The following is a 227,409-nucleotide window of genomic DNA, read 5'->3' as shown; positions in this document are numbered from 1 at the left end:
GGTAATCTTCGCCCAGAAGATGATCATCGCCAAGTGCAACAAGGCCCGCAAAGTGGTTATCACTGCCACCCAGATGCTGGACTCCATGATCAAGAACCCGCGTCCGACCCGTGCCGAAGCCGGCGACGTGGCCAACGCCATCCTGGACGGTACCGACGCAGTGATGCTGTCCGGTGAGTCCGCCAAGGGTAAGTACCCGCTGGAAGCCGTGACCATCATGGCCACCATCTGCGAGCGTACCGATGCCGTGATGCCGTCCAACCTGTCTGCTTCTAACGACAGCAACAAGCTGCGCATCACCGAAGCCGTATGTAAAGGTGCGGTAGAGACCTCCGAGAAGCTGGACGCCCCGCTGATCGTGGTTGCCACCGAAGGCGGCAAGTCTGCCAAGGCTATCCGCAAGTACTTCCCGAAAGCCTGGATCCTGGCGATCACCACCAACAAGAAGACCGCTGCCCAGCTGGTTCTGACCAAGGGTGTGGTTGCTCACGTGGTTGACAGCATCGCCTCTACCGACGATTTCTATCGCATCGGTAAAGAAGCCGCGCTGGAAATCGGCATGGGCCAGAAAGGTGACGTTGTTGTGATGGTCTCCGGTGCTCTGGTACCGAGCGGCACCACCAACACCGCTTCTGTTCACGTTCTGTAACGACTGGCTGTTATAATCCAAACCATTTCTGTAGATATTGGTTGAAGAGACCCCGTTCCATTATCTCCTGAAGCTACTGCTGCACTAGATAAGGTTCGGGATCTGTTGGTGAATACTTTGCCATTTGGTATGTACAATTCTAGTTATCACCCGACACTGGTTTGAGACCAGTGTCTCTTTTAGACTGCTTTCTCCTTCAGCATCAATTTTCATCTCTTGTTGAACATGCAGTGGGGACTCTTTCTTCCCATCATCCTGATCTTGATACAATTTGTTCATCCAATAAGGTTCTACTCTGCAACTTGATAGAACAATTATTCTGTTGTCTATGCCACCTACTTTATCCGAGATAAAATCCATTCCAGCAGCATTTGCTGCTGTCATCTAGCGAGTAACGTCATCTGGAGTGCATTTTCTGTATCCGAGATGCAATCGCCCTCCCTATTTTCTCTAGCGAAAAGACCTTGGTGGGTTCTCAAGATAGCAAGGCCCTTTACATTAATTCTTGACTCCCAGATGAAGCTACATTGCTAGGGTGTAAAGATGCTCGACCTGTTTGGCATCTGCAGTTCTGGGATTACCTGGCGCACAGGGGTCCGCCAATGCTTTGTTGATCCAGCCATCGATATCACTTTTCTTGACTCCCAGTAGACCGAACCCAGCAGGGATCCCAACCTTGGTAGAGAGTGTTTTGATGGCATCAATGGCAGCGATACTCGCGGCCTCTTCACTCATCTGCCGGGTATCAACCCCCATGGCCTGAGCGATACGGGCAAAGCGAGCAACACAAACAGGCCGGTTGAACTCGCAAATCACAGGTAGCAATATCGCATTGCACACACCATGGGGCAGATCGTGGGTTGCTCCAGGCTGATGGGCTAGCGCATGTACCAATCCCAGTCCCGCACTGTTGAACGCCATGCCAGCCAGATATTGCCCAAACGCCATCATTTCACGCCCCTCGATATCATCGCCATGCATGACCGCCTGAGGCAGGTAGCGACTGATCAGGCTGATCGCTTCCAGCGCTGAGTGGTCGGTCAAGGGATGAGCCCCTTTTGCCACATAAGCCTCTATCGCATGCGTAAGCGCATCCATGCCGGTTGCCGCCGTCACAGACTGCGGAATGTTGAGCATGATGGCCGGATCATCCACTGCGACATCAGCAATGATCCGGGTATCGATAATCACCTCTTTGACCTGCTTCATCGGATCGGTAATGACGGCATTGCTGGTCACCTCGGCGGCCGTTCCTGCCGTAGTATTGATCGCTACCAGAAACGCCCCTTCACGCTCAACCTTACCCACTCCGCTATAGCGGGTAATGGGACCCGGATTGGCGGTCAGGATCTTGATCCCCTTGGCCGCATCAATGGCGCTACCACCACCGATAGCGATCAGGTAATCGCACCCATTCTCACAAAAAGCCTGATAACCAGCATCGACCACGGTCACTGTTGGATTGGGCATCACCTCATGGTAAAGGGCATAATCCATCTCCTTCGCTGCCAGCACCTCGAGCAAGGGGTCTAGCAGACCGAGACGATATAGATCGCGGTCTGTCACGACCAACGCCTTGCTCAAGTTGTGTTGCTGCAGATAGGTCATGGCATCTGCAATCGCACCTTGACCATGAAAACTGATTTTTGGCATTGCCAGCATAAAGCTCATCTTGATTCCCTCAATGTTGTATCGATAGCTAAGAGCAGGCGTCTCTTAGCTATCCACACATCTGTGTGAAAAATGGGGCGGCGCAGTCAACTGCGCCACCTCACGAGGTTAACTTTCAGGGGTTACCCCTTTTTTAAGCAGGATGTTGCCGTACTTGGCGCACTCGCCAGTGACGACGATGGCAAATGCCTTGCTGGCTCGTTCATAAAAGGCAAACCGATCGATCCGCTCGACCTGCAGACCGACACGAGCATCGGCCAAGGCTGCGAGATAGCGTCGCTCTACATTTGGGTCTAACTCATCCCCCGTGACAGCTGCCATCATCACCAGCGGCGGCGCATAACTGTCGAGCTCAAAGAGTGGCGCCATGGCCTTGAGCAAATGATCGACACCCAAGCCATCCATCCGGATAACCTGTGGTCCCATGCTGTGGGCCGGAAAGTGGGCATCCGCCAGAATAATTTCATCGCCATGTCCCATCTGGGCCAACACCTTCAGCAGCTCAGGGCTGATGAGAGGAGAAATACCTTTCAGCATCATGGCTCCTTAGCGGGTCTGTAACGGGCGACCGGCAAACTCGTTGGCATTGAACAGCTTATTGTCAGTGCGTTTGGCTCGCGCATCAGGCATGCCAAGGGCGAGCCGGATATTGATGAAGTCTCGCATTGAGGCGGCATCCACTCGGGTAATAGGCTTTTGCAGTTCGGTAGCCAGCAGCAGAATGCGGCAATAGGCATCGACGTTTTCCAGCTTCCAATAAGCATCTTCCACATGGTCACCCCAGACGATGACACCATGGTTCTCCATGAAAATGCATTGATGGTCGAGGGACGTCTCACCCACGTTATGGGCATTCTGCTCGCTACCTGGCGTGGCATAGGCTGCCAGCCCTACTTCCCCAAAGAAGATGTCAGGTTCAGGCATGATGCCGGTGGGAGGCACAGACCCGGTGATCAAAAAGGCATTGGCATTGGCCGGATGGGCATGAACACAAGAGCGGGCTCCGCTGGTTTTCATGATGGCAAGATGGGTCTTGATCTCGCTGGTTGATGGACGAATTCCTGCTTTTTGGCGACCGTCCATATCAACCAGACAGATATCTTCCGGTGTCATAAACCCTTTGCTGATAAGGGTTGGGGTACAGAGCACCAAATTGTCACCGACCCTGACCGAGATATTGCCGCCATTGCCATCGACATACTCTTTTTGCCACAAGCGGCGGCCGATATCGCAAATACGCTGCTTGATGAGCTCGATAGTGTCGCTGTAGAAAAAGGCATGTACCTCCTCTTGCGTGACGGGATCCGCCCCCTCCTCCCAGTGGTAGATGAAATTGGGTAAGGGAGGGTTAATGCTCCACTCCTGACGAGTATCGTTATGTGCGTTCATAATGTGGATTCCTTATAGATGGCTTGATAGCGCGCACTGTCTGCTGCGGGCTCAAAAGTAATGAAATTGGTAATGATGGCTTGGCGGGCAGCATCAACATGGGGGTGTACGCCAGAGCCAGCCATCGCATAAATGGCAGCCCCCAGGACGGTGGTTTCTGGCTCATCAATGGCAAGGACTGGGAGTCCGAGCACATCAGCCTTGATTTGGTTCCAAAGCGGGTTGCGTGAACCGCCCCCTACCAGCAGCAGGCGATCGGTATTGAACTGGCCTATTTGTTCGAGTTGGCCCAACTGTTTTTTCAGCACCATAGCCAACGCTTCCAGGGCTGCGCGATAAAAGTGACCACGAGTGGTATCCAGCGACAAACCCGAAAAGGTTCCCTGACCAATCCCCTCGGCATTGGCCAGCAGATTGGGGTTCATTCGCACGCCGTCACAACCTGCAGGAATTGCCGTGGCTTCGTCGATCATCTGTTGATAATCGCTGCCCCCCGGCCAATAGAGCTGACGAACCCACTCCAACACGCCGGATGCCAGCCATTGCAAACCTGGATTGAACAGACCGGTCTGGGCATCCAGTTCACAGGTTGAACCCGTAATGGCAGGTAGAGTGGCTGTATCGACGGCTTGGCTACGAACCATCAGGATCTCCCAGGTCCCGGATGAGAGAACTGGTTGACTGACGGCGGCCCCTGAACCCACCAGCGCAAACTGGGTGTCATGGCCTGCAGCAATGACCGGGATACCCTCAGGCAGCCCCAAGAAGGCCGCCAACGTACCTTGCAAGGGACCAATTACCTCCCCCGCTTCAACCATGGCCGGAAACAGACTGGCAGGCACATCGATGGCATCCAGAATGGTGGTGCTAAAGCACTCCTGCTTGAGATCCAGCAGTTGGCTTGTACCCGCCATGGTGCGATCCGTTGTAAATCGACCGGTTAATCTGTGGTTGATCAGTGAGGAGATAAACAGCCATGCATGGGCCTGCGCGAAGAGCTCGGGTTTGTTCTCCTTCAGCCAGATCAGCTTGTAGAGGGTATTGAAACTGAAATGACCGATACCGGATTCCCGCTGCAAGAGTTCGGGGTCAATATAGCGATGGACCTGTTCCATCACTGCGACAGTGCGTGGGCATTTCCAGCTGATAATGGGATACAGCAACTGTCCCTGACGATCTACCAGTGCTCCATCGACGCCAAACGTGGTGACCGTGATAGCGCGGACAGTTAAACCCGTCAGTTGGGGGGCAAGCTGCTCACAACAAACTTTAAAGCGTTGCAGAATTTCATCGAGTGACCACTGATGCCAATGGCTATCTTCAGCAGCCGCCTGGGTGGCATTGGCAACCGCAGCCTTGGCAATAATCTGGCCCTGCTTTCCTACTGCGATAGCCCTGACATTGGTCGCACCGCAGTCGAGAACAATAACAACATCTTGTGACATAACAGATCCTTACAACGAATCACCAAAGGATGGGGGTGGTGACAAGCCACCCCCTGTCACGGGACATTAGCGATAGAGCGGGCCGTAATTCTGGCAAGCGCGGTAGTCCTGACCTTCGACGTCCATACCATGCGCACCCCAGGCGGATGGGCGCAGCAAGGCCGCCTCATCCAGGTTGTGCATACAGACAGGGATGCGCAGCATGGATGCCAGGGTGATCAACTCATGACCCACATGACCAATGGTCAGTACACCATGGTTAGCCCCCCAGTTGGCCATGACCGAATAGACATCACGGAAGGGACCCTTACCGGTCAAGCGAGGAGCAAACCAGGTGGTGGGCCAGGTTGAGTTGGTACGCGCATCCAAGGTGTTATGCACATCGGTGGGCAGTTCGACACTCCACCCCTCAGCGATCTGCAAGACCGGACCTATCCCCTTGATCAGATTGATGCGGCTCATGGTGAATGGCATGCCGCCCTTTGTCAGATAGCGGGTTGAGAAACCACTCCCCCGGAAGTATTCGTCAATAGCCGGACACCACTGGGTGGCCCCCAGACATGCCTTGATATCTTCAGGGGTGACCTCCCAATGAGGCTTGATGGTAGGCATGCCTTTGGCATCTTTTTGTTGTCCAGTACCATCGAGCGCGGCAGAGCCAGAGTTAATCATGTGAATGATGCCGTGTTCGGCAGCGCCCGTAAGCTGATGGCCAGTAACACGCGTCACGGCGTCAGGTGACCAATAGGTGCGCACATCGCAGAAGATCTGGGCTGTGCCAGTCAGACCATAACCCAGCAGCATAGTCATGGCGTTTAGGCTGTCGTTTTCGGTGCCCATGATGAGTGGTGCGCGGGCACCATTCCAATCGAAAGAGCTGTTGAGCAAGGTCTCCGCGGTATCACCGTTGGGATATTGATCCGTCCAATGACGTTGGCCCTGAAAGCCGCCCACAATAGCGTTATAACCCAACGCCTCTTCACCAAAGCCGAGTTCAGCCAGTTTGGTGTTGCCCTGCATCATGTCTCGCATGCAGATCGCCATCAGCAAACTTTCGCGCAACACCCCCTTCTTCTGCTGCGGTGAGCACTGCCGCTCCTGTGGGTTGAGATCCTGCCCTTCATTGAAGTGTTGACCAGCCCATTCCATGGCGAGATCCAGCTCCTGCGGATCATATATTCCCTTGTCCATCCGGCGTCGCAGCTCAGTCATATCGACGGCCTGTACCTTCATGCCGAAATACTCTTCAAAGAAGGTGTGATCCAAGATAGAGCCAGCAATCCCCATGGAGACGCCACCGAGGGAGAGGTAACTTTTACCACGTAGGGTTGCAACTACCAGACCGGCACGGGCAAAACGCAGCAATTTATCCTGCACATCTCGCGGGATGGTTTTGCAATCCGCGTCCTGTACATCCTGACCATAGATGGAGAAAGCGGGGAGCCCTTTCTGGTTGTGACCGGCCAAAGCGGCCGCCAGATAAACCGCCCCCGGCCGCTCAGTGCCGTTGAAACCCCAGATGGCTTTCGGGCGAAATGGATCCATATCGATGGTCTCACTGCCATAACACCAGCAGGGGGTGACCGTGATAGTGAGCCCAACATTGTGCGCCTTGAACTTCTCTTCACACACGGCTGACTCTGCCATGCCGCCAATGGTGCTATCGGCAATGACGCAAGTTACACGTTCACCACTAGGGTGGCGTAGATGCTCGCTCAGGAAATCTGCGGTCATACGAGCCATGGTCATGGTTTGCTCTTCAAGGGATTCACGAACCCCCATGCGACGACCATCAATGGTAGGTCGAATGCCGATAGTGGGTAATGCGCCAATTAATTTGTTCATGTCTGATCCTTATGCCTTGTGACCTTTGAAACCGAAGTGGATGAGGTAGATAAAACCGATAAGTGGAATAATGAATGCCATGCGTATGCCAGCCATGTCTGATATTTGACCCATGATGGCAGTCAAAACTGCGCCCCCCAGGATGGCCATGATGAGACAGCTGCCACCAAACTGGGTGTCCTTGCCAAGACCATGTACCGAGAGACCAAAAATGGTGGGGAACATCAGCGACATACAAGCCGATACGCCAATCAGGCCATAGACTCCGGCCATACCGCCGATCATCATCACCACCAGCAGACAAATCACAGCGCCAGCGGCAAGCAGACCCAGCAACCGAGCGGGAGAAATGAATTTCATCAGTGCGGTACAGACGAATCGGCATGCAGAGAAGATCACAATGGAGGCCAGTAGATAGGTAGATGCGTCGGCTTCATTGCCGCCGACTTCTGTCATGACATAGCGGATGGTGTAAGACCAGCAACCGATTTGGGCGCCAACATAGAAGAATTGACCAAGTACCCCGCGCACAAAGTGCCGCTTGGCTAACAGGCGGGCAAAACTCCCCTTGAGATCAAGACCGTTGTTGTTGGCATCATGGGCCACAGGCATTCGAGTGAAGGCGATCGCCAGCCAGACTGCAACGATGACCAAAGCAACGACAACATATGGCCCCATCACTGCCGCCAGCTCACCGGTTTGAATTTGGCCAAGCTCATCGGCTGACATCAGTGCTCGTTCGGCATCGGTGGCCGGATTGAGTTGCGAGAGAATGTAGAACTTGCCGATCAGGACGCCGGTAATAGAACCGATTGGGTTAAACGATTGCGCGAGGTTCAGACGACGAGTGGCTGTATCCTGTGGGCCCATTGCGATGATATAAGGGTTGGCGCTGGTTTCTAGAATGGAGAGTCCGCCAGCCAGCACAAACAAGGATGCAAGGAAGGGACCATATGTCATTATCTGACTGGCTGGGTAGAACATCAGAGCACCAGTGCAAAACAACCCTAATCCTAATAATACTCCAGCCTTGTAACTGAACCGTTTAATAAATAGCGCGGCAGGCAATGCGAGACAAAAATAAGCACCATAAAAAGCAGTTTGCACCAATCCAGATTGCATATCAGTCAAGGTAAATACCTTTTTGAATTGTGCAATCAAAACATCCGTCATGTTATTTGCCAATCCCCATAGCGCAAAACAACTGGTCAGCAGTATGAACGGTATCAATATGCTCCTGGGTACCACCTGATGAGATATACCCATGCTTTCGGGCACAATATCATCGCGACTGTTTTCACAAACAGCGGTTTGGGATGTATTAGCCATAATGTAAACTCCATGTGTTTTTATTGCGTAGGATATGAGGTTCTATTTTTTGTTGTATCTGTTTAACTGCCTTACATTACTTTCGATTTTTTCTGTCAGGACTACATCTAGGTCACTAAATTGACAGATCCTGACAATTCCGGAACGATTTTCTTTATGAGAATCGGCTAGCAATACCTTCTGCTTCGCGGAAGCTAGCATCACTTTCTTGGTCGAGGCATTAATCTCATTGTTTTCCCAAATACCGCTGGTAGCGCTGTATGCTGAGCAGGAGAGAAACAGTGTATCCACCCGGTACTGGCTGATATTGCCACTAGCAATGGTGCCGACAAAGGCAGCATATTTTTCTGAGTACTCACCACCGATGGCGATGGTTTTGATGTTTCTCTTTACTGCCAGGCTCAACACATTTCTAAATGAATTCGTGATCACCGTTAGTGATATATCTGGTAGCGCCTCTGCCAAATACCAACAAGTAGAGCTGGCATCAAGCATGATCATGTCACCTGGTTTAATCAGTGCCAATGCTTTATAGGCAATCAACTTTTTTTCTATAGAACGTTCATGTTTACGTTTATTAAATGCCAAGCCAGCATCTGCATTATCAAGAGATATTGCTCCACCATGCACTCTTTTTACGGAGCCATTAGATTCCAATTCTTGCAAGTCACGTCTAATTGTTTCCGGTGATACAGAAAAACGTTCTGAAAGTTCCTTAACTGTGACTGAACCAGCCTGAACAACATATTTTTCTATATCAACAACGCGAGGTGACAACATAATTAGCCTTGGTTTGTTATGGTGCACTAATTATAAGGGCATGACTCTTGGCATATATGTGATCTGGCGCAGACTTTCCCGGTTGTGAAACGGGCAAGATCCAGACAAAACGGGCACAAAGCCACAAACAAGATGACCATATCTTATTGAAAAATATATATTTGAATGAAAATAGAGCACGCCCAATCATCGTCAATCAACCCACAAACAGGCAGTTTTCAAACGCAGAATATTGAAATAGCTCACAACGAAAAAAGTATGAGAATCCACAGATAACTAAAGAGGCAAGGCTCGTCCTATTGACTTATTGGCTAATCTTCTATCTGAAAGATACGCACCTGCCCCCCAAAGACTCGAGGACACTCCATCCAGATCTGTTTATGCTATGACTGTGCAGCCCGTCATTCTTAAAGCCTGCATCGCCTAGCAACAGTGATACGAAGTGCTGTCTTAATTGTTTCCGTGAGTCAGATAGGGTCACTCATCTATGGCTTCATACCTGCCAGAATTGATAACTGCCAATGCCAGCCGTAGGTATCCCAGTCCGTACGAACATGGGTATTTGACTTTTACATAACAGAAGTGGTGAACCCCTATCATCTGTATTATTGGGTATAAACATTGGTGTTGTGATGGGATTGATTATCGGTAGTACGGGAGCGAGCTTGGCAAAGGTGAGCCTGCTCAAGTTAATCTTCATAACACCGATGATAAAGGCATACCTCACCGTGAGGTGAGGGGATAGCACTGATTACCTCACCCGACTACTGCTTTTATTAATATCAAAAGGGCTTCTGGAAAGAAGCCCCTTAATACGGTAGAAATGAATAGGCTCAAGCTCCTTGAGCTGCTGCATGCAAATCCCCAACAATCTACATCAGTTAGATAAGAAACTCATCCAGCTGACGACCTTGTTCCAATTGTTGTACCAAGAACTTGGGGGTACGACCCTGACCGGTCCAGGTTTTCTCTACACCATTTTCGACATAACAGTATTTCGGGGGCCGAGGTGCTCGCTTGGTTTTAGTCGCAACCGCTGCTGCCGGGGTACTCCCCACCAACTCAGTCGGGTCGATACCAGCTTGAGCCAGCATTGCTTGGAACTCAGCCAGTTTTTGCTGGTGCTCAGCTTGGGCTGCTTGCTCTTTCTCTGCCTGCTCCAACCGTTCCAGATAAATCGCTTCAATCTTCTCGTGGGCTTCTTTGACTTGTTCCAGAGACAGCTCACGCAGTGCGGCTCGCAAGCTACGGATGTTCAATAAGACTTTCAAAAATTCACTCATCAATAGCCTCTCGTTCAATAGTTCGAATAATCGTGAAAACACTATTAGTTTCCATAATACAGTATATCAAGCTTACAGATATAAGAACCAGCAATACTGCAGATAACATTTTAATCACACGAATGAATTTTTATCCGCTGTGTAAACAGTATACCTGTTAGATAAATAGTACAGTCGCGATGCCATCACGCTGTACCAAGGTCCCTACCGATACAGGCCTTGTATACACTCAAGCGCGAACAAACAATCCCCCTCGTTCTTCCCTATGATGTCGATGTCATCAATGCTCCTGCACACATTACAGCACGATTGGCAAAGATGACTTGATGTCACTCTTTGTGTGTTGCAATGCAGGCTGCAGCCTGGCAATAAATTACGCCATTTCAATGAAATCAAGCGAGATACCCAAAACATACTATTGACTATCAAACACTTTCCTACACTAATGCTGCGCTCGCAGTGATATCGTAGTATGACCACTACTGATCATGCCTCCTGCATGAATAACCGCAACAACCTTGTGTGCAAAATTCTTGCCCGTTGCCCAAGAGGCTGAAGGTCTACTTTCTTGACATTACCTATCGCTTGACTACAACTGAAACTACGTGTACTCAGCAATTTAGAATGCAGCTTAAAAAAATATGCAATTCTGAGCAAAAAAGCATAATAATTTTCATTGTCCAGCGTAGCATCAACACGAGTAAGCCAATACTGGTTAGCAGGGAAATGCACCAAGGCCTGGTATGCAGAAGGTGAAAGCTGTAAGGCGCTGCACCAGGCTTTACGAATACGTCCTACCATGTTATTTGCATCCGAGGTATCAAAACTACCAAGAAAGGCATAGTCATCTTTATTAAAAAGTAGAATCAAGTGGTAATGAGGAAAGCCACTTGCATCCTGCTCTTTTACCCAGATATATCCAAAGGGCGCTGGAGTACCCTGCTTACCTTTACGGCGATGTTCTGCTAGCAACTGACTCTCAAGAGACGCAAAGAAGCGCGTAATCGCTTTGGCGTCAGCTCTGGGAAAGCAAGTTGGCATGTCTGGCGCATCCACTGAAACCATCTGAGGGAAATGCAAATCAACACGAATAGCAAAAACGCGTGGAAATACTCTCAAGAAGTCATCAATAACCTCTATTGCCCTTTTCAGCTGTACCGATGAAATCTCACCATACTTGGCATTAGCCTCGGCGAGCAACTGCTCAAACTTATCAGACATAATAATACTCATATTGTAAACGCATAGTCATTCTTGGGAAGGTATGGTTATCCCATGCCAATTAAATGAAAGTGAGTGGCATTTAGCTCTCATGAATGAGATGGACATGTAAAATTTTACCGTAGATTATTACTCCCTGTTGTGTATATAGCTAATCGTTTGTACGTCAGATACAAGCCTGATGCATATCTGATTGGTATACACTTCGTGTGTATATCACATGCTCTCGTTGGTATACTCTGTGATACACTCTGGTGGTGTATCATTCTCTCCCTCGATATATCTCCTACATCCTCTACCTTAGTGTATATATTACTATTACCAAACTTATCGACCTCCTAAATCATCGGGGAATACGTGACTGTTTTAAATAAATCTCCACTAATACTGGTTGTTAAGGCAAGAAAGTTACTCTGAACTTAGCTTGCACTCTGTTCTCTGGTTGGAGCCATAAAATCACTCGAATTATTGTAAAGATATAGCTAGAGCTAGCGCCTTATTTCCAGCTTAAATTCCGGGCACAATGCCGTTATTATGGCTGATGTGGACGTGCCATGTTTTCCCTGTTTTATAAACTTGGACCTTCCCCTTCATCTGCAAGCGCTCCAGCGCTCGGTTCAGGCGCTGACTATCCCGGAGTCGATTCGGGCCATGCTGGCGAATATAGTTTTTAGGGATAGCTTGACAATTAAATTTACAATGGTTTTTTTGCAACCAATTTTCTAATTTCAGTTCGTCCTCCATCTCTTCGGGCAACGTATCATCAGCCATCAGGTGAATAAATGAATCCAGATAGTAACTAGCCAACTGAATAGCGGCGTACATGGTATGGTCCGACACAATATCATTACCGGTGACAAATGCCTCCAGTACTCCCGCGATCCTCGCCACGTGCTCAAGTTGCTTGGATGCGTAATCACGATATTCATACAAAGCGCCGGATGGACCACTCATCGATTCAATGCGGTTGTATTCAAGTGCCCATCTGTGGGCAGCCTCTGGAGAAAGCGTCAGGCAAACTCGTTCAGCATTTTTATCACGACGTTGAATGCTTTCGTTCAAACGCGTCATTACCCGTGTATGGAACCAGACTAAAGGATCGCTGGTCGCCGTTTTCGTTATCGCCCCACGTTCAAACCGCGAACCGATAGTGGAACTCGGCTGACACAACAGTGTTCTGGCAAAAAAACCGGAGGCCCGTGCTCGCAGCCCCTGACGGGCGACATACTCTTTGAACAGCGCAGGTTGTACCATTAGCATCGTGCCAAAACGTGCATCGGTGATGCGGAACATCTCCCCGTTCGCACGATCTACCTCGATTGGTTGAGCGCTCCATAGAGAGTTCAACAAAGGCGTATCATGAAGTAGCTCACCATTAAGGATGCTGCCAGCCTCGTCCGAGAGCAAAACAAGAGACGGATTGCTCTTCCCCAAAGCCTGCTTGACTGCTGCTCTGGTGACATCACTCACTAACAGACGCTTACGCTGCGGTGGGAGCGGTTGCTGAAGCAGGCAATTTTCCAATTGCTGTTTAGCCAACTTCGAAGACTCTCCTTTGGTCACGGCCTGTTGGAAGGCTTTCTCCAATGCCTTCTGTTCACTTTGCCAGAGACGCTGCGCCACATCGTACTGCTTTTTTTCCTCTTGGTACTGCAACTCCAACTCAGCTTCGAGGTCACGAATAGGCTTCATGAGCAGCTTATCGACCGTGGACTTACGCTCCCCGGATTCCGCCAGCACAACCTGATACAGGGATATGGGAAAGCGCAGGGGGGCCTTAGGTGAGATATCAAACAAGTCCTGACAGCACAGTGCCATCCCACCGAGCAACGAGGAGGCAAGCAAATCCAGCGATGCTTGTGTCTCCTGTTGCAGATAAGCAATGACCTCGCGTAACTCGTTCGGCAGTACGTAGACAGGGAAAGTGAGTAAAGGCAAGCGCAGTGGCTTTGCCTCAACTATCAGCTGAGGTATCTGCAGAGGGGCAATTTGCGGCGTAATGGGCCCTAGCGCTATGGGTTTAAAAGACAGCTGATGACTCATCATGCTTGGTCCTCCTGTGCCGACATCGGATTAGCTTGGGGGCGAGAATCAATCCAGGCCTGAACCGCGCGCGAGCTCCAGCCAACCGAGCCTGCGCCCAATCGGATTGCTCGAGGGAAGCTGGGGTCATAACGAGGCGACTTCTCGTTCATCCAGTCGTAGAGGGTAGATGGACTCACACCGGTGGTCTTGCTCAGTTCCTTCATTCGCAAAATCCGGTCAATAAGCTCGGCATGGGAAATTACTTCTGATTTGTTCATTACATTGCGCATCTGTGACTCCAGTCGCTGGGGGTTGAGCGGCACAATGTATAAAATCATTATCAAATTAATGACGGCAGTTTTGCAGAGGCAAGGGATGTATGTCTTTAAAGGAAGTAAAAACAATAGGTTATGATTTTTTTGTGGATCATTTGCTATGGGCGTTAGATCTGTACGATGGCGATAGAAATGCTCGGTTGAAGGAGAAGCGAAGCTACACCAGCAAACAAGACATCTACATTGATGAACTTCACGAGAAGCTCATGCAGGCCCTTTGCACCCAAGGCGAAAGCACCACCATACTCGTTAATGGTTTGTTGGATTTTAGTGAGGTGGCCGCCTCCTATATACTCTCGAAGCCCATCATTGCGCCCTTAAGTAAAGAACAGATAAACCAGCGCTATGCCAAGCACATCTTGTGCCCACTACTGGTCGCCTATATGGAAATCTTCAGTGAGTTTCATGATGAGTCTCCGTTCATGCGGCATCTAGATGCTCTGCTGTCATCAACAAATGAGAAGGGAGTTGCCTTCGCTGCTCGCAAGATGTTGCTGTCTATCCTCGCGGCTCCGGAATGCGAACATTATCGTGAAGAGTTGACGGAGTTTATCCGGGATATCCGGCCAGATAGGACACAACGACGTGCGACCATCGACCAAAAAATTCGCTTAGCCAAAACCACTTGCAATGGCATCGACAAGCCAGAAGAAAAGCAAAAAAGCGTGATACGACTTACAACGCTTCAGGAAGCGTATACAGCATGCATGGCAGCAATTTATTTTGACATTAAGACTGGATTGGGTTGCCATCTCGCCAATCTGCATAAAATTTCATTAACTGAAAAAATGGCGATTTCTGACATCCGTGTTAGTTCATTAAGCAGTAGTATAATAAAATTCATTGCGACCAAAAAACATCTTGAAAGCGCACTACCAAAAGAAACCAAAGTACATCTCGATAGATTATGGGAAACTGCTGTAAAAGGCGTTCCACTGATAACGAACCTGTACACAATACAAAACATCAACACAATATTTTACTTACTAGGAAAACCAAGATCTTCAATAGGCATAATAACAGACCACAAAAAATCAGAAAAATTCTTTGACCGTGTCGTGACACAAGAAAAAATGTGCTATCTCAAGCCGTACGCGTTGATGCTACAGGTGCTATACCACATAAAAAATGAGCGAGTGCAAGAAGCACTGGATTTATTAGAAAGTGAAGGCACATCTTTACTTGATGGTTTGATAGGCTTCCCAGCTTATTATACCGCTGTTTTATATCTTGGTTTAAAAATAAAAACAAATCCTCTTAAACTGAAAAATGGAAACCTTAATGAATTAATAAAAATAATTCTCGACACACAGGCACTATATTCTGACATTCGGATCGATTCAGCATACCTGCTTGAAATGGAGTTTGAATCATTTTTTTCTGATAGTTACACTCACACAATCCTTCGCAGCATAAAAGCATACAACTCAATTATATCAACTAACTTGGGGTCGCACCAAAACCGCTCTCGTTTATCGATTGTTGACACATGGGATGGCGTGGAAGCTTGGTTAGAAAAAACACACATCAATTTAATTGATGTGCCCACTGAGGAGAGAGCAGATGTTATGAAGTCACTTTTTACAAAAGCGGACAAAGAAAAGTCATTCATCACCTACCTTTCCAACTCTACTTTGTATCACTGTGTGAGAGAATTGGATGGTTTTCTCTTCTACCTACCAATTTCGGCTGAAAATCACCCTTACACTCATCGAGTTCGTCAGGATATAGAGTACAGAAAAGATTTACTGCAGGCACTCAACCCTGAGCAATATGCAAAAGAATCAATACACGAACTGGCATGATTTTCTGCTATCCCGCTACTAGTAGCAACTGTAGCGGGAAATATCGCATATCAAATGTATTGACTTTTTGCCATTCATGCGTCCCTCCTGTGTTATCAATTCCAAAATTTCTCACACCTATATTCCATTATTGAATCGATACAATAGAGGATGAAAATATGGCTCACTTAATTGACACCATGGCCTACACAGGCCAAACCCCGTGGCATGGCCTTGGCAATATATTGCCACCGCGGCAATCTTTGGATATCTGGCTACAGGCAGCCGGGATGAATTGGACTATCGAGCAGAGTGACGTAATGTTTAACGTCGCCTCAGATGCACTCCATATTCGCCCTTATTCAGACAGCAAAGTTTTGTACCGTTCTGATAACCTAGAGCCTCTATCCGTCGTTTCTCGCCGATATAATGTGGTACAGCCTCATGAGGTGCTGCACTTTTATCAAGATCTGGTAGAAGTGGGCGGCTTTGAGTTGGAAACTGCAGGCTCGCTCAAGGGCGGCCGTAAATTATGGGCGCTGGCTAAAACGGGTCAAGATGTGAAGCTGAATGGTGGAGATAGGGTGAAATCCTACCTGCTGCTCGCCACCAGTTGTGATGGTACGCTGTGCACCACAGCACAATTTACCTCGTTACGAGTTGTCTGTAATAACACCTTGCAAATAGCATTACGGGATAATAATGGTGCGATCAAGGTTCCCCACTCAACTCAATTTAATGCAACTGCCGTCAAAGAGGCATTGGGCCTTGGTATGGCAAATTGGGATCGTTTCCAACAAGAGATGACATCGTTGAGCAATCGTCCGGTATCACCCGTGGAAGCCCTTAATTTCTTCGGTGAACTACTCAATGATCCGGCTGGCGATGATGAGAATATTATTCTCAGCCGTCCCGCCCAAAAACTGCACGAGCTGTATATGGGCGCAGGCATGGGCTCAGAACTTGCGAGCTCCCGTAATACCGCCTGGGGGCTGGTCAATGCGGTCACCGAATACGTGGATCACCACCGCCGTGCCCGCAGCCAGGATCACCGGCTCGACTCCGCCTGGTTCGGTCAGGGCGCCCAACTCAAATCCCAAGCCCTGAATCAGGCACTCACTCTGCTGCAGTAATTCCTCTTCCCCATTCAAACCGCATAACGACCTCACCCGGACTGGCACAAGCCAATCCGGGCGTCGCCATTTATGCCGTCAACAAGGAATAGTCATGAAAGCAAAAGCCAAATATGGCCAGGCCCTGCGGCTGGCCTCCACGACCCAGTTAACCCGCGAGCAGTGGCTCGCTATCCGCAAACTCGGCATTGGCTCCTCCGATGCCGCCGTGGCAGTGGGGCTCTCCCCCTACAAATGTCCGCTCAGCCTTTGGTTGGAGAAGACTGGCCGCAAGGAGCCGGAGGATATCTCCCATAAGGAAGCGGTGCTGTGGGGCATCGAGCTCGAACCTGTGCTGGCACAGGTCTATGCCAAGCGCACAGGCTACAAGGTGCGCCGGGTCAATGCTGTGTTGCAACACCCCGAGCAACCCTTCATGCTCGCCAACCTCGACCGAGAGGTGGTCGGCCATCCCGATGGGCCGGGCATTCTGGAGATCAAAACAGCCAGCTATCACAGCGCCCCACAGTGGGAGGAAGGAGTGCCGGTGGCTTACCAGTGTCAGGTACTCCATCAGCTGGCCGTCACCGGCCATGCCTGGGCTGAGGTGGCAGTGCTGATCGGCGGTCAGGATTTTCGGATTTACCGCATCGAGCGCGATGAGGAGAAGATCCAGGATCTCACCGAGCGGGAAGTGCAGTTCTGGCAGATGGTGCAACAAGACCACCAGCCAGAGCCTGACGGCTCCAGTGATGCAGCCAATGCCCTGAGCTGGCTGTTCCCGCGTGACGATGGTCAGACGCTGGATCTCTCCGATTCCCCCGAGTTCAACCTGCTGTTTGGCGAACTACTGCGCTTGCGTCAGCAAAAGGAGGCTGTCGAGCAGCAGGAGTCACAACTCAAGCAGCGGCTGCAAGCCACCTTGGGTGAAGCTACAGCCGGGTTGTTTGCCGATGGCAAGATCACCTGGAAGCGCAGTAAAGACCGGCTAGCGCCGGACCTGGATAAGCTCGGTCAGGATCATCCCGACCTGCTCACCCGTTACGTCAAACCGGTACCCGGCGTGCGCCGTTTCACCATTCAACCCTTGAGGCAAACACCATGATCAAAGGACTGGCGATCACCCCGCCCGTGATCGGGCGGATCTGCATCGGCAAGCTGGTGCAAAAACAGGATAAGTGGGTGCCGGAGAAGGACGACAGCTTCACCCTCACCACCCAGATACAGCAAAAGGGGGGATGGTTGCTCCATCCCCTGCATCAACACTACTCATCGCAGAAAAGTGGCCAAGGGCAGGTGCAGACCAAGATCCGCGCCATTCCAGTGCGGGTGCTGTTCAACGACAGCGACTTGAATCTGCGGGCGGAATACAGTGCCTTTGACCGGCAAACCGGCAGGCCGCTGTGTGTCGGGAATGGGGAGGTGGCAAGACGCGTGGGGGCACAAGGCATGGAGGAGGTCAGCTGCCCTGGACCCGAGCGCTGCGCCTTTGCCGGGCAACAGGGCTGCAAGCTGTACGGGCGACTGAACCTGTTTGTGGAGGGGCAAGGGGATGAGCTGGGTAGCTTTATCTTCCGCACCACCGGCTACAACTCGGTGCGCACTCTGGCGGCTCGACTGAAGTACCTGGAGGCTGTGAGCGGGGGCCATACCCGCTATCTGCCGCTCACCCTGCGGTTGCGGGCCAAGAGCACCACCCAGTCCTACCGCACACCGGTCTACTACGTGGATTTGACGCTACGGGAAGAGACCAACCTGACTGAGGCAGTCAGGCTGGCACAGGAGGCGGCCCAGCGTGACCAAGAAGCAGGCTTGGCAATCGAGCAGATGGAGCAGGCTGCTCGCGAGTTGCTGCGTAACGGTCAGTTTGAAGATATCGATGAGGAGGTGCCGATGCTGTTGGAGGAGTTCTATCCCGAAACCAACAGCGACGATACGGCGAATGGAAACGTAGGGGCAGTGGAGGTTGCCTTGCATAACGCACCGCAAAGCCAAGCAACCAGAACACCGCAGAGGCCACAACCAAGAAGGAGTCCGCTCACCAACAAATTGGGGAAAGGGGACCCATCTCCTCCCCAGTGAATGGTGGATGATCAGCGGGGACGCGCCAACCGCTCCACCAACCGCTCTACCGTTTCCAGCAACAGAGTTCGGTCAGCATCATCGAGCCGGGCCAGTTGCTGGCTCAGCACAATGCCCTGCTCGGTCGGGCGGTTACTGGTCTCGCGCAGAAAGTCCGCCAGCTCACAGCCGAACAGTTGAGCGAGCTCCGCCAGCCGCACCACGGTCGGCACCACAATTCCTCGCTCCATTCGAGATACGGCTTCCATCCCGATACTGAGGTGTTCAGCCACCTGCTCTTGCGTGAATCCGGCTTGAGTTCGCTTGTGGCTAATCGCCTTGCCGACGCTCTTGGCTAACAGCTCAAGGTTGATATCTGTCATGGGTCCTCCAGTCAACCTCTATGGTTGACCATGGACCCATTGAGGATAAGGACTCAAAAGGTAGACTAAAGACTTAATGAGTCCACAAACGGCAATTGATGCTGATTTGACACAGATGCGAGGCCCTCAACCAATAAACCATCGTGACCAACTCGCAACAGGTGGGCTCCATAAGACGCTTTTACTACACGACCAAGGGAACAAAACATGGAAAGACTGACTTATGAAGATCTAGGTACTGACAAGCTGGCCTCACTGATCCGTGCACGAAAATCTTTCGAAGTCGTGGGGCTATCGGGGCGAATGAGCGCCGCTGTTACAAAACTTGAAAACAGCATCGAACCTGCCGGGCTGAAATGCCGGGTGTATAGCAAAGGCCGGATCGCCGCAGCAGGGGCCAGCGTCTTTGGCGGTATTACCGGTCTAGCCGGGATCGCATCTGCCGTCACCATCGCGGCACATAATCTCGCCACTTACAATCCAGACTATGAAATCGTTAAGCACTTGGTGGATAACTCACTCAACGTGCTTTACAAAAAATAACCACGTTAATGGCTCATCTAAATCCTTGAGCCTTTAGGAGTCACAGGGATGAAAAAACTCTTCATTACCTCAACAGCACTGCTGCTGTGCGGCAACGCCTTTGCGTATGGCGAGGCCGGACGCTGGAGCAGTGGCTGGGGTCAGGGCACCAGCGAATACACGGCGGTGGTCAACGAGCAAAACAACCTCTATATCGCCTGTAATGACACCCGCAAGGTCAGCATGACAGCCACCGTGCAGGGCAAGGAGTACGGCTCTTATGCTGGGCAGGCTTTCTCCATCGTCGTCGATGGCAGCCAATACGATGCGCCCTATGAGACCGAGTCCCGTGTCGGTGAGAACAATTTCTTCGACATGTGGGGCAAGCTACGCAAGGCCAAGTCGATCAGAATTTTGACGGCTGACGGCAAGCAGCTCGCACTGCCGACCCAAGAGGTGGCATCAGTTCTGCCCGCCACCAATACCCCCGAGTTTGACTGCTTGATGTGGGACCAATAGGTCACACCCATTCCCATCCAAAGAGGAGGCAAATGACTCCTCTTTTTGTTTCTGCCATTCACCCCCCCGTGAAGGAGACGCACTATGCCCCCCTGTATTCCCCCTGAATGCGAGCCGTTCGATCACCAAGGCTTTTGGCACAAACTCTGGGCCTTTGCCAAACGAGCCGGTCGGCCCTTTATCGAGACCTGCCTGTTGCTCTACTACACCAGCCAGAAGGGTGACCTGCCACTTTGGGCCAAGCTGCTGATCTACAGTGCGCTGGCCTACTTTATATCGCCAATTGATGCGATCCCGGATGTGTTGCCGATGGGACTCACCGATGACATCGCAGTACTGAGTGCAGCTCTCGCCAGCATTGCCGCCTTTATTGATGAACAGATCCGTGCCCGTGTGGCCAAAAAAATGCGCGAGCTGTTCGGCCAAGATTAACCCCCACAAGGAGTACACCATGACCATTCCCTTTTTCCGGGACGGCTTTGCCATGCCCGTTGCACAAGCATTGCTGGTTCAGCTTAACCAAGAAGTCGCTAAAACCGAGCTCAATATTGAGCGCTTAACCCAACTGACCTTCAACTTTCGCAACCCCGGCTACAGTGCCGAGCAAGGCGGCGTGCACCCAGTCGAGATCCGGCTGATCCGTGGGCTCGATGGCTGGCAGTTCGATTACGTCACCGACTTCAGTTATCAAGGACTGGGGCAGGATACCGAGCTCTGCAAAGAGCTCGATTTCAACTTCCTCGATGGGGAACACACCATGTTGGGCTGGGGACCATTGCGACTGGCCGAAGCGCGGGAGCTGTTCGATATCTGGCAGAGCAACTTCATTGCCTACTGCCGGTTGGAGTGTTTCAGCGTCACGGTCGCAGGAGATTAGGAGGACACGATGAGCCAAGAATTAGCGCTCTCTCACTACTCACGTCAGTGGCTGGGACCAGTCGCCGCCAACGCCAAGCTAACCCCCACCTGCAGTAGTCAGCGCTGGTTGCTACATCTGACCCCAGGAAGTCAACAAGCCAGCACCGTCACCTTGCAAGTGCGCTGGTCTGGTGTGCAGTGGCAACTGCTCTCCATCACCAATGCCGATGACTGGCGCACCATGAGCCAAACGGTGGATGAGATCTGCATTGACCCCAAACATCGCTGTTTCTGGCGCAGTCAAGCAGGCCCCGTGCCACTCACCGAGCAACCTCGCGTGCTGGCAAGCTTTCTGGCTGACCTGCAGCGCATCTGCATCCATCGCGGCTATGCCGTGGAGAGTGACCACATCCCCGACAAGGAGATTGAAGATGATTAATGCTGTGCTCGCCATCGAACTGGAGGCTTATCTTGAGCACGATGGTCAGATTGAAGTGGTGCATGACCAAGGCCAGCCAGTAGACGGTTATGCCCTCTACCTGCGCTATGAAAACGAACAGGGCAAAGCACTGGCTCAATGGCTGTGCGACCACTCGGATCACCGCTGGCTAACCCAGCTAGGCACCCTGCTTGCGACCAGTTACGACGTCCCGTTGCACCACTACACCACTCACACCCTTGCGGCCTGAACACCACCAGCCAATCCTGCAACCACCACATTTACCAACCTATTAACCAACCCCCCCCGACCCTGCCGCATCCCACTCGGTGGGGCGATGGCGTATGGAGCACAATCATGTTGCATCACAAATTGATCGCTTGGGAGATCCCCGGCACATACCTCGTCACTGAGCTGATTAACGAAGAGGACCTGTTGACTATCGCCAACCAGATTGCCCGTCAGAAACTGGCCAAGGGCGTCGCGATTACAGACAAACACTTGGCCCAGCAGGCACTACAAACCCTGTTGCAGAGCAGAGAGCATGAAGTATTTGCCATACTGTTCTTGGATAACCTGCATCGGATCCTGGCATATGAGGAGCTATTTCGCGGCACGCTCAGCAGTGCCTCCGTCTACCCACGGGAAGTTGTTAAACGTGCGTTGGCGCTCAATGCTGCAGCTCTGATGCTGGTGCATAACCACCCGTCAGGTCACCCTGAACCCAGCCGAGCAGACATAGAAATAACCCAGCGACTGCAGAGTGCTTTGTCTCTGGTTGATATCCGAACCCTAGATCATTTGGTGGTTGCTAGTAATGGCGTTGTATCACTCAAAGAACGAGGCTACATGAACTCTTGAAACAGAATTGGTTATTGATAGCGGCCGAGGCAACGGCCAAGTTTCGGACGGCCTGTGTGGCCGTTTTTTCTTTACCTTCTTGGGCTGCAGAGAGCAACCGTAATTCACCAGTCACCATGGAGTGTAACTTTCTTCTAGGCAGCCTGTACGGCTGCGAAGGCCCAGTACCAGAGCCGGTCAAGCCCTGCCTTTTTCTGAACAGCCTGTGCGGCTGTGAAGGCTGCAGGGTTACACCAACTGCGCTACCACCTTTTCTTAGCAGCCTGTCCGGCTACGAAGACTGCTTGCAGATACAGCTGCTCGCGGTTGATTTTCTTAGCAGCCTGTGCGGCTGCGAGGACCAGGAGATCGCCCGCGAAGGTCTCGTAGCGTTTCTAAGCAGCCGTTTGAAAGTGCTGGCTGAGCACGCAAGTAGCTCGAGTATGACGGAGCGTGGAACAGGGTAACGAAAGTCCAAGAGTAACTGGTGTAAGGCAAGGGCTCGGTTAAGTTGTTCCATTCTTCTGTTAAGTTATTGGTTAATAACGACTAGGCTACCACTTAAGGAATGGAAAAACCCTATCGAGTCTCACATATACGCGACCTTTAAGGACCGAGCCCTATCTTAGTTTCTTGTATTTCGCTACTTGTTCGAGGAAGTAGCGACCCAGTTCACCTTGATGTTGGTTCACTTCGCTTTCTGCACTGGCCAAGTGACCGTTGCGCTCCTTCCATACCGCATATGCGGCGGCCTTCTCGACCTCGACACATTAATAACGACATCGGCGGGCAGGCCGTGCCCTTGGCATCATTGGAGTCACCGAACATGACCCGTCTTATCACCGGACTCCAGGTGCATCGCTATGCCCCCGAGCTCAACAAACTGCATCTGCGCAACCGGCAAATGCTACCAGCTCCTGGTATCACCACCATCAAAGAAGCCAAAGCCACCCTATTTGGCCGCAGCCAGGGCATAAAGTGACCATCATCGTGAGCCATCCCGACTACGTCAATCTATCCCGGCTTACCGGAGGCAACTGGTAAACCTGATCGAACTCCCTCAGTACCTGAACAGACTACGCCAGCGATACAACATACCCGGCACTATCGTTCATACCCAATTGAGGTATCGCTAATCATGACCACGACAACCATCCACACCCAGGACCAAAACCCGCAGCACCGGATCAGCTCACCCGGATTTTTGCGCAGTGAGGTTTACCCCATACCGCCACACCGCGCTTTGAGGATCGTCTCATTCAAGAACATCACCGCCTGCACTTTTTGTCAGATCGGGCCTCACTGGTAGGCAAATGGGAGGAGGAGGCTATCAACCGGCTAGAGGTAACCTTCCCAGCCATCATAAAAGAATTAGAAAGCAAACTGCTGATCGGCGAACTGGATGCCCGATTCCAGCATCGTATCACCGTCCAGCATGATGGTTTCACCTGTGAAGCTGACACCTTGGGCAGCCATGGGTATCTCTATATCGCTCTCTATGTCTCGTAAAAACGGGATGATAAATTCTACGAACGCTGCACGATACAAATAAACGATATCGGTATCTCTTGGAAGACAGGGAATATGGTTCTCCCTACGGCGATCGCAGTACGTTCTGCGGTCCGTTATAGATCGCCATTCGGCTAATTGGACTGGGACATGAACACTTTGGGCTAAGCACATTTGAGAGATTGTATTGACAGCAACCATTAAGGTTAATCAACGTATAATTTCATTTCACACCTTCAAAACGGAGTCATTTGATGCGCAACACCACACTTCTTGGCTTGGGTCTACTAATAACAAGTAATGCATATGCTAACTTGGGAGACATTCCAAAAGAGTCTGGCTGGTCTGGCTTTTTGCTGGGGGGCGTTAACACGCTCAATTATAAGTCCAACTTTTATAGTGGCGACGACAGTAAAGAACACATTGATAGCTTAGGTAACGCTGACAGCACCTCTACCGTCACCCCTCAGCTCAATGCCGACATTCGCTACACCTTCGCCGACACCCGGACCCAGGTATTTTTGGGGAACCTGATCCAGGATGCCATTCGCTTCGACTTTACTCAGCAACTGGGTATTCGTCAGGAGATGAGTGATAAAGGGATAGTGGCAGGCTCTGTGGTGTTCAATGCAATGCCTATTGAACAGTGGAGCGATCCTTTTGCAATCGGAGTAACGCGCCAATCCACCGATATCAAATCCAAAGGTGTTCGGTTTGCTTGGGACAAGATTTGGGGTAGTAACTTCTACGGTAGCCTCACCACACGTAACATCGAGGTTGATGAGGAACGTAGTGGTAGTCAATTCGACGCAGCAACAGCAGCCAAGCTGGATCGTAACGGGAAAATGCATGCCATGGAGTTTTCTTACCAGTGGCATTTCGCCCCTGGTTACCTTCTGGAACCTGCGTTTATCTACCGCCAAGCAGACCTCGATGGCAGCGCACAGAGTTACGAGAGCAATGGCATGCAATTGACCTTTGCCAAGCGTGCTTCTCAGTGGTCGTTTGTCAGCAACGTCTATATGGGCCAAACCAAATATGATGAGGCAAATCCGATCTTCAATCAGCAGGCCGACTCGGACGAATTTGCTATCAATGGCACCTTCTTCTGGCATCGACTCTTTGGGATTGCCCCCCTTTCCGCAACGTTGACCGCAGGCTATGCCAAGTCTGATTCTGAGGTAGGTTTCTATGACACCGAATCGACAGTCCTCAGCACTGGTTTGCTCTATAATTTTTAATCCATCATATCGATAACGATATGTGCCACAGCGCTGAAGAAACGAGAGAATAAAAACCTCTCGTTTCTTACTTACGAAAACACTACACCTGAGGTATTACAGAATAATTACTAAAGAAATAATTACAATTAGATTTAAATACAATGAAGGTGGGTGCTGTAATGGACAAAAAATATGATAAAAAACTAAACTATTTTTTGGTTAAATTCTCCATGTTAATAGGTGCGTTAACCATATTTTTGTCAGCATATATGGCATTTTCAAGCTATCAAGGCACCGTTAAAGTGCGCCTTGATGGCTACGATAGAATGCTAAAAACACTAGATGCTTCATATTTATTGAAGTTAGTGAGTGAAAACGAGCGTGAACTGGATATTCTGGTAAATAGTCTAGATGAAAACGCGATCAAGCAAGGTGCCTCAGCCATTAATTCACTATGGCCAATCGCGCATCGCATAAAAATGGAAGAGAATCACTTTATCTACTTCTATGGGATTGCTGAAAATAGAATAGATAGCTATCCGGCTTGGACACCTGGTTACGGTTTTGATGCCACTGAACGTCCATGGCATAAAATATTAGATGGTAGTACTGATGACTCTCAATGGATTGGGCCCTATCCTGAATTTGGTAGTGGTGAGTTAGTTTTAACTTTGGGGAAGAAAATAGTTGATTCAAGTGGAGGGGTACTAGGTCTGCTACTTGTTGATATGCCACTAGACAAGATTAATCAGACTTTAAAACATGCTCTAGGTGATCTCGATACCTCTTTGTTTTTGCAAAATATAAAGACAGGGGGAATGTTGTCGATAGCAAACCCTGAATTATATAAACAAGAAGACATTGGCGGTTACAATAAAGACATATCTTTCAGTGGCTTAATAAATGGCGCAACTATAACTCACCCACTAGAATATGTCGAGTGGCAACTAGGCATGTATATTCCGCAGAAACGCTTTGTGGCGGCACTTCAAACAGAATTGAGCAAAGTGCTACTCCCTATTTGCATAGTGGCTCTAATTGTTTGGCTAGGTGTTTTTTCTTTAATTCGTGTTGTTCGTCAAGAACAAACAGTTCTTCTTGAGCGACTCAGGCGGATTGATGAGGACTCTTGTGTATTGCAGCCTCATGATGTTATAAATATATCATGGTTCATCGGTAAAAGTTTATCCGAAATAGATAAAATTAAAAACAGATATAATCAAAACAGGCAAGAATTAAGGTTAGATCCACTCACGGGAATTTTAAACCGCAGAGCATTTGAGCAGGATGTCGAGTCCCTGAGAAACGAATCACTACCACATTCGCTACTCTTAATTGATCTCGATAAATTCAAATCAATAAATGATAATTTGGGACATCAGGTTGGAGACTTAGTTTTATGCCGAGTAGCCGATAGCTTAGTTTCAACTCTTGGCTTGGAGAGAGTATATCGTATTGGTGGTGATGAGTTTGCAGCTTTACTTCCCATGGGAAAAGATAATGTTACGACGCAAGTAGAATTGTTAATGCATCATGTTAGACATCTTAAATGGCGTGAGCATGATTGCTCTGTAACACTTAGTATCGGTATAGCAAGTGGCCCTGGGGATCCTGCAAAGATATTTTCAGATGCGGACTCCGCTCTTTATCGTAGTAAGAAGGATGGGCGTGATTGCTGGAGCTTTGCCTGATATACGGCGTTGTTAATGGAATGGTCGCCCCTACCCAAAACGGCATCTGAAGTGCCACAGTGGCGAGTGTACGTTCCCACTGATGAGAGAGGCGACCACCATGATGGCGACGACAATCGGCATAGATTTGGCAAAAGAGGTGTTCCAGGTGGACGGGCACGGTAAGCGGTTGTTCAACAAGCAACTCAAGCGTTCACAAATAGCCTCTTTTTTGCCAATATCCCACCCTGCTTGATCGGCATGGAGGCGTGTGCCTCCTCTCACTACTGGGCCAGCACCCTGATGTTGTTAGGGCATACTGTCAAACTGATGGCACCCCAGTTCGTCAAACCCTATGTCAAAACCAACAAGCACGATGCTGCGGACGCAGAAGCTATCTGCGAAGCCGTGACTCGACCTAACATGCGGTTCGTCCCTGTCAAATCCCCGGAGCAACAAGCCGTGCTGGCACTGCATCGTCAGCAAGCGATCACGCACAGTGACGGTCGCTTATCGACAACCCCCAAAGGGACGCATTACCGACTGGGTTATCGACTCAACTGAGCTGAAGGTATTTAGTGAAGGCGAATGGAAGGTCAGAAAACACGGCGCTGAAACCGTAATAGGCGGAGTGGCTGGCGCAAGTTACATCTGGCGGTAGACCCAGTGACCTACGATATCGTGGCGACGATTCAGATAGTTGAACCGCTGGAGACCATGCCTACCTCGCTGAAGCGCTTAGCAATGAGTATCTGCAATAGCATGCCACCAAAAACCTATCTTTGCTTGCATGCCCACTTTCTGGCGTAACATAGCGAGCAACCGGCACGTGCTCAACTCGTGGTAGCGCCAATCAAGATTGGCAGCAACGGGCCGTGTCCTTCGGCAGCGGCAAGAAGTACAAACAGTGTGGTTTGCACGGAGCAACAACATAGATAACAAGAGAGGGCCAATGGCCCTCTCTTGTTTTGGGTAACTTGAAGGGAATAGTGGTTATGACCTGTCTAAAGGAGTGCTATCGAGGAGTAAGACAACCAGCACCTAATGGCATACTGAATGGCATACCAAAAAAAACAATCAAACAAAAAAACCAACTAAATCAATAGTTTTCACTTGATGTATGGCGGAGAGACAGGGATTCGAACCCTGGGTGGCATTGCTGCCACAATTGATTTCGAGTCAATCCCGTTCGGCCACTCCGGCATCTCTCCGTGGGGAGAGATTTTTACCCAAGCTGGGCCGAGGATGCAATAAAAATTTCTTAGATATCAAATGGCTGAATCAGATATCTGGGAGCAGGCTCACAATGCGGCGCGTGCTGTTCGCGTTGCCAGGCCACCCTGCATCCACCCGACATTAACCCGCTCGCACACCCGGCCATTATCCATATCGTGACATTCCCCCATTGCCATGAGGCGTCTCTTTTTCCTGCTTGGCGCTCAAATTTATGGGTGATGCCGCTTTTGGCCGGTTTCCTATGTATCCCCACATCATTGTGGGTGCGCAGCAAGCTGGTAATCATGGGCTGATTGAGGAACAATCGCGCCATTCTGGCGGCTGTGTTGATGATGTTCCGCCCCGATTGAACTGATGGATCTTCTTATGCGATTGCCGAAACTCAAGCCCCTACCCTTAACGCCCGCCCTTTCCATGCTGCTGGCAGCGATCCTGCTCTGCGCGGCGCCGGCAGAGGCCAAACGCTACCCGCTGCCACCTGCCGGGAGTCGCCTCATCGGTGAGCTGGAGGATTACATCATCCAGCAGAATGAACATCTGGAACTGGTTGGCAAAAATACGCAAATTGGATTTTTGGCGCTGCTTGAGGCAAATCCGGGTGTAGATCCCTATTTACCCAAGCCGGGTACCCGCTTGACACTGCCCACCCAGATGCTGCTGCCTGATGTGCCTCGCGAGGGGATCGTCATCAATCTGCCCGAACTGCGCCTCTACTACTTCCCCAAAGGGAAGAATGAGGTCATCGTGCTGCCCATCGGGATTGGTGATATCGGCCGCGAGACTCCGGAGATGACCACCACCGTAATCGAGAAGAATCCCAACCCGACCTGGGTACCCGGCCCCATGGTGCGCAAATCCTGGCTGGAGCAAAAAGGGATCACCCTGCCCGCCGTGGTGCCCCCCGGCCCAGAGAATCCCCTTGGCAAGTTCGCCATGCGCCTTGGTTATGGCAAACGCGACTACCTGATCCACGGCACCAACAAGGATTTTGGCGTTGGCCTGCGGGTAAGTGCAGGCTGTATCCGGCTGCGACCTGACGATATTGAGGCCCTGTTCAAGATTGTGCCGATTGGCACGCCGGTACGGGTCATCAATCAACCGGTCAAGGTCGCCATCGAACCGGATGGTCGCCGCTGGCTGGAGGTACACTCCCCGCTCTCCCGCACCGAAGAGGAGCTTGAAAATGGCGCCCCGCTGGTGCTATCTCCGGCCATAGAGAGCTTTATCAGCGCACCTGACGTGATGCAGGATGAGGTGACGGCGGCGCTGGAGAGCAAAAACGGCCTGCCCCGCCCCATCAGCAGCCAACTTGTCAGTGGCTAAGTCACCAGCGCCCGAGTCGCACCGGAGTCACCTTACCTCATGAAATTCCTGCCCCTCCTACTCCTGTTGGCCTGTCACTCCTTGTGGGCCAAGGACATTCTCTGGATGAACAATGGCGATCGTCTGACCGGCAACATCGAGGAGGTGACCGAACAGTCGGTGCGCATCGCCCTGCCCTACAGCGGCGCAGTCACCGTCCAGCGGGAGGCCATCAAACGCTGGCGCATCGATAAAGAGGACAACCCCAAGGCAACGGCAAAGGGTGGGCTCAAGCTGTTCGAGGACGACCAGGATGAACGCAACGCCTGGCTCTGGACCGGCAGCGGCGATCTCAATGTCAAACTCAAACAGAATGACAAGCAGACCAACAACGTCAACCTCAAGTGGAAAAGCGAGCTGGCCAATCTGGACTGGCGTTACAGCTTCTCCGGTGAATATACCTATGAGACCGCTGACAACGTCACCGACAGCCATGATTATCAGCTCAACCCTACGCTGGACTACTTCTTCAACCAACAGTGGTTCTTGCGCACCTCACTCGATGCCGAATATGACATGCTGGATAAAGATCGCTATCTCTACATGGACTATGGCTCGGGGCCTGGCTACCGCTTCTGGAACGACAAACGCCGCCGACTGGAGCTGATGGCCCAAGGGGGATTAAGCCGACTCTACTTCCGTGAAGATAGCGAGGTTCCCAAGATTTTTCTGGGTGAACGGGTCATTGACTACCCCTTCGCCGGTTTTAACTGGGATTATCGCCAACCTTTCTCCCTCTGGCAGGAGAAAATGGAGCTGTTCAGCCAGGGGCGCTATCTGAAATATCTGGCACAAGCCTCCCCCTATTTCACTCGTAATCAGGATCTGAAAGGCAGCATAGGATTGCGCTACTACTTCAACGACCATCTGCGCCTCTCCTGGTCGAGTGAGCTGGATTGGGAAGATGCTGACATCCTTGTCGACACAGGCAGCCCGGAACCCCGGGAGAGCGAATTCAGACACCTGCTCAGCCTTGGCGCCAGTTTCTAGTCCCCCCCACCCCAACACGCAAAGAGGAGCCAAATCGGCTCCTCTTTGCTTCAGGCAGAAAGGCTCGCTAGATCAGCCCCCAAGCGGCAATCTGGTAGATCCATACCATCGCCAGCAGGGTGCCGACCAGCCCCATGATGACGCCGATGCGCACCATCTGGTGACTCTCCACCAGACCGGTGGCGTGGGCCAGCGCATTGGGCGGGGTACTGATAGGCAGCGACATCCCAAGCGAAACCGAAATGGTAACCGCCAGGATCAAGGTGTGGCTGCCGCCCCACTCTGCCAGCTCCGGCATGCTGACCGCCAGTGCCGCCACCAGTGGCAGCAACAGGTTGGCGGTTGCGGTATTGGACATAAAGTTGGCCATCACCACTGCCAGCAGACAGGCGCCGATCAGCACCGCCAGCGTGGAGTATTCGTGGAACGGAATATGGGTGATGAGCCGCTCGGCCAACCCGGAGTCCTCCAGCGCCAGCCCCAGCGCGATACCGCCCGAGACCAGCCAGAGCACGTCGAGGGAGATCTTGTGCAGATCGTCCTTGGTGATGATGCCGGTGGTCAGGAACACCGCCACCGGGATCATGGCGACCACGTAGGAGCTCATGCCATGCAGATCCCCCAGTAGCCAGAGCACTATGGTGGTGATAAAGGTGAGGTAGACCACCCAGGCGCGAGGGGTCTGCATAAAGCGCCCCTCAATCTTGAGATCCATCCGCTTGAGGGTGCTCGGGAAGAAGCGCCCCAGCAGAAACCAGCCAAGCAGCAACAGCAATACCACAAAGGGCACCGCAAATCCCATCCACTGGCCGAACGAGATGGCATGCTCGCCGGTCAGGTATTTGAGGGCCACCGCGTTGGGCGGAGTGCCGATGGGAGTGCCGATCCCCCCGAGGTTGGCCGCCAGCGGAATGGCCAGCACAAAGCCGATTTTGGCCGGGTCCTTGTCGGGAAACGCCGCCAGCACCGGGGTAAGGATGGCCAGCATCATGGCGGTGGTGGCGGTATTGCTCATAAACATGGAGAAGGTGGCGGTGATCAACATCAGCCCCAGCATGACGATCCGGGGATCCTGACCGAACGGGCGCAGCAGCACCCGCGCCAGATTGACGTCCAGATGGTACTTGGTCGCCGCAATGGCGAGGAAAAAACCACCGAGAAACAGCATGATGACCGGCGAGGCAAAGGTCGCCATCACCTCGGTGGACTTGAGCAGCTCACCAAACCCCGGTTCAGCCTTGTCGGCAGTCATGAACCAGAGCCCCTTGTCAGAGAGCAGCAGCAGCTCCAGCACGATGATCAGCACCGAGGTAGCAAAGATAGGGATGGGCTCCAGGATCCAGCAGAGAGCGGCCAGCACGAAAATGGCCACGACCCGCTGCTCGATGACGGTGATCCCCTCCAGCGGGATCCAGTGGGTCGGGATCAGCAGGATAGTGAAGCTCAGCAGCAGTGGCAGAATAATCTTGTTATTGATGGGCACTATTGTCTCCAGGATCGGGAGTAAGAAGCCAATAGTGGCATAACATGCTATCGCCTCACGCGGCCAACTCGCCAAAATGAGAGCTGGCTAACTGCACGGCGCACCGTTTTGTGAGTCATATCAAGCTGGGGTCGGCGCGCTATGGCTGACGCCTCAGCCCTTGCAACAAACAGGCAAAAAAACGGGCCCGCTGTTCGTTGCACACGACAGCGGGCCCGTTTCACCATTCATGCCGATGAGAGAGCTCAGAAGTAGATGCGGGTCACCGACTCGATGACGCAACCCGGGCGGCGGATCCCTTCGATCTCAACCTTGATCTCTTTGAGCAGCTCCAGCCCACCCTTGATGGGGGTGACCCGGGCCAGCTTGGTGCGGGCACGGATGTTGCTGTCCACCTTGATGGGGTACGGGAAACGTACCTGATCCAGCCCGAAGTTCACCACCATGCGGGCGGTCGGGAACTCGGGGGTGGCCTCATCGACCGAGCCGGTCAACTGCGGCAGCAGCGCCAGGGTCAGGAAGCCGTGGGCGATGGTGGTCTTGAAAGGCGACTCGGCGGCCGCACGCTCAGGATCGGTGTGGATCCACTGGTGATCCCCGGTCACTGCAGCAAACTGATCGATCATCTGCTGGCTGACGTGCAGCCACTCGCCGACATGGGTCTCTTCACCAATGCGAGCCTGCAGGGCGGCATAGAGCTCGGCAGCCTCGGCTCCCAGCTCCACAGCGGGTTCCTGAGCCACGGCAGGCTGACCGTTGGCCACCCGTGCCACGGTTGCTGCATCCTGTTGCTGCTCGCTCTGGGTCTCGGTTTGCAAGTCCAGTACACGACCCAGCAAAGGGTGAAGATGTGCCTTTTGCTGAAACTCACGCCAGTAGTCGCGGATCGCCGGTGAGAGCCAATCCTTGAGCTCAAAGGGGTGCTGCGCCAAAATTTCGCGCTTGCGCTTCAGAAAATCGACAACTTTCATGTTCCGATCCCTATGTGATTCATTGCCTGTAAAGAGGTCTAACCAGTCCTATTTTATTAAAGTTTCAGCTGTAAGTGCAAAAAAATCTCGGCGTACACCTGTACCAAGGCGGAAGTAACTACTTACACCATGTAAACCAGCACGATCTGCCAATGAGGAAATCGATTGCCAAAGATGCCGCCAGCAGGGGAAACTCGCGGGACTCATCATGAAAAAAGGCCCTCATCGGGCCTTGTGGTGGGGAGTCAGCGCGCGCTCGACCAGCCGCTACGCAATCCCTCTTCATCCAGAAAGGACCAGGCAAGGATCCGGCTCACCTTGTTGCCCTGCGCCATGTCGATCACCCGTACCTGACGCGCACCCACTCGGCTCAACGCCTTTTTCGCCCCCGGCAGGTTCTCTTTTTTCGACACCAGCGAGCTGAACCAGAGGCACTGAGTGGCAAACTCCTTGCTCTGGGCAATCATGTTGGCCAGAAACGCCGCCTCGCCCCCTTCGCACCAGAGCTCGGCCTTCTGGCCGCCAAAATTAAGCACAGGAGTGCCTGTCACCTCCTTGCCCAGATTGCGCAGCTTGCGCTCCGTCCCCTTGCTCGCCTCTTCCAGCGACGCATGGAACGGCGGATTGCACAGCGTCAGAGCGAAGCGCTCCTTTGGCCCTATGATGCCGCGAAACACATGGTTGGGGTTACCCTGCAAACGACACTCAATCTGGTTGCCGAGTCCGTTGCTCTTGGCCAGCAAGGTGGCCGCCTTGACCGAGACCGGATCGATATCCGATCCCACAAAACGCCAGCCATATTCGCGGGCACCCAGCAGCGGATAGATGCAGTTTGCCCCCACCCCGATATCCAGCACCCTCACCCCCTTGCCGGTAGGGAGCTGGCCTGCGCTCTCGGCCAGCAGGTCGGCCGCCCAGTGCAGGTAGTCCACCCGTCCCGGGATAGGCGGGCAGAGGTAACCGGCAGGCAAGTCCCAGTGGGCAATCCCGTAGTGATGGGCCAGCAGGGCGCGATTGAGGGTCTTCACTGCATCGGGATCGGCAAAATCGATGGTGCGGGTGCCGTAGTCATTGATAAAGACATGAGCGGCCAATTCGGGAGTTCGCAGGCAGAGCGCCTCAAAGTCGTAACCCGCCTGATGGCGATTACGGGAGTGAAGTCCGGATTTGCGGTCGCCCGACTTGGGGCCACCGGCTGATGGTATGCGGGGTTTCATGCTGAGCCTGCCGAAGAAAACGGGCCCACACTATAGTGATTTGACTCGGGAAAGTCTAAACGAGGGCAATAAAAAACCGGGCTATCGAGCCCGGTTCAAGTGAGGTTGGAAAAACAGTCCGTACTGCGAGCCGTTTGTCCAGCCTGACTCAGATATCGATCCGGCGAGCTTGCCAGAACTTGTTGCGCCAATATTGGCTATCCAGCTTGGAGCGCGTCACACCGGCTCGGGTCGAGGCGTGGATGAATTCGCCATTGCCGACATAGATACCAACGTGGTTGAGACGACGATTGATTTTGAAGAAGACCAGATCACCCTCGACCAGATCCTGCTTGGAAACGCGCGTCCCTTCGTGGACTTGGGAGCGGGTATCGCGGGGTAATTCGATACCGACGGCATTGCGGAACACTTCACGGGCAAAGGCGGAACAGTCGATACCGCGCTGGCTGCTGCCACCCATCCGGTACGGAACACCACGCCACTCTTTGTATACAGTCAGGATTTCATTCACATCAGGTGTCTGGGAAGCTTCCGGTTCGATGACAGGTTCAACCATGGAAACTTCGATCTTGCTCGCGACCTCGGGTTGGGGTGCCGAGGCACAACCCACCATTCCGAGCGCGACCAGCAGTAGCATCAGGTGGCGCAATCCTTTATCCCCGCTAAATAGTAAATCTTGTTAAAATACGGCCCCAAAGGGCAATTTATAAGGCAACAGCACCCGACTATATCCAAGAATTCTATCGAGGCAAGTGAAAATCCCTATCAAGCTCACATTTTTGCAAGGAAATGCACGATTTTTCATAATTAATGTGATCATGCCCAAACAATATACAATCGCAAAAAGAGCCTTGGGCCTCCTAGATAACTGGCTTTTATCCCTGCTTCAGCACCTTTTTAAAGTGAAAAATCATGATCGAAACCGATCTTTTTTTGTTAAAACCGGCCAGGGTATGCCAGGAACTGCTTGCTCAATTGCCTGAATGGCTGTCAACCGATGAGCAGCATATCTGGCAAGCCATGACCCATCCTGAACGGCGTCAGGAATATCTGGTGAGCCGCGCCCTGCTGCGCCAGCTATTGGCTGAGCGGCTGCAACAGCCTGCCGCCAGTCTGCAATTTTGCAACGGCCCCCACGGCAAGCCCCGACTGCATGATGATGCTTGGCAGTTCAATCTGAGCCACAGTGGCAGCTGGCTGGTGTTGGCGCTCTGCCCGCAGGGGCCGCTTGGGGTGGATATCGAACTGGGCAAACGGCGGCATCATCCCCTCCCCCTGGCCCGCCGGTTTTATGCACAGAGTGAATATGAGTGGCTCTGCGCACAGCCTGCTCAAGAGCAGGAGAGCGCCTTCTACAGGCTCTGGTCGCGCAAGGAGGCGGTACTGAAAGCCCACGGTGGCGGCATAGCGGCGGGACTGGAGAAGGTACGGTTTCTCCCGGAGGAAGGATGGCGACTCGACAACCAGCTCGATGACACCCCTTATCAGGTACAGGATTGGCCCTTTGCCAGCGGCTGGCTCAGCCTCGCAGCGGCGGCAGCCCCTGTGACCTTTTACCGGCTGGATGAGCGCTTGAATTGCCACTCGCTTAACCCCATGTTACTCAACACCCTTTCTGAAGAGTCCAACTCATGATCGTCGACATTACTCCCCAGAATTTTCACGCTGAACTTATCGATGCGTCCATGAAGAAGCCGGTCGTCATCTATTTCCATGCTCCGCAGATGCCGGAGTGTCAGGGGATGACACCGCTGATCGAATCACTGGTTGGGCCCGCCAATGAGCAGGTCACCCTGGCCAAGGTGGATATGAACGATCCCCAGTTGCAGCCGCTGGCCAGTCAGCTCGGCCTGCGCGCCCTGCCGGCGCTGGTGCTGTTTCATCAGGGTCGCCCTGACGAACAGGGGATCATCGAAGGACCGCAGGATGAAGCCACCCTGCGCCAGTATTTCGCCGCCTTCGCCCCCAAAGAAGAGGAAGAGTTGCTGGCCAAGGGGCAACAAGCACTGGCTGACGAGCAGCCCAGCATCGCCTATGCCCATCTGACCAAGGCACACCAGCTGGCTCCTGAACGTCACGACATCAGCCTGTGGCTCATTCAAGCTGCGCTCGACCTCAACCTGCTGGATGAAGCGCAGGAGCGCCTCGGCACCATCCCGATGGCGGCGCAGGATAGCCACTTCCATACTCTGAGCTCACGGCTGGCGCTGGCCCTGCAAGCGGCAGACAGCCCGGAGCTGCGCGCGCTGGAAGCCCGTCATGCAGAACAGCCCGATGATTTTGCCCTGGCTCAGGAGCTGGCAGTGCAATACAACCAGGCAGGCCGTCAGGAAGAGGCGTTGGGACTGCTGCTGGAGATCCTCAAGCGGGATTTGGCATTCGGCGATGCCAGAAAGACCTATCTCGATATTCTGGCGACCATGGGCAGCACACCGGCGGCGCAGAGCTACCGTCGCAAACTCTATAGTCTGCTCTACTGATCGGAATCGAACTGGCTGGTAATGATGGGGGAGTGCCGGGAGACCGGCATGACCTCATGGGTCAAGTACGAAGAAGGTATTGTGGGAATAGTGGAGATACGGTGAATTTCAGGCAAAAAAAAATGGCGCAAAACTGCGCCATTTTTTTCGCATGGATTACTTCTTGTAGGAAGTAGCCATGTTGTCGATGCGCTGGTTAGCACGCATAGCTTCTTGCTTGGCTTCGGCAACATCAGCAGCGATTTTGGACTGATCAGCACGAACTGCGCTAACATCTTGAGCCAGTTGGTCAACTTTGTTAGACAGATTCTGAACGGAAGTTTCCAGTTCGCTGGTGTTTGCACAACCGCCCAGCAGAGCGGACAGACCAACAACACCTACCAACAACAATTTTTTCATTTTTAAAGCTCCCTTGAACTCGCCAGACGTTTAGCAAGCGGCGTGATTATGGCACAAAAAAATCCTACTTTGCATAGTCCCCACCACAGATAAATGCATTAAAACCCTCATTTTTTTTTGAATGAACAGTTTTTGTCCAGATTCGTCTAAAAAATGAGTGCCGTGTGGTGGGGGCACGGACAAAGGTTAACCAAATTTTTGCCTTATTACAATTTCGTATGAGGCTCAGGCTGTACGTTCTGACAACAATTGACGATATTGCACCAGATCCTCGATGGTCAGCACCGGCATCTGGTGCTTGCGACCGAACGCAACCAGGTCTGGCAGACGCGCCATCGAGCCATCTTCTTTGGTCAATTCACACAACACACCAAACGGTTTGAGGCCAGCCAGCTGCATCAGATCGACCGTCGCTTCGGTATGACCACGGCGGGTAAGCACCCCACCGGTTCGCGCCCGCAGCGGGAAAACATGACCCGGGCGGTGCAGATCACCCGGTTTGGCGCCGTCTGCGATGGCTGCACGGATGGTGGTGATGCGATCAGCCGCCGAGACACCGGTCGTGACCCCCTGCGCCGCTTCGATGGTCACAGTAAAGGCGGTCTGGTAGTGGCTGGAGTTGGCCTCCACCATCATCGGCAGTTCGAGCTGGCGAACCCGCTCATCGGGCAGGCAGAGGCAGACGATGCCGGAGCACTCGCGGATCATCAGCGCCATCTGTTCATTGGTCATGGATTCAGCGGCGAAAATGAGGTCGCCCTCGTTCTCCCGATCTTCATCGTCGGCCACCAGCACACCGCCTCCGGCACGCAAGGCAGACAGCGCCGCTTCGACACGGGCAACGGGATCACCGAATTCACTGAGTAGAGACTGATTCATGGTAAAACTCCTAAACAAGACAAGGACCAGAATCAGGGCATGGAAAGGCAGACAGAGACGGGCATGCAGCGGCCAGCCCACAAGGGCCAACGCGGCAAGGTCTGTCTTATCCTCTTTCATCCGGACTATGACCGTCGGCTCCGGCATCTCACCGGATCTGCTGACCCCGACCCAGCAATCAGCCAAGTCGGGCGCTCGCGGGCTCCCCGAGTCAATCGGGATACCGCCGGTGGGGAATTGCACCCCGCCCTGAGAATAAGCGCAGACAGCCTAAAGAAAAACGGTTGCAGATACCAGCCAAAATCCCCCGCAGGCTGAAAAGCGTTTCAACATTGCGCCCGGGATCGCGCTCTGCAGCCCGATCGCCAGCACGAGAGGCCATGACTGGCGAATTTCTTTATGGCGCGGATCGGTTTATGGCATAGTTCCCGAAACAAAAAACAGGGCCCGAAAAGAGAGCCTGAACAACGCTGCCGGCGCAGACAGCAGCGCCAACACCACAAACGGAAAATGACAGAGATGGAAAAGAAAATACTGCTCACGGATTGCCCGGATGCCAAAGGGCTCATCGCCAAGATCACCAACATCTGCTACAAGCACCAGCTCAACATCATCAAGAACGATGAGTTTGTGGATCACGAGAATGGCCGCTTCTTTATGCGTACCGAGCTGGAGGGGCGCTTCAACGACGAGACCCTGCTTGCCGACCTCGATGATGCCCTGCCCACCGGGGCACAACGCCGTCTGGTCAAGGCGGGCAAGAAGCGCATCGTCATCCTGGTGACCAAAGAAACCCACTGCCTCGGCGATATTCTGATGAAGAACTACGCGGGCGCGCTGGATATGGATATCGTCGCGGTGATCGGCAACTACGACACCCTAGCCGAGCTCACCGGCAAGTTCGATATCCCGTTCCACACCGTCAGTCACGAGGGTCTGAGCCGTACCGAGCATGAAGAGCAGGTGCGCGCCATCATCGACAGCTATGAGCCTGACTATGTGATCCTGGCCAAGTACATGCGGGTGCTGACCCCGAGCTTCGTCGAGGCCTATCCGCGCAAGATCCTCAACATCCACCACTCCTTCCTGCCCGCCTTTATCGGTGCCCGCCCCTACCGGCAGGCGTTTGATCGCGGCGTCAAGCTGATCGGTGCCACCGCCCACTTCGTGACCGACGATCTGGATGAAGGCCCCATTGTCGAACAGGACGTGATCCACGTCGGTCACGCCTTCAGTGCGGACGACATGGCCAAGGCGGGTCGGGATGTGGAGAAATCGGTGCTGAGCCGCGCGCTGGAGCTGGTACTGAACGAGCGGGTGTTCGTCTACGGCAACAAGACGGTGGTCTTCAAGTAATCCGCCCACACGGCACGTATGCAAACGCCAGAAACAACAACGGCTCCCGCGGGAGCCGTTGTTGTTTTTTACGCCGAGTGTCAGAGCGGCAGATCGTTTACCGTCACCGCGCCCTTCTCCAGCTTCAGCTCGGAGGTCAGCGCTTGCTTGTCGGCCTTCAGATAACCCATCAGGGTCAGCTGATCGAGCATGGGGGCCAGTTGCGGCACCGCCTTGCCCAGCTTGTCGCTGAGGCTGGCATGCAGCACGCCGGAGAGGGCCTGCATTCCCGCGTCGCTGTTAAACAGCTGCTCCAGCGAGGTGGAGGCCAGCTTCACGTCCCCCTTCATGGTCACCGCCTCACCGTTGAGCTTGGCGCTGAGATCGGCCAGTTCAAGGGTCGCGCCACGTTTGAGCATCTTGTCCAGCGCCTGCTGGATGACGGCATCTTCAACTCCCTTGCCACCGGCGGCCTGCAGCCCCTGATACCCTTCCAGATCCAGACCGTTGAGGTTGAGCGCCAACTTGCTGTCGGTCACCGCCAGGGTGTCGGTCTCGTTCTCCAGATCCAGCTTGGCAATTTTCATCTGATAGCTGCTGGAGAGGGTCTGGGCATCATCACCGGTCAGCTGAGTCTCGGTAGTCATCCCCTGCAGGGCAACCTTGACGCTGTCAGGCAGTTGTACCGTGAGGGCCGAGAGGGTCATCTCGCTCTGGGGCGAGAGGAGCACACCGCTGATCTCGGCAATGTCGGCACTCCCTTTCAGATCGGCAAGCACCAAGTCCATCTTGCTCTGCTCTTCGTGAACTGTCATCCCCTGCCAGGTCATGGTGAGGTGACCATTCCCCTCCAGATTGCCGTGGAACTCACCGCTCAGGGGCAGGAAGCTGAACTCGTCCAGCCCCTGTTTGATCTTGAATTCATTGGCCCAGAAACGGCTGCTGTTACCCTGGGTCCAGAGACTGGTGACCGACTCCAGACCGAGTTCCCACTGCTCCATGCCCAGTGCGGTGAAAACCGGCGCTAGCGTGCCATTATGGGTATCGAGCAGGAAGTGGCTCTTGATGTAGAGCGGCAGGATCTGGCTCTTGACCACCAGTTGCAACTCGATGGGCTGACTGCCCTCCAGCTCGCTGTCGATGGCAGCCAGCTCCTCCGGCGTCACCACGACCTTCAGGATCCCGTCACGGGTGAAGAGGTTGCTGCTACCCGGCAGCCACTGCATGTCGAGCCCGCTCTCTTTCTCCACCTTGGCGATCTGCTCCGCCATGATGTTGTCGAAGCTGTTGCCCGTGTACCAGCACGCAGCCAGACCACCACCTACCAGTGCCGCACCCACGGCGAGGGCCACTATCTTTTTCATATATCCATGTGTCTCCAGGGAGTTGTCACTGCACTCTACGGGGCGGACTCGGGGCTAGGCAAGTCCAATCAGATGGCGAGTCCACTTTCTTGCGGCTCGCCACAACATCACAACAAGGGGCTGAAGAGATAGAAGATGTTCTCCATCGCCTTCTTGTACCAGGGGCGGGCCTGCCATTGGGCCAGGGTCATCGGGGTGGCTTCCGCCATATAGCCCTGCACCAGCCTGGTCATCTGGGCAACGAACGAGGGGTTATCCACCAGCAGGGTCACCTCGAAGTTGAGCCAGAGGCTGCGCCGATCCAGATTGACCGTCCCCACCAGAGCGAAGTCATCATCCACCAGCACGCTCTTGGTATGGAGCAGACCGGCATCGTAGCGGTAGATCTCCACCCCGGCCGCCAGCAGCTCCTCCATAAAGGCGTTGCAGGCGTAATTGGCCATGATGGAGTCGTTGCGTGCCGGCAACACCAGCTGCACCTGCACCCCGCGCGCCGCTGCCGAACTGAGTGCGGCCGCCAGCGGATCGTCGGGTACAAAGTAGGGGGTTGTCAGCACCAGATGGCTGCGTGCCTGATAGATGGCCAGCAGCAGGCTCTGCTGGATGCAGTCGCCGCCGACGAAGGGACCGGACGGGATCAGCTGGGCGCGGTAGTTGGTCTGGGGCCAGGCCTCCGGCTCATGTTGCAGACTGTCGAGCAGCCGCTCGCCGGTCTCCATCTCCCAGTCCCAGACAAAGATCGACCACATCAGCGGCACCATGGGCCCCTGCACCCGGATCATGATGTCGACCCACTGGCCGACCCCGGCATCCTGCTTGAAGAAACGGGGATCCACCATGTTCATGGAGCCGGTGTAACCCACCCTGTCATCAATCACCACCAGCTTGCGGTGCATCCGCAGATCCTGACGCTGGAACAGAATGCGCCAGGCGCCGACCGGCAGCACCTCCACCAGCTTGACCCCCGCCTTGCGCAGCTTTTTGGGCCAGTGGGAGCGGAAGAACTGTTTACTGCCCACCGAATCGAGCAGCAAGCGACAATCCACGCCGCGTTGCGCCACTTCAATGAGCGCCTCGCACACCTCGTCGGCATCGCCGCCCGGATGCCAGATATAGAACTCCAGATAGCAAGAGAGCGTCGAGCGACGGATATCCTGGGCTATCTCGCGCAAGATCCAGTCCGGCTTGTTGAGCAAGGTCATGCGGTTGCCTGAGAGCATCGGCATGGCGAGCCGTCCCTGGATCAGATCGTGCAGCGGCTGTGCCTTGGCGCCCACTTCACAGCAGTGCTGCGGGAACAGACGGGCCAGTTGGCGGATCCAGATGGCATAAGGGCGATACATGGCCTGGGCGCGCTCGGCACGGCGGCGCCCCAGCTTTATTTCACCAAACAGCACATAGAAGCCCACCCCGGCAAACGGAATGGCATAGATCAGCGCCAGCCAAGCCAGCGACACCCCGATGGGACGGCGTTTCATCACCACCCGAAACGACACACCGGTAACAATCACGGTATGAAAAAGCAGTAGCAGCCAACCCAGAAAACGGGAAAACAGCAGTTGAAGATCGTGTTCCAGACCGTTAAACAACGGGGACTCCTTCTAATCGACAAACAGCGCGGTGGGCAGACCCCAACCGGCCGGGATGGTATGCTGTAAGGCAAATCCATTCTATCAGGTCGCACGCATGATCCTGCAATCTATGCTGCTCAGCCTGGCCATGCTAGGCCAAGGCTCATATGACATCAATGAGCAACAGATAAACCAGTACCTGCAATCTCAGGTGCAAGTCGACAAACAGCTGGAGCTGCCGGGCATCATCAAGGCCCATGTGACGCTTGAGCAGAGCGACGTCCAAATCGGTCGCCAACGCCCCGATACCGCCCGGGTCTATGGCAAGGGCAAGCTCAAAATCGCCCTGCCAGACAATACCGAATATGACGCCCGCCTGCAGATGACCTATGAGGCGAGACCCCGCTATGACAAGAGCCAGAGTGCCCTGTTTCTCGATAACATGAAGCTGGTGGAGTACAAGCTGGAGCCGGAGGCGGCCGAGAAGAAGTTCGGGCTGATGCTCAACATGCTACTGCAAAGCATGGAGAAGCGGCTCGAGACCAAACCGGTCTACAAACTCAATGACAAGGATCCGGATCAGGCTTGGCTGAAGGAGAATCTGCTGGGGCTGGAGCTGTCACCGGGCAAGATCCACCTGCTGACCAAACCGCGCTAAACCGCTCAATTCAGGAGGGGCTGGGTGGTATCCCGTACCAACAGCTCCACCTGATACCCCTGCTGCTGCTGCCGCTCGTAGAGGGAGAAAAGCGACCCGCTCAATTGATTGAGGGGCATATCGGCAAACCCGGCCTTGAGATAGAAAGGCTTCTCGAAGGGCAGCGCCTGACAGACCACAGGTTTGTCCAACAGACCGTGACAGGCGTGCTGCAACAGCCGAGATCCCAATCCCAGCGACTGGTAATGGGGCAACAGGCGAAAGCCGCACAGATGGTAAAACTCCTCCTCGTCCCGCAACCGAACCGCCCCCACCAGCCAGTGAGCATCACGTACGACAAAGATCCGCTCGGCCAGATCCGGCACATAGTGGGAAAAAGTCGTCTCGTAATAGTCCCTGATAAGGGAGAGGTCGGCGTCGCAGTACTCTTCGAAAGTGAGTTCCATCGCCAGCTTGCTTGTCACAGACAAATCCTTTGATAATCAGTTATTAGTGCCAGATACGGTGCGCTAATCCGACCACATGACGCCAGCACGATAGCATGCCTTTCGTCAACAAAAAAGCGGACGTCGCGGGCAGCTTGCTTACCCGGTGGAAGAGGCCATGACCCACCGCCCGACTGTCAAAACCGTGCTTTATGATGACAATCCTTTATTGCGGCGGATACTTTGATCCCGGTCACCGAATCGGATCATTTGCCCCCTGTTGGCCGCTTGTTCTGCCCTCGTCATGATGCTTTACTCAACATGGTCATCACAAGAAGGAGTATTAGGGTTGAAAGCATGGATGCTGGCAGGCCATATGTTGTTGATCCCCCTGAGCGGATGGAGCCAGACTCCCCCTCCCGCGGAGGTGATCTTCCTGACCGCCGCTCCCTCCCCCTTGCGTCCGAGCAAAGATGCCACTCCCGCCTCACAACCCGACACCGCTCAAACGACGGCAGTCGCCACCAACGGCAAGAAGCAGATCCAGGTCTATAAATCGGTGCAACAAAACGGGGTGGTTCGCTACTCCGACATGGCGCCCGAACAGGGCCATTACGAGCTGCTGCTGTTCAACGACTGCTTCGCCTGCGACCCCAAATCCAGCGTCAACTGGCAGACCACAGGGCTGTTTCTCTATGACTATGCCAGCACCATCAAGGCGGCCGCCAAAACCTATCAGGTTGAGCCGGCGCTGATCCGGGCGCTGATCCATGCGGAATCCGCTTTCAATCCGCTGGCGGTCTCCCGCAAGGGGGCGATGGGGCTGACCCAGCTGATGCCCGCCACAGCGCGGGAGTTGGGGGTCGGCAATGCCTTGCTGGCGGAGCAGAATATCTTCGGCGGGGTGAAATACCTGGCGGGACTGCTCAAGCAGTATGATGGCAACGTGGCGCTGGCGACTGCGGCCTACAACGCCGGCGCGGGCGCCGTACAAAAACATGGCGGCATCCCGCCCTATGCGGAAACCCGTGCATATGTGGAGCGCGTCCAGCTCCTCCACCTGCGCTACAAAGAGATGCTGCAGGCCAAAGGGCTCTGAGGTTAGCCTCGGTTAATGCTCTTTTCTCGCCCCTCCAAAAACAAAAAACACGCCCGCAGGCGTGTCGATACCACACTTTGTTTCGCAAATGATTACTTCTGCTCAGTCGCCACCAGGCGATAAGCCAGCGCACCCAGAATGGCACCGACAATCGGGGCAACCCAGAACAGCCACAGCTGGCTGATAGCCCAGTCACCGACAAACAGCGCAACACCGGTACTGCGGGCCGGGTTGACCGAGGTATTAGTCACCGGAATGCTGACGAGGTGGATCAGGGTCAGGCACAGACCGATGGCGATCGGCGCGAAACCGGCAGGCGCACGGCTATCAGTAGCCCCCATGATGACGAACAGGAAGAAACCGGTCATCACCATTTCGCACACCAGTGCGGCAGTCAGACTGTAACCACCCGGAGAGTGCTCACCGTAGCCGTTGGAAGCAAAACCGGCAGAGAGATCAAACCCGGCCTGACCGCTGGCAATCACGTAAAGCACGGCAGCAGCGGCAATGCCACCCAGCACTTGCGCCACGATATAAGGCAGTACACCGGATGCCGGAAAACGACCACCCGCCCACAGACCAACGGTCACGGCCGGATTGAGGTGGCAACCGGAGATATGGCCTATGGCAAACGCCATGGTCAGCACGGTCAGACCGAAAGCCAGCGAGACCCCCAGCAGACCAATCCCGACGTGAGGGAAGGCTGCAGCCAGCACGGCACTGCCGCACCCGCCCAATACCAGCCAGAAAGTGCCCATAAACTCAGCAGCAACAGGTTTCACATTATTTCTCCCATTTGAGATAACACCGAACAAGACCCGAGAAGGGCCCATGCTTGAACAAGCGCAGCATTATGGGAGTGTGAGTCCAGATTGCGAACCCGGCAGGCAGGGCTCACTGAATGTGATATTCGTCACAATTTGTTGATTAGATAAGAGATTTATCATTAAGACAGCTGGCTGCACGTCTCATGCCCAAGGGCGTCATGCGACAACTTGTGACACCATTTAGCTCGAGTGCTCATCCCTTGAGCGATAAAAACGGAGGCATGGTCAGTCTCCTGCCGGGGCAAAACGGCTGACAACCTGCCCCTGATACTCAATCCACTCCATAAACATGGCGACGGGGCGGGCATAGACCTGACCATCCTGCTCGGATTGATAAATTACCAGCTGCTCCTGGGTTTCGGTATGCAGAGCCAAGGCAAGCACTTGATAGTAACCCCCCTTGAAGTGACGATAGCGGCCTGGAACGGGTGCTTGCATGGGAAAACCTCGCAGAAGTGAACACCGATGAGGAACCACATAAAGATGACACCATGAGTGCCATTCAACTCATCGAAAAGGGGGACGAAGACGATTTTTTACACAAGCCAATCGTGCCACAGGATCCGGATATTGCAACACAGTCAGGCAGCTTTGTTAATTCGTTCCCCATGTTTCACTAGTTAACCTTGGTTAGCACCAAAGATCGTGCTGAATTTAACGTTCTAGCAACCCTGTTTTAGGGCTAAAAATCAGGGAATTCTTCTAAAAAGAGGATTGTTCTAGCATTCAATTCTGTGAAGAATAGGGGAAAAGAAATTTGATACTAAAAATCGCCTTTTTCGCCAACGCGTCCCTGTGGGGAAGGAATCACTGTCACCATGTTCACAATCGACAAGTCGCACAAGCTCGACGATGTCTGCTATGACATCCGCGGCCCGGTGCATAAAGAGGCTCGCCGTCTCGAAGACGAAGGCCACCGCATTCTCAAGCTCAACATCGGCAACCCGGCCCCGTTCGGCTTTGATGCGCCGGAAGAGATCATCAAGGATGTCATCCTCAACATGCCGCTGAGCCAGGGCTACTGCGACTCCAAGGGGCTCTTCTCTGCCCGCAAGGCAGTGATGCAGTACTACCAGCAAAAAGGGATGCGCAAGGTCGATATCGATGACATCTATATCGGCAATGGCGCCAGCGAGCTGATCGTGATGGCGATGCAGGCGCTGCTCAACAATGGCGACGAGATGCTGGTCCCCTCCCCCGACTACCCGCTCTGGACCGCCGCCGTCACTCTCTCCGGTGGCCATGCGGTGCACTATCGCTGCGACGAAGGGGCTGACTGGTATCCGGACCTCGACGACATCCGCGCCCGCATTACCCCGCGCACCCGCGGCCTGGTACTGATCAACCCCAACAATCCGACCGGTGCCGTCTACGGCAGCGAGTTCCTGCTGGAGGTGATCGAGATCGCCCGCCAGCACAACCTCATCATCTTCGCCGACGAGATCTACGACAAGATCCTCTACGACGATATCTCCCACACCAGCGTCTGCACCCTGTGTGACGATGTGATGGTGGTGACTTTCAACGGCCTCTCCAAGGCCTACCGCGCCTGCGGCTTCCGTCAGGGCTGGATGGTCATCACCGGCCCCAAAGGCCGTGCCCGCGGTTACATTGAAGGGCTGGAGATGCTGGCCTCCATGCGACTGTGCGCCAACGTGCCGATGCAGCACGCCATCCAGACTGCGCTTGGCGGCTACCAGAGCATCAACGAGCTAATCCTGCCGGGCGGCCGCCTGCGCAAGCAGCGGGACAAGGCGTGGGAGCTCTTGAACGAGATCCCTGGGGTCTCCTGCGTCAAACCCAAGGGAGCGCTCTACATGTTCCCGCGCCTCGACCCCAAGGTATATGACATCCGCGACGATCAGAAGATGGTGTTCGACCTGCTGCAGCAGGAGAAGCTGCTGCTGGTGCAAGGCACCGGCTTCAACTGGCCGGCACCGGATCACTTCCGGCTGGTGTTCCTGCCCCGCGAAGAGGAGCTGGAGGATGCCATCGGCCGCCTCGCTCGCTTCCTCAAGGGCTACAAGCAGTAAGCAAAGCTCATGAAAAAGGCTCCCGCGGGAGCCTTTTTGTTATCTGTCGTTTTCAATCCGCACCATCAGCCGTGCAGCAGGGCTCCGGCCACCAGTACCGCCATGGTGATGAGAGCCACACCGATGATAAAGGGCAGCACCCAACGCACGAAGCGATCGTAGGGGATCTTGGCGAGCGCCAGACCGGCCACCAGATGGGCAGCAGTGGGGGCAAACAGGTTGATCCAGCCGGAGGCGGACTGATAGGCGGTGATCACCAGATCCCGGGAGATGCCGGAGAAGTCAGCCAGCGGCCCCATCAGCGGCATGGAGACGGTCGCCAGCCCCGAGGTGGAGGGGATGAAGAAGCTCAGGATGATGTGCACCAGATAGGCCATCAGGATGAAGACCGACGAGGAGAGTCCGGTCACCAGCCCTTCGGCCCAGTGTAAAATGGTGTCGATGATGACGCCCTGCTCCATCACCACATAGATGCCGCGCGCCACCGCCACCACCAGTGCCACCCCGATCAGATCCCGAGCGCCGCTCAGGAAGGTCGCCACATAGTTGGACTCGGGCATCCGGTTGATCAGCGCAATCAGGATGGAGGAGCTGAAGAACAGGGTGGAGAGCTCGTCAAACCACCAGCCAAAGGTGGGCAGCACATCGATCCCCAAGTCCGACCAGGGCACCACCGCATAGATCATCAGCAGGAAGGTGCCGAAGAAGACCAGCATGGTGAGCTTCTGTTTGCCGGTGAAGGCGAGGTTGCCGCTCTTCATCTGGGAGAACTCGTCGTCATAGACGATATCGGCCAGCACGGAGCGGGACTTGTCCTGCTGCACCTGCTTGGCGTAGCGCATCACGAACCAGGAGGCAAAGATCACCAGCAGCAGCCACTGGATGACCCGCAAACCGATCCCCTCACCGATGGGAATGCCGGCAAAACCGGAGGCGATGCCGGTGGCAAACGGGTTGACGGTTGAGGCGAGCACCCCGACCCCGGAGCCGAGCAGGATAATCCCCGCCGCCACCATGCGATCGAAGCCCGCCGCCATCATCACCGGCACGATCAGCGCCCAAAAGGCCACCGTCTCCTCTGCCATGCCGAAGGTGGAGCCGCCGAGAGCAAACAGGGCGATCAGCACGGGAATAAGCAGCCGCTCGCGCCCGGCAAAGCCGCGCACTATGGCCCCCACCCCGGCATCCAGTGCCCCGCTCTGCATGGTCACCGCGAGAAAACCACCGATGATGAGCACGAACAACGCCACGTCGGCCGCCTTGTGAAAGCCCTGAATGGGGGCCTTGAGCACTTCGAATACCCCTTGCGGGTGGGCGGGGAGTTCGGTGTAACTGCCGGGCACCGGCAACAGCCGCTCGTCGCCGCTGTAATCGGCCACGGCCGCTGCCGCCACCGGCTGCTGGGTCTTGGCGGTGACATAGTCATATTTGCCCGCTGGCAGCACCCAGGTGAGGGCGGCCATCAGGGCGATGATAATAAAAAGCAGGGTATAGACAGTGGGAAGTTGGCGCTTCTTGGGCGCCTCGTTTGGAGTGGTCATAGCTTCCGTACCTCGGCAATGCCGTCATGTGATCCGATCAGCGCAAGACTAGCGGGTTTGATATGGGAAAAAGGTGATCGCTGATAATAAAATTCCGTAACTTAGCGGTATTTTTGCCAAAAAAACAGGGCCCCGCAGGGCCCCGTTTTCACTTGAGTCAGACTCAGAGCTCGACCACGTCGAATTTCACGTCCGGATTCACATCCGCATCGTAATCGACCTCGTCCAGACCGAAACCGAACAGACGCAGGAACTCCTGCTTATAGCCGGTGTAATCGGTCAGGTCGGAGAGGTTCTCGCTGGTGATGGATGGCCACAGGTCGCGGCAGGTCTGCTGCACGTCTTCGCGCAGTTCCCAGTCATCCATGCGGATGCGGGCCTGATCGTCCAGCGCCATGTCGGAAGCGTAGAGACGGGTGCGCATCATGCGATCCACCTGCTCCATGCACCCTTCGTGAATGCCCTTCTCTTTCATGATCTTGAAGGCCATGGAGATGTAGAGCGGCATCACCGGAATGGCGGAAGAGGCCTGGGTCACCACGGATTTGAGCACAGCCACGTGAGCGGTGCCGCCCTTGGCAGCCAGATCGCCACGGATGGCTGCAGCGGCGCGATCCAGATCTTCCTTGGCGCGGCCCAGAGTGCCATGCCAGTAGATTGGCCAGGTCAGATCGGTACCGATGTAGGAGTAGGCCACGGACTTGGCGCCGTCAGCCAGCACGCCGGCATCACGCAGGGCAGCCATCCACAGCTCCCAATCCTGACCGCCCATCACTGTGATGGTGTTCTGGATCTCTTCCTCGTTCGCCGGCTCGACGGTGGCGGTGATGATCTGGTCCTTGTTGGTATCGATGGCGGTGGTGGTGTAGACCTCACCGATCGGTTTGAGGGCAGAGCGCACCACTTCGCCGGTTTCCGGCATCTTGCGCACCGGAGAGGCCAGGGAGTAGACAACCAGATCAATCTGACCCAGATCCTGCTTGATAAGCTCGATCACCTTGGCGCGGCACTCGTTGGAGAAGGCATCGCCGTTGACGCTCTTGGCGTAGAGGCCTGCCTCTTTGGCGGCCTTGTCGAAGGCGGCAGAGTTGTACCAGCCAGCGGTACCGGTCTTGGACTCGGAGCCCGCTTTTTCAAAGAAGACGCCGAGGGTGGCGGCGCCGCTACCGAAGGCAGCCGCAATCCGGGAGGCCAGGCCATAACCGGTGGAAGCGCCGATCACCAGCACCTTCTTGGGACCATTCTCGATGGTGCCCTTGGCCTTGGTATAAGCGATCTGGCGACGAACATTGGCTTCACAACCGACCGGATGAGTGGTGGTGCAGATAAAGCCGCGAACCTTGGGTTTGATGATCATATGGGGTCTCGGATCCGTTTAATGGATGAAATCGGGGCATAAGATACCTCATCTTGCCGCGATAAGGTGCTCTGATGTGTTGAACTGCGGCAAAAATGGGCATCCGAAGGTGGCAATCATGGTCCATGCCATGGTGCCACCTCACGGCAACTAGCAGGCAATGCGGGTGATGTGGCCATCCTGCAGCTTATAGAAGGCATCTTGCGGCAACTCCTGTGACCAGGTCGCCTCATAGTCGAGATCGGCATAGACGCCACGCAGCATGGCACCGAGCAGACCGTGGGAGATGACGATGGCCCGCTCGGCGAGCGCGGGATCCTGCAACCATTGGTGTGCCCGGCGCTGAATGCTCTCGAAGCTCTCGGCCCCCGGTGCCTGCAGATACCAGTCCCCTTTGCCGGTATCGAGCTCGGGATGAGCGAGCCGCAGCACCGGGATCTGGCAGCTCTCCCACTCCCCCATCCCCAGCTCCATCAACCGATCGTCCCAGATGATGCGATCAACTGACAGTCCCAACTGCTCGCACACCAGCAGCGCAGTCTGACGGGCGCGACCGAGCGGGCTGGCATAAACGGTCCAGCGGGCAGGATCCGCCAGTTCGGCGGCAAGGCGCCGCCCCATGGCGATGGCTTGCGCCTCCCCCTTGTCGGTCAGATCGGAGTTGCAACGCCCCTGCAGACGCTGCTCGGCATTGAAGCGGGTCTGGCCATGGCGCAGCAGATAGATGAGTCGAGACATGATTTCTCCAGCACGTTCAGAGAGATAGAAAAATAAAGGGGGAAGATGATAACAGATGAGCCCGAAGGATGGCCCAAACAGAGAGGCTAAAACGGGCGTAAAAAACGGGTCAAGGCTGACCCGTTTGCTGCCAATTTGGCCAGAGTGTATCGGCTCAGCCCTTCTTGATCTCCCGCAGATAGCGGTAGATGGAGTGGACCGAGATCCCGAGCTGGCGCGCGGCAATCTGGGCGCTGTCTTTCAGTTCGAAGATCCCCATGTCGTGCAACTGGTTGACGATGACTCGGGTCTTCTGGGACGGAGGCACCGCCTCGTTGCCGCGCACCTCGGCACTGACGGTATCTATGGTGCTGTTGAGCGCTTCGTCGATGTTGCGGGCGAACACCTCCGGGGTGGCATGGCTCTCGTGGGGATGCATACACTCCGGCATCATGGTGCGCAGCACGGATTGCAACGGGGCATCCATGTCGCTGTTGATGCAGAGCAACCCGATGGCCCTGTGCTCCCCGTTGCGGATCACGGTGGTGATGGAGCGCAGGGTCTTGCCGGTGGCGCACTTGGTCATGTAGGGGCTGGAGATATCCTGCCCGCTCTTGAGCTTCATCATCGCCAGGTTGGTGATGGGAGCGCCGACACTGCGGCCGGTGATATGGCCGTTGGCAATCTTGACGATCGAGGGATTGCGCGCATCCAGACTGTGGAGCAGCACTTCGGTGTGCTGGCCATACATGGCGGCGATGCCGTCCACAATGTTCTCCATCGACTTGAGGATCTCAAAATCGCTCGGACTCAACTCTTGCAGCTTCACAATGGGACCTTCTTGCAAGGGTTGCTGCCGGACAATGGGCGCCGGGCAGCAACCGACAGGGACATCAGGCGGACATGATATCAATAATGGTGCTGTCTGTGGCAGACATGCCCTCCTTCACCATCTGGCCGACGTTGCGGATGGTCTGATCCACGTCACCGGCGACGATCCCCTGCCCCGACACCGAGTGGCTGTTGAGGGCCATCAGGAAGCCGCGCACCGCCGCGCCGGAGGAGGTACTCACCTTCATGGCGCAGGAGGCCTTCGCCCCGTCGCACACCATGCCGGCACTGTCGCTCAGCACGTTCTGGATGGCGAAGCAGGATTGCTCGAAGCTGCCGCCCGCCAGATAGACCATGGCCATGGAGGCGGCCGCGCTGGTCACGGTATTGCCACAGAAGGCCGACAGCGGCGGATAGTGGGACTTGATATAGATGGCGCCCAGATGGCTCATGATGAGGGCGCGAGCCAGCTGCTCTTCGCTGGCCGCAAAGCGCTCGGCAATTACCATCACCGGAATGGTGGCGGCAATGCCCTGGTTGCCGCTGCCGAAGTTGCTCATGGCTGGCAGGGTCGCGCCCCCCATGCGGGCATCGGAGGCAGCCGCCGTCATCATCACGATGCGGTTCATCACATCCTCGCCGATAAGACCGGCATTGATGTTCTGCTGCATGGTGCGGCCGATCTCGAGACCATAGGGGTTGTTCATCCCCTCGGCGGAGAGCTTGCCGTTAAGCTCGGAGGCTTTGAGGATGAACCTGATCTGCTCGAACTCCACCTTGGTGGCGAACTCGTAGATGGCGGCGATGCTGATATCGACGCCATCGCAGATGGAACCGGTGGCGCCGCCCTGGCTCTGATCGGCGGTGAAGGTCACCTCGCCATCGCGGCGCTGCTCGACGATGCGGGTATGACCGCCGCAGAGGGTCACTTCGGCGCTGTGCTCTTCACCCTTGTCATCAGAGCCATAAACGGTCACGCGGCAGAAGATAAACTCGGGGGCGGCGGTGCGGCTCACCTGCACCTTGCCGGCATCGATCAGCTGCTGGGCACGCTCCACCTGTGCTGGCTGGATCGCGGCCAGCACCTCCAGCCCGGCATCGGCGTTGCCGCCGATGGCACCGGCCGCGGCCGCAATGGCCAGACCGATCTTGCCGGTGCCCGGCACATAAACACCCATCGAGTTTTTATAGAGATTGTCCGACACCGCAACCTCGAGGCGACCGGGCTCACAGCCCAGTTGCCGGGTGGCGACAGCCGCGGCATAGGCGGCGGCGATTGGCTCGGTACAACCCAGCGCTGGTTTGACAACCTGTTGAATAATCTGCAGATACTGCTGCCACGCTTGTTTCATCACTTGAACCTTTTTATCAGCATTAACGAGCGATATGGGCGATCGCTTCCACTTCAACCTTGACGCCCATCGGCAGATCCTTCACTGCGAAGCAGCTGCGCGCCGGACAATCTTTCTGGAAATAGGCTTTATAGACCTCGTTGAACGCGGCAAAATCGCTGATCTCGGCGAGGTAGCAGGTGGTTTTGAGCACGGTATCCAGCGAGCCGCCAGCGGCTTCCAGCACGGATTTCAGGTTTTCCAGTGACTGGCGGGTCTGGGCGGCAATGCCCCCTTCCACCACACCACCCTGCTGCTTGCAGACCGGCAACTGACCGGAGGTAAAGATAAGGTCGCCATAGGCAGTGCCGTGGCTGTAGGGACCGATAGCGTCAGGTGCCGCTGCTGCTGTGATGATGCGTTTCATATAGCCACTCCTGTTTGTGCAATTTTTTTTGCAATCATGAATCTCATTCCGCTCAACATTATTTGCTTTTTATTTTATCCATTCAACAAAAAGATACAAAAATGGCGTTTGAAGGCACCTTTCGGCCTCAATATAAACCGTGATCACCATCCTGATTTGAACAAAAGTACTCTTATGGGCATTGTTTATGACAGTTTTATTCAACTATATTTGCGCCGCTTTCTCCCACCCCTACAAAAAAGAAGGTTTTAATGGACGCGCATAGCACTACACTCGCCAGCCCCGTGATGGGCACGCTGGAATGGAAAGAAGCGGTTCGCTTCGACAGCACCGACTGGGGCTGGATCATCATGAGCATCGGCATGGCCATCGGCGCGGGGATCGTCTTCCTGCCGGTACAGGTGGGTCTGATGGGCTTGTGGGTCTTTCTGCTCTCGGCGGTGATCGGCTACCCCGCCATGTACATGTTCCAGCGCCTCTTTATCAACACCCTGGCCACTTCGCCGGAGTGCAAGGATTACCCCAGCGTCATCACCGGCTACCTTGGCAAGAACTGGGGTGTGCTGCTCGGCGCGCTCTACTTCGTGATGCTGGTGATCTGGGTCTTCGTCTACTCCACTGCCATCACCAATGACAGCGCCTCCTTCCTGCAGAGCTTCGGCGTCACCGACGGCCTGCTCTCCGAAAACCCGCTCTACGGTCTGGTGCTGATCTGCGGTCTGGTAGCACTGGCCTCGCGCGGCGAGAACCTGCTGTTCAAGATCTCCACCTTTATGGTGCTGACCAAGATCAGCGTGGTGGCCGTGCTCGGCCTGATGATGGTGGACAAGTGGGATGCGGCCAACATCACCGCCATGCCCGCTGCCGGTGACTGGATGAAGGATGCCATCATCATGCTCCCCTTTACCCTCACCTCTATCCTATTTATCCAGAGCCTGAGCCCCATGGTGATCTCCTACCGCTCACGGGAAAAGTCGCTGGAAGTGGCCCGCTTCAAGGCGATGCGCGCCATGAATATCGCCTTCGGCATCCTGTTCGTGGTGGTGTTCTTCTACGCGGTCTCCTTCACCCTGGCCATGGGCCACGATCAGGCGGTCAAAGCCTCCGAAGAGAATATCTCCGCGCTGGCCATGGTGGCCCAGGGGATGCCCGGCCAGACCCTCAAGCTCCTGAGCCTCACCCTCAACATCTTCGCGGTAATGACCGCCTACTTCGGCGTTTACCTCGGTTTCCGTGAAGCCTGTCAGGGGCTGGCGATGAACCTGCTGCGCCGGGTGCTGCCGGAAAACCGCATCAACAAAGGATTGGTAGGCAAAGGGATCATGGTGTTTACCGTCATGCTCTCCTGGGGGGCCATCGTGCTCAACGCACCGGTACTTAGCTTCACCTCCATCTGCAGCCCTATCTTCGGCATGGTGGGTTGCCTCATCCCGGCTTATCTGGTCTATCAGGTACCGGCGCTGCACAAGTACAAGGGCACCTCCCTCTACATCATCATCGTCACCGGCCTGCTGCTCTGCGTCTCGCCCTTCCTGGCGTTCAACTGATCGGTTTCCTCTTATCTACCGCGGGTCACCTTCGGGTGGCCCGTTTTCTATTGGCTCGGCTGACGGCGCCCCGCCCGGAAGTAAAAAGCCAAGGGGATCACAACTTGCAACCGGCCATCACCCAAGGGAGGCCGCTCGGAGTACTATTCAGGCAACACGACTCACGCCCGCACTCAGGTATCGAGGCTTAACATGAAATGGATTTTCAACCCCGCCATCCGGCTGGGCAACCAGCTCTCCTTCAAATACAAATTCCTGCTCTGGTCCTGCCTGATGCTGCTGCCACTGGCCTACAGCATGACCAATCTGCTGGGGCGGCTGCAGGATGACAACGTCCAGGCCAACCGCGAGCTGGCGGGAGTGGTCAATCTCGCCCCCGTGCCCACTATCGAGCAAGCCCTGCTCACCCATCGCAATCTGGTGACCCGTCACGCCTATGAAGTGGATCCGGTCGGTGATGATCAGGTCAAGGCAGCCGCACAAGCAGTTGATCAGAGCCTGCAAACCTTTGCCGACACCCGCCAGAACAATCCCTCCTTTGAGGTGATCCAGCAGGGCTGGGCCGCCCTGCAGAGTGAAGCGGGCAAGCTGGAAGTGGAGCAGAGCAACCTGCACCACGACAAGCTGCTGACCGAGGTGCGCCACCTCTACAAGCACATTACCGCCAGTAGCAGCCTGATCCAGGATCCGGCGCTCGGTACCTACTACATGGTGATCCTCGCCAGTGAGCGGTTGCCGCAACTGCGCGACCTGCTGGCTCAGGTGCGGGATCGCGCCGCCACCATCGCCGATTTCGGCCTGTTTCAGGCCGAGGGCTACAGCGGCCTGCGTTTTCGTCTCGACCTGATCAGCGCCACTCTGCAGGAGCTGGAGGCCGATCTGACCCTGCTATACCAGATGGAACCCGCCTACCGCGCCGAGCTGGGTCAGCAGACCGATGCTCTGATACAGCTGGTGCGTCAGGGGGTCGAGACCATGGAAAACAAGATGATGAAGGATCAGCTGGTGCAGCTCTCCACCAAGGAGGTGCAGGCACTGGGGGATAAGATGGACGAGGCTATCACCGCGCTGGCAGGCCAGGTACGCCAGCGGCTGGAGGCCGACCTGCATCAGCGGCTGGCCGCCAACCAGCGCCACTTCTGGTGGGTCACCGCGCCGCTGACCGTCAGCTTGCTGCTCTACCTCTACCTGATGATCGGCGCCTATCTCTCCCTGCGCGACACCGTAGGGCGGGTGCGTGATATTGCCGCCCGGGTCAACGCCCAGGATCTCAGCCAGCATATCGAGATCGTCGGTCAGGACGAGCTGGCCGCCATCAGCCGGGATTACAACGTGACCCTGGAGACCCTGCGCACCCTGATGCGGCGAGTGCGTGAAAATGGCGTCACCGTGGTGGAGAGCGCCACCGAGATCGAAGCGCGCACCTGCCGCTCACAGGAGGTCATTGCCGATCAGCAAGGGGAGACCCATCATGTCGCTACCGCCATCAAGGAGCTGGCTGCGACTTCACAAGACATGGCGGGCAACGCCCTGCAAGCCGCCCGCATGACCCAGGAAGCGCAGAACGTGGTCGGCCAGGGCGAGGATGTGGTGGAGCGCACCATCAAGGCCATCGACCATATCAACCGCGAAGTGCTGCGCACCGCCGACACCATCGGCCAACTGGAGCAGCAATGCAGTCAGATTGGTGGCGTCATCAGCGTGATCCGCGGCATCGCCGAGCAGACCAACCTGCTGGCCCTCAACGCCGCCATCGAAGCGGCCCGTGCCGGTGAGCAGGGTCGCGGCTTTGCGGTGGTGGCCGACGAGGTGCGGTCTCTTGCCAACCGCACCCAGGGGGCTACCGTCGAGATCCAGCAGATGATTGAACAGCTGCAATCCGGTGCCCGCGCCTCGGTCACCGCCATGTCGGCGGTCAGCCATGAAGCGCAGGAGGGGGTCGGGCTGGCGCAGGAGGCAAAACAGGCTTTTGGCGCCATCACCGAGAAGGTGGATCGGATGGTCGATACCAACGCCATCATCGCCAGCGCCATCGAGCAGCAGGGCGCCGTGGTCAACGAGATCGAACGCAACGTGGTGCGCATCTCCGATGGCAGCGACGAGGCGTTGCAAGTGGCCAACGCCGCCCGCGATGCCGCCCGCCAGATCCACCAGCTCACCGAACAGCTGCGCGCCATGGTACAGAGCTTCGTGCTGTAACAGAGCGCTGACAAGCCGGGCTCAACGTGAGCCCGGCATTATCCCGGTCTCGCCCCTGCCCACAACATCTCGGTTGCTCGGATCATCCAGAAAATCTCTGCGGCCCACTTGCCGGGCAAACGCCAACAAAGTAGTCTCGAACGAAAACAAAATGCGGCATTCCCGACACGCACGGTCTGCGATGTCGAGGGAAACCAAGCCGCCTGCGAGCCACAGATTAAAACCAGCGTCACGTCATCTATCACCCGCTTCAAGCGAGGGTTTACCCATGGCCAGATACCAGTTTTTTACCATTCCGGCGTCCAATCGGCAGCAATACACCTTTATCGACATGGCGTCTCCGACTTTTCTGAGTGAAAAGGCGGCACTGCTGACCCAAGGATTCGAGGTGGAGGAGGACTTTATTGACGCGACCACTCCACGGGAGGCCGTCGAGAAGTACCAATCCAATTTTCTCTATGTAGCGGATGAGATAGGCAAGTCCGATAGCAGCTACGCCGCGGCCGTCGCCATGCTGGAGATTGGCAAGGGGTTATTGGGCAATAAAACCCGCTGAGATAAGGCACCGCGGTGAAGAGTGGTGGCCATCGTGGCAACGCGCCCGATGGCCATATGGCAAGACATCAATTCGGTAAGTCAGAAGCGCCCCAGCTGCTGGAGCATCTCGATCAGCTCCTCTTCGCTGCTCGGCTCATAGGCCAGCTGAAGGCTCGGCGCGGCGCCTCCCATCAGCATGTAGACATTGGTGCTGCAGTGGTCGTAGTGATACCACTTACCGTCGATACAGACGTCGGTATAGCATCTCGGGTCCCTTTTCAGTTCCATATGCACATCCTTTTGTTACATCCCATCAACATCACTCCTGACCGTAAAATAACCACCGAGGTTCAAGCTTGATGCAGATCAATGGAAGCGGCTGAAAGGGATAGATATCTGCCAGATCTGTGGCTTGCGGATGCCCCGAGCCATCATAGGTTATCCAAATGAAGATGGACCGAGCGCACCGTCATATCGCCGGATGGCCCCCGGTAACAAAAACGGCGCCCGCAGGCGCCGTTTTTGATTTTCCCTCAAAAGCGAGGGGCAAACAGAAGGCTTATTCGTCTTCCAGATAGGCGTAGCCTTGCAGGCCCAGCTCCAGCTCGTCGAGCAGGGCTTTGCGAGTGGCATCGTCCAGCGCCGGGTGAGCGGCGATCCGCTGGTAGTTTTCGCGGATCACGGACGGGTCGATGTTGACGTAACGCAGCAGCTGATCGACGGTGTCGCCGCGCACCACGTTGCGAATGTCCATCTTGCCCTCTTCGTCCAGCCACACTTCCGCGCAGTGGGTGTCACCGAACAGGTTGTGCAGATCGCCGAGGATCTCCTGATAGGCACCGACCAGGAAGAAGCCGACGTGGCACTCTTCGTTCTCGCCGTAGACCGGCATTGGCAGGGTGCTCTCGACCCCCAGACCGTCGACATAGTGCTCGACCTGACCGTCGGAGTCACAGGTGATATCCATCAGGATACCGCGACGGCTAAGCGGACGATCGAGACCAGCCAGCGGCATCACCGGGAATACCTGACCGATACCCCAAGCATCCGGCAGGGACTGGAACAGGGAGAAGTTGGCAAAGCACTTGTCCGCCAGCTTTTCACTCAGTTCGTCAGCCAGCGCACGGTGGTTGCGGTTGACCGGGTTGAGCATCTCTTTGAGCGCCAGACAGGTGTTCTGGTGCAGCATCTCGGCCCAGGCACGCTGTTCAAGGTTCAAGAGGCCCATGGTGTACTGGGTATTCACGTCACCCAAATCTGCCACCGAGTCATGGAAGATCTCCAGCAGGGAGGGATCTTCGCTGCGCAGATCCAGCCAGCCTTTCCACATGTTCTGCAGAATGGTCGGCGCATCTTCGTCCGGCGCGCTGATGTCGTTCATCTCCACCCCTTCGGCACCAATGATATTGGTGACCAGCACGGCGTGGTGGGCAGTCAGGGCACGACCGGACTCGCTGATGATGGTCGGGTGCGGCAGGTCGAACTCGCGGCACACATCGCCGATGCCCCATACCACGTTGTTGGCGTACTCGGAGAGGCTGTAGTTGGCGGAGCAGTGGCTCTGGGAACGGGTTCCCTCGTAGTCCACGCCCAGGCCGCCACCGACGTCCACGACTTCGATGTTGGCACCGAGGCGACGCAGTTCAGCGTAGAAACGGCCGCACTCGCGGATGCCGCCCTGAATGTCGCGGATATTGGCGATCTGGGAGCCCAGATGGAAGTGCAGCAGTTGCAGGCAATCCAGCTTGCCCAGCCCGCGCAGACGCTCGATCAGCGCCAGGATCTGGGAGGCGGAGAGACCAAATTTGGACATGGAGCCGCCGCTCGATTCCCACATGCCGGAGCCGGTGGAAGCGAGCTTGGCACGCACCCCGATATTGGGCTTGATGTTGAGACGAGCTGACTCGTCCAGCACCATCTCCAGCTCGGAGGGCTTCTCCACCACGATGTAGACCTTGTGGCCCATCAGGTTGCCCAAGAGGGCGTGGCGGATATATTCGCGGTCTTTGTAACCGTTGCAGACGATCACCGAGCCTTGCTCATGGTGATGGGACAGCACGGCCAGCAGTTCCGGTTTGGAACCAGCTTCCAGGCCAAGCCGGGGCTTGTCGCTGTAGGACTGGCTGATGGTCTCGATGACACGACGCTGCTGGTTTACCTTGATCGGGTAAACGCAGAGGTAGTCCCCTTCATAGCCAGACTTTTCGATGGCCTGACCAAAGGCGTTGAACAGCGCATCGACCCGACTCTTGAGGATGTCGGGGAAGCGCAGCAACACGGGGGTGGTCAGCCCGGACTGACGCAACTGTTCGATGGCGTCAGAGAGCACGATATGCGCGTCAGGGCGTGATTTGTCGGGGGCGACGGTCACATGACCGGCGTCATTGATATTGAAAAAACCCGCACCCCAGTAGGGAACGTTGTAGACCTTCAAGGAGTCCTTGCTGGACCAGTTAGTCATGGGCTATGCCTCGCAAATGAGCGACCCAAAGTCGCCTTCGTTACCCTCAATCACATCCAGACCATCTAGTGCAGAGTACGGCGAGCGCTGCCATCACGAGACGCAGCCACCCAAACCAACCCTTGGCACATCGCGGCAAGCCAGAGGCTGCCTGGTGGATCTTGGGGAAGTAACGAGTCTTGATGTGGGGCTGGTGGCTTTACATCAAGCTCAACGGTATGCGGTGCCACTATGCCGTAGCGCCGCGGTACTTTGATGACAGACGACATCAGCCACGCCGTCAGTTCATCATTCGGCAGCGATCCCGACAGAAGGAGAGGGTTCCAAGGAAGAGAAGCGAAGGCGCCAGCACGCATGCGTGTTGATAGACGACAACAACCACAGCCCACCTCACCGTCAGTGACCGCCCATGACAAGGGAAGATGATGAGCCGGTGGCCCACTCGGTCAAATGAAGGATGAGAGTCTGTTGTTCTCCCTGATACCGGAGCCTAACCGGTATTAAAGAAACCATTCCCCAGCAGTGTCTGTCGTTTCTGCGTGCCTCGCCCTATAGGCGTATGATCGGTCGGGTTTCTGGCGGCTCTGCCTGCTTCAGGGTTGCCCTTGGATCGGCGCGGAGTGTACACACTTACCGCAGGCAGTGACAATAAAAAATAGTGTTCAAAATCCCCTTTTAATAAGTCGATCAAATCTTGCTGGCGGGCAGGCGGGCTCTGGGATGGCGCAGGTTATGCGACAGCCCGGTTTCCCCTTGAAAAGTGTGCGAAAACGCCATGGTTGGGCTGACGCCTTGCTGTGCGGTGGCTGAGGGGAATTTGGTCGCCACCGCCAGCGCCTAAATATCGTAATAAATGCAAAATTTATGCGGTCTCCCTCCCGGACGTTGCCCCGCGCGCCGCACATTCGCCGCTCTTCCCTTGCGTCAAAAAATGGGAAAAACCTGCGCTGACGCAATGAGTGCCCCGCACGGATTGGCCACAATGACCGCTCACAATCGGTTAGAGGCTGACTAATGGATACCCTGCTTGAGCGTTTTCTGCGTTACGTAACTTTTCATACCCGCTCCGATGAGACCAATCCAGCCTGCCCGAGCAGCGAGGGACAACTGATCTTTGCCCGTGCCCTGCAAGAAGAGATGAAGGCGCTGGGGCTGACCCGGGTCACCCTGGATGAAAACGGCTACCTCACCGGCTGCCTGCCGGGCAACCAGCCGGACGCCCCCGCCATCGGCCTGATTGCCCACATGGACACCGCCGACTACGAGGCAGAGCACGTAGTACCGCAAATCATCGAAAACTATCAGGGCGGCGACATTTGCCTTGGCAAGGGTGACGAGGTGCTCGCCATCCGTGACTACCGCTTCCTGAAAAACTACCTGGGTCAGGATCTCATCACCACCGACGGCACCACCCTGCTTGGCGCTGACGACAAGGCGGGCATCGCCGAGATCCTCACTGCCATCGACCACCTGCAGGCCCAGCCCGAGATCCCCCGTGGCGATATCTGGGTCGGCTTTACCCCGGATGAAGAGATCGGCCGCGGCGCCAACCTGTTCCCGCTGGAGAGATTCCCGGCCAAGTGGGCCTATACCGTGGATGGCGGCGAACTGGGCGAGCTGGAGTATGAAAATTTCAACGCCGCCAGCGCCACGGTGCGTTTTATCGGCAATAACGTCCACCCCGGCACCGCCAAGGGGAGCATGATCAACAGCCAGACCCTGGCCGCCCGCTTCCACGCCGCCATGCCTGCCGAGCAGACCCCGGAGTGCACCGACGGGTATGAGGGCTTCTTCCATCTGGCCCAGATGAGCGGCACCGTGGAGGAGAGCACCCTGCACTACATCATCCGTGACTTCGACGACGAGCACTTCGCCGCGCGCAAGGCCGCGATGCAGAGCCGGGTGGCCGCCCTGCAGGCCGAGTATCCCAAGGCCCGCATCGAGCTGGCCCTGACCGACAGCTATCGCAACATGCGCAGCCAGATCGAGCCGCACATGCATATCGTCGAGCTGGCCAAGGCCGCCATGGAGGCCGCCGACGTGGTGCCCAAGATCAAACCCATTCGCGGTGGTACCGATGGCGCCCGCCTCTCCTTTATGGGTCTGCCCTGCCCCAACCTCTTCACCGGTGGTCACAACTTCCACGGCAAGCACGAGTTCATCCCGCTGCAATCCATGGAGAAATCGGTCGCCACCCTGGTGGAGCTGGTGCGCCTCACCGCAGCCTGGCGCGGTTAATCGGTAGCTGTCATTACCAGGGCAAAGGGGGGAGCCGGTTTACCAGCTCCTCCCTTGCTATCTGGCCATCACCCATCAAGAAAGGGAAACCGGGGAGAATCGCTCAGGAGCAACTGGCTGCCGCTGCCATCAAACTGTCATCCCGCTGACATGTCGCGGGAACAGTGTCACATCATGCTGGGAGCAACGGATCGCCGGAGCCCTCCAGATGTTCACTATCGATACCCTGCTGACCCAGCACTTCCCCCGCCTGCTTGGCTACCCCCTGCTCACCCCGCTGTTAAAGCGGCTGCTGGGCTGGCTGCTCAACGAACAGGCCTTTGCCGACTTTGCCACCCGCTACCCGCACCTGCGCGGCCTCGACTTTGTCGAGCAGGCGCTGACCCAACTCGATTTCGACTATCGGGTCAGCGAGGCGCAACTCGAGCATATTCCCGCCAGCGGCCGGGTCATTCTTGTCGCCAACCACCCCATCGGCTCGCTGGACGGACTGGCGCTGCTGCAACTGCTCGGCCGCATCCGACCCGATGTGAAGATCGTCGCCAACCAGCTGCTGGCCCAGCTCGCGCCGCTGCGCCCTCTGCTATTGCCGGTAGACAATATGGAGGGCAAGACCGATCGACAGGCCATCCTCGCTATGAATGAACACCTCGCCCATGAAGGGGCGCTGGTGATCTTCCCCGCAGGTGAAGTCTCGCGGCTTGGCCTCAAGGGGGTGAAAGATGGCCCCTGGCAGGCAGGCTTTATCAAACTGGCCCAGCGCACCCGCACCCCGCTGGTGCCCATCCATCTGGGGGGGCGCAACAGCCTCTGGTTCTATCTCGCCTCCTGGCTCAACAAGCCCGCCTCCGCCCTGTTGCTGGTACGCCAGCTGTTTCGCCAGCAGGGGCAAACCCTGCCGGTGACCATAGGGGCGCGCATTCCGCTCGGCAGTTATCAGGAGCTGCCCGCCAAGACGGCGGCGCGGCTGGTGCGCAACCACCTCTACCGGATTGGCCGTGGCAAGGCAGGGCGCCTGCAGACCGAGGCCCCCATCGCCCTGCCGGAGGATCGCCGCCAGCTCAAACAGGCCATCGAAAGCTGCGAACAGCTCGGCACCACCCCGGATGGTCAGGGGATCTACCTCTATCGCCGCCATGAACTGAGTCACTCGGTGATCCTGCGCGAGCTGGGGCGGCTGCGGGAGATCGCCTTTCGCGCTGTGGGGGAAGGGTCTGGCAAGCGGCGGGATCTCGATGGCTTTGACAACGACTATCACCACCTGATCCTCTGGGATCCGGCCCGGCTCGATATTATCGGTGCCTACCGGTTCGCCCCTGTGGCCGAGCTGCTGGCCAGCAAGGGGAAGGATGGCCTCTACAGCCACACCCTGTTCGGCTTTGAGGATAAGCTGCTGCCCCGGCTGGAGCAGGCCATCGAGCTTGGCCGCAGCTTTATCCAGCCCGCCTACTGGGGCAAGCGGGGGCTCGATTATCTCTGGTTCGGCATCGGTGCCTATCTGGCCCGCTATCCCCGCTACCGCTACCTGTTTGGCCCGGTGTCGCTCTCCGGCAGCCTGCCGCCGGCGGCCAAGGATCTGCTGGTTAGCTTCTACCGCCAGCACTTTGCCCCCGCGCTGGCGCTAGCCCCCTCCCGCCGTCCCTACCCCGAGACGCAGCCTCTGTTCGAAGGGGTGGATTACGGCGCCGATCTCAAAGCACTCAAGGCCCGTCTCGACAATCTGGGCTGCGCCATCCCTACCCTCTACAAGCAGTATTCCGAGCTGTGCGAGCCGGGCGGCGTCCAGTTTATGGATTTTGGCATCGACCCCGACTTCAACCACTGCATCGACGGGCTGGTGTGGGTCGATGTGAGCCGCATCAAGCCCCACAAGCGGGCCCGCTATATCGGCAGTCATCTGGCCGAGCCGCGCTCATAGCCCTGCAGGCGCCAGGCAAACAGCCAAAGGCAAAAAAGGAGAGAGAGGCCATCGCCTCCCTCTCCTTTAGCTCTCATGCTCAGCACCTTTTCGAGGCGCTCGGCCCATCTGGCGTTACTCGGCCGCCTTGCGATCCGAGTGGCCGAGATCCCGCTCAGGGGCGATAACATCGCGCACCCGCTGCTTGATCTCCTTGGCCTCGGGGAAGCCGTCATCGACCACCCGATCCCACACCTGCACCCCGTTCACCAGAATGCGGAACTCCCCCTTGCTGGCCGGCACCAGCGCCACCTCCCCCAGATCGCTGTCAAAGGTGGAAAGCAGCTCCTGCGCCAGCCAGGCGGCGCGCAGCATCCAGCGACAGAGGGTGCAGTAGCGGATTTCGATGCGGGGTTTGCTGATCAGGGTTTCAGACTCGGTCATGAGTGACTCCATAAAAAAAGCGGCCAATGGCGGGAAATGGCGTACCGCCACCCAATGGCCAATCCCGGTTCGGTCAAATCAGCGCTGATCAACCCCATGAAAATCGGCCAGCCAATGGCGGGCAATGGTACGCATCGCCGATTCTGGCAGCTCGAACAGGCCGGGAGCAAGAGGGCCTGCCGCCAGCATCCGGATCCCTTCCATGATCTCCGCCAGCACCAGATAGACATATTCGCCAATCACGGCGCCATGGACGAAGTTGACCGCCTCGCCCCGGTTGAGCAGGTAGATCTGGGTACCATCCGGCCGGTTGAGGGCCAGCACATGGGGGCACACCTCTTCGCTCGGCCACGGCAACTGGGCCAGCGAGAAGGCAAACTCGTCATCGGCCGAGGTGACCGAGGCCACCATGGTGCCGGGGCGCAGCGCCTGCAGATCCGCCAAATCCAGCGAGCCGTTGCCGGTAGAGCAGATCACCAGCTCGGCGCGGCTCAAGGCTTCAGCCTTGGTGATCAAGCGAAAACCGTGAGAGAGCGCTTCGACCTGTCGCAGCACATCTGTTTCCACCAGCCCGAGATGGAGGTTGCGACAGCGCAGGTCGCGGGCGATGCTGCGCCCCACCTTGCCATAGCCAAACAGCACGGCTTCGCAGACGTTGAAAGTACGGTTGAGGTTACGAGCCAGCGACTCCGCGGAGTAGACCACGCTCAAACCAATCTGGATATCCTCGGCCTGCTTGAGGGGACTGCGTGCCACCGACACCACCGGGGTCGCCAGCACCTCCTGCTCATAGCGTTGATGGCCGTTCTCGGTCATCTCCACCACCCCGAGGAAACGGGGGCCGAAGTATTCACTCAAGATCACCTGGGTTTTGGCAAAGTAACCGCCAATATCGAGGATCAGCAACCGCTCGTGGGGGGCCACCAGCGGCGCAATCTGCTGGATGAGGCTGTCGGGTTCATTGGTCCAGCGTCGGTTGAGGGGCAGCACCGGATAGTGCTGGGATACCCACTCCAGGGTCGGGCCGTGTACCGATTTCGGTTTGGGCAAAATGGCACCAATCCGTCCAATCTGACCGAGAGCGTCGATAAAACGGGGGCGATCGGGAAGCAGGTGAGTGACCAGCAGAATGCAGAGACCATCGATACGTCCCTGTCCGGTGAAATGGCGAAAAAACAGATGCTCAGATCCTTGACTGCGCAACTGTGGCCTCCTTATGTGCCGCAAAGCAGGCAAACAGAACCCGGCGCGGCCGGGTTCTGTGTGTGTCCAAATAAAATGAAAATCCTTTTTATCTGAAACACATAGGGGGCTCAATCATTATCTGCCAAGAGTATGAGCAGGTATGCAAAAATGGCGCCATTTGACCATTTTCCACACAAGTATCAGTACAAAGAAGCAGCAGGCCAGACCCACCATAGGCTGAGCCCGGTTCCCGCGGCAGCGAGCAGGATCAACCCACCCCAACGCACTGGCCAGGGTTTGTCACGCAACGCCCACTCCAGCAGCGGCAGCAACCAGACCGGCAGCAACACCACCAGCGGCACCTCCACATATTGCCAGGCCAGCATCTGGACGAAGGCGAGGGCCAGCGCCAGACCGGCGGGTGCTACCTTGATGCCAACAAAGGTGGCAAGCAGGGCGCGAAAACCGGCAAAGGCTGCCAAGGCACCTGCCAGCTGGGCAATCAGCAGGCTGCCATCGATGCCGATCACCAGCGCCAGCCAGATAAAACCGAGGGCAAACCCGAGCCCCTCGCGGCTGTCACCGCGCAAGGTGCTCCAGCCAAACCAGAGGATGGCGGGCAGCAGTGCCAGCCAGATCCCGGGCTCGCTCGCCAGTACCGAGGCCAGCCCCTGCCACCACACCAGCGCACTGAACACCGCAAAGAGCAGCAGTGAACCGCGCAGATCGTTCACCTGAGCCGCAATGGCGGGCACCAGCAGGGTCAGCGGCAGCCACTGCCACGCCTTGGCCGGAATACCATAGAGACCGCCGAGCAATGAGCCCACCAGCCAGAGCGCCAGCGCGCCCCACAGATAACCCAGTCGCGGCCAGCGCCACGATAGCAAAGCGGCTCCCAGAGGAGCCGCCAGGGTTTGCAGCAGAAGTTCCGCGCCCATTACTTGCGCACGCCTTCGACAAACAGGTTGATGTTCATCTCGTCCGGAATGCCGGGCAGCATGTAGCTCACGCCAAAGTCACTGCGCTTGATGGTGGTGGAGGCGTTGAAGCCGCTGCGGTAGCCGCCCCAGGGATCCTTGCCCTCACCGATCTTGACCAGATCGAAGGCCACTTCCTTGGAGACACCGTGCAGAGTCAGGGTCCCTTTCAGCACGCCTTTATCCTTGGTGCCCTCGTAAGCGGAGCTGACGAAGGTCATCTTGGGATACTGCTTCACGTCGAGGAAGTCCGGACTGCGCAGGTGCTTGTCGCGGGCCTCGTGATTGGAGTCGACGCTGGCGGCATCCACTTCAAAGCTCGCCTTGGCGGCCGCCGGGTTGGCGTCATCCATGCTGAAGGTGCCGCTGAAGGTGTTGAAGCGACCCACCAGCTCGGAGAAGCCCAGGTGACCCACCTTGAACTGCACCGTGGTGTGCGCCGCATCCACATCATAATCCGCCGCCATCAGAGGGGTAGCCATAAACAGGCAGGAGGCCAGCAGAGCCTTGGTCATTTTCATCCGTTCGTTCCTTCATCTTGGGGTTCACATCAGTGGTTAAAATGCTAACCTCGTTCTGAAGATGAATAATCAGTGATTTATTAAATTCATTATTTACTGAGGATGGAAAATGGACCAGATCGCCGCCATGCGTACCTTTATCAAGGTGGTGGAGTGCCAGAGCTTTACCAAGGCCGCCAACCAGCTCGGCATCTCGGTCGCCATGGCCTCCAAGCTAATGCAGCAGTTGGAGGAGTCCCTCGCCACCCGGCTGCTGTCGCGCACTACACGCCAGGTCAATCCCACCGAAGCGGGGCAGTTCTACTACCAGCGCTCCCTCGCCCTGCTGGCGGAGCTGGAAGAGACCCACAGCCAGCTGACCCACCACAACCAGCAGCCGAACGGCACTCTCAAGCTCTCGGTGCCGATGGATTTTGGCTATCTGCACCTCTCCCCCGCCCTACCGCTGTTTCGCCAGCGCTTTCCCGATCTCAAGCTCGATATCGAGTACAGTGACCGGCGGGTAGCGCTGGTGGAAGAGGGGTTCGATCTGGCGCTGCGGATCGGCCACCTCAGCGACTCCTCGCTGGTGGCGCGCCAGCTGGCCACCATTCGGGTCGAGCTTTGCGCCAGCCCCGCCTATCTTGCGCGCAAGGGCAGACCGGAAAAACCCGAGGATCTCAAGCAGCACGACTGTCTGATCTACACCCTGACCCAGCCGGAGTGGCACTTCAAACGGGGAAGCGAGCAGCAGAGCATCCGGCCACAGGGGCCGCTGCGGGCCAACAACGGGGTGGCGCTGACTCGCGCCGCTTGTGATGATCAGGGCATCATATTGCAGCCCACCTTTATCGTGGGGGAGGCCCTGCGGTCAGGACAGCTGGTCAGCCTGCTGCCGGAGTGGGACAAGGGAGAGGTGGGACTTTATGCGGTCTATCCGCACCGCCGCTTCGTCTCGGCCAAGGTGCGCTGCTTTATCGAGTTCGTGCAGGAGCGCTATCTCGCCCCGCAACAGTGGGATAAGCCGTGATGATTGCCAGAGCTGAGGGTACGGCCTGACTGTCCGGCCTGCTGGTCTGGCTTGAAACCTAACGCTGGCCGGATGCGGTGGTGGATGCGGCAACAGGGGTGAGCTTGGCTAGCAGACGCTCCTGCTCGAGGCTTAACTGCCAGCGTGGCAAACGGGTGCGTATCACCGACAACTGCTGCTCACTGAAGGCATAGGGGAGCGCCACTTCAATCTCGGGGCAGTCAAACATGGCGGCCAGCTGCAGGATCAAAATGAGGTTTGCCTCGTCGGTCTTGTGCTTGTTGACCCGTTTGCGGATCTCGTGGCACAGCTGGGTTTCGGGGTCCTGGGTCATCGCCTGCCAGCCGAAACCGAACAACGGCACCAGCGCGCTGACAATCCCCAGCGCCGTCATCGGCTGCTTGGGGGGATGATAGAGTGCGTTGAGATCCAGCAGAACAGGATTCTGACGAACCTCACCATCACCAAATAAAATCGTTTTCGTCATTGGATTACCCGTTATATTCCACTAGACTGCGCCGCATATTTTACCCCGATATGCCAACGAGGTGCTGATGCTAAGCGATATCGAGATCTCCCGCCAGTCCCCCCGTCTCTCAATCCACGCGCTGGCCGAACGCCTCGCCATCCCCCAACACCTGCTCAGCCCTCATGGCCACTACAAAGGCAAACTCAGCATCGACCTGCTCACGTCTCAACCCACACAGCGCGGCAAGCTGGTACTGGTGAGCGCTATCACCCCGACCCCGCTCGGAGAAGGGAAAACGGTGACCACCCTTGGCCTCTCCATGGGGCTCAACCATATCGGCCAGCCCAGCATCGCCACTATCCGCCAGCCGAGCCTCGGGCCGGTATTCGGGGTCAAGGGGGGCGCTGCCGGTGGCGGCCACGCTCAGGTGGTGCCGATGGAGGAGATGAACCTCCACCTCACCGGCGATTTTCACGCTCTGACTGCGGCTCACAATCTGGCGGCAGCAGCCCTCGATGCCCGGCTGTTCCATGAGCGCAAACTCGGCGACCAGTTCACCGCCAAAACCGGCCTGCCGCGGCTCGATATCGATGCTGACAACATCCTCTGGCCGCGCACCCTCGACATGAATGACCGCGCCCTGCGCCACCTCACGATTGGACAGGGGGGCGCTGCCGATGGTGTGGAACGCAGCGATCGTTTCGTCATCACCGCCGCTTCCGAGCTGATGGCCATTCTGGCGCTGGCGAGCGATCTGAAAGACCTGCGTCAGCGCATCGGCCGCATCCAGCTGGCCCGCGATATCCACGGCAAGCCCATCACTGCCGAGCAGCTGGAAGTGGCGGGCGCCATGACGGTGCTGCTGAAAGACGCGCTGCAGCCGACCCTGATGCAAACCACCGAGCAGACGCCGGTGCTGGTGCACGCTGGTCCCTTTGCCAATATCGCCCACGGCAACTCCTCGGTGATCGCCGATCGCATCGCCCTTGGCCTGACCGACTATGTGGTGACCGAGGCGGGTTTTGGCTCCGACATGGGGCTGGAGAAGTTCTTCAACATCAAGAGCCGCCAATCCGGTATTACCCCCGCCTGCGTGGTGCTGGTGGCCACGGTGCGCGGCCTCAAAGCCAACAGCGGTCTGCTCGATATCCGACCGGGCCAGCCACTGCCAGCCAGCCTGCAGGGGGAAGATCTGCCAACCCTCAAGCAAGGCTGCGCCAACCTCGCCTGGCATATCCGGAACGCCCGCCGCTACGGGGTGCCGGTGGTGGTCGCCATCAACCGCTTCCCCACCGACAGCGAGGCCGAACTGGCGCTGCTGGCCCATGAAGCCCAGCAAGCCGGTGCCTGTGGCGCGGCCATCTCCAACGCCTTCACCCAGGGTGGTGCCGGTGCCAGCGAGCTGGCCCGCGCCGTGGTCACCGCCTGCGAGCAACCAGGTAAGGTGAAACTGCTCTACCCCGACGAGGCGAGCCTCGACGCCAAACTGGCGACCCTGGTGGAGTGCGGCTACGGCGGCCGCGGAGTGCAGCTCTCCGACAAAGCCCGCCAGCAGCTGGCCCAGCTCTCCGCCGAAGGGTGGGATCACTTGCCCATCTGCGTGGCCAAGACGCCGCTCTCCATCAGCCATGACCCCGCCCTCAAAGGGGTGCCGACCGATTTCGAGGTGCCCATCGACGAGGTGAAGCTCTGCGCCGGTGCCGGGTTCGTCTATGCGCTGGCGGGCCCCATCATGACCATGCCGGGGCTGGGCAGTCTGCCTGCCTATCGCCATATCGATATCGATGAGAACGGCGAGATAGTCGGCCTGAGCTGAGCCCTTCCACAACGCTAGAAACAACAAGGCCCCGCCAATTGCGGGGCCTTCTGTTATCCATGCATCAACCCTTAGAGGGTAAAGCGCTGGGTCATATGGTGCAGGGTGTTGGCCAGCTTGCTCAGCTCGACGCAAGCCTGGGCGATCTGATGAGCGCCCTGGGCATTCTCGTCAGCGGCATTGTGAATGTTGACGATGCTGCGGTTGAGCTCTTCGGTCACCGCGTTCTGCTCTTCGGTGGCGGTGGCGATCAAAGTGTTCATGTCGGTGATGCGCACCACGGCACCGTTGATGGTCTCGATACTGGTACCGGCATCCCGTGCCAGACCGACACTCTCCTGCATCTGGTGACGGCTCAGCTGCATGGCGTTGCCCGCCTCGGCGGCGCGGCTCTGCAGCAGCTCGATCATCTTGCTGATCTCGGCGGTGGAGTCTTGGGTACGCTGGGCCAATGAACGCACTTCATCCGCAACGACCGCAAAACCACGGCCCTGCTCACCGGCACGGGCCGCTTCGATGGCAGCGTTAAGGGCCAGCAGGTTGGTCTGACCGGCGATATCGCGGATCACATCCAGCACCACGCTGATATTGGCGCTATCGGCCTCAAGCTGCTGCACCACTGTGCCCGCCTGTTCAATCTTGACCGACACCTCTTCGATGCTGGCAATGGAGCTGCGTACCACTTCGCTGCCGGCAGCAGAGGTGCGGGAGGCATCCTTGGCGGCGCTCATGGCATCCGTGGTGTTACGGGCCACTTCATTGACGGTGGACTGCATCTCGTTCATGGCGGTCGCCACCTGGGAGACTTCGTTCTGCTGGATGGCCATGCCGCTGGCAGACTGGCTGGAGATGGCGCTCACCTCCTCCACTGCGCTGCTGAGTTGGCTCACGGAGCCGGCGATCTCGCTCACCAGATCGGAGAGGGAACCCTGCATCCGGTTGATGGCGGAGCCCAGCTGACCCAGTTCATCGCGGTTGAAGCGGCTGTCACGGATCCACTGCTGCAGTTCGCCCTGACCCAGATCGCCATTGGCAATACGCTGGGCCTGACGGGCCAGCATGATCAGCGGGTCGCGGATCTGGCGGGTCAGTACCACGGAGAGCACCACCACAAGGATCAGGCCGATCACCAGCGCGATGGTGACGCTCAGGTTGGCGGATTGATAAGAGTCGACAATATCGCTGCGGGATTCAGACGCATAACCATGGTTAATCTGGATAAGGGAGGCCACTGACTTGCTCAGCGCGGTGTAAAGGGGAACCCCCTCCTCAAGGAAGATGCGTTGGGCTTCGGCAAGCTGATCGCTGTCTTGCAGCTGTTTGACTCGCTGGTGCAGGGCGACGTAACGATCCCAGTCAGATTTCACCGTATCGAAGGTACGGCGCTCCGCCACATCCTCAGGCCAGATCGTCTTGTCATGGGCAATCAGCTGCTGCGCGATCGAGTTAAGCTGCTGACTGGCAATATTCCGATATTCAGCCCTTTTCAGCGGCTCGCCGGCCACCACGAAATAACCCAGCTCATAACGACGCAACTCACCGAGAGAATCCCCGATCGCGCTGGTGCGATTGACCGCTGGCAAGATGCTGTCGGTAAACCGGATGGCAACATCATTCATGTTGCCAAACTGGACAAGGGCAAAACCGCCGATAAAGGCGACCATCAAACCGAGCACGGCAAAGCCGGCGGTGAGTTTTTTACCTATGGTCATGGTACTGGTATTCATGGGATATCCTGGTGGTCGTTAAATTCGTAGCACTCGTCCGGTTCACGCCCTCCTGGCATGAACTATCTGGCCACCTGTTCAGTGGCGCACCATCCAACCTTGATGAATATCTCTGAATTCCATGAGCGGCAGCGAGAGCCGTGAGGGGGCGCTAGAGTAACCGGATTGTGATGGTTCGGAAAGAGTCTGTCCGGTTACTTTTTGTAAGGTGAAAACGAGGAATTTATCGTGCTCGATTAAATATACCGCTCAGATGAATAAATCGAAAAAATACATAACGTTTGCATAGTGCAAGCCGCACGGGCCAAACCGTTGCAGGCCGCCACTCTCATCCGGAACCAATGAAAAACGCCAGCAATGGCTGCTGGCGTCTCGTTTATTCAGCAAGGCGGTTACAAAATAACCGCCATCTTATCCGCGCAGGCCGCCCAGAAATTCGGCCCGGGTATCGGGTTGGGTCTTGAACACCCCACCGAGGGAGGTGGTGGTGGTGTAAGAAGTCGAATCCATCACCCCGCGCGCCTTGACGCAGTAGTGGGTCGCCTTGATGCTGATGGCCACATCCTTGGTGCCGAGCAGGGTCTGCAGCGCCAGCAGGATCTGCTGGGTGAGCCGCTCCTGCACCTGGGGACGGCGGGCAAAGAACTGCACGATGCGGTTGATCTTCGACAGGCCAATCACCTTGCCTCGAGGGATATAGGCCACATGAGCCATGCCGTCGATGGTGACGAAGTGGTGCTCGCAGGTGCTGGTGAGGCTGATGTCCCGCACCATGATCATCTCGTCCACCTGCATCTTGTTCTCGATCACTGTCACCTTGGGGAAGGTGGAATAATCGAGGCCGGAGAAGATCTCATTGACGTACATCTTGGCGATGCGATGCGGCGTCTCGGCCAGACTGTCATCGGCCAGATCCAGCCCCAGCGTCTCCATGATGGAGCGCATATGGCCTTCGATCTTCTCCCGCTTCTGCTGGCTGTTAAGCTCGTTGGTGACCAGGGGGGTTTCCAGTCCCTGGGCTTCGAGGGCAGCCCTGACCAGCAAGGCTTCCGGACTTAAGGTTGTCATTATCTTCTCTCCCACGCTCAGGGACTGTGAGGGCAGCTCATCGAGCAACCCCTTATGTTATGGCGGCGTACAGGGCCGACGGTATCGCTGTAATGGTCGCCACTCGGGATGTAACGGCCATCTGTTATGGCGGCATAGTAAACGGCCATTGCCGCCAAGATTCAAGTCAACTTGTGCGTCACCTCATACTTTATGGCCATCTCACCCCGTTTCAGCGCCGATTACCCCGAGAATCCTTGAGATAACCTGCCCATCCCCGGGGATTTTTGTGATAATCCCGCCTTCAATCATAGAAAGAGGTCATGACGATGGGATTTGATACCAGCGGACTACTCCCCTTAAGCGATGCCCTGCAAGGGATGCTGGAACAACTCGCCTGCTGCTGCGACAGCGAGCAGTTGCCCCTGCCAGAGGCCCTTGGCCGGGTTCTTGCCAGCGACATCGCCTCTCCCCTCGCCGTGCCCCCCTTCGACAACTCCGCCATGGACGGTTACGCCGTGCGCCTTTCGGATCTCGCCAGCGGCACCCCGCTCATCATGGCGGGCAAGGCGTTTGCCGGTCAGCCCTACCAGGGCGAATGGCCCGCTGGCCACTGCGTGCGGATCATGACAGGCGCCCCGGTACCCGCAGGCACCGATGCGGTGGTGATGCAGGAAGAAACGCAGGCCGACGGCGATCGGATCACTTTTCTGGCACAACCCGAACCGGGCCAGAATATCCGCCGCACCGGCAGCGATATCGGCAAGGGCGCCTGTGTGCTGCCTGCCGGCACTCGCCTCACCCCAAGAGAGATGCCACTGCTGGCCTCCCTTGGCGTGGCCACTGTCGCAGTGCGCCGCCCGCTGAAAGTGGCTATTTTCAGTACCGGTGACGAGCTCAAACCGGTCGGCACCCCGCTCGCCCACGGCGATATCTATGACTCCAACCGCTACGGCGTGCGGGCCATGCTGGCGCGGCTGGGCTGCGACTGCCTCGACCTTGGCATCATCCCGGACGATCCCGCCCAGCTGCGCGCCGCCTTTATCCGCGCCGATGAAGAGGCCGATGTACTCATCACCACCGGCGGTGTCTCGGTAGGGGAAGCAGATTTCACCAAACAACTGCTGGACGAGCTCGGCGAGATTGGCTTCTGGAAGCTGGCCATCAAGCCGGGCAAGCCGTTTGCCTTTGGCCGTCTGCCCCGCGCCTGGTTCTTCGGCCTGCCGGGCAACCCCGTCTCCGCCATGGTCACCTTCGATCAGCTGGTGCAACCGGCGCTGGCCAAGCTGGCGGGCCAGCACTTCGAGCGCCCGCTCCAGCTGCAAGCCATTGCGGCCGAACCACTCAAAAAGAGCCCGGGCCGACTCGACTTCCAGCGCGGCATTCTGAGTCAGGGACCAAACGGCCTCGAGGTGCGCAGCACCGGCTCGCAGGACTCCGCCGTGTTCAGCTCCCTGTCGCAAGCCAACTGCTACATCGTTCTTGAACGGGAACGGGGCCGCGTCGCCGTGGGCGAGACAGTAACCGTGGAGCCATTCGGGGGATTGCTGCTGTGAGCGAGATCCTCAGCGACGCCGAACTGCTGCGCTACAACCGCCAGATCATCCTCAAATCCTTCGATTTCGAGGGGCAGGAGGCGCTCAAACAAGCCCGTGTGCTGGTGATCGGTGCCGGTGGCCTTGGTTGCGCCGCCAGCCAGTATCTAGCGGTGGCCGGGGTTGGCCGACTCACCCTGGTCGATTTCGACAAGGTGGAGCTCTCCAACCTGCAGCGTCAGGTGCTGCACAACGATGAGCGCATCGGTCACTACAAGGTAGACTCTGCCGCCCAGTCGCTGCGCGCGCTCAATCCCTGGCTCAACGTCGAGACCCACGCGGCCGTGGCCGACGAGGCGCTGCTCGATACCCTGTTGCCCCAACACCAGCTGGTATTGGATTGCACTGACAACCTGGCCATTCGCAACCTGCTCAACCAAAAGGCACGCCAGCATGGCGTGCCACTGGTCAGCGGCGCCGCCATCCGGCTGGAGGGTCAGCTCTGCAGCTTCACCTGGCAGGAAGATGAGCCCTGCTACGCCTGCCTCAGCGCCCTGTTTGGCGAGCAGGCCCTCACCTGCGTCGAGGCGGGCGTGCTCGCCCCCGTGGTGGGATTGGTGGGTAGCCTGCAAGCGCTGGAAGCTATCAAGCTCTTGGCAGGCATGGGCAAAAGCTACAGCGGCCGCCTGCTGATGATCGACGGCCTGAGCGGCACCTTCCGCGAGATGAAGCTGCCCAAGCGCCCCGACTGCCCGGTCTGTTCCCATCCTTGACGCAAACGGGATCAAAAAAGCCGAACCCCGTGGTTCGGCTTTTTGGTACCTGCACCTAACAACCCCTTCCTCAATGGGTCGTGAGGATCCTTTGCAACAGGTGATTAAAGCCCGAGGGATCTTCCGCAGGCCAGGCGTGGTGGCCGTTGGGGGTGTGGATGGTGGCGTTGGGCAGGGCGGCAAACTGCTCTACCCGTTTGGCCAGCGGCAGGTAGTCGTGACTGGTGGAGATGATGGCCACCGGCTGCCAGATGGCGCCGAGCCGGGCACGTACCGACCAGCCGGGTAGCGCCTCCAGCAGCGCCTTGTAGGTTTTCTTTTTATTGCGCACGAAACGCAGCCGGAAGGTGTGGCGCACCTGTGCCAGATCCGGGCCCGGGAAGAGCTCGCGTCCCAGCCACCAGGCGAGGGGGCGCATACCGAACCAGCGCAGCCACTTGAGGCGCTGGGCGTAACGCTCCTGCTCTTTGGGGCTCTCCAGCAGAAACTCGCTAAAACCGTTGACCAGCACCAACCCCTGCACCTTGTGGGGCAGTTGCAGCGCCAGCTCCAGCGCTACCATGGCCCCCAGCGACAATCCCACGACCCAGGCGGGTTCTGGCTGTGCATCGAGCCAGTTCACCACATCGGCTGCCAGGGTCGCCACATCGAACGGCCCCTCCTGCATGCTCTGGCCGTGGCCGCGCAAGTCCAGCGCCACCACCCGGTAGTGTTCGGAAAACCGTTCGATCTGCGCCTGCCAGTCGAGGCTGGAGGAGCCCAGCCCATGCAGCAGCAACAGCAAGGGGCCCTCCCCCGCGCTGCGCAGGGAAAGACCGTTGAATTTCATCACCTGATTGCGGCGCATCAGTGTATTGCCTCTCGACTCATCACCTGAACCATCTCTTGTTGTTATGTCACCCGTGGTTATCCTGCCACGTTATCAGCACGGCGCCCAATCAGCCTTCGCTGACCAGACTCACCGCCTTGATATAAGCGTAGATCTGCTGCTCCGGCGCCAGCGCCAGCCGCCTGGCGGAGCGGCTGGTGATCCGAGCCAGCAGTATCTGCTCACCCAGCGCCAACTGCAACAGGGTCTGGCCGGGGCGCACCTCGCGCACCGCCAGCAGACGGGTGACGAGACAGTTGGAGAGACTGGAGTGCTCGATAGGTGCTGTGGCAATCACCACATCGCGCCCCGCCACCTTGATCTGCAAAGGGCCGCTCTCGTCCGGCACATGGGTCATGGTGACCCGCAGTTGCTGCTCACCAAGCTGCAGGGTCGCCATCTGCTCCTCTTCATCGTAGTGAGAGAGGGTCGCCGCCAGCATCACTCCGGCATCGTCACGGCTGGCGAGTGACAGGTCGGTACGGGCGAAGATTTCGCTCGGCCTACCTTGCGCCTCCACCCTGCCACCTTCCAGCAGCACCAGCTGATCGCAGAGCAGGCTCACCTCCTCCATGGCGTGGCTGACGAAGATCATCTGGATGCCGCTCTCCTGCTGCAAGCCCTTTAGCACATGGGCCTGATGGATGCGGCTGCGCCGATCGAGCGCAGACAAAGGCTCATCGAGCAGCAGCAGATCAGGCTCGGCCAGCAGCGCCCGCCCCAGCGCTACCCGCTGGCGTTGACCGCCAGAGAGGGCATGTGCAGGCTGCCCCAGCAGATCGGCAAAACCGAGCCGCGCCGCCAGCGCTTCGGGCTGCCAGCGCCCTCGCCCCTTGCGGGCCGCCAGTTGCAGATTGCCGAGCACCGTCAGATGGGGGAAGAGGCGCGAGTCCTGAAACACCAGTCCGATCCGGCGCGCTTCGGGCTGCAGTTGAGCATATTCCCGATCGCGCCACCGCAAGCGATCCCCGTTTTGGCGATCGAGCCCTGCGATGATGCGCAGCAGGGTGCTCTTGCCGCAGCCCGAGGGGCCGAACAGGCCGAGGATCCCCCCCAGCTCGAGGGTCAGAGCGCAATCGAGGGTAAAGGAGCCAAACTCGCGCCGGACATGGAGGTTCAGGGCATGGCGGTGCGGCTCGTTCACTGGCGGCATAGTGGCGGGCTGGTTCATCCAAACACTCTCCGCTGTCTGCGCTGCAGAACCCCGTAGACCAGTACCAACATCACCAGCGAGAAGGCCATCAGGCCGCCCGCCAGAATATGGGCGTTCTGGTAATCCATCGCCTCCACATGATCAAACAGGGCAATCGAAAGCACCTGGGTCTCCCCCGGAATATTGCCGCCAATCATCAGCACCACGCCAAACTCCCCCAATGTATGGGCAAAGCCAAGGGCCGCCGCCATCACGAAGCTGGGCAGGGTCATCGGCAAGATGATGTGGAAGAAGCGCTCCAGCGGGCCGAGCCCCAAGGTAGCGGCAGCCTCCAGCTCCTTGTTACCCATGTTGACGAAGGCGGAGGTGAGCGGCTGCACTACGAACGGCAGCGAATAGAGGATGGAGGCGAACAGCAGGCCGAGAAAGCTGAAGGCAAGCGGGGCACCAAAGGTGTCGCGCCACCAGGCGCCGAAGCCATATTCGGGGGAGAAGGCGAGTAGCAGATAAAAACCCAGTACCGTGGGAGGCAGCACCAACGGCAGTGCCACCAAGGCCTCAACCAGCGGCCGCAGCCGGTTCTGACTGCGCGACAGCCACCAGGCCAGCGGCGGTGCCAGCAACAGCAAAATCGCTGTGGTGCAGGCCGCAAGCTTCAGGGTGAGCCAGACCGCCAGCAGATCCCCTTCACTCATTACCGACCTCCCGGTTGATAAATGCCCCCAACGGCATGGTATCCATCCTTATTGCAAAGAGTGGCCGACCCGAAGGCCGACCACTCAGGGTATCGCATCAGGCCCATCCCCTTATTGGGGCAGGGCATAACCAGCTGCCTTGATCTGTGCCTGACCCGGCCCCTTGAGCCAGGCCACCAGCGCCTCGACCGCGGCGCCTTTTTTCAATACCAGCCCCTGCTGCTCTATGGGGGGATAGAAGTCGGCAGGCACTGCCCAAGCTTCGGCGGTCTTGCCCGCCTCAACCAGATTGGCCCAGGCGACAAAGCCCAGCTCGGCATTGCCGGTGTCGACAAATTGCCAGGTCTGGCCGATGTTGGCGCCGGTCAGCAACCGGTACTGCTTGGGATCGATCTTGAGATGGGTGAGGGTCGCCATGGCGGCAGCACCATAGGGGGCGGTACGGGCATTGGCGATGGCGAGGTTGCCTTTCCAGCTACGCAGGGTCGCCTCGTCAGGGGCCGGCCCCCCTTTCTTCCACAGCCCCAGCTGGCCGATGGCGTAGGTGAAGCGATCGCTCCCCTTGCCCTCTTTTTCCAGCTTCTCGGGGGTCGCCGCATCGGCGGAGAGGAAGAGATCGAACGGTGCGCCGTGACTGATCTGGGTGTAGAGCACTCCGGTGGCGGCAGACGAGATGGCCAGGGTGTGGCCGGTCTTGGCGGTAAACTCCTTACCGATACGCTCGATGGTTCCCTTGAAGTTGGCGGCCACGGCCACTTTCACTTCATCGGCCTGCACGACACCGGTATGCAAGGTGGCGGCGCAGACACCGGCGATGACAACAGATAACAGCGGTTTCATTCCCTTTCTCCTGATGGGGCCCGCACATCCGCGCCCCTTGGCGGGGCCGTGGTTCCCGTTGAACCTGCGCCCCTCGTGATGAACAGGTCAGGCTTGCCAGCGGGCAGCGGCGGCGTTGTCGCTCTCCTTGGCCTCGACCCAGCGTTGCACACCCTCGGCAGTCAGCTCTTTTTTCCAGAACGGCGCCCGGGTTTTCAAGAAATCCATGATGAAGTGACAGGCGTCAAAGGCGGCGTCGCGGTGGGCACTGCTCACCGCCACCAGCACGATTTGATCGCCAAGCCACAGCTCGCCGATACGATGAATGAGGGTACACTCCTGCAGCGGCCAGCGGCAGCGGGCCTCCTGCACAATATCGGCCAGCGCCTTCTCGGTCATGCCGGGGTAGTGCTCGAGGGCCAGCCCTTTAACCTCCTCCCCCTGATTGAAGTCGCGCACCTTGCCAACAAAAGTGACGATGGCGCCACTGTCTGGGCGGGTGGCTAGGCGGGCATATTCGTCCGCCAGCGAGAAATCTTCCCGCTGGACCAGAATGCGATCGGTCATGGTTGCCTCGCTCATCCTTAACCTCCGGTCGTTACTGGAGGGGCAGGGAAGAAGGCCACCTCATCGCCACCACACAGCTCAGTGGTGCGATCCACGGTCATTATTTCACTCATCATCAACCTCCGGTCACCGGCGGGAAGAAGGCCACCTCATCGCCATCATTGATGGGGGTATCGAGGGACACCAGGGTCTGGTTGACCGCCACCAGCAGTTTGCCCGACTCGAGGGCGAGTGCCCACTTGTCGCCGCGTTCACAGAGCGCCGCACGCAGTTGTTCGGCGGTGGCATAGTCGCACGGCAGGCTCAGCTCATCGCAGGCAACCAGCTCTCTTACTTGCGCAAAAAACAGTACCTTGATCATGCTTGCTCCCCGCTATTTGACCCCAGCTGGAAATGGCCGGACTTGCCGCCCTTTTTCTCTACCAGCCGCACCTGCTCGATCACCATGTCTTTTTGCACTGCCTTGCACATGTCGTAGATGGTCAGCGCCGCTACCGACGCGGCGGTCAGCGCCTCCATCTCCACCCCGGTCTTGCCGGAGAGCTTGCAGAGGGTGCGGATATGCACCCGATTCTGCTCGGCCAGCGGCACTATCTCCACCTCGACTTTGGTCAAGGCCAGCGGATGGCAGAGTGGGATCAGATCAGAGGTCTTCTTGGCGGCCATGATGCCGGCGATGCGGGCGGTGGCGAACACGTCACCCTTGTGGTGCTGGCCGCTCAGGATCAGCGCCAGCGTCTCGGGGGCCATGGCAACAAACGCCTCGGCGCGGGCTTCGCGCTCGGTCACCTGCTTGTCGGTCACATCCACCATATGGGCTTCACCGCTCTGGTTCAGATGCGTCAGGTTGGGCTGGGTCTGCTTGGGATCGGTCTGGTTCATCGTTTGCTCTCAGAGGTGGGAGACAAAGTTGCACGGCTTGGTGCGGGCATCGAGCTGATCGCGGATCAGTTGCTCCCAACCCAGCTGGCAAGCGCCGGTGGAGCCGGGCAGACAGCAGATCAGGGTGCGATTGGCGAGTCCCGCCAGCGCACGGCTCTGCATGGCGGAGCCTTTAATCTCGGCAAAAGAGAGCTGACGGAACATCTCGCCAAAACCCTGTACGGTGCGCTCGAACAGCACACCGACCGCTTCCGGCACCCGGTTCTGTTCGTTGAAGCCGGTACCGCCGTTAATCAGTACCACCTGCACCCCCTCATCGGCGATCCACTCGCTCACCCGCGCGCGGATGCGAAACAGGTTGTCCGGGCAGAGCGCCCGATCGGCCAGCTGATGGCCCGCGTCGGTAAGGGCCGAGACCAGATAGTCGCCCGAGCTGTCATCGGCGGCAGTGCGGCTGTCGGAAACCGTCAGCACGGCGATCTTGAGGGGAATAAATGCGTTGTGTTTCTGTCCCATCGGGCAGCTCCTTGTGGCTATGGGCCGTCAACGAGGCAGGAAGAGAAGGGGTATGAGAGGCCAGCTGTCAGGGCGCAAAAACGGACGCAGACAGGGGTGACCAACTTGCTCAAGCGTGTGACGGCGGGCTGATTCTATCAAAGGTTTCACGAGATATGGGATTTAAAAGACACACAAATCTGATGCTTGTCCCATATATGAACAAAACGCAGGCCGGGTAAACCCGGCCTGTCGTCGCAGGATCAGAACCCTTTAACCCCGGTCATGTCGGGCAGCTGGTGAGCAATCCCCTTGTGACAGTCGATGCAGGTACTTTCACCACTGGCCAGATTGGTAGAGTGCATCTTGGCGGCACGCTGCCCCTGCAGGGAGAAGTCCATGTACTCGAAGTTGTGGCAGTTGCGGCACTCGCGCGAATCAGTCTCTTTCATCCGCTGCCACTCCCGCTCCGCCATCTCGCGTCGGTGTGACTCGAACTTCTCGCGGGTATCCACCTTGCCGGTGATCATGCCCCACAGCTCCTTGGAAGCCTGCACTTTGCGGATGATCTTGTAGGTCCACTCATGGGGTACGTGACAATCCGGGCAGCTGGCCCGCACACCGGAGCGGTTAGCGTAGTGGATGGTATCGCGATACTCCTCGAACACGTTGTCCTTCATCTCGTGACAGCTGGTGCAGAAGGCCTCGGTGTTGGATGCTTCCATGGCGGTGTTGAAGCCACCCCAGAAAATCACGCCACCGAAGAAGCCCATCAGCAGGATGACCCAGAGAGCCGCCTTCGATGGTGACTTGAAGGTGGTCCACAGACGCTGGATAAAGCCGGGTAATTTCATCTATGGATTCCTCAGTTCAGCGCTTCAACCGGTTTAAAGGTATTTTCCACCAGCGGCTTGGCATCCGCTTGCGGTACATGGCACTGCAGGCAGAAGTAGCGACGCGGCGACACTTCACCCAGGGTCAGGCCGTCGCGGGTCTCGAAGTGAGTCGGACTGATCTTGGGGGCCTTCATGGCACTGGCATTCTTGAAGCTGTGGCAAGCCAGGCACTTGTTGACCTTGGTATCCACCTCATAGTTGCGAATGTCGTGGGGGATCAGCGGCGGCTGATGCATGTACTGGCGATCATAGGGCGCGCCATCCTTGCGGAAGTTTTTCAGGGGAGCGGCAGTGGCATCGGTCACCAGATCGGTGGCGCCACGCTCGGACTTGAGGCCACCGGTACTGTTGGTGATCTCGGGGGCCGCTGCCATCAAGGATCCCGCCATCAGGCAGGCCAGCATTGCTCCAATCAGCTTTTTCATTATTTGTTCTCCGACGTTTTTTCTGCCTTGACGGCAAAACCTACAGTGATTTCAAAAACTTGCTCCGCGCAGACATCGATGCAGCGGCCACAGTTGGTACACTCCTGAGCCGCAATCAAGGGCCCGTGACCGCGCTTGGCACCGTGAACAGGCCCGCGCAGGATGGGACGCTCCGGGCAGACCGCATAACAATCCATGCAGTTGTTGCACCGCTCGCGCCCCTTGGCAGAAATCTTGATAAATCCGACCCGGTTGACCAGGGCATAGAAGGCCCCCACCGGACAGAGATGACCGCACCAGCCCCGCTCAACCACGAAGAGATCGAACAGGAATAGCGCCGCCAGCAGGGCCCAGCCCGCCCCCATGCCAAACAGCAGACCGCGCATGGCGAGCGACACAGGATTGACCAACTCCCACGCCATCATCCCGACCCCCGCTGGCACCACCAGCACCATGGCCAGCAGCCAGTAGCGGGTCGCACGGCTGAACTGGCCGTTGCCCTTTAATCCAAGTCGCCCCCGGAGCCAGGCTGCGGCATCCGTGATGAGGTTGACCGGACAGACCCAGGAGCAGAACACCCGCCCCCCGGCCAGCCAGTAACCGGCCAGCACGATGGCAGCCCCCAACCAGAGGGTGGTGATGGGCCAGTGGCCCGCCATCAGCGACTGCAACAGCGTGAGGGGATCGGTCAGCGGCACAGTCTCCAGCAACAGCGAGCTGGAGAGGTTGCCCTTGAGGATCCAGATACCCGCCAGCGGCCCCAGCAAAAACAGCCCGAGCACGCTGAACTGACTCAGCCGACGCAGCAACAGGAAGCGGTGGGAACGCCACCACCCCAGCTTGATGCGAGCCTCTTCCCCCGGATAACGACTCATAACCCCTCCGGTTTGCGGGTGGGCAGGGTGAGCCTGTCGCCGATGAGCGACTTGTTCCCCGCCTTGGCCTTCTCTTCCCAGCCGAGTCGGTAGTGATGACCCAGCTCACCTTTGGCGAGCTGACGTGGCACCACCTTGATGGCGGCCTCCTCCAGCACGCAGGCATGCTCACACTTGCCACAGCCGGTACAGACATCGCTGTGTACCGTGGGCAGGAACATGGCGTGTTTGCCGGTACGCTGGTTATGCTGCAGCTCAAGAGTGATCGCCTTGTCAATCAGCGGGCAGACCCGATAACAGACATCGCAGCGCAGCCCCAGATAGTTGAGGCAGGTCTCGTGATCGATGAGCACTGCCACCCCCATCCGGGCCTGATCGATGTCGGTCATCTGCTGATCCAGCGCCCCGCTCGGGCAGGCCATCACACAAGGGATGTCATCACACATCTCGCAGGGCACGGCACGCGCCTTGAAATAGGGGGTGCCGGTGGTCACAGGGTCAAACAGCCGGGCGAGCTTGAGGGTGTCGTAGGGGCACGCCTCGACGCAGAGCCCGCAACGCACGCAGGCGCTGAGGAACTCTGTTTCATCGAGAGCGGCGGGCGGACGCAGCGCCTGGGCAGGCACAGCTTGTGCCTGCTGGCGGGCCACGCCACCGAGCCCCACGCCAAGCAGGCCCACACCGCAGGCCCCCTTGGCCATGTCGGCCAGAAACTGGCGACGACTACGACTCATCTCGCACTCCCCCGCCTTAAGCCTTCATCACCTTGACGGCGCACTTCTTGTAATCGGTCTCTTTCGAGAGCGGATCGGTGGCGTCCAGGGTCAGCTTGTTGACCAACTGGCTCGCATCAAAGAAGGGCATGAAGACCAGTCCTTTCGGCGGACGGTTGCGACCACGGGTCTCGACACGGGTCTTCACCTCGCCACGGCGGGAGGAGACGATCACCTCTTCGCCACGACGCACGCCGCGAGCCTTGGCATCATCCGGGTGCATGAAGAGTACCGCATCCGGGAAGGCGCGATAGAGCTCGGGCACCCGACGGGTCATGGTGCCGGTGTGCCAGTGCTCCAGCACACGACCGGTGGAGAGCCACAGATCGTACTCTTTATCCGGCGACTCGGCGGCGGGCTCGAACGGCAGGGCGAAGATGACCGCCTTGCCATCGGGCTTGCCATAAAAACGTACCCCCTCGCCCGCTTTCACATAGGGGTCGAACCCTTCGCGATAGCGCCACAGGGTCTCTTTGCCATCTACCACAGGCCAGCGCAGACCACGGGCTTCGTGGTACTGATCGAACGGTGCCAGATCGTGACCGTGGCCACGACCGAAGGTGGCGTACTCCTCGAACAAGCCCTTCTGAACGTAGAACCCGAAGTGTTCGGCTTCGTCGTTCAGCATCCCCTTGCTCTGCTCTTTCGGGAACTGGTTGACCTGACCGTTGGCATAGAGCACGTCGAACAGGGTTTTACCCTTCACTTCCGGCATCTTGGCAATCAGTTCAGCCGGCCACACTTCCTCAACCTTGAAGCGCTTGGAGAACTCCATCAGCTGCCACAAGTCGGACTTGGCCCCTTCCGGCGCTTTCACCTGCTGGTGCCAGAACTGGGTGCGGCGCTCGGCGTTGCCATAGGCCCCCTCTTTCTCCACCCACATGGCGGTCGGCAGGATGAGATCAGCGGCCTGGGCAGTGACGGTCGGGTACGGGTCGGAGACCACGATGAAGTTGCGCGGATCGCGATAGCCAGGCAGGCGATCGGTATTCATGTTGGGGCCGGCCTGCATGTTGTTGTTACACATCACCCAGTAGGCGTTGAGCTTGCCATCTTTGAGCATGCGATCCTGCAGCACGGCGTGGAAACCCACCTTGTCGGGAATGGTCCCCTCCGGTAGTTTCCAGATCTGCTCGGCAATGGCGCGGTGCTTGGGCTCGGTCACCACCATGTCGGCAGGCAGACGGTGGGCGAAGGTACCCACTTCCCGCGCAGTGCCACAGGCAGAGGGCTGGCCGGTCAGTGAGAAAGGACCATTACCTGGCTCGGAGATCTTGCCGGTCAGCAGGTGGATGTTGTAGCAGAGGTTGTTGGCCCAGACGCCACGGGTATGCTGGTTGAAACCCATGGTCCAGTAGGAGACCACCTTCTTGCTCGGATCGGCATAGAGCTTGGCCAGCTTTTCCAGCTTCTCTTTGGAGACGCCGGAGAGCTTGGAGACCGACTCCACATCGTAATCCGCCACGAACTTGGCAAACTCCTCGAAGGTCATCGGAGTGGCATCGCCGCTGTCCGGGTTCTTCGCTTTCTGCTGCAGCGGGTTGGTCGGACGCAGACCGTAACCGATGTCTGTGGCCCCCTTCTTGAACACGGTGTGCTTGTTGACGAAGTCCCAGTTCACCTTGTCGTTCTGAATGATGTAGTTGGCGACATAGTTGAGGATCGCCAGATCAGTCTGGGGCGTGAAGACGATACCGTTATCCGCCAGTTCGAAACTGCGGTGCTCGAAAGTGGAGAGCACGTGCACCTGCACATCCGGGTTGGAAAGGCGGCGATCAGACATCCGTGACCAAAGGATGGGGTGCATCTCGGCCATGTTGGAGCCCCACAGCACGAACGCATCGGCCTGCTCGATATCGTCATAGCAGCCCATCGGCTCATCCATACCGAAAGTACGCATAAAGCCGACGACCGCAGAGGCCATGCAGTGGCGGGCATTAGGGTCGATGTTGTTGGAGCGGAAACCGGCCTTCATCAGCTTGGCGGCAGCGTAACCTTCCCAGACAGTCCACTGGCCGGAGCCGAACATGCCGACAGCGGTCGGCCCCTTCTCTTTCAGAGTTGCCTTGAATTTCTCGGCCATGATGTCGAACGCCTGATCCCAGCTGATGGGGGCAAAGTCGCCATCCTTATCGAACTGGCCGTTCTTCATCCGCAGCATCGGCTGGGTCAGGCGATCCTGGCCGTACATGATCTTGGAGAGGAAGTAACCCTTGATGCAGTTGAGGCCACGGTTGACCGGTGCATCGGGGTCACCCTGAGTCGCCACGACCCGACCATCCTGAGAGCCCACCAGCACGGAGCAGCCGGTACCGCAGAAGCGGCAGGGAGCCTTATCCCAATGGATGGCCGTCTTGTCGGTACTGGTGATGAGATTGGCTGCCAGCGTGGGGGCACTGACACCGGCCACGGCAGCGGCAGCTGCCACCGCGTTGGCCTTCATAAAGTCGCGTCGACTCAGCTTCATGGCATATCCTCACATTGCTTATCGCGTAATAGTTGTCGAATCAGTCGAACGGGAGCCAGCCATCAGCGGTAGAGGGCACGCCCGGCATCCCATCACTCTTTTCAGTGACCGCCCAGTTCATCGAACTGGTGGTAAATCAGGGCGGCAGAGAGCACACCCGGCATCGCCTGTATCGCATCAATGGCCGCCATGATCGGCCGCTGGCTCGGACCTTCCAGGGTCACGACCAGCTTGCCCTCGTCACTGACGGCATGGATCTCGGCCCCTTCAAGGGCGCCAATCTGCTCGGCGAGCTGATGGCGCAATGCGGGCTGGGTCAGCACCACCAGACTCGATACATGGAACTCCTGATCCATAGTGGCTTCTGTGTCACACGGCTTCTGACTCATTCTGACTCCTGCTTGAGGGAGGGCTGGCTCGTACCACCGGATGGGGCGGCTCGCCCGTCGACCTTGATGCTGCCAACCGGACAATCCTGCACGCAGGCGCCGCAGCCATTACAGCGATCCGGCTCGACCGTCGGGGTGGGCACACGCCCCAGCACCGGAATAAAACGAATGGCATTGGGCTCGCAGCTGTCCTGACAGCGCTGGCAGAACACCTGACCATTGGCCAGACAGTTGGCCTCGATATGGGCCTTGTAGTGCCAGGGGGACTCGCTGGTCGGGCGAAACAGCGGCGCCTTGCAGACCATGACGCACTCGGTGCAGAAGGTGCATTCGCCACGCTGGAAATCGACCACCGGAAAACCACCCTCGCCATTCACCAGGATCTGCTCCGGACAGGCAGCCAAACAGTCCCCGCAGCGGGTGCAGTCGGCGACAAATGCCGACCAGTTGACTGACCAGGGCAACTGCACCGGCGGTTCGGCAGTTCTCAGCCGCCCCCGGAACAGGCCGCGGCGGGCAAGATCGATCTCATCCGGCATGTTGACTCCTGTTCTGGTGAAAAAGGGGACAGTGCGAGTCCATGATTGGCATTCTTGATACCAATTATAAGAGTGGGTGTATATTGCGGCCCTGACAAGGTAAGGGATATACCACCAGGGAGATAAACAGGGGGGACTTTTGCGCCAGATCAAAGCCTTGCAGCGCAATAAAAATGGAGGTATCGGTTAAAATACCTCCATGTGAGGATTGCTATTTAATCGTTGGCGATTTTTTGCGGTTATCCGCCGATCGAGGCGAGATGAGGGGTGATACCGGTATTGCCCTCATGGAGACGATGGGTGGCACTCTTGCCCGCCAGTGCCGCGCGAATGCGCTGTTGCAGCTCATCAGATTGCCCATCTGCGCCGAGCAGATCCCGCAGGTCGATGCCGTTGTCGCCAAACAGGCACAGATGCAGCTTCCCCAGCGAGGAGACCCGCAGCCGGTTGCAACCGGCACAGAAATCCTTGCTGTAGGGCATGATGAGCCCCACCCCACCTTGCGAATCGGGGTGCATAAAGACCTGCGCCGGACCGTCATCCGTGCCCCGCAACTGCTGCACCCAGCCGCTCTCCAGCAAGCGCTGTTTGATCTGTTCGCCGCTGACATGGTGGTCACGGAACAGGGTATCCATCTCGCCGGTCTGCATCAGCTCGATAAAGCGCAGCTCGATGGGCTTGTACCTGATCCAGCCCAGAAAGGCATCAAGTTGGTAGTCGTTGAGCCCCTTGAGCAGCACCGCATTGATCTTCACCGATTTGAAACCGGCGGCCAGTGCTGCTTCGATCCCCTCCATCACTTCGGCCAGCTTGTTCTCACCGGTGATCTGGTGAAACTGGCGCGGGTCGAGACTGTCGACACTGACATTCAGCGCGTTGAGTCCGGCATCAAACCACTCTTGAGCCCGCTCCTTGAGGCGATAGCCGTTGGTGGTCATGGCGACCTTCTCGATACCCGGGGTGGTGGCAATCACCTTGACGATCTCGGTGAAATCGCGGCGCAGGGAGGGCTCGCCCCCCGTGATGCGCACCTTGCGGGTGCCCATGGCGGCAAAACCGCTGACCACGCGGCGGATCTCGTCAATCGAGAGAAAGGGTTGACGCCCCGCTTTGTGACCTTCCGGGGGGCGATAGCCGTCAGGCAAGCAATAGGTGCAACGGAAATTGCACACATCGGTCACTGACAGACGCAAATAGTAAAAACGACGGGAAAAACCATCTTCAAGTGGCAACATAAACACCTTTCCAAATACGGGAGGCCAGGGCATTTCTTTCCTGACCCTTACAGCTCGAACGTCGGCTGACGGCTGGTTTCCCCCTATCGCTAGGACTTAGGCAAAACCGCTCGGAGTTCATCTAGTTTTTCGATGCTAACACAAGTTGGAGTACACTCCCACGCATCTTGCGGGGTCCTTATCACTATTCAGAGGTGCGCATCAGTATGGGAAAACGGTTCAGGGTCCATTCGGTCAGCAGTGCCATTGGTCGCGCCATGGTGTTGATCCTCTTTATGGCCAGCCTGATCGCGCTGGTCGCCATGGTCACCCTCTTCTACTCGGTACCCGATGCCAAGGCGATCAACCTCTCCGGTTCGCTGCGGATGCAAGCCTACCGGATGGCCTACGAAATCGAGCGGGGCGACAGCGTGCTGGGGCGCCTCTCCCAGTTTGAAGAGACCCTGCACGCCGAAGAGCTGCAGGAGACCCAGCGCTGGATCACTCCTGCCTCCCTGCGTCGCACCTATGGCGAAGTGCTCGGCCAGTGGCTGGTGATGCGCCAGCACATCGAGGATCGCACCCCCAGACGGTACACCGATAATACCGAGCAGTTTGTGGCGGCCATCGACAATTTCGTCAATCAGATGCAGTACCACGTGGAATTCAAGGTGAGGATGCTGGCGCTTGCGGAGGGGCTCGGCCTGCTGGCCATCATCACCATCGCCTGGTTCACGGTGCGCTTCACCCGTCAGCAGGTGGTCGCCCCCCTCAACCAGCTGGTCTACTGTGCCCGCCAGATCCAGCGGCAGGATTTCGATCTTAAGCTGCCCGCCCACGGCGAAAACGAGCTGGGGGAGCTGTCGCGCGCCTTCGTCACCATGGCAGACGAGCTGGGCAAACTCTATCGGGAGCTGGAAAACAAGGTGGAAGAGAAAACCGCCAAGCTGCAACAGGCCAACGACACGCTCTCGTTTCTCTACTCGACCGCCCAGAAGCTGCACGCCGCCCCGCTCAGCACACGTACCCTCATCAAACTGCTGGACCGCGCCGCCGCCCACCAGCATATCGACCATATCCGGCTGACCCGCTTCGAGCACAATGCCATGCCGGTCTATATCTCGGGGCGCACCGGCTGGCCCGGCGATCTCGATGCGGTCGCCAGCTTTTATCTGCAGATGGATGAGCAGGAGTTCGGTCGCCTCGACATCATCAGCCAACACCCCATCGATGAGCGGTTGATTAAAAACTTCACCATGCTGCTGGCTCAAGTGCTGCACAAAGACCAGACCCTGCTGCAGCAGCAGCGACTGCTGCTGATGGAGGAGCGGGCGGTGATCGCCCGGGAGCTGCACGACTCGCTGGCGCAGGCCCTCTCCTATCTCAAGATCCAGTCCACCCTGCTCAAGCGCTCTTACGCCAAGGGGCAACATGACAAGGCGCAGGAGGCGATGCAGCAGATCGACGAGGGGCTTAGCAATGCCTATACCCAGTTGCGCGAACTGCTCGGTACCTTCCGTCTCACCATTGGCGATGCCAATCTGGGGGAAGCGATCCGCGTCATGCTCGATCAGCTGCAACCCCAAACCCAGGCCGAAATCCGGTTCCATTACGGACTGGCCGACAACGACCTGGAGGCGGGCCAGCATATCCACATTTTGCAGCTGATCCGTGAGGCAGTGCTCAATGCCATCAAACATGCCAACGCGCAAGTGATTGATGTTAGCTGTGAGACCCTCGCCAGTGGTAACATTGAGGTTCAGATTTCAGATGACGGTGTCGGGATCGGACTCGCCAGCTCGGCGATCAACCATTACGGTTTGAGCATCATGAACGAGCGCGCCAGCAAACTGCACGGTCTGCTGACCATCAACGAGCAGCAACCACAAGGCACCTGCGTGCATCTGACCTTTCCCACCAGTCTAGCGAGAGACGCCTGATGGACGAGATGAAATACACAGTTCTGGTCGTAGATGACCATCCCCTCATGCGCAAAGGGATTGTGCAGTTGCTGGCTCTGGAAGAGAACATGGAGGTGACCGGTGAAGCCTCCAACGGCACAGATGCCGTGGCGCTGGCCAAAGAATCAGAGCCGGATCTGATCCTGCTCGACCTCAACATGAAGGGGCTCTCCGGCCTCGATACCCTCAAAGCGCTGCGGGCCGAAGAGATCACCTCCCGGGTAGTGATCCTCACCGTCTCCGATGCCCGTCAAGATGTGGTGGCCCTGCTCAAGGCGGGTGCCGATGGCTACCTGCTCAAGGATACCGAGCCTGATCTGCTGCTGGCCCAGCTGGCCGACGTGATGACCGGTAAGCAGATCCTGAGCGAACCGCTACGCCCCTATCTCGAAAACATCTACGAGCTGGATCACCTGCAGCAGAAGCTGGAAAGCTTAACGCGTCGCGAAATGCAAATCCTGCGCGAAATTGCAAAAGGCCTCTCCAACAAACAGGTCGCCTCGGTACTCCATATCTCCGAGGGAACGGTCAAGGTTCACGTGAAGAGCCTGCTGAAGAAACTCGAGGCGCAAAGCCGCGTGGAAGCGGCTGTCATGTATCTGGAGCAGCGCAACTAAGCGTCCTCAACCGCCCGAAAAGCCACCCTCCGGTGGCTTTTTTCATTCTCTGGCACAGTCGCTGCATTGTCATATTCAGCAACTACTCAATGGAGGATGGAACATGAAACTACAACCTTTGGCACTGTTCCCCTTGCCTTCCCACATACTGCCGGGCGGCAAGCTTCCTCTGCGTCTGTTCGAGCCACGCCACCTGCAGATGCTCAAGGAGTCATTCATCAACGATCAGGGCTTTGGCATCGTGATGGAAGAGTCGACCACCTCGGGACAATCCGGCCGCATTCTGCCGGTGGGCACCCGGGTCAAGGTGACTGACTTCTACAGCCTTAATGATGGCCTGCTGGGAGTGACGGTGCTGGGACTGGAGCGCTTCTGCATCCACGAGATGGAAACAGACGAGATGGGCCTGCGCCGGGCCAAGGTGGAGATGCTGCCCAACTGGCCGAGCACCCACTCAGATTTCAACGACAAGCTGCTGGTCAATCGCCTGAGGGAAGTGTTCGAGCAGTATCCAGAGCTTGATGAGCTCTATCCGGACAAGCGCTTTGAAGATGCCGCCTGGCTCTGCCAACGCTGGCTCGAGATATTGCCGATGCCAATTTATGAAAAGCAGATGCTGATTGCCAAACAAAACAGCGAAGCAGCCCGTAAATTCCTGCATCGCCTGATTTCACAATGACAAAAACAGCGTTGCAAAATGCAATTATTCCAACAATGAAAATGTGAAATTCGCATTTTGCGAGTAAGTAGGAACGCAAAACGCCATAACAAGAGAGAGCCGCTGCGCTAAACGGCCAAAATTGAACACAAAAGAGTCCCATAAAAGTTGGCACAGATTTTTCATATAGATTGATACAACCCGATTTATCCCGTGCTCTCTTCAGTATTTGCTGAAGAACTGGTCAACCCACAAAGTTGACCATTTTTTTTATCCGCGCGTCGGCAACCGCTGACCAAAGTGACGCTGCAAACACTCTCTCAACCGTGACAAGGTGATAGGCTTGGCGAGAAAGTCATCCATCCCCTGCGCCAGACAGCAGGCCTTATCCTCCGCCATCGCATTGGCTGTCAGGGCGACGATAGGCATGGTGCATCCCAACTCACGCAAGCGCCGGGTGGCTTCCAGTCCGTCCATCAGGGGCATCCGCATATCCATCAGGATCAGATCCGGGAGCTGCTCATCCACCTGCGCCAGCGCCTCCAGACCATTGGCTGCCAGCCGTACCTTGCCCACCAGTTTCTGCAGCATCAGCGACACCACCAACTGGTTCACCGGGCTGTCCTCCACCACCAGCACATCCAGTGGCAGCAGTGCCGAAGCCCCCTCCTCCCGCTGCGGCTGGCTATGGCAGGGTAGCGCCATGCCGGGCAGTTCGAACCAGAAACAGCTTCCCTTGCCCGGCTCGCTCTTGAGGTGGATCTCTCCCCCCATAAGCGTCACCAGACGCTTGCTGATGGCAAGACCGAGGCCGGTACCGGAAAAACGCCGGGTGGCCGAGTTGTCGACCTGGGAGAAGGGTTCAAACAGCAGCGCCTGATCCGCATCAGCGATCCCGATCCCGGTGTCGGAGACCGAGATCAGCAGCTTCTCATCCTGCCAACCCAGGTGCAGTGTCACCTGCCCCTGCTCGGTAAATTTGAGGGCGTTGTCCAGCAGATTGCCCATCACCTGTGACAAACGCATCGGATCCCCCTGCAACTCCCGGGGCACAGACTCATCGACCCGATAAACCAGCGCGATCCCCTTGGCGGTGGCACGGGTTTGCAGCGGCTCGACCAGGGATTGGCAAAGCTGGACGGGTTGCAGGGTCTCGCAGTGAAACACCAGGGTTTGCGACTCGATTTTCGAAAAATCGAGCACGTCGTCGATGATGGTTTGCAGCAACCTGGCCGAGTGGGTGGCATGGCGCAGCAGGCTCTGTTGCTCCGGCGCCAGCTCGGCATGCTGCACCAGATCGAGCATCCCCAACACCGCATTCATGGGCGAGCGGATCTCGTGGGTCATCATGGCGAGAAACTGGGACTTGGCACGGTTGGCCGCTTCGGCCTCATCCCGTGCCCTCGCCAGCTCCTCTTCCCGGCGGATCTGGTTGCTGATATCCCGGGCAGTGCCGCGATAACCGATAAACAGGCCATCATGGTCAAAGCAGGGCTCAGCGCTCACCTCCATCCAGCAGGGGCCGTGTTGCAGCGCAACCTGCATCCGCACCCCTCGCACCGGCTGGCGCAGCGCCAAAAGCTGCAGGTATTTCTGGGCATCGCAGCTCTGCTTGTTGCAGACGTAGTCATAGAGGGTCGGCCGGGTCGCCTGCGGGGTCATCTCATCCAGATAACCCGGCTCTGAGGCATAACTGAGGCGATGCTCGGCATCTGTCTCCCAGAACCAGTCAGAGGCCATGGCGGCGAAGCTGCGAAAACGGCGTTCGCTGGCCTGTAACGCCTCGGTTTTTACCGCGACCTGCTCCTGCAAGCGGGCCCGATAGGTGATGTTGACCAGAGCCTGGGCGATAAGCGGACGACAACGCTCCATGGCGGCCTTGCTGGTGAGATCGAAGGTGCCCGCCCGAGCGTGGCGGCAGATGAGGGTGGCGGTAAAACCGGGGGCCTGCAGCCCGGTCAGCATCACGCTGGCCCAGCCCGGCTCGCTCGCCAGCGGCGCCAGCTCAGGGAGCTGGGCGGGATCGTAAATCACCAGGGTTTCACCCGAGATGGCGCGGGCAAATGCCGGGGTCATACGCCAGCTGCGGGCTGATAGCATCGGCTCGGTACTGAGGTGGGTACTCCCCTGCTCCCCTTCCCAGGCCACTACATCCGCGTGTTCAAAGCCGATAAAGGGTTTGAGCACCTGGATAAGGCTCTCCAGCACCTGCTCCAGCGTCTTGGCATCGGCGAGGGTGGCAACCCCGCCCAGCAGGGTCTGGGACTCGTGACGATACTTGGCCTCGCGCTCGCGGCAACGCATAAGGTCGACCAGCGTGGTCTGCAATTTGTCGCCGAGGGCTTCCAGTTCACTGTTGCCAATCATCTTGTTGCCTGCTCTGTTATGTTCTGCCGACTCAACGGGTCAGGAAAATCACGCTCGATACCATCAGGTTGCCGTGGGCCAGCTCGCCATTGGGCAGCCGCCCCTGCTCGCCGAAGGTAAAGGGGGTGATAAAGGGGATCTTGCCGAGGCGAGCCTGGCTCTGCTCGACAAATTGGCACAACATATCACCTAGCGCCAAACGGCAACCAGCACAAAAGATGATGAGAGCGCCGATAGGCTGCAATTCCACATCGACCCCATACCCTGGCTCGATGCGCATGGCATTGAGGCTGCGCTGCAACAACCCTTCCTGACTGCTGTACATCAACAACAGACGCTCCCCTTGCACCACATCGGTAAAGAGCCGCAGCCCGCCCTGTTCAGTCACCGCTTCGGGGTGGGAGAGTTTGTAGTAAGGAATGCCATCCAGCGCTCCCACCTGACGAGCCAGCGGGGTGAGCGTGGTCTCCCGCAAAATCGCCCCCACCGGCCAGGGCTGCTCGCGCCCGCACCAGCGGGCATAGACCTCGGCAGCAGGCTGGTGATCGATGGTGAGTACCTCCCGCCCGTTGCAGGCGGTGATCTCGCCGCTGAATTCGGCAGGCACATAACCGGAGTGAAACTGAAAAGCCAGCTGGCAATCGGGATAGAGCACCGCCAGACCGATGCCATCCTGAGCCACCGCCTCATCCCAGCAGAGCTGCCAGTCACCGCTGACACTGCTATCAGCCGCGGATCCACCGACCACCGGCACCGAGGCACCGAGTTCTGCCTCGATACCGGCCAGCAGCCCCTCTTCCTTGCCGGGACTGGCGTGAAACAGGATCAACTGGGGCAGCTCGCCCGGTCGACCACAATCGCTCATGGCTCGGCGCAGCAACTGTCGCACATCCACCCCGTCACCGCTGGCACCGGCTACCCCGAATGCCCCTTTCTCATCGTACAGGGCAGCAACGGCCAGCCCATATCCGTCTCGGGCGTGGTGTCCCATCTCGGTCATGACACCACCGCAAGAGCTGCACCCAAGCAGGCGGGTCGTCGGGAACTGGTGTTTGAGCGCGTCGTGCAGTATCGCCCCGTCATGGGCTTGGGTAAAATAGAGTAACAGCAGGGAGGGGGCCTGATCGGCATGGTGGCGCAGCTGCGCGCAGATATCTTGGGCCGCCAGCGATGAATTCTGGGCGAGGGAGTGAACGGTCAGATATTTCAACACCATCTCCTTGTTTTATCGAATGGCAGCCTCAAGCAAAAATCATACCTTTATCAAACAATTATCTCGCTTCGCTTGCTAACATAGCGGTCAACTGAGACCAATGACAGGACGCCCATATGTGGCAAAAAAACATCAATGACTTCGATCGGGTCGTTGCCATCGGTGGTGGCCATGGCATGGGACGAGTGCTTTCGTCCCTCTCGTTTCTCGGTCAACGGCTCACCGGCATCGTCACCACCACAGATGATGGCGGCTCGACCGGACGCCTGCGCAAGAGTCAGGAGTGCATCGCCTGGGGCGATCTGCGCAACTGCCTGAACCAGCTGGTGACCGATCCCAGCATCGGCAGCCTGTTGTTCGAGTACCGCTTCGCCGGCAAAGGCGAGCTGGCGGGCCACAACCTTGGCAACCTGATGCTGCTGGCGCTCGATAATCTCTGTGTCCGTCCTCTTGATGCTATCAAGCTGATCAGTGACATGCTCAAAATCGAGTCACAATTGCTACCCATGTCTGAATTTCCCACCGATCTCTGCGCCCATATGGAGTGTGGCACCCAGATCCTGGGAGAGGTATCCATCGATCAACTGGCAACACCGCCCCTCTCCCTCGGCCTGATGCCGGAGGTGCAAGCGACCCGAGAAGCGGTGCTGGCACTGCAGCAGGCGGACATGATCATTCTGGGGCCGGGCAGTTTCCTCACCTCCATCATGCCGCCACTGCTGCTGGCCGAGATCGCACAGGCCATCAACGAGAGCAGCGCCATGCTGGTTTTCGTTTGCAATCTGGTGGCGGAGAACGGTCCTGCCAGCCAGCTGGATCTGATGAGTCAGTGTCGCTGGCTGGAATCCCGGGTCGGTCAGGGTCGGCTGGATGCCATCCTGACCCCACAGGGCGCGGGTGATGCGGGGGACTGGCAAGGGCGTGTGATCGAAGCCGAGCTGGGCGAGCTTGAGCTGCCCCATCGGCACGATCGGTTGAAGCTGAAACTGGCGCTGGACCGGATCATCCAGCAACTGCTCAACCAGCGTTAGGCAACGGTCACGGCGCCCCGGCCCCCCTGCATGGCGCCGTTACTGATAATCGGCAAGAAACGCGAGCACCTGGGGCAAGGAGGCCTCCAGCAGTTGCAACTGGCGCTCTGCCTCGGCCACATCGGCCTGCTTGCTGGCCATCTCCAGCGCCATCACCTGCTGATAACTCGGTATGGCGCCATAGCTGCCACAGGATGATTTCATGCTGTGCGCCACCCGAGCCAGCGCCTCCCACTCTCCCTGTTCATAGAGGGGTCTGAGCTGACTCAGCTGCTCGCCCACCTCTTCAATAAAGACTGCGATGACCACGGGCAGCATATCCGGACCGATATCCTCTGCCAGCTGCTGCAACACCTTGCGATCCACCCACTCCATGCGAGGCTCCTCCTGAACAGTATTCAAACAGACCATACTATAGATAGTTTTCGATGTCGTGGCTCACGACCAGGCAGTGATGAAGCACCCGATTGGATGGCTCAGGGAATAAAGTGGCAAAAAATGTGATCAGTATCGAAATAGCGATGCTGAAACGCCCGTCAAGACAACAACTTGATTGCCGCAAATTAACAATTGATCAACACTCAATGCCGTCAGAGTGATGATGCTCAGCAACACCTCTCATCCCTTTTGCCTTTTATGGCTGCTGCGAAGAACCAGGGTAGGTATCTACCCTGGTATTTTTTTATCTTGCTCAAGCGCTACCCGATTGGTCGCCACCCGCTCCCCCATGCGAAACAGATTGAATTCGCCGGGCGCCATTTTGACCCAATTCTCATTGCCGGTCAGCGGACGGGTGGTGATCAGGGTCACCACATCGTTGGGGGTAGTCTCCCTTTGAAAGTCGATCACCACCTCCTCATCCAGCAGGCTCGCCTCGCCAAAGGGCGCACAGCGGGTCAGCCAGTGCAAGTTGTTGCTGCAGTAGCTCATCACGTACTCCCCGTCAGAGAGCAACATGTTGAACACCCCGAACGCTCTGAGCTCGTCACACAGGGTAGCGAGATAGCGAAACATGGCGGGAAAGTTGGCCGGACGCTTGGGATATTTTTGCTCCAGCCGATCGAGCAGCCAGCAGAAGGCGTGCTCGCTGTCGGTATCCCCCACCGGCCGGTGGCGGCCGGTTGGCAGCTTCTTGTAGCCGGTGAGCTGACCGTTGTGGGCGAAGGTCCAGTAACGGCCCCACAGCTCACGGGTAAAGGGGTGGGTATTTTCTAGCGACACGCAGCCACGGTTGGCCTGCCGAATGTGGCTGACCACGGCGCAGCTCTTGATGGGCAGCGCCTGTACCAGTCTGGCGATGGGAGATTGGGCACTGGGCTCGGGATCCTTGAAGGTGCGAAAGCCCTTCCCCTCGTAGAAGGTGATCCCCCAGCCATCCTTGTGAGGCCCTGTCTTGCCGCCGCGCAGCATCAACCCGGTAAAGCTGAAGCAGATATCGGTCGGCACATTGGCACTCATGCCGAGCAGTTCGCACATATCCGGCAGACTCCTTTCATGATTTGGCTTGTGTCATGTTCGACCAGCACGCTGGTTCGACAGACAGCAGGGGAAGGCGCAATCCCTTCCCCTGTGACTGGCAACAACCGGCCGATGGCGAACCATGTTACCGGCGTTGCCCTTGTCTGGTGACGATGGCCTGATTACTTGGCCATCTCTTTTTCGACCAGCTGGATCAGGATGTGGATCACCTTGATGTGCACTTCCTGAATACGGTCGGCATAGCCAAAGTGCGGCACGCGGATCTCGACATCCGCCAGACCCGCCATCTTGCCGCCATCCTTGCCGGTCAGGGCGATCACTTTCATCCCTTTGGCGCGGGCAGCCTCGATGGCTTTCAGGATATTGCCGGAGTTGCCGCTGGTGGAGATGCCAAGCAGCACGTCGCCACGACGGCCAACCGCCTCTACGTAGCGGGAGAAGACATAGTCATAGCCAAAGTCGTTGGAGACGCAGGAGAGGTGGCTCGGATCGGAGATGGCGATACCGGCATAACCCGGGCGGTTCTCGCGGTAACGACCGGTCAGCTCTTCGGCGAAGTGCATGGCGTCACAGTGGGAGCCACCGTTGCCACAAGAGAGCACCTTGCCCTCTTCCTTGAAAGAGTCAGCCAGCAGTTTGGCGGCCGCTTCGATGTTTTTCAGGTTCTGCTCATCAGCCAGGAAGGCCTGCAGCACGCTGGCAGCTTCGGTCAGTTCATTGCGGATCAATTCTTGGTACATGATGTCTCTTCCACTGTTTTTAGTGTGCGTGTAGATCGCGGCTATTCTCGCACAAGCGAATCGCACAGTCGCCCCCCTACTAGCCACAGCGCTGGCGGCGCGTGAGCGTTATGGGGATCACAGAGAGAAGGTAATGAAGATGTAAACAGCTTGATAACTTTGTGCGTATGAATTACAACAGGGGCCATATCCAACAGGTCAGACCTCTGGATCAGTTACGCCACGTTGGCAACCTAACCACGCAAGGAGCAAGCAATGACGACGACCCTCACTCTGCTCGGGGTGATCCTGGTTATCGGAGCCCTGGCCTATCGCCGGGCATCCCTGTTCATCTCCACCCTGGTCACCGGCGCCGCCCTGGTGCTTGGCACCATCTATGGTCATGTGCCCTTGCTGGTATGGGCGCTGTTCGCGGTGATCGCCATCCCGCTCAATCTGGTGGAATTTCGCCGCAATCAAATAACCAAGCCGCTGTTCAAGATCTACAAATCGATCATGCCGGAGATGTCCCGCACCGAGAAAGAGGCTATCGAAGCGGGCACCACCTGGTGGGAAGCCGATCTGTTCGCGGGCAACCCGGACTGGAAAAAGCTGCACGCCATCCCGGTCAGCACCCTCTCTGCCGAAGAGCAGGCCTTTATGGATGGCCCGGTCGAGGAAGTGTGCCGCATGGTGAGCGACTGGGAAGTGACCCACGAGCGCGCGGATCTCTCCCCCGAGGTGTGGCAATACCTGAAGGACAACAAGTTCTTCGCCATGATCATCAAGAAGAAATATGGCGGTCTGGAGTTCTCGGCCTACGCCCAGTCCTGCGTCCTGCAAAAACTGTGCGGCGCCAGCGCCGTGCTCGCCTCCACCGTCGGCGTGCCCAACTCACTGGGCCCGGGCGAACTGCTGCAACACTATGGCACTGACGAGCAGAAAGATTACTACCTGCCCCGCCTGGCGGTGGGTAAAGAGATCCCCTGCTTCGCCCTGACCAGCCCGGAAGCGGGCTCTGACGCAGGTTCCATCCCCGACTTCGGTATCGTCTGCAAGGGCGAGTGGGAAGGAAAGGAGGTGCTCGGTATGCGCCTCACCTGGAACAAGCGCTACATCACGCTCGCCCCCATTGCTACCGTGCTGGGTCTGGCCTTCAAACTGCGTGACCCCGAGCACCTGCTGGGTGAAGAGGAAGAGCTCGGCATCACCTGCGCCCTCATTCCCACTCACATCAAGGGGGTCGGCATTGGCCGTCGCCACTTCCCGCTCAACGTGCCGTTCCAGAACGGCCCGACCCAGGGCAAGGATGTGTTCGTCCCGCTCGATTTCATCATCGGTGGCCCGGCCATGGCCGGTCAGGGCTGGCGTATGCTGGTCGAGTGTCTGTCGGTCGGTCGCGGCATCACCTTGCCCTCCAACAGTACCGGTGGCGTCAAGATGCTGGCCCTGGCGAGCGGCGCATATAGCCGCATCCGTCGCCAGTTCAAGCTGCCCATCGGCAAGATGGAAGGGATTGAAGAGCCGCTGGCCCGCATCGGTGGCAACGCCTACATCATGGGCGCCGCAGCCAACCTGACCGTGACCGGTATCGACCTTGGCGAGAAGCCCTCGGTCATCTCCGCCATCGTCAAATACCACCTCACCGACCGTGCCCAGAAGTGCATCATCGATGCCATGGATATCCACGGCGGCAAGGCCATCTGCATGGGCCCCAACAACTATCTGGCCCGTGGCTATCAGGGTGCGCCCATCGCCGTTACGGTGGAAGGGGCCAATATCCTGACCCGCAGCATGATCATCTATGGTCAGGGCGCTATCCGCTGCCACCCGTATGTACTGCCGGAGATGCTGGCCGCCAGCCATCCCGACAAGGAGCAGGCGCTGAAAGATTTCGACAAGGCGGTATTCAGCCACGTCGGCTTTGCCATCAGCAACCTGGTACGCAGCTTCTGGCTCGGTATCACCGGCGCCCGCTTTGCCGCGGCACCGTACAAGGATCAGACCAAGGGCTACTACCAGCAGCTCTCCCGCCTCTCGGCCAACCTGGCGTTCCTGTCAGACATGGCGATGGGCACTCTGGGTGGCGAGCTCAAACGCAAGGAGCGGGTCTCCGCCCGTCTTGGCGACGTGCTGAGCCAGCTCTATCTGGCCTCCAGCGCCCTCAAGCGCTATCAGGATGAGGGACGCCAGCAGGCCGACCTGCCGCTGCTGCACTGGGCACTGCAAGATGCCATGTTCAAGGCACAAGAGGCGATCGACGAGCTGCTGCGCAACTTCCCGAACCGCTGGATTGGGCTTGCCCTGCGCGCCGTGGTGCTGCCGCTGGGTCGTGACCTGAACCGTCCGTGCGACAAGCTGGACCAACAGGTTGCCCGTCTGCTGCAAACCCCGAGCGAGACCCGCAGCCGCCTGGCCAAGGGGCAATATCTGACCCGCGAAGAGGGCAACCCCTTCGGTCTGCTGGAGCAGGCGCTCGATGACGTGCTGGCCGCCGAGCCGCTGTTCGAGAAAGTCTGCAAGAGCGATGGTATCAAGCGTCCCTTCATGGCGCTGGACAAGGTGGCCGACATCGGCCTGGCCGCTGGCGTACTGACCCAGAGCGAAGCCGAGCTGCTGCGCCGCGCCGAGGTAAGTCGCCTGCGCACCATCAACGTCGATGATTTTGACCCCATAGATCTGGTGGCCAACAAGAAGCTGTTTGAAGCCTCCGCTTACCATCACGCGGCCTGATAACCAGCTATCGACAACGCCTCCCTTGTGGAGGCGTTTTTTATGGACGCTCACCACTATTCACGGCCCGAACAGCCACCACTTGCACTCACAGCTCCCCCGACCAGCTGCAGCCCCCGTGTGGTCAGCCGGGAAAAAAGGCACAATAGCCGACAAATCGAATCACCAAGGAAGCCAAGATGACCCTTGAGCACCTGATCCTGTGGCGCCGCGACCTGCACCGCCTGCCGGAAGCCGCCTGGAAAGAGTTTCGCACCACCAGCCTGATTGCCCACCACCTGAGCGAGCTCGGTTATCGCATTGTGCTCGGCGACAAACTGCTGGCCAGCAATCTGATGATGGGGCGTGATGTGGATGTGGCGGCCGAGAAGGCTCGTGCCCGCCGTCAGGGAGCCCATCCCGACTGGCTGGAGCGGATCGGCGATGTCACCGGGCTGATGGGGGAGCTGGATACCGGCCGTCCCGGCCCGACCCTGGCCTTTCGCTTCGATATCGACGCGGTGGAGGTGGAAGAGTCCGATGCCGAACAGCACCAGCCGCAGCAGGAGGGTTTTGCCTCCCACAACAAGGGGTGGATGCACGCCTGCGCCCACGATGGCCACACCGCCATCGGCATGGGGCTGGCCAGCAGCCTGATGGCGATGAAGGAGCAGCTGTGCGGCCGCATCAAGCTCTTCTTCCAGCCCGCCGAAGAGGGGTGCCGCGGTGGCAAGGCGCTGGCCGCCGGGGGGGCACTCGATGACGTGGATGCCCTGCTCTCGCTCCATATCGGTATTCACGCTGGCAGCGGCGAGCTGGTGATCAACCCCACCGAGTTTCTCTGCTCCACCAAGTTCGACGTCCACTTTATGGGCACCGCCGCCCACGCCGGGCTCGAACCCAATGCCGGCAGCAATGCACTGGCAGCCGCCTGCATGGCCACCACCGCCATGCTCGGCATTCCCCGCCACCGCGACGGCATGACCCGCATCAACATCGGCCAGCTTCACGCTGGCAGCGGCCGCAACGTCATCCCCGATCATGCAGAGCTGCGCGGTGAAACCCGCGGCGCCGATAGCATGCTCAACGACTACATGTTCAGTCAGGTACAGCGCATCGTCGAAGGGACAGCCCTCGCCCACGGTGTCACCTATCGCATCATCAAGCAGGGTGAGGCCATTGCCCTCGACAACAGCCCGGCCCTGCAAGCCGAGCTGGCGGCGCTGGCCCGCAAGCAGGGGCTCGCCACTATCCAGACTCGCCGCTTTGGCGCCAGCGAAGATGCCGGTTTTCTGATGGAGCGGGTGCAAAAACAGGGGGGCGAAGCGGCTTACCTCATCCTGGGGGCCGATCTGGCGGCGCCGCACCATCACAACGAATTCGATTTCGATGAGCGGGTGATGCAAAGCGGGGTAGAGCTACTGGCCGCCTGGGCCCGTGCACGACTGGGTGTGGCAGAAGCAGCCCTCTCTTGATATCCCCTCGGCAAGCTCACCGGCTAACGGGATCAAAAAAAGGCGCCTCGGCGCCTTTTTTCTGCAAGAAAAACCTGAGCGCTACTCGCGGTGCTTGCGATGCACATCGGGGCGACCACCGGTCACGCTATCGGCTCTCCCCTCCTCTTTGGCCTTCTCGGCGCGCTTTTTGCGCATCTCGCGGGGATCGGCGATGAGCGGGCGGTAGATCTCGATACGATCGCCGTCGTGCAGTGGCTCGCTCCCTTTCACCGGGCGGCTGTAGATACCGAACTTGTTGACCGCCAGATCGATCTCGGGGTGTTTTTGTACGATGCCGGACTGCTCGATGGCCGCCAGCACGCAGGTCTCGGGCGCCACCCGCAGGGCAATCACCGTCTGCTGCTGCGGCAAGGCATAGACAACCTCGATGTTGAGCTGGTCAGACACCGTATACCTCCTTCGCCCGGTTGGAGAAGGCGGAGACCATGGAGCTCACCAGATCGCGGAATACCTGACCAAAGGCCACCTCGATAAGCTTGGAGGTAAACTCGAAATCGAGATCAAACTCCACCTTGCAGGCATCCACATCAAGCGGAGTAAAGGTCCACCAGCCCGCCAGCTTGCGGAACGGGCCATCCACCAGCTCCATCCTGATCTGGCGGTTCACATCCAGCTGATTGCGGGTAGTAAAGGTCTTGGCAATCCCCGCCTTGGCCACATCGACCGACGCCATCATGTAGTCATCGCCAGCCTCGTGGACACGGCTGCCGACACAGCCGGGCAAAAACTGCGGATAGGCATCCACATCGTTAACCAACTTGAACATCTGTTCTGCACTGAACATCACCAGGGCACTGCGCGTAATTCGGGGCATGGCTTTTCCTCATCCAATCGGCGCGATTTTATCACCATGTTTGGGGTTGTGGAGGTAAAACCTCAGCCAAACCGCTCAGAAAGCCACCACTTGACCTGCTGCGCGTTTTACAGCCGCCCCTGCCTACGTATAATACGAGCCTCCTAGTCATTGCCGGAAATCGCCCGTCATGAGCAAAAAAAACAGTAAAAACAAAGCCGGGTCCAGCACCATTGCACTCAACAGAACCGCGCGCCACGAATACTTCATCGAAGAGAAGATCGAAGCGGGTCTGTCCCTGCAAGGGTGGGAAGTCAAATCCCTGCGGGCGGGCAAGGCCAACATCAGCGAAGCCTATGTCATCTTCCGCGATGGCGAGGCCTATCTGTTCGGCTCCAGCTTCCTGCCACTGCAAGCGGCCTCCAGCCATGTGGTATGTGACCCGACCCGCACCCGCAAACTGCTGCTGAGCCGTCGTGAACTCGACAAGCTCGAAAGCCTGATCGCCCGTCAGGGCTACACCATAGTTCCCCTCGCCCTCTACTGGAAACAGTGCTGGGTCAAGGTCGAGATCGGCCTGGTTAAGGGCAAGAAAGAGCACGACAAGCGCGAAGATACCAAGGCCCGCGAATGGGATCGGGAAAAAGCCCGCATCATGAAGAACAAGCATCGCGGCTAACCTGCGACTGGCAGGATCAGGACGCCGGTTCACCTTCCCCCGGCGCAGCTGGCCCTTCAAGCTCAGCTGCGTACAATAAATCGGCAAACAGACTGGTTGCCAGAGGGAATGGGTATCAACGCCTTGCTATGACAGCATTTTTGCGTACAATCGCAATTAACAACTTGGGGCTGATTCTGGATTCGACAAGATTCACGAAACCCAAGGTGCATGCCGAGGTGCGGTAGGCCTCGTTAATAAACCGCAAAAAAATAGTCGCAAACGACGAAAACTACGCACTAGCAGCTTAATAACCTGCATAGAGCCCTTCTACCCTAGCTTGCCTGTGTCCTAGGGAATCGGAAGGTCATCCTTCACAGGATCGTGTGGAAGTCCTGCTCGGGGCGGAAGCATTAAAACCAATCGAGCTAGTCAATTCGTGGCGTGTCTCTCCGCAGCGGGTTGGCGAATGTAAAGAGTGACTAAGCATGTAGTGCCAAGGATGTAGTAATTTTGGACGGGGGTTCAAATCCCCCCAGCTCCACCAAACGTTTGGAAAGGGCCATCTCGCAAGAGGTGGCCCTTTTTGTTTGTCCATGTTGTTTACCGATATCAAACTGGTTGGATTTTTTCCAAAATCCCCCTTGAACTGGCCTTTGGCAAAAAAATCAGGCGCATCACCGCGCAGGCTTTATCATCAGGTTGCCATCCCGGTACTAGCCGGACTCACAGCCGCACATCGGCATGTCGTGGCCCAATATTGAGTAAATTGAAGTTGGCCGCTGCATTTTAATGCACTTACAATATGCGCCCAATTCTGTTGGATTCCTTCTGATGCTCCGCCAATGTGATCGTCTATTCCTGTTTCTCCTGCTTCTGCTCTGGGGCGTGGCGGCGCACGCCATTACCAGTCTGAATGAAGACGAGTTTGATCTGTCTGAGCGCGCCTGGCTGTCATCACACCAGGAGCTGGTCATCGGCATGCCGATGATGGGTGACCCTCCATACAGCTATAAGGATGCAGATCAACGCTTTACCGGCCCAGTCCCCGACATTGCGCAGCAGATTGCCAGAACGCTCGGGTTGACCCTGCGCTACAAGGTTTACCCCTCCTACGTGGATGCGCTAACCGGGCTTGGCCACGGCGAAATCGACATACTGGTGAACGACCAGCCAAGCGAACAATGGCGATCCAATATTGTCTCCCTCCCGTTTTTGCTCTCCATGCCGCGCGGCGTGCTGCTCAACAATGGCAAAACGAAGTTGTCACGACAGGATGCCCATGGTTTGCACTGGGTCTGTGTCACGGGAGTCAATGCTTGCAGTGAATTGAAAAAACTGGGATTTCCCCGTGTGACCGAGGCAGAGAGTCGCAGCGAAGCAGCCTTTATGCTCAAAAAGCGCATGGCTGACGCCTATCTTGCCGACATGCCGTCACTGGTGATGGTAAAAGATCAGCACCCCAAGGCTGGCTTCACCATTGCCACTCCGAAATGGGTAAGCGGCACGTCTCTCTCCATCAATATGCACAAGAGCGACCCGGCACTGGTCAGCCTGGTGAGCAAGGCATTCAACGAGATACCGGTTGAAGATCGTCGTCATATGCTGGCAGCTACCACGACTAGCCAACATGCGGACTCAGGAGCGGTGAAGTCTGTGCAGTTTACCCCTGAGGAGCAGGAGTGGCTCAACCAGCATCCTGAGCTCACTTACGGCGTCTCCCCGGACTGGACCTCCATGAGCGAATTCAATTACCGGGGCCGACTGGTCGGGTATGTGGCGGACCTGATGGCGCTGATGCAGCAAGTCTCCGGGCTGAAGTTCTCTCTGGTTCGCACCAATAGCTGGGGGGAAACCCAGAATATGCTGAAGCTGCGGCAGATCGACTTTATTCCGGCCATCTCCCCCAACCACGATCGCGGCCAGTTTGCGCTGTTCACCCCCGGCTATCTGTTTGTCGATCGGGTCGTTATTGCCCCCAAACGCAGTGCCGATATCACCGATCTCTCACTGCTGCGAGGGAAACGGGTCGGCATGGTGCATGGCTCGCTTGATAAAGATCTACTGACCCACATCGGCGCCCATCCGGTAGAGGTCAACAATGACAACCGCTTGCTGGAACTGCTGGACACGGGCGATGCCGACTACGTGATGGTCACCCTGCCATCCATCAACAAGCGGGTGAGCGAACGCTATCAGGTGGTCTATGCCGGCAAAGACTTGCGCCTGCCGGTCGCCATGGCCACGCGCAAAGATCCCATGCTGCAGCGGATCCTTACCAAGGTGCTCTATTCGATACCGCCGGAGGAGCTCAATAAAGTGGAGAGACGCTGGCTCTCCATGAGCGTGCAGACCGGCATCAATAACGAGACAGTGCTGTTCTGGTTCGTAATGAGCGGCGCAACTGCCACCCTGCTGTTTACCCTGTTCTGGGCCTGGAACCGTACCCTGAAACGGGAGATCGTGCAGCGACAACGGGCCGAGAAGACGCTCAATGAACAGTTGGTTTTCATCCAGACCCTGCTCGACTCCCTACCCAATATGGTGGCGCTGCGGGATCGCGATCATCGCCTGACCCTCAGCAACCGGGCATACCGCGAGCTGTTTGTCGGTGATGGGGAAGAAGGTGATCGCTGGGGCTATATGACCGAGGACGAGCGGCAACAGATGCTGCGCGAGGAGCGTGCGGTCTGGGAAACCGGCGAGATCTTCCAAGGATCGGGTTATACCCAGCGCGATGGGGATGTTCCCCTTCACGTGGTCTACGTCAAGTTGCCCTATCGCGCAGCAGACGGCGCGATTCAGGGGGTGCTGACGGTATTGACCGATGTCAGTGCCCTCAAGGCCGCCGAAAACAAGGTTCGGGAAGTGGAGGGCAGGCTGCGGGATATCACCGACAGCATGCCGGGTCTGGTCTATCAATATCTCTGGCAAGGGGCCGGCAAGGGGAAATTCCTCTATCTGTCCCAGGGGGCCAGCGACATTCTCGGGATGACCCACCAAGAGTTGATGGCAGCCGAGTCTGGCGGCGTGATCCTCGGCTTGAACGATGAGGCGTTGGCAACCTTTATCGATAAGGTGGCCAAACATGCGCAAACCCTTGAGCCGCTCGATATGGAGGTGCTGGTGCCCTCTGTTCAGGGGGAGCGCTATATCCAGATCCGCGGCAACTTTGTGGCGCAACAGGGCCATGATCGCCTGCTCAACGGCGTGGTGCAGGACATCACCGCCATCAAGCAACAGGAGCATGAGCTGCGTGAGGCGCGCGCCGCGGCCGAGCAGGCGATGCAGGCTCGCAGCCTTTTTCTGGCCACCATGAGCCATGAGCTGAGAACCCCCATCTCGGGCATGCACGGCATGCTGGAGCTGCTGCGCATGAGCGAGCTCAATGATGACCAGCGCTATCTGCTGCGCAATGTGGAGAGCTCGGCCAACCACCTGCTCTATCTGGTCAACGATATCCTCGACTTTTCCAAAATCGAGGCGGGTCAGCTGCACCTCAATCGCCAATCCTGCCGTCTGCAACCAGTGGTGTGCGACGTGATCCGCGGCCATGCCGCACTGGCCTACAGCAAGGGGCTGAAGGTCACGCTCCAGTGGGAGGATCAACTCCCCGACCAGGCCGATATCGATCCGGTCAGAGTGGGCCAGGTGGTTTCCAATCTGCTCAACAATGCGGTGAAGTTCACCGAGCAGGGCACCATTTCGATCCAGGTCAGCTATCACGACCAGCAGCTGGTTATCGCGGTGACGGATACCGGCATCGGCATCGCCGAAGAGAAGCAAGCACTGCTCTTTACCCCGTTCGAGCAGGTGGAATCCGATATCAATCGCCGCTTTGGTGGCACCGGTCTGGGCCTGGCCATCTGTGATCAGCTGGTGAAGAAGATGGGGGGCACCCTGACGGTCAAGAGCCAGCTCGGTGAAGGAGCCTGTTTCCGCTTCAGCATCCCGCTGCTCAATGGCCTGTGGGAACCACCCGCACTGGCGGGCAGCGAATGGTGGTGGCTGGGTAGCGATGCCGCCTTGCAGGCCACCATGGCACGGCTCGGCGCCCGGTTGAGCCCCCTCGATATCCACCAGCTCACCGCCGATCTCGACGGACTGCTGTTGGCGGAAGAGGCCGCGCTGGAGTCCTGCTTGGGGAGCGATTGGCACACCTTGCTGCAGTCCGGCACCCTCAAGGGGGTCATCCTCTCCTCCCGCGAAGCGTTGCGGGGACGCATGGGCTCGGAGAACTGGTGGCGCCTCGGCCAATCCCCCCTCTATCCGGATCTGTTGCTCGAAAGCTGCCGCGAACTGATCACCGGGCGAGCAGTGACCACCCATGCCGCCAGCATCGAAAAACTGGGCGGGCGGGTGCTGGTCGCCGATGATCATCTGGTTAATCGCGCCCTGCTGACCCGTCAGCTGGCGATTCTGGGGGTGGAGTGCGAGGTTGTGGAAGATGGAGAGAAGGCGTTGCGCGCCTGGCAAACCCGGGATTTCGCCCTGCTGATCACCGACTGCCACATGCCACACATGGATGGCTACACCCTGACCCGCCACCTGCGGGAACAAGGGGAGCAAGCCCCCATCATCGGCGTCACCGCCGATACCTCGGAGGAGGCGGCAGCCAATATGACGGCAGCCGGCATGAACGGCATGCTGTGCAAACCCTATTCGCTGGAGTCACTGCGCCAGATGCTGCTGCGGTGGTTGCCCGCGACTACGATCACAGAGAGAGTGCCCGCACGACAGGCCATCAATCTCGACATGATCGGTCGCTGGCAAGATCTGTTTGGCGATGAAGGGATTGCCAAAAGCATGGCAAGGGAGTATCTGGCCTCCAACCGGAAAGATTGCCACGCTATGATGAGCGCGCTCTCCTCCGATGATAGCCAGGAGCTGGTGGAGATCGCCCACCGCATCAAAGGGGCAGCCAGAATGGTCGGGGAGCTCTCCCTGGCCGAGCAGGCGGCGCAACTGGAATCGGCGGCCCGCCTCAAACAGTTGAGCGAGCTCGCGCTGCTGACACAGAGAGTGGAAGAACAGATGAACAATATTGAACGTGAAATGGGATTGTGGCTCGATGAGTAGAACGGCAGACGAGTTGGTCATCATGGTGGTCGAAGATCACGGGTTTCAACGCAAGACCCTGATGCACCAGATCCGGGCGCTCGGTTATCAGCACCTGCTGGAGGCCGCAGACGGCATCGAAGCCCTGGCACTGTGCCAGAGCCACACTGTCGACATCCTGTTCTGCGATCTGCGGATGCCCGGCATGGATGGCATGGCGCTGCTGCGCCGCCTCTCGCTGGGTGGCTTTCGGGGCGGCATCATCCTCTCCAGCGCGCTGGAAGATGACGTGGTGGAGGCCGTGCTGCGCATGAGCGCGGCCTATGGTCTCCATGTGCTGGGTCGCATCGAGAAACCCTCCAGCCCGCAGCGGCTGCGCCAGTTGATCGACTCCTGGGCACCCAAGTCGGCCCCCTCGGGCAAGGACGATGGCCTCGTCCTGTCGGTGGACGAGCTCAAACGCGCCCTCGACAACGACCAGTTGCTGCCCTGGTATCAACCCAAGGTCGGCTTTGCGTCCGGCCAGTGGGTGGGGATGGAGGCGCTGGCCCGCTGGCAGCATCCGGAATATGGGCTGATCTCCCCCGGCATGTTTATCCCGCTGGCGGAAAATAACGGCCTTATCGATCAGCTGACCGATGTCATCATCAACAAGTCGCTGCAGGATTGCCATCTGTGGGGCCAGACCGGTCTCTCCCTCAATCTGTCGATGAATCTCTCAACCACCTCGCTGATCGAGGGAGATCTCTGCCACTTCCTGATCAACCAGTGCCAGTGCTGGGGCGTCAATCCCGAGCTGATCACCCTGGAGGTGACCGAAAGCTCGTTTGTCGAGGATATCGGCAAGGCACTGGAGGTGCTGACACGACTGCGGATGCACGGCTTTGGCCTCTCCATCGATGACTTCGGTACCGGCTACTCCTCGATGCAGCAGCTGGCGCTGCTGCCGTTTACCGAGCTCAAACTTGATCGATCTTTTGTCGATCGCTGCTATGCCGACCCCTCCCGTCTGGCCATCATCGAATCGAGCATCGAGCTGGCACGCAAGCTGGGGCTGAAATCAGTCGCCGAAGGGGTGGAAGATGTGCAGACCTGGCAACTGCTGGCCAAGCTGGGGTGCGATATCTGCCAGGGCTTCTTTACCGCCCGCCCTATGCCACGCAGCGAACTGCAGCACTGGCACCAGATCTGGCAAGCCCGACTGCCGACCCTGATATCCGGCTGATCTCCTGCGACCAACCCTTTGGGCCAACAGCGCACCGACCGGTAACGTGAATGGCCGCCTTGGAAAAGGTGGCCATTTTCTTTGTGTCGGGCTCACCACTCACGCATGCCCGCCCCCTCTCCAGCAACCGCCTATCCAGCCGAGTGCCTTCATCAAAGCCACCATTTATGCAAAATAAGTTGCATCACAAATGGTGCTACTGGCGGATAACGCCTATCGCGAGCGAGAGCGGCCTCTCTTCTACCAGACGCATAAACTGACAATAAGACAATGAATTGCCTGCTGTAACAGGAATGGTTCTCAACGATGCGCCGAGCCGATGAGGTAGACAAGACAACCTGAAATCGTTTTCTCTTTTGAACAATAAACTGTCTAAAATCAAATAAAGTTGTAAATAATCTTTGTTATGGTGAGCGTATAGCAAGCGGCCTCCCTGTCGCTTCCCCTGCTGGCTCCGCCAGATGCAGCATTTTCTGCGCCTTGAAAGCGAGTTATGACGCCATGATCACCATCACCCTCGATGGGGCTCAGTTGACGGTTGACCCGACCAGAACCCTGCTCCAGATAGCCAAACAGCACCAGACTGATATCCCCTCCCTGTGCGGTGACAACACCAGCGGCCCCAAGACCCCCTGCGATCTCTGCGTGGTGGAGATTGCCGGTCTTGGCATCCGGCGCGCCTGCGAGACGCGCCCCGAGGCAGGGATGGTGATCACGACCCAAAGCGATACCCTGCGCGCCCACCGCCAGCAGGCGCTCGGCCGCATCCTCGCAGATCACTACGCCGATTGCGAAGCCCCCTGCCAGCGCGCCTGTCCGGCCGGCGTGGACATTCAATCCTATCTGCATCACATCGCCATGGGGGATCACCAGACAGCGATGGCCGTCATCAAGCAGACCCTGCCAATGCCCCTCTCCATCGGCCGGGTCTGTCCCGCTTTTTGTGAGGCACAGTGCCGCCGCGCCTTGGTGGATGAGCCGCTCGCCATTCGTCAGCTCAAGCGTCACGCAGCGGATCTCGATCTGGCAGAGGTTGCCCCCTATCAACCGGCAAAGAAGCCCGCCAAGGGCAAGCGGGTGGCCATTATCGGCAGCGGCCCGGGCGGCCTCACCTGCGGTTACTATCTGGGTTACGAGGGGTTCGAGGTCGATCTGTTCGAGGCGATGCCCGAAGCGGGTGGCTGGCTGCGCTACGGCATCCCTGAATACCGGCTGCCCAAGGCGATCCTCGATCAGGAGATCGCATTGATGTGCCAAAGCGGCATGCGGATCCACACCAGCCAGCGACTGGGGCAGGAGCTCAGCCTCTCGGCTCTGTACCGCGACTATGATGCGGTCTGTCTGGCAGTCGGCGCTTCCAAGGCGGTGCCGATGGATTACCCCGGCAGCACCCTGGCGGGTTGTTATCTCGGGGTCGATTACCTCAAGAATCGGATGCTGGCCAAGCGGCTCACCACCGGCAAGAGGGTTGCGGTGATCGGGGGTGGTAATACCGCGATCGACTGCGCCCGCACGGCGGTCAGGCTGGGCGCTGAAACCACCCTTATCTATCGCCGCACCCGCGCCGAGATGCCCGCCGAAGCGTATGAGATCGACGAAGCGGAGCACGAAGGGGTGCGCTTTTTGATGCTCACCAATCCGGTAGAGAATCTGGCCGATGAGGCTGGTCGCGTCTGTCAGGTGCGCCTCGAGAAGATGGCCCTCGGCGAGCCGGACGCCTCCGGTCGCCGCCGCCCGGAGCCCACCGGCGAGTTCTTCCTTGAAGAGTTTGATACCGTGATTGCGGCAGTGTCGCAGCAGCCGGATCTCAGCTTTATGGAAGGGGAGCCCCTCACCCTCCCCTTCACCCGCTGGCAGACGCTGGAGTCCCACCCCGAGACCATGCACAGCGGCCACGGCAACCTGTTCTCCATCGGCGATCTGCGCCGCGGGCCTGCGACCGCCATCGAAGCGGTCGCCGATGGTCGCAAGGCCGCGCTGGCCATCGATCAGTTCCTTCACGGTGACATGATCGATCCGGTTCGCCCCTTCAACGCCTGCAAGGCTCCCACACTCAAGCAGGTCGATCCCGCCCAGTTTGCTCACCTGAAAAAAGTCGCCCGCACCATCATGCCCCATCTGGCAAAGAAGGATCGCGAGGGAAGCTTTGCCGAGGTGGAGCGTGGGCTGAGTGACAACGATGCCCGCAGCGAAGCCAGCCGCTGCCTCGAGTGTGGCTGTCAGGCCAACACCGATTGCGCGCTGCGCGACTACGCCACCGAATACGAGGTCGAGCAGAGCGCTCTCGATACCAGCCAGTGCCAGAAGTTTGCGGTGGATAACAGCAGCGAATTTATCGTGTTCGATGCCAACCGCTGCATCGGCTGCGGCCAGTGCGTGCAGACCTGTGGTGAGCAGGCGGTACAGGGTGTGCTGCGCTTTGCCAAAAACAACGATGGTACCCTCTCGCACCGGCCGCAGTTCGACACGGGACTCTCGATGGGCGACTCCCACTGCGTGCAGTGCGGCGCCTGCGTACAGGTCTGCCCCACCGGTGCCCTGGTGGATGCCCGCGACAAGTCGCAGGGGCGCACCGAACTGCTCACGCCGGTCAATACCATCTGCACCTACTGCGGGGTCGGCTGTGGCGTCACCCTCTATGTCGATGAGGCGCGCAACCGCATCCGCTATGTGGAGGGGAATCGCAACTCGCCAGTCAATCAGGGGCTGCTCTGCGTCAAGGGGCGCTTCGGCTTTGACTTTATCCAGAGCAAGGAGCGCCTCACGACCCCGCTTATCCGCAAAAATGGCGAGCTGGAGCCCGCCAGCTGGCAGGAGGCCATCGCCCTGGTCGCCGAGCGTTTCACCGCCCTGCGCCAGCGCTATGGCAGCGATGCACTGGCGGGCTTTTCTTCGGCCAAAACCACCAACGAAGAGAACTACCTGTTCCAGAAGTTCATGCGCCGGGAGCTTGGCACCAACAACGTGGATCACTGCGCGCGGCTCTGCCACGCCTCCACCGTCACCGGGCTGGAAGCGTCACTCGGCAGCGGCGCCATGACCAACGACATCCCGAGCATTGATCACTCGGATCTTATCTTCATCATCGGCTCCGACACCTCGGCGGCTCACCCCATCATAGGCTCCCATATCAAGCGGGCAGTCACCACGGGCAAGGCGCGGCTGGTAGTGGCCGATCCGAAGCGGATCGAGATGGCGGACCATGCCAGCCTCTATCTGGCCCATCGCCCCGGCACCGACGTGATGCTGCTAAACGGCCTGATGCAGCAGATCATAAAGAATGAGTGGCACGACAAGGCCTATATCGCCGTACGAGTAGAAGGGTTCGAGGCGCTGCAAGCCGAGGTGCTCTCCCCCGCCTATGCACCGGACAAGGTTGCCCTCGTCACTGGCGTACCGGCCGAGCAGGTGATCGAGCTCGCGCGCCTTATCGGCACCGCCGAACGCACTGCCATCTACTACTCCATGGGGATCACCCAGCACACCACCGGGCACGACAACGTGCGGGCCATCGCCAACCTGCAACTGCTGTGCGGCAACATCGGCATCGAAGGGGGCGGCATCAACCCGCTGCGGGGCCAGTCCAACGTGCAGGGGGCCTGTGACATGGGGGCGCTGCCCAACTGCCTGCCCGGCTATCAGAAGGTGGCCAACCCCGAGGTTCATGCCCGCTTCGCAACCGCTTGGCAGCAGCCAGACTTGCCGCGCACACCGGGCCTTACCCTCACCGAGACCATAGATGCCGCCTGTGCGGGCAGCATCAAGGGGCTCTATGTGATGGGTGAAAACCCGGTGCTGAGCGATCCGGACCAGCATCACGTCATTGAGGGGCTCAAGCAGCTGGAGTTTCTGGTGGTGCAGGATATCTTCCTCTCGGAAACCGCACAGCTGGCCGATGTGGTGCTCCCCTCCTGCTCCTTTGCCGAGAAGAGCGGCCACTTTACCAACACCGAACGGCGAGTGCAGCGCATCTCCCCCGCCCTCAAGGCGCCGGGGGAAGCGCGGGAGGATTGGTGGATCATCCAGCAGATCGCCAACGCCATGGGCGGCGACTGGCGCTATCAGAACCCGCAGGAGATCACCGCCGAGATATGCCGGGTAACCCCGCAATACGCCGGCATCCAGTGGGACAAGGTGGGAGTGCAAGGGCTACAGTGGCCTTGCAACGATGCGGCGCCCGAAGGCACTCGCCTGCTCCACGGCAAGCAGTTCACCCGCGGCAAGGGGGAGATGGTCGCCACCCCGTTCCGCTATGCAGCCGAGCTGCCCGACGAGACCTATCCCATCGTGCTAACTACCGGCCGCCTGCTGGAGCAGTTCCACACCGGCACCATGACCCGCAAGACCAAGGGGCTCGACAAGCTGGCCGGGCCGCGGGTGATGATGAGCGTAGTGGATGCGCAGCGGTTGGGCATCAGCAACCGCGAGCAGGTGAAGGTCACCAGCCGCCGCGGCCATATCGAACTGCCCGCCTTCGTCACCAAACGGATGCAGCCGGGCGTGGTCTTTATCCCGTTCCACTTCGCCGAAGCCCCGGCCAACCGGCTCACCATCAATGCCACCGACCCTCACGCCAAGATCCCCGAGTTCAAGGTGGCAGCGGTGCGCATCGACAAGCTGACCAGCCAACACACCTCGACACCACAGCCAGAGATGGAGATAGCCTGACCGGAGATCAGGTAACACGCAGGATAATCCGCAATAAAAAGAGCCACCCGACGGGTGGCTCATTGCGTTCACCAATACCACAAGCCAGATCATTATCAGCCCCCGGACGCCACTGTCAGGGTCATACCGATACTCATGCGGTCACCTCTGGCGAGTAGCCGCAAACCGGGGTGACCGGCCAGGTGGTGAGCATTGGCGGCGTGACTCTGGGGCTCCAGGCAGACGAAGCCACTCCCCTCATCGGGCTGATAGAGCATCAGGAAGGCACACTCGCTTGAAACCAGCAGCCGCTGCTGGCGGGCAGGATGGTCAAGCTCGGCCTGACCGCGCCAGCCGCCGTAACAGTGGTTGAGCCACCCTTGCGGGCGAGCCCACTGGCGAAAGTCGAGGTGGGGCGCCAGCCTGCTCGACCAGTTGATCGGCAGATGATCTGCTCCCTCTTGCCAGACGCCGCTCGCCAGAAAACGGATGCGGGTCTGCTTGTCGCGCCAGAAGAAGGGGTGAAAACCCGCGCCGTAGAGACAGGGGCTCTCCCCAAGATGGGTCAGGCTGATCCGCGCCACCAAGCTCGCCCCCTGCAGCCGATAGTCGATCTCCGCCAGATAGTGAAAGGGGCCATTCTGGCTGTTGAGCTGCAGGGTCACCGAGCTGTCGGTCAACGCCACCGGTTGCCATCGCTGTAGCCAGCCATCCCCATGCAAAAAGAAATCGGGATCGAGCTCGCTCGCGGGCAATGCACACGCCTCTCCCCACAACTCAAAACGGTTGCCTGCGACCCGGTTGGCCAGCGGCAACATGGGAAACAGCGCGCTCTGGCCGGGATGCCAGGGCTGCGCCGGGTCCGTGTCGCGCAGCAACGGACGCCCTTTGTCATCCTCCAGCCCCAGCAGGCAGGCCCCTTGTGCAGAGACCCGCATCCGAAGATGCGGGTTATTTAATGTGTAAACCGTCATGCCGAGGCGCTCGCCTTGGTCGGCGTCAGTTCGACCTTGCCCTGGGCCAGTTGGGCTTCCAGTGCCTCCAGCGTCACCCCTTTGGTCTCAGGCACCTTGCGATAGATAAAGATGAGACCGGCAAAACAGATGAGGCCATAGAGCAGGAAGCTGCCTGCAGCCCCCAACCCGGCATTGAGCAGCGGGAAGGTGTAGGTCAGCACGAAACAGGCGATCCAGAGCGCCAGCGTACCGGCCGACATCGCCAGCCCACGCACCCGATTCGGGAAGATCTCCGAGAGCAGCACCCAGGTGACCGGCGCCAGCGTCAAGGCATAGATGGCGATGGCCGCCAATACCAGCAGCAACACTGGCAGCCCCAGTACGCCTGTGGCGTAGGCCGCCGCCATCATGCCGTAGATGATGGTCAGTCCCGCCGAGCCAATCAGCATCAGCTTGCGGCGGCCAATCTTGTCCACCATGGGCAGCGCGATCAGGGTAAACAGCAAGTTGATAAGACCGGTGGCGACGATGGACTTGAGGGTGCTGTTGATGTCAAACCCGGCGGAGGCAAAGATCTCCTGCGCATAGTTGAAGATCACGTTGATGCCGCACCACTGCTGGAAGACTGCCAGTACAATCCCGATGATGAGGATCGGCCGCACCGAGGGTTTGCCCAGCTCCGCCAGCGAGACCTTGTGGGTCTCGCCCACCAGAGTCTGGCGGATATCGGCCAGGGTCTGCTTGGCATAGGCATCCCCGCCAATCTTGCCGAGCATGCGGGAAGCTTTCTCATACTGACCATCTTTGGCCAGCCAGCGCGGCGACTCCGGCACGAAGAACATCAACACCAGAAACGCCAGCGCAGGTACCAGCTCGGCACCGAACATCCAGCGCCAGCCGGACTGACCATTCCAGGTCGCCAGAATATCGGCCTGAGTCGCATTGCTCGCCACCGGATCAGCGATCATCAGGTTCACCAGCTGAGCCGCCAGCACACCGATGACGATGGTGAGCTGGTTGATGGCCACGAACTTGCCGCGCTTGTTGGCCGGGCTGATCTCGGCGATGTACATGGGCGAGAGCGCAGAGGCCAGACCGATGCCAATCCCACCGATGATGCGATAAACCACAAACAGATCGAAGTTGCTGGCCGCAGCCGTGCCCCACGCCGAGATGGTGAAGAGGATGGCTGCCAGGATCAGCGGCTTCTTGCGACCGAAGCGGTCGGCTGACCAGCCGGAGATGGCGGCCCCCAGCACGCAGCCCACCAGCGCCGAGCTCATGGCCCAGCCGGACTGGGCCGGATCCGTGATGGCAAAATAGGCCTCATAGAAGGGCTTGGCCCCGCCAATCACGACCCAGTCATAACCAAACAGCAGGCCACCGCAGGCGGCCACCAAACAGATCATCCAGATGTAGCTCATATTGAGCCCATTCGTATCCAATTGATTTTTCGTGCGTTCCATGACTCATCCTTTCTATCTTGTCGATTGTAGGGTGCAGTGGCGCCCCTCACCGTGGCGGGGCGCCGGTTTTTGTTATGAGAGTTATGAGTGGAGTGACAGCTCGCGGCAGATCAGGGCAAAGAGGTGCCCCTTGTCGTGAGCCGGGTTAAGGATGAGCAGCTCTCGCAAGGTCTGTTCACAACCATCCCGCTGACCCAGCCCCAACAGACCGAGTGCTCTGACCAGCAGGCAGTGCTGGCGATGTTTGTGCTGCGGGTCGTCATCCAGCACGATGAGATCCGGCAGTGAGACAGCGAAGAAGTCCGCCTCGATCGACTCGCCCATCGCCTGCTCGGCCCAGCCGACCATTCCTTCAAAGAGACGCTGCGCCTCCGCAACCCGACCAAGACGTGCCAGCGCCATACCCTGATAGAAGAGATAATCCACCGGCTGATCGTTGTAGTAGCGGCTGGCCCCCAGCGACCCCTGACCCAGACAGGCCAGTTGCAGGCACTGGGCCGCCAGACTCTGGTTATCACAGGCCAGATGGCAGAGCGCCAACAGGTAATGGATATCGTTGTCGGTCTGCCCAACCAGACGTCCCTCCCCCAGATTGAGGGGGTAGTGCAACGCCTGTTGCAGCAACGGAATAGCCTGCTCGTGGCGTCCCTGAATCATCAACGCCAACGCCCGGCGTTGCTGATTGATGAGGTACTGACCGGTCACCTTACCCTCGCCCCCCTCCCAGGGGTGGAATTCGCGCAGCCGCAAGATCTCTGCCGCCGCCTCCAGCTGGCCGGTGATGTGATAGAGACTGAGCAGTTCAGCGGTCAGGTCGTCGCGCTTGAGGACCACCTCACGATGCGCCTCCAGCAGCGCCAACCGCTCGCTTGGCGCCATGGCGCAGCGCTTGTGCAGCTGATCCAGTTCAAACAGCAAACGGGCATCATCCGGCTTGAGGGAAAAGGCCCGGCTCAGACACTGCTCGGCCGCCACCGGATCGTCGCTCTTGTTGAAGTGATAGATGCCAAGGTTGCGCCATGCCGGGGCAAACCCGGGCGCCTGCTCGCACACCTGCTGCCACAGGGCAATGGCTTGTGGGTAGCTACGCTTGCTGTAGTGGAAGCAGCCCAGCAGATAGCTGGCAAACCAGCTATGGGGCAGTTGCGCCAGCATGGCCACTTCGCCAAGGGTATTGGGGAAGCGCACCTTGCGGCCAAACGCCTGCTCGGCCCGTTGCAACAGGGCATCCTGCGCCTCACCTTCCAGCAACAATGCAGCCTGGAACAGCAGCGGCAGGGTCTCCTCCACCTGCAGTGTTGAGAGCAGTTGCTGCGCCAGCTCGGGGCGTCCCAGCGCCAGCAGATCGCTTGCCAGGAAGCAGAGATTCACCCCGCGCCCGTTGCACAGGGTGCGCAGCGCCTCGAGATCGGTCGGCTGCTCGCTTGCCAGCCAGCGCAGGAAGGCCAGTTGATAGTGAAGTGGATAACGAACGCGCAGCTCGTCGATATAGGCGATGGCTGCCTCCCGCTGGCCAGACTCCAGCAGCGCCAACCCTTTGAGGGCGATAGCGCCGTAGTGGGTGCCGTTGACCGCAAGACTCTTCTCGACAAATTGCAGCGCCTGCGCGGGATCCCGGCGCACCATGGCGATGCGAGCCAGCCCGAGGAAGCCGCTTTCGCGGCAGTTACCGCTCCAGGTCGCCTTGTAGAAGTCATCGAAGGCGGCATCGAACTGCCCCAAACGTTCCTCGATGTGGCCACGCAGCAAGCTCGCCTTGCCACACTGGGGGTTCTTGTTGAGGCGATGGGCACGGACCAGTGCATGATTGACGTAGGTCAGCGCCTGCTCATAGTTGGCGCGGTTGTACTCCAGCGTTGCCAGCGCCAGGTTGCAGCGATAGTCGCCGCCATCCAGCTCCAGTGCCCGCAGGTAGTAATCAAAGGGCGAGCGGCTGGCGTGCAGATACTGCTCAAGATGCTGGCCGATGAAGTAGAGCTCGTCGACCGAGTCGAGATTGACGGCGGGCTCCGGCGCGGTGGCAGGATCAGGCAGGGCTTCGCCTGCGGGCTGATGCTCGAGATAGCTCAGGATCGGCTGGCCCTGCTCATCCAGCAGGCGTACCTGCAAGCGTCCCTCGCTGGTGATGGCTTGCGGCTCAAGCCAGGCCTGACCCGGCTGCAGATCTAGCGTCTGGGTGAACAGCACGCCACTCTCATCACTCACTTCGAAACGGGCGTGGCACAGCGGCGCAATCGCGTAGGCACCGCACAACAGACCGTCCTCGCTACGCTCCAGCTTGATGGCGGCGCGGGTGTTGGCATTTTGCAGGGTGCCGAGGGTGTTGTAGGGCAGGAAGTTCTGCACAAACACCTTCTCCTCCCCCGCATCCAGCCAGGTAAAGTCAGGCTGGTTGTCGGTATAGACCCCGGTCATCAGCTCGATGTAGGGGCCGTTGTCATCGGTCAGGTTGCGATCCCAGGCCAGACCAAAATCGCAGTTACCCCAGCTCCACTGCTTCTTGCCCGGAGAAACGTGGTGATCCGCCACGTGCAACAGGCCGCCCTGTTCGTCATGGCAATAGGCGCCGACGAAGTCGTAGTCAGACTTGTCCGCCATATAGGAGGTGGGCACCGGGATATTGCGGTAACGGGAGATATCGACCCCGGCGGAGTAGTCCACCTTGTAGTAGGTGCCGCGGGCGATGGGGAAGGCACTGACGTCGCGCTTGCCGTGGTCATAGACGGCGGTCACATCGGGCGGGAAGACGCTCTGGTGGGCATCGCCCCCTTTCACCGCCGGGTTGGACCACCAGAGGAAGTGGCGCGGCGTGTCGTTCCCGTTGAACACCTTGCCAGTGATCTCAATGAGCGCCTTGTCGGGATAGAGGGTAAAGCCCGCCATCACCTGCAGACCACGCATCGGCTCCACCTCGCCGAGCCAGACGGTCTTGGCGCCCCCCTCCCGTTCCGTAATGGTGAAATCCACCGGCATAAAGGTGGTGGGCCTGTGGTGCTGGGGCCAGTTGAACTCGATGCCGCCGGAGATCCAGGGCCCCACCAGCCCCACCAGCGCCGGTTTGATCACCTCGTTGTAATAGACGAAGTCGCGATTCATCACCTTGTCGTAGGCACGGTGGATACGGCCACCCAACTCCGGCAGCAGCATCACCTTGATAAAGTCGTTCTCCAGCCAGACCGCCTGATAGGACTTCATCTGCTTCTGGCCGGTGAGGGTGTCGATCACCCCATAGGGATAGACAGCCCCCGAGGAGCCCTGATAGACCCGCTTCTCGAGAAACATGGGGTTGGGATCTTCGGCGCCTACCTCGTAGGTCGGCAGTGAGATGGTCTCTACCCAGACCTTGACATCAGCTCTCATTAATCTCGCCTCACTCAACATTTGTTAGTAAAGTTTTCAGTGAGACCAGATTAGAATGGTTAAACCTGCATTAATTGCTGAAAGATCACGCAATACAGTAAGCGGAGTTTAGTGAATCGATGAGCATAGGGTTGAACAACCAGAAGGTCCGCCACCACAACAAGCAGGTGCTGCTTGCCCTGCTCTATCAGCTAAAAGAGGCGAGCAAGTCCACCCTGGCGCGCCACTGCGAGCTCTCCATTCCGGCGGTCAGCAAGATCCTTGACGAGTTGGTGGCCGATGGCGCCATCAGCCACAGCGATCAGAACCTCTCCCAGCGCGGTATCAATGGCGGCAGCTACCGCATTGCCAGCGGCCAAGGGGCCATTCTTTGCCTCAATATCAGCCCCACCCATCTGGAAAGCATCCTGGTGGATAACCTGATCACCCCGCAGGGTGAGTTCTGTGACCAGAAGATTGCCCCGCAAACCCCCGATGAGCTGCTGCGCCTGATTGAAGCGCACTACTACCAGCACAAGCGCCGCCACAAGGGACTGGCGATCCGGCTGGCCTTGGCGGTACACGGTCAGGTCAACCCGGCGACCGGGGTATCACAAACCATGCCGCAAGCACCCTGGCACGCACCGGTCGAGCTCAAGTACCTGCTGGAGGAGCGGCTGGGTTGCGAGGTGATGGTGGATAACGACTGCATCATGCTGGCGCTGGCCCAGAAGTGGCAGGACCGGGAAGGGAACGGGGATTTTTGCGTCATCAACGTCGATTACGGCATCGGCTCGGCCTTTATCATCAACGACCAGATCTACCGGGGCGCTCTGTTTGGCAGCGGCCAGATAGGCCACACCATCATCAATCCGGACGGCAGCGCCTGTGCCTGCGGCCGCTATGGCTGCCTAGAGACAGTCGCCTCGCTGTTTGCCATCAAGAAACGGGCCCGGGTCTTTCTCAAACAACAAGCCAGTGCCGACAACCCGGCGCAGACTGGTGTAGAGCTGGATACCGCCCAACTGATCACGCTCTACCATCAGGGGGATGCCATGATCCGCGCCCTGGTGGACGAAGGGGCCCGCGCCATTGGCCTGAGCCTCTACAACTTCCTCAATATCCTCAATATCAACCGCATCTGGCTCTATGGCCGCAGCTGCCACTTTGGTGAAACCTGGCTGCAAACGATCGTCAGTCAGACCGGCGCCAACCCGTTCGACTGCAGCGATGCGGTCAACGCCACCCATATCCGTTTCGGCCAGCTCAGCCGCGCCCAGCAGGTGATGGGGATTGGCTATCTCTATGTGGAGCGAGCCTTGGCAAAAGCCATGTAAAAAGGGCAGGTTTCACAAATGAAACCTGCCCTCACGATCTGGTGCCGATAAGGGGAATCGAACTCCTGACCTTCGCATTACGAATGCGCTGCTCTACCAACTGAGCTATACCGGCTTGTTGCTCCCCACATTCATAAAAAATGACCGGCAAGTCAATTGAGCCAGCTCGATTTTATGAGTTGGCTCATGGTGTTAGAGCCCGATTTACAGATCGACAAACTCGGGGATATGGGCACGGCCGCGGCTCTCGAGAAATTCGAGCAGGGCGCGGGGGGAGCGCACCAGGATCCGCTCTTGCGGGAAGCCCGCTTCGGTCACCAAACGGTGGCAGTGGTCAAAATCGCCAAGAGTAAATGCCACGTGGGAATCGGAGCCGAAAGTGAGATAGGCCCCCAGATCTCGCGCTGCTTCAACGATGGCGCGGCAGTTGCCTTCACTACCCGGGCGCGAGTGAATGAAGGAGGAGTTGTTGATCTCCAGCGCCACCCGATAGTCGGCCGCCGCCTTGACCACAGCCTGAATGTCGATGGGAAATGCGGGGTTGCCCGGGTGGCTGATCATGTCGACCCGACCGCTCTTGATGGCGTTGATCATCGCCTGGGTGTGGGTAGCCTGATCGCAGGGAGGGAATACCTGCTCATGAAAACCCGCCATGATCATGTCGAGGCGCGACTCATAGCGCTCGGGAAAATCGATCTCCCCCTCCAGGTTTTTGATGTTGGCCTCGATACCCCGCAGGATCCCTACCCCATCCACCACTCTTGGCAATATCGGCAAGTTGGCAAAGTGCCAGACATGAGGGGCATCGGCCATCTCGGGGCCATGATCCGTGGTGGCGAACAGCTTGATCCCCTTGGCCTTGGCTATCGGCAGATAGTCGTGGATGGTGCTGTAGGCATGGGTGCTGGCAATGGTGTGAGTGTGGGTATCGACCGGGTACTTCATCTTCTCTCCCCTCATATTTTGAAGGGGCAGCATAACAAAGTAGGGGGAATTGGGCCACGCCAGTGCTTGCCACACTTTGTCACAAAATACCGCGAAGCTGACATAGTCTGAGCCGGGCTGACTGGCATACTGGCTCCCGTCGATACATGCCTGAACTCGCATCGACAGTTTGCCGTCAGGATGACGCGAACTCACTTTCCCCACCGTCGCACCCTGCGGCGGTTTTTTTTGCCTGCAAACCGCAAACCGGTAACAGACGCGCAAAAAAAGGCCCAACTAGCATGGTGCAGGTTGGGCGAGACTTAATGTTTAATTGCAGTGGCATAGATATAGAGTCCTGCTTTTTGACTAAGTTCCGCCCACTGTGCTTTTTTCATCGAAAAACATTCCGCTAACACTCATTCACATTCTCTTGACACTTCACGTTATGAAACGTACTTTTTAAACATTCGTTTAAGTGAGGTGTCCAGTGAGTAAAATCGATACCAAAAACCGTATTCTCGACGCCGCTGAAGTGCTGTTTGCCGAGCGGGGATTCGCCGATACCTCTTTGCGTCTGATCACCAGTGAAGCCGACGTCAATCTGGCGTCGGTGAATTATCACTTCGGCTCCAAGAAGGAGCTGATCCAGGCGGTGCTCGACCGCTATCTGAGTCTGTTCATGCCCGATCTGGATGCCCGCCTGCGGGTGCTGATGGAGCAGGATCAGCTCACCCTGCTGCAACTCTTTGAAAGTTTTGTCGAACCGCTGATGAAGCTCTCGGCGGTACGGGCCAACGGCCCGGCCATCTTCATGCAGCTGCTGGGGCGCGGCTATATCGACAGCCAGGGCCACCTGCGCCGCTTTATCACCGCCCACTACGGCCCCATTTTGCAGCGGATCACCCAGGCTATCTCCAAGGCCAACCCGGCCCTGTCGCCGGCGGATCTCTTCTGGCGCCTGCACTTCACCCTGGGCACCGTCGTATTCACCATGGCCTCTGCCGATGCGCTGCGCGACATCGCCCTGGCCGATTTTGGCCAGCAGCTCGATGTGGAAGGGCTGGTGCGCAACGTTATTCCTTATCTGGCGTCCGGAGTCGGGGCGCCCGTGGAGTCGACCAGGCTCTCCCTGGCCGTGTAACAACCAACAATAAATCAACGGAAACAGTGAAATAGAAGGAACTTCGGTATGATCACATTGCTTGTCCTGCTGGTGCTGGCGATAGCCGTTGTGCTCGGCGTACCCTCCATCCGTAAAAAGGTGGTAACCCGTCCGGTGTTCGGCATCTTCAAAAAGATACTGCCGCCCTTGTCAGCTACCGAGCGGGAGGCCATGGAAGCCGGCTCCGTCTGGTGGGATGGCGAGTTGTTTCGCGGCAACCCCGACTGGAAAAAACTGCACGGCTACGGCAAGGCCGAGCTGACCGCGGAGGAGCAGGCCTTTATCGACAATCAGGTCGAAACCCTGCTCGCCATGGTTGATGACTTCAAGATCGTCAACGAAACCAAAGACCTGCCAGAACCGGTCTGGGACTATCTGAAGAAAGAAGGCTTCTTCTCCCTGATCATCCCGAAATCCTATGGCGGCCGCGAGTTCTCGGCGATTGCCAACTCCACCATCGTCACCCGCATCGCCACCAAGAGCTTGAGCGTGGCGGTCACCGTCATGGTGCCCAACTCCCTCGGCCCGGGCGAGCTGCTGATGCACTATGGCACCCAGGCCCAGAAAGATTTCTGGCTGCCGGGGCTGGCCAGTGGCAAAGAGGTGCCCTGCTTCGCCCTGACCGGTCCGGAAGCGGGCTCCGATGCCGGCGCCATTCCTGACAAGGGGATCGTCTGCAAAGGGATGCACAAGGGTGAAGAGGTGCTGGGTATTCGCCTCAACTGGAACAAGCGCTACATCACCCTGGCGCCACGAGCCACCGTGCTGGGGCTGGCGTTCAAACTCTATGACCCGGAAAAGCTGCTGGGTGACAAGGAAGAGCTCGGCATCACCTGCGCGCTTATCCCCACCAGCCACCCGGGTGTGCGCGTTGGCGATCGCCACTACCCCATGGGTCTGGCGTTCATGAACGGTCCGACCTTCGGTAAGGATGTGTTCATTCCGCTCGACTGGATCATCGGCGGCCCGGATTACGCCGGTCGCGGCTGGCGTATGCTGGTGGAGTGCCTCTCCGCCGGTCGCGGCATCTCGCTGCCTGCTCTGGGCACCGCTTGCGGTCACATGGCGAGCCGCACCGTGGGCGCCTACTCCTATGTGCGCAAGCAGTTCGGCATGTCCATCGGCAAGTTTGAAGGGGTGCAGGAAGCGCTGGCCCGTATCGGCGGCCTCACCTATCAGCTGGAAGGGGCCCGTCGTATGACCGCCGGTTCCCTGGACCTGGGTCAGGCACCGGCCATCGTTACCGCGATTTCCAAGTACCACATGACCGAGATGGCGCGCCAGATCATGGATGACTCCATGGACATCCACGCCGGTCGAGCCATCCAGCTCGGCCCGAAAAACTACACCGGCTACGCCTACATGGGGATTCCGGTCGCCATCACGGTGGAAGGCGCCAACATCCTGACCCGCAACCTGATGATCTTCGGGCAAGGGGCCACTCGCTGCCACCCGTATGTGTTTGCCGAGCTGGAAGCGGCAGCCGATACCGACGTGGAGCGCGGTCTCGAGAAGTTTGACGCCCTGCTGATGAAGCACATCGCCTTTGGCGCCGGCAACTTCTTCGGTTCCCTGTTCCAAGGGCTGACCCTGGGTCAGTTCAACAGCGCGCCGGTAGCCGGTGAAACCGCCCGCTACTACAAGCAGCTCTCCCGCATGAGTAAAGGGCTGGCCCTGTGCGCCGACGTCTCCATGCTGATGCTGGGTGGCGATCTCAAGCGCAAGGAGATGATCTCCGCCCGCCTGGGTGACGTGCTGAGCCATCTCTATCTGGCCTCCGCCACCCTCAAGCATTACGAGGATCAGGGCCGCATGGTCTCCGATCTGCCGTTCGCGCAGTACGCGGTCGAGCGCAACCTCTACCTGATTGGCAAGGCGTTCGAGGGCTTCTTCCAGAACTTCCCGAACAAGGTGGTGGGTGCCGTACTCAAGCGCGTGGTGTTCCCGTTCGGCGTCGGTTACAAGATGCCGGCCGACGATCGCTGCCACGCCATCTGCCTGGCCATGATGAAGCCGGGCGAGTTCCGCGACCGTCTGACCGCCCTCTGCTATGTGGGCAAGGATGAGGCGGATCCGGTCGGTCTGATGGAGCGTGCCTTCCAGGCCATGATCGCCGTGCAGCCCTACGAGAAGAAGCTGGTGCAGGCACAGAAAGAGGGCAAATTGCCTCGCAAACTGGCGCTGCCGGAGCTGGTTGCCGCCGCACTGGCCGGTTCCATCCTGAGCAAGGACGAAGCGGACAAACTGCTGGCCGCCGATGCCCTGCGCTACGAAGCGATTCAGGTAGACAACTTCGCCCCTGGCGAGCTGGAAGGCTTCTCCCAGCAAGCAAACAAGCAGCCAAACAAGGTCGAGCACGCCGCCTGATCCCTTGGCAAACTAGTACCAAACCGGCCCTCGTGGCCGGTTTTTTTGTTTGTTAACCATGCATTTACAAGCCGGGAGAATTCCAGTTAAATGCTTGAGCCCCTTTGCAGGGGCTTTTGGAAGCAAGGCCAGCGGAATGGCCGATAACAACAACTCAGGAAGAGTGAATGAACCTCGCCAAAACGGCGATCGAACGCCCCATCTGGGTGGCGGTCTCGATCGTGCTGATTTTCCTGCTGGGCCTGCTCAGCATCCGGGGACTGCCGATCCAGCTGTTCCCCGACATCGATCGTCCACACCTCAACATCTCGGTGAGCTGGCGTTCCGCCTCGCCGCAAGAGATGGAGTCGGAGATCACCGACCCCATCGAGCAGGAGATGCAGGGGATTCAGGGGCTCAAGAGCCTCACCAGCGAGAGTTATCCCGGCTTTACCGAAATCGACATGGAGTTTGCCCTCGGCACCGACATGCAGCGGGCCCAACTCGATGTGATTTCGCGACTGAACCGGGTCTCGGGATTGCCGGACAAGATCGGCGGTCCCTACGTCAACAACTACAGCAGCAACGATACCCTCACCTTCTTCTTCATCCAGCAGTTGCCCGGGGCCAAAGGGGTGATCGATGATCATCAGGCGTTGATCGAGGCGCGGGTCAAACCTGAGCTGGAGCGCATCGAAGGGGTCTCGACAGTCGCAGTCGAGGGGATCAACGAGCGCCAGATCCAGATCCGCTTCGACCCCTATCGCGCCGCCGAGCTGGGGGTGGAGATCCCGGTGCTGGCCAGCCGGGCCACCACCGGCTGGGACGTGTCGGCCGGTACCCTCGACATCGGGCGCTGGGAGTACAAGCTGCGCTTCGCCGGTCGCTATGATGTCGAGACGCTGGGGGACAAGGTGGTGGACTGGCGCAATGGCCTGCCCATCTATCTGCGGGATGTGGCGGAGGTAAGGGTGGCCAGGGAAGAGAACCCGGTGCTGCGGATCCAGAACGGCAATACCGCCATCGCCGCCCAGATCTTCAAGGAGAGCGGTGCCAATGCCCTGGCATCCCTTGAGGCGATCAAGGCTCGGGTGAACGAGCTCAACCGCGAGGTGCTGGAGCCGGTCGGGCTGCACATGGAGCAGTCGTTCGATGCCTCCCTCTACATCAATCGCGCCGTCAGCATGGTCACCGCCAACCTGGGGCTCGGGGTGCTGCTCTCTTGCGCCATCCTCTGGCTCTTCCTGCGCCAGCTCAAGGCGACCCTGATGATTGCCCTCGCCATCCCCATCAGCATCATGCTCACCTTCTGCCTGCTCAAGGTGATGGATCGCACCCTCAATATCATCTCGCTGGCGGGCATCGCCTTTGCCGTCGGCATGGTGCTCGATGCCGCCATCGTGGTGCTGGAGAGCATCTATCGGCGCCACGAGCGGGGGGATTTGAGCAAGGCGGAGGCGGCGCTCGAAGGCACCCGTCAGGTGTGGACGGCGCTGGTCGCCTCCACCCTCACCACGGTCGCCATCTTCCTGCCGGTGCTGCTGCTCAACGATGTGGAGGGTCAGCTGTTTGCCGATCTGGCGCTCACCATCGCCTGCGCCGTGACTGTCTCCATGCTGGTCGCCGTCATCGTGCTGCCTGCGGTGGCGGCGCGCTGGATGGGACATGAAACGCTGACCGATCCCTATGAGTCGCTGTGGCAGCGCACCACTCGTCATGTGATCCGCTGGACCTCGACCTCACGCCAGCGCTGGACGGTCATCACCCTGATGATGAGCCTGCCGGCACTGGCCACCTGGGCGCTGCTGCCCAAGATGGACTATCTGCCGGACGTGAAACGGGACGCGGTGGATGTCTGGATGAACTTCACCCCCGGGGTCAATCTCAAGGCCCAGCGCGAAGAGGTGATCGATACCCTGATCACCCGTCTCGCCCCCTACATGAAGGGGGAGAAAGAGCCTGCCCTCAAGAACTACTACATCTTGCGCTACCCGGGGGGCGCCCAGATTGGCGTGCGCCCCAAGGACGAAAACCGCATCAAGGAGCTGGAGAGCCTGTTGATGAAACAGCTGCTGGTGGGTATTCCCGACACCCGGGTGTTCGGCGGTCAGGGGTCGCTGTTTGGCGGCTTTGACAGCGAAAACGGCGTCTCCCTGCTGCTGCAGGGGGGTAACCTGCCCGAGCTCTATCAGGCGGCCCGTGCCAGCATGGGGATCCTCAGCAAGGACCTGCCGGGAGCACAGATCCGGCCCGAGCCGAGTCTCGACTTCACCGCCCCCGAGCTCAAACTGGTGCCGCAAGATCGGCGTCTCGCCGAAGTGGGCTGGGATCGCACGCCCCTGCCCGCCATCATCCAGACCTTTGGCGACGGCTTGCGGGTTGGCGAGTATTTCGACGGCGAAGATCGGCTCGACATCATGCTGATGGGGCAGAGCTCCGCCAATCCGGACGAACTGAAGGCAGTGCCGCTGGCCACCCCCTCCGGGCGCATCGTTCCCCTTGGCGAGCTGTTGCGGGTAGAGCACGACATGGGCCCGACCAGTATCTTCCGGGCCGATGGGCGGCGCAGCATCAGCCTGCAGATAGCGCCCCCGGCAGGCATGACCATGGAGCAGGTGATCGACACCCTGAAAAACCGCAGTTTTGCCGCCATCCGCCCCCTGCTGCCCGCTGGTGGCGAGCTGCGCATTGCCGGCAATGCCGACAGCCTGCAACAGGCGCTCGACAATCTGGGGACCATCTTCCTGTTCGCCGTGGTGATCCTGCTGGTGCTGCTGTGGGGGGTGTTTGCCTCCCTCAAGGATGCCCTGCTGGTGCTGCTCACCCTGCCCCTTGCCTCGGTTGGCGGCGTGCTGGCGCTGCAACTGAGCGGGCTGCTGGTGCCGCTGCCGATGGATCTGCTCACCATCATCGGCTTTGTCATCCTGCTGGGACTGGTGGTCAACAACGCCATCCTGCTGGTGCATCAGACCCGCACCGCCGAGCGGGACGGCATGAGCCGCCAGCTGGCGGTGGCCGATGCCCTGCAAAGCCGGATGCGTCCCATCGCCATGACCAGTCTCACCAGCATCTTCGGCATGCTGCCGCTGATGCTGAGCCCGAGCGAGGGGAGCGAAATTTACCGCGGGCTCGCCACCGTCATTGTTGGCGGCATGAGCTGCAGCACTCTGTTTACCCTGATCCTGTTGCCTGCCTTCCTGCGTCTCGGGGAGCAGGTGGCGATCCCACAACCCCTGCGCCAGCGGGCCTGAGCAAGGAGCTCATCGATGACACATATGATTACCCAAATGTTGGCTGGCGCTGTGCTGATTGCAGGCAGTGCGCTACCGGTATTGGCCGATCAGGGCAAGATGGTGACCCTGGCGGATGTGACCCAAGGGGATGCGGCCGCCAATATCTGGGTCAGCGGCACGGTGGCGAGTCGCCAGCAAGCGTCGCTCAGCGCCGAAGTGAGCGGCCGGGTGGAGTGGATCGCCGAATTTGGCAGCCGGGTCAAAAAAGGGGCTGAGCTGCTGCGCCTCGACAACGCAGCGCTGCGCCTCTCGCTGGAGCAGGCTCGCGCCGAGCAGGCGAAATGGCAGAGCAACCTGCGCTTCGCCCGCGCCGAATCCCAGCGGATCACCCGGCTGCATCAGCAAAAGAGCGCCTCCCAGAGCCAGTACGACAAGGCCAGCTACGATGTGGAGCAGGCCGCGCTGGCCGAGCGACTGGCCGCCATACAGGTAAACCAGATTGAAGAACAGCTGCGCCGCAGCCACATCTATGCCCCGTTCGACGGGGTGGTGAACAACCACTTCATCCAGCCCGGAGAGCATGTGGACGCGGGCGAGCAGGCGCTGGAGCTGGTCAACCCGGATCAGCCGGATATCCGTCTGCAGGCCCCCATTCTATGGGCCCAGCAGCTGGCACCACAAACCCGGCTGCGGGTGGAGGGGGAGCAGTTGAGCGGTCACGGCGTCTATTACCAGCGAGCCGCCAGCGCCGATCCCAAGTCGCGCCTCATCGAGCTGCGCCTCAAACCGGAAGCGGGCAACTTCATCATCGGCTCGCCGGTAAGGGTTGCCCTGCCACTGGGGGATCAGCAAAGCATGCTGCTGCCCCGGGATGCTCTGGTGCTCGGCACCGATGGCAGCGTGGTCTATCAGGTGGCGCGAAGCGGCAAGTCGCTCAAGGTTAATCGGGTGCCGGTCACCGTGCTGTTTGGCGACAGCCAGCAGGTGGCGGTGAGCGGCGCCCTCAAGCAGGGGGATCGGGTGGTGGTGCGTGGCGCAGGCAGCCTGCAGGATGGCGACACCATAGAATTGTTCAAGGGCTAGCCACGCTCGACGCAGGCTGGCCAATCTTTGCCCGCTTGACCCGGGATATACAGCCAAACGGGCCACAGTTTGCTATCTTGGCGGCCATCACTCGCGTTTAGAGCAATCAACACCCATGAGCATTATTTTGGGCATCGATCCGGGTTCGCGGATCACCGGATACGGGGTTATCCGGGTCGTGGGCGGCAAGGCCGAATACTTGGGCTCTGGCTGCATCCGCACCGATTGCGGCGAGCTGCCGGAGCGCCTCAAACAGGTCTATGACGGGGTATGCGAGATCATCACCCAGTTCAAGCCCACCGAGTTTGCCATCGAGCGAGTCTTTATGGCCCGCAACGCCGACTCGGCCCTGAAACTGGGGCAGGCCCGGGGCAGCGCCATCGTCGCAGCAGTCAATGCCTACCTGCCGGTGAGCGAATACTCCGCCACCCAGATCAAGCAGGCGGTAGTCGGCACCGGCGGTGCCGCCAAGGAGCAGGTGCAGCATATGGTGACCCATCTGCTGAAACTCTCCGCCACCCCGCAGGCGGATGCAGCAGATGCCCTCGGCGTCGCGCTCTGCCACCTGCACACCCGCCAGAGCCTGATCAAGATGGCCGGCCGCGCCAGCAGCTCGGTACGTGGCCGCTATCGCTGAGCCCTTGTGTCGTCCACGGCTCATCTCGGTATCGCAAAATAAAAAACCGCCCCGTAAATCCGGGGCGGTTTTTTATATTTCCCCACATAACGGGGCCATCACTGATGGCCCCGTTATGTTTCTCATGTTGAATGGATTTGCTCTACCCCACCTCCCCCAGCGCGCCGATCAGGGCGTCGAGCCCCTGGTCAACCTTCGAGCGCGGGCAGCCGACGTTGAGGCGGATATAGCCTGTGCCTTCGGGGCCGTAGGTGTCGCCGCGCATGATGGCGACCCGGTATTTCTCCACCAGCAAGGTTTGCAGCGCATCCATCCGTTCGGTGGAGTCGATGCCAAGGCCGCGCAGGTCAATCCAGGCGAGATAGGTTCCCTCGGGCACCCGATAGTCAATGGCGGGGAAGGCGGCGTTGAGTCGCGCCGCCACATGGGCGAGGTTGCCGTGCAGGTAGCTTTTAAGGGCATCAAGCCAGGCACCGCCGTCCCGATAGGCGCTGATATGGGCCAGCACCCCGAGAATGGGCGGCGATGAGAGGCCGTGGGCCACCTTGAGCCGTTGCAGATAGGCGGCGCGCGCCTCGGCGTTGGCGATAAAGGCATAGGCGCCGCCAAGGGCGGGAATATTGAAGGATTTGGAGCCCGAGCTAACCAGCGCCCAGTGATCGTCCGGCGCCACCTCGCTCCACGGCAGGTAGCGAGCAAAGCTCATATCCATATGGATGTCGTCCGAGATGACCTTGACCCCATGGCGCTGGCAGATAGCGGCCATCCGGCCGAGTTCATCCCGCGTCCAGACCCGGCCGGTGGGGTTGTGGGGGCTGCAGAGCAGCAAAATCCGGCAATCGGAGCGGGCCGCTTGCTGCTCGAAACATTGCCAGTCGATCTGGTAACTCCCCTCTGTTTTTTTGAGCGGACATGGCAGCAGCACCCTGTCGTTGGCAGCCAGCATATTGCCGAAGGCGTCGTAGGCGGGGGTATGCACCAGCACCCCTTCCCCCGGCGCCGACCAGAGGCTCACCAGCTGGGCAATCACATAGATGACCGAGGGGCCGTACACCAGCGTCTCGGGGTCGAAGCTCGCCCCGTAGCGGTGGGCAAACCAGTTGCTCACCGCCCCCTTGAAGTCGTCGTGATTCCAGCGGCTGTAGCCAAATACCCCGTGCTCAAGTCGGGTTGCCAACGTCTGGCGAATGCAGGGGGCGGTCTCGAAATCCATGTCGGAGATGGTAAAGGGGAGCAGGTCGGCATGGCCAAAACGGTCGGCTACGTAGTCCCACTGGGTACAGTAGGTGCCGTGGCGGTCGACCACATGGTCGAAGTCATAAATATCGTGCATGAAGTTTCTCCCTCCATAAACAGGAGACATATAGGGAGAGGCAAACAAGGGGGGCTTGCGCCCCCCGTTCGGATCTTATTGGCCGGTTCAGGCCCCCATCAGGCTCTGCAGCTGGTTTTTCACCAGATGCACCTGCGGGCCGATCACCACCTGCAGGTTGTGCTCGTCGAGCTTGATCACCCCGATGGCGCCGTTTGCCTTCAATACCTTGTCATCGACCCGGCTCATGTCCTGCACCGACATCCGCAGGCGGGTGATGCAGTTATCGAGCGCCAGGATGTTATCGGCACCGCCCAGGGCGTTGAGGATGATTTCACCGTTGTAACCGCTGTTGCCAGCCTTCTTGCCTGCGGGCTGGGCAGTCTCGCTGGTTTCAATCTCACGGCCGGGGGTTTTCAGGTTAAAGCGCACGATGGCGAAGCGGAACACGCTGTAGTAGATGGCAAACCAGATGGCGGCCGCGACCGGCACCAGATACCACTTGGTGGCGGTGCCTTGCAGCACGCCGAACACCAGAAAATCGATCAGGTTGCCGTCGGTGTTGCCGATGGTGACGCCAAGCAGCCCCATGGTCATGAAACCCAGACCCGTCAGGATGGCGTGAATAACGTAGAGCACCGGCGCCACGAACAGGAACAGGAACTCGAGCGGCTCGGTGATGCCGCCGATGACGCAGGCCACCACGCCGGAGACCAGCAGCGCCTTGATCTTGCCGCGATTTTCCGGGCGAGCGCAGTGATACATGGCGAGCGCCGCGCCCGGCAAGCCGCCGAGGAAGGCAGGCATCTTGCCCTGAGAGAGGAAGGAGGTGGCAGAGACCGAGAAGCCGGAAGTGTCGGCGCAGGAGAGCTCGGCGTAGAAGATATTGAGGGCGCCGCTCACCTCGTGACCACATACCAGCTGGGTGCCGCCCGCTTCGGTAAAGCGGATCAGCGCCACCAGAATGTGGTGCAGGCCGAGCGGCAGCAGCAGACGCTCACCGGTACCGAACAGGAAGGGGCCGAAGGGACCGGCGTGGGAGATGAGTGCCCCGATACCGTTGATGCCGGCAGCAAACCAGGGCCAGACGAACGGCACGACCAGACCGACCACACCCAGCACCAGCGCGGTGATGATGGGCACGAAGCGGGCACCGCCGAAGAAGGCGAGCGCATCGGGCATCTTGTAGGTGTAGAAACGGGCGTGCAACTTGGCGACGATCACCCCGACGATGATGGCCCCCAGAATCCCGGTATCGATGGAGCTGATACCGAGGATCGATTTCACCCCGTAGGCCTTCTCCGCCGCCGCGTCACCGATGACGTTGGCCACGGTGAGATAGAAGTTGATGGATAGGTTGAGCGCCGCATAGCCGACGAAACCGGCAAAGGCCGCGACCCCCTTCTCTTCTCGCGCCAGCCCGAGCGGAATGGCCACTGCGAACATCACCGGCAGGTAGATAAAGGCCACCAGCCCTACCTTGGTCATCCAGAGGAACAGCAGTTGCAGCACGGTATTGTCGAGGAAGGGCATGCTCTGCTTGACCGCATCGCTGGTGAGCGAGCTGCCAACACCGAGCAGGATGCCCGAGAAGGCCAGCAGGGCGACCGGCAACATAAAGGTCTTGCCGAGGCTCTGCAGGAACTCCCAGATGGTGGATTTGGCTTGAGGCTTGGCCATGAAACGGCTCCTTGTGAATAGACAGCAATGTCTGCGGCTGCCCTCCCCCGCTCGAGGCAATCTCGAAGCAATCTCGAAGCAAAAGGCGCGGGTCAGCATCAGGTTTTGCTGGATGATAAAACGTTTTATCAGCTTGCAAGTGCCGACAGGATCACAGAATAAGGGGGCTGGCTGGCAGCAGGATCCAAATTTGTGAGCCGGATCGGCCAGATGGTGATGTAACGTTTCACTTGGCAACCCAAGCAGGTATGCTGGGGCCTCTCTCTCAACTGTCCGTCGTCCATTCGCCCTATGTCGCCCAAATCCCTCTCTGCCAAAGCCACCAAGATCACCGATGTCGCCCAGCGGGCGGGAGTGTCGGTCACCACCGTCTCCATGGTGCTCAACGGCAAGGGGCGCATCTCGCCGGCCACCGCCGAGCGGGTGCAGCAGGCGATAAAAGAGCTCGACTATGTGCCCAACAGCGCCGCCGCCAACCTGCGCAGCCAGCAGTCCAATCTGGTGGGGCTGATCCTGCGCGACATCACCGACCCCTTCTATACCGAGGTGACCGCCGGGGTGAGCGAGGTGCTGGAGCAGCAGGGCTATCTGCTGTTTCTGACCCAGTGCGGCCACAGCCCGGAGCGGCTGCAGCAGAGCATCCACTCCCTGTCGCGGCAGGGGGTGGCGGGCATCATCTTCAATCCGGTGCGCGGCGCGGCGGCCAAGACGCTGGAGACTCTGCTCGATTCCGAGCTGCCGGTGGTGTGCGCCGCCCGCTCCTACTATCGGGATGACGTGGACTTTATCGGTCCCGACAACACCCACGCCGCCAAGCAGGCCACCACCTATCTTATCGAGCAGGGCCACCGCCATATCGCCTACGTCGGCGGGCGGGCCGACTCCCTCACCCGCGCCGAGCGGATCGGCGGCTACTGCGCCAGCCTGCTGCAATATGGCCTGCCCTTCAAACCGGAGTGGGTACTGGAGTGCGAGCGCACCCAGCGCAGCGCCGCCGACACCATCGCCCAGCTGCTGCACCAGCACCCCAAGGTGACCGCCGTGCTCTGCCACTACCCCGAGGTGGCGCTCGGCGCCATCTATGGCGTCGAGGCGAGCGGCCGCACCGTGGGCAAGGACAACTACATCGGCCAGCAGGTGGCCCTGCTCGGCTTTGATGACGTGGCGGAGGCCGAACTCACCTCCCCCGCCCTCACCTTTGTCAGCTCACCGGCCCGCGAAATCGGCCGACAGGCGGCGAGACGACTGCTGACCCGGATGCAGCAACCCGAGCTCGCCCCCAACCGCCATATCATCACCCCCAACTTGCAGAAGCGTGAGTCAGCCTGAGCGAGGAGGCTTGCAGAGTAGTAAAGGGGGCCTGAACCACAAGCTGGATGAGTAAAGCGGCCTTATCTGCCGATGCCCACCCCATCACTCATGGCATCCCCATATATGACAAAACACCGCCAATGGGCGGTGTTTTGTCATTGCGATGAGAAGCAATGCCATCTATTTACAGCAACGCCTCACCATAGCGGTTGGCTTCATCAGAACCTTTTTGCAATTTAATCAGCAGCAACAGAACAAATCCGATAATGGGGACTGCACCGAGCAGCAAATACCAACCAGTACGATTGGTATCATGTATCCGACGCACAGCCAGCGCCGCACAAGGAATAATGGTCAGCAAGCCATACACGCCAAGCTCATAATTTATATGATCCGGGGAGTTGAATAACTGCGTTAAAATCACAGCAATCACGGTATGGAACAGCAAGAACATAAAGTATTCTTGACGTGATGCACGCCCATGAAAGTTAAAGTAGTTTTTGAATGCTTTAAAATAAAAGTTCATCACACACCTCGATATAAGTACCTGAACAGAAATGTTGTTGTGCCAACTTTAATGCGTTATGTCGCAATTGGCCGGAGCAGTTCAACAATAGCCAATAGCGTTAGCCGTACCAACACAATAAACATTATTAAAAGATATTAACGCGGAAAAATAAAAAACGAGGATGGCGGAGCATGTCCTGGCAGATGGCTCACTTGCCACCAGCCTCCCTTTTCGTACTGGATGGGAGCCTCGCAGCTTGAGAGCGGTGGCTTGCACATCGCATCAGCAAACGTGCTTGAAAATGGGCGTTCAGCTGCTCGCACCACTTGCTAACATCATGATTTAATTTATTTTAATAGTTTTTAATAATTATTTTTGGTTGGCATCTCACTGGACTGGCCAGTTAGGCTTCAGGTCAGAAAGCAACGTTCCACATCACAAATGCCAAACAGGTGAGATATGAAAAAAAGTTTAGCCATCCTTGTTACCATGACCTTGCTGACCACTGGCTGCTCGAATATCAGTACCCGTGATGCCTTGATTGGTGCAACAGCATTGGGTGCAGCAGGTGCGATTGGCTATTATGCCGGACATCATAAAAATTCAGGAAAAGAGAGCAGTTCAGCACAATTCGATCAGCAAGATTTGACCGGCATGCGTGAAAGTCAGGCCAGTGATCAATTACAGAAACATGGATTTCATATGGTCGATGGCTGGCAAAATGATCACGGTAACCATGCCTCCTTTGCCATTTGGTATAACGACAACTCTCATCAATGCTTGCAGTTGAAAACTGTTCGTGGCGACGTAAAAAATGCCTCTGACACACGCAATGAAAATTGCCACGCCTAATTAAATTATCATTGTTAACAGGAACATCCCCATGAAAATGACATATTCAAAATATATAGCTGTCGCGATTTTGTTGAGTGCATCTGGTTGTGCATTGCCGATAATGGCGGCCGACACGGCCGATCTTAATTATCAAGATATTGGTTGGGTCAAACAGGAATTGAGTGACCGCGGTTTTGTAAAAGGTTCTGTCCCCAGCAGCGCCGTCGAATATTGGTGGAACCAACAAGACCAGCAGTGCATCCGCCTGACCGTCAAACATGGCAAGGTCAATGACATCAGTGACGAGCAACGTGATGAGTGTGGCGCTGTCGTACAACGCTCTCACTCTTCAACCCCGAGTCATGACCACAAACAGCGACTTGCCGTCAACCAGATGCCCAACTACTGCCTGAATTTTGCTGCCGAAGACCTGGGAAGATACAAGGATGATGTCAGCACCCTGCCCGCCGAAAAAAGCCATGGCAAATACGTGGTACCGGGGCAGAGTGACTCGATTTTCTTCGAGTGTACCTTTAGCAAAGATGGCTCTTTCCTCGGCATGAACCTCAAACGCTAACCACCCTCTTCCTCTGCCTAGGGCGGGAGTCTGTTGTGACGGCTCCTGCCTTTACATTAATCAGGAGCCAACAATGCAAGCACAGCGCACTGACGTCTAGTAGTTTAGTTTCTGGATTTTCGACAACGAAAAAGTGGCGTCATTCTATCTATCGGGCTGGCTAGATACTAAAGGGATTGTTTGACGGATGCCCGTGAACTCCTAGTTGCGTGCGAAAAATAGCTCGTTCACATTTCTATCCATTAAGTGAGAGACAACACCGTGAAAAACAATCGTAAAGCAGTAATCTGCTGTTCCTTGATTGCACTTACCTTGACCGGGTGCAGCACCCCCTCCTCACGCTTCGCAGAGTGCATGTCAACCTATCACGACAGCAACGCCTGCATATCACTTGAGCAGGCAAACCAAGCACGCTGGCAAGCACTTATCGACAGCGGCAAGCAGTTGTCTGCTACAGGCGCCGAGATGGAGCGCCAGCAACAGCAGGTATTGCAGAACACCAGACCAAGACAAACCATCTGCCGCCAAAGCCCATTCAATAACACCATAAACTGCACCACCTATTAAGCCCCCGATAAGCACCCGAATTGCTATATAAAGTGAGGCTAAACATCCCCTTGAGCATCAAGAAGGTGAGTGAGACTTTGATAATCAAAGAGTTGTTGTATTTAGGCCAGTTGGTGATGGGGTAGAGCGGCGTGCACATGATGCAGGCTTGAAAGAGAATGGTGGTGATCAGCCCGCTGCGCCCTACGTTATTCTCATTCAAGCTGCATCGATTTGAGCAGCAACGACACGATCTGCAACAACAGAAGCCTGTCAGGCACATATGTCCCTTGACAAAAAAGATCCTCCCCCGTCAGAGTTCACTATCAAGTTGACCTTCAGCATCATGACTCTCGAGACGCTCACCACGCCATGCTTCCGGATCAGGATTCCCATTTGCACTCTTTCGGCCGATTCGTGCTGGACACCAAACAACTTACGTTGACCCGACGCCAGGATGGCGAGCCATCGGTCATGCGTGTCTCTGCCGCTGAAACGCGTCTCCTGCATTATTTTCTCACGCATGCTGGCACCTTGCTCAGCAAAGAAACGCTGCTGCAAACCGGCTGGCTGGGTCGACCGGTCAGCGCCAGTTCACTGCCAGTCGCCATCGCCAACCTGCGCCGCTATCTCGATACCCCGGAACAAGAGGCGGTGATCAGAACCTTGCCGCGGCAAGGCTATCTGTTCATGCTTGCCCCCGGCGCTGTCTCTGTGCAGGAGGCCGAGCTGGCCCAACCGCAAGCAGCCCGTGAAGAAGAGGCTGCTGCCACGCCGGTCATGTCAACCGCGGATGACCCAACCCATCCGGTATCTGCAACGACAAGCAAAGAGCCAAAGCCGCTCCCGCTGTCCAGCTGGCAGCAAAATCTGATGCTGATCATGATGGGGGGATTTGTGCTCCTGCTACTGCTGACAGGCATTTACTTGAGTACTACCTGGGTCACCGTCAAATGCGAACCGGCCGGAGAAGGGATCCTTTGCCATACCCAGAAGCCAGCCAGCCAACTGCCGACCCCAAAACGGGGGGAGATCTGGTTGATGGTGGGTGACGAGCAGGCAAAATTTCAGGAGAAACAGCGATGAAACGTAGTTTATTGACTCGACTGCTCTATGTGTCGAGTTCGCTGGGGATGCTGCTGGTCTCGCTGATACTGCTAAATAGTCTGGGTTGTGACTATGAAATGCGTCTGTCATCCAAAGAGGCTGATTATTATGCCGTTTGCCGAGCTGGCAAATTTACCGTCATCGAACGTGAACACGGCTCAAAAGCGACCTGGATGGTCACGGCATATCAGGCTGTGCTGGGTAGCCAGCTCATTTTCTTCGTCACTGAACGTTCTCAGGTTGAAGCCCCCCAGACCAAATCACCTTTGAGTGACCTTAACAAGATGCATGGCAGCTTCACCATGCCCCTTAACTATGGCTGGAAGAAGCTGACCCCCAACCATATCGCCATTTTTCAACAGTCGCCTCACCCGGAAATACTGCAGGGCCATTTTGAGGGTTCACTGGATTTCTACCACAGGTTCTGGCCTTCGGTACCGGTGAAAGCACAGTAAATTCCCACTCCAGACCCAGCCCCCCAAGATAGAAGGTGAGCCTGATCACCTCTTTGCAGCGAGGGAATTGAGAGTCAAGTGGAGAGGCATATGATGGGAGCCCCTTCTCTTCACGAGCCCCTTTATGAGCAACCCGCACGACCAGAACCCACCGAGTGAAATCCATCGCTGTGACAAATGTGGCGAGCGTACCCGCCATATCGTGGTGCTGGTCGCCCGCGATCATAGCCAGGACATCATGCCCAAGGATCCGCGCAAAGCCTTCTGGCAAGCCTTTACTTCCAGCAGCATTACCAACTGGGCGTTTGGCGAAACGCTGGCTTACCAGGCCACCCATGTAAAGCACCTGATCTGCGAGCGCTGCGGCGAGAAGTTTCTGGAATATTGAGTGACCATCAGGCCCAGAGGACGGCGCACCACGGACCGTCAGAGCGGGATAAAAGAGAAATAAAGATGACGTTTGTCGAGACGAACCCCGACCAACTGCCGCTAGCGCTGCTGCTGGAGGCCGATCCCGCAGAGCTGCGCATTGCCCCCTACTTTCCAGCCTCCAGATATCTGTTCCAGAAAAGAGCGCTCATAGATGAAACGAATTCTGATTATTGGCAACTCTGGATCGGGCAAGAGCTGGTTGGCAGCTCGATTGGCTGAGGGGTTAACTATCCGCGAGGTCAATCTGGACACCATTGTCTGGCAGCCGGGCGGCTTTAACCAAAAATGGCCCCAGCATGAGATTGACCATGCCATTCAGACACTTGCTCAAGAGCAATCATGGGTGGTCGAAGGGGTATTTGGTGCCCTGGCCGAGCAACTGCTTGATGCCGCCGATACCGTGCTTTTTCTGGATCTTGACTGGTCTGTATGCCGTGATTCACTGCTATCGCGCGGATCACAAAGTGCCAGGCAACGGGATGCCGTAGCAGCCGAAGAGAGCTTTCAACAACTGCTGGTGTGGGCATCGGAATATGGGCAGCGAACCAGCAAAAGCTCCCGCCAATTCCATCACGAGCTGTTTGATCGATTCCCAAACGACAAGCACCGTTTCACGACTCGCACAGAGGTTCATAGCTATCTCACGCAACTGACCACTCATAGCTAACGGGATACTCTGGATGACACAACACGAGCTGGCGAAAATGGGGGGCGCTTCGGTCAATATCCAGCTGCTGGATGGCATACCCTGTATCAGAAAAAGCGGCGCATCGCCTGTCGAGCGCCATTTCTACCAACGTGCAGCCCCGCATTTGAGCGGGCTCAACACACCTACCCTGCTCAGGGTCGAAGGGGAGATCCTGTTCCTTGAGCAGATCCCTCATCCGGTCACGCTCACGCAGCTGCACCACAACGAACAGACCTTTGCTCAGCTTGCCAGCCTGCATAACGCCAACTATCAGCCCGACTTTGCGGTGAAAAATCACGGCTGGTCGCTCGCCGACACCAACGAGGCGCTCTCTGTACTCTGCCTGCCGGAAGCGTTAAACGAGAAGATCCGCCATATCCAGCAACTTGGTCACGAACTATTCGAGGAGTCATACCTGATTTCGGGAGATAGCAATGAGGGTAACTGGGGCACCCGCGACAATGGTGAGCTGGTGTTGTTTGACTGGGAACGATTTGGTTATGGCAGCCCGGCCATCGATCTGGCCCCGCTGGTGCCGCGGATGGGTTCACAGGCTGAGTATGAAACCATCATTGAACGTTATCAGCGCCACAGCTCGCAGCTCTCTGGCGACCGGTTGCTGCGCCATCTCGTCATGGCCAAGTGCTGGCTGATTATTGAGGTCACCAATCTGCTGACCAGAAGGGAGAAGCCGCAGGCACAGCAATATCTGGAGTGGTATCGGCAACAAGTTCCCAACTGGCTGGAGTCGGTGGCGCATATGGTGTAATCCGTAGGTTCGAATAGCACAGCGTATTCGAACGTTCGCGTTATCACCTCTCTCTTTTCGGCCATCCCTCTCTTGCCACCACACTTTCTTCCCAAACAACGCCCCTCTGCGTTCGCTCTGCCAATGCGATTGGCCTCCGCCATCAGGCGCATAAAAATCCTAATCCGCCCGACGAAATGGCGACTTTTTGTGAGAAAGGTCACATCTGATAACGCCTTAAAACCACATATAAATCCAGACCCCACTGATAATTAATTTATTGACATGACGCATTACAAACCTGGTTTCGAGGCCAACCATAATCCATTTGTCTGTTTTTAAAGAAAAAATCAGCAATGACCTGAAAATGGCGAGTCCTGCCTGAAAACGGGATCTTCATCACATCGCGTTTTACTGCGCACAAAAATCCAGTGATTAGCACATTTGTCCGATAGGGAGGGAACGAGCGAGCCACGATAATGAACAGGTCATTTTTATCCAGTACGTCGATACGTACTCACGCATAGCTTCCGTCACCGGAAGCGGGGAGAGCGCCATGATCACCACCTTGATCAATGAACATCTGATCAACCTCGATTTGAAAGCGACGCGTAAGGAAGAGGTCTTCACCGAGATGGCCCGCCTGCTGGCGTCGCAAGGCAAGGTCAGCAACGAGCAGGCCTTTATCAAGGATCTGTGGGCCCGCGAAGATCTGGGTAACACCGGCTTTGAAGAGGGCGTGGCCCTGCCCCACGCCAAGAGTGCGGCGGTATGCAATCCGGCGGTCGCCATCGGCATCAGCCGCAACGGCATCGAGTACGGCGCCGAAGATGGCAAGCCGTCCCACATTTTCTTTATGATCGCCTCCCCCGATGGCGGCGCCAACCACCATATCGAAGTGCTGGCCGAGCTCTCCGGCAAGCTGATCGAAGAGGGCTTTATCGCCAAACTGCTGGCGGCAAAAACCCCGGCCGATGCGCTGGCGCTGCTGCTGACCAAGAAAGAGGAGCAGAGCGCGGCCCCTACCACCAGCAAGGGCTTTATCATCGGTGTCACCGGCTGCCCGGCCGGTATCGCCCACACCTATCTGGCGGCCGAGTCGCTGGAGCGCGCCGCCAAGGAGCTGGGTTATGAGGTGAAGGTGGAGACCAACGGCTCCATCGGCGTCAAGAACAGCCCGACCGCAGACGAGATTGCCCGCGCCACCGCCATCGTGGTGGCCTGTGACAAGCAGGTGGACATGGCCCGCTTCGCTGGCAAGCCGCTCATCAAGACCGGCGTAAAAGCCCCTATCAAGGATGGCAAGGGTCTGATCGAGCAAGCCCTGAAAGCCCCCGCCTATGTGGCTGGCAAAGAAGATAAAAAAGGTGAAGAGAAGAACGCGGGCGGCAGTTCCGATCTCTATCGCTACCTGATGAACGGCGTCTCTCACATGATCCCGTTCGTGGTAACCGGCGGTCTGTTGATTGCGCTGGCACTGGCCATCGGCGGCAATCCGACCCCGAGCGGCATGCAGATCCCGGAAGGGAGCATGTGGAACCAGATCCTCAACGTGGGTGTGGCCGCCTTCACCCTGATGATCCCCATTCTGGCGGGCTATATCGCCTACGCCATCGGTGATCGTCCGGCACTGGCACCGGGCTTTATCGGCGGCTGGATCGCCAACAACGGCAGCTTCTACGGCGCCGAAGCGGGTACCGGCTTTATCGGTGCCATCATCGCGGGCCTGCTGGTCGGTTATCTGGTGCGCTGGATTGCCACCCGCCAGTACCACAAGATGGTGCAACCGCTGGTGCCGATCCTGATCGCCCCCATCGTTGGTTCCCTGTTTATCGCTGCGGTCTTCATCTTCATCATCGGTGCCCCGATTGCCGACATGATGACCGGCCTCAACGCCATGCTGCTCTCCATGAGCGGTGGCAGTCTGGTGCTGCTGGGTATCGTGCTGGGGGGTATGGCCGGCTTTGATATGGGTGGCCCGGTCAACAAGGTGGCTTTCCTCTTCTCCGTCGGCATGATTGCCTCCGGTCAGACCCAGTTTATGGGTGCCATGGCCTGCGCCATCCCGGCCGCGCCCCTTGGCATGTCGCTGGCTACCGTGCTCGGTCGCAAGCTGGGTATCTTCGATGCCTCTGAAATCGAAGCGGGCAAAGCCGCCGGCGCCATGGGTCTGGTGGGGATCTCCGAAGGTGCGATTCCATTCGCCGCCCGTGACCCGCTGGCCGTGATTCCGGCCAACATTCTGGGCAGCATGACCGCAGCTGTGATGGCCTTCCTGTTTGGCATCACCAACAGCGTTGCCCACGGTGGCCCCATCGTGGCCCTGCTGGGTGCCGTCAACAAGCCGCTGCTGGCCCTGCTCTGCATGATCTGCGGTGCCATCGTCACCGGCGTGGTGGCGGTTGCCCTGAAAAAACTGCGGGTCAAAAAGAGTGATGAGGTAACTCTGGCCAAGGCGGCCTGAGTCCCCCCTCACCATCGAGGCACCTAAACCATAAAAGAGGCCACCCCACGGGGTGGCCTCTTGTTTTTTGTGGATAGCTGGCGGGCCGTATTTCCCAAAATCGCCCCCCGAGAAATGGTGGTCGATAAGCACTCTTCCTCGTCTATCCCTTCACCTCTCTCCTTGCCTTTCCCTTGCTCCCTTCTGGCCTCTCCCCTCCTCAGCCCAGCACTCACACAGAGCGCCAAACTGGCTGAAATGGCAGCAATCTGGCGTCAGCGGTGTGATGTTTCTCACGCTTTGTCCGCGAAAGCGCAAAAACTAGGAAAATTTCCTAGCCCCACTAGGGATGGCTCTCAAGCCATTTTTTGCCCCTCTTATTAGAGTCACCTCACCTGATGTCGTGACCCGCACCGCGATGGGCAATGTGCCCCGTCATCCCGTGCCGGGCCCGGGTTTATATGGATGGAGCGTCGAGCGCAGCAACGGCTGACAGCCCCGACGTTCCGTTCCCCCTTCCGTGGCGTGACCTCGAACAACCTATCTACAAATGAGGGGCGCGGCGGAAATACCGTCTATCTCGCAGAGGATGAACGAAGATGTTGAAATTGCTCCAACAGGTCCGGGTCCCCACCCTGGACCTGCCGGTCGAAGCCCGGCGCAAGCTCTGGTTCAAGCCGTTTATGCAATCTTATCTGGTTGTATTTATTGGCTATTTGACCATGTATCTGATCCGCAAGAACTTCAACATTGCGCAAAATGACATGATCCAGGAGTACGGTCTCTCCATGACCGAGCTTGGCATGATCGGCCTTGGCTTCTCCATCACCTACGGGGTGGGCAAGACCATCGTCTCCTACTACGCCGATGGCAAGAACACCAAGCAGTTCCTACCGCTGATGCTGATCCTCTCCGCGCTCTGCATGCTGGGCTTCAGTGCCAGCATGGGCGGCACCGGTTTCAGCCTCTACTTCATGATCTTCTTCTATGCCCTGAGCGGTTTCTTCCAGAGCTGTGGCGGTTCGTGCAGCTACTCCACCATCACCAAGTGGACCCCTCGCAACAAGCGCGGCACCTATCTGGGCATGTGGAACCTCTCCCACAACGTGGGCGGTGCCGGTGCGGCCGGTGTGGCGCTGTTCGGTGCCAACTACCTGTTCGATGGCAACGTGCTCGGCATGTTTATCTTCCCCTCCATCATCGCGCTGATCGTCGGTTTTATCGGCCTGCGCTTTGGTAGCGATTCGCCGGAAGCCTATGGCCTTGGCAAGGTGGAAGAGCTGTTTGACGAAGTGGCGAGCGAAGAGGATATCGCTACCGAAGAGCAGCAGCTGACCAAGTGGCAGATCTTCGTGAAGTACGTGCTGCTCAACAAGGTGATCTGGCTGCTCTGCTTTGCCAACATCTTCCTCTACGTAGTGCGTATCGGTATCGACCAATGGTCTACCGTCTATGCCCACCAGGAGCTGGGCTTCTCCAAAGACGTGGCCATTCAGGGCTTTACCTTCTTCGAAGTGGGCGCACTGGTCGGCACCCTGATGTGGGGTTACCTCTCCGATCTGGCCAATGGCCGTCGTGGTCTAGTTGCCTGTGTGGCACTGGCGCTGATCATCGCCACCCTGGGTCTCTACCAGCATGCGACCACCCAGTTTATGTTCCTGGGCTCCCTGTTCACCCTAGGCTTCCTGGTGTTTGGTCCGCAACTGCTGATCGGCGTGGCCGCCGTGGGCTTCGTCCCCAAGCAGGGCATCAGCGTGGCCGATGGCGTCAAGGGCACCTTCGCTTACCTGATTGGTGACAGCTTCGCCAAACTGGGTCTGGGCATGATCGCCGATGGCACCCCCATCTTCGGTCTGACCGGCTGGACCGGCACCTTCGCGGCGCTGGACATCGCAGCCGCCGCCTGTCTGGTACTGATGGGTTGTGTCGCGGTCGCCGAAGAGCGCAAGATCCGCCGCATCAAGCGCGAACTGAAAGCCGCCGAACTGGCCGCCCAGACCGCCTGATAGCCATAACAACAGACGCAGATTGTTCAGGGCCACCCACCGAGGTGGCCCTTGTTGTTTAGAGCAACCAGATACCCGACTGGCCCGGCATGAGCCTGCACTGCCGTTCAAGGGGCAGGCATATCCCCATCAAGATCCCACTTTTCATATGCGCTTTTGGTAAAAGCCCCCCGCTGGCGCTATCTTGTTGCTCCCCCTTGTCAGCATCACAGAGAGCAGATGAAGATCGTCGCCGTCACCGCTTGCCCGACCGGTATCGCCCATACCTATATGGCTGCCGATGCCCTGCAAAAAGCCGCCACTGGGCTGGGACTCAAGATCAAGGTCGAGACACAGGGCGCCATGGGCATGGAAAACATGCTGACCGCCCGCGATATTGCCAGCGCCGACCTGGTGCTGATTGCCTCCGATATCGAGATTGAGCAGAAAGAGCGCTTCCTCGGCTGCACCATCCATCAGGTGACACTGGAAACCGTGCTGCTGGATGCCAACGCCGTACTCAAGGCCCTGCCGATCCCGGCCTGATGCTGACCCGCGAAATCACCTTCTACTGCCAGCAGGGGTTGAGCATCACCCTGGCCAAGCAGTTGAACCGGCTGGCGGGGATGTTCAAATCCACCATCCGCTGCGCCAACCTCACCCGGCGCCAGACCGTTGCCGCCAGCAACCAGCTCTCCCTGTTGACCCTCGCCACCCAACCCGGCGATCTCTGCCAGTTGCAGATTGAAGGGTGCGATGCCGAGCTGGCCCACATGGCCTTTACCTGCTGGTGCGGGGAACTGGGTCAACCGCTGGTGCGCCCGCACACCGCCGCACTGGCGGAGTTGCGACTGGCCAACGCCCTGCCCGACTACCAGTTTGCCCTGCGCCAGCTGGCCCACAGCCCCGAACCGCTGAGCAAGGCCGAGGCCCTCGAGCATCTGATCGATCTGCTGCCCGCCGAGCTGCTCACCGACCGCGCTACACTGACCGCCGCGGTGGAACGGCGCGAGCAGGTCTCAGCCACCATCATCCGCCCCGGCCTTGCCATGCCCCATGTATTGAGCGAAGGGATCAGCCAGCCAGCGCTGACCCTGCTTAGCTGCAAGGAGCCCATCGAGTGGGGCTCTCAAATCGGGCCGGTGCAAACCATCATTTTGCTGGCGGTGCCGGTTGGTAGCGGACGGGAGACCCTGCGCCCCCTCACTAGACTGGCGCAGGCGATGATCGACGATGTGGTTAGCCACGCCCTGCTGTTGGCGGGCTCGGCCCCCGCCCGTCAGGCTATCGTCATCGAGAGCCTGCTGAGCTAGGCGAATTGGCTCTGGGCACTGCTTGTTGTGACGCCACAGCCATTCATCCTGCCCTCAGCACCCTGTGGTACACTCGCTGCCATCGTCTGTCTGAAGTGTGTATCCGATGAAATCTCCCCGCCCCCGTCTCTCTGTCAGCCGTTCGCCGCGCGATAACGCCCCGCGCACGGCGGCCAAACCAGCCGCACCTCGCCATGCATCCCCCCGCAAACCGGAGCTGGCCCCAGCGGATCGCAAATTGCTCCTGCTGAACAAGCCCTACATGGTGCTCTGCCAGTTCACCGACGAGGCGGGCCGGGAGACCCTCAAGGATTACATCAAAGAGCCCGGCATCTATGCCGCAGGGCGGCTCGATCGCGACAGCGAGGGACTGCTGCTGCTCACCAACGATGGCAAGCTGCAGGCGCGCCTCACCCAGCCGGGGGAGAAGACCCCCAAGACCTACTGGGTGCAGGTGGAAGGGATCCCGAGCGAAGAGAAACTGGCCGCCCTGCGCGCCGGTGTCGAGCTCAATGACGGCATGACCCTGCCCGCTGGGGCGCGCATCATGGATGAACCTGCGGTGTGGCCGCGCAATCCGCCGATCCGCGAGCGCAAGGAGATCCCCACCAGCTGGCTGGAGATCAGGATCATCGAGGGGCGCAACCGGCAGGTGCGGCGGATGACCGCTCATATCGGCCACCCCACCTTGCGCCTTATTCGCTACGCCATCGGCGACTGGACCTTGGGTAACTGGCAAGAAGACGGGCTGGCACCCGGCGAGAGCCGCAGCCTGCCCGCCCCCGAGTTGGCGCCGAGCTCCAGCAGTCGCCCGCGACCCTCATCATCCCGTTCAGGCGCTCATACCGCCAAACCGGCCAAACCGGCAGGGGATGCGCCACGGCGGCCCAGCCAGCCGAGACGGGACGAACGCCCCCGCAGCACTCACCCAAGCGAGCGTTCAACTTCAAACCCGACCAGCGGCAAACCCCGCAGCAGCGGGCGAGGAACGGCACGCAGACCCGCCCGTGCGGGCAATCCCAATAGCAGCGACAAGGAGTCATGATGAGCAATCAGGCAGAGCAATCGGCCACCAGCCACGCCCGCATGGAGGCGCGCCTAACGGTCGCCGCCCTGGTGCAGTGGCAGGGGCGCTTTCTGGTGGTGGAAGAGGAGATAAAAGGCCAGCGCCGTTTCAACCAACCCGCCGGCCATGTGGAGCCGGGGGAAAACCTGCTTGAAGCGGCCTGTCGTGAGCTGAAAGAAGAGACGGGTCTGACCGCCACACCGACCGCCTGGCTTGGTACCTATCTGTTCAAACCGGCCGACAGCGAGGCCACCTATGTGCGCACCGCCATCATCTTCGACCTTGAAAAAGCGCCGGGTCAGCACCACCCAGAGGATCCTGACGGTGATGTGCTGGCTTGCCACTGGCTCACTCTTGAAGAAATAGCGGAATGCAAACCGGCCCTGCGCAGCCCCTTGGTGTGGCAGTGCATTCAGGATTATCTGGCGGGGACACGGCTGCCACTGTCGGCCCTCAAGGCCTTTATCTGAGGCCATTTGACACTCTTTTTCGGTGACAAAGGCCAACAACAGAAAAACGATTTCCTGCTATCAGGCTCCTGATGGGAACTGCGGCATGGATATGTGACCGGGGGCGCAAAACTCTGGTAGAATACGCCCCGTTTAAACGAACTGGTAACTTCGACTAATGACAGACAACAGCCAAATCAAGGTGATCGTCGGCATGTCCGGCGGCGTGGATTCTTCCGTCTCGGCCTACCTGCTCCAGCAGCAGGGCTATCAGGTCGAAGGCTTGTTCATGAAGAACTGGGAAGAAGACGACACGGACGAGTACTGCTCTGCCGCCCAGGATTTGGCTGATGCCAAGGCCGTCTGCGACAAGCTGGGGATGAAACTCCACACTATCAACTTCGCGGCCGAGTACTGGGACAATGTGTTCGAGCACTTCCTCGAAGAGTACAAGGCTGGCCGCACGCCAAACCCCGATATCCTTTGCAACAAGGAGATCAAGTTCAAGGCGTTCCTCGAATTTGCCGCCGAAGAGCTGGGTGCCACCTACATCGCCACCGGCCACTATGTGCGCCGTGACGACAGCACCGGCCGCCCGCGCCTGCTGCGCGGTCTCGATACCAACAAGGATCAGAGCTACTTCCTCTATACCCTGAGCGAGAAGCAAGTGGGTCAGAGCCTGTTCCCGGTTGGCGATCTGGAGAAGCCCGAGGTGCGCCGCATCGCCGAGCAGCTGGATCTCATCACCGCCAAGAAGAAAGACTCCACCGGTATCTGCTTTATCGGCGAGCGCAAGTTCAAGGACTTCCTGGCCAAGTTCCTGCCCGCCCAGCCCGGTAAAATCGAGACCGTGGATGGCAAGGTGATCGGCGAGCATCAGGGTCTGATGTATCACACCCTGGGCCAGCGCAAGGGGCTCGGTATCGGTGGTCGAAAGGATGCCACCGAAGAGGCCTGGTATGTGGTCGACAAAGAGGTCGAGCGCAACGTGCTGGTGGTGGCGCAGGGCGAACATCCCCGTCTCTACTCCGACGGTCTCATCGCCAGCCAGCTGCACTGGGTGGATCGCACCCCCATTCGCGAACCGCGTCGCTGCACCGTCAAGACCCGCTACCGCCAGCAGGATATCCCCTGCCTGATCCAGCCCATCGACGACGAGACCATCCGGGTCATCTTCGACGAAAAACAGGCTGCGGTGACCCCGGGCCAATCCGCCGTCTTCTACGACGGGGAAGTGTGTCTGGGCGGCGGCATCATCGAACAACGTTTCAGCCATCCGGTTTGAATCCTTAACAGAAGGCAGCAGACGTGAGCGATAAATTCCAAGACAGAACAATGGCCTTTGCCGGCATCTGCCAGGCCGCGTATCTGGTGCAGAAGGTGGCCCGAGACGGCAGCTGTGACGAGGCCGCCCTGCGCGAGAGCCTCTCCAGCATTCTGGTGACCAACCCGAGCCAGCCGCTCGAGGTGTTCAACAACACCCATCTGGCCATTCGCGACGGCTACCGTGCGCTGGTCGAACAGCTGGGTGCCGACGGCAGCCAGAAGAATGCCGAGCTGACCCGCTACGTGGTGAGCCTGATTGCACTGGAGCGCAAGCTGGCCAAGCGCAAGGACATTCTCAATATGCTGGGTGAGCGGATCAGCCAGATTGGTCGCCAGCAACAGCACTTCGATCTGCTCGACGAGCAGATTTTGGCCAACATGGCGAGCATCTACAGCGATCTTATCAGCCCCATCGGGCCGCGCATTCAGGTGGCGGGTACCCCGCTGTTCCTGCAGCAACCGCTGGTGCAGCACAAGGTGCGCGCCCTGCTGCTGGCAGGCATTCGAGCCTGCGTGCTGTGGCGTCAGCTCGGTGGCAGCCGCACCCAGATCATCTTCGCTCGCAAGAAGATGGTGGAACTGGCCAAGCGTTACTAATCATTGGCTTGCGCGCAGGCAGAGGGAGGACAAGGTGAACAGCCGCACATCAGCCTTGATACACCCCGACCGGCGCGCAAGTGAATACGGATCCCCCACACCAATCATCAGGAGTTCACCCCATGGAGCTGTCCGCGCTGACTGCTGTTTCCCCGATTGACGGTCGTTATGGCGACAAGGCCGATGCCCTGCGCCCTATCTTCTCCGAATTCGGCCTGCTGCGTTTTCGCGTCGAAGTCGAGGTGCGCTGGTTGCAAAAACTGGCCAGCCACGCCGGGATCCCGGAAGTCCCTGCCCTGAGCGCGGCCGCCAACGCCCTGCTCGACGGCATCGTCAGCAACTTCAACGAGAGTGACGCCGCCCGTATCAAACAGATCGAGCGCACCACCAACCATGATGTGAAAGCGGTGGAGTACTTCCTCAAAGAGAAGGTCGAAATGAACCCGGAGCTGGCGGCTGTCAGCGAGTTCATCCACTTCGCCTGCACCTCGGAAGACATCAACAACAACTCCCACGGTCTGATGCTGAAAACCGCCCGCGAAGAGGTAATCAAGCCTTATTGCGAAAAGTTGATCGGCGAGCTCAAGCGCCTGGCCCACGAGTACCGTGACATGCCGCTGCTCTCCCGCACCCACGGCCAGCCGGCGACCCCGAGCACCATGGGCAAGGAGATGGCCAACGTCGCCTACCGTCTGGAGCGCCAGTTCAAGCAGATCATGGCGGTGGAGATCCTCGGCAAGATCAACGGTGCGGTCGGCAACTACAACGCCCACCTCAGCGCCTACCCGAATGTGGACTGGCACCAGTTCTCCGAGGAGTTCGTTACCTCCCTGGGTCTGACCTGGAACCCCTACACTACCCAGATCGAGCCGCACGACTATATCGCCGAGCTGTTCGACGCCATGGCCCGCTTCAACACCATCCTGATCGACTTCGACCGTGATGTGTGGGGTTACATCTCCCTGGGTCACTTCAAGCAGCGCACTATCGCAGGCGAAATCGGCTCCTCCACCATGCCGCACAAGGTCAACCCCATCGACTTCGAGAACTCCGAAGGCAATCTGGGTCTGGCCAACGCCGTGTTCCAGCATCTGGCGAGCAAGCTGCCCATCTCCCGCTGGCAGCGTGATCTGACCGACTCTACCGTGCTGCGCAACCTCGGTGTGGCGGTGGGTTACTCCCTGATTGCCTATCAGGCGACCCTCAAGGGCATCTCCAAGCTGGAAGCCAACGACGCCGCCATGGCCGCCGATCTGGATGCCAACTGGGAAGTGCTGGCCGAGCCGATCCAGACCGTGATGCGCCGCTACGGTATCGAGAAGCCCTACGAGAAGCTCAAGGAGCTGACCCGTGGTCGCCGCGTCGATGCCGAAGGGATGCGTACCTTTATCGACACCTTGGAGTTGCCGGAAGCTGTCAAGGTTGAGCTGAAGAAGCTGACCCCGGCCAACTATATCGGTGACGCCCAGCGTCTGGTTGATCTGCTGAAGTAAGCCAACCGGTAGTGACGAAGGGGCCCTGTGCACGATACGCCACAGGGCCCCTGTTATTTTCCCTGCCACGGCAGGATCCCGAGTGGCTTTTCCCAAGCCCGCCTTGGGCAAAACCTCTTTGCGAGACACGAGAAACAGCATGTACGAACTCAATCTGGATATCGCTCACTTCCTTGAGCACTACTGGCAGAAGCGCCCGCTCCTTATCAAGGGGGGCTTCAAGGACTTTCAGGATCCCATCAGCCCGGACGAGCTGGCGGGTCTGGCCATGGAAGATGTGGTAGAGTCTCGCCTCGTCACCCGTTTCGACGGCAAGTGGGATGCTGCCCACGGCCCCTTCGAATCCTACGACCATCTGGGCGAAGAGAACTGGACCATTCTGGTACAGGCTTGCAACCACTGGGCTCCCGAAGTAAACGAGCTGGCGGTACCGTTCCAGTTCATTCCGGGCTGGCGCTTTGACGATGTGATGGTGAGCTTCTCCACCCCCCATGCGGGTGTCGGCCCTCACATCGACAATTACGATGTGTTCATCACCCAGGGTCTGGGCAAACGCCACTGGCGAGTCGGCGATGCCAAGCCCCTCAACGAGTTCGCCGCCCACGCCGCCCTGCTGCACTGCGAGCCGTTCGAGGCGATCATCGACGTCATCATGGAGCCGGGCGACATCCTCTACATTCCGCCCGGATTCCCCCACGAAGGCTACGCCATCGAGCCCTCCATGAACTTCTCGGTGGGTTTCCGCGCACCGGATGCCAAGGCGCTTATCTCCTCCTTTGCCGATCACCTGATCGACAACGAGGTGCGTACCGAGCGTTACGGCGATGCCGATCTCAAGCCCCGCGCCCGTCACGGCGAGATCCAGCCCCACGAGCTGCACCGTCTGCGCGAGCTGATGCAGCAGGCCCTCGATGACGAGACTCTGTTCAAGGAGTGGTTCGGCACCATGATCTCCGAGGCCAAGCACGATCTGGACGTCAATCCGGTGGAGCCAGACTACAGCGCCGAGGAAGTGGCCGACCTGCTGACCCAGGGCGAGCCAGCCATCAAGGTACCAGGCCTGCGCACCGTCTGGTTTAGCGGCGAGAGCCAGCAGTGCTTCATCGATGGCGAAGCCTGGACCCTGCAGAGCGAAGACGCGGCAGCCATTTCGCTCTTGTGTGACAAGGACATCATCACTCAGGCCGATATGGTGGAGCTGGCCGATCAGGCTGGTTTCCTGCAACTGCTGACCCGTCTGGTCAACCGTGGTTACTGGTTCTTCAACTGATCCGGCAGTAACCGAAGGATAAAAAGGCGCCTTATGGCGCCTTTTTTGTCACTCAGAGGCGGTTCAATTAACAATCGATGCGCGAAGCTGAACCCACTCTTGATGAACCGACAGGTGGTGATTTATTGAACTAAAATGGATGGGTATCATGCGTCCGTCCCTGTTCACAAGAGAAGCGCCAACATGCAAATCACCTCCCGGCCCATGCCGCTGCCCGATTACGGCAAATATCCCTCCTCTCCCGCTGTCACACCCGAGCAGGTCAGTCAGGCCCGTAACGAAGCACTGACCAAGAAGGATGAAGTGCAGGCACAGAGCGAAGAGAGAGCAACGGCTCGCAGAGCCATGGCGGTCTCTTATACGGCTAACCAGCAAGATAAAGCCGTGGTGGAGCGCTACCTGGAGGCCAGCGGTCAGGAGAGCGACAGCAAGTCGGGCCCGAGCACGGCTGATATGTATCAGGCTGCGACTCGCTACCAGCGCCAGCAGAATCTCAGCGACTACATGCAATTCCAGCAGAGCCCGCTCGCCCAGCAGATGGGTGACATGGTGGGCGAAGATAATCGCAAGGGCACCCAGCTCGACATCATTGCCTGAGCCAATTTGCTCGAATAAGTCCGGCAGGGACTGATATAAACTGAAAAAGCCCTCGATGAGGGCTTTTTCGCTATGGCTTGTCGCTGCGACTTCTCGCTATAAATAGGACTCTTCTGCCTGCGCGTCCGGCAGCTCGTCAGGGAGTTCATCAAACAGGGGGTGATAGAGCACCTCCCCCTGCACTCCCGCAAACCCCCCTTCCTGCAGCTCCATCGCCATAAAGCAGTCGGCAGGCACCTCATAGATGCAGTGGAGGCCAAACTCGCTGGCCGGGCGGAAACCGAAACGGCTGTAATAGGCCGGATCCCCGAGTACTACCACCCCTTTCCAGTCCATCTCGAGCGCCGTATCAAGCCCTTCACGGATAAGATCCGAGCCAATCCCCTGACCTTGCCAGTCAGGATGAACCGCGACCGGCGCCAGACCGAGCCAGGGCCCTTCCATGCCGTTAATGGTGATCGGGCTTAGCATCAGGTGCCCCATGAACTCGTACTCTTCCTCTTCGACCATGGTCACTACGGCGGCACCACATTCGCGCAGGCGGTTGACCAGTTCGGCCTCATCGGAACGACCGAAGGCGGCACTCAGCAGCTCATAGACCGGCAGCATGTCACCGGGGCGCTCGGTTCTCAACATCAGGTATTACTCCTCGTACAGCAGAGCGGGCATTATTCCACACAACGGCTGGTCATTCTGAGTACCTTTGTCCAAAAATGGGAGGGTGCACTCAGGAAAACGAGCGGCAAACTGCTGCTGCAAGGCTGTTAGCGTAGCCGGGGTGGCCCTGTTCATCGCCTCGCGGTAGGCCAGCCAGAGGGCGGGAGCCTCCCGCGCCAACCGCTCAAAGGTCAGTTCGGGCGTTTGATGCCAACAGCCATCCAGCTCGTCGACCAGCTCCGGCAGCTCCACCAGCAGCCGTAACTGCTGATAGCGTATCTGCGAAGAGTCACCGTTGCCGCCCAGCGCCTGCGCCATCAATTGGTTGAACCAGTGGAGCCGTGATACGCGCTCCTCGCGGCTAAGCAGCTCGGGCCCCTGACGCTGCAGCGCGACCAGTTGCAGCAGCCACGCCAGCCCCCGTTCATCCCTGTCTTTCAGCAAGACGCCGCCAAGATGGGACAACTGCTCCGGTTCGGCCTGCTCCAGCAGATCGACGGGGTAACAGTGCAGCGCCAGCAACCTCTCAAGATGCGGCGGGCAACGCAGAAAACAGGGCTTCTCCCCCTCGCCCCTCTCATCCACAAAGAGCGAGATGGCCAGCTTGCCGTTGGCACTCTGCCGATTGGTCGTGGCAGGATCCCACAGGATCACCACGGCGATCCGCTCATCTGCCAGCCAGCGGGCAATTTCCTCGGGCAAGGGGCTGGGCAAGGAGGGCGCGCGATCCAGCCGCCAGTAGCTCACCTCGCACGGCTGACGACCGCTGATATGGCGCCGCCCGCGATAGTGCATCCCCAGTTTTGCCATCACCCGGCCGGAGGCTAAATTGTCTGGCATATGGCGAGCCGTCAGCGCCGGCAGTTTAAGTTGGTCAAAGGCAAACTCCTTGACCAAGCTGGCGGCCCGAGTCGCCAGACCGCGATTTTGCCAAGGTACGCCCACCCACCAGGCGAGCTCGCCATTCCAGTGCAGGGAGATCACCCCAACCAGCGCCGCCCCTTGCTCCTCTGGCAAGGTGATGGCCCAGCTCCAGCCAAGGCCAAGCGCCGCCTTGCGCCAGCTAAGGGCCAGCCAGTCGCGGGCCCCCTCCGGCGGATAGGGGTGAGGAATATTGAGGGTATAGCGGGCCAGCGCCTCGTCGCTGCAGTAGCGCACTATCTCGCGCTCATCGGCGGCCTGCAGTGGTCGCAGCACGACGCCAGCGGCGTGCGAATCCTCGGCCAACGTCGGTATCATCACGCGGCGCGCCAGCAGGCGATTAAGCACGGCACCCAAATCGGCCTCGGGGGTGAGCGGCAGATCGGCCCCCACAGGGCCAAGGGTGAGCAGTCCCTGCTCCTTGGCGAGGGTCAATAGGGAGGTAGAGGCACTGATCAGAACCTGGCGGCTGGGATCAACATGAAAATCCGCCAGCAGATCCCCATCGAGCCAGGCAGTCAGCAGGGCTCCCGGGCAGAGCACCCCGTCTGGAGGGCTGCTCGCCCAGGGTGCATCGGTTTGATCGAGGGCAGCCGCCGCCTCTTTGCCCAGCAGCAGCTGCCAGCGATGACCCTGCTGCTGCCAGTGCGGCAACAGCGCAGCCCACTGCGGTTGCCACAGACTGGCCTCGATCAGCAGTTCCATCAGCTGGCCTGACAGGCCGCTGGCAGCGTCAGGTGACGGGGATGGGCTTCGATACGGGCGATCCAGCTACGGATAGCTGGCCATCCCTGCAGGGAGAAGATCCCCTCCTCTGCCACATGGGTGTAGGCATAAAGGGCGATATCGGCGATGGTAGGCGCATCACCGCACAGGTAGGGGCTCTGTTTCAGCTGCTGCTCCATTACCGCCAGCGCCTTCTCGCCACCGGCTTTCAGACCGTCGAGCCTCGCCTCCTGCGACTCGGGTCGGCCGAGATAGTGAACGATAAAGCGGGCCACCGCGATGTAGGGCTCATGGCTGTACTGCTCAAAGAACATCCATTTGAGCACCTCGGCCTGCTGGCGCGGATCGGTTGGCCACAAGGTACTGCCTTGCGCCAGATAGAAGAGGATGGCGTTGGATTCCGCCAGCGTATCGCCCTGGCCAATCTCCAGCACCGGGATCTTGCCGTTGGGGTTCATGGCCAGAAATGCGGGGGTACGGGTATCCCCCGCCTGAATATCCACCTCTACCCACTCAAGGGGCAGCTCCAGCCAGCGGGCCAGCAGCCACACCTTGTAACAGTTGCCGGAACGCAGATCACCATACAGACGCATACACACTCCTTGTGAAAACAGATTTGAATAGCGCGCTCAGGGAGCCAGACGCTCGATATGCCAGCCATCCCCGTCGCGGGTGTAGTAGAAGCGGTCGTGCAGCCGGTGCTCGCCCCCCTGCCAGAACTCCACCGTCTCGATCATCACCCGGAATCCGCCCCAGAAGCTCGGCAGCGGCACTTCGCCATTGGCAAACTTCTGCTTGAGCTCGAGGAACTTGGCCTCCAGCACGCCACGGGCCGATATGCGGGTCGACTGCTTGGAGACCCAGGCGGCGATCTGGCTATCCTTGGGACGGCTGTGGAAATACTTCATCACCTCGAAGGTGCTCATCTTCTCCACCCGACCGGTCACATGAACCTGACGGTCGAGCGTATGCCAGGGAAAGAGCAGGCTGATACGGGGGTTGCCTTCCAGCTGCTGCGCCTTGCGGCTGCCCATGTTGGTGTAAAAGACCATCCCCTGGGCGTCGTAGTGCTTGAGCAGCACGGTGCGCTGCCAGGGCTGACCATCGGCATCCACCGTCGCCACCACCATGGCGGTGGGATCGGTCAGTTTGGCCTCACAAGCCTGCGCCAACCACTTCTCGAACAGCGCCAGCGGCTCGGCCGGCAGATCGGCCCGGTGCAGCCCGCCACGGGTATACTCACGGCGCAGATCAGCAACATCCATCATCTTGATTTTCCTTCAAATAAATAATGGTTCCACGACCATCAAGAGAATGATTGCAGGCATTGTGCGCTCGATAAAGGAACCTTGTAAACCATACAAAAAAGCGAAGAGGCTCACGCCTCTTCGCTTGGTTCATCAATTTACCAAAGATGGGTAATTTCACCCTTGGGTTATCTGGTTTAGTAGCTCATGGTCTCACGACGACGCAGCAGCGCAGCGATACCAAGGCCCAGCAGCGCGAACAGACCGGTCGAACCACCGCCACCGCCGCCGCCATTGCTTTCAGGCTGGGGAGCCGGTGTGTTACTGCTCTTGGTCGCCAGTTTTGGCGTAATGGCATAGAAGATATTGTCGCTACAGGCCAGCTTGAGGCGAACAGCGCTGCCAACATTGGCCGGAATGGTCACCTCATGGGCGCCATTGTTGTTCACGCCATTGACCAGCGGCTGCCAACTCTTGCCTTCATCGTTGCTATAACTGATATCGACCCGCTGGCAGTTGATGTGGCCACCATCGGTTCCAGCTACTTGCCAATTCACTGTGGTCGGGCTACCAACCAGAATACGCTGGTCAGGGGCTGGCAATATCTTGAAGGTTTGTGAACCTGTATCGACCACCTCGACCGAGGTCTCATCATAGGCACCACCACCTTTGCCATCACGGGCCACCAAGCGGAAATTCAGAGTGCGCGGTACATTAACCCAGACATCACCTTTCTCAGCTTCCCCTTTTAACTGGGTAGCCAGCGAAGGAAAGTGGCGAACCGGGGATGTTGTCGGCGCGGCGTAACGATAAAGGGGACCAGTAGCAAGGAACCCGGAGCTCAATTGATGGCCACTCGTCGTTGCATCATCACTCAGGTCAACCTGCTCCCAAGTGTAAACAAGTGCATCACCATCAGGGTCACTGCCCTTACCACTCAGGCTAAATGCCACACCTTTAGGGATCACATGCACTGGCGGCACTTCGGTAATTTCCGGCTCCAAATTGTCCCCATTCTGTCTCGGAATAGAGGCGCCACAACGCGATGCGATAGTCGGTGCAAGAATCGCTGCGTCCTTGATTTCGATCTCCCCTTTCTGCGCTTTGGCTTCTCTCGCGATGATATGGTGCAGCATCTGCTCAATCGACTTGCTATGAAAATAAGCCTCGCTGTTGAGCTGTACGTTTTGCTCCCCCATCAAGCCCGCATAACCCATTATTGAACTACCACTGCCTGGCTCCCATGCCATAGAGGGCTCTCTTTGTGTCCCATTTGCATTGTAGGTATGATTGGCGCCAAATTGATGGCCAATTTCATGCGCAACGAAGTCAATAAAAAATGCATCACCAACAGGATTGATATTTCCCGTAACAGCTTGAGACCTAGATGAATAAAAATATCCTATGTCATCACATAATGACCCAACTCTCGCCGAACCTGCATCTTTACCCGCGGTCAATACATGGCCAAGGTCGAAATAACCAATCTCTCTACTAATCAGTTTCTCTCTCTGAACTCTAGCATTTATAAGAGTATCTCTTGTTTCACCTGGATATCTACCATTCACAAAAGGATCGTCAGCAAGATTTTCGAATATAATATTGTGATTTCCCTCTGCCAATACGAAACGAACACCCAAGTCCCTTTCATACACCTCATTTAAACGGTTAACCAATACAGCCAGTGAATCCAAGGCTTGCGCCTTGCCGCCAAAGAACTTGGTATATGCACCAGTGGTAGAGAATGCAATGCTGTACTGGGTAAGCGCTGCCTTGCTATAACTAGCCTCGTTACGAGCCGCTTCAGTATTATTTTCTAGATTTTTTTTCGGCTCGGATTTTTCAATGATCTCCTTGATATTCTTGCCACTCATTGAATGTGCATCTTTTTTGTAATAGACAGCGTAGGTACCGTTGCGCTGAATATCGACAAACACCTGCTCTCCAGCATGCATAAACATGCCGTTAAAACCGCGTGGAGAAATATTAAAGCGACCGGTATTGCTGGCGGTACCCACTTCATGCCCTTTATAGGTCATGATATCTGGGTATTTTGCTGCCAGCGCAGGCGGTAATACGGAATAGGCTTCCAATTCATATTGCACCATCTTGCCATCAGGCAATGGTAGCGCAATCACGGTTTGGCCCAAGCGCAGATTTTCTAAAAAATCCGGTTCTACCTCAAAGATATTGTATGCGCGAGCCCTTACAGGTTCATCGGCCTGCTTGCTGCGTTTTTCGATCATATGCCATGGGGATGCCAGCGCGATATTGGCTGACATTGCGATGACAACTGAGATTGCATTTATTGTGAACTTCATCATTATTAATCACCTGACTGAACAGCCGGCGAGAATAACGTGACACAAGTCACAATTCAACTTTTTCAATAAAAATCAAATGAATTTTATTTCATTTAAAATCATAAGGTTAGTGAGTTAAAGTTTATAAGCAGCTCATTTTGTTAGCATTTTCAGCAGTTCTTTTAATAGAGTTAAAACTCCAAAAAAAATTATATGGAGGCTCATATGTGAGTCATCGAATCATTCCCTGAGGCTATCACTATGTTTGGAATATTAGAGTTATAACTCCAATCATGCCGATTTACACGCCGTTGTTGAACAGCCACTACGGCCTTGAAATCGCCTCCGGCATGCACCTTTCCAGCATCTGTCGGTTATATCGGGTGGCATAGTCAATCCGCAGCTCAAACTCCGACTCCTTGCCCATCTCAATGACATCACCGAACCCTTTCAGATAACGGACTCCGCACCGGGTTATCGCTTCTGCTTGCAATGACTCCACAACCCCCGGGGCCATACCACCGCGCCCGCCGCGCACGATGAGCCGATAATCCTGAGCAGCAAGACTCTCATCTATTGCCTCGGTCAGTGATGCGGCCACAACAGGCGCTGCGCAGATATATAGAAACAGCAAACTGACGACTAACCGTAATACCTGCGCCATCCGGCTGCCCCTCCCATCAGGAGGATCACGATAAGATTCACTGCACCACCACCACCGCCGCCACCCGCATTGTTCTCGGTAATGACAGTTGCACTTTCCGTAGTGGCAGACGCATTACCTCTTATCCCATTGATGGAGAAAAAAATATTATTGCTGCATGCCAGCTTCAGCCTGGCCGTGCTGGTCAACGGTGCAGGCAACACCACACTGGCCGAACCATTATTGGCAAGCCCGCTTGCCAGCGTAGTCCAGGTAGAGCCGCCATTCTGTGTCAGTGCCAAATCCACGCTGGGACAATTGATAGGAGGCTGATCGGTCCCAGCAACATTCCATGTCACTAGCTGAGTGCTACCCGCCACCATGGCGCCGATCTGCGGAGCTGTGATGGCAAATGCCGCGCCGGTATTGATCACCTGAACCACCATTTCATCACTGCTCACCGCCCCCTGACCATCACGTACGGTAAGGCTGAACTGGAGATTGCGATTGGTCGCAGGCCACGCCTCTCCTTTGGCCAAGACACCCGATATCAGAGAGCTCATGGCGGGTAATGTTCTACGGGGATCCGATGTTGGTGAAACAAAGCGAAACAGCGGGCGGGTTCCATCATCCACCATGGTTGCCACGCTGTAGGATGCATTGCCAAGATCAACCTGCTCCCAGGTGTAACTGAGGGGATGACCATCCAGATCCAGCGCACTACCGACAAGAGTGAAAGGCGTATTGGCGGGGATCACCCTATCGCCCCCCGCATCCACAACCGGCGCGTTATTGGCAAGCGCTAGGTCGGTGCCGCAGGAGGGCAGAGAGGCCATCAGAGCCCGCATCTGCTCGATCGACTTGCTGTGAAAGAAAGGTGTGCTGTTAACCTGCAGATTCTCCTCACCACAGATCCCGGCATAGGCCATGATGGTCGAGCCACTGCCCGGTTCCCAAGCTGAGCTAGCCTTGCGACCCGTGGCACAACTATCGGCCATGCCATTGAAGGAGTGCTCGGCCCCCAGCTGGTGCCCCAATTCGTGAGCCACATAATCAATAAAGAATGCATCGCCGATAGGCTGTGACCCTCCGGTCATGCCCCGTGAACGGCTAAACGGGTTACAGAGGGATCTCAGGGTCGCCACTCCGCCGCCTGATGTCGCCAGCAGATGGCCCAAATCAAAGGATGGATTCAACAGCAAATCCTGTTGGACCTGATTGATGGCAATATCCTGGGTCGAGTTGGTGAAAGGATCCGTCGCCGGATCAGTGAAAATCACCTTGTCTGTATCGGCTGCAAGCTGAAACTCGGCCCCCACATCACGGCGATAGACTTCATTGACCCGATTAAGCAGTGTTGCAATGGCCGAGAGTGCTGCAACCTTGGTACCACCGTGATACTGGGTATATTCCCCGGTTGCCGAGATGGCGATGGTGTAGCGCTTGCGCAAATTGCCATCGACCAGCACAGCTCGCTCACGCTCGATACCATGAGGATCAATCACCTGATCCACATCCTGTCGCCGCCAGGCATCTTGCTGTTCATAAACGGCATAAGAGAAACCGTCCTGAAGCGGATCGACATAAAAGGTACGCCCCTGATGGGTAAACATACCGTGAAAACCATGTGTGGTGACATCGAATCGGCCTGTATCCGCCGCCCGATCGATAGCCTTCCCACTGTAAGTATTGATAGAAGGGTAGCGCTGGGCCAAAGACTCCGGGAGCAAGGCATTGGGATGAACATCAAACTGCACCGTAGTGCCATCCGGCAATGGCAAGGTCAATACACTGGCGAGATGCCCGGGTTCAAAAGGCTTGTCAGGAACCACCACTCTGACCTTTTCAGCGCGCACATCATAGACCCCTCCCCTTTCCAAGTTTTCATCCATGAAGGTCCACTGTGGTTCTGCTGCAACCTGAACAGACAAACTGGTGATAATCACCGCAATGCCATGCTTCATAGAGCCTCCTTGCCCTACCTTGGTGACAACAAGTATGGTGCAGCGTCAATTGACGATCTGCGTGACAGACAGAAAAGAAAATTCGCACAAAACTTCTGTCACGCTGAAAAATCGTGCTACACCCGCGCTCCCCATCTCAGGCAATACAGACTGGTCCCATTCAACAACGGAAAAAGTGAAGGCGCCATTGGCGCCTTCACGGATAGATAGGGGGCTGAATATCCCCCCATTTGGGTTGGTTCGTTGGCGTATTACTGCTTATCCGCGCCCGATGCTATTGGGCAATGAATCACCATACGCTGGTTATACTCGCTGGCGTAAGCGCTCAACCTGGCATGTATCTCTTGCTGACCGGGCCTTATCACATCGCCCAATCCATCCAGATAACGCTTGCCACAGCGCGCCTTGGCCTCTGCCTGCTGCTCGGCTGCAATACCGGGGGCGAACTCTCCCCGCCCGGCTATCACTATCAGGCGGTAATCCTGTCTGGCGAGGTTTGCGCTCAGCTCCTGTTCCAGCGTACTGGCATCGGCCTGACAACCGCCGAGCATGACAAGCAGCAACAGAGGGACTCCCTTCATGTACGCCTCCGTTGCCAGCCGAGCAGTGCCAGAGCCAGCGTCCACAATCCGAGCGCCCCGCCACCACCGCCGCCACCTGAAGTGGAGCCACCTTGCACCAGAGGCAATTTGAGGGGACTGATGGCAAAGAAGATATTGTCGCTGCATGCCACTTTCAGCCTGACGCTGCTGGTGAGATCGGCAGGCAACGTTACCGTTGCTGCGCCGTTATTGGGTTGTCCGGCTGCGAGCATTGTCCAGCTTGCGCCCTCATCCTGGGTCACCGAGATGTCCACCTTGCTGCAACTAATCGGCGCCACAGTTGTGCCCGCCACATCCCATGCTATGGCCTGACTGGCCCCCGGAGTGAGAGTCACCCCGTAAAACGGGTTGGTGATGCGAAATGCCGCACCGGTATTGATCACTTGCACTTTCATGTCATCACTGGCAACTCCACCCTGACCATCACGCACCGTTAGTCTGAAATTGAGATCCCGGTTGGTAGTCGGCCAGGCCTCTCCTTTGGCAAGCGTGCCGGAGAGCAGGGATGGCAAACTCGGCAGGATCCGCTCCGGCGATGCCGTGGGAGAGACAAAACGAAACAGCGGCCGGGAGCCATCGTCAATCATGGTGGCGGCACTACTCGATTCAGTACCCAGATCGATCTGCTCCCAGTTGTAGAGCAGAGAATCATTATCCAGATCTCCACCAGCCCCTTTTAACATAAAGGCCGTATTGGCAGGGATCACATAGTCCCCCCCTGCAGCTGCCTGCGGGGCATTATTGCTCAACGCGAGTGTGGTTCCGCAAGTCGATACGGTCGCCATGTGCGCACGCATCTGCTCGATGGACTTGCTATGAAAATAGGGGTCGCTGTGAGTCTGGATATTCTCATCACCACAAATACCGGCATAGGCCATGATGGAGCTGCCACTACCAGGCTCATAGGCTTGACTCGCAACCCGGGTACCAGCACCGCAACTCCCGGTAGTGCCGTTGAAGGTATGATCGGCACCAAACTGGTGGCCAATTTCATGAGCCACATAGTCAACGAAGAAAGCGTCTCCCACCGGTGTGGGTGAACCCGACATCCCGCCAGACTTCTGATTGGTGCAGAGCACTGCCAAACCGGCCAGACCACCGCTACCGGTATTGAGTACATGGCCGATATCAAAATTACCGAGCTGCATATTGGTAAAGTAATAAGCCTGTACCCCGATATTGGTCTGCGCATCCGAATTATCATTGGCAAACAAGTCGCTGGCCGGATCGGTAAAGATCAGGTTGTCATTGCCACTGGCCAGCACGAATTCGGCGCCCACATCCCGTTGATAGACCTGATTGACGCGGTTGAGCAAGGTCGCAATCGCCGCCATGGTAAGCGCTTTGGAGCCACCGTGGTATTGTGTAAATTCTCCTGTCGCCGAAATGGCAATGACGTAGCGCTTGCGAACATTGCCATCCACTTGCACCTTGCGCACCAGTTTGCTGAGCTTGGGCCCTATCACCTCATCTGCCGTCTCTTCCAATCGACTATGGGCATCCTGCTGGTAATAGACGGCGTAGCCTTCGGCATTGCGCAGCGGATCGACAAACACCATCTTGCCCTGATGGCTGAACATGGCGTGGAAACCTTGCGGCCCCAGATCGAAGCGCCCTGTCTCTATCGGATGCGCCGGGTTGTGCCCCTTGAAGGTACGGATCTGCGGATACTTGGCGGCAAGGTCTGCGGGCAGCACGTCGTAAGCTTCCAGAGCAAAGGTGACCTCCCCCCCATCGGGCAGCGGCAGGGTCAGCTCACTCGCCCCGGCTTGCAGTCCGGCAAAATAGTCGAGCGGCACTTTGGCGACCCGGAACTGATGGGCCCGCACCTCATAGTCCTCATCTGCTGTTGCTCTGGCGGCAACCGTGCCCCATTCGCTGGCCATCAGGCTGGTTGAGCCCAGCATGCTGGCCATCAGCAAGGCCACCGTAGAGTATTTCGTCACATGCATTGTTTTTAGTCCTTGTATTAATGCAATCGCCTGAATTGCGGCCTGTACTTTATTTTTATTCGGCCACATCAATACAAAGCTGAAGCAACCCTTTCCACCATTCCCGAGTGGGAGTGTTGCGCCAACCCCGTCTAACCCCTATCATTGCGCGGATTTGTCAATTTTAGAACGGCTCCTCTTCACAAAGGTGCGGTTCATCTTTATCTGGCCAAGGTTAATCTCATGCTCAAATCCCCACTGTTGCCCCGTTTCGGGGATCTGGTCGTTGCCATTGTTGACGATGTGCTCGGTCAGGGTCTTACCCTCGACCGCGCCTATGCCCGTCACTTCTCCGGCATCGAACTCAAACCGCAAGAACAGGCAAGGATTGCCCTGGTCACCGGCGACCTGCTGCGCCGTCTCAGCCTCTATTGTTTCCTCACCGGTATTCAGGTGCGTCAGGCCGAAAAGAATGTCTGGCCACTGCTGCACAGCTGGCACGCTTTCCACAAAATTGCCCAGCCCAACAACCCGACCCTGGATCGCTTCAATGAAGAGGCATTCCGCCGCCGTCTGACCGAGGCGAAGAAGAATCCTGTGCTGATGGATGGTTGCCCGAGCTGGCTGGAGAAACTGGGTAGCGAGCAGCTGGGTGAAGCCTGGCCTGCCGAGCGTGCCGCCCTAGCCTGGATGCCCAAGCGCTACCTTCGGGTCAACACCCTCAAGTGCACCCGTGATGAGCTGCAAGCCATTCTGGCCAAAGAGCATGTCACCACCATTCCGGTTGAAGGTGTGGAGACTGCCCTGCAGGTCACCTCCGACGCCGCCCTGTTCCGTACCAAGGCCTTTGCCGATGGTTGCTTCGAGCAGCAGGACGCTGGCTCCCAGCTGGTTGCTGCTGCGCTGGAAGTTGCCCCAGGCATGCGCGTCATCGACGCCTGCGCCGGTGCCGGTGGCAAGACCCTGCATATCGCCGCCATGATGCAGGGCAAAGGCCGCCTGCTGGCGATGGATGTGGAAGAGTGGAAGCTGGAGAACCTCAAGCAACGCGCCCGTCGCGCCGGTGCCCACAACGTGGAGACCCGGGTCATCACCAGCAGCAAGACCGTCAAGCGCCTCAAAGAGAGCGCCGACCGTGTACTGCTGGACGTGCCCTGCTCAGGTCTTGGCGTACTCAAGCGCAATCCGGATGCCAAGTGGCGTGATACCGCCGAGCGTCTGCCGGTGCTGGTCGCGCTGCAAGAAGAGATCCTGCAGCGTTACAGCCAGATGGTGAAAGTCGGCGGCCTGCTGGTCTATGCAACCTGCTCCATCCTGCCCGAGGAGAACCGCCAGCAGGTGGACAAGTTCCTCGCCGCCAACGAAAACTTCCGTCTGCGTGACGATCACACCGTGAGCCCGTCCGAGACAGGCTTCGACGGCTTCTACATGGCTCGTATCGAACGGATCGCCTGATCTGCCCGATGACCATATAGACAAAAGCGGCTGCCATTGGCAGCCGCTCTGTTTTGGCTTGCTGACACACTCCCGATGGGGTTACAGCGCAGCAATCGCCTCTATCTCGATCTTCACATCCTTCGGCAAGCGGGCCACTTCCACGCAAGAGCGCGCCGGATACATGGCATCGTGCTCGGTGAAGAAGTCGTTGTAGACCTGATTCACCGCAGCAAAGTCGTTCAGATCCGAGACAAACACCGTAGTCTTGAAGATGTTGCGCACCTCGCCACCTGCAGCCTCGACAATCGCCTGTACGTTTTGCAAGGAACGCAGGGTCTGCGCTTCGATACCCTCCGCAATATCGCCGCTCACCGGGTCCAGCGGGATCTGACCGGAGGTGTATAGGATGTTGCCAATCCGGGTGGCCTGCACATAGGGGCCGATGGCGCTCGGCGCCGCCTTGGTAGTGATAACCTGTCGCATCTGTTACTTCCTCGTGCTGACAAACAAAAAGTAGGCCCGGAGCAAGCCTGCTCACCCCGGGCATGAGAGTTACATCATGTTGGTGAAGGTTCTGGAGATGACGTCCTGCTGCTGCTCGCGGGTCAGGGCGTTGAAGCGCACCGCATAACCGGAGACCCGGATGGTCAGGCTGGGGTACTTGTCCGGATTGTCGATGGCATCCAGCAGCATCTCGCGGTTCATCACGTTGACGTTGAGGTGCTGACCCCCTTCCACATCCCGCTCATGATGGAAGTAGCCATCCATCAGCCCCACCAGATTGCTCTCGCGATTGGCTGGCTCCTTGCCGAGCGCCCCCGGCACGATGGAGAAGGTGTAGGAGATCCCGTCCTTGGCGTATTTGAACGGCAGCTTGGCTACCGAGGCGAGCGAAGCAACCGCCCCCTTGCGATCCCGACCGTGCATCGGGTTGGCTCCCGGTGCAAACGGGGCACCGGCGCGGCGGCCATCTGGGGTGTTGCCCGTCTTCTGGCCATACACCACGTTGGAGGTGATGGTCAGGATCGACTGGGTCGGTACCGCATTGCGGTAGGTCGGCAGCGCCTGGATCTTCTTCATGAAGCGCTCGACCAGATCGCAGGCGATGGAGTCGGCCCGCTCGTCGTTGTTGCCGTACTGGGGATACTCCCCCTCAATCACGAAATCGACCGCCAGCCCATCCGCATCGCGCACCGGCTTGACCCTGGCGTACTTGATGGCCGCCAGCGAATCGACCGCCACCGACAGACCGGCGATACCGCAGGCCATGGTGCGATAGACGTCGCGATCGTGCAGCGCCATCAGCGAGGCCTCATAGCTGTACTTGTCGTGCATGTAGTGAATAAGGTTCAACGCGCTGATGTACTGCACCGCCAGCCAATCCATAAAGCTGTCGAGGCTGGCCATGACGGTCTCGTAATCCAGCACCTCGTCCATGATGGGCGCCACTTTCGGGCCAACCTGAATCTTCAGCTTCTCGTCCACCCCGCCGTTGATGCAGTAGAGCAGGGTCTTGGCCAGATTGGCACGGGCCCCAAAGAACTGCATCTGCTTGCCGATCACCATAGGGCTCACGCAGCAGGCGATGGCGTAGTCATCGCTCTCGAAATCGTTACGCATCAGGTCATCGTTCTCATACTGCAGGGATGACGTATCGATGGAGACACGGGCGGCATAGGTCTTGAAGGCCCGCGGCAATCCTTCCGCCCAGAGGATGGTGAGGTTGGGCTCGGGCGCCGGCCCCATGGTCTTGAGGGTGTGGAGGTAACGGAAGGAGTTCTTGGTCACCAGAGTACGACCATCCAGCCCCATACCGCCGATCACCTCGGTCGCCCAGATGGGATCGCCGGAGAAGAGGGAGTCAAACTCGGGGGTACGCAGGAAACGTACCATGCGGATCTTCATGATGAAGTGATCGACCAGCTCCTGGGCATCCTGCTCGCTGATAAGCCCCGCCTTAAGATCCCGCTCGATATAGATGTCGAGGAAGGTGGCAGTACGACCGAGGGACATGGCCCCGCCATTTTGCGACTTCACCGCCGCCAGATAGGCAAAGTAGAGCCACTGGACTGCCTGCTGGGCAGTGCGTGCCGGCCCGGAGATGTCAAAGCCGTAGTTGGCCGCCATCTGCTTGATCTGCACCAGTGCCCGCTTGTGCTCGGCCAGCTCCTCGCGCTGGCGGATCACCTGCTCCAGCTGCTCTCCCCGTTCAAGTGCCGGTTGCAGATCGGCAAACTGCAGCTCCCGCTCACGGATTATATAATCTATGCCATAGAGCGCGACCCGACGATAATCTCCGATAATGCGACCACGGCCGTAACCATCCGGCAAACCGGTCAAAATTCCCGATTTTCGGCAGCGCAACATCTCGGGAGAGTAGACGTCGAACACGCCCTGGTTATGGGTTTTGCGTAATTCGCTGAAGGTATATTCAAATTCGGGATCCATCTCCCGGCCATATGCTTCAAAAGAGCTGCGGATCATATTTACGCCGCCAAATGGATGCAGTGCTCTTTTAAGGGGCTTGTCGGTTTGCAGGCCAACAATCTTTTCCAGCCCCTGCTCGATATACCCTGGCCCGTGGGCAGTAATGGTCGTGGCAATATTGGTATCAAAATCGACCGGTGCGTGGGTGGCGTTCTCGATACGGATACCCTCCATCACCTTGTTCCACAAAGTGGTGGTCGCTTCGGTCGCATCTGCTAAAAACTGTTCGTCACCTTCATAGGGGGTGTAGTTCTGCTGGATAAAATCACGGACGTTGATCTCGTGCTTCCAGTTTTCACCGGCAAACCCTTGCCATGCCTGACGGAATTTATCCTGATCCAATTGCATATCAACTTTCATCAAATAAACCTCATTCACTACTCATGACACTACAGTGGAAGATGTCAGACGCACTCGGCCTGACGAACCTGCTGCCCCAGACGAATGGCATCCAGCGCGATCATTTTCTCTTCATTGGTGGGAATAACCGCCGCCAGCACCATGGACTCTGCCGCCGAAATTACCCGGCAGCCCTCGCTATTGGGACGCTGGTTAAACGGCTCGCTGATCGCTACGCCAAATACCTGAAGTCGTTCGCATACCAGCTTTCTGATAAAGGCCGAGTTCTCGCCGATCCCGCCGGTGAAAATAACGGCATCCAGCCGGCGCAATGAGGTGGCATGGCCGCCGATATGGCGGGCAATACGGTGGACAAAGGCGTGAATGGCCAATTTCGCCCCGGGATGTCCTTCGTGATAGGCAGCTTCCAATACCCGCATATCGGAGGAGAGCCCCGAAATACCCAGCAGACCGGACTGCTTGTTCAATACCCGCTCGATATCCTCGATGGATTGCCCCGTCTTGCTAGCGATATAGGCCAGCGCGCCAAAATCGATATCGCCGCTTCGGCTGCCCATGATCAACCCCTCCAGCGGCGTCATCCCCATCGAGGTATCGACGCTCTTGCCATCCTGTACCGCGCAAATAGAGGCGCCATTGCCCAGATGGGCGATAACCAGACCGGCATGCTGCTCATCCAGCCCCATAAATACGCAGGCCTGCTCGGCCACATAGCGATGGGAGGTGCCATGGAAGCCATAGCGGCGCACGCCGTAATCCTGCAAATATTGGTAAGGCAGCCCATAGATATAAGCTTCCGGCTTGAGGGTCTGGTGAAAACCGGTATCAAATACCGCAATTTGGGGTTGTGTGGGAAATAGCTGACGAGCCGCCATCACACCGCTCAGATTGGCGTGATTGTGCAGGGGGGCTAAGGGTGACACCTGCTTTATTTTGGCCAATATATGTTCATCAATGATCACGGCTTCGCTAAATTCACTACCACCATGAGCAATTCGATGACCCACCAGTGCAATGGCATCCAGCAGATCCCTTTTTTTCAATTCCGCCGCGATGGCAGCCAATGCACAGGTGTGGTTATTTTCAGCTAATGACATTGCGGGCTCTTTACCCACTTGCAATTGTGGATGGGCTGTCTCAATACCATCCGCCATACCGGATATCACTACCTCGCAGGATTGACTCTCCAGTACCGAGAATTTGACCGATGAGGAGCCGCAATTGATAACCAGAACCAACGAATCAAACTTCATTACATCGCCTCGATATTTATGATGTCGAGTCACTGCAGTCAGAGCATCTTTGCCAATGTGTTTGGTGGCCAAATAATGGATAGCCTTGCCCAGGGCCCACACAATTGGGCCAACGAAGAACCGGTTATTGCTCATGTCTGACTGCACCATCCAGACCCCGCCAGGGGGGCCTGAATGGTTGATGACTTGCAGAAAAGGTTTTCAGAACATCTTGGAAACTATATTCAGGATGGTCAGCACACCGATGATGGTGACAAACAGGTTGCTGGCCTGACCTTTATATTTTGCCAGTGCCGGTGTCTTGCTCACCGCATACATCGGCAGCAGACAGAGCAGGGAAGCGATGATTGGCGCCCCCATTGCCTCAATCAGGTCGAGGATGTTGGGGTTCACATAAGCGACCAGCCAGGTGGAGCCCATGATGAACAACATACTGACCATATTGAGTTTTTTACTGGAAACCTTGCTTTTGTCGCCCTGATAGCCAAAGCGGAGGATAAGACCATTCAACCCTTCCAGCGTCCCCAGATAGTGGCCGAAGAAGGATTTGAAGATGGCAACCAGCGCAATGATGGAAGCGGCATACTCCAAAGTGGTGGCAAATGCAGACTTGCTGCCCGTCATTGAGGAGAAGTGGTTGGCCAGATAGGAGAGCACCGGAATATTCTGGGCTTTGGCTTCCGCCATATTTTGCGGTGACAGGGTAAAGAGACAGCTGAAGGCAAAGAACATCACCACGGCCACCATCAGCATACTGGCACCGGAGATAATCTTCGAGCAGCGCTTCTCGGTAAAATCACGCCCGAACTCCTGCTCATACTCTTCCCGTTTGGAGACAATGAAAGAGGAGACAATCGGCGAGAAGTTGAAGGAGAAGACCATGATGGAGATCCCCAGCCAGACGGTGACCAGAATACCATCGTGACCAAACATCGATATCTCGCTCAGATTGACCTGATCAAAGACGGCACTGTTCCAGTACGGGACGAGGGAGAGAGAGATAACGACCAGACTGGCAATAAAGGGAAAGACCAGATAGCTCATCACCTTGACCATCAGATCTTTACCGAAGTAGATCACGAATGCCATCAACATCAACAATGCCAGTGCAACCACACCTCGATTAAGCGGAACCAACTGTAGTTGATGCTCCCAAAATGCCATAAAGGTATTGGTGATCGTCACACCATATATCCACAGCAGTGGGCAGATGGCAAAGAAATAGAGGAAGGTAATTACCACTCCACCCATCTTGCCAAAATGTTCTTCAACGGTCTCGGTAATATTTGCCGATGGATTACTGCCAGAAAGACATAATCTGGCCAACGCCCTGTGGCAATAAAATGCAATGGGGTAAGCCAGCACCAGCATGATTAATATTGGGATCAGACCACCATATCCGGCCCGGATTGGAAAGAACAAGACCCCCGCCCCGATAGCAGTACCGAACAGACCTAATCCCCATGTGGTATCCGATTTACGCCATGCACGCGTATTCTCTTTACTGCCGGTGACAACACTGTCTAATATCATGACTGCATTCCTTACAGGCTAAATTGACGAATATTGTTCTGTTCGATAATTTCGGCGATACGGGTCAGATCAATATTGCCCCCCGAAATAATGCTGACGGTCTTTTTACCTTCGACATAATGTTTCAGCTTGCCACTGAGCAGCGCTGCCGAGGCCAGAGCTCCCGCCCCTTCGGTAATCACCTTGTTGCGCTGAATAAGGTCAACCATGCTGTGACGAATATCATCCTCGGTGACCAGTACAATATCATCCACCAATTGTTTGACGATTTCGAAGGTCAGTGAACCGGGTCTTGCCACATCACAGCCATCGGCCAGCGTGCTGCTGGTTCTGTGATTTGTCATGGTACCGGCATAGAAAGAGGCCGCCATACCGTGCACATTCTCGGATTGCACACCAATCACCTTGATGGTCGGATTAATAGATTTGATAGCCATGGCAACACCGGCAATCAAACCACCGCCACCGATCGGCACTATAATGTTATCGACATCATACAAATCTTCGATAATTTCCAGGCCAATGGTGCCCTGGCCGGCAATCACTTTTGTATCGTCGAAGGGGGGGATAAATACGCGACCTTCCATCTCCACGATTTCGCTGACTTTGGCAATGGTGTCATTGAAGTTATTTCCATGGAGGATCACTTTGGCTGAATAGTCACTGGTTGCAGCAATTTTTGATTTGGGAGCACAGCAAGGCATGACCACCTTGGCATCAATTCCCAGCATGGCACTGGAGAGTGATACACCTTGGGCATGATTGCCCGCCGAGCAGGCGACAACACCTTTTTGTCGGTCTTCCAGACTTAATGAACTGAGCTTGTTGAAGGCGCCACGAATTTTAAAAGAGCCTGTACGTTGCATGTTTTCAAGCTTGAGGTAAACCTCGCCATGGCAACGTTCACTGATGTAGTTAGAGGGTAGTTGCGCGGTCTTGTATATATGATTGGTCAGTCTTTTTTTGGCTTCAGTAATATCATGAAGACCAATGGGCAGATTGCTATACATCTTCATCGCAAATCTCTTTTTATTTATTAATTTGTAGGGTTTTATTTCACAGGGCGAAGCGATACTAGGTTCTATCACTTGCAATTAATGTGAGCATAAACACAAAAAAATCTACAAAGAGACTGCGTTTAGGTGAAATTATCAAAAAATGTGATGGCAGCAACACTTGAATCCAAATGGATTAAAAAAAGTAATCAGATATTGGCAAAGAATATAATTAACAACTTCAAAACAAAGCCGTAAAGATTAGATTTTTCAGGGCAATTGCGTTGCTTTTTGCAACCGACAATCAGTTGCTTGCCTGCCAGAACCGGGACAATAAAAAAGGGAGCCTATAAGGCTCCCTCTCGACAACACAGAACCGATTACTCGGCTGCCGCATCATCTTTCTTGTACTTGGCAGCAGTCTCTTTGATCAGAGCCTGCAACTCGCCAGCCTGGAACATCTCGATCATGATGTCACAGCCACCGATCAGCTCACCTTCAACCCACAGTTGGGGGAAGGTTGGCCAGTTGGCGAATTTTGGCAATTCGGCGCGAATATCCGGATTCTGCAGGATATCAACGTAGGCAAACGGCTCGCCGCAGGACATCAGAGCCTGGGAGGCCTGGGCAGAGAAGCCACAGCTGGGTAGCTTGGGGGAGCCCTTCATGTAGATGATGATGGGGTTGTCAGCCAGCTGCTGCTTAATCTTTTCAATAGTTTCCATAGGTGCCTCACTAGAGCGATTTCGGCGGCCATTCTACTGCAATCTTGCCCGAGCACAAACTGACAAAGGGGTGACCCGGCTCGAATTGAGCAAAGAACCCACACAGGATTGATCGCGATCATGGCGCCAATCAAGAGTTGTTAGGCCATCTTTGATACTGCTACAATCCCTTGGCTTTGGGCTACCCAGCCCCATCATTTTAAAAACAACTCTTTTCACATATAGAAAAGAGTACGCAATGTCTTGCAACCGTCGCCTTCGCACGGTCCAGCCAATGGAGAGTAGAAAATGGCATTCGAACTTCCCGCTCTGCCCTATGCAATCAACGCTCTGGAACCGCACATCTCCCAGGAAACTCTGGAATATCACCACGGCAAGCACCACAACACCTACGTGGTCAACCTGAACAATCTGGTGCCGGGTACCGAGTTTGAAGGCAAGTCTCTGGAAGAGATCATCAAGACCTCCAACGGCGGCATCTTCAACAACGCCGCCCAGATCTGGAACCACACCTTCTACTGGCACTGCCTCTCCCCGAATGGCGGTGGCGAGCCGACTGGCGCCCTGGCTGATGCCATCAACAAGGCATTCGGCTCCTTCGCCGAGTTCAAAGATGCCTTCACCAAATCAGCCATCGGCAACTTCGGTTCCAGCTGGACTTGGCTGGTGAAGAAAGCTGACGGCTCTCTGGCTATCGTCAACACCTCCAACGCTGGCTGCCCGCTGACTGAAGCCGGTACCACCCCGCTGCTGACCGTTGACCTGTGGGAGCACGCCTACTACATCGACTTCCGCAACCTGCGTCCGAAGTACATGGAAACCTTCTGGGCTCTGGTTAACTGGGAATTCGTGGCCAAGAATCTGGCTGCCTAATCAGCCTCGCTTGCCAAAACGCCCCGCACTGCGGGGCGTTTTTTTATCTCGAGATGGCTGCGAAAATGAATAAGGCGCCCGCAGGCGCCTTTTACAATATCGAGATGACCCGCTTACTGGTCCAGCTCGTCCATGTATTCATCCAGATTGGCATCGTCGGCCTGCTCTTGCTGAGACGCTTTCAGCTCGGTCTGCTTGCCCGTCACCTTGCCCTGGTTATATTGCAGGTAGAAGTCCTTGGTCAGCGCATAGGGGTCGAGGGAGTTGTCGATGATCCGCTCCTGATCGATAAGCTTGGCACGTGTGCCCAAGCCATCCAGGGCCCAGTGTGCAACCTTCATCGGGAAGGTTAACAGGGCATAGGGGAAGTAGAAGCTGTCAATCGCATCACCAACCAGCTCCCGGGTGGTAGTCGGGCCGTAGACAGGCACCATGATGTAGGCACCATTACCGATATCGGCCCTGCCCAGCACTGTGTCCATCTCCAGCTTGTTACGCTCAAGGCCGGCATGTTTGGCCACATCGAAGATACCCAGCAGACCGACCGTGGTGTTGAGGGTAAAGCGCCCCAGGTTGGTGCCCGCCCCCTTCAAATCACCGGTGATCAGATGGTTCACCATGCTGCTTGGCTCATCAAAGTTGGCAACAAAGTTGGCAATACCATCCTTCACCCCTACCGGAATGTAGCGGGCATAGGCATGTACCACAGGACGTGCCACATAGGGTTCCAGCACATCATAGTTGACCGCCCACATGGCCCGGTTGGCCCCCTGGAAGGGATCGCGCGGATCGGCCGCCGTACTGGTTGCGCCCGGATTATTCATGCCGGGATTGAGATCCAGACTCTCTGGGCCAGGCTTGGGTGGACCACCGGCACAGCCAGCCAGCAAGAGGGCTGCCAGTATGGCCCCTGAACGAAGATACATATGATTGTCCTGACGTTTTATTTTGATTTATCAGAAGTATAGATAACCCGGCACCTATCCAGGAGCCGGGTTATCCAAAGGCATATTAGAGGGCGTGATCGATGCGGATGTCAATCGGAGCAGCAGGGATCTCGGCCGTCTTGACCGGCACGGATACTCCTTCGAAGGCTCCTTCCTTGTTCATCACATTGCCACCGCGCGAGAGACGTGCCTTGAACTGCAGCTCCGGATAGGCCGCCAGTTTGCTGCCTTCCATCATGGCATCGCCATCCCCTAGTGACAGGGTTACAGGCAAGGTTGGCCCTGCGATACGCTTCACGGCGATGGGCATAGGCGGCCCGTTGGGCACCACGGCAAAGACGAAGAGATGGGCATCTTCCGGCATCTGAATGCCCGCCGCCAACGTGACGTGGATGGGGAATTCCCCCTCCTTCACCGCCAGCGGTTGTCCCTCAACTGCGCCCGCTTTGGCTGCGCCTGAATTCGTCACCTCGATGCCGCGCTGCTTGAGCTGCGCGCGGGCATACTCCATGGAGCGCTCGACCATCACGTAACGGGGGGTACCTTTCTCCATCAGTGGCAACATCGCCTGCCAGCGAGCCAGCGCGGTCTGGAAGTCCTCTTTTTGCAGCGCCATAAAGGCATAGACGGAACGCGCTTCGATATTTTCCGGATCCTGCGCGATAGCAGCCTGCAACAGGGCATCCGCTTGCGCCTCATCCCCCGTCATCATCAGCGCCTGCGCGTAGGGCACCGCCACCAGCGATTTCTGGGGGGCAAGCGTGTAGGCCCGCTCCAGCGCCTCGCTGGCCATCTCGGGATCATTGCCATCCAGCGCCAAACGTCCCAGCAGCAGCCAGCCGCGGTAGTCGTTCGGTTCATCCTTGAGGCGGGTACGCAGTGCCAGCGTGAAATCCAGCAGATCCTGCTCGGTCACCTGGGCATCGCGTTCCACCAGAATGCGGTTGCTCAGCTCACCAAGACGGCTGCTGGCATCTTGCCAGCGACTCACCTCTTGCCAGGAGCCCAACTTGTAATAGAGCCCCAGACTCACCACCAACAGCACCAGCACACCCGGGATCCAGATCAGACTCTTGCCACTGCGGGCGGTCTGCTCCACATCAGGGATATCATCCAAGAGGCTTCGTTGAAGCTCGACCAGCGAGTCGGACTCCTCAGCCAGGACACCCTGCTCGCGCTCTTCGCCAATCTCCAGCAGCCGCTGGCGATAGAGCTGTTTGTTGAGCGCCGAGCGACTGATGCTCTGTTTGCCTTCACCACGCCACAACGGCACGACGAGCGCCAGACTCACCAGCACCAGCAAGCCCGCAATAACTATCCAAAAAGCGGTCATTGTTTCTCTTCCTCTTTGAGCAGCTCGGCCAGTCGGCGCTGCTCCTCCTCGCTCAAGGCGTTATCCAGTTGTTTTTTCACCGCTGGGGGCCGGCGGCTGCGCATCACGACCACGGCGCCACCGATCAGGAGCACCAGCAGCGGGCCGAGCCAGAGGATCAGGGTGGAGGCCATCAGGGGCGGGTTATAGAGGATAAAGTTGCCGTAGCGGGCCACCATGTAATCCACGATCTCCTCTTTATCCTTACCCTCGCGCACCATCTGGTAGGTCTTGTCGCGCAAGTCCTTGGCCAGCCCAGCATTGGAGTCAGCGATATCCTGGTTCTGACACTTGGGGCAACGCAGCTCCTTGGTCAGTTCGCGAAAGACCTGCTCCTGATTGTCGTTGTCGAAGGTGTAGACATCGATAGCGGCCATGGCGGGTGCTTGCACTACCCATCCCAGCAACAGCAGCAGGGAAGCAATAAATACTCTCATCAGGACTCCCCTCACTTCATGGCATCAAAGATGGGTTTGAGGGTCGACGCCCAGTTCTCGGGGTTGATATCCCCCACGTGGCGATACCGGATGATCCCCTTGCTGTCGATAAAGAAGGTCTCCGGCGCGCCATATACCCCGAGATCCAGCCCCAGCATGCCGTCCGGATCATAGAGGTTGACCTGATAGGGGTTGCCCAGCTCAGCCAGCCACTTGATCGCCTTGTCGCGCTCATCCTTGTAGTTCATGCCGATAATGGGAATGCCCTGCCCCGCCAGTTGCTTGAGGTAGGTGTGCTCGCCATAGCAGGTCGGGCACCAGGTGGCCCAGACGTTGAGCAACATGGGGCGACCGGTCAGGATACTGCGATCGTGCTGTTTGTTCAGATCGTAAATGTCCTGCAGGGTGAACACCGGCACCTCTTTACCCACCATCACGGACTCAAGCTTGGTGGGATCGGAGTAGAGCCCTTTGAACAGGAACACCGCCCCCAGCAAAAAGACGATAAAGGGGATTAAAAACAACCAGGTCTTTTTGTTCATGCCTTGGCCTCCTCCTCACGACGGCCGAAACGGTAACGCTTGTCGAGCATCGCCAGCACGCCACCAATAGCCATAAAGACGCCGCCGAACCAGATCCAGCGCACGAACGGCTTGTAGTAGATCCGCACCGCCCAGGCGCCGTTGTCGAGCTGTTCCCCCAGCGCCGCATAGAGATCGCGGGTGATACCGGCATCGATGGCCGCTTCGGTCATCGGCATCCGGCTCACCTTGTACATCCGCTTCTCGGGCTTGAGCAGGGCGACCTGCTTGCCATTCTTGTGCACTTCCAGCACGCCCTTGAAGCCATCGTAGTTGGGGCCGTTCTTCTCCTTGATCCCGGCAAAGACGAACTCGTAATCGGCAAAGTGCACCCGATCACCCGCCTGCATCCGCAGATCCTTCTCGATGCTGTAGTTCTGGGTGCAGGCGATACCTATGATGCTGACTGCCAGCCCCACATGGCCGAGGATCATGGCCCAGTGGCTATTGCCAAGCTTGCGCACACCGACTGCAAAGCTGTGCTTGTGGGTCGCTCGCGCCCAGGTCTCCTGCACGCTGGTGACGATGATCCAGGCCCCCAGACCAATCCCTACCGCCGCCCACGGCTTGAAGGTTTCGGCAAAGAGCAGCGGCAACAGCAAGGCTGCGGCCAGACTCAGCACCAGTGCCACGAGCACCTTGCTTTTGAGTTCTCCCAGCTCCTGACGACGCCAGCGAAACAGCGGGCCAACCCCCAGCAGCAGGGCAAACGGGATGATCAGCCAGCTGTAGATGTGGTTGAAGAAGGGAGTACCGATAGAGATGCTCCCCAGCCCCAGTTCCTTGTGCACCAGCGGCAGCAAGGTACCGAGCAGCACGGTCAGCAGACCCGCCACCAGCATGATGTTGTTGCAAAGCAGCAGGGTCTCGCGGCTCCACAGCTCGTGTTTGCCGTGGCTCTTCACCTGCGAGCCTTTAAAGGCAAACAGCAGCAAGGATGAACCGATCACTGCCAGCAGGAAGCCGAGAATAAACAGACCGCGGGTCGGGTCGGAGGCAAACGCATGGACCGACACCAGCACGCCGGAGCGCACCAGGAAGGTACCCAGCAGGCTCAACGAGAAGGCAGAGAGGGCCAGCAGCACGGTCCACGCCTTGAAGGTGGCGCGCTTCTCGCTCACCGCCAGCGAGTGCAGCAGAGCGGTACCCGCGAGCCAGGGCATAAACGAGGCGTTTTCTACCGGATCCCAGAACCACCAACCGCCCCAACCGAGCTCGTAGTAGGCCCACCAGGAGCCGAGCACTATGCCCAGGGTCAGGAATACCCAGGCCGCCATAGTCCAGGGGCGCGACCAGCGGGCCCAGGTCGCATCGAGACGGCCGGTCATCAGCGAAGCAATGGCAAAGGCAAACGCCACCGAGAAGCCCACATAACCCATGTAGAGCATCGGCGGATGGAAGATAAGACCCGGATCCTGCAGCAGCGGATTGAGGTCACGACCATCGACCGGGAAATAGGGCAAGGTGCGGGTGAAGGGATCGGAGGTGAACAGCACGAAGGCAGTGAAGCCGACCGAGATCAACCCCAGCACACCGAGTACCCTCGCGACAGCATCGAGCGGCAGACGGCGGCTGAACATGGCTACCGCCGCAGTCCAGCCACCCAGGGTCAGTACCCACAGCAGCAGGGAGCCTTCGTGGGCGCCCCATACGGCGGAAATGCGATAGGCGAGCGGCAGCAGGCTGTTGGAGTTAGTGGCCACATACTGCACGGTGAAATCGTTGTCGATAAAGGCCCAGGTCAGGCAGAGAAACGACAGCAGCAGCAGCAAGAACTGGGCATAAGCGAGCGGACGGGCCGCCGACATCATGCCAAGACGCCCCCAACTGGCGCCCAGTAGTGGGTAGCTCCCCAGCAGCAGGGCTGTGGCAAAGGCCAGGATCAGCGCAAACTGACCTAATTCCGGGATCATGAAGGCATTCCTTTCAATTGAACGGTGACAACAGCCGCACCACGCACGGCAGGCAAAGCGGAAAAGGCAAACACCACAGGGATCACTGCTTGGCTCCCTTCAACTGCGCCTCGGTATACTCCGGCTTGAAGTGCATGCCGTTGGTGGCATCGGCCACTTCCGGCGGCATGTAGTTCTCATCGTGCTTGGCCAGCACCTCGAATGCCTCTACGGTCGTGGCATCCTTGAGGGTGCCCTGGGCAACAATCCCCTGCCCTTCACGGAACAGATCCGGCAGGATGCCGTCAAACTCGACCTTCACCAGATGACCGCCGTTATCCACCAGCTTGAAGGCAACCTTGAGGCTCTGGGGATCCCGCTGTACCGATCCCGGCACGACCAATCCACCGATGCGCAGGCGCTGCCCCTCTTCCGGCTTGATCTTGTCCGGCCCCTTCCCCTCCACCAGCTCGCTCGGGGTGTAGAAGAGGTCGATATTCTGACTGAGGGCGTAGAGCACCAGCCCGCTGACGGTCGCCAGACCCAGGGTGATGGCAAGAATGATGGTGAGGCGTTTTTTGCGTCTCGGGTTCATAGGGTGTTCTCCATCTGCTGGGCCGCCTTGCGACGGGCCTCACGCGCCTGCTTGCTGCGCAACTCGGCGAGCAGGCTGCGGGTTTTCATGCGGGTAGAAATGATGATGCCGACCAGACACACCAGCGTCAGGCCAAAAGAGAGCCAGACATAGAAGGCGTAACCGCCCATCGCCATAAAATCACTGAAAGAGGCAAAGTGCATGCTTACTTCTCCTGCTCTGCAATCTCTTTGACCCATGGGCGATGCCACTCCCGCATCAGGAGTTCATTGCGAAAACGCATCAGGGTCAGGGCCCCGAGAAATGCAGCAAATGCCAGGATCATGATCAGCAGCGGCCAAAGCATCTCGGGTGAAATGGAAGGTTTGTCAAATTTGGTGATGGTGGCCCCCTGATGCAGGGTGTTCCACCACTCCACCGAGTAGTGAATGATGGGCAGGTTGATCACCCCAACCAGTGCCAGAATGCCGGCCGCACGGCCAGCGACCACCTTGTCGCTGAAGGCGTTGTAGAGGGCAATCACGCCGAGGTAGAGAAACAGCAGGATCAGCTCAGAGGTGAGCCGCGCATCCCACACCCACCAGGTTCCCCACATGGGTTTGCCCCAGGCGGCACCGGTAAAGAGGGCAATAAAGGTAAATACGGCGCCGACCGGCGCAATGGCTGCAACCGTCATATCCGCCATCCGCAGTTGCCACACCAGGCCGATAAAGGCGGCCACCGCCATGGTGGAGTAGGCCCCCATAGAGAGAATGGCGGAAGGCACGTGGATATAGATGATCCGGAACGAATCTCCCTGCTGGTAATCCGCTGGCGCAAACGCGAGGCCCCAGACAGTACCGATCACAAACGAGAGCAGACTAATCACCGCAAACCAGGGCAACAGCGTGCCTGCCAGCTGATAGGCCCGCTCCGGTTTGGCATAAGGGTGCAACCATTTCCACATAGCTCACAAAACCTTTTTGTTATTAATCGTTTGGCGAGGCCTACCATACCGACCACGGGGCTGCATCAAATACCCCGAAAGCAATAAGCGGCACTCTCCTTGATCCATCGCAACATTATTTTTTGCAAAAAGACTCCGTTCGGAGCCAAATCCGGTTCAGCTCACGGCCATCAGTTGAGGCTGACCCGCAACGCCGCCGACACAGCCAGCGGTGTCAGTGTCAAAGCCCCCACCAGCATGGCGGCCAGAATGGCAAGCTGCCCGCCATAGGGCAAGCTCATCCCCGCGGCATCGATGGCTGAGGTGGCAAAAATCAGTACCGGAATATAGAGCGGCAGGATCAGCAGACTGAGCAGCACCCCGCCTTTGCGCAATCCCACCGTCAACGCAACCCCGACAGCGCCGAGCAGACTCAATACCGGAGTGCCAAGTGCCAGCGTCGCGACGACAGCCAGATAGGTGTTCATATCCAGCGACAGCAAAATCGCCAGCAAGGGAGAGATCAGCAGCAGCGGCAAGCCGGTCAGCAGCCAGTGAGCGATCACTTTCGCCAGCGCCAGCAAGCCCAGCGGGTGCGGCATCAGCATCATCTGCTCCAGCGCACCATCGGCAAAGTCGTCGCGAAACAGCCGTTCCAGCGACAACATGGCCGCCAATAGCGCCGCCACCCAGATGATCCCCGGGGCAATACGGGACAGCAGTTTGGGCTCCGGGCCAATCCCTAACGGAAACAAGGTGATGACGATGAGGAAAAACCAGAGCGGGTTGAGAATATCGGAACGCTGGCGCAGAGCCATCAGCAGTTCACGGTGAATAAGGTGCATAACAGCGCGCAACATGGCGTTACTCCTGCAATGTCGATGCGAAGGGGGTCAACGAGATAGTCTTCAGCCGTCCCTGCATCAGAGTCAGATCCTGATGGGTGGTGAGGATCACCATGCCGCCCCGCTCGGCGTGGGCCAAAAAGAGCTGCTCGAGCACCTTGACCCCTTGCTTGTCGATGGCGGTAAAGGGCTCATCGAGGATCCAGAGCGCCGGTTTCTGTGACAGCCAGAGTCTGGCCAGAGCCACCCGGCGTTGCTGACCGGCAGAGAGTTGCCCGGTCGGGTTCTCTTCAAATCCGGCCAGCCCTACCCTGGCCAATATCTGCCACAAGTCAGTCTCTGTTTGCTGCGGGTGATGCAACTGCTGGTAGAACTTAAGGTTTTCAAAAGGGGTCAGCGCCGCTTTGACACCCGGCTGATGGCCGAGATAGAGCAGATTGGCATGATACTCATCACGACAGTGACGAATATTCTCCCCATTCCAGCACACCTCACCGGCAAACGGCTGCGACAGCCCGGTCAACAACCGCAACAAGCTGGTCTTGCCGACCCCGTTGGGCCCTTCAATTTGCACCAGATCGCCGGGCGCAACAGAGAAAGTGAGGTGTTCAAACAGAGTGCGATCTTCGCGCACGCAGCTCAGATTGTTAACTTGAAGCAGCATGGGGATTTTTTCAGAGAAAATGAAGCGGTCTGCATCTTAACACAGTATTGGAATACGTCTTTTCAAAGATGCAACAATTGAACTGACTGGCGACCGGGATCACAAAGAAAATGCGGTAGAAACCATCTGCTCAACGCAGTCGGGGGACAAGCGGCTGCACGCCATAAAATTCAGGAAGGCAATTGCCTTCCTGAATCATCAAGAGCGACCTTTTCGCAACGATATCAAGAGCTCTGCTTCTGCCTTTGGCAACTCACACTCACTCATGACTTCATCAAGATCGGCGCCCAGTTCGACCATCTTAGCCGCTCGACTGTAGAGCCTGCGTTCGGGATCTTGCATGGTCAGTTCTTGCTGGCGTTCATTGACCTGCTGCATCGCGCCTTCTACCGACTGTAACCGCTGTCCCATGCCAATGGAGCCGCTATGAAGCTCCATCATCTGTTTGCGCAAGCTTTCCAACTGACCTTGCAGCGTTGCCACACTGGCCTCGGACTCCTGCTTGCTACGCTTGCTCTTGAACCAGTTATAAGAGGCAAACACCAAGGCAATCAGGGACACCCCCAAGGCAACCATCTCGATTATCAAAACATCACCTTATTTGTCAGAGGGAACCGATATCTTCCCACTCTTCATCGGAGAGCAGCTTGTTCAAGTCAACCAGGATCAGCAGTTGACCGTCACGGTTGCTGACTCCCTGAATGAACTTGGCACTCTCTTCGGTTCCCACGGCCGGAGCCGCATCGATTTCGGAAGATTTCAAATAAACCACTTCCGCCACACTATCGACCATAATGCCAATCACCTGCTTCTCGGCCTCGATGATAACAATACGGGAATTTTCGCTCACATCACCGGAAGGCAGACCGAAACGGGAACGGGTATCGATGACAGTCACCACATTGCCACGCAGGTTGATGATCCCCAGTACGTACTCAGGCGCCCCCGGCACCGGTGCAATTTCGGTGTAGCGCAACACCTCCTGAACCTGCATCACATTGATGCCGTAGGTTTCGTTTTCCAGTTGGAAGGTTACCCATTGCAGCACTTCATCTTCGGCCAGATTCTGTGCAATATTGCGCTTTTCTGTCATGTTTTTATTCCTTTTATGAAAACGTCTACTGCTAAAACTAGCAATAAAACAGCTCGATTGCAGAAGTTATCAGCGACCTTCTATGTTAACCCCACGCTCCAGCAACAGGAGCAGTTCGCGAACGTGTAACAGGGCACACATTTTTTCTTTGACCATGCCAGCCAACCAGGGGCGCTTGCCCTCCTGATGGCGCCATTTCACCTGGTCACGGTGTAACAATTCAGTCCCTTTGAGATGGTGGCAGGCTAATCCCCACGGCGATTCACCAAGCATAATCAGATACTTGTAATCATCCATCTCGAGATGCTGACCCGGCATGACCCACTGGGCAGTATCGACCACATTCATCTTCTGCTCGCGGGAGGTCATGATCCCCTTGTACCAGCTAGGCTGGCCAAACAGGGAGGTGATCTCGCCCAACTGATGAATACCACCCAGCTCGGTCAACGGCACAGCAAACGTCACGCCCGCGACTTCAAAGAAAAGGGCCTGAAACTCTTTACCGGTATCGATATTTTCCCAGGTAACAGGTTCACTGGCCTCTACCGGAGCAACCTCCAGCGCTGTTTCGGTCAGGATAGTAATATGGGGCTCTGCAACCTCGGGGAGCAGCGCCTCCGCAGGCCATTCAGGCTCGACAGGCAATAGTGACTCCTCGGCCACAATCTCCAACGGAGCGGTGAGTGTTACCTCTTGGGTGAAAGCATCATTCTCAAACTGGACTTGTCCCACCTGAGCCAGCAGTTCGCTAAGTTGAGCAAGACGTGGATCGCTTTCGAGGTAAGGTGCAGCGACCACATCAGGGGCGATCTGGGGCTGACGCTGCAACTGCAGCACCGGGGCAGATTCAACGTCTTCCACCTCATCCATGACCATCGGCTCATCGAGCAGCAGGGAGTGGAAATAGTCATCCATCGCCCGAACTTGAATGGTATCTCTCATGCCGTCACCTCATGAACCCGTTGCCGCTCAAGGGCATCAAGATGGTTGAGCAGCGTTTCATATGCATAGGTTCCACGACTCCCGGGAGAATAGATAGACGGGGGGATATGCAGCAAGCTGGCATCCCGAAACTTGGTATCAATAGGGATCACCGCATTCCACACTGAATCTCCATATTGATCCTTGATCGACTTCAAGGTCATCAGAGAGGCACGGGTGCGCTTGTCGAACATGGTCGGGATCACGGTGTAACGGAACTTGTCACGCTTGGAACGCTGCATGATCTCGAATGTTTTCATCATCCGCTCCAACCCCTTGAGGGCCAGAAATTCAGTCTGGACAGGCACCAGAATGCGATCGCATGCAGCCAGCGCGTTGACCATCATCACCCCCAGTACTGGCGGACAATCGATCAGCACGTAATCATATTGCTCCTGAATGCGCAGCAGTGCCCGCTTCAGTACCAGTCCCATCCCCTCACGATTGCCCATCACTCGATCAAGGGTCGCCAAGGTAATAGATGCTGGCAGTAAGTTGATATTTTCGAACTTGGTCTTGAGCGTCAGTTTATTGACAAGCTCGGCTGTCGGTTTGACAGCTTGAAACAACTCATAGAGGGTTCCATCCAGGCGATCTGAATCAAAATCAAGATATGCAGTCAGCGAAGCATGGGGATCGGTATCAATCAACAGCACCCTCTGGCCACGCTGGGCCAGGATCCCCGCAAGCGAGACCACTGTGGTGGTTTTACCCACACCACCTTTCTGGTTGGCAACCGTCCAAACAATCACTGTATCAATCCTGCCTTGTTGTTATGCGTATGCCACCACCGGGCAAGGTGATCACCTTTATCTCTCCTGCATCCACCGCCTGCTGTACAGCAGGAACCGGTTCGGCAACTACCGTAGGCGTTGCAACCACAGGTGCCGGCGGCACCCAGGCAAATTTGGAGATAGCGACCACAACCTTGCGATTCTGCAGTCTGCCCTGCTCACTGCTGTTGTCAGCAAAGGGGGAAAACTCGCCATATGCCTCGAACGCCAGACGCTGAGGGGCGATCCCATCTGCAATCAAACCATTGAGTACCGCTTCGGCCCGAGCAGCAGAAAGCGCCCAGTTAGAACGATAAATTTCATTATTTATCTGTTGGTTATCGGTATAACCCCGAACCCTTACATAGTTATCGACCGGTTTGAGAATACTTGAAAGAGTATTAATGACCGGTGCAGCGTTTGGTCCCAAAAAGGCACTGCCGCTGCCAAACAACAAGCCGGAACTGAGTTCAACCGTCAGCCAGTTCTCATCTTGCGTCAGTTTGACGATACCGGCATCCACCAGCGAGCCCATGCTCTGTTGCAACTGCATATCGAGTTTTGCAAGTGTCGCGCCATCTTGCAGCACTGGCACACCAGAAATAGGAGCAAGTGAAGGAGAGGAGGATGCAGGGCTTTCCAGCAACGATGGAGAGGCAGATACCGCGTTATCCAGCAGGGAATTACCCTGCCCTTCAAGCAAGCCATTGCCGCCAGACTGCATGACACTGAACGCCTGGCTCATACCATCAATCACCGCGCGATACTTGTCCTTGTTCACCAGTGCAACAGAGTAGAGCACCACGAACAAGGCAAAGATCAGCGTCATATAATCGGCATAGGAGACCAGCCAGCGGTCAAGATGCTCGCGACCCTGCAAGTGCAACCGATAGCGCTTGCGCATGGCTACTCTCCTTTCAAATAGGCCCTGAGCCGGCGTTCAACCTGCAAGCCATTTTCACCATGGGCGATAGCCAGCAGCCCTTCAAGAGTCATCTCCTGAAAGAGTGCATAGTGATAGTGAAATGCGCGTAGCCGGTTGGCGATAGGCAGGTAGATGAGGTTGGCAAACCCCACTCCATAGATGGTTGCCACAAATGCCACTGCGATCCCCGCCCCAAGTGCTGACGGGTCTTCGAGATGAAACATGGCCTGGATCAGGCCCAGCACGGCCCCGATGATCCCGATGGTCGGACTGTACCCCCCCATGGCTTCAAATACCCTGGCGGCATGTTCATTGCGCTCCTGCTCGATATCGATGTCCGCTTCCAGCAGCATACGGATATCCTCTGTGGAGACCCCATCGACAATCATACCAAGCCCTTGGCGGGTAAAGTTATCCTTCTCCTGCTCGGCCTGATTTTCAAGGGCAAGCAGCCCTTGCTGGCGCGCAAAGACGGCCCATGACTGCAACCGTTCGGCCTGCGCCGCGAGATCTTGGTGGGGAGGGGTAAAAATCCATAACAGCTGGCGCAACGCCAGCAGGATGTACTTGGCTGGAGTCTGCAACGTGACGGCACCAACGGTACCACCCAGCACGATCAAAAAAGCGGGGCCGTCCACCAGCGTCAACAGGGAGCCGCCATGCCACAGTTGCGCAATGGCAATAGCCCCCAATGCCAGGAGCAGACCGAGCAAGCCCATAATTAGCGCCCCAACTCAACCAGAATACGCTGGGCCACCTTGTCCAGAGGGAGTGATTCGCTGGCAATCCCCGCTTTGGCTACTGCTTGGGGCATACCATATACCACGCAGGAAGCCTCATCCTGAGCCCAGATGGTTGATCCCTGCTCTTTCAGCAGTCTGGCGCCATCACGGCCATCAGCCCCCATACCGGTCAGCACAATCGCCAATACCTTGTCGGCATAGGTTTTGGCCGCAGAGGCAAAGGTGATGTCCACACAAGGCTTGTAATTGACCTTGTCGTTGCCATCCACGATGCGAATGCGAGCCCCTGCACCACGACCTTCCAGCAGCATCTGTTTGCCACCGGGAGCAAGGTAGGCATGCCCGGGTTTAAGCACATCGCCATCTTCCGCTTCCTTGACGCCAATCTGACATAACCCGTTGAGACGGGCAGCAAACGCGGCAGTAAAAGTGGCTGGCATATGCTGGATAAGCAGGATGGGATGGGGAAAATCCCCCGGCAACTTGGTCAGCACATTTTGCAAAGCAACAGGCCCGCCGGTAGAAGTACCGATCGCCACCAACTGATAACTCTTGCCACTACGCTTGAATGAAGCACTTGGCACAGTGCGTTGCAGGTCAGGCTGACGATCAGGAGTTCTGGACGCTGTGCTGCCCAGAGGAGCACGAGCAACCGGTTCAGGTGCTTTGGGGCGAGCAGCGGATGTCATCAGGAAGCGCTTGCGGGAGATCTCCTTCACCCGCTGTTGCAACAGTCTGACCGCTTCATCTTTGTCTCTGGCAATGTCCTCAAACTTCTTGGGCAAGAAGTCCAGGGCACCGGCGTCCAGCGCATCAAGCGTAGCCTTGGCCCCTTCATGGGTCAGGGAGGAGAACATCAGAATGGGGGTTGGGCACTTGGCCATGATCTCCCGCACCGCACTGATGCCATCCATCACGGGCATTTCTATGTCCATGGTGACCACATCAGGCCGCAGCGACATCGCCTTGTCCACCGCCTCACGTCCATTCTGGGCCGTATCAATCACCGTCAGCATGGGATCCTGATTGATGATCTCGCTCACCCGACGGCGAAAGAAGCTCGAATCGTCGACAACTAATACCTTGACTGCCATTGTTGTTTTTCTAACTCCTTGGGCCTGAGCTATTAATGTCTACGCGCATATGCTTTGAGCAGACTCGGCACATCCAAAATAAGAGCGATTCCGCCATCACTGGTAATCGTCGCACCGGCCATGCCAGGGGTGCCTTGCAGCAGGTTATCAAGTGGCTTGATCACCACCTCTTCCTGACCAATCAAGCTGTCTACCACAAACCCGATTTGCTGAGTGCCAATCTGCACGATCACCACATGTCCGGTATCCTGACGTGAACGCTTGTTGGCGCCACGAATCAACCACTTGTGCAGATAGAAGAGCGGTATCGCCTTCTCGCGCACAATGATGGTGAGCTGGCCATCAACCATGTTGGCCTTTTTCAGATCCAGATGGAAGATCTCGTTCACACAACCAAGGGGAAGTGCGAAGGTCTGCTCACCCACTTCCACCATCAGAGTTGGCAGAATGGCCAGCGTCAACGGAACCTTGATTTCGAGACGGGTACCTTTCCCCCAGGTGGAATCGATGTGCACCGATCCATTGAGGCTGACAATGCTGGTTTTAACCACATCCATTCCGACACCACGGCCAGAGATATCAGAGATCTCGGCCTTGGTTGAAAAGCCCGGAGCAAAGATCAGGTTATAGGCATCGTTGTCGCTCATGCGAGCGGCAGTATCTGCATCCAGAACACCGCGACTGATTGCGATGGACTTGAGTTTCTCAGGATCCATCCCTGCCCCATCATCCTCGATGCAAAGCAGAATATGGTCACCTTGCTGGGAGGCGCTAAGGGTAATTGTCCCTTGCCGCGGCTTACCCGCTTTCTCCCGCACATCCGGCATTTCGACCCCGTGATCGCAGGAGTTGCGAACGAGGTGAACCAGAGGATCGGCGAGCGCCTCTACCAGGTTTTTATCAAGATCGGTCTCTTCCCCCACCATCACCAGCTCAATCTCTTTCTTGAGGGTTCTGGCCAGATCACGCACCACGCGCGGGAAACGACCAAATACCTTCTTGATTGGCTGCATGCGGGTTTTCATCACCGCACCTTGCAGGTCAGCCGTTACCACATCCAGATTGGCAACCGCCTTTGACATCTCTTCATCATTACTGGCAATACCCAAGCTCACCAGCCGGTTACGAACCAGTACCAACTCACCTACCATGTTCATGATGACATCGAGGGTCTTAGTATCCACCCGCACCGTCGTATCGCTTTGCACGGCACTATTTTCTGCTGGCGCAGGCGCAGCCTTGGCGGCAGGCGCTGGTGCCTTGGCTGCTTCAGCGGGTTTTGCGGGGGCTGCCGGTACTGGTTTGGCAACAGGAGTGGCCGGTTTGGGCGGAGTCACCGCAGCAGGTGCGGCAGGTGCGGCAGGTGCGGCAGGTGCGGCAGGTGCCATAGTACTCTGTGGCCCTTGACCACGACCATGCAATTCATCAAGCAGGCGTTCAAACTCATCATCATCGATAAGCTCGTCCACCTCTTTTTGCACGGACTTCAGAGGATTCACCTCTGGTGCCCCCATGTGCTGTCCCTGGCCATGGAGCTGGTCCAGCAAGGCCTCAAACTCATCATCGGTGATATCGCCAGAGCCACCCGCTATCGGGGCTGCTGCAGCCGTCTTGGTCGGAGCCCCACCCACGCCGTGGAGCTCGTCCAGCAGACGCTCGAATTCGTCTGCAGAAATTTCATCGATCGAGCCGCCGCCATTGACAGGAGCAGGCTCGCTGCTGATGGCTGCGGGTTCAACAACTTCTGGAGCAACTTCTTCAACAACTGCCGGTGCTGCAGGTTCAGATTCTACAGCCGCAGCCGCACTGGTAGCAGTGCGCAGTTGCTCTTCCCCTTCCGGCTTGCACAACTCGTGGAGGTCATGAAGCAAATCATCTGACGCAGGGCTGGGTGCTTCGCGATTTTGAACCTGGGCGAACATGACATTGATGGCATCCAGCGCTTGCAGGATCACATCCATCAGCTCCGCAGTAACGGTTCGCTTGCCATTACGCAAGATATCGAACACGTTTTCCGCACCGTGGCATACATCAACCAGTTCACCGAGCGACAGAAAACCTGCCCCCCCTTTCACGGTATGGAAACCGCGAAAGATGGCATTCAACAGGTTCTTGTCATCGGGCCGCTTTTCCAAGTCGACCAGTTGTTCAGACAACTGTTCCAATATTTCGGATGCTTCGACCAGAAAGTCTTGCAGTATGTCTTCATCAACTTCGAAGGCCATGCGTCACTCCATTAGAATCCCAAGCTAGACAGCAGATCGTCCACATCATCCTGACCATTGACCACATCGGCACGAGCCTCGGGGTTCATGATAGGGCCCTCTGCTTCAATCCCGTTGACAGGAATACTACGAGTTGAATGCTCAGCAGAAGCCTCACCAAACATGGTCAGCATTTCTATTAATTTTGTTTCAACTTCCTGAACAAGCTTGATGACCTTGCGGATCATCTGACCTGTCAAATCCTGAAAATCTTGTGCCATCAGGATTTCTGTCAGCAGTTGCCGTAATTTATCGGCATCAGACTCTGAAGCCTTAATAAAATCATCAAGTTGGTGACATAAGGATTTGAACTGCCCCACGCTCATGTCACGAGACATGAGGGCATTCCAGTTCGGCATCACCAGCTGGATATTGTCATTCAGGCGATCCGCTATCGGCAAACTGGCTTCCACCGCATCCATTGTGCGATTGGCCGCTTTGTCGGTCATATCGATAACGTAGCTCAAGCGCTCCCGAGCATCGGGAATATCATGAGTAGCCAAATCGGGAATACGGGGATCAAGGCGAAATTCTTGAAGTGAATCATGCAGTTGTCGGGTCAGCTGACCTACTTTTTCAAACAGATCGGCTGCGTTGGGGGCACATACTTCGGCAAGCAGTTCATCGGCCAGCTCAAATTCGCCTTGCTCCAGATGAGCAACAAGCATCCTTGCCTGGTCGAGCGAAATCATTGCTCTCGTTTTGGCCATCATCCCTGCAGCTCCTTAGCCAATTCGTTCGAAAATTTTGTCGAGTTTTTCTTTGAGCGTTGCTGCGGTGAAGGGCTTGACGATGTAACCGTTGACGCCAGCTTGGGCGGCTTCAATGATCTGCTCACGTTTGGCTTCAGCAGTTACCATCAGTACCGGCAGATGCTTGAGCTTCTCATCGACACGGATGGCTTTAAGCAGGTCAATACCTTGCATGCCAGGCATGTTCCAGTCGGTAACTACAAACTGAAAATCACCATTTTTCAGCATCGGCAGCGCTGTATTGCCGTCATCCGCCTCATGGGTATTGTTGAATCCCAAGTCGCGCAGCAAGTTCTTGATAATCCGGCGCATCGTTGAAAAATCGTCAACAATGAGGATTTTCATGTTCTTGTCCAAAATTCCCTCCTAAATAGCCACCAGAGTGGCTCACTTACATGATGCTAAAAACGGGTTGTGTCGTGCGGATTATGCCTTAGAGTTTCATCTCAGTGTAGCCAGTACAAACACTTATAGATGCCAATCTCTCAAACGAGCACGCAATCTGTGCATTGCCTGACTGTGGATCTGGCTCACACGCGACTCGCTGACATTCAAAACCTCGCCAATTTCACGCAAATTCAGCTCTTCATCGTAGTAAAGAGAGAGAACCAAAGCTTCTCTCTCTGGTAGACGACCAATTTGCTCGGATAATTGAATCTGAAATCGCTCGGCAGCCAATTCATCGAATCCCGAGCCTGAAGGGGCGTCATCGGGGTTGCCGATCACATCCTCGCTGACTCCCAAATCTTCGATGCCGATAATTTTGCCGCAGGAGACATCTTGCAGCATCGCATGGTAATCAGCGATGGAGACCCCCATCTCGGCAGCAACCTCGGTATCTCGCGCGTCACGCCCGTGAGTCTGCTCGACATTCTCGATCGCTTCTGCAATAGCGCGACTGTTGCGATGCACTGAACGGGGCACCCAGTCACCACGCCGGATCTCATCCAGCATGGCGCCGCGGATGCGGATCCCGGCATACGTCTCGAAGCTGGCCCCCTTGCTACCGTCAAAGTTGCGGGAGGCTTCAAGCAGCCCAATCATACCTGCCTGGATCAGGTCATCCAGCAAGACACTGCTGGGCAGGCGAGCCAACAAATGCTGGGCAATTCGCTTGACCAGGGGAGCATGACGCTCCACCAGCACATAGGAATCCTGATGACGCAAGTACGCTTGGGCTTTATTCACGGGAACCTTCCTGTGTTGTGGCCGGTTTCTGCAACAAATTTTCCAGGAAAAACTCCAGATGGCCGCCCGGCTGGTTGGGCACCGGCCAGCTCGCCGCCTTGTTGGCAAGGGCCCGAAACGCTAGTGCGGCCGGCGACTTGGGAAACGCCTCGACAATCAGCTTCTGCTTGCGCACGGCGGCACGCAGATTGGTGTCATAGGGTACACAGGCGACCAGTTCCAGCGAGGTGTCGAGGAAACGATCCGTGACCCGAGTCAGTTTGGCAAAGAGCTCCTGCCCTTCGCGCAGACTGCGCACCATATTGGCCACTACCTTGAAACGAAACACGCCGTGATCCTTGGAGAGGATCTTGATGAGGGCGTAGGCATCGGTGATGGAGGTCGGCTCATCGCAGACCACCACCATGATGTCCTGAGCGGCTCGGGTGAAGCTCAGCACCATGTCGGAGATACCCGCAGCCGTATCCACCAGCAGGATGTCGACCTGGGTCTTCATCTCGCTGAAGGCACGGATAAGCTCGGCATGCTGCACCGGAGAAAGCTCGACCATGGACTGGGTGCCCGAGGTCGCAGGCACGATCATCATGCCGTAAGGGCCTTCGACAATGATGTCGTCGATGGTGCACTCACCCGCCAGGACATGAGAGAGGTTGCGATGAACCCGCAGCCCCAGCATGACGTCGACGTTGGCCAGACCCAGGTCGGCATCCAGCACCATCACCCGCTTGCCTTGGGCGGCCATGGCTCCGGCCACGTTCAGGGTCACGTTGGTCTTGCCCACGCCACCTTTACCACCGGAAACGGCGATTACTTTTACTCGATTGTTTTGACGCATTTTGCGCAGACCACTCGCCTGATCCATATACATGTTACTCATAAAACTCCGAATCTTCGGCCTCGCCAAAGCCTGCGCCCCAGAAATAGGGCTCCTCTGTTTCTCGCTCCAGCGAGCCCATGGCAGCCCCGACGAGCTGCGCCGCATTGGCAACCTGAATATCTTCCGGAACCCTTTGTCCGTCAGTGATATAGCTGATGGGCAATGAATTCTGGATACACACGTTAATCACTTCGCCCAGATTCAGACTTTCATCCAATTTGGTAAGTATGCAGCCGCTAAGCGGAATACGCCGGAAATGGTCCACCGCCTCCTGCATCACCCGACGCTGGGAAGTTGCCGACATCACCAGATAACTGCGGATCCGCACCTTGGCATTCTTGACCAGGGTATCGAGCTGCTCGGTCAGCCGGATATCCCGCTGGCCAACCCCGGCCGTATCGATAAGTACCAGCCGACGATGGCGGAACTGATAAAGGGCATTGGCCAGCTCTTCGGCATCACGCACCTGCCGCACCGGGCAACCCATGATGCGACCATAGGTCTGCAGCTGTTCATGGGCACCAATCCGGTAGTTGTCGGTGGTGATCAGCGCCACCTGCTCGGCGCCATACTTCATGGCGAAACGAGCAGCCAGCTTGGCGATGGTAGTGGTTTTGCCCACCCCGGTCGGACCAAGCAGCGCCACCGCGCCGCCCTGACGCATGATCTCGTCCTCACTGATCTTGAGCTGGGCCGTCAGCACCTCGGCCAACTGGGCCATCGCCTGATGGATGGACATATCTTCGGGGATCAGTCCCGCCAGTTGATCGGCAAACGCATCATCAAAGCCCAGTTTCTTGAGCTCCTTGATCAACAGGGCCCGCATCGGTTCGCGGCGCTCCACCTCTTGCCACATCAGTCCGGAGATCTGGTGCTCCAGCAATTTGCGGATGCTGGCCATCTCCTTGCGCATCCCTTCCATCTCCTGATCCCGCTGGGCAGGTTGAGGGGGGCGCTGGCCGGACGCAACCCGGGCTTTGGGCTTGGCAGGTTCCGGGGCTGCGCCCCACTGCCCCTGCTCGGCCAATGTTCTGGGCGCTGCATTGGCAGCGGCCAGCCCGGCCGATTGGGTATTGCCCATTGGCGCCCCATTGCCCGGCTTGAGCTTCTGCTGGCGCGCCAGCAAGGCGGCTAGGGTATCGGCATAATGTTCGTTCTGCTCCTTCGCCGGCGACGGCTCGGGGCGGATCATCTGCCGTGCAGCAGACGAAATATTGACGCTCTCATCGTTCAGCTGACGGCGAACCGGCGCATCTTTGGGCCCCGGGACCTGGGATTGATAATCGACTGCGGCGACTATCTCTACCCCTCCGGTGACCTTCTTGTTGGACATGATGACGGCATCCGGCCCGAGAGTCTCCTTGACCTCGGCCAGAGCCGTTCGCATATCCTTGGCAAAAAACCGCTTAATCTTCACCCGTCGTCTCCGCTAACTAGTTCTGCCCTACCGCACTGACGATGCGGATCTGCTTGTCGTCGGGCACTTCCTGATAAGACAGAACGCGCAATCCAGGAATGGCATTCTTGACAAATTTCGCCAGGGTATTGCGCAAGATCCCCGATGTCAGAAGCACGGCCGGTTGGCCTTCCAATTCTTGTCGTTGAGTGGCTTCCACCAGCGAACGCTGCATCCGCTCAGCCAGACCCGGTTCAATACCGGCACCATCACCGCCACCAGCCTGCAGGGATTGATGCAATATACGTTCCAATTCCGGCGCCAAGGTAATCACCGGCAGCTCGGGATCGGGACCTGCAATCTCCTGCACAATCAGGCGACGCAGGGCAATCCGGCAAGCGGCCGTGAGCACTTCTGGATCAGGACTGCGCGGCGCGTATTCAACCAGGGTCTGCAGGATAGTGCGCATATCGCGGATTGGCACGCCTTCATTGAGCAAATTCTGCAATACCTTCACAAGGTTACCCATGCTGATCACTTCCGGCACCAACCCTTCGACCAGCTTGCTCTGATGTTTGCCAATCATGTCGAGCAGTTGTTGTACCTCGTCATGGCCCAGCAGCAGAGCCGCATGGTTGGTCAGGATCTGGCTCAGATGGGTAGCCACCACGGTCGCGGTATCTACCACCGTATACCCCAGCGTCTGTGCCTGAGAGACCATCTCCTTTGCAACCCAGACCGCTTCCAGCCCGAAGGCGGGATCCCGGGTCGCTATCCCCTGGATCTGGCCGAACACCTGCCCCGGATTGATGGCCATCTCCTTATCATGGTAGACATTGGCCTCGCCGGTACTGACCCCCATCAAGGTGATGCGGTATTGGTTTGGCGCCAGATCCAGGTTGTCGCGAATGTGGACGGCAGGGACCAGAAAGCCCAGCTCTTGCGAGAGTTTCTTGCGCACCCCTTTGATCCGGTTGAGCAGTTCGCCACCCTGATTGCGATCCACCAGCGGGATCAGCTGATAACCAACTTCCAGCCCGATGATGTCCACCGGCATCACATCGTCCCAGCTCAGCTCTTTCTGCTCATGGGGTTGTTCGGCAGTGGCAGGCAGCAGCTCACCCTTGGCCGCTTTGGCGGCCGCCAGTTTCTCGCGGCGCAGCAACCACCAGGCGCCAGCGGCGGCAAGAGCCCCCAGACTCAGGAAGGCGAAATGCGGCATCCCCGGCACCAGCCCCATCATCAACAGAATACCTGCCGAGATGATCAGGGCTTTGGGATTGTCAAACAGCTGACCCAGCACCGCGGTTCCCATATCCTGATCGGTATTCTGACGGGTCACTATGATGGCCGCTGCAATTGAGAGCAGCAGGGAGGGTATCTGCGCCACCAGACCGTCACCGATGGCCAACAGGGTATAGATCTCGGCCGATTCGCTGAAGGTCAGCTGGTGCTGCATCATCCCGATGATGAAGCCGCCGATGATGTTGATAAAGAGGATCATGATGCCCGCAATGGCATCCCCTTTGACAAACTTGGAGGCACCATCCATGGAGCCGTAGAAGTCGGCTTCCTGGGTCACATCCTGGCGACGCTTCTTCGCCTCTTCCTGATTGATGAGACCGGCGTTCAAATCGGCATCGATGGCCATCTGTTTGCCTGGCATCGCATCAAGGGTAAAACGGGCACTCACTTCCGCGATCCGCCCGGCACCCTTGGTAATGACCACAAAGTTGATGATCATCAGGATGGTGAAAACGATGATGCCGACCGCATAGTTGCCGCCGATCACCACGTTACCGAACGCCTCGATCACATGACCGGCCGCCGCACTACCATTATGACCTTCCAGCAACACCACCCGGGTCGATGCGACGTTCAACGCCAACCGCAGCAAGGTAGCGAGCAGCAGTACGGTCGGGAAGGCAGCAAATTCGAGGGGGCGGCGGGTATAGACGGATACCAGCAGCACCACGATGGAGAGAGCAATGTTGAAGGAGAAGAGCACGTCCAGCATCAACGGCGGGATGGGTAACACCACCATACCGAGCGCGGCTAATACCAGCAGAGGGGTACCAAGGCCTTTGCCCAATACTCCCCGGTACTCTTTGAACTGGCCCAATACTGCCTTGAATTCCATCGCGCTTCTCAATTTCAACCTGCAGGTGCCAGATTAAAGCAAACATCAAGCCAACAATGCAAGCCGTTGAAATGCAATGAATTTATTTTGACTACGTCAGAACTTTGTCATTTGCGATATTCGGTCGGAATGGGCAGATCTTTAGCCAGCGGCTGGGGACGGCGCCCCTGACCACGACGGAATTTCTTGAGCTGGAAGACATAGGCGAGCACCTGGGCAACCGCCGCAAACAGCCCTTCGGGGATCTCGTGGCCCAGCTCGGTTGAGTGATAAATAGCCCGGGTCAAAGCTGGTGACGGCATGATGGGGATCTCGTACTCTCTGGCGATCTCCCTGATCTTCATTGCAATTTCATCAGTGCCCTTGGCCACGACCTTGGGCGCGGCACCGGGTTTGCCCGCATCATACTTGAGCGCTACCGAGTAGTGGGTCGGGTTGGTGATCACCACATCGGCCTTGGGCACATCCCCCATCATCCGGCGCATCGCCATCTGCATCTGCAACTGACGGATCTTGCCCTTTACCTCGGGCTTGCCTTCGCTGTCCTTGAACTCGTCCTTCACCTCCTGTTTGGTCATCTTGAGCTGACGCATGTGATTCCACTGCTGGAACGGCACGTCGATGGCAACGATGGGAAGCAGGGCGCAGCAGAGGATGATCAACATCCAGAGAAACAACTCCAGCGCATCGATAATACCGCCGGGGAAACCCTCCATAGAGAGGTTGAGCAGGTGATTGAACTGGCTGGATAACATCCACCAGGCAAACAGGGTGATGAACACCACCTTGGCGATGGATTTGACCAGCTCAATCAGCGACTGCACCCCGAACATTCGCTTGAGGCCGCTGAGCGGGCTCAGCTTGCTCATCTTGGGCATCATGGCTTCGGTGGAGAAGTTCATCCCCCCCATCAGGGTGTTGCCGATAAACGCGGCAATCGCCACCAGCGCGAACAACAGCCCCAGCGGAAGAACCAGTTCCCCCAGCAGCGCCGGCACCATGGCGATCATGGCATTGGGATCGAAAGCCTGCTCCCTGTCCAGAGTAAAGCCCATGGTGACAACCTTGATCATGGCAGTCGCCAGCGAGCCCTTGAGCATCAACAGGCCAAAGACCGCCGAGAGCAGAACGCTGGCGGTCCCCAACTCTTTTGAACGTGCAATCTGCCCTTTTTCACGGGCCTGTTGCAGTCGTTTGCCCGTGGGTTGTTCGGTACGTTCCTGGTCGGTATCAGCCATGAGCGCCCCCGAAGCACTGGGTGTTGATCAGCTCGCAACTGACCTCCTGCACCCGCTCCCACATGATGTCGAAGTGGCCGAGGAACCCGCCGATAGTGAGCCAGAGGATGAGCAGACCCGACATCATGCTGACCGCAAAACCGATACTGAAAATGTTGAGTTGCGGCGCCGCCCGGGTCATGACACCAAAGGCGAAGTTGATCAAGAGCAAGGCGACGATGGCTGAGAGCGACATCACCAAAGCAGCCTGATACATCACCCCCAGAAACGCACTCAGGGTTTTCATGGACGAAACTGAAAGGCCGTGCTCGGAGACAGGCAGTGTCTCGAAACTAAGAATGACCAGCCGCAGCATCACCAGATGACCATCCAGCGCCAGAAACACCAAGGTCGCCAGCATCAGATAAAACTGACCCACTACGGGGGCCGACTGGCCATTCATCGGGTCCACCAGGGTGGCAAAACCCAGACTGGTCTGCATGGCGATGACCTGACCGGCCATCACGAAGCTCTCCATCAGAAACTGGGTCATCAGACCAAGGGCAATTCCGATCAACAGTTGCTGGCCCAATACCAGAAAGCTACCGACCGAGAAGAGTTCAATGGAAGGCATTTTCGGAAGCAGCGGGGCAATCAGAAAGGTGATGGCCAAAGCCAGCCCCATCCGTACCCGCGCAGGAGCGAGGCGGCTGCCGAACACCGCCATCACCATCAGCAGGCTGCTCACCCGCGCCAGCGGCCAGAGGATGGAAGACAACCACTCCATGATCAGAGCGGTTGTGTAGGTCATCCCACCACCTCGGGAATTTGATTGACCATCAGTATGAAGAAGTCCATCAGACTCTGCATTCCCCAGTGAGCACCAATTCCCAGGGCCAGCAGGGTCACGATAAGACGGGGCAGAAAGCTCAGGGTCTGTTCGTTGATGGAGGTGGCCGCCTGAAAAATGGCTACCACCAGCCCGATAGCGAGGCTGGGCAGGATCACGGCGCTGACCATGATATTGACCAGCCAGAGCGCCTCGCGAAAGACGTCGACAAAGGTTTCAGGACTCATGTTCGGGCTCCTTGCGCTCGACCGGCTAACCGGCACCCAGTCCGAAACTGTTGGCCAGTGACCCCAGAATGAGGTTCCAGCCATCCACCATCACGAACAGCATCAGCTTGAAGGGCAGCGAGACAATCATCGGCGAGAGCATCATCATCCCCATCGCCATCAGAATACTGGCGACCACCAGATCGATGACCAGGAACGGTAAAAACAGCATAAAACCAATCTGGAAGGCGGTTTTCAGCTCGCTGGTGACAAAGGCCGGGATCAGCACCCGTAGCGGCACATCGGCCGGTTTCTCCACCTGCACGTTGGCGATCTCCATAAAGGTGTTGAGATCCTTGATCCGGGTCTGGGCCAACATGAACTGGTGGATGGGCAACTCGGCCCGCTCCAGCGCCTCTTTTGCCTGAATGGTTTCGGCCAGATAGGGCTGCAGCGCCTCATCATTGATGCGATCCAGCACCGGCGACATGATGAAGAACGACATAAACAGGGCTATGCCGATCAACACCTGGTTGGAGGGGCTCTGTTGCAGACCGATCGCCTGGCGCAAGATACCCAGCACCACTATGATGCGGGTAAACGAGGTCATCATGATCACCATGGCTGGCAAGAAGGAGAGCGCGGTCATCAGCGCCAGCACTTGCAGGGTCAGGCTGTACTCCTGAGAGCCATCCCCCATGGTCTTGACGGTCACCGCCGACATGGCGTCCTGTGCCAGCGCTGGCCAGGAGCAAAACAGTGGTATCAGCAGGCTGACCAGCAGCCCCGTTTTCAGCCATAAGCCGTTAGCTTTTTTCATGCTTGCCCATCAATTTGCCAAGCTGCTGGGAAAACGCCTGTGGCTGGTTTTCATCCAGCGGCTCCTCCAGCCGGTAGAGAAAGTTGACCTGCTGCGGTGTTACGCCGACCAGCAGTTGCTGTTCGCCCACCTTGACCACCAGCAGCTTCTCTTTGTAACCCACCGGCAACGAGGCGATGACCCGCATCTGGCCGCCACCCATGGCGGTCGCCAGCTTGCTCTTCTTGAGCAGAAAGCCCAGCACCAGAATGAGACCGATCACCATCAGACTGGAGAGCAACCAGGAGCTCAGACTAGGCACGTTGGCAGATGCCGCTGTCTCGGCAAAGGCCGGAACAGGCAGCAATAACAACAGGAGGCGCATCATTTGAGCTTCTTGATCCGTTCAATCTGGCTGATGACGTCAGTCAGGCGGATACCGAACTTGTCGTTCACCACCACCACCTCGCCGTGAGCGATCAGGGTACCGTTGACCAATACATCCAGCGGCTCGCCTGCAACCCGATCCAGCTCCACCACCGAGCCCTGGTTCAACTGCAACAGGTTGCGGATGCTAATCTGGCTGCGGCCCACCTCCATGGCGATAGTGACCGGAATATCGAGAATGGTGTCGAGCTTGCGACGCTCCTCGGCACTGATGGGGGCATCATCTTTCAACTCTTCCAGCGGGGCTGGCTTGGCTTCCGCCGTCACCTGCTCCTCCAGAGCCGCAGCCCAGGCATCAGCCATCAGATCCTCTTCCTCAGTTCCGCTCATCTTGTTTCCTTATGCTACTTCGTGACCGTTTACCGTAATAAACCGTCAATTATCGCTGTTGATCTTCGATACTGCGCTCGAGCTCTTCCAGCTCGGCCTCGCCATCAATTCGTACCCCGCCTCGGGTCACCAGATGCATCTCCGTCTTGACCCCTTCCGGACGTTTGAGCTTGTCGGTGATCTTGAGCGCCACATTATCCTTGGTGCGGCCCATCTTGGCGTGGAAAGTGGGCAAGTCCTCCACAAAAACCAGCAGATTTTCCGGCATATCGACCGGAATGATATCGCCGGGTCGCAGCTCCATCAGTTCACGCAGGGTGAGTTCGGTCTCCAGCAGCTTGGCCCGCAGCTCCACCTTGACGTCCATGATCTCGTCACGCAGCGCCTTGCTCCAACGTACGTCGGTATCCCCCTTGTCACTCTGCACACCGGCATCCAGCAGCTCGCGGATCGGCTCCAGCATGGAGTAAGGCATCGCCACGTGGAAGTCGCCGCCGCCACCGTCGAGCTCGATGTGGAACGAGCTGACCACGATCACCTCGGTCGGGCTGACGATGTTGGCCATCGCCGGGTTCACTTCGGAGTCGAGATACTCGAACCCCACATCCATCACCGGCGCCCAGGCATCCTTGTAATCCTCAAACACCAGTTTGAGCAGCATCTGGATAATGCGCCGTTCGGTCGGGGTAAATTCGCGCCCTTCAATCTTGGCGTGATAACGGCCATCGCCACCGAAGAAGTTCTCCACCAGAATGAAGACCAGTCGGGCCTCCATGGTGATGAGCGCCGTCCCCTTGAGCGGGCGGAACCGCACCATGTTGAGACTGGTCGGCACAAACAGGGTATGAACATACTCGCCAAACTTGAGCATCTGCACGCCGTTGATCGAGACCTCGGCGGTACGACGCATCATGTTGAACAGACTGATCCGCATATGGCGGGCGAAACGTTCATTCACCAGCTCCAGCGTCGGCATGCGACCACGGACGATGCGGTCTTGGGAGGAGAAGTCAAACTGGGCTACGCCGGGGTCTCCAGCGCCGCCTATCTCTTCCTCTTCGACATCATCGACACCGTGCAAGAGGGCATCAATTTCGTCCTGACTTAACAGATCGCTCACGCTTCACCTACTGCATTACAAAGCCGGTAAACAGCACTTGTTCGATAACGGGGGAAGAGACCAGGTCCTTGAGCACCCGACGGCACTCTTCCAGTGAATCCTTGCGCAGCTTCTCCTTGCCTTCAAAGGTCATCAGCTGTTCGGCACTGGCTGCGCTGAATACCCGCAGCAAGGTGCCTTCAATCAGGGGGATATTCTGTTTGGCCAGCGTCTCGTCGGCGGTACCGCGCACCATCAGCTGGATCTTGATCTGCACCAGTCTATCTCGCTGGGCACCTGCGACGTTGAAGACAAAGGGGCGCGGCATACCGACATAGAGGGAAGGTTTAGGCGCTTCTTCCTTGGGTGTGGCCTCGGCACCTTCCGCCGCTTCAGCGGGCGGTTTATCGGAGCTGGAGAGCATCAGGAAGGCGCCAGCACCACCACCGCCCAGCAAAATTACCGCCAGGGCAATGATAATGATCAGCTTCTTTTTCTTGCCCGCAGCCGGGTCTTTTAGCGTCAACTCGTTATCGTCAGCCATCCCTTGTCCACCCTAGTCTCAAACTTGTTCGATATCATAAACTTACTCGGGATTGCATCAAGCATAGAAATCAATTCCGGAACCGTTTGTCGATTCCACCAGCAAACTGGGGTTGGAAGTGGTGAGTTCCCCTTCAACCAGCCCGTTACCGGACCGCGGCTGACCACTACTCTGACCTTGCTGCCCCTGCCCGTTAAAGGTGGGCTGGCCCTGTTGCTGCTGTTGTTGCGACTGCTGCTGCACCTGCGTCTGACCAAGCTGGATCCCCTGCCCTGCCAGCATGTCACGCAGCCGTGGCATCGCCTGCTCCAGCATCTCGCGGGTCTGTCCATGTTGTACCACAAAATGGACGTTGGCCTGGCTGTCGGCTCCCATCTGGATCTGGATCTTCATCTTGCCAAGGCCGAGGGGGTCGAGCTGAATTTCCGCCTGTTGCAGTTTTTCGGCCAGCATCACATTGACCTTCTGGTGCAATTCGGCAGGCGCTTCCTGACTGGCCAGTTTCAAATGGGGTAAATTCTGCGGCTCACGGCGCAGCGTCGTTTCAGCGGCGGGCGCCCGACTATCGGCTACCTGTGGCTGAGTCTGGCTGTTCTGGCCATGCTGAACAGTCTGGCTCGGGCTGCTCTCACCGCTCGATGTCGTCGCAACCAGGCTCTTCTCCGCCTCACCGGCCTTCGGTTTTACCTCAAGCGAAACCGCTTTGCGCACCTCGTCGGTGCCGGTCACTTCCATCTGCTTGATGCCGGCTGAAATGGTCGACAGCGGCGCTTGCGGCCCCTGAGATTCAGCCTGTGCCAACACCTGCTGCGGCGCCACCATCACGGGGGCGGCAGCACTATCGGTCTGAGCCGTCGCAGTTGCCGTTACGCTGCTCTGGGCTGCGGCACTTTCTGCGGCACTCTGCGCCGTCGTCACGGGCGCCGAACCTTGATTGGCGGCGGTGGCTGGCTGCTGGCTACCCTCGGCGGCCCCCTTTTCTGCCCCCTTGCCAGCCACCCCACTTCCATCCGCAGTTGCTGAAGTGGTTGCAGCGCCCGCCTCAGGTTGCTTGAGCCCCTCGCTGAAGGCCTTGAGCGCAGCCCCCTGAGTCGCGGCTTGCGTCACCTGCCCCTTGTTAGTCACAGCATTGCTGGCGGCGGGATCGGATTTGCTATCGCCAGCCTCTTTTGCCGCGAGTGACTCCGCGGATTTGGCGGTGCTTGCCGACTCATCGACCGGCAGCACCTTGGCCAGCTGGGCCATCCGCTCTGCCCCCGTGAGGGGCTTGGTGTGCTTGCCATCTGCCCCGAGGGTTTCGCCCTTGGCAGAGGCTTTCTCCCCGGACTGCCCATCCGCAGTGGTGGCGGCATCTTCACCTTCAGAGGAGAGAACGGCAGCAGAGGCATCGCCCTGCGCCACCACTCGCGCCGCAGAGGACGATACCGTGGTATCAAGAGTCGAGTTGGCGGTCGTCGCCAGCGGCGACTGCGCCCCGGTCTGACCGGCAAGCTGTTGGGCAATCCTGGCAGCGGCAGGAGTCTGCTCGCTTTCATCAAGCGCAATCCCCTCCAGCTCACCCTCTTGCGGCAACGGATTGCCGTCTACCGCAGTGGCGCTCTGTTGGGCCGCCACCGCCAGCTGGGGTGTCACTAGCGAGGTATCGAGCTTGAGGGAGTCTTGCAGGCGCAGCAGAAAGTCGGTGGCAGGGACCTCCTCCACCTTGTTGTCGGCGTCAGGATCCTGCTCCTTGCCGATCTCCTCTTTGGGAGAGGCGCTCTCGGTCGCCAAAGATTTGGCTGAGCGGACATGGTTACCGCCCTGAGTGGCCTCGGCGGCGCCCTGTTCGCTGTTCCGGGCCTTGGCAATCAGGGTGGCGAAATCCCCCTTGCTGTCGCTGCCGGTTCCCCCATCGATACTTTTGCTCTCGACGGAACCGCTCAGAGGCGCTTTGTCCAACCCGTTGGCCGCAGCCGAAGGCGTTTGTGTCAACAGTGTCTGCATCATGATGGGATCCCTGAATTCTGGTGGCCCCCAAAGAGATGGCCGCCGACAATGTCCATATCAAAGCAAGTTACAGGCCAGATTGATGAAAGCGTCGCAACATGGCGTACTCATCCAGCATCTTCTGCTCCTGACGCTGGGCTTTCTGCTGCTCGCGGCTCGCCTGCTTCTCCAGCAACAGCTCCACCGCCTTGCGCCGCTGCTGGGCCGCCAGCCACTCTTCACGGCGCTGTTCCAGCGCCTGACGCACCTGCAACACCCCTTCGTACTGCTGGGTCGCTGCCTGTTCGAGCTTGTTGATAAAGGCGTGATACTGGGTGTTTTGCTGGGGTGAAATCCCCTGCAGGCCGCGATCGGTCCACTGCTGGTGATAGATCTGGCGGTACTGGTTGAGGGCATTTTGCTGATCCATGAACAGCTTGAGATCCTGCTGCGCCTTCACCAGTGCCAGCGCACACTGCTGCTCCGCTTCCACCAGCCGATCGGCCAACAATACCAACCCTTTACTCATCGTCGACCTCTCTGTTACCGACCATCATCAGCGCATCAATGGCATCGCCACCATCTGCAAGGCTTGCAGGCCATCATCGTAGTGAATGACCTCGCGCATCCCCTGCTGCAAGAACTGATCCAGATAGGGTTTTTGAATGATGGCGCGGTCAATACGCGGATCGGAACCCTGACTGTAGGCGCCGATGGTGATGAGATCCCGGTTCTGCTGATAGAGGGAGTAGAACTGCTTGAGGGTGCGCGCCAAATCCATATGTTCCGGCGAGGTCACCATGGGCATGACCCGGCTGATGGACTTCTCGATGTCGATAGCCGGATAGTGGCCCGCATCGGCCAGCTCGCGCGACAACACTATGTGGCCATCGAGGATCGCCCGCGCAGCATCGGCAATGGGATCTTGCAGGTCATCCCCCTCGGTCAGTACGGTGAAGAATGCCGTGATGGAGCCCTGGCCGTCACTGCCGTTGCCCGCCCGCTCCACCAGCGCCGGTAATTTGGCAAATACAGACGGTGGATAACCCTTGGTCGCTGGCGGCTCGCCCACCGCCAGCGCGATCTCACGCTGGGCCTGGGCATAACGGGTGAGGGAGTCCATCAAGAGCAGCACATTAAGCCCCTGATCGCGGAAATACTCGGCGATGGCCAGCGCCGTTTCACACCCCTTGAGCCGCATCAGCGGCGAGGCATCGGCGGGAGCCGCTACCACCACGGAGCGGGCACGCCCCTCCTCTCCCAGAATGTCTTCAATAAACTCTTTCACTTCCCGGCCCCGTTCACCGATGAGGCCGACCACCACCACATCCGCCACCGAGCCGCGAGTCATCATGCCAAGCAGCACGGATTTACCGACACCGGAACCGGCAAACAACCCCATCCGCTGGCCCTGACCAACCGTCAGCACGGCGTTGATGGCGCGCACCCCCACGTCCATCGGCTGATGGATCGGGCGGCGAGAGAGCGGGTTGATGCGGTGCTGGGCAAACTGCACGGTCTGGGAGGAGAGAATGGGGCCGAGCCCATCGAGTGGCTGGCCGATGCCGTCGATGACCCGACCAAGCAGGTTCATGCCGACCGGAATGCCGTGCTCTTCGGTGATGGGCACCACTCGGGCACCGGGGATCACCCCCTTGAGCTGCTCGCTCGGCATCAGATAGAGGCGATCGCCAGAAAAACCGACCACTTCAGCCTCCAGCGTCCCATCAAGGGTATCGATGCGGCAGAGGGCACCGATGGCGGCGCGGCAGCCGATGGCTTCGAGGGTCAGCCCCACCACCCGGGTCAATTTGCCAGCAACCGGCGGTTTGGGGGCGCTGTCGCGAACCTTGTACCCTTGCAACCGGTTCAGTAGCGAGCCGCTCATCTGGCCTCCTGAGAGCTAAAAAGTGCAGCCGGACGGCAACGTCCGGCATCGGTTATGGGCGTGAGTCCGGCGAAGCCGGTTTCTGCGACGCATTGTCCCGCAAGAAATTGCGCAGCAGCTGATCGATACGCCCGGAGAGGGTCAAATCGATGCTGGAGAGCTCGGTAGCCAGTTGCAGATCGCCGGGGGAGAGGGTGGGATCGCTCTGCAATCGCCAGTGGCGCTTGGCGCACTCGTCGGCGCCAAATGCCTGCTCGATTCGCGCAATATCGTCGGGGTGCAGCATCAGAGTCACCCCCTGTTCGGCGGCGGGCAGCAAAGCCAGCCCCTCTTTAAGCGCCTCCAGCAAAATGCGGGGGGAGGTCTCCGCTTCGTGACGAATGAGCGCACGAGCCAGTTGCATCACCAGCGAGACCAACTGCTGCTCCACCGCCTGATCCAGCTCGTTAAGCGGATTGGCAAGGCGCGCGGCGAGCCCCTGCCAGTGGGCGATCTCCTGCTCCACCAGCTCGCGGCCCATGGCCAGCCCCTCCTCGCGCCCCTGTTCAAGACCGGCAGAGTGGCCCTGTTGCAATCCTTCCAGCTTGCCCTCTTCCATCCCCTTGGCATAACCGGACTCGCGTCCCTCGGCCATCCCCTCTTCCCAGGCGGCCTGACGGATCGCTTCAAGCTCTTCGGCGGTGATGCTGGGGGTCGGCTCCTGTTCGGGCTCCGGCTCCACCACCTCCTCTTCCTGCTGATACCAGTCAGGGGCCAGGCCAAGAGCATTGGTAGGCGCTCCCGCCTCTACCTCGATCTCCATCTCGGGCCAGCCCCAGGTCTCAACCCGGGCATCATCGCCCTCGGGACGCACATACCCACGCAGTTTGTTGTTCATGCTTTGCGCGGCTCCTCACCACTGCCTGATGCGGGTTTGGCATCGCGGTTCTGTTTATGGGCCATGGCTTAGAGGAACTCCTCGCCGCCACCGGCACCCAGCATGATTTCGCCAGCATCCGCCAGACGACGGGCGATGGAGAGGATCTCTTTCTGGGCAGCTTCCACTTCGGAGACCCGGATTGGCCCCATGGCCTCCAGATCGTCCGCCAACATTTCAGCCGCCCGTTTGGACATGTTCTTGAAGATCTTCTCGCGCATCTGATCGTCGGAGCCCTTGAGGGCGCGTTGCAGCAGATCCCCAGGCACTTCCCGCAGCATGGTCTGGATGCCGCGATCGTCCACATCGATGAGGTTTTCGAACACGAACATCAAATCCTGGATTTGCTGGCTCATCTCTTCGTCCGACTCGCGGATCGAGTCCATCAGCTGGCCTTCGATGTTGGTATCCAGGTAGTTCATGATGTTGGCAGCCGCTTTCAGGCCACCCATCTTGGCCGCCTGGGCACCCGCCGCACCGGCGAACTGTTTCTCCATGATGTCGTTCAACTCTTGCAATGCTGCCGGTTGCACCTCTTCGAGGTTGGCGATCCGCATCACCAGATCCAGACGCACCTGCTCCGGGAACTGGCTCAGGATCTCGGCGGACTGCTCCGGCTCCAGATAGGAGAGCACTATGGTCTGGATCTGCGGGTGTTCGTTCTGGATGATGCTGGCCACTTGACGGGCATCCATCCACTTGAGCGAATCGAGGCCGCGGGCACCGGAACCAAGAATGATCTGGTCCACCAGGTTGCTCGCCTTGTCCTCGCCAAGCGCGGCTACCAGTGCCTTGCGCACGAAATCTTCGCTGCCGATACCTATGTTGGTGTACTTCTGGATATCGTCGATGAATTGACGGTGCACCGCCGCTACCCGATCGTGGCTGAAATCAGACATGGATGCCATCGACATACCGAGCCGCTGTACCTGCTTGGGTTCGAGATGGCGGAAGATCTGGGCGGCATCCTCTTCGTTAAGGCTCAACATCAATACCGCCGCCATCTCCATACCGGACATCTGATCCAGCAACTGACGCTGGCTATCGGTGATATCGTTGCCGGTTACCTGGTTTTTACTTTCTTCAGGCATCTTTGGTTACCCACTCTTTAATGACCTGAGCGGCCAGATCCGGTTCGTTCGCCACCAGGGCACGCACCGCCTTGAGCAAATCTTCGTCACGATGCAGATCCGGCAGTTTCAGCTGGCCATCGCGTACCCCGAATACCTGCTCTCCCTCAACCTGAGCTGCCAACAAGCTGAGTTCGTCGTCACCACCCAGTACGGTGTGGTTGTCAAAGTCCACTTCCCCTTCCGGCTTGGCATCCGGATAGAGCAGCCGCTTGAGCATGGGGCGAACCACGGTGACGATCAAGACGATGATCACCAGTACAGATGCCGCAATCCGTACCGCACGCCAGAACCAGGGCTGATCGTAGAGCGGCACCTCGGCGACGGTATCAAGCTCGGGGCGATTGAACGGAATGGCAACTACCTCAAGGGTATCACCACGGGTTACATCAAAACCAAGGCCACCGCTGAGCAAACGACGCAGGGTATCGAGTTCCGCCTGACTGCGCGCTTCGCGGGTCACGGCCCCGTCAGCGCCTGGCACTGCCTTGTAATCCACGGCAACGGAAACGGTCATGCGACGAATGCCACCCATCTGGCGCCGGGTGTGGCTGACGGTGGTATCCAGTTCGAAGTTACGAGTCGCCTCTTTGCGAGAACGACCCGAAGCCGCCGCACCTGTACCATCACCGCCAGTGGCCTGTTCAGGGATATTGGACGCGGCAGGCGGCTGGTTGCTGAGGGCCCCCGGCACTCCGCCATTGCTGCCGCTGGAGCTGTTCTCTTCCAGCGTCATCTCGGAGCGCACCGCAGGCAGATCGGGATTGTAGGTTTTGCGAGTCTGTTCCTGCTGGGAGAAGTCGAGAGAGAGATCCACTTCCGCCGTATAGTTGTCGGCGCCGAGCACCGGGATCAGAATGGCGTCAATTTTTTGCTTGTACTCCAGCTCCTGCTTCTGCTGCATCGCAAACTCTTTGCGAGTCTGGGCAGAGACGGGATCCTGGGAACCGGAATTAAGCAGGCGACCATTCTGATCGGTCACGGTGACACGGGTCGGCTCGAGGCCATGTACCGCAGAGGCCACCATATCAACAATAGAGTCCACCTCCCCCTGCCCCAGTGCAGCCCCTTTCAGGTTGAGAACCACAGTGGCACTGGGCTTGCGCTCGTTACGGGCAAAGACGTTGTCTTTCGGAATGGCCAACAGCACCTGGGCCTTGGCCACATTCTGGAACTGCTCGATGGCGCTCGCCAGCTGGCGCTCGCGGCTCAGCTTCAGACGTTCGCTCTCCATCCGCTGGCTGACGCCGAAACTGGAATCTTTCAGCAGGATATCTTCACCACCGATGTTGCTATCGGTGGCATTGGCGAGACCGGCACGGGTCAGAGCCAACTGGATAGTGGGGTAATTTTCGGCGTTGACCAGCACGCTCTTGCCATCTACCTCGTAGGGGATCTTCTGCTGATCGAGGAAATCGAGAGTCTTCACCAGCTCCTGGGTGGTGTAGGTGCCGAGGGGACGCATGTCCGGCTCCTTGCCCCACAGCAGGATAAACACCGCAATGGCCAGACAGATGGCAAGCCCCAGGATCAGGGTGATTTGCCGCAGCACATCGGTGTTGGACAGGAAGCCCAGCGCCGAACTCTTCTGCTCATTTTCATCGAGGGCGGCGGTGCCCTCATCGTTTATCAGCAGATCGCCGTTTTGGTCAGTAGCCACGATTTATGTCCTTATTGCTGACATGTTCATGATGTTCAGTCGTCATGGTTTATTGGCGTCGCTTATACCGGCATGTTCATGATGGTCTTGTAGGCATCGACCATCTTGTTGCGCACCTGTACCGTGGCTTCAAAGGCGATGGACGATTTTTGGCCCGCGATCATCACCTCGGCCAGATCCACCGACTTGTCACCCATATCGAAACGGGTACGCAGGTCATTGGCGGCGCCTTGCAGTTCGTTGACGTTGCCAAGCGCCTGTTGCAGCAGCTGACCAAAGTCGGAGGTTACCTGACGACCGGGTTGTGCCAGCGGCGTTGCGCCTGCTTCGATCTTGAGCGCCTGCATCTCTTGCATCAGGCTGCTTGCACTAATTTCCATTTTCCATCCCCAGACAAATCATTGACGCTGGCATGCAACAAGCAATTAGAGTGCCAATGCGTTAAAAACGCGACGAGGATGAGTGGCCTGACCAGGCCGGACGGGTTCGACAACGGCAGGTGGCTCTGATTAAATCCGACTCTGACGCCCACTTTTGCTGGCTGGCAAGGAGTCCGCTCTGGATTATCGCAAACCCGTGTTCAAGGCGATGGACTACATCAGCCACCATCTGGATGACAATCCGGGCCTGGATGAGGTCGCAGCAGCGGCAGCCATCTCCACCTTCCACTTCCACCGTATTTTCAAGACGATGGTCGGCGAGACCATTGCCGGATTTACCCGGCGCCTGCGTATGGAACGCGCTGCCCGTCGCTTGCTCGCCTCCCCCCAAAGCGACATCACCACCCTCGCACTGGCCGCCGGGTTCTCCAGCTCCCAGAATTTCGCCAAGGCCTTTCGCCTGCACTTCGCCATGAGCCCCTCGGAATACCGCCAGCAGCAGGGGGTAAACTGGAAAAGCAAGATTGGAAACGATCCCCTTCCCTTTGACACCTATGATGACCTGGTCATGCACCCGGTCACCGAACACCCGGGTCTGTTGCAGGGGGCTAGCGTCAGGCAGATGCCCGCCCGGCGCGTGGCGTACATGCGCCGCCTGGGCCCCTATGGCAAAGAGACCTGTGAGCAAGCTCATCGGGATTTGCTCGCGCTGTTCGCCTCAGACGAGGCGATGACACCGGCTGGTACCCTGAGTCTCTATTGGGATATCCCCGATATCACCGATGAGACCCGTTGTCGTACTGACGTCTGCATCGAGCTGGGGCCAGAGATCCCCGCAGGGCGCCAGTTAACCACCCAGACCATCGCCGAGGGCCCCTATGCAGTATGTCACTTTATCGCTCGCGGCGATCAACTGGTCGCCTGCTGGGAGACGGCATTTCGCTGGGTAGTGGGCCAAGGGCTGAACTGCGACGATCGCCCGTGTTACGAGCAATACCACGCAGGCACGGACCCCGACCGGGATCATTACGTGTTTGATATCTGTATCCCGCTGATCAACCGATAAGCCGATACCTCATTTCCATTTACCCACTTCGGTGCCTTCGGGCACCGAAGCGACGGAGTCATGCCCATGAATATCAAAACGCTGTTTCTCGCCAGCCTGCTGGTGACGCTTCCCGCTGCCGCCAATGCCCAGTCACAGAGCCAGACGCTGATCTTTGGCGGCACCATCTACAGTGGTGATCCGGCGAACCCTCACCCGGAAGCAGTCGGCATTGAAGGTAAAAAGATAGTGGCAGCCGGCAGCTATCAGGAGGTCAGCGCCCGCCTTGGCAGCCATGCCAAGCGTCTTGATCTGAGAGGAAAGTACCTGATGCCAGGCCTCATCGACAGCCATGTTCATGCGGCATTTGCCGGTTTTCAGGGGATGACGGTTAACTTTCCCGATGCCATGAATGAGGTTGAGCAGGTGCAGCAATTTCTGACCCGCAGCAAGGATGATCACCGCCTGACACTGGGCGATGTAGAGCTATACAGCAATGTCTCCCTCGACTACTGGCATCAGCTTCCCCTGCTCGATCAGGTGTTCAATGGCCCGCAATACCGGCAGATCCCAGTAGTGCTTGCCGGTTCGGATGCCCACACCGGTTGGGCAAATCAGGCCATGCTGCGCAAGGCTGGCATTGATGCCGACACCCTTGCCGGTCGTTATGCTCCGCTGAAAGGCAATTTTGGCCTCACCCCATCCGGCATGCTCAATGGCTTTGCCTCGGAAGGCGGCTGGGATGCCATCCTCAAGGCGCTGCCCCCCGTCAGCGACGAGACGATTGCCAGTGCCATCATGACCGCCGCCAAACAACTCAATCAGGTGGGCATTACCGCCTGGATGGACCCTATCAGCAACATTCGCCCCCTCGCCCCTATCTTCAACGCCGAGCCGGATCGCCGCGATACTGGCCTGCTGCCGGCGTACAGCATGCTCTCCCGGGAAGGCAAGCTGACCGGACATGTGTCCGCACTGGCGCTGGTGGGGATACATGCATCACCCGCCATCATTGATGACGTATTGGCGCTGCAACAGCAGTTTCAAGATGCCCCGGACGTTAAACTGGTGGGGATAAAGATCCTGCAAGATGGTGTCATCGAGTATCCATCCCAGACCGCCAAGTTGAGCGAGCCCTACCTCAACCGTCCCGGTTACAGCGGCAAGGACGATCTGGACAAACAGCGTTTTAACGAGCTGATCCGCACCGCGGATGCTCATCAACTTATCGCTCACTTTCATGCCATCGGCGATCGGGCCGTCCGTGAATCCCTCGATGCCATCGCCTATGCCCGGGCCCACAATCAGGATCACCGCTTGCTGCACAGCATCACCCATCTGGAGGTGGTGAGCCCGGCCAGCATTGCCCGTTTCAAACCGCTCAATGTGGCTGCATCGATGCAACTCTTGTGGGCCGGTAAAAACGTGGCGACCACCCTGCTGCTTGAAGGAAAAGTGCCCCCGGCACTGCTAGCCCGCCTCTATCCGGCAGGCAGCTTGCTGCAAAGCGGCGCCATTATCGCCGGTGCCAGTGACTGGCCGGTCTCCAGCCCCAACCCTTTCCTCGCCATGTATACCGCGATCACCCGCCAAGGTGAGCTTGGCTTGCTGCCCCCCGCCAGCGAGCAGATCAGCCGTCAGGCCATCTTGCAGGCCTATACCCTCAACGCCGCCAAGGTAATTGGGCGGGAGAAAGAGATTGGCTCCATCAGCGCGGGCAAGAGTGCTGACCTGATCTTGCTGGATCGCAATCTGGAGCAAGTAGCAAGCGAAGAGCTCAAGGAGACCAAGGTGCTCTGGACCATGTTCAAGGGCAAGCAGGTCTATTCGGCCCACTGACACCGAGAGAACAAACAGGCCCGCACTGCGGGCCTGTTGGCAAGATCACGACAAGCGCATGGCGTGCAGTGAGCAACCGATAACGGCGGGATTAGCGGCTCGTTTCAGTCAAGTCCTTGTCAATCCAGTATTTGGAACCGGAGATATTGGCATCGAGCAGCAACCCCTTCTCACCAATCTGGTAGATGGCCATGCCGCCATTGTATTTGGCGGTAAGCTCGGCGCTCTCCTTGCCGGCCACCACGCCCACTTCGGAAGTGGCCTCCCACCCCTGGGTCACGAAGGCATCGAATCTGGCCTTGTCTTCAAACAGGATCACCTGCTGATAGAACTTGCCGCCAATCCCGGCCGCCAGACCCGCACCAAACATCTTCATATAGGTGTGCTTGCCGGTTTTGCGATTGACTGCCACCCCGGCCCCCTGATTGGTATGCAACATTAGGGAGAACTTGCGCGAATCGAACACTGCATAGCCATAAGCCTTGTCAAACAACAACTTGGCTGATGGCTGCTCGTTGAACAACCGGATCAGCGCAGTGTCGGCCATGGTATTGAGCGCGATCCTCGCCTCTTTCGCCGTCTTGGGGTTGAGCATCTCGTTGAGCTCCTTGTCGGCCGCCTTCAGCCACTCCTTGCCGGTCGCAATGCTCTTGTCGGTCCAGACCCCGGCGGTATTGAAGGCATCTTCCCCCCAGGCCGAGATGGAGGCCCAGCTCTTCTTGGAGAAATCACTGACATCCTGCCACACCTCCTTGCTGGTCTCGCTCACTGCCGCTCCCAGATCGGACGCTGCGGCCTTGAGCTTGGCCCAGTCGGCATAACAGGGTGAGAAGGCCAGACTCAGTGACAGGGCCAGCAACCAGTTACGCTTGTTCATTTTTTCACTCCCGTATTGTCGAGTGTCTGGGTTACCTGGGGCGATCACCTACAACAGGCTACCCGCTGAAAATCACTCCCGCATTATCGGAAGGGGAATCCGGTTAAGCAATCATTGAGTCCTGCTTATCCCGCCACAGCCCGACAGCGGTTAACAAAAAGGCTGCTCATCAAAGAGGAGCAGCCTTGTTAAGCACAGTAAAACCGGACGGGCTTATTCGACCATCATCACCTTGCAGGTGTTGGTACTACCCACGGTTTCCATCTTGTCACCGTGAGTCAGCAGCACCATGTCACCGCTCTGCAACAGCCCCTTATCCTTGAGCACGGCCAGCGCATCGCGGCACACTTCGTAGACCGGTTTGGTCTCGTCACCGTCAAACATCACCGGAGTGACGCCACGGTAGAGATTGGTCCAGGCCAGGGTCTTGTTGTGGGGAGACATGGCGAAGATCGGTAGACCAGAACTGATACGGGACATCAGCAGCGGGGTGGTACCGGACTCGGTCAACGCCACGATCGCCTTCACCCCTTCCAGGTGGTTGGCCGCATACATGGTGGACATGGCTACAGCTTCTTCAACGGAAGTGAAGGTGTAGCTCATGCGGTGGTTGGAGACGTTCAGGCTCGGGTGCTTCTCGGCACCGACACAGACGCTCGCCATGGAAGTCACTGTCTCGATGGGGAACTGACCGGCGGCAGTCTCGGCAGAGAGCATCACCGCATCGGTACCATCCAGCACCGCGTTGGCCACGTCCATGACCTCTGCACGAGTCGGCAGCGGCGCATTGATCATCGACTCCATCATCTGGGTGGCGGTGATGACAACGCGGTTGAGACGACGGGAGTGACGGATCAGCTTCTTCTGCACACCAACCAGCTCGGGGTCACCGATCTCGACACCCAGATCGCCACGGGCGACCATCACAGCATCGGAACCGAGGATGATGTCTTCCATCGCCTCATCGGTGGCGACGGTTTCGGCGCGCTCAACCTTGGCCACGATCTTGGCATTGGAACCGGCTTCGCGGGCCAGCTCGCGGGCGTAACGCAGATCATCGCCACAGCGCGGGAAGGAGACAGCCAGATAGTCCACATTCATGCGGGCAGCAGTCTTGATGTCTTCCTTGTCTTTCTCGGTCAGGGCCGGAGCGGAGAGACCGCCCCCTTTCTTGTTGATGCCCTTGTTGTTGGAGAGCGGCCCGGCCACGGTCACCGTGGTGTGAATGCGGGTGCCTTCAACCTGCTCGACCTTCAGCTGCACACGGCCATCGTCCAGCAGCAGGATGTCGCCCTGCACCACATCGTCTGGCAGGCTCTTGTAGTCGATACCGACCTGCTCCTGACAACCTTCACCCTTGCCGAGCGCCGCGTCGAGAATGAACTTGTCACCGATGGCCAGATAGATTTTGCCATCCTTGAAAGTGGAAACACGGATTTTCGGGCCTTGCAGATCACCCATGATGGCGACGTGACGACCGAGCTTGGCAGCAATGTCACGCACCTGATTGGCGCGCAGGATATGGTCTTCAGCAGTGCCGTGAGAGAAGTTCATCCGCACCATGTCGGCCCCGGCGCGGATGATCCCTTCTAGGATCCCTTCGCGGTCGGTAGCCGGACCGAGTGTGGTTACAATCTTTGTACGTCTAGGCATGAAAGACTCCAATATGAAGTTGATATGACTTGAGATTCTGCCCCATCAAGCCCATGGCTCGATGCACCCGTTTACAAACCATCTGGGTGGTTTTTGTTATTAAATTACAATACTACACCAAGGCGGGTGGCATAGACAGTCGGGGGCCGGAGCCCCCGACGGTTCAGGAAGAGTGCGGGGTTTCGAAGCGGGATTCGCGCAATCCCTCTTTTACTTTCTTCAGATTTTCGCGAAATTTCATCCCCCGGCGCAGGGTAAACCCGGTCGCCAGCACATCCACCAGCGCCAGCTGGGCGATGCGGGATGCCATCGGCATATAGACATCGGTATCTTCCGGCACATCCATGGAGAGCACCAGATTGCACTCGCGGGCCAGCGGGGAGTCCTTGGCGGTCATGCCGATCACGGTGGCGTCGTTCTCGCGAGCCAGCGCGGCGATTTCGACCAGCGCCTTGGTGCGACCGGTGTGAGAGATCAGCACCACTACATCCCCTTCGCTGCTGTTGATGCAGCTCATGCGCATCATGACGATATCGTCAAAGCTCACTACCGGAATGTTGAAGCGAAAGAATTTGTTCTGGGCATCGCGGGCAACGGCGGAGGAGGCACCAAGGCCGAAGAAGCTGATTTTCTTGGACTGGGTCAGGATATCGACGCAGCGGTTGATGGCAGAGATATCCAGGCTGTTTTTGGCGGCATCCAGACAAGCCATGGTGGATTCGAAGATCTTGGCGGTGTAGGTATCAGGCCCATCTTCCGCTTCCACATGACGATTTACGTAAGGGGTGCCATTGGCCAGGCTCTGGGCCAGATGGAGTTTGAAATCAGGAAAGCCCTTGGTATCGAGACGGCGGCAAAAGCGGTTGACGGTCGGTTCACTGACATCGGCCATCTTGGCCAGAGCGGCGATGCTGGAGTGGATGGCGGTCTGGGGAGACGCCAGGATCACCTCGGCAACCTTGCGTTCTGATTTACTGAAACTTTCCAAGTTGTTCGTAATTTTATCAAGGGTATTCATCATCACCACCAGGCGTTTTTGTAATTTAGCTTCAGTGTCTTTGCACTCAATCTACGGCTAAGCAAGTTTCCATTCAAGCTAAGGACTATACAAGACAAGCGGTTATCGCAACTAACGCCTGCCATACAAAGTATGACTCATCTCTAATTATTTCGTACTTTTCGTTACAAAACGTCACCTAGCCATGAAAGCGCTTACAAATGTTGCAAAGCAACAACACTGTGAGCAGGCGCACGTTTGTATCGATCCGGCGGGTGAGCAAGCCTGAGCTCGGATAGAATGGGCCGTCATAATCCAACAATAATCTCGGGACACCAGAGTCGTCCCCATCCTGTAACGAAGGAGTTGTTATGCAGCATACCCATGCGCTGGTCGGCGATGTCGGCGGCACCAATGCGCGTCTGGCCCTGTGTGAGCTGGCCACCGGTACTATCTCTCAGGCAAAGACCTACTCAGGTCTGGCCCACCCCAGCCTTGAAGCCGTGGTACGCCTCTATCTGGAGGAACACAAGGTTCAGGTGGCTGAAGCCTGCATCGCCATCGCCTGCCCCATCAACGGTGACTGGGTTGCCATGACCAACCACAGCTGGGAATTCTCCATCAGCGAGATGCAGAGCAATCTCGGGCTGGCACGCCTGCAAGTGATCAACGACTTTACTGCGGTCTCGATGGCGGTGCCGGTATTGGCTGAATCGGATCGCATCCAGCTTGGCGGCGCCGCGCCGGTAGCGGGCAAGCCCATCGCCATCTATGGTGCGGGCACCGGCCTTGGGGTCGCCCATCTGGTCAAGGCGGGTGAGCAGTGGCTGAGTCTGCCGGGTGAAGGTGGTCATGTGGATTTTGCTGCCAACACCGAAGAGGAAGATGCGGTGCTGCAAGTAATGCGAGGCGAATTGGGCCATGTCTCGGCAGAGCGTTTCCTCTCCGGTCCGGGTCTGGTCAATCTCTATCGCGGGCTGGTGAAATCCGATGGCCGTGAGCCCGAACCGTTTGCCCCCAAAGACATTACCGAGCGCGCACTGGCGGGTGAGTGCCTCGATTGCCGCCGCACTCTGAGCCTGTTCTGCGTGCTGATGGGCCGCTTTGCCGGCAATCTGGCCCTCAATATGGGCACCTTTGGCGGCGTCTATATCGCAGGTGGCATAGTGCCGCGCTTCCAGGAGTTCTTTACCGGTTCCGGTTTCCGGGTCGCCTTTGAAGACAAGGGGCGCTTCAAGTCCTACCTCAAGGAGATCCCGGTGTTTCTGATCACCCATGAAGGGCCGGGGCTGCTCGGAGCGGGCGCTTACTTGCGCCAGTCGATGGGGATCACTATCTGATTAAAGAGGGGAACGAGGCGGGATCATCCATGGTTCAGCCTCGATTCAGTGTGAATGGCATAAAGTAGCCGCACGTAACCAAGAGGGTTGTGCTTCACAAGGAGTGGAAAGCGACTCTCATCCGCTGGATACGTTTGTCACCTGACAAGCCTGAACTGTTTCAACCGGCCTTTTGGCCGGTTTTTTTTATGTCTGATATCCGGGATTACTGGGCCAACGCCTTCAGCTGCGTCTTGTCGGGGGGATTATTCCAGTCGATGGGGCCATGGGTAAAACGGTACTGCAACCGTGGCAGGCTGGTCTCCAGCCACTCTTCCCGAAAATAGGCATAACCCTGATCCCAATCCGGATCATTGGCCCAACCGCTCTGGAGGAAGTAGAGGCGAGTCCCCTGCCCTTCCGGCACAAATCGCAGGCAAACCTGGGTCTTTTGCTGGCGGATATGGGGCAGGCTGGGCGGGAAATTCCAGCTGAAACTGAGCAGGTCATAGGGCATGACGGCCATGACCCGGCACCCTTCGCTGCCACGTTCACCCAGCGGGGCATCAGGCCTGAAGTAGATCTCGAAAGGACCATTCGGTTCGGCCACCATCAAACATTCGGGAGCCAGAAAACTGCGCAGACCGCTTTCGGTAGTCCAGGCGTGCCAGACATCGTCTATGTGCGCCGGAACAAAAATGTTGCCTTCAATCAGTTTATTGTCCATAAATCAGCGATCCTCAAGCCATCCATACAAGGGACTCCGGCAGTATAGCCCCATGGCAAATACAATGGACAGTGCTTAATCACACCCTTGTCATTTGCATCGATTAACCTGCCGCTGTGCAGCAGCCTCAATGAACATTGGCTTGATCCGGGAGGGCATCATGATCCGGCTCATGGAAGAACACGACATTCCCCAACTGGCCCGGCTGTTTTTAAAGAGCCGCCGCCACACCTTTCACTGGGTTGATCCCGCCCGTTTCCAACTCGAGGATTTCCAGGTGCAGACCAAAGGTGAACAGGTGTGGGTCGCCGAGCAGGGGGGCAATATCTGCGGCTTTATCGCCATCTGGCAGCCCGATCACTTCGTCCATCACCTCTATGTGTCAAGCGACTGGCACGGTCAGGGGATAGGGCGCGCCCTGCTGGAGCGGGGCCTCGCTGATTCGCCGCACGGCTCGCTCAAGGTTGCGACCCGCAACACGGCGGCAGTAGCCTTCTACCATAGGCTGGGCTGGCAAAACAGTGATGAGACAGGCCACTGCGAGGTCACCGGTCCCTGGTGCAAGTTGCTTAGAAACTAGCGGGACGCCCGGCACCTGCGCTTTGTGGCTGAACAGGCACCAGCGGTGCCGGGGGGAAGAACCAGCGGTAGAGATCGAACCAGCCATCTCGCTGAGCAATCACGACCTCGTGCACCGGATCGCGCTGGAAAATTGCCACCTTGTTTTCGGTCAGCGGCACCCAGGCATAGTTGACCAGCGCATATTGCGACTGGATCAGGTTGTACTCATTGAGATAGGAGTCATCGTTACCCGATTCGTGCAGTTGGGTACGACTGTCGATGAGGTAAACAAGCTGGTTGAAGAAGGTCAGTTGAAAACCGGTCACCCGCCACTTCTCCCTGGTCGCCTCCTCCTCTTCGATCACGGTGATTTTGCCCCAGCGGCACACCCCGTGATAGTTGACTCCATTGGCCGACATCTTCAGGTCGTAATGGCAGCCCAGACTGTTGATAAACATCCCGACCACAAACAGCAGCACGACAAGCAGTGGCAACAGCAGCAAGGTATTTTTCAGCGTTCGTTTCATCAGAGATCCCTTACAGCGTTTTTTCGAGCTCTTTATAGGAAAGCACGCGAACCTGGTGGCCGGAGACAAGCACCAGCGATGCTGGTTTGACTGGTGACACATCGCTCCGTGCCTCCATCTGGCAAACAACGCCGGTCGGCGAGTCGGTGCAGTGCACATGGAGCCACTCGAAATGGAGATAGCTGGCGACAAACGCCATCAGCACAACCAGTAGCAGATTGACGTATATCAGGCCCCTTGCAAGCATTGGCCGCCCGATACCGCTGAGAAAGGCAAGTTTGGCGCGCTCACCAAAAGAACGGGGAGCAGCAGGCTCTTTGATGACCTCGTGGTCGGAGCTTGGTGATGTCGACGGTGGCTGCGCAGCCGCTGCAGGCGTGGGCTCGCTCATCGGCTCGGGCAAGGGCTCACTCTCTGTTGGCAGTGCCTTGCCGTAATAGCTCTTCATCTTGCAGTTCAGATGCAGGGAGTACCCTTTTTTCGGGGTACTTCTGATATCCAGCGTCTGGGGGGATGAGGCGAAGTGGCGGCGAATATTAGCGATAGCCACGTTCAGGGAGTTGGGGCTGATGGGGCGACCCAACCAGCCGATATCGAGCAACAGATCCTTGTCGCACACCTCGTCATGGTGATCGAGCAGATAGCTGAAAATGAGGCTCTCTGCCGATGACAAGCGCACCACCCGGGCACTTTGTAAGTTGTCCTTGTCGGCACAGAAGATCAGCTCTCGCCTTTTGACATCAAAGACATAATCACCGAAGTGATAGGCTGATATGTTATTGCCTGGCGCAACCCCCGTCATACCAACCACCTGTTATTTGCATTCATCATGAAGAAGATGGGATTCCACACCTGATAAAGCCAGATGGCGGCTCAGGACTCGCTGTAATTAAACGAAATTCTAAAGGGTCGAGATCAGCGGCACAATAGATGCAGGCAGGCATGAGCGGGGAAAATGAAAATATGCGTCCAGCGCTGTCGGACTGCGTATCGGGCAGAGCATGATGCTGCGAGTTTCGCGTATCGCGGTCACGCCAATCTCAGCTGAACAGTGACATGGGCATGACGAAAAACGCTGCAGGACAAGGCCCCTTGCCCCTAACAACATCTCGCAGCGCTCACAATAAAGGGAACCTTACCTGCCCCGCAGGATGATCCAACGGGGCGAGGTGAACTGACTAGACCCGAAACTGCTTGAGCAGGGTGTCGAGTTGGGCCGACAGCTGCCGCAGATCGCTGCTGGCCTCGGCAACCTGTGCAACTCTGGCCGCACTCTCGCTGTTGAGCGTCGCAATCCGGTTGACGCTGTGGCTGACCGCTTCCGCCACCGAGTGTTGTTCTTCCGATGCCTGGGCGATATACATGTTCATCTCGCGGATCAGGCTGACCTGATTTTTAATCTTCTCCACCGATGTCTGCACATCTGCCGCCTCGATGCCGGCGCGGGATGCCTTCTCCTGACTCTGTTGCATGCCGGCACCGACATTCTGAGTCGCTTGCTGCAACCGCTTGATACTGGCGCTGATCTCCTCCGTCGACTGGCGAGTACGGCCCGACAAGGTGCGCACCTCATCCGCCACCACCGCAAAACCGCGCCCCTGATCCCCCGCCCGCGCCGCCTCGATAGCCGCGTTGAGGGCAAGCAAATTGGTCTGCTCGGCAATGCCGTTGATCACCTCAATGATGGTGCCAATGCTGCTGCTTTCGGTCGAAAGGGTGCGCATCAGGGTGGCGACTCGCTCCACCTCCCCCACCAGTTGATGGATGGCCTCATTGGCATGGCCCGCCAGATTGTAACCCTGCTCCACATAGAGGTTGGCCTCATCGGTGGCGCCAGAAGTTTTCACCGCATTGCCAGCCACTTCCTGCACAGCCTGACTCATTTCGGTAATGGCGGTGGCGACTTGATCCAGCTCGGATTGCTGGGCGTCACTGCCTACCCGGGTATCTGCCGAGAGGGAGTCACAGAGTTCGGCGGTTTGCAACACACCGGCAGAGAGCTCGTTGATCTCCGCCACCATCTCCTGCAACTTGGCAATAAAGTGGTTGATGTTGGTGGCCAACGCGCCCATCTCATCCTGGCGGCTAATCTTCAGACGCCGGGTCAGATCCCCCTCTCCTTTGGCCAGATCGAACACCGCCTGATTCATCTGGTGAAGCGGCCTGAGCACGTTGCGATGAATCAGCACCATCAACAGGGCGATGATGCAGAGATCGAGCACCAGGATCTGCCAGACGGTGGTGATCAACTGCTGGCGCAGTTGGGCCTGAATGGCGGCATCACTGGTTTGCACCAGCAATCGGGCCACGGTGTTTTTCTGGCCGCTGTCGTCATAGACCAGATCATATCCCCCATAGGCAGTGGTATCGGCAGGCATGGCTGTCACGGGGGCAATGCTCCCCGCCGTGTCACGGGCAAACCCGGCCACCAGCTTGTCCTTGTTGACCACCAGCAAAGCACTCAGGATATCGGCCGCCAGCTCGGACTTGAGTGATGCCTCGATGAAGGCCGATTCATAATTCCACAGCGGGCCGGGCAGGGAGAGCTGCAGCCGACCGATGGCCTGTTCGACCAGCGCACTCTGTTTGCTGTAGCTCTCCGCCTTGACGGCGTGGTAGTTGTAAGCGCCAAACAACACCAGTAGCAGACTCACCGACAGGGAGGTCAACACGGCAATCCTGAACGTCAGACTTTTCCAATCCATGGTTTCCTCCCGGTTTTACGGCAGCCGGCGCAGTGCCATTGAGCGGCACTTGCTATTGGTACTGTTACTGGTACTTGGCATTGATCTTGTCGATGGTGCCATCCGCCTTCATGGCAGCGAGGATCTCGTTGAGCTTGGTGATGAGCTCATCGGGCGTATCCTTGTTAAACGCCAAGCTCATCTGGGTTTCCTTGAACACGAAGACCGGCTTGGGTGAAGCTACTTTCTCCTTGCTGGCCAGATAAGGCGCCAGATACTGGCCGGTTGCCCAAAGATCGATGCGGCCCGCCTCCAGTTTCTTCACGTTGGCGGTATCGTTGGCCGCCAGCTGCAACTTGGCAAATCCCTGGGCCTTGAGATATTCGGCGGCCGCATCACCGTTATAGCCACCCACCGAATACTGCTTGGCATCTTCCAGCGACTTGACCGTGATATTGGCGGTCGAGCTGGAGAAGAACACCCAGTTGTTATTGACCAGCGGCCCCACCCATTTGAACAGCGCCTCACGCTCCGGGGTACGAGTCGTGGAGTAGAGTGCGGTGTTGGGAGTGCTGAGGGTATCTTCATACGCCCGCTTCCAGGGCATCAGGGTCAGCTTGTATTCGACGCCGGCACGCTTGAGCAGCTCTTCGACCACCTCGGTCGATAGCCCGACAATCTTGCCCCCCTCCCCCTGCATGTTGAACGGAGGGTAATCCTCGGTCATCACGTTCAGTGGCGCAGCCTGAACAGCGCTTATCGCCATCATGGAAGAGACTGAAAAAATTGCACTTTTCCACAGCAGTTGATAGTTCATTGCAACCTCGCTTTGCTTGCCATTCATCCCTGAACATCCGCCGTTACCGATGGCGGTGCACATCTGACCCGCTGGGGTCATGCCGGCTTTCACGGCTCGCCGCCCACCCATGTGCAGCAGCAAACAGATCCGGATTTTGCCAGTGCGCAACGAAACACAACCGGCGGGGGAGGCTCACGACAAATCGAGGTGGAAACATGCCAGGGCAGCATGAGGGGAGTGTGGAGGGGGCGGATAAACCTCTGCCATACAACAGCGCTGTGGCGAAGCAGAAGCGCATCGTTTAATGACCAGGGTCTGGGAGAGAAATGATAGAAAACGCCAACATCCATTTTCCCATACTGCTCGAGGAGACCTCAGAGCCAAACCTGTCCTTTAGCTAAGGTCACGAAAAGAGATACGTCAAATGAGAGTGCTAACCCCCTCATCTGCTTCCAAATTAGATTCCAGATGAGCTCCGCCGAGCCGAAAAGTGGCGCTAGATAACCGAAACAGAGAAGGCCACCGCGAGGTGGCCTTCTACAAGTCAACGTGAACGTCTGGTGAAACTCAATCCTTGGCCGCGTCCATCACACCCTCTTCGGAGTGCGCAGGCAGGATCAGGTTGAGCAGGATGGCGGCAACGGAGGCCAGGCCAACACCGGCCAGCGCGAAGTCGCCAATCTTCATCTCCAGCGCACCGACACCGACAGTAAGAGTCACGGCGACGATGGCGATATTGCGTGACAGCCCCAGATCCACCTTGGATTCCACCAGCGTCTTGAGACCGATGGCAGCGATGGATCCGAACAGCAGCAGCATGATACCGCCCATCACCGGCATCGGGATGGAGGTGAGCAGCGCATTGAACTTGCCGAAGAAGGCCAGAATGATGGCAAACACCGCAGCCCAGGTCATGGTGACCGGATTGAAGTTACGAGTGATCATCACGGCACCGGTCACTTCGGCGTAGGTGGTCACGGGTGGGCCACCGATGAAACCGGCGAAGCAGACGCCGATGCCATCACCGGCCAGCGTACGGTGCAAACCCGGATCCTTGGTGTAATCCTTGCCAGTCACGCCACCAATCGCCAACACGCCACCGATATGCTCGATACAGGGGGCGATGGCTACCGGCAACATGAACAACGCAGCAGCCCAGTTGATCTCCGGGGTTTCGAAGTGGGGCAGCGCCAGCCAGGGGGCGTTCACCATGCCATCGAAACTCACCTGGCCCATGAACACCGCCGAGACATAACCGGCAATCACACCGCACAGGATGGGGATCAGCTTGATCCACCCCTTGCAGAACACAGCGGCAATCAGGGTGACCGCCAGCGAGATACCGGCCAGCGTCAGCGCAGTCCCCGCAGGAACCACCTGCTCACCACCGGCGCGGCCCATCGCCATGTTGCAGGCAACCTGAGCCACAGAAAGACCGATCACCATGATCACCGGGCCAATCACCACCGGGGGCAGCAATTTGTGCACAAAACCCATCCCTTTTGCCCGGATCAGCGCAGCCAGAATGAAATACATGAAACCGGCGGCAAACAGGCCAAACATGGTGGATGGCAATCCCCAAGTCTGGGTGGCGTAGATGATGGGAGCGATGAAGGCAAAGCTGGAACCGAGGAAAATCGGGACCTGGCGGCGGGTGCAGAGTTGGAACAACAGGGTGCCCACACCGGCGCCAAGCAGGGCCATGGAGGGGTTCAGTCCGGTGAGCAGGGGCACCAGAACCATGGCACCGAAGGCGACAAACAGGATTTGCAGCCCGGCGACACTTTGCTTGACTAAGGAAAACATGGATGTCCTTAATTTTTTGATAACTGATGGGGATATTTATCACTTTTCAGTCATCACAAGACTTTTTCAAGGCACAAAATGAACACAAATACGTCACCTGTTACCTTTTACTGCTTGGGAAGGGCATGAAACTGGCTTTTTAGGCGGGATTCGTTGCTACAAGCATCGAGTATGCGATTTTACGCATTATTGTGACGAACGCCAATCGTTTTTCCATCATGTTTATTGTGTTCATGGTCAAAGATGCCACCGCTAGGGGGCGCTCTATAATGGATCCTGTGAATCAAGATGGACAAGGAGTCCCCATGTCACAGCCCCCATTCAAGGCCAGCCAGCGCAGATTGCTTATTGGCTCGGCCATCGCACTCGCCCTGTTTGCAAACCCGTTCAGTTATGATTTCGCCCACAATGAGTGGCAAATGAATCAGGCCTATGCCAAGTCCTGCTTTATCGCCGGCACTCGCATCACGATGGCCGATGGCTCCACCCGCCCGATAGAGACGCTCCGGGTCGGTGAACGGGTGCTGGATCAGCACGGCGGCAGTAACCGGATCCTGGCGATCGAACGGGTCATACTGGGCAAGCGCAGACTCTACGGGATCAATGATCTGCCCCCGTTCTTTACCGCAGAGCACCCTCTGCTGACCACGCAGGGCTGGGCGGCCATCTCACCGGCCATGACCCGAACCGAAAACCCGCAACTGGCGGTGCTGCCGCTATTTACCGGCATGCAGATAATGTGTCGCCCGGCACCTGTCATGGTGGCGGGCAATCTGGCCCTGCAATCCCAGCCGGAATTACTGCTGGTTGAGTCACTCTGCTGGATCGAGGCGCCTCCCACTACCGCACTCTTCAATCTGCTGCTCGATGGCAGCCATAGCTACATCGCCAATGAGCTGATCGTTCACAACAAAGATGGCGATGGTGGCAGTGGGGGCAGCAGTGGTGGTGGCAACAGCGGCGGAGGCAGCAACAGCGGCGGTGGCAGCAACAGCGGCGGAGGCAGCAACAGCGGCGGAGGCAGCAACAACGGCGGAGGCAGCAACAACGGCGGAGGCAGCGACAGCGGCGGTGGCAGCGATGGGGGCAGCGATGACAGTGGCGGCCAAGGCGAGCATGCCGGCGGAGAGCAGCATGGTGGAGGTGAACGGCATGCTGGTGGAGAAAAACATGCAGGGGGAGAACGCCATGGGGGTGGCCGCGGGTTTGGCAATGGCGTTGATGACAACGGTGTGGATGCCGTCGATGCCAACGGCAACAA

Annotated in this window: 206 protein-coding genes, 2 tRNA genes, 1 other RNA gene, 5 pseudogenes and 2 riboswitches; of the genes and pseudogenes, 80 read left to right on the top strand and 134 right to left on the bottom strand. The window is 57.6% G+C overall.

Features of this window, described 5'->3' with window-relative positions:
- On the top strand, positions 1–649 hold a 649-nt coding region (locus LRL22_RS08325), incomplete at its 5' end, for a pyruvate kinase (protein WP_270905156.1).
- A gap of 522 nt (positions 650–1,171) precedes the next feature.
- Here LRL22_RS08325 and fucO read toward each other — a convergent pair.
- The 11 genes from fucO to LRL22_RS08270 form a co-directional block, all read right to left on the bottom strand.
- Positions 1,172–2,320 (bottom strand): lactaldehyde reductase, encoded by a 1,149-nt coding sequence (gene fucO / locus LRL22_RS08320; protein ID WP_270905155.1) that lies wholly within the window; start codon positions 2,318–2,320, stop codon positions 1,172–1,174.
- Positions 2,321–2,428: 108 nt separating this feature from the next.
- A complete protein-coding gene (gene fucU, locus LRL22_RS08315; RefSeq protein ID WP_270905154.1) occupies positions 2,429–2,857 on the bottom strand; it encodes an L-fucose mutarotase in 429 nt (142 codons plus the stop codon).
- Positions 2,858–2,866: 9 nt separating this feature from the next.
- Positions 2,867–3,709 carry a class II aldolase/adducin family protein gene (locus tag LRL22_RS08310; protein WP_270905153.1) on the bottom strand — a complete coding sequence of 281 codons (843 nt, stop codon included), beginning with the start codon at positions 3,707–3,709 and terminating at the stop codon, positions 2,867–2,869.
- Entirely contained in the window at positions 3,706–5,154 is a 1,449-nt protein-coding gene (gene fucK, locus LRL22_RS08305; protein ID WP_270905152.1) for an L-fuculokinase, read from the bottom strand. Before fucK ends, LRL22_RS08310 begins: the two co-directional genes overlap by 4 nt.
- 66 nt (positions 5,155–5,220) lie before the next feature.
- Positions 5,221–6,999 (bottom strand): L-fucose isomerase, encoded by a 1,779-nt coding sequence (locus tag LRL22_RS08300; RefSeq protein ID WP_270905151.1) that lies wholly within the window; start codon positions 6,997–6,999, stop codon positions 5,221–5,223.
- Positions 7,000–7,008: 9 nt separating this feature from the next.
- Positions 7,009–8,328 (bottom strand): L-fucose:H+ symporter permease, encoded by a 1,320-nt coding sequence (gene fucP / locus LRL22_RS08295; protein WP_270905150.1) that lies wholly within the window; start codon positions 8,326–8,328, stop codon positions 7,009–7,011.
- Between the two features lie 42 nt (positions 8,329–8,370).
- Positions 8,371–9,108 carry a DeoR/GlpR family DNA-binding transcription regulator gene (locus LRL22_RS08290; protein WP_270905149.1) on the bottom strand — a complete coding sequence of 246 codons (738 nt, stop codon included), beginning with the start codon at positions 9,106–9,108 and terminating at the stop codon, positions 8,371–8,373.
- A gap of 881 nt (positions 9,109–9,989) precedes the next feature.
- Positions 9,990–10,391, bottom strand: coding sequence for an H-NS family histone-like protein (locus LRL22_RS08285; RefSeq protein ID WP_270905148.1), 402 nt, complete (start codon positions 10,389–10,391; stop codon positions 9,990–9,992).
- Positions 10,392–10,877: 486 nt separating this feature from the next.
- Positions 10,878–11,612 (bottom strand): inovirus Gp2 family protein, encoded by a 735-nt coding sequence (locus LRL22_RS08280; protein WP_270905147.1) that lies wholly within the window; start codon positions 11,610–11,612, stop codon positions 10,878–10,880.
- 507 nt (positions 11,613–12,119) lie between these two features.
- Positions 12,120–13,658 (bottom strand): YfjI family protein, encoded by a 1,539-nt coding sequence (locus LRL22_RS08275; protein ID WP_270905146.1) that lies wholly within the window; start codon positions 13,656–13,658, stop codon positions 12,120–12,122.
- Positions 13,655–13,927, bottom strand: coding sequence for a helix-turn-helix transcriptional regulator (locus tag LRL22_RS08270; RefSeq protein ID WP_270905145.1), 273 nt, complete (start codon positions 13,925–13,927; stop codon positions 13,655–13,657). Before LRL22_RS08270 ends, LRL22_RS08275 begins: the two co-directional genes overlap by 4 nt.
- 89 nt (positions 13,928–14,016) lie before the next feature.
- Between LRL22_RS08270 and LRL22_RS08265 the strand changes: the two genes are divergently transcribed.
- The 4 genes from LRL22_RS08265 to LRL22_RS08250 all read left to right on the top strand — a co-directional run bounded on the left by LRL22_RS08265 (position 14,017) and on the right by LRL22_RS08250 (position 18,950).
- Entirely contained in the window at positions 14,017–15,777 is a 1,761-nt protein-coding gene (locus LRL22_RS08265; RefSeq protein WP_270905144.1) for a hypothetical protein, read from the top strand.
- A gap of 158 nt (positions 15,778–15,935) precedes the next feature.
- Entirely contained in the window at positions 15,936–16,889 is a 954-nt protein-coding gene (locus LRL22_RS08260; RefSeq protein ID WP_270905143.1) for a DUF932 domain-containing protein, read from the top strand.
- Between the two features lie 94 nt (positions 16,890–16,983).
- Positions 16,984–17,973 (top strand): YqaJ viral recombinase family nuclease, encoded by a 990-nt coding sequence (locus LRL22_RS08255; RefSeq protein ID WP_270905142.1) that lies wholly within the window; start codon positions 16,984–16,986, stop codon positions 17,971–17,973.
- A complete protein-coding gene (locus LRL22_RS08250) occupies positions 17,970–18,950 on the top strand; it encodes a recombination directionality factor (protein WP_270905141.1) in 981 nt (326 codons plus the stop codon). Before LRL22_RS08255 ends, LRL22_RS08250 begins: the two co-directional genes overlap by 4 nt.
- Positions 18,951–18,961: 11 nt before the next feature.
- Here LRL22_RS08250 and LRL22_RS08245 read toward each other — a convergent pair whose 3' ends face one another.
- A complete protein-coding gene (locus LRL22_RS08245; protein WP_025202117.1) occupies positions 18,962–19,312 on the bottom strand; it encodes a helix-turn-helix domain-containing protein in 351 nt (116 codons plus the stop codon).
- Between the two features lie 207 nt (positions 19,313–19,519).
- Here LRL22_RS08245 and LRL22_RS08240 point away from each other — a divergent pair, with 207 nt between their 5' ends.
- From LRL22_RS08240 to LRL22_RS08180, 13 genes and pseudogenes are all read left to right on the top strand, one after another.
- A complete protein-coding gene (locus LRL22_RS08240; protein WP_270905140.1) occupies positions 19,520–19,855 on the top strand; it encodes a hypothetical protein in 336 nt (111 codons plus the stop codon).
- Between the two features lie 48 nt (positions 19,856–19,903).
- A complete protein-coding gene (locus LRL22_RS08235; RefSeq protein WP_270905139.1) occupies positions 19,904–20,353 on the top strand; it encodes a hypothetical protein in 450 nt (149 codons plus the stop codon).
- Between the two features lie 84 nt (positions 20,354–20,437).
- Entirely contained in the window at positions 20,438–20,785 is a 348-nt protein-coding gene (locus LRL22_RS08230) for a YkvA family protein (protein ID WP_270905138.1), read from the top strand.
- Positions 20,786–20,804: 19 nt separating this feature from the next.
- Positions 20,805–21,230, top strand: a complete 426-nt coding sequence (locus LRL22_RS08225; RefSeq protein ID WP_270905137.1) for a DUF2787 domain-containing protein — start codon at positions 20,805–20,807, stop codon at positions 21,228–21,230.
- Positions 21,231–21,239: 9 nt separating this feature from the next.
- Positions 21,240–21,650, top strand: coding sequence for a hypothetical protein (locus LRL22_RS08220; protein ID WP_270905136.1), 411 nt, complete (start codon positions 21,240–21,242; stop codon positions 21,648–21,650).
- The gene (locus LRL22_RS08215; RefSeq protein WP_270905135.1) at positions 21,643–21,900 is read left to right on the top strand and encodes a hypothetical protein; all 258 of its coding nucleotides are present in this window, start codon (positions 21,643–21,645) and stop codon (positions 21,898–21,900) included. The genes LRL22_RS08220 and LRL22_RS08215 overlap by 8 nt, the downstream gene beginning before the upstream one ends.
- A gap of 107 nt (positions 21,901–22,007) precedes the next feature.
- Positions 22,008–22,511: a RadC family protein gene (gene radC, locus LRL22_RS08210; protein ID WP_270905134.1), complete on the top strand. Its 504-nt coding sequence runs from the start codon at positions 22,008–22,010 to the stop codon at positions 22,509–22,511.
- 805 nt (positions 22,512–23,316) lie between these two features.
- Entirely contained in the window at positions 23,317–23,472 is a 156-nt protein-coding gene (locus LRL22_RS08205) for a hypothetical protein (protein ID WP_270905133.1), read from the top strand.
- Positions 23,473–23,747: 275 nt separating this feature from the next.
- Positions 23,748–23,999 (top strand): type IV toxin-antitoxin system YeeU family antitoxin, encoded by a 252-nt coding sequence (locus LRL22_RS08200; protein WP_336296642.1) that lies wholly within the window; start codon positions 23,748–23,750, stop codon positions 23,997–23,999.
- A gap of 254 nt (positions 24,000–24,253) precedes the next feature.
- Complete coding sequence (locus tag LRL22_RS08195; RefSeq protein ID WP_270905132.1) at positions 24,254–25,240, top strand: DUF2860 family protein; 987 nt, start codon at positions 24,254–24,256, stop codon at positions 25,238–25,240.
- A 161-nt stretch (positions 25,241–25,401) separates the two neighbouring features.
- Positions 25,402–26,913 carry a sensor domain-containing diguanylate cyclase gene (locus tag LRL22_RS08190; protein ID WP_270905131.1) on the top strand — a complete coding sequence of 504 codons (1,512 nt, stop codon included), beginning with the start codon at positions 25,402–25,404 and terminating at the stop codon, positions 26,911–26,913.
- Positions 26,914–27,013: 100 nt separating this feature from the next.
- Positions 27,014–27,372: pseudogene (locus LRL22_RS08185) on the top strand (IS110 family transposase); the annotation flags it as partial.
- Positions 27,353–27,633: pseudogene (locus LRL22_RS08180) on the top strand (transposase); the annotation flags it as partial. The pseudogenes LRL22_RS08185 and LRL22_RS08180, both read left to right, overlap by 20 nt.
- A 380-nt stretch (positions 27,634–28,013) precedes the next feature.
- On the opposite strand, the gene LRL22_RS08175 reads toward LRL22_RS08180, so the two are convergent.
- Positions 28,014–28,103: transfer RNA gene (locus LRL22_RS08175), tRNA-Ser, on the bottom strand.
- A gap of 439 nt (positions 28,104–28,542) precedes the next feature.
- Here LRL22_RS08175 and LRL22_RS08170 point away from each other — a divergent pair.
- Positions 28,543–29,451 carry a L,D-transpeptidase family protein gene (locus LRL22_RS08170; protein WP_232489899.1) on the top strand — a complete coding sequence of 303 codons (909 nt, stop codon included), beginning with the start codon at positions 28,543–28,545 and terminating at the stop codon, positions 29,449–29,451.
- Positions 29,452–29,490: 39 nt separating this feature from the next.
- Positions 29,491–30,480, top strand: coding sequence for a DUF481 domain-containing protein (locus LRL22_RS08165; protein ID WP_270905130.1), 990 nt, complete (start codon positions 29,491–29,493; stop codon positions 30,478–30,480).
- A gap of 67 nt (positions 30,481–30,547) precedes the next feature.
- Here the strand turns inward: LRL22_RS08165 and LRL22_RS08160 are convergent, their stop codons facing one another.
- The 4 genes from LRL22_RS08160 to LRL22_RS08145 form a co-directional block, all read right to left on the bottom strand.
- Positions 30,548–31,963 carry an SLC13 family permease gene (locus LRL22_RS08160; protein WP_270905129.1) on the bottom strand — a complete coding sequence of 472 codons (1,416 nt, stop codon included), beginning with the start codon at positions 31,961–31,963 and terminating at the stop codon, positions 30,548–30,550.
- Positions 31,964–32,208: 245 nt separating this feature from the next.
- Positions 32,209–32,934: a MaoC family dehydratase gene (locus LRL22_RS08155; RefSeq protein ID WP_204483864.1), complete on the bottom strand. Its 726-nt coding sequence runs from the start codon at positions 32,932–32,934 to the stop codon at positions 32,209–32,211.
- A 245-nt stretch (positions 32,935–33,179) separates the two neighbouring features.
- Positions 33,180–34,151, bottom strand: coding sequence for a 23S rRNA (adenine(1618)-N(6))-methyltransferase RlmF (gene rlmF / locus LRL22_RS08150; protein WP_270905128.1), 972 nt, complete (start codon positions 34,149–34,151; stop codon positions 33,180–33,182).
- A 148-nt stretch (positions 34,152–34,299) separates the two neighbouring features.
- Positions 34,300–34,788, bottom strand: a complete 489-nt coding sequence (locus tag LRL22_RS08145) for a C40 family peptidase (protein WP_005334331.1) — start codon at positions 34,786–34,788, stop codon at positions 34,300–34,302.
- A gap of 275 nt (positions 34,789–35,063) precedes the next feature.
- On the opposite strand from LRL22_RS08145, the gene LRL22_RS08140 reads away from it, so the two are divergent.
- On the top strand, positions 35,064–35,786 hold the full coding sequence (locus LRL22_RS08140; RefSeq protein ID WP_270905127.1) for a 4'-phosphopantetheinyl transferase family protein: 723 nt from the start codon (positions 35,064–35,066) through the stop codon (positions 35,784–35,786).
- Positions 35,783–36,631, top strand: a complete 849-nt coding sequence (locus LRL22_RS08135) for a tetratricopeptide repeat protein (RefSeq protein ID WP_270905126.1) — start codon at positions 35,783–35,785, stop codon at positions 36,629–36,631. The genes LRL22_RS08140 and LRL22_RS08135 overlap by 4 nt, the downstream gene beginning before the upstream one ends.
- 156 nt (positions 36,632–36,787) lie before the next feature.
- Here the strand turns inward: LRL22_RS08135 and LRL22_RS08130 are convergent, their stop codons facing one another.
- Positions 36,788–37,030: an Lpp/OprI family alanine-zipper lipoprotein gene (locus LRL22_RS08130; RefSeq protein WP_005334342.1), complete on the bottom strand. Its 243-nt coding sequence runs from the start codon at positions 37,028–37,030 to the stop codon at positions 36,788–36,790.
- A gap of 225 nt (positions 37,031–37,255) precedes the next feature.
- Positions 37,256–37,909: a 3,4-dihydroxy-2-butanone-4-phosphate synthase gene (ribB, locus tag LRL22_RS08125; RefSeq protein WP_005334344.1), complete on the bottom strand. Its 654-nt coding sequence runs from the start codon at positions 37,907–37,909 to the stop codon at positions 37,256–37,258.
- Positions 37,910–38,013: 104 nt separating this feature from the next.
- Positions 38,014–38,170, bottom strand: a riboswitch (FMN riboswitch).
- A 258-nt stretch (positions 38,171–38,428) separates the two neighbouring features.
- Between ribB and purU the strand changes: the two genes are divergently transcribed.
- Positions 38,429–39,265, top strand: a complete 837-nt coding sequence (gene purU / locus LRL22_RS08120; RefSeq protein WP_005344188.1) for a formyltetrahydrofolate deformylase — start codon at positions 38,429–38,431, stop codon at positions 39,263–39,265.
- Positions 39,266–39,345: 80 nt separating this feature from the next.
- Here the strand turns inward: purU and LRL22_RS08115 are convergent, their stop codons facing one another.
- Both LRL22_RS08115 and cls read right to left on the bottom strand, forming a co-directional pair.
- Positions 39,346–40,608: a DUF945 family protein gene (locus LRL22_RS08115; RefSeq protein WP_270905125.1), complete on the bottom strand. Its 1,263-nt coding sequence runs from the start codon at positions 40,606–40,608 to the stop codon at positions 39,346–39,348.
- Positions 40,609–40,715: 107 nt separating this feature from the next.
- Positions 40,716–42,197, bottom strand: a complete 1,482-nt coding sequence (cls, locus tag LRL22_RS08110; RefSeq protein WP_005361740.1) for a cardiolipin synthase — start codon at positions 42,195–42,197, stop codon at positions 40,716–40,718.
- 97 nt (positions 42,198–42,294) lie between these two features.
- Between cls and LRL22_RS08105 the strand changes: the two genes are divergently transcribed.
- A complete protein-coding gene (locus LRL22_RS08105) occupies positions 42,295–42,837 on the top strand; it encodes a DUF1439 domain-containing protein (RefSeq protein WP_005353308.1) in 543 nt (180 codons plus the stop codon).
- A gap of 5 nt (positions 42,838–42,842) precedes the next feature.
- Here LRL22_RS08105 and LRL22_RS08100 read toward each other — a convergent pair whose 3' ends face one another.
- Positions 42,843–43,283 carry a GNAT family N-acetyltransferase gene (locus LRL22_RS08100; RefSeq protein WP_041980377.1) on the bottom strand — a complete coding sequence of 147 codons (441 nt, stop codon included), beginning with the start codon at positions 43,281–43,283 and terminating at the stop codon, positions 42,843–42,845.
- A gap of 328 nt (positions 43,284–43,611) precedes the next feature.
- Here LRL22_RS08100 and LRL22_RS08095 point away from each other — a divergent pair, with 328 nt between their 5' ends.
- Positions 43,612–44,361: a lytic transglycosylase domain-containing protein gene (locus LRL22_RS08095; protein WP_021229320.1), complete on the top strand. Its 750-nt coding sequence runs from the start codon at positions 43,612–43,614 to the stop codon at positions 44,359–44,361.
- A 92-nt stretch (positions 44,362–44,453) separates the two neighbouring features.
- Here the strand turns inward: LRL22_RS08095 and aqpZ are convergent, their stop codons facing one another.
- Together aqpZ and LRL22_RS08085 are read right to left on the bottom strand one after the other, a co-directional pair.
- The gene (gene aqpZ, locus LRL22_RS08090) at positions 44,454–45,143 is read right to left on the bottom strand and encodes an aquaporin Z (protein ID WP_005334357.1); all 690 of its coding nucleotides are present in this window, start codon (positions 45,141–45,143) and stop codon (positions 44,454–44,456) included.
- A gap of 270 nt (positions 45,144–45,413) precedes the next feature.
- Positions 45,414–45,626: a DUF1653 domain-containing protein gene (locus LRL22_RS08085; protein ID WP_270905124.1), complete on the bottom strand. Its 213-nt coding sequence runs from the start codon at positions 45,624–45,626 to the stop codon at positions 45,414–45,416.
- A gap of 380 nt (positions 45,627–46,006) precedes the next feature.
- On the opposite strand from LRL22_RS08085, the gene LRL22_RS08080 reads away from it, so the two are divergent.
- Positions 46,007–47,221 (top strand): pyridoxal phosphate-dependent aminotransferase, encoded by a 1,215-nt coding sequence (locus LRL22_RS08080; protein ID WP_005334367.1) that lies wholly within the window; start codon positions 46,007–46,009, stop codon positions 47,219–47,221.
- Positions 47,222–47,286: 65 nt separating this feature from the next.
- Here LRL22_RS08080 and LRL22_RS08075 read toward each other — a convergent pair whose 3' ends face one another.
- The 6 genes from LRL22_RS08075 to LRL22_RS08050 all read right to left on the bottom strand — a co-directional run bounded on the left by LRL22_RS08075 (position 47,287) and on the right by LRL22_RS08050 (position 53,425).
- Positions 47,287–48,762 carry a YfcC family protein gene (locus tag LRL22_RS08075; protein ID WP_270905123.1) on the bottom strand — a complete coding sequence of 492 codons (1,476 nt, stop codon included), beginning with the start codon at positions 48,760–48,762 and terminating at the stop codon, positions 47,287–47,289.
- Positions 48,763–48,925: 163 nt separating this feature from the next.
- Positions 48,926–50,119, bottom strand: a complete 1,194-nt coding sequence (gene fabV / locus LRL22_RS08070; protein WP_270905122.1) for an enoyl-ACP reductase FabV — start codon at positions 50,117–50,119, stop codon at positions 48,926–48,928.
- Between the two features lie 150 nt (positions 50,120–50,269).
- The gene (locus LRL22_RS08065; RefSeq protein WP_270905121.1) at positions 50,270–50,857 is read right to left on the bottom strand and encodes a histidine phosphatase family protein; all 588 of its coding nucleotides are present in this window, start codon (positions 50,855–50,857) and stop codon (positions 50,270–50,272) included.
- Positions 50,858–51,011: 154 nt separating this feature from the next.
- Complete coding sequence (locus LRL22_RS08060) at positions 51,012–51,665, bottom strand: helix-turn-helix transcriptional regulator (protein ID WP_005334376.1); 654 nt, start codon at positions 51,663–51,665, stop codon at positions 51,012–51,014.
- 64 nt (positions 51,666–51,729) lie between these two features.
- Positions 51,730–53,019, bottom strand: a complete 1,290-nt coding sequence (locus tag LRL22_RS08055) for an L-cysteine desulfidase family protein (protein ID WP_270905120.1) — start codon at positions 53,017–53,019, stop codon at positions 51,730–51,732.
- Positions 53,020–53,041: 22 nt separating this feature from the next.
- The gene (locus LRL22_RS08050) at positions 53,042–53,425 is read right to left on the bottom strand and encodes a Rid family detoxifying hydrolase (protein WP_005344164.1); all 384 of its coding nucleotides are present in this window, start codon (positions 53,423–53,425) and stop codon (positions 53,042–53,044) included.
- A gap of 251 nt (positions 53,426–53,676) precedes the next feature.
- On the opposite strand from LRL22_RS08050, the gene LRL22_RS08045 reads away from it, so the two are divergent.
- From LRL22_RS08045 to LRL22_RS08035, 3 genes are all read left to right on the top strand, one after another.
- Entirely contained in the window at positions 53,677–54,972 is a 1,296-nt protein-coding gene (locus tag LRL22_RS08045; protein ID WP_021229327.1) for an amino acid permease, read from the top strand.
- A gap of 192 nt (positions 54,973–55,164) precedes the next feature.
- Positions 55,165–57,171 (top strand): methyl-accepting chemotaxis protein, encoded by a 2,007-nt coding sequence (locus tag LRL22_RS08040; protein ID WP_270905119.1) that lies wholly within the window; start codon positions 55,165–55,167, stop codon positions 57,169–57,171.
- Positions 57,172–57,439: 268 nt separating this feature from the next.
- Positions 57,440–57,727, top strand: a complete 288-nt coding sequence (locus LRL22_RS08035; RefSeq protein WP_005361772.1) for a hypothetical protein — start codon at positions 57,440–57,442, stop codon at positions 57,725–57,727.
- Positions 57,728–57,807: 80 nt separating this feature from the next.
- On the opposite strand, the gene LRL22_RS08030 is transcribed toward LRL22_RS08035, so the two are convergent.
- A complete protein-coding gene (locus tag LRL22_RS08030) occupies positions 57,808–57,996 on the bottom strand; it encodes a hypothetical protein (RefSeq protein WP_005334402.1) in 189 nt (62 codons plus the stop codon).
- 271 nt (positions 57,997–58,267) lie between these two features.
- On the bottom strand, positions 58,268–60,169 hold the full coding sequence (gene speA / locus LRL22_RS08025; RefSeq protein WP_005344160.1) for a biosynthetic arginine decarboxylase: 1,902 nt from the start codon (positions 60,167–60,169) through the stop codon (positions 58,268–58,270).
- A gap of 1,014 nt (positions 60,170–61,183) precedes the next feature.
- Between speA and pepT the strand changes: the two genes are divergently transcribed.
- Together pepT and LRL22_RS08015 are read left to right on the top strand one after the other, a co-directional pair.
- Positions 61,184–62,407 carry a peptidase T gene (pepT, locus tag LRL22_RS08020; RefSeq protein WP_270905118.1) on the top strand — a complete coding sequence of 408 codons (1,224 nt, stop codon included), beginning with the start codon at positions 61,184–61,186 and terminating at the stop codon, positions 62,405–62,407.
- A gap of 208 nt (positions 62,408–62,615) precedes the next feature.
- Positions 62,616–64,325, top strand: a complete 1,710-nt coding sequence (locus LRL22_RS08015; protein ID WP_270905117.1) for a lysophospholipid acyltransferase family protein — start codon at positions 62,616–62,618, stop codon at positions 64,323–64,325.
- 114 nt (positions 64,326–64,439) lie between these two features.
- Here the strand turns inward: LRL22_RS08015 and LRL22_RS08010 are convergent, their stop codons facing one another.
- From LRL22_RS08010 to LRL22_RS07995, 4 genes are all read right to left on the bottom strand, one after another.
- Complete coding sequence (locus LRL22_RS08010) at positions 64,440–64,748, bottom strand: SelT/SelW/SelH family protein (RefSeq protein WP_005344153.1); 309 nt, start codon at positions 64,746–64,748, stop codon at positions 64,440–64,442.
- Positions 64,749–64,826: 78 nt separating this feature from the next.
- A complete protein-coding gene (locus tag LRL22_RS08005; protein WP_216951723.1) occupies positions 64,827–65,951 on the bottom strand; it encodes an adenosylhomocysteinase in 1,125 nt (374 codons plus the stop codon).
- 182 nt (positions 65,952–66,133) lie between these two features.
- Positions 66,134–66,871 carry a hypothetical protein gene (locus tag LRL22_RS08000; protein ID WP_201980853.1) on the bottom strand — a complete coding sequence of 246 codons (738 nt, stop codon included), beginning with the start codon at positions 66,869–66,871 and terminating at the stop codon, positions 66,134–66,136.
- Positions 66,871–67,431 (bottom strand): YceI family protein, encoded by a 561-nt coding sequence (locus LRL22_RS07995; protein ID WP_005334411.1) that lies wholly within the window; start codon positions 67,429–67,431, stop codon positions 66,871–66,873. Before LRL22_RS07995 ends, LRL22_RS08000 begins: the two co-directional genes overlap by 1 nt.
- 109 nt (positions 67,432–67,540) lie before the next feature.
- Here LRL22_RS07995 and LRL22_RS07990 point away from each other — a divergent pair, with 109 nt between their 5' ends.
- Positions 67,541–68,440: a LysR family transcriptional regulator gene (locus tag LRL22_RS07990; protein WP_064336533.1), complete on the top strand. Its 900-nt coding sequence runs from the start codon at positions 67,541–67,543 to the stop codon at positions 68,438–68,440.
- 58 nt (positions 68,441–68,498) lie between these two features.
- On the opposite strand, the gene LRL22_RS07985 is transcribed toward LRL22_RS07990, so the two are convergent.
- Positions 68,499–68,927 (bottom strand): hypothetical protein, encoded by a 429-nt coding sequence (locus tag LRL22_RS07985; RefSeq protein WP_270905116.1) that lies wholly within the window; start codon positions 68,925–68,927, stop codon positions 68,499–68,501.
- Between the two features lie 67 nt (positions 68,928–68,994).
- Between LRL22_RS07985 and LRL22_RS07980 the strand changes: the two genes are divergently transcribed.
- Positions 68,995–70,725 (top strand): formate--tetrahydrofolate ligase, encoded by a 1,731-nt coding sequence (locus LRL22_RS07980; RefSeq protein WP_270905115.1) that lies wholly within the window; start codon positions 68,995–68,997, stop codon positions 70,723–70,725.
- A 71-nt stretch (positions 70,726–70,796) separates the two neighbouring features.
- Here the strand turns inward: LRL22_RS07980 and LRL22_RS07975 are convergent, their stop codons facing one another.
- Both LRL22_RS07975 and folE read right to left on the bottom strand, forming a co-directional pair.
- On the bottom strand, positions 70,797–72,452 hold the full coding sequence (locus LRL22_RS07975; RefSeq protein WP_270905114.1) for a methyl-accepting chemotaxis protein: 1,656 nt from the start codon (positions 72,450–72,452) through the stop codon (positions 70,797–70,799).
- A 411-nt stretch (positions 72,453–72,863) separates the two neighbouring features.
- Positions 72,864–73,520, bottom strand: a complete 657-nt coding sequence (folE, locus tag LRL22_RS07970; RefSeq protein ID WP_042054628.1) for a GTP cyclohydrolase I FolE — start codon at positions 73,518–73,520, stop codon at positions 72,864–72,866.
- 308 nt (positions 73,521–73,828) lie between these two features.
- On the opposite strand from folE, the gene moeA reads away from it, so the two are divergent.
- Positions 73,829–75,055 carry a molybdopterin molybdotransferase MoeA gene (moeA, locus tag LRL22_RS07965; protein WP_270905113.1) on the top strand — a complete coding sequence of 409 codons (1,227 nt, stop codon included), beginning with the start codon at positions 73,829–73,831 and terminating at the stop codon, positions 75,053–75,055.
- A complete protein-coding gene (gene moeB, locus LRL22_RS07960) occupies positions 75,052–75,807 on the top strand; it encodes a molybdopterin-synthase adenylyltransferase MoeB (protein WP_167572986.1) in 756 nt (251 codons plus the stop codon). Before moeA ends, moeB begins: the two co-directional genes overlap by 4 nt.
- A 70-nt stretch (positions 75,808–75,877) precedes the next feature.
- Here moeB and LRL22_RS07955 read toward each other — a convergent pair whose 3' ends face one another.
- The 16 genes from LRL22_RS07955 to moaA form a co-directional block, all read right to left on the bottom strand.
- Complete coding sequence (locus LRL22_RS07955) at positions 75,878–76,654, bottom strand: alpha/beta fold hydrolase (RefSeq protein ID WP_270905112.1); 777 nt, start codon at positions 76,652–76,654, stop codon at positions 75,878–75,880.
- Between the two features lie 91 nt (positions 76,655–76,745).
- Positions 76,746–77,846: a molybdenum ABC transporter ATP-binding protein gene (gene modC, locus LRL22_RS07950; protein WP_425292792.1), complete on the bottom strand. Its 1,101-nt coding sequence runs from the start codon at positions 77,844–77,846 to the stop codon at positions 76,746–76,748.
- Positions 77,843–78,523: a molybdate ABC transporter permease subunit gene (gene modB / locus LRL22_RS07945; protein WP_005361814.1), complete on the bottom strand. Its 681-nt coding sequence runs from the start codon at positions 78,521–78,523 to the stop codon at positions 77,843–77,845. Before modB ends, modC begins: the two co-directional genes overlap by 4 nt.
- 111 nt (positions 78,524–78,634) lie before the next feature.
- A complete protein-coding gene (modA, locus tag LRL22_RS07940; RefSeq protein ID WP_270905111.1) occupies positions 78,635–79,363 on the bottom strand; it encodes a molybdate ABC transporter substrate-binding protein in 729 nt (242 codons plus the stop codon).
- An 87-nt stretch (positions 79,364–79,450) separates the two neighbouring features.
- Positions 79,451–79,924, bottom strand: a complete 474-nt coding sequence (gene moaE / locus LRL22_RS07935) for a molybdopterin synthase catalytic subunit MoaE (protein ID WP_270905110.1) — start codon at positions 79,922–79,924, stop codon at positions 79,451–79,453.
- A gap of 100 nt (positions 79,925–80,024) precedes the next feature.
- Positions 80,025–80,270, bottom strand: a complete 246-nt coding sequence (gene moaD / locus LRL22_RS07930) for a molybdopterin synthase sulfur carrier subunit (RefSeq protein WP_106552192.1) — start codon at positions 80,268–80,270, stop codon at positions 80,025–80,027.
- Positions 80,267–80,791 carry a cyclic pyranopterin monophosphate synthase MoaC gene (gene moaC / locus LRL22_RS07925; protein ID WP_110302479.1) on the bottom strand — a complete coding sequence of 175 codons (525 nt, stop codon included), beginning with the start codon at positions 80,789–80,791 and terminating at the stop codon, positions 80,267–80,269. Before moaC ends, moaD begins: the two co-directional genes overlap by 4 nt.
- 9 nt (positions 80,792–80,800) lie before the next feature.
- Complete coding sequence (gene moaB / locus LRL22_RS07920) at positions 80,801–81,307, bottom strand: molybdenum cofactor biosynthesis protein B (protein WP_005344126.1); 507 nt, start codon at positions 81,305–81,307, stop codon at positions 80,801–80,803.
- 242 nt (positions 81,308–81,549) lie between these two features.
- Positions 81,550–82,140: a cytochrome c3 family protein gene (locus LRL22_RS07915; protein ID WP_005353459.1), complete on the bottom strand. Its 591-nt coding sequence runs from the start codon at positions 82,138–82,140 to the stop codon at positions 81,550–81,552.
- Positions 82,141–82,151: 11 nt separating this feature from the next.
- On the bottom strand, positions 82,152–82,607 hold the full coding sequence (locus LRL22_RS07910; protein WP_005334452.1) for a nitrate reductase cytochrome c-type subunit: 456 nt from the start codon (positions 82,605–82,607) through the stop codon (positions 82,152–82,154).
- Positions 82,607–83,482 (bottom strand): quinol dehydrogenase ferredoxin subunit NapH, encoded by an 876-nt coding sequence (gene napH, locus LRL22_RS07905; RefSeq protein ID WP_270905109.1) that lies wholly within the window; start codon positions 83,480–83,482, stop codon positions 82,607–82,609. Before napH ends, LRL22_RS07910 begins: the two co-directional genes overlap by 1 nt.
- Positions 83,479–84,216, bottom strand: a complete 738-nt coding sequence (gene napG / locus LRL22_RS07900; protein ID WP_270905108.1) for a ferredoxin-type protein NapG — start codon at positions 84,214–84,216, stop codon at positions 83,479–83,481. The genes napH and napG overlap by 4 nt, the downstream gene beginning before the upstream one ends.
- Positions 84,217–84,232: 16 nt before the next feature.
- A complete protein-coding gene (gene napA / locus LRL22_RS07895; protein WP_270905107.1) occupies positions 84,233–86,722 on the bottom strand; it encodes a nitrate reductase catalytic subunit NapA in 2,490 nt (829 codons plus the stop codon).
- Positions 86,723–86,823: 101 nt separating this feature from the next.
- A complete protein-coding gene (locus LRL22_RS07890; RefSeq protein ID WP_216978040.1) occupies positions 86,824–87,078 on the bottom strand; it encodes a chaperone NapD in 255 nt (84 codons plus the stop codon).
- 29 nt (positions 87,079–87,107) lie between these two features.
- On the bottom strand, positions 87,108–87,650 hold the full coding sequence (gene napF / locus LRL22_RS07885) for a ferredoxin-type protein NapF (RefSeq protein WP_216975333.1): 543 nt from the start codon (positions 87,648–87,650) through the stop codon (positions 87,108–87,110).
- Between the two features lie 239 nt (positions 87,651–87,889).
- Positions 87,890–88,885, bottom strand: a complete 996-nt coding sequence (gene moaA, locus LRL22_RS07880; protein WP_157162249.1) for a GTP 3',8-cyclase MoaA — start codon at positions 88,883–88,885, stop codon at positions 87,890–87,892.
- Positions 88,873–89,013: riboswitch (molybdenum cofactor riboswitch) on the bottom strand. Its footprint overlaps the gene before it by 13 nt.
- Before the next feature lie 78 nt (positions 89,014–89,091).
- Between moaA and narQ the strand changes: the two genes are divergently transcribed.
- The 3 genes from narQ (at position 89,092) to LRL22_RS07865 (ending at position 92,121) form a co-directional block, all read left to right on the top strand.
- Positions 89,092–90,804: a nitrate/nitrite two-component system sensor histidine kinase NarQ gene (narQ, locus tag LRL22_RS07875; RefSeq protein WP_139473427.1), complete on the top strand. Its 1,713-nt coding sequence runs from the start codon at positions 89,092–89,094 to the stop codon at positions 90,802–90,804.
- Positions 90,804–91,442, top strand: a complete 639-nt coding sequence (narL, locus tag LRL22_RS07870; protein ID WP_005334471.1) for a two-component system response regulator NarL — start codon at positions 90,804–90,806, stop codon at positions 91,440–91,442. The genes narQ and narL overlap by 1 nt, the downstream gene beginning before the upstream one ends.
- A 103-nt stretch (positions 91,443–91,545) precedes the next feature.
- Complete coding sequence (locus LRL22_RS07865; RefSeq protein ID WP_201937094.1) at positions 91,546–92,121, top strand: LON peptidase substrate-binding domain-containing protein; 576 nt, start codon at positions 91,546–91,548, stop codon at positions 92,119–92,121.
- Between the two features lie 249 nt (positions 92,122–92,370).
- Here LRL22_RS07865 and LRL22_RS07860 read toward each other — a convergent pair whose 3' ends face one another.
- Together LRL22_RS07860 and LRL22_RS07855 are read right to left on the bottom strand one after the other, a co-directional pair.
- The gene (locus tag LRL22_RS07860) at positions 92,371–94,467 is read right to left on the bottom strand and encodes a hybrid sensor histidine kinase/response regulator (RefSeq protein WP_216975335.1); all 2,097 of its coding nucleotides are present in this window, start codon (positions 94,465–94,467) and stop codon (positions 92,371–92,373) included.
- A 31-nt stretch (positions 94,468–94,498) separates the two neighbouring features.
- Positions 94,499–95,683: an FIST signal transduction protein gene (locus LRL22_RS07855; RefSeq protein WP_216975337.1), complete on the bottom strand. Its 1,185-nt coding sequence runs from the start codon at positions 95,681–95,683 to the stop codon at positions 94,499–94,501.
- A gap of 113 nt (positions 95,684–95,796) precedes the next feature.
- On the opposite strand from LRL22_RS07855, the gene LRL22_RS07850 reads away from it, so the two are divergent.
- On the top strand, positions 95,797–96,711 hold the full coding sequence (locus LRL22_RS07850) for a gluconeogenesis factor YvcK family protein (RefSeq protein ID WP_108541438.1): 915 nt from the start codon (positions 95,797–95,799) through the stop codon (positions 96,709–96,711).
- 39 nt (positions 96,712–96,750) lie between these two features.
- Here LRL22_RS07850 and LRL22_RS07845 read toward each other — a convergent pair whose 3' ends face one another.
- From LRL22_RS07845 to lpcA, 3 genes are all read right to left on the bottom strand, one after another.
- A complete protein-coding gene (locus tag LRL22_RS07845) occupies positions 96,751–97,086 on the bottom strand; it encodes an Hpt domain-containing protein (RefSeq protein ID WP_019446543.1) in 336 nt (111 codons plus the stop codon).
- A 291-nt stretch (positions 97,087–97,377) separates the two neighbouring features.
- A complete protein-coding gene (locus LRL22_RS07840) occupies positions 97,378–98,187 on the bottom strand; it encodes a class II glutamine amidotransferase (RefSeq protein ID WP_064336561.1) in 810 nt (269 codons plus the stop codon).
- A gap of 164 nt (positions 98,188–98,351) precedes the next feature.
- The gene (gene lpcA / locus LRL22_RS07835) at positions 98,352–98,930 is read right to left on the bottom strand and encodes a D-sedoheptulose 7-phosphate isomerase (protein ID WP_005334485.1); all 579 of its coding nucleotides are present in this window, start codon (positions 98,928–98,930) and stop codon (positions 98,352–98,354) included.
- Between the two features lie 255 nt (positions 98,931–99,185).
- Here lpcA and fadE point away from each other — a divergent pair, with 255 nt between their 5' ends.
- Positions 99,186–101,642 carry an acyl-CoA dehydrogenase FadE gene (gene fadE, locus LRL22_RS07830; RefSeq protein ID WP_216975339.1) on the top strand — a complete coding sequence of 819 codons (2,457 nt, stop codon included), beginning with the start codon at positions 99,186–99,188 and terminating at the stop codon, positions 101,640–101,642.
- A gap of 179 nt (positions 101,643–101,821) precedes the next feature.
- Entirely contained in the window at positions 101,822–103,096 is a 1,275-nt protein-coding gene (locus tag LRL22_RS07825) for an amidohydrolase (protein WP_216975341.1), read from the top strand.
- 81 nt (positions 103,097–103,177) lie between these two features.
- Here the strand turns inward: LRL22_RS07825 and LRL22_RS07820 are convergent, their stop codons facing one another.
- Positions 103,178–103,525 (bottom strand): RnfH family protein, encoded by a 348-nt coding sequence (locus tag LRL22_RS07820; protein WP_005353535.1) that lies wholly within the window; start codon positions 103,523–103,525, stop codon positions 103,178–103,180.
- A complete protein-coding gene (locus LRL22_RS07815; RefSeq protein ID WP_005334496.1) occupies positions 103,518–103,952 on the bottom strand; it encodes an SRPBCC family protein in 435 nt (144 codons plus the stop codon). Before LRL22_RS07815 ends, LRL22_RS07820 begins: the two co-directional genes overlap by 8 nt.
- A 169-nt stretch (positions 103,953–104,121) precedes the next feature.
- Between LRL22_RS07815 and smpB the strand changes: the two genes are divergently transcribed.
- From smpB to fdhF, 5 genes are all read left to right on the top strand, one after another.
- Positions 104,122–104,610 (top strand): SsrA-binding protein SmpB, encoded by a 489-nt coding sequence (gene smpB / locus LRL22_RS07810; protein ID WP_005334498.1) that lies wholly within the window; start codon positions 104,122–104,124, stop codon positions 104,608–104,610.
- Between the two features lie 166 nt (positions 104,611–104,776).
- Positions 104,777–105,136: a transfer-messenger RNA gene (ssrA, locus tag LRL22_RS07805) on the top strand.
- Positions 105,137–105,423: 287 nt separating this feature from the next.
- On the top strand, positions 105,424–109,668 hold the full coding sequence (locus LRL22_RS07800) for an ATP-binding protein (protein WP_270905106.1): 4,245 nt from the start codon (positions 105,424–105,426) through the stop codon (positions 109,666–109,668).
- The gene (locus LRL22_RS07795; RefSeq protein ID WP_270905105.1) at positions 109,661–110,872 is read left to right on the top strand and encodes an EAL domain-containing response regulator; all 1,212 of its coding nucleotides are present in this window, start codon (positions 109,661–109,663) and stop codon (positions 110,870–110,872) included. The genes LRL22_RS07800 and LRL22_RS07795 overlap by 8 nt, the downstream gene beginning before the upstream one ends.
- Positions 110,873–111,373: 501 nt before the next feature.
- Positions 111,374–115,540, top strand: a complete 4,167-nt coding sequence (gene fdhF, locus LRL22_RS07790; protein ID WP_270905104.1) for a formate dehydrogenase subunit alpha — start codon at positions 111,374–111,376, stop codon at positions 115,538–115,540.
- A 95-nt stretch (positions 115,541–115,635) separates the two neighbouring features.
- On the opposite strand, the gene LRL22_RS07785 is transcribed toward fdhF, so the two are convergent.
- The 3 genes from LRL22_RS07785 to LRL22_RS07775 all read right to left on the bottom strand — a co-directional run bounded on the left by LRL22_RS07785 (position 115,636) and on the right by LRL22_RS07775 (position 121,301).
- A complete protein-coding gene (locus LRL22_RS07785; RefSeq protein ID WP_270905103.1) occupies positions 115,636–116,493 on the bottom strand; it encodes an aldose 1-epimerase in 858 nt (285 codons plus the stop codon).
- Positions 116,490–117,941 carry a sugar porter family MFS transporter gene (locus LRL22_RS07780; protein ID WP_033136275.1) on the bottom strand — a complete coding sequence of 484 codons (1,452 nt, stop codon included), beginning with the start codon at positions 117,939–117,941 and terminating at the stop codon, positions 116,490–116,492. The genes LRL22_RS07785 and LRL22_RS07780 overlap by 4 nt, the downstream gene beginning before the upstream one ends.
- 81 nt (positions 117,942–118,022) lie before the next feature.
- Positions 118,023–121,301: a DUF5107 domain-containing protein gene (locus LRL22_RS07775; protein ID WP_270905102.1), complete on the bottom strand. Its 3,279-nt coding sequence runs from the start codon at positions 121,299–121,301 to the stop codon at positions 118,023–118,025.
- Between the two features lie 119 nt (positions 121,302–121,420).
- Between LRL22_RS07775 and LRL22_RS07770 the strand changes: the two genes are divergently transcribed.
- Positions 121,421–122,617, top strand: coding sequence for an ROK family transcriptional regulator (locus LRL22_RS07770; protein WP_270905101.1), 1,197 nt, complete (start codon positions 121,421–121,423; stop codon positions 122,615–122,617).
- A 39-nt stretch (positions 122,618–122,656) separates the two neighbouring features.
- Here the strand turns inward: LRL22_RS07770 and LRL22_RS07765 are convergent.
- A tRNA-Thr gene (locus LRL22_RS07765) sits at positions 122,657–122,732 on the bottom strand.
- 89 nt (positions 122,733–122,821) lie between these two features.
- Positions 122,822–123,562: a phosphatase gene (locus LRL22_RS07760; protein ID WP_257696129.1), complete on the bottom strand. Its 741-nt coding sequence runs from the start codon at positions 123,560–123,562 to the stop codon at positions 122,822–122,824.
- A gap of 469 nt (positions 123,563–124,031) precedes the next feature.
- On the opposite strand from LRL22_RS07760, the gene LRL22_RS07755 reads away from it, so the two are divergent.
- The 5 genes from LRL22_RS07755 to ruvC all read left to right on the top strand — a co-directional run bounded on the left by LRL22_RS07755 (position 124,032) and on the right by ruvC (position 132,005).
- A complete protein-coding gene (locus LRL22_RS07755) occupies positions 124,032–124,685 on the top strand; it encodes a TetR/AcrR family transcriptional regulator (protein WP_041208826.1) in 654 nt (217 codons plus the stop codon).
- 48 nt (positions 124,686–124,733) lie between these two features.
- Complete coding sequence (locus tag LRL22_RS07750) at positions 124,734–127,073, top strand: acyl-CoA dehydrogenase (protein WP_270905100.1); 2,340 nt, start codon at positions 124,734–124,736, stop codon at positions 127,071–127,073.
- A gap of 167 nt (positions 127,074–127,240) precedes the next feature.
- Positions 127,241–130,303 carry an efflux RND transporter permease subunit gene (locus LRL22_RS07745; RefSeq protein ID WP_270905099.1) on the top strand — a complete coding sequence of 1,021 codons (3,063 nt, stop codon included), beginning with the start codon at positions 127,241–127,243 and terminating at the stop codon, positions 130,301–130,303.
- Positions 130,304–130,318: 15 nt separating this feature from the next.
- The gene (locus LRL22_RS07740) at positions 130,319–131,368 is read left to right on the top strand and encodes an efflux RND transporter periplasmic adaptor subunit (RefSeq protein ID WP_270905098.1); all 1,050 of its coding nucleotides are present in this window, start codon (positions 130,319–130,321) and stop codon (positions 131,366–131,368) included.
- 115 nt (positions 131,369–131,483) lie between these two features.
- Positions 131,484–132,005 carry a crossover junction endodeoxyribonuclease RuvC gene (gene ruvC / locus LRL22_RS07735; protein WP_005334512.1) on the top strand — a complete coding sequence of 174 codons (522 nt, stop codon included), beginning with the start codon at positions 131,484–131,486 and terminating at the stop codon, positions 132,003–132,005.
- Positions 132,006–132,147: 142 nt separating this feature from the next.
- On the opposite strand, the gene LRL22_RS07730 is transcribed toward ruvC, so the two are convergent.
- Together LRL22_RS07730 and malX are read right to left on the bottom strand one after the other, a co-directional pair.
- Positions 132,148–133,338: a MalY/PatB family protein gene (locus LRL22_RS07730; protein ID WP_270905097.1), complete on the bottom strand. Its 1,191-nt coding sequence runs from the start codon at positions 133,336–133,338 to the stop codon at positions 132,148–132,150.
- 87 nt (positions 133,339–133,425) lie between these two features.
- Positions 133,426–134,997 carry a maltose/glucose-specific PTS transporter subunit IIBC gene (malX, locus tag LRL22_RS07725; protein WP_005353570.1) on the bottom strand — a complete coding sequence of 524 codons (1,572 nt, stop codon included), beginning with the start codon at positions 134,995–134,997 and terminating at the stop codon, positions 133,426–133,428.
- 291 nt (positions 134,998–135,288) lie between these two features.
- Between malX and LRL22_RS07720 the strand changes: the two genes are divergently transcribed.
- Positions 135,289–136,326 carry a Mal regulon transcriptional regulator MalI gene (locus LRL22_RS07720; protein WP_005344074.1) on the top strand — a complete coding sequence of 346 codons (1,038 nt, stop codon included), beginning with the start codon at positions 135,289–135,291 and terminating at the stop codon, positions 136,324–136,326.
- Between the two features lie 166 nt (positions 136,327–136,492).
- Here LRL22_RS07720 and LRL22_RS07715 read toward each other — a convergent pair whose 3' ends face one another.
- Positions 136,493–136,834 (bottom strand): DUF805 domain-containing protein, encoded by a 342-nt coding sequence (locus LRL22_RS07715; protein WP_041234118.1) that lies wholly within the window; start codon positions 136,832–136,834, stop codon positions 136,493–136,495.
- Between the two features lie 441 nt (positions 136,835–137,275).
- Between LRL22_RS07715 and LRL22_RS07710 the strand changes: the two genes are divergently transcribed.
- The 3 genes from LRL22_RS07710 to LRL22_RS07700 all read left to right on the top strand — a co-directional run bounded on the left by LRL22_RS07710 (position 137,276) and on the right by LRL22_RS07700 (position 138,794).
- Positions 137,276–137,668, top strand: a complete 393-nt coding sequence (locus tag LRL22_RS07710) for a hypothetical protein (protein WP_270905096.1) — start codon at positions 137,276–137,278, stop codon at positions 137,666–137,668.
- A gap of 31 nt (positions 137,669–137,699) precedes the next feature.
- Positions 137,700–138,227 carry a hypothetical protein gene (locus tag LRL22_RS07705; RefSeq protein WP_270905095.1) on the top strand — a complete coding sequence of 176 codons (528 nt, stop codon included), beginning with the start codon at positions 137,700–137,702 and terminating at the stop codon, positions 138,225–138,227.
- A 354-nt stretch (positions 138,228–138,581) separates the two neighbouring features.
- Complete coding sequence (locus LRL22_RS07700; protein WP_270905161.1) at positions 138,582–138,794, top strand: hypothetical protein; 213 nt, start codon at positions 138,582–138,584, stop codon at positions 138,792–138,794.
- A gap of 13 nt (positions 138,795–138,807) precedes the next feature.
- On the opposite strand, the pseudogene LRL22_RS07695 reads toward LRL22_RS07700, so the two are convergent.
- Positions 138,808–138,933, bottom strand: a pseudogene (locus tag LRL22_RS07695) (IS5/IS1182 family transposase); the annotation flags it as partial.
- A 212-nt stretch (positions 138,934–139,145) separates the two neighbouring features.
- On the opposite strand from LRL22_RS07695, the gene LRL22_RS07690 reads away from it, so the two are divergent.
- The 17 genes and pseudogenes from LRL22_RS07690 to LRL22_RS07610 all read left to right on the top strand — a co-directional run bounded on the left by LRL22_RS07690 (position 139,146) and on the right by LRL22_RS07610 (position 154,742).
- A complete protein-coding gene (locus tag LRL22_RS07690; protein ID WP_336296641.1) occupies positions 139,146–139,859 on the top strand; it encodes a winged helix-turn-helix domain-containing protein in 714 nt (237 codons plus the stop codon).
- Positions 139,856–140,335, top strand: coding sequence for a hypothetical protein (locus LRL22_RS07685; protein WP_270905094.1), 480 nt, complete (start codon positions 139,856–139,858; stop codon positions 140,333–140,335). The genes LRL22_RS07690 and LRL22_RS07685 overlap by 4 nt, the downstream gene beginning before the upstream one ends.
- A 124-nt stretch (positions 140,336–140,459) precedes the next feature.
- Positions 140,460–140,723 carry a hypothetical protein gene (locus LRL22_RS07680; protein ID WP_216951772.1) on the top strand — a complete coding sequence of 88 codons (264 nt, stop codon included), beginning with the start codon at positions 140,460–140,462 and terminating at the stop codon, positions 140,721–140,723.
- A 65-nt stretch (positions 140,724–140,788) separates the two neighbouring features.
- A pseudogene (locus LRL22_RS07675) lies at positions 140,789–140,887 on the top strand (GNAT family N-acetyltransferase); the annotation flags it as partial.
- Between the two features lie 31 nt (positions 140,888–140,918).
- A complete protein-coding gene (locus LRL22_RS07670; protein ID WP_270905093.1) occupies positions 140,919–141,434 on the top strand; it encodes an AAA family ATPase in 516 nt (171 codons plus the stop codon).
- Between the two features lie 13 nt (positions 141,435–141,447).
- Entirely contained in the window at positions 141,448–142,224 is a 777-nt protein-coding gene (locus LRL22_RS07665) for a phosphotransferase family protein (RefSeq protein WP_270905092.1), read from the top strand.
- 535 nt (positions 142,225–142,759) lie between these two features.
- Positions 142,760–144,667 carry a PTS fructose transporter subunit IIABC gene (locus LRL22_RS07660; RefSeq protein WP_270905091.1) on the top strand — a complete coding sequence of 636 codons (1,908 nt, stop codon included), beginning with the start codon at positions 142,760–142,762 and terminating at the stop codon, positions 144,665–144,667.
- A gap of 578 nt (positions 144,668–145,245) precedes the next feature.
- Positions 145,246–146,652 carry a hexose-6-phosphate:phosphate antiporter gene (uhpT, locus tag LRL22_RS07655; RefSeq protein ID WP_005353611.1) on the top strand — a complete coding sequence of 469 codons (1,407 nt, stop codon included), beginning with the start codon at positions 145,246–145,248 and terminating at the stop codon, positions 146,650–146,652.
- A gap of 219 nt (positions 146,653–146,871) precedes the next feature.
- On the top strand, positions 146,872–147,177 hold the full coding sequence (locus tag LRL22_RS07650) for a PTS fructose transporter subunit IIB (protein ID WP_270905090.1): 306 nt from the start codon (positions 146,872–146,874) through the stop codon (positions 147,175–147,177).
- A complete protein-coding gene (locus tag LRL22_RS07645) occupies positions 147,177–147,944 on the top strand; it encodes a PTS sugar transporter subunit IIA (RefSeq protein WP_270905089.1) in 768 nt (255 codons plus the stop codon). The genes LRL22_RS07650 and LRL22_RS07645 overlap by 1 nt, the downstream gene beginning before the upstream one ends.
- Before the next feature lie 106 nt (positions 147,945–148,050).
- On the top strand, positions 148,051–148,989 hold the full coding sequence (locus LRL22_RS07640) for a pseudouridine synthase (RefSeq protein WP_270905088.1): 939 nt from the start codon (positions 148,051–148,053) through the stop codon (positions 148,987–148,989).
- A complete protein-coding gene (locus tag LRL22_RS07635) occupies positions 148,989–149,480 on the top strand; it encodes an NUDIX hydrolase (protein WP_021229916.1) in 492 nt (163 codons plus the stop codon). The genes LRL22_RS07640 and LRL22_RS07635 overlap by 1 nt, the downstream gene beginning before the upstream one ends.
- Positions 149,481–149,637: 157 nt before the next feature.
- On the top strand, positions 149,638–150,744 hold the full coding sequence (mnmA, locus tag LRL22_RS07630; protein WP_005353619.1) for a tRNA 2-thiouridine(34) synthase MnmA: 1,107 nt from the start codon (positions 149,638–149,640) through the stop codon (positions 150,742–150,744).
- Between the two features lie 23 nt (positions 150,745–150,767).
- The gene (gene hflD / locus LRL22_RS07625) at positions 150,768–151,382 is read left to right on the top strand and encodes a high frequency lysogenization protein HflD (protein ID WP_005334622.1); all 615 of its coding nucleotides are present in this window, start codon (positions 150,768–150,770) and stop codon (positions 151,380–151,382) included.
- Between the two features lie 122 nt (positions 151,383–151,504).
- Positions 151,505–152,875 (top strand): adenylosuccinate lyase, encoded by a 1,371-nt coding sequence (gene purB, locus LRL22_RS07620; protein ID WP_270905087.1) that lies wholly within the window; start codon positions 151,505–151,507, stop codon positions 152,873–152,875.
- A 139-nt stretch (positions 152,876–153,014) separates the two neighbouring features.
- Positions 153,015–154,145: a ribosomal protein uL16 3-hydroxylase gene (locus tag LRL22_RS07615; protein WP_227341062.1), complete on the top strand. Its 1,131-nt coding sequence runs from the start codon at positions 153,015–153,017 to the stop codon at positions 154,143–154,145.
- Positions 154,146–154,328: 183 nt separating this feature from the next.
- Positions 154,329–154,742: a hypothetical protein gene (locus LRL22_RS07610; RefSeq protein WP_216979242.1), complete on the top strand. Its 414-nt coding sequence runs from the start codon at positions 154,329–154,331 to the stop codon at positions 154,740–154,742.
- Between the two features lie 96 nt (positions 154,743–154,838).
- On the opposite strand, the gene LRL22_RS07605 is transcribed toward LRL22_RS07610, so the two are convergent.
- The 9 genes from LRL22_RS07605 to LRL22_RS07565 all read right to left on the bottom strand — a co-directional run bounded on the left by LRL22_RS07605 (position 154,839) and on the right by LRL22_RS07565 (position 165,757).
- Positions 154,839–155,378 carry a GNAT family N-acetyltransferase gene (locus tag LRL22_RS07605; protein ID WP_216979243.1) on the bottom strand — a complete coding sequence of 180 codons (540 nt, stop codon included), beginning with the start codon at positions 155,376–155,378 and terminating at the stop codon, positions 154,839–154,841.
- Between the two features lie 6 nt (positions 155,379–155,384).
- Positions 155,385–157,025: a GNAT family N-acetyltransferase gene (locus LRL22_RS07600; protein WP_270905086.1), complete on the bottom strand. Its 1,641-nt coding sequence runs from the start codon at positions 157,023–157,025 to the stop codon at positions 155,385–155,387.
- Positions 157,025–157,639 (bottom strand): glutathione S-transferase family protein, encoded by a 615-nt coding sequence (locus LRL22_RS07595; RefSeq protein ID WP_204385224.1) that lies wholly within the window; start codon positions 157,637–157,639, stop codon positions 157,025–157,027. Before LRL22_RS07595 ends, LRL22_RS07600 begins: the two co-directional genes overlap by 1 nt.
- A gap of 36 nt (positions 157,640–157,675) precedes the next feature.
- A complete protein-coding gene (gene pdxH / locus LRL22_RS07590; protein ID WP_204385223.1) occupies positions 157,676–158,314 on the bottom strand; it encodes a pyridoxamine 5'-phosphate oxidase in 639 nt (212 codons plus the stop codon).
- Between the two features lie 176 nt (positions 158,315–158,490).
- Entirely contained in the window at positions 158,491–160,617 is a 2,127-nt protein-coding gene (locus tag LRL22_RS07585; RefSeq protein ID WP_270905085.1) for a reprolysin-like metallopeptidase, read from the bottom strand.
- 304 nt (positions 160,618–160,921) lie between these two features.
- Positions 160,922–161,260 carry a hypothetical protein gene (locus LRL22_RS07580; RefSeq protein ID WP_201950022.1) on the bottom strand — a complete coding sequence of 113 codons (339 nt, stop codon included), beginning with the start codon at positions 161,258–161,260 and terminating at the stop codon, positions 160,922–160,924.
- Positions 161,239–163,203 (bottom strand): reprolysin-like metallopeptidase, encoded by a 1,965-nt coding sequence (locus LRL22_RS07575; protein WP_270905084.1) that lies wholly within the window; start codon positions 163,201–163,203, stop codon positions 161,239–161,241. The genes LRL22_RS07580 and LRL22_RS07575 overlap by 22 nt, the downstream gene beginning before the upstream one ends.
- Positions 163,204–163,454: 251 nt before the next feature.
- Complete coding sequence (locus LRL22_RS07570; protein WP_236767204.1) at positions 163,455–163,784, bottom strand: hypothetical protein; 330 nt, start codon at positions 163,782–163,784, stop codon at positions 163,455–163,457.
- Complete coding sequence (locus LRL22_RS07565) at positions 163,781–165,757, bottom strand: reprolysin-like metallopeptidase (protein ID WP_270905083.1); 1,977 nt, start codon at positions 165,755–165,757, stop codon at positions 163,781–163,783. The genes LRL22_RS07570 and LRL22_RS07565 overlap by 4 nt, the downstream gene beginning before the upstream one ends.
- 222 nt (positions 165,758–165,979) lie before the next feature.
- Here LRL22_RS07565 and LRL22_RS07560 point away from each other — a divergent pair, with 222 nt between their 5' ends.
- On the top strand, positions 165,980–167,191 hold the full coding sequence (locus LRL22_RS07560; protein ID WP_005334651.1) for an RsmB/NOP family class I SAM-dependent RNA methyltransferase: 1,212 nt from the start codon (positions 165,980–165,982) through the stop codon (positions 167,189–167,191).
- Between the two features lie 81 nt (positions 167,192–167,272).
- Here LRL22_RS07560 and LRL22_RS07555 read toward each other — a convergent pair whose 3' ends face one another.
- The 6 genes from LRL22_RS07555 to LRL22_RS07530 form a co-directional block, all read right to left on the bottom strand.
- Positions 167,273–167,656, bottom strand: a complete 384-nt coding sequence (locus LRL22_RS07555; protein ID WP_270905082.1) for a RidA family protein — start codon at positions 167,654–167,656, stop codon at positions 167,273–167,275.
- Positions 167,657–167,725: 69 nt separating this feature from the next.
- Complete coding sequence (pflB, locus tag LRL22_RS07550; RefSeq protein WP_270905081.1) at positions 167,726–170,020, bottom strand: formate C-acetyltransferase; 2,295 nt, start codon at positions 170,018–170,020, stop codon at positions 167,726–167,728.
- Positions 170,021–170,064: 44 nt separating this feature from the next.
- Positions 170,065–171,273, bottom strand: a complete 1,209-nt coding sequence (tdcD, locus tag LRL22_RS07545; protein ID WP_270905157.1) for a propionate kinase — start codon at positions 171,271–171,273, stop codon at positions 170,065–170,067.
- 201 nt (positions 171,274–171,474) lie between these two features.
- Positions 171,475–172,806: a threonine/serine transporter TdcC gene (tdcC, locus tag LRL22_RS07540; protein ID WP_270905080.1), complete on the bottom strand. Its 1,332-nt coding sequence runs from the start codon at positions 172,804–172,806 to the stop codon at positions 171,475–171,477.
- A gap of 11 nt (positions 172,807–172,817) precedes the next feature.
- Positions 172,818–173,822 carry a bifunctional threonine ammonia-lyase/L-serine ammonia-lyase TdcB gene (tdcB, locus tag LRL22_RS07535; RefSeq protein WP_270818017.1) on the bottom strand — a complete coding sequence of 335 codons (1,005 nt, stop codon included), beginning with the start codon at positions 173,820–173,822 and terminating at the stop codon, positions 172,818–172,820.
- A gap of 359 nt (positions 173,823–174,181) precedes the next feature.
- A complete protein-coding gene (locus tag LRL22_RS07530) occupies positions 174,182–174,526 on the bottom strand; it encodes a Grx4 family monothiol glutaredoxin (RefSeq protein WP_005353650.1) in 345 nt (114 codons plus the stop codon).
- Positions 174,527–174,814: 288 nt separating this feature from the next.
- On the opposite strand from LRL22_RS07530, the gene sodB reads away from it, so the two are divergent.
- Positions 174,815–175,399: a superoxide dismutase [Fe] gene (gene sodB, locus LRL22_RS07525; RefSeq protein WP_005334664.1), complete on the top strand. Its 585-nt coding sequence runs from the start codon at positions 174,815–174,817 to the stop codon at positions 175,397–175,399.
- A gap of 113 nt (positions 175,400–175,512) precedes the next feature.
- Here sodB and LRL22_RS07520 read toward each other — a convergent pair whose 3' ends face one another.
- From LRL22_RS07520 to fliE, 39 genes are all read right to left on the bottom strand, one after another.
- A complete protein-coding gene (locus LRL22_RS07520; protein ID WP_005334673.1) occupies positions 175,513–176,325 on the bottom strand; it encodes an MlaA family lipoprotein in 813 nt (270 codons plus the stop codon).
- Between the two features lie 85 nt (positions 176,326–176,410).
- The gene (ccmI, locus tag LRL22_RS07515; protein WP_129503548.1) at positions 176,411–177,679 is read right to left on the bottom strand and encodes a c-type cytochrome biogenesis protein CcmI; all 1,269 of its coding nucleotides are present in this window, start codon (positions 177,677–177,679) and stop codon (positions 176,411–176,413) included.
- Positions 177,676–178,155: a cytochrome c-type biogenesis protein gene (locus LRL22_RS07510; RefSeq protein ID WP_270905079.1), complete on the bottom strand. Its 480-nt coding sequence runs from the start codon at positions 178,153–178,155 to the stop codon at positions 177,676–177,678. Before LRL22_RS07510 ends, ccmI begins: the two co-directional genes overlap by 4 nt.
- An 11-nt stretch (positions 178,156–178,166) precedes the next feature.
- On the bottom strand, positions 178,167–178,697 hold the full coding sequence (locus LRL22_RS07505; RefSeq protein WP_005353655.1) for a DsbE family thiol:disulfide interchange protein: 531 nt from the start codon (positions 178,695–178,697) through the stop codon (positions 178,167–178,169).
- Positions 178,694–180,649, bottom strand: a complete 1,956-nt coding sequence (locus LRL22_RS07500) for a heme lyase CcmF/NrfE family subunit (RefSeq protein WP_201907267.1) — start codon at positions 180,647–180,649, stop codon at positions 178,694–178,696. The genes LRL22_RS07505 and LRL22_RS07500 overlap by 4 nt, the downstream gene beginning before the upstream one ends.
- Positions 180,650–180,731: 82 nt before the next feature.
- The gene (gene ccmE, locus LRL22_RS07495) at positions 180,732–181,223 is read right to left on the bottom strand and encodes a cytochrome c maturation protein CcmE (RefSeq protein ID WP_005334685.1); all 492 of its coding nucleotides are present in this window, start codon (positions 181,221–181,223) and stop codon (positions 180,732–180,734) included.
- Positions 181,220–181,426, bottom strand: coding sequence for a heme exporter protein CcmD (ccmD, locus tag LRL22_RS07490; RefSeq protein WP_005353657.1), 207 nt, complete (start codon positions 181,424–181,426; stop codon positions 181,220–181,222). Before ccmD ends, ccmE begins: the two co-directional genes overlap by 4 nt.
- Before the next feature lie 2 nt (positions 181,427–181,428).
- Positions 181,429–182,169: a heme ABC transporter permease gene (locus LRL22_RS07485; protein WP_005334687.1), complete on the bottom strand. Its 741-nt coding sequence runs from the start codon at positions 182,167–182,169 to the stop codon at positions 181,429–181,431.
- Positions 182,170–182,339: 170 nt separating this feature from the next.
- Complete coding sequence (ccmB, locus tag LRL22_RS07480) at positions 182,340–183,008, bottom strand: heme exporter protein CcmB (protein ID WP_270905078.1); 669 nt, start codon at positions 183,006–183,008, stop codon at positions 182,340–182,342.
- 4 nt (positions 183,009–183,012) lie between these two features.
- Entirely contained in the window at positions 183,013–183,657 is a 645-nt protein-coding gene (gene ccmA, locus LRL22_RS07475; RefSeq protein WP_111900486.1) for a cytochrome c biogenesis heme-transporting ATPase CcmA, read from the bottom strand.
- A 198-nt stretch (positions 183,658–183,855) separates the two neighbouring features.
- Complete coding sequence (locus tag LRL22_RS07470; protein ID WP_216980226.1) at positions 183,856–184,233, bottom strand: DUF2802 domain-containing protein; 378 nt, start codon at positions 184,231–184,233, stop codon at positions 183,856–183,858.
- 28 nt (positions 184,234–184,261) lie between these two features.
- Entirely contained in the window at positions 184,262–184,750 is a 489-nt protein-coding gene (locus LRL22_RS07465) for a chemotaxis protein CheW (RefSeq protein ID WP_005343991.1), read from the bottom strand.
- A gap of 69 nt (positions 184,751–184,819) precedes the next feature.
- Complete coding sequence (locus LRL22_RS07460) at positions 184,820–185,692, bottom strand: chemotaxis protein CheW (protein WP_270905077.1); 873 nt, start codon at positions 185,690–185,692, stop codon at positions 184,820–184,822.
- Positions 185,689–186,483, bottom strand: a complete 795-nt coding sequence (locus LRL22_RS07455; RefSeq protein WP_005353663.1) for a ParA family protein — start codon at positions 186,481–186,483, stop codon at positions 185,689–185,691. The genes LRL22_RS07460 and LRL22_RS07455 overlap by 4 nt, the downstream gene beginning before the upstream one ends.
- A gap of 4 nt (positions 186,484–186,487) precedes the next feature.
- Positions 186,488–187,408: a flagellar motor protein MotB gene (locus LRL22_RS07450; RefSeq protein ID WP_075114868.1), complete on the bottom strand. Its 921-nt coding sequence runs from the start codon at positions 187,406–187,408 to the stop codon at positions 186,488–186,490.
- A gap of 2 nt (positions 187,409–187,410) precedes the next feature.
- Positions 187,411–188,148 carry a flagellar motor protein gene (locus tag LRL22_RS07445; protein WP_180342941.1) on the bottom strand — a complete coding sequence of 246 codons (738 nt, stop codon included), beginning with the start codon at positions 188,146–188,148 and terminating at the stop codon, positions 187,411–187,413.
- 2 nt (positions 188,149–188,150) lie between these two features.
- Positions 188,151–189,266, bottom strand: coding sequence for a protein-glutamate methylesterase/protein-glutamine glutaminase (locus LRL22_RS07440; protein ID WP_270905076.1), 1,116 nt, complete (start codon positions 189,264–189,266; stop codon positions 188,151–188,153).
- Between the two features lie 32 nt (positions 189,267–189,298).
- Positions 189,299–191,491 carry a chemotaxis protein CheA gene (locus tag LRL22_RS07435; protein ID WP_270660272.1) on the bottom strand — a complete coding sequence of 731 codons (2,193 nt, stop codon included), beginning with the start codon at positions 191,489–191,491 and terminating at the stop codon, positions 189,299–189,301.
- A gap of 11 nt (positions 191,492–191,502) precedes the next feature.
- A complete protein-coding gene (locus LRL22_RS07430; protein WP_005353668.1) occupies positions 191,503–192,243 on the bottom strand; it encodes a protein phosphatase CheZ in 741 nt (246 codons plus the stop codon).
- Between the two features lie 12 nt (positions 192,244–192,255).
- Complete coding sequence (gene cheY, locus LRL22_RS07425) at positions 192,256–192,627, bottom strand: chemotaxis response regulator CheY (protein WP_005334709.1); 372 nt, start codon at positions 192,625–192,627, stop codon at positions 192,256–192,258.
- 123 nt (positions 192,628–192,750) lie between these two features.
- Positions 192,751–193,470: an RNA polymerase sigma factor FliA gene (locus LRL22_RS07420; protein ID WP_019444723.1), complete on the bottom strand. Its 720-nt coding sequence runs from the start codon at positions 193,468–193,470 to the stop codon at positions 192,751–192,753.
- Positions 193,463–194,338: a MinD/ParA family protein gene (locus LRL22_RS07415; protein WP_013723550.1), complete on the bottom strand. Its 876-nt coding sequence runs from the start codon at positions 194,336–194,338 to the stop codon at positions 193,463–193,465. The genes LRL22_RS07420 and LRL22_RS07415 overlap by 8 nt, the downstream gene beginning before the upstream one ends.
- A gap of 1 nt (position 194,339) precedes the next feature.
- Positions 194,340–195,764 carry a flagellar biosynthesis protein FlhF gene (gene flhF / locus LRL22_RS07410; RefSeq protein ID WP_021229881.1) on the bottom strand — a complete coding sequence of 475 codons (1,425 nt, stop codon included), beginning with the start codon at positions 195,762–195,764 and terminating at the stop codon, positions 194,340–194,342.
- Between the two features lie 16 nt (positions 195,765–195,780).
- Positions 195,781–197,883 carry a flagellar biosynthesis protein FlhA gene (flhA, locus tag LRL22_RS07405; RefSeq protein ID WP_005353675.1) on the bottom strand — a complete coding sequence of 701 codons (2,103 nt, stop codon included), beginning with the start codon at positions 197,881–197,883 and terminating at the stop codon, positions 195,781–195,783.
- Positions 197,884–197,990: 107 nt separating this feature from the next.
- The gene (gene flhB, locus LRL22_RS07400) at positions 197,991–199,121 is read right to left on the bottom strand and encodes a flagellar biosynthesis protein FlhB (protein ID WP_005334720.1); all 1,131 of its coding nucleotides are present in this window, start codon (positions 199,119–199,121) and stop codon (positions 197,991–197,993) included.
- Positions 199,114–199,911 carry a flagellar biosynthetic protein FliR gene (gene fliR, locus LRL22_RS07395; RefSeq protein WP_042082490.1) on the bottom strand — a complete coding sequence of 266 codons (798 nt, stop codon included), beginning with the start codon at positions 199,909–199,911 and terminating at the stop codon, positions 199,114–199,116. Before fliR ends, flhB begins: the two co-directional genes overlap by 8 nt.
- The gene (gene fliQ / locus LRL22_RS07390) at positions 199,908–200,177 is read right to left on the bottom strand and encodes a flagellar biosynthesis protein FliQ (protein WP_005334727.1); all 270 of its coding nucleotides are present in this window, start codon (positions 200,175–200,177) and stop codon (positions 199,908–199,910) included. The genes fliR and fliQ overlap by 4 nt, the downstream gene beginning before the upstream one ends.
- 25 nt (positions 200,178–200,202) lie before the next feature.
- Positions 200,203–200,976, bottom strand: coding sequence for a flagellar type III secretion system pore protein FliP (fliP, locus tag LRL22_RS07385; protein WP_005334729.1), 774 nt, complete (start codon positions 200,974–200,976; stop codon positions 200,203–200,205).
- On the bottom strand, positions 200,963–201,343 hold the full coding sequence (gene fliO, locus LRL22_RS07380) for a flagellar biosynthetic protein FliO (protein WP_005362049.1): 381 nt from the start codon (positions 201,341–201,343) through the stop codon (positions 200,963–200,965). Before fliO ends, fliP begins: the two co-directional genes overlap by 14 nt.
- Complete coding sequence (fliN, locus tag LRL22_RS07375) at positions 201,340–201,732, bottom strand: flagellar motor switch protein FliN (RefSeq protein WP_005298791.1); 393 nt, start codon at positions 201,730–201,732, stop codon at positions 201,340–201,342. Before fliN ends, fliO begins: the two co-directional genes overlap by 4 nt.
- A 49-nt stretch (positions 201,733–201,781) precedes the next feature.
- The gene (gene fliM, locus LRL22_RS07370; RefSeq protein ID WP_005334736.1) at positions 201,782–202,852 is read right to left on the bottom strand and encodes a flagellar motor switch protein FliM; all 1,071 of its coding nucleotides are present in this window, start codon (positions 202,850–202,852) and stop codon (positions 201,782–201,784) included.
- 7 nt (positions 202,853–202,859) lie between these two features.
- Positions 202,860–203,375 carry a flagellar basal body-associated protein FliL gene (gene fliL / locus LRL22_RS07365; RefSeq protein WP_270905075.1) on the bottom strand — a complete coding sequence of 172 codons (516 nt, stop codon included), beginning with the start codon at positions 203,373–203,375 and terminating at the stop codon, positions 202,860–202,862.
- Positions 203,376–203,432: 57 nt separating this feature from the next.
- Positions 203,433–205,361, bottom strand: coding sequence for a flagellar hook-length control protein FliK (locus LRL22_RS07360; RefSeq protein WP_270905074.1), 1,929 nt, complete (start codon positions 205,359–205,361; stop codon positions 203,433–203,435).
- A gap of 67 nt (positions 205,362–205,428) precedes the next feature.
- Positions 205,429–205,869 carry a flagellar export protein FliJ gene (gene fliJ, locus LRL22_RS07355; protein ID WP_005334746.1) on the bottom strand — a complete coding sequence of 147 codons (441 nt, stop codon included), beginning with the start codon at positions 205,867–205,869 and terminating at the stop codon, positions 205,429–205,431.
- 27 nt (positions 205,870–205,896) lie between these two features.
- Positions 205,897–207,228, bottom strand: a complete 1,332-nt coding sequence (gene fliI / locus LRL22_RS07350; RefSeq protein ID WP_005334747.1) for a flagellar protein export ATPase FliI — start codon at positions 207,226–207,228, stop codon at positions 205,897–205,899.
- A 52-nt stretch (positions 207,229–207,280) separates the two neighbouring features.
- Positions 207,281–208,105, bottom strand: coding sequence for a flagellar assembly protein FliH (gene fliH, locus LRL22_RS07345; protein ID WP_270905073.1), 825 nt, complete (start codon positions 208,103–208,105; stop codon positions 207,281–207,283).
- Between the two features lie 68 nt (positions 208,106–208,173).
- Positions 208,174–209,235, bottom strand: coding sequence for a flagellar motor switch protein FliG (gene fliG / locus LRL22_RS07340; protein WP_270905072.1), 1,062 nt, complete (start codon positions 209,233–209,235; stop codon positions 208,174–208,176).
- Positions 209,228–210,934: a flagellar basal-body MS-ring/collar protein FliF gene (gene fliF, locus LRL22_RS07335; protein ID WP_270905071.1), complete on the bottom strand. Its 1,707-nt coding sequence runs from the start codon at positions 210,932–210,934 to the stop codon at positions 209,228–209,230. The genes fliG and fliF overlap by 8 nt, the downstream gene beginning before the upstream one ends.
- 62 nt (positions 210,935–210,996) lie before the next feature.
- Positions 210,997–211,314, bottom strand: a complete 318-nt coding sequence (gene fliE, locus LRL22_RS07330; RefSeq protein WP_005362062.1) for a flagellar hook-basal body complex protein FliE — start codon at positions 211,312–211,314, stop codon at positions 210,997–210,999.
- Between the two features lie 154 nt (positions 211,315–211,468).
- Here fliE and LRL22_RS07325 point away from each other — a divergent pair, with 154 nt between their 5' ends.
- Positions 211,469–212,380, top strand: coding sequence for an AraC family transcriptional regulator (locus LRL22_RS07325; protein ID WP_270905070.1), 912 nt, complete (start codon positions 211,469–211,471; stop codon positions 212,378–212,380).
- A 66-nt stretch (positions 212,381–212,446) separates the two neighbouring features.
- Positions 212,447–214,198 carry an amidohydrolase gene (locus LRL22_RS07320; protein WP_270905069.1) on the top strand — a complete coding sequence of 584 codons (1,752 nt, stop codon included), beginning with the start codon at positions 212,447–212,449 and terminating at the stop codon, positions 214,196–214,198.
- 91 nt (positions 214,199–214,289) lie between these two features.
- Here LRL22_RS07320 and befA read toward each other — a convergent pair whose 3' ends face one another.
- From befA to LRL22_RS07305, 3 genes are all read right to left on the bottom strand, one after another.
- The gene (gene befA, locus LRL22_RS07315; protein ID WP_005353696.1) at positions 214,290–215,075 is read right to left on the bottom strand and encodes a beta cell expansion factor BefA; all 786 of its coding nucleotides are present in this window, start codon (positions 215,073–215,075) and stop codon (positions 214,290–214,292) included.
- Between the two features lie 213 nt (positions 215,076–215,288).
- A complete protein-coding gene (gene pyk / locus LRL22_RS07310) occupies positions 215,289–216,728 on the bottom strand; it encodes a pyruvate kinase (protein ID WP_005353698.1) in 1,440 nt (479 codons plus the stop codon).
- A gap of 163 nt (positions 216,729–216,891) precedes the next feature.
- Entirely contained in the window at positions 216,892–217,746 is an 855-nt protein-coding gene (locus LRL22_RS07305) for a MurR/RpiR family transcriptional regulator (RefSeq protein ID WP_005334759.1), read from the bottom strand.
- Positions 217,747–218,093: 347 nt separating this feature from the next.
- Here LRL22_RS07305 and glk point away from each other — a divergent pair.
- Positions 218,094–219,065, top strand: a pseudogene (gene glk, locus LRL22_RS07300) (glucokinase); the annotation flags it as partial.
- Between the two features lie 205 nt (positions 219,066–219,270).
- On the opposite strand, the gene LRL22_RS07295 reads toward glk, so the two are convergent.
- Positions 219,271–219,771, bottom strand: coding sequence for an SRPBCC family protein (locus tag LRL22_RS07295; protein WP_128816009.1), 501 nt, complete (start codon positions 219,769–219,771; stop codon positions 219,271–219,273).
- A 160-nt stretch (positions 219,772–219,931) separates the two neighbouring features.
- On the opposite strand from LRL22_RS07295, the gene LRL22_RS07290 reads away from it, so the two are divergent.
- Entirely contained in the window at positions 219,932–220,351 is a 420-nt protein-coding gene (locus LRL22_RS07290) for a GNAT family N-acetyltransferase (RefSeq protein WP_216975448.1), read from the top strand.
- On the opposite strand, the gene LRL22_RS07285 is transcribed toward LRL22_RS07290, so the two are convergent.
- The 5 genes from LRL22_RS07285 to LRL22_RS07265 all read right to left on the bottom strand — a co-directional run bounded on the left by LRL22_RS07285 (position 220,341) and on the right by LRL22_RS07265 (position 226,148).
- The gene (locus LRL22_RS07285) at positions 220,341–220,859 is read right to left on the bottom strand and encodes a hypothetical protein (RefSeq protein ID WP_005353702.1); all 519 of its coding nucleotides are present in this window, start codon (positions 220,857–220,859) and stop codon (positions 220,341–220,343) included. The genes LRL22_RS07290 and LRL22_RS07285 overlap by 11 nt on opposite strands.
- 10 nt (positions 220,860–220,869) lie before the next feature.
- Positions 220,870–221,661, bottom strand: coding sequence for a winged helix-turn-helix domain-containing protein (locus LRL22_RS07280; protein ID WP_216975450.1), 792 nt, complete (start codon positions 221,659–221,661; stop codon positions 220,870–220,872).
- Positions 221,662–222,037: 376 nt separating this feature from the next.
- The gene (locus LRL22_RS07275; RefSeq protein WP_216975452.1) at positions 222,038–223,564 is read right to left on the bottom strand and encodes a methyl-accepting chemotaxis protein; all 1,527 of its coding nucleotides are present in this window, start codon (positions 223,562–223,564) and stop codon (positions 222,038–222,040) included.
- Between the two features lie 64 nt (positions 223,565–223,628).
- Positions 223,629–224,360 carry a substrate-binding periplasmic protein gene (locus tag LRL22_RS07270; RefSeq protein WP_270905068.1) on the bottom strand — a complete coding sequence of 244 codons (732 nt, stop codon included), beginning with the start codon at positions 224,358–224,360 and terminating at the stop codon, positions 223,629–223,631.
- Between the two features lie 549 nt (positions 224,361–224,909).
- A complete protein-coding gene (locus tag LRL22_RS07265) occupies positions 224,910–226,148 on the bottom strand; it encodes a uracil-xanthine permease family protein (RefSeq protein ID WP_005347636.1) in 1,239 nt (412 codons plus the stop codon).
- A gap of 305 nt (positions 226,149–226,453) precedes the next feature.
- Here LRL22_RS07265 and LRL22_RS07260 point away from each other — a divergent pair.
- Positions 226,454–227,409 (top strand): hypothetical protein (locus tag LRL22_RS07260; protein ID WP_270905067.1); only part of this gene is annotated, 956 nt, incomplete at its 3' end.

It is taken from the genome of Aeromonas sp. PI_26 (genome assembly GCF_027854445.1).
In the GTDB taxonomy this organism is placed as follows: Bacteria; Pseudomonadota; Gammaproteobacteria; order Enterobacterales; family Aeromonadaceae; genus Aeromonas; species Aeromonas veronii.
The sequence above is the reverse complement of the archived record's forward strand: the minus strand, read 5'-3'. Positions and strand labels throughout refer to the sequence as shown.

Excerpts from the sequence above, each read along its gene's own strand:
- napA (WP_270905107.1), bottom strand. The coding sequence starts at position 86,722 with ATGAAGCTGAGTCGACGCGACTTTATGAAGGCCAACGCGGTGGCAGCT.
- cheY (WP_005334709.1), bottom strand. The coding sequence starts at position 192,627 with ATGAAAATCCTCATTGTTGACGATTTTTCAACGATGCGCCGGATTATC.
- LRL22_RS08165 (WP_270905130.1), top strand. The coding sequence starts at position 29,491 with ATGAAATTCCTGCCCCTCCTACTCCTGTTGGCCTGTCACTCCTTGTGG.
- LRL22_RS08055 (WP_270905120.1), bottom strand. The coding sequence starts at position 53,019 with ATGAAACAAGCGTGGCAGCAGTATCTGCAGATTATTCAACAGGTTGTC.
- LRL22_RS07730 (WP_270905097.1), bottom strand. The coding sequence starts at position 133,338 with ATGCACGATATTTATGACTTCGACCATGTGGTCGACCGCCACGGCACC.
- lpcA (WP_005334485.1), bottom strand. The coding sequence starts at position 98,930 with ATGTACCAAGAATTGATCCGCAATGAACTGACCGAAGCTGCCAGCGTG.
- LRL22_RS07465 (WP_005343991.1), bottom strand. The coding sequence starts at position 184,750 with ATGACAGAAAAGCGCAATATTGCACAGAATCTGGCCGAAGATGAAGTG.
- LRL22_RS08080 (WP_005334367.1), top strand. The coding sequence starts at position 46,007 with ATGTTCACAATCGACAAGTCGCACAAGCTCGACGATGTCTGCTATGAC.
- LRL22_RS07745 (WP_270905099.1), top strand. The coding sequence starts at position 127,241 with ATGAACCTCGCCAAAACGGCGATCGAACGCCCCATCTGGGTGGCGGTC.
- LRL22_RS08075 (WP_270905123.1), bottom strand. The coding sequence starts at position 48,762 with ATGACCACTCCAAACGAGGCGCCCAAGAAGCGCCAACTTCCCACTGTC.
- LRL22_RS08205 (WP_270905133.1), top strand. The coding sequence starts at position 23,317 with ATGACCCGTCTTATCACCGGACTCCAGGTGCATCGCTATGCCCCCGAG.
- LRL22_RS08300 (WP_270905151.1), bottom strand. The coding sequence starts at position 6,999 with ATGAACAAATTAATTGGCGCATTACCCACTATCGGCATTCGACCTACC.
- LRL22_RS07825 (WP_216975341.1), top strand. The coding sequence starts at position 101,822 with ATGACCCTTGAGCACCTGATCCTGTGGCGCCGCGACCTGCACCGCCTG.
- LRL22_RS07680 (WP_216951772.1), top strand. The coding sequence starts at position 140,460 with ATGAGCAACCCGCACGACCAGAACCCACCGAGTGAAATCCATCGCTGT.
- befA (WP_005353696.1), bottom strand. The coding sequence starts at position 215,075 with ATGAACAAGCGTAACTGGTTGCTGGCCCTGTCACTGAGTCTGGCCTTC.
- LRL22_RS07265 (WP_005347636.1), bottom strand. The coding sequence starts at position 226,148 with ATGTTTTCCTTAGTCAAGCAAAGTGTCGCCGGGCTGCAAATCCTGTTT.
- mnmA (WP_005353619.1), top strand. The coding sequence starts at position 149,638 with ATGACAGACAACAGCCAAATCAAGGTGATCGTCGGCATGTCCGGCGGC.
- LRL22_RS08040 (WP_270905119.1), top strand. The coding sequence starts at position 55,165 with ATGAAATGGATTTTCAACCCCGCCATCCGGCTGGGCAACCAGCTCTCC.
- LRL22_RS07505 (WP_005353655.1), bottom strand. The coding sequence starts at position 178,697 with ATGAACAAAAAGACCTGGTTGTTTTTAATCCCCTTTATCGTCTTTTTG.
- LRL22_RS07575 (WP_270905084.1), bottom strand. The coding sequence starts at position 163,203 with ATGAAGCATGGCATTGCGGTGATTATCACCAGTTTGTCTGTTCAGGTT.
- LRL22_RS07520 (WP_005334673.1), bottom strand. The coding sequence starts at position 176,325 with ATGTATCTTCGTTCAGGGGCCATACTGGCAGCCCTCTTGCTGGCTGGC.
- napF (WP_216975333.1), bottom strand. The coding sequence starts at position 87,650 with ATGCCGGATGAGATCGATCTTGCCCGCCGCGGCCTGTTCCGGGGGCGG.
- LRL22_RS07275 (WP_216975452.1), bottom strand. The coding sequence starts at position 223,564 with ATGGATTGGAAAAGTCTGACGTTCAGGATTGCCGTGTTGACCTCCCTG.
- LRL22_RS07855 (WP_216975337.1), bottom strand. The coding sequence starts at position 95,683 with ATGGTGTTGAAATATCTGACCGTTCACTCCCTCGCCCAGAATTCATCG.
- tdcB (WP_270818017.1), bottom strand. The coding sequence starts at position 173,822 with ATGAAGATGTATAGCAATCTGCCCATTGGTCTTCATGATATTACTGAA.
- pyk (WP_005353698.1), bottom strand. The coding sequence starts at position 216,728 with ATGCCTAGACGTACAAAGATTGTAACCACACTCGGTCCGGCTACCGAC.
- LRL22_RS08155 (WP_204483864.1), bottom strand. The coding sequence starts at position 32,934 with ATGAAAGTTGTCGATTTTCTGAAGCGCAAGCGCGAAATTTTGGCGCAG.
- LRL22_RS08170 (WP_232489899.1), top strand. The coding sequence starts at position 28,543 with ATGCTGCTGGCAGCGATCCTGCTCTGCGCGGCGCCGGCAGAGGCCAAA.
- fdhF (WP_270905104.1), top strand. The coding sequence starts at position 111,374 with ATGATCACCATCACCCTCGATGGGGCTCAGTTGACGGTTGACCCGACC.
- LRL22_RS07770 (WP_270905101.1), top strand. The coding sequence starts at position 121,421 with ATGAGCATAGGGTTGAACAACCAGAAGGTCCGCCACCACAACAAGCAG.
- LRL22_RS07530 (WP_005353650.1), bottom strand. The coding sequence starts at position 174,526 with ATGGAAACTATTGAAAAGATTAAGCAGCAGCTGGCTGACAACCCCATC.
- LRL22_RS08045 (WP_021229327.1), top strand. The coding sequence starts at position 53,677 with ATGGACGCGCATAGCACTACACTCGCCAGCCCCGTGATGGGCACGCTG.
- LRL22_RS07580 (WP_201950022.1), bottom strand. The coding sequence starts at position 161,260 with ATGGCGCAGGTATTACGGTTAGTCGTCAGTTTGCTGTTTCTATATATC.
- LRL22_RS08260 (WP_270905143.1), top strand. The coding sequence starts at position 15,936 with ATGGCTCACTTAATTGACACCATGGCCTACACAGGCCAAACCCCGTGG.
- LRL22_RS07975 (WP_270905114.1), bottom strand. The coding sequence starts at position 72,452 with ATGAATACCAGTACCATGACCATAGGTAAAAAACTCACCGCCGGCTTT.
- LRL22_RS08115 (WP_270905125.1), bottom strand. The coding sequence starts at position 40,608 with ATGAAAAAGATAGTGGCCCTCGCCGTGGGTGCGGCACTGGTAGGTGGT.
- LRL22_RS07600 (WP_270905086.1), bottom strand. The coding sequence starts at position 157,025 with ATGGAACTGCTGATCGAGGCCAGTCTGTGGCAACCGCAGTGGGCTGCG.
- fucP (WP_270905150.1), bottom strand. The coding sequence starts at position 8,328 with ATGGCTAATACATCCCAAACCGCTGTTTGTGAAAACAGTCGCGATGAT.
- LRL22_RS07775 (WP_270905102.1), bottom strand. The coding sequence starts at position 121,301 with ATGAGAGCTGATGTCAAGGTCTGGGTAGAGACCATCTCACTGCCGACC.
- LRL22_RS07760 (WP_257696129.1), bottom strand. The coding sequence starts at position 123,562 with ATGAAGTACCCGGTCGATACCCACACTCACACCATTGCCAGCACCCAT.
- purU (WP_005344188.1), top strand. The coding sequence starts at position 38,429 with ATGGAAAAGAAAATACTGCTCACGGATTGCCCGGATGCCAAAGGGCTC.
- narQ (WP_139473427.1), top strand. The coding sequence starts at position 89,092 with ATGGGAAAACGGTTCAGGGTCCATTCGGTCAGCAGTGCCATTGGTCGC.
- napG (WP_270905108.1), bottom strand. The coding sequence starts at position 84,216 with ATGAGTCGTAGTCGTCGCCAGTTTCTGGCCGACATGGCCAAGGGGGCC.
- LRL22_RS08130 (WP_005334342.1), bottom strand. The coding sequence starts at position 37,030 with ATGAAAAAATTGTTGTTGGTAGGTGTTGTTGGTCTGTCCGCTCTGCTG.
- LRL22_RS08220 (WP_270905136.1), top strand. The coding sequence starts at position 21,240 with ATGAGCCAAGAATTAGCGCTCTCTCACTACTCACGTCAGTGGCTGGGA.
- LRL22_RS07290 (WP_216975448.1), top strand. The coding sequence starts at position 219,932 with ATGATCCGGCTCATGGAAGAACACGACATTCCCCAACTGGCCCGGCTG.
- LRL22_RS08195 (WP_270905132.1), top strand. The coding sequence starts at position 24,254 with ATGCGCAACACCACACTTCTTGGCTTGGGTCTACTAATAACAAGTAAT.
- LRL22_RS07445 (WP_180342941.1), bottom strand. The coding sequence starts at position 188,148 with ATGGGCTTGCTCGGTCTGCTCCTGGCATTGGGGGCTATTGCCATTGCG.
- LRL22_RS07295 (WP_128816009.1), bottom strand. The coding sequence starts at position 219,771 with ATGGACAATAAACTGATTGAAGGCAACATTTTTGTTCCGGCGCACATA.
- LRL22_RS07435 (WP_270660272.1), bottom strand. The coding sequence starts at position 191,491 with ATGGCCTTCGAAGTTGATGAAGACATACTGCAAGACTTTCTGGTCGAA.
- pflB (WP_270905081.1), bottom strand. The coding sequence starts at position 170,020 with ATGAAAGTTGATATGCAATTGGATCAGGATAAATTCCGTCAGGCATGG.
- fliI (WP_005334747.1), bottom strand. The coding sequence starts at position 207,228 with ATGAGCGGCTCGCTACTGAACCGGTTGCAAGGGTACAAGGTTCGCGAC.
- LRL22_RS07510 (WP_270905079.1), bottom strand. The coding sequence starts at position 178,155 with ATGAGAGTATTTATTGCTTCCCTGCTGCTGTTGCTGGGATGGGTAGTG.
- LRL22_RS07570 (WP_236767204.1), bottom strand. The coding sequence starts at position 163,784 with ATGAAGGGAGTCCCTCTGTTGCTGCTTGTCATGCTCGGCGGTTGTCAG.
- fucO (WP_270905155.1), bottom strand. The coding sequence starts at position 2,320 with ATGAGCTTTATGCTGGCAATGCCAAAAATCAGTTTTCATGGTCAAGGT.
- LRL22_RS07585 (WP_270905085.1), bottom strand. The coding sequence starts at position 160,617 with ATGATGAAGTTCACAATAAATGCAATCTCAGTTGTCATCGCAATGTCA.
- LRL22_RS08010 (WP_005344153.1), bottom strand. The coding sequence starts at position 64,748 with ATGACCGAGTCTGAAACCCTGATCAGCAAACCCCGCATCGAAATCCGC.
- LRL22_RS08065 (WP_270905121.1), bottom strand. The coding sequence starts at position 50,857 with ATGTCTCGACTCATCTATCTGCTGCGCCATGGCCAGACCCGCTTCAAT.
- LRL22_RS07595 (WP_204385224.1), bottom strand. The coding sequence starts at position 157,639 with ATGCGTCTGTATGGTGATCTGCGTTCCGGCAACTGTTACAAGGTGTGG.
- ribB (WP_005334344.1), bottom strand. The coding sequence starts at position 37,909 with ATGAATCAGTCTCTACTCAGTGAATTCGGTGATCCCGTTGCCCGTGTC.
- napH (WP_270905109.1), bottom strand. The coding sequence starts at position 83,482 with ATGAGTCGTTATCCGGGGGAAGAGGCTCGCATCAAGCTGGGGTGGTGG.
- fabV (WP_270905122.1), bottom strand. The coding sequence starts at position 50,119 with ATGATCATCAAACCCAAGGTTCGCGGCTTTATCTGCACCACCACTCAT.
- LRL22_RS07500 (WP_201907267.1), bottom strand. The coding sequence starts at position 180,649 with ATGATCCCGGAATTAGGTCAGTTTGCGCTGATCCTGGCCTTTGCCACA.
- LRL22_RS07980 (WP_270905115.1), top strand. The coding sequence starts at position 68,995 with ATGCTAAGCGATATCGAGATCTCCCGCCAGTCCCCCCGTCTCTCAATC.
- smpB (WP_005334498.1), top strand. The coding sequence starts at position 104,122 with ATGAGCAAAAAAAACAGTAAAAACAAAGCCGGGTCCAGCACCATTGCA.
- LRL22_RS08230 (WP_270905138.1), top strand. The coding sequence starts at position 20,438 with ATGCCCCCCTGTATTCCCCCTGAATGCGAGCCGTTCGATCACCAAGGC.
- LRL22_RS07705 (WP_270905095.1), top strand. The coding sequence starts at position 137,700 with ATGAAAATGACATATTCAAAATATATAGCTGTCGCGATTTTGTTGAGT.
- LRL22_RS07685 (WP_270905094.1), top strand. The coding sequence starts at position 139,856 with ATGAAACGTAGTTTATTGACTCGACTGCTCTATGTGTCGAGTTCGCTG.
- fliO (WP_005362049.1), bottom strand. The coding sequence starts at position 201,343 with ATGATGCGCCTCCTGTTGTTATTGCTGCCTGTTCCGGCCTTTGCCGAG.
- LRL22_RS07450 (WP_075114868.1), bottom strand. The coding sequence starts at position 187,408 with ATGCGCAAGCGCTATCGGTTGCACTTGCAGGGTCGCGAGCATCTTGAC.
- fucU (WP_270905154.1), bottom strand. The coding sequence starts at position 2,857 with ATGCTGAAAGGTATTTCTCCTCTCATCAGCCCTGAGCTGCTGAAGGTG.
- LRL22_RS08105 (WP_005353308.1), top strand. The coding sequence starts at position 42,295 with ATGATCCTGCAATCTATGCTGCTCAGCCTGGCCATGCTAGGCCAAGGC.
- LRL22_RS07635 (WP_021229916.1), top strand. The coding sequence starts at position 148,989 with ATGAGCAATCAGGCAGAGCAATCGGCCACCAGCCACGCCCGCATGGAG.
- LRL22_RS07560 (WP_005334651.1), top strand. The coding sequence starts at position 165,980 with ATGCTCAAATCCCCACTGTTGCCCCGTTTCGGGGATCTGGTCGTTGCC.
- LRL22_RS07670 (WP_270905093.1), top strand. The coding sequence starts at position 140,919 with ATGAAACGAATTCTGATTATTGGCAACTCTGGATCGGGCAAGAGCTGG.
- LRL22_RS07645 (WP_270905089.1), top strand. The coding sequence starts at position 147,177 with ATGCTGACCCGCGAAATCACCTTCTACTGCCAGCAGGGGTTGAGCATC.
- ccmA (WP_111900486.1), bottom strand. The coding sequence starts at position 183,657 with ATGCTGCTTCAAGTTAACAATCTGAGCTGCGTGCGCGAAGATCGCACT.
- LRL22_RS07990 (WP_064336533.1), top strand. The coding sequence starts at position 67,541 with ATGGACCAGATCGCCGCCATGCGTACCTTTATCAAGGTGGTGGAGTGC.
- fliG (WP_270905072.1), bottom strand. The coding sequence starts at position 209,235 with ATGCCTGAAGAAAGTAAAAACCAGGTAACCGGCAACGATATCACCGAT.
- tdcC (WP_270905080.1), bottom strand. The coding sequence starts at position 172,806 with ATGATATTAGACAGTGTTGTCACCGGCAGTAAAGAGAATACGCGTGCA.
- LRL22_RS08215 (WP_270905135.1), top strand. The coding sequence starts at position 21,643 with ATGATTAATGCTGTGCTCGCCATCGAACTGGAGGCTTATCTTGAGCAC.
- LRL22_RS07780 (WP_033136275.1), bottom strand. The coding sequence starts at position 117,941 with ATGGAACGCACGAAAAATCAATTGGATACGAATGGGCTCAATATGAGC.
- LRL22_RS08190 (WP_270905131.1), top strand. The coding sequence starts at position 25,402 with ATGGACAAAAAATATGATAAAAAACTAAACTATTTTTTGGTTAAATTC.
- LRL22_RS08290 (WP_270905149.1), bottom strand. The coding sequence starts at position 9,108 with ATGTTGTCACCTCGCGTTGTTGATATAGAAAAATATGTTGTTCAGGCT.
- LRL22_RS08255 (WP_270905142.1), top strand. The coding sequence starts at position 16,984 with ATGAAAGCAAAAGCCAAATATGGCCAGGCCCTGCGGCTGGCCTCCACG.
- LRL22_RS07650 (WP_270905090.1), top strand. The coding sequence starts at position 146,872 with ATGAAGATCGTCGCCGTCACCGCTTGCCCGACCGGTATCGCCCATACC.
- tdcD (WP_270905157.1), bottom strand. The coding sequence starts at position 171,273 with ATGAAGTTTGATTCGTTGGTTCTGGTTATCAATTGCGGCTCCTCATCG.
- modC (WP_425292792.1), bottom strand. The coding sequence starts at position 77,846 with ATGAACCAGCCCGCCACTATGCCGCCAGTGAACGAGCCGCACCGCCAT.
- LRL22_RS07285 (WP_005353702.1), bottom strand. The coding sequence starts at position 220,859 with ATGAAACGAACGCTGAAAAATACCTTGCTGCTGTTGCCACTGCTTGTC.
- LRL22_RS07280 (WP_216975450.1), bottom strand. The coding sequence starts at position 221,661 with ATGACGGGGGTTGCGCCAGGCAATAACATATCAGCCTATCACTTCGGT.
- LRL22_RS08240 (WP_270905140.1), top strand. The coding sequence starts at position 19,520 with ATGGAAAGACTGACTTATGAAGATCTAGGTACTGACAAGCTGGCCTCA.
- speA (WP_005344160.1), bottom strand. The coding sequence starts at position 60,169 with ATGACTAACTGGTCCAGCAAGGACTCCTTGAAGGTCTACAACGTTCCC.
- LRL22_RS07690 (WP_336296641.1), top strand. The coding sequence starts at position 139,146 with ATGCTTCCGGATCAGGATTCCCATTTGCACTCTTTCGGCCGATTCGTG.
- LRL22_RS08280 (WP_270905147.1), bottom strand. The coding sequence starts at position 11,612 with ATGTCTGATAAGTTTGAGCAGTTGCTCGCCGAGGCTAATGCCAAGTAT.
- LRL22_RS07720 (WP_005344074.1), top strand. The coding sequence starts at position 135,289 with ATGTCGCCCAAATCCCTCTCTGCCAAAGCCACCAAGATCACCGATGTC.
- LRL22_RS07610 (WP_216979242.1), top strand. The coding sequence starts at position 154,329 with ATGCAAATCACCTCCCGGCCCATGCCGCTGCCCGATTACGGCAAATAT.
- LRL22_RS08310 (WP_270905153.1), bottom strand. The coding sequence starts at position 3,709 with ATGAACGCACATAACGATACTCGTCAGGAGTGGAGCATTAACCCTCCC.
- fucK (WP_270905152.1), bottom strand. The coding sequence starts at position 5,154 with ATGTCACAAGATGTTGTTATTGTTCTCGACTGCGGTGCGACCAATGTC.
- fadE (WP_216975339.1), top strand. The coding sequence starts at position 99,186 with ATGACGACGACCCTCACTCTGCTCGGGGTGATCCTGGTTATCGGAGCC.
- pdxH (WP_204385223.1), bottom strand. The coding sequence starts at position 158,314 with ATGATGGATGTTGCTGATCTGCGCCGTGAGTATACCCGTGGCGGGCTG.
- LRL22_RS08085 (WP_270905124.1), bottom strand. The coding sequence starts at position 45,626 with ATGCAAGCACCCGTTCCAGGCCGCTATCGTCACTTCAAGGGGGGTTAC.
- LRL22_RS08140 (WP_270905127.1), top strand. The coding sequence starts at position 35,064 with ATGATCGAAACCGATCTTTTTTTGTTAAAACCGGCCAGGGTATGCCAG.
- ccmD (WP_005353657.1), bottom strand. The coding sequence starts at position 181,426 with ATGCACTTTGCCTCTTTCAGTGATTTTATGGCGATGGGCGGTTACGCC.
- LRL22_RS07665 (WP_270905092.1), top strand. The coding sequence starts at position 141,448 with ATGACACAACACGAGCTGGCGAAAATGGGGGGCGCTTCGGTCAATATC.
- LRL22_RS07865 (WP_201937094.1), top strand. The coding sequence starts at position 91,546 with ATGAAACTACAACCTTTGGCACTGTTCCCCTTGCCTTCCCACATACTG.
- fliE (WP_005362062.1), bottom strand. The coding sequence starts at position 211,314 with ATGGAAATTAGTGCAAGCAGCCTGATGCAAGAGATGCAGGCGCTCAAG.
- narL (WP_005334471.1), top strand. The coding sequence starts at position 90,804 with ATGGACGAGATGAAATACACAGTTCTGGTCGTAGATGACCATCCCCTC.
- LRL22_RS07485 (WP_005334687.1), bottom strand. The coding sequence starts at position 182,169 with ATGTGGAAATGGTTGCACCCTTATGCCAAACCGGAGCGGGCCTATCAG.
- LRL22_RS07305 (WP_005334759.1), bottom strand. The coding sequence starts at position 217,746 with ATGAATACCCTTGATAAAATTACGAACAACTTGGAAAGTTTCAGTAAA.
- LRL22_RS08275 (WP_270905146.1), bottom strand. The coding sequence starts at position 13,658 with ATGATGAGTCATCAGCTGTCTTTTAAACCCATAGCGCTAGGGCCCATT.
- uhpT (WP_005353611.1), top strand. The coding sequence starts at position 145,246 with ATGTTGAAATTGCTCCAACAGGTCCGGGTCCCCACCCTGGACCTGCCG.
- LRL22_RS07910 (WP_005334452.1), bottom strand. The coding sequence starts at position 82,607 with ATGAAAAAGCTGATTGGAGCAATGCTGGCCTGCCTGATGGCGGGATCC.
- moaE (WP_270905110.1), bottom strand. The coding sequence starts at position 79,924 with ATGAGCGAGGCAACCATGACCGATCGCATTCTGGTCCAGCGGGAAGAT.
- LRL22_RS07460 (WP_270905077.1), bottom strand. The coding sequence starts at position 185,692 with ATGAGAGATACCATTCAAGTTCGGGCGATGGATGACTATTTCCACTCC.
- rlmF (WP_270905128.1), bottom strand. The coding sequence starts at position 34,151 with ATGAAACCCCGCATACCATCAGCCGGTGGCCCCAAGTCGGGCGACCGC.
- LRL22_RS08100 (WP_041980377.1), bottom strand. The coding sequence starts at position 43,283 with ATGGAACTCACTTTCGAAGAGTACTGCGACGCCGACCTCTCCCTTATC.
- LRL22_RS07850 (WP_108541438.1), top strand. The coding sequence starts at position 95,797 with ATGTGGCAAAAAAACATCAATGACTTCGATCGGGTCGTTGCCATCGGT.
- LRL22_RS07270 (WP_270905068.1), bottom strand. The coding sequence starts at position 224,360 with ATGAACTATCAACTGCTGTGGAAAAGTGCAATTTTTTCAGTCTCTTCC.
- flhA (WP_005353675.1), bottom strand. The coding sequence starts at position 197,883 with ATGGAATTCAAGGCAGTATTGGGCCAGTTCAAAGAGTACCGGGGAGTA.
- LRL22_RS07640 (WP_270905088.1), top strand. The coding sequence starts at position 148,051 with ATGAAATCTCCCCGCCCCCGTCTCTCTGTCAGCCGTTCGCCGCGCGAT.
- LRL22_RS07470 (WP_216980226.1), bottom strand. The coding sequence starts at position 184,233 with ATGGTTGCCTTGGGGGTGTCCCTGATTGCCTTGGTGTTTGCCTCTTAT.
- modA (WP_270905111.1), bottom strand. The coding sequence starts at position 79,363 with ATGAAACCGCTGTTATCTGTTGTCATCGCCGGTGTCTGCGCCGCCACC.
- LRL22_RS07860 (WP_216975335.1), bottom strand. The coding sequence starts at position 94,467 with ATGATTGGCAACAGTGAACTGGAAGCCCTCGGCGACAAATTGCAGACC.
- moaB (WP_005344126.1), bottom strand. The coding sequence starts at position 81,307 with ATGGGACAGAAACACAACGCATTTATTCCCCTCAAGATCGCCGTGCTG.
- LRL22_RS08135 (WP_270905126.1), top strand. The coding sequence starts at position 35,783 with ATGATCGTCGACATTACTCCCCAGAATTTTCACGCTGAACTTATCGAT.
- LRL22_RS07800 (WP_270905106.1), top strand. The coding sequence starts at position 105,424 with ATGCTCCGCCAATGTGATCGTCTATTCCTGTTTCTCCTGCTTCTGCTC.
- ccmE (WP_005334685.1), bottom strand. The coding sequence starts at position 181,223 with ATGAACCCGAGACGCAAAAAACGCCTCACCATCATTCTTGCCATCACC.
- ccmI (WP_129503548.1), bottom strand. The coding sequence starts at position 177,679 with ATGACCGCTTTTTGGATAGTTATTGCGGGCTTGCTGGTGCTGGTGAGT.
- flhB (WP_005334720.1), bottom strand. The coding sequence starts at position 199,121 with ATGGCTGATACCGACCAGGAACGTACCGAACAACCCACGGGCAAACGA.
- LRL22_RS07995 (WP_005334411.1), bottom strand. The coding sequence starts at position 67,431 with ATGAAAATGACCAAGGCTCTGCTGGCCTCCTGCCTGTTTATGGCTACC.
- LRL22_RS07785 (WP_270905103.1), bottom strand. The coding sequence starts at position 116,493 with ATGACGGTTTACACATTAAATAACCCGCATCTTCGGATGCGGGTCTCT.
- fliP (WP_005334729.1), bottom strand. The coding sequence starts at position 200,976 with ATGAAAAAAGCTAACGGCTTATGGCTGAAAACGGGGCTGCTGGTCAGC.
- malX (WP_005353570.1), bottom strand. The coding sequence starts at position 134,997 with ATGGCCAAGCCTCAAGCCAAATCCACCATCTGGGAGTTCCTGCAGAGC.
- moaA (WP_157162249.1), bottom strand. The coding sequence starts at position 88,885 with ATGTTGCCACTTGAAGATGGTTTTTCCCGTCGTTTTTACTATTTGCGT.
- LRL22_RS07555 (WP_270905082.1), bottom strand. The coding sequence starts at position 167,656 with ATGCGACAGGTTATCACTACCAAGGCGGCGCCGAGCGCCATCGGCCCC.
- LRL22_RS07845 (WP_019446543.1), bottom strand. The coding sequence starts at position 97,086 with ATGGAGTGGGTGGATCGCAAGGTGTTGCAGCAGCTGGCAGAGGATATC.
- LRL22_RS07565 (WP_270905083.1), bottom strand. The coding sequence starts at position 165,757 with ATGCATGTGACGAAATACTCTACGGTGGCCTTGCTGATGGCCAGCATG.
- moaC (WP_110302479.1), bottom strand. The coding sequence starts at position 80,791 with ATGAACCAGACCGATCCCAAGCAGACCCAGCCCAACCTGACGCATCTG.
- fliR (WP_042082490.1), bottom strand. The coding sequence starts at position 199,911 with ATGACCTACACAACCGCTCTGATCATGGAGTGGTTGTCTTCCATCCTC.
- LRL22_RS07955 (WP_270905112.1), bottom strand. The coding sequence starts at position 76,654 with ATGCGCCGCAATCAGGTGATGAAATTCAACGGTCTTTCCCTGCGCAGC.
- LRL22_RS07815 (WP_005334496.1), bottom strand. The coding sequence starts at position 103,952 with ATGCCCCGAATTACGCGCAGTGCCCTGGTGATGTTCAGTGCAGAACAG.
- pepT (WP_270905118.1), top strand. The coding sequence starts at position 61,184 with ATGGATACCCTGCTTGAGCGTTTTCTGCGTTACGTAACTTTTCATACC.
- ruvC (WP_005334512.1), top strand. The coding sequence starts at position 131,484 with ATGAGCATTATTTTGGGCATCGATCCGGGTTCGCGGATCACCGGATAC.
- LRL22_RS07715 (WP_041234118.1), bottom strand. The coding sequence starts at position 136,834 with ATGAACTTTTATTTTAAAGCATTCAAAAACTACTTTAACTTTCATGGG.
- moaD (WP_106552192.1), bottom strand. The coding sequence starts at position 80,270 with ATGATCAAGGTACTGTTTTTTGCGCAAGTAAGAGAGCTGGTTGCCTGC.
- LRL22_RS08030 (WP_005334402.1), bottom strand. The coding sequence starts at position 57,996 with ATGGAACTGAAAAGGGACCCGAGATGCTATACCGACGTCTGTATCGAC.
- LRL22_RS08265 (WP_270905144.1), top strand. The coding sequence starts at position 14,017 with ATGTCTTTAAAGGAAGTAAAAACAATAGGTTATGATTTTTTTGTGGAT.
- LRL22_RS08225 (WP_270905137.1), top strand. The coding sequence starts at position 20,805 with ATGACCATTCCCTTTTTCCGGGACGGCTTTGCCATGCCCGTTGCACAA.
- LRL22_RS07750 (WP_270905100.1), top strand. The coding sequence starts at position 124,734 with ATGATCACATTGCTTGTCCTGCTGGTGCTGGCGATAGCCGTTGTGCTC.
- LRL22_RS07430 (WP_005353668.1), bottom strand. The coding sequence starts at position 192,243 with ATGATGGCCAAAACGAGAGCAATGATTTCGCTCGACCAGGCAAGGATG.
- LRL22_RS08000 (WP_201980853.1), bottom strand. The coding sequence starts at position 66,871 with ATGGGCGCGGAACTTCTGCTGCAAACCCTGGCGGCTCCTCTGGGAGCC.
- fliJ (WP_005334746.1), bottom strand. The coding sequence starts at position 205,869 with ATGAGTAAAGGGTTGGTATTGTTGGCCGATCGGCTGGTGGAAGCGGAG.
- fliN (WP_005298791.1), bottom strand. The coding sequence starts at position 201,732 with ATGAGCGGAACTGAGGAAGAGGATCTGATGGCTGATGCCTGGGCTGCG.
- LRL22_RS08270 (WP_270905145.1), bottom strand. The coding sequence starts at position 13,927 with ATGCGCAATGTAATGAACAAATCAGAAGTAATTTCCCATGCCGAGCTT.
- LRL22_RS07740 (WP_270905098.1), top strand. The coding sequence starts at position 130,319 with ATGACACATATGATTACCCAAATGTTGGCTGGCGCTGTGCTGATTGCA.
- LRL22_RS07840 (WP_064336561.1), bottom strand. The coding sequence starts at position 98,187 with ATGTGCGAACTGCTCGGCATGAGTGCCAATGTGCCGACCGATATCTGC.
- fliQ (WP_005334727.1), bottom strand. The coding sequence starts at position 200,177 with ATGAGTCCTGAAACCTTTGTCGACGTCTTTCGCGAGGCGCTCTGGCTG.
- LRL22_RS07415 (WP_013723550.1), bottom strand. The coding sequence starts at position 194,338 with ATGTATATGGATCAGGCGAGTGGTCTGCGCAAAATGCGTCAAAACAAT.
- fliL (WP_270905075.1), bottom strand. The coding sequence starts at position 203,375 with ATGGCTGACGATAACGAGTTGACGCTAAAAGACCCGGCTGCGGGCAAG.
- LRL22_RS08285 (WP_270905148.1), bottom strand. The coding sequence starts at position 10,391 with ATGAGTGAATTTTTGAAAGTCTTATTGAACATCCGTAGCTTGCGAGCC.
- folE (WP_042054628.1), bottom strand. The coding sequence starts at position 73,520 with ATGACAACCTTAAGTCCGGAAGCCTTGCTGGTCAGGGCTGCCCTCGAA.
- LRL22_RS07795 (WP_270905105.1), top strand. The coding sequence starts at position 109,661 with ATGAGTAGAACGGCAGACGAGTTGGTCATCATGGTGGTCGAAGATCAC.
- modB (WP_005361814.1), bottom strand. The coding sequence starts at position 78,523 with ATGAGTGAAGGGGATCTGCTGGCGGTCTGGCTCACCCTGAAGCTTGCG.
- ccmB (WP_270905078.1), bottom strand. The coding sequence starts at position 183,008 with ATGTTGCGCGCTGTTATGCACCTTATTCACCGTGAACTGCTGATGGCT.
- radC (WP_270905134.1), top strand. The coding sequence starts at position 22,008 with ATGTTGCATCACAAATTGATCGCTTGGGAGATCCCCGGCACATACCTC.
- sodB (WP_005334664.1), top strand. The coding sequence starts at position 174,815 with ATGGCATTCGAACTTCCCGCTCTGCCCTATGCAATCAACGCTCTGGAA.
- LRL22_RS08245 (WP_025202117.1), bottom strand. The coding sequence starts at position 19,312 with ATGACAGATATCAACCTTGAGCTGTTAGCCAAGAGCGTCGGCAAGGCG.
- LRL22_RS07890 (WP_216978040.1), bottom strand. The coding sequence starts at position 87,078 with ATGGATCAGGAGTTCCATGTATCGAGTCTGGTGGTGCTGACCCAGCCC.
- LRL22_RS08050 (WP_005344164.1), bottom strand. The coding sequence starts at position 53,425 with ATGAAACGCATCATCACAGCAGCAGCGGCACCTGACGCTATCGGTCCC.
- LRL22_RS07700 (WP_270905161.1), top strand. The coding sequence starts at position 138,582 with ATGTCAACCTATCACGACAGCAACGCCTGCATATCACTTGAGCAGGCA.
- LRL22_RS07320 (WP_270905069.1), top strand. The coding sequence starts at position 212,447 with ATGAATATCAAAACGCTGTTTCTCGCCAGCCTGCTGGTGACGCTTCCC.
- LRL22_RS08235 (WP_270905139.1), top strand. The coding sequence starts at position 19,904 with ATGAAAAAACTCTTCATTACCTCAACAGCACTGCTGCTGTGCGGCAAC.
- LRL22_RS07440 (WP_270905076.1), bottom strand. The coding sequence starts at position 189,266 with ATGGCAGTCAAGGTATTAGTTGTCGACGATTCGAGCTTCTTTCGCCGT.
- LRL22_RS08145 (WP_005334331.1), bottom strand. The coding sequence starts at position 34,788 with ATGCTACTGCTGGTCGCGCTCGGAATGGTGGGTTGTGCCTCGGCACCC.
- LRL22_RS08035 (WP_005361772.1), top strand. The coding sequence starts at position 57,440 with ATGGCCAGATACCAGTTTTTTACCATTCCGGCGTCCAATCGGCAGCAA.
- LRL22_RS07360 (WP_270905074.1), bottom strand. The coding sequence starts at position 205,361 with ATGATGCAGACACTGTTGACACAAACGCCTTCGGCTGCGGCCAACGGG.
- LRL22_RS07915 (WP_005353459.1), bottom strand. The coding sequence starts at position 82,140 with ATGAAATTACCCGGCTTTATCCAGCGTCTGTGGACCACCTTCAAGTCA.
- LRL22_RS07605 (WP_216979243.1), bottom strand. The coding sequence starts at position 155,378 with ATGTTGAGAACCGAGCGCCCCGGTGACATGCTGCCGGTCTATGAGCTG.
- fliH (WP_270905073.1), bottom strand. The coding sequence starts at position 208,105 with ATGAACAACAAACTGCGTGGGTATGTGCGTCCCGAGGGCGATGATGCC.
- LRL22_RS07615 (WP_227341062.1), top strand. The coding sequence starts at position 153,015 with ATGTACGAACTCAATCTGGATATCGCTCACTTCCTTGAGCACTACTGG.
- LRL22_RS08250 (WP_270905141.1), top strand. The coding sequence starts at position 17,970 with ATGATCAAAGGACTGGCGATCACCCCGCCCGTGATCGGGCGGATCTGC.
- purB (WP_270905087.1), top strand. The coding sequence starts at position 151,505 with ATGGAGCTGTCCGCGCTGACTGCTGTTTCCCCGATTGACGGTCGTTAT.
- LRL22_RS07985 (WP_270905116.1), bottom strand. The coding sequence starts at position 68,927 with ATGACGAAAACGATTTTATTTGGTGATGGTGAGGTTCGTCAGAATCCT.
- LRL22_RS08015 (WP_270905117.1), top strand. The coding sequence starts at position 62,616 with ATGTTCACTATCGATACCCTGCTGACCCAGCACTTCCCCCGCCTGCTT.
- moeA (WP_270905113.1), top strand. The coding sequence starts at position 73,829 with ATGGGATTTGATACCAGCGGACTACTCCCCTTAAGCGATGCCCTGCAA.
- LRL22_RS07710 (WP_270905096.1), top strand. The coding sequence starts at position 137,276 with ATGAAAAAAAGTTTAGCCATCCTTGTTACCATGACCTTGCTGACCACT.
- LRL22_RS07660 (WP_270905091.1), top strand. The coding sequence starts at position 142,760 with ATGATCACCACCTTGATCAATGAACATCTGATCAACCTCGATTTGAAA.